222 protein-coding genes, 3 tRNA genes and 3 pseudogenes (1 of these 228 running past the window's edge) are annotated in these 222,955 nt (G+C 65.1%); 137 read left to right on the top strand and 91 right to left on the bottom strand.

Annotation, left to right across the window (positions count from 1 at the left end; all coding sequences use genetic code 11):
- Positions 1-38 carry the end of a serine hydrolase domain-containing protein gene (locus tag D6B98_RS20195; RefSeq protein WP_126258684.1) on the top strand. Its footprint begins 1,222 nt before the window's first position, so the window shows 38 of its 1,260 coding nt (coding positions 1,223-1,260); the start codon falls outside the window, past its left edge; its stop codon occupies positions 36-38.
- Between the two features lie 185 nt (positions 39-223).
- Here the strand turns inward: D6B98_RS20195 and D6B98_RS20190 are convergent, their stop codons facing one another.
- Positions 224-583 carry a EutQ-related cupin domain-containing protein gene (locus D6B98_RS20190; protein ID WP_126258683.1) on the bottom strand — a complete coding sequence of 120 codons (360 nt, stop codon included), beginning with the start codon at positions 581-583 and terminating at the stop codon, positions 224-226.
- A 181-nt stretch (positions 584-764) separates the two neighbouring features.
- Between D6B98_RS20190 and D6B98_RS20185 the strand changes: the two genes are divergently transcribed.
- Complete coding sequence (locus D6B98_RS20185) at positions 765-1,427, top strand: SRPBCC family protein (protein WP_126258682.1); 663 nt, start codon at positions 765-767, stop codon at positions 1,425-1,427.
- Positions 1,427-1,789: an ArsR/SmtB family transcription factor gene (locus D6B98_RS20180; RefSeq protein WP_126258681.1), complete on the top strand. Its 363-nt coding sequence runs from the start codon at positions 1,427-1,429 to the stop codon at positions 1,787-1,789. Before D6B98_RS20185 ends, D6B98_RS20180 begins: the two co-directional genes overlap by 1 nt.
- Positions 1,790-1,820: 31 nt before the next feature.
- On the opposite strand, the gene D6B98_RS20175 is transcribed toward D6B98_RS20180, so the two are convergent.
- Positions 1,821-2,702, bottom strand: coding sequence for a LysR family transcriptional regulator (locus D6B98_RS20175; protein WP_164718731.1), 882 nt, complete (start codon positions 2,700-2,702; stop codon positions 1,821-1,823).
- Positions 2,703-2,854: 152 nt separating this feature from the next.
- Here D6B98_RS20175 and D6B98_RS20170 point away from each other — a divergent pair, with 152 nt between their 5' ends.
- A complete protein-coding gene (locus D6B98_RS20170) occupies positions 2,855-3,508 on the top strand; it encodes a hydrolase (RefSeq protein WP_126258679.1) in 654 nt (217 codons plus the stop codon).
- Positions 3,509-3,685: 177 nt separating this feature from the next.
- Here D6B98_RS20170 and D6B98_RS20165 read toward each other — a convergent pair whose 3' ends face one another.
- On the bottom strand, positions 3,686-4,183 hold the full coding sequence (locus D6B98_RS20165; protein ID WP_126258678.1) for a peptide deformylase: 498 nt from the start codon (positions 4,181-4,183) through the stop codon (positions 3,686-3,688).
- A gap of 79 nt (positions 4,184-4,262) precedes the next feature.
- Here D6B98_RS20165 and D6B98_RS20160 point away from each other — a divergent pair, with 79 nt between their 5' ends.
- Together D6B98_RS20160 and D6B98_RS20155 are read left to right on the top strand one after the other, a co-directional pair.
- Entirely contained in the window at positions 4,263-4,847 is a 585-nt protein-coding gene (locus D6B98_RS20160; RefSeq protein ID WP_126258677.1) for a TetR/AcrR family transcriptional regulator, read from the top strand.
- Between the two features lie 88 nt (positions 4,848-4,935).
- A complete protein-coding gene (locus D6B98_RS20155) occupies positions 4,936-5,514 on the top strand; it encodes a DUF308 domain-containing protein (RefSeq protein ID WP_126258676.1) in 579 nt (192 codons plus the stop codon).
- 18 nt (positions 5,515-5,532) lie between these two features.
- Here D6B98_RS20155 and D6B98_RS20150 read toward each other — a convergent pair whose 3' ends face one another.
- Entirely contained in the window at positions 5,533-5,994 is a 462-nt protein-coding gene (locus D6B98_RS20150; RefSeq protein WP_126258675.1) for a cupin domain-containing protein, read from the bottom strand.
- Positions 5,995-6,430: 436 nt separating this feature from the next.
- Between D6B98_RS20150 and D6B98_RS20145 the strand changes: the two genes are divergently transcribed.
- Entirely contained in the window at positions 6,431-7,651 is a 1,221-nt protein-coding gene (locus D6B98_RS20145) for an MFS transporter (RefSeq protein ID WP_126258674.1), read from the top strand.
- A gap of 21 nt (positions 7,652-7,672) precedes the next feature.
- Here D6B98_RS20145 and D6B98_RS20140 read toward each other — a convergent pair whose 3' ends face one another.
- Both D6B98_RS20140 and D6B98_RS20135 read right to left on the bottom strand, forming a co-directional pair.
- Positions 7,673-8,059: an ester cyclase gene (locus tag D6B98_RS20140; RefSeq protein ID WP_126258673.1), complete on the bottom strand. Its 387-nt coding sequence runs from the start codon at positions 8,057-8,059 to the stop codon at positions 7,673-7,675.
- A gap of 16 nt (positions 8,060-8,075) precedes the next feature.
- Entirely contained in the window at positions 8,076-8,966 is an 891-nt protein-coding gene (locus D6B98_RS20135; RefSeq protein ID WP_126258672.1) for a LysR family transcriptional regulator, read from the bottom strand.
- Between the two features lie 103 nt (positions 8,967-9,069).
- Here D6B98_RS20135 and D6B98_RS20130 point away from each other — a divergent pair, with 103 nt between their 5' ends.
- The gene (locus tag D6B98_RS20130; RefSeq protein WP_126258671.1) at positions 9,070-9,795 is read left to right on the top strand and encodes an SDR family oxidoreductase; all 726 of its coding nucleotides are present in this window, start codon (positions 9,070-9,072) and stop codon (positions 9,793-9,795) included.
- A 15-nt stretch (positions 9,796-9,810) separates the two neighbouring features.
- On the opposite strand, the gene D6B98_RS20125 is transcribed toward D6B98_RS20130, so the two are convergent.
- Positions 9,811-10,683 (bottom strand): bifunctional helix-turn-helix transcriptional regulator/GNAT family N-acetyltransferase, encoded by an 873-nt coding sequence (locus D6B98_RS20125; RefSeq protein ID WP_126258670.1) that lies wholly within the window; start codon positions 10,681-10,683, stop codon positions 9,811-9,813.
- Between the two features lie 230 nt (positions 10,684-10,913).
- Here D6B98_RS20125 and D6B98_RS20120 point away from each other — a divergent pair, with 230 nt between their 5' ends.
- The 4 genes from D6B98_RS20120 to D6B98_RS20105 all read left to right on the top strand — a co-directional run bounded on the left by D6B98_RS20120 (position 10,914) and on the right by D6B98_RS20105 (position 15,081).
- Positions 10,914-12,578, top strand: a complete 1,665-nt coding sequence (locus D6B98_RS20120; protein ID WP_126258669.1) for an acetolactate synthase large subunit — start codon at positions 10,914-10,916, stop codon at positions 12,576-12,578.
- A gap of 204 nt (positions 12,579-12,782) precedes the next feature.
- A complete protein-coding gene (locus D6B98_RS20115; RefSeq protein WP_126258668.1) occupies positions 12,783-13,130 on the top strand; it encodes a Lin0512 family protein in 348 nt (115 codons plus the stop codon).
- A 4-nt stretch (positions 13,131-13,134) separates the two neighbouring features.
- Positions 13,135-13,827: a GNAT family N-acetyltransferase gene (locus tag D6B98_RS20110; protein ID WP_164718730.1), complete on the top strand. Its 693-nt coding sequence runs from the start codon at positions 13,135-13,137 to the stop codon at positions 13,825-13,827.
- A 69-nt stretch (positions 13,828-13,896) separates the two neighbouring features.
- Positions 13,897-15,081 (top strand): serine hydrolase domain-containing protein, encoded by a 1,185-nt coding sequence (locus tag D6B98_RS20105; protein ID WP_126258666.1) that lies wholly within the window; start codon positions 13,897-13,899, stop codon positions 15,079-15,081.
- Positions 15,082-15,152: 71 nt separating this feature from the next.
- Here D6B98_RS20105 and D6B98_RS20100 read toward each other — a convergent pair whose 3' ends face one another.
- Positions 15,153-16,493, bottom strand: a complete 1,341-nt coding sequence (locus D6B98_RS20100) for an RtcB family protein (protein WP_126258665.1) — start codon at positions 16,491-16,493, stop codon at positions 15,153-15,155.
- Between the two features lie 112 nt (positions 16,494-16,605).
- Complete coding sequence (locus tag D6B98_RS20095) at positions 16,606-17,931, bottom strand: TROVE domain-containing protein (protein ID WP_126258664.1); 1,326 nt, start codon at positions 17,929-17,931, stop codon at positions 16,606-16,608.
- A gap of 1,209 nt (positions 17,932-19,140) precedes the next feature.
- On the opposite strand from D6B98_RS20095, the gene D6B98_RS20090 reads away from it, so the two are divergent.
- Positions 19,141-19,806 (top strand): DUF429 domain-containing protein, encoded by a 666-nt coding sequence (locus tag D6B98_RS20090; protein WP_126258663.1) that lies wholly within the window; start codon positions 19,141-19,143, stop codon positions 19,804-19,806.
- Positions 19,807-19,811: 5 nt separating this feature from the next.
- Here D6B98_RS20090 and D6B98_RS20085 read toward each other — a convergent pair whose 3' ends face one another.
- Entirely contained in the window at positions 19,812-20,024 is a 213-nt protein-coding gene (locus tag D6B98_RS20085) for a hypothetical protein (protein WP_126258662.1), read from the bottom strand.
- Between the two features lie 152 nt (positions 20,025-20,176).
- Between D6B98_RS20085 and D6B98_RS39995 the strand changes: the two genes are divergently transcribed.
- The 3 genes from D6B98_RS39995 to D6B98_RS20075 all read left to right on the top strand — a co-directional run bounded on the left by D6B98_RS39995 (position 20,177) and on the right by D6B98_RS20075 (position 21,907).
- Complete coding sequence (locus D6B98_RS39995) at positions 20,177-20,323, top strand: hypothetical protein (protein WP_164718729.1); 147 nt, start codon at positions 20,177-20,179, stop codon at positions 20,321-20,323.
- Between the two features lie 121 nt (positions 20,324-20,444).
- The gene (locus D6B98_RS20080; RefSeq protein WP_126258661.1) at positions 20,445-21,134 is read left to right on the top strand and encodes a glutathione S-transferase family protein; all 690 of its coding nucleotides are present in this window, start codon (positions 20,445-20,447) and stop codon (positions 21,132-21,134) included.
- Positions 21,135-21,298: 164 nt separating this feature from the next.
- Positions 21,299-21,907 (top strand): cysteine hydrolase family protein, encoded by a 609-nt coding sequence (locus D6B98_RS20075; protein WP_126258660.1) that lies wholly within the window; start codon positions 21,299-21,301, stop codon positions 21,905-21,907.
- 12 nt (positions 21,908-21,919) lie between these two features.
- Here the strand turns inward: D6B98_RS20075 and D6B98_RS20070 are convergent, their stop codons facing one another.
- From D6B98_RS20070 to D6B98_RS20050, 5 genes are all read right to left on the bottom strand, one after another.
- Complete coding sequence (locus tag D6B98_RS20070) at positions 21,920-23,092, bottom strand: DUF305 domain-containing protein (RefSeq protein WP_126258659.1); 1,173 nt, start codon at positions 23,090-23,092, stop codon at positions 21,920-21,922.
- Positions 23,089-23,274, bottom strand: coding sequence for a CsbD family protein (locus D6B98_RS20065; protein WP_126258658.1), 186 nt, complete (start codon positions 23,272-23,274; stop codon positions 23,089-23,091). The genes D6B98_RS20070 and D6B98_RS20065 overlap by 4 nt, the downstream gene beginning before the upstream one ends.
- A gap of 140 nt (positions 23,275-23,414) precedes the next feature.
- Positions 23,415-25,019, bottom strand: a complete 1,605-nt coding sequence (locus D6B98_RS20060; protein WP_126258657.1) for an alpha-amylase family glycosyl hydrolase — start codon at positions 25,017-25,019, stop codon at positions 23,415-23,417.
- The gene (locus D6B98_RS20055) at positions 25,000-25,569 is read right to left on the bottom strand and encodes a hypothetical protein (protein ID WP_126258656.1); all 570 of its coding nucleotides are present in this window, start codon (positions 25,567-25,569) and stop codon (positions 25,000-25,002) included. Before D6B98_RS20055 ends, D6B98_RS20060 begins: the two co-directional genes overlap by 20 nt.
- A 12-nt stretch (positions 25,570-25,581) precedes the next feature.
- A complete protein-coding gene (locus D6B98_RS20050) occupies positions 25,582-26,757 on the bottom strand; it encodes a zinc-dependent alcohol dehydrogenase (RefSeq protein ID WP_126258655.1) in 1,176 nt (391 codons plus the stop codon).
- Between the two features lie 151 nt (positions 26,758-26,908).
- Between D6B98_RS20050 and D6B98_RS20045 the strand changes: the two genes are divergently transcribed.
- Positions 26,909-27,691 carry an SDR family NAD(P)-dependent oxidoreductase gene (locus D6B98_RS20045; RefSeq protein ID WP_126258654.1) on the top strand — a complete coding sequence of 261 codons (783 nt, stop codon included), beginning with the start codon at positions 26,909-26,911 and terminating at the stop codon, positions 27,689-27,691.
- A 298-nt stretch (positions 27,692-27,989) separates the two neighbouring features.
- Positions 27,990-28,118 carry a hypothetical protein gene (locus tag D6B98_RS41415; RefSeq protein WP_283810160.1) on the top strand — a complete coding sequence of 43 codons (129 nt, stop codon included), beginning with the start codon at positions 27,990-27,992 and terminating at the stop codon, positions 28,116-28,118.
- A gap of 44 nt (positions 28,119-28,162) precedes the next feature.
- Here the strand turns inward: D6B98_RS41415 and D6B98_RS20040 are convergent, their stop codons facing one another.
- Complete coding sequence (locus tag D6B98_RS20040; protein ID WP_126258653.1) at positions 28,163-28,591, bottom strand: response regulator; 429 nt, start codon at positions 28,589-28,591, stop codon at positions 28,163-28,165.
- 387 nt (positions 28,592-28,978) lie between these two features.
- Here D6B98_RS20040 and D6B98_RS41970 point away from each other — a divergent pair.
- The 5 genes and pseudogenes from D6B98_RS41970 to D6B98_RS20020 all read left to right on the top strand — a co-directional run.
- A pseudogene (locus D6B98_RS41970) lies at positions 28,979-29,554 on the top strand (chemotaxis protein CheB); the annotation flags it as partial.
- Positions 29,555-29,644: 90 nt separating this feature from the next.
- Positions 29,645-30,934 (top strand): annotated as a pseudogene (locus D6B98_RS20035) (sensor histidine kinase); the annotation flags it as partial.
- Positions 30,934-31,692 carry a Crp/Fnr family transcriptional regulator gene (locus tag D6B98_RS20030; protein WP_126258651.1) on the top strand — a complete coding sequence of 253 codons (759 nt, stop codon included), beginning with the start codon at positions 30,934-30,936 and terminating at the stop codon, positions 31,690-31,692. The pseudogene D6B98_RS20035 and the gene D6B98_RS20030, both read left to right, overlap by 1 nt.
- 186 nt (positions 31,693-31,878) lie before the next feature.
- Positions 31,879-32,061 (top strand): hypothetical protein, encoded by a 183-nt coding sequence (locus D6B98_RS20025; RefSeq protein ID WP_126258650.1) that lies wholly within the window; start codon positions 31,879-31,881, stop codon positions 32,059-32,061.
- Positions 32,062-32,219: 158 nt separating this feature from the next.
- Entirely contained in the window at positions 32,220-32,420 is a 201-nt protein-coding gene (locus D6B98_RS20020; RefSeq protein WP_126258649.1) for a hypothetical protein, read from the top strand.
- A 184-nt stretch (positions 32,421-32,604) separates the two neighbouring features.
- Here D6B98_RS20020 and D6B98_RS20015 read toward each other — a convergent pair whose 3' ends face one another.
- Positions 32,605-32,889 carry a hypothetical protein gene (locus D6B98_RS20015; protein WP_126258648.1) on the bottom strand — a complete coding sequence of 95 codons (285 nt, stop codon included), beginning with the start codon at positions 32,887-32,889 and terminating at the stop codon, positions 32,605-32,607.
- Positions 32,890-33,082: 193 nt separating this feature from the next.
- On the opposite strand from D6B98_RS20015, the gene D6B98_RS20010 reads away from it, so the two are divergent.
- The 5 genes from D6B98_RS20010 to D6B98_RS19995 all read left to right on the top strand — a co-directional run bounded on the left by D6B98_RS20010 (position 33,083) and on the right by D6B98_RS19995 (position 35,775).
- Complete coding sequence (locus tag D6B98_RS20010; RefSeq protein WP_126258647.1) at positions 33,083-33,292, top strand: hypothetical protein; 210 nt, start codon at positions 33,083-33,085, stop codon at positions 33,290-33,292.
- Complete coding sequence (locus D6B98_RS39990; RefSeq protein ID WP_164718728.1) at positions 33,292-33,435, top strand: hypothetical protein; 144 nt, start codon at positions 33,292-33,294, stop codon at positions 33,433-33,435. Before D6B98_RS20010 ends, D6B98_RS39990 begins: the two co-directional genes overlap by 1 nt.
- Positions 33,436-33,554: 119 nt before the next feature.
- Complete coding sequence (locus tag D6B98_RS20005) at positions 33,555-34,631, top strand: flavodoxin family protein (protein WP_126258646.1); 1,077 nt, start codon at positions 33,555-33,557, stop codon at positions 34,629-34,631.
- The gene (locus D6B98_RS20000) at positions 34,628-35,527 is read left to right on the top strand and encodes an NAD(P)/FAD-dependent oxidoreductase (protein WP_126258645.1); all 900 of its coding nucleotides are present in this window, start codon (positions 34,628-34,630) and stop codon (positions 35,525-35,527) included. Before D6B98_RS20005 ends, D6B98_RS20000 begins: the two co-directional genes overlap by 4 nt.
- 59 nt (positions 35,528-35,586) lie before the next feature.
- The gene (locus tag D6B98_RS19995) at positions 35,587-35,775 is read left to right on the top strand and encodes a hypothetical protein (protein WP_126258644.1); all 189 of its coding nucleotides are present in this window, start codon (positions 35,587-35,589) and stop codon (positions 35,773-35,775) included.
- Between the two features lie 15 nt (positions 35,776-35,790).
- Here the strand turns inward: D6B98_RS19995 and D6B98_RS39985 are convergent, their stop codons facing one another.
- Positions 35,791-36,048, bottom strand: coding sequence for a hypothetical protein (locus tag D6B98_RS39985; protein ID WP_235885026.1), 258 nt, complete (start codon positions 36,046-36,048; stop codon positions 35,791-35,793).
- Between the two features lie 286 nt (positions 36,049-36,334).
- Here D6B98_RS39985 and D6B98_RS19985 point away from each other — a divergent pair, with 286 nt between their 5' ends.
- Positions 36,335-36,709, top strand: coding sequence for a hypothetical protein (locus D6B98_RS19985; RefSeq protein ID WP_126258643.1), 375 nt, complete (start codon positions 36,335-36,337; stop codon positions 36,707-36,709).
- Between the two features lie 3 nt (positions 36,710-36,712).
- On the opposite strand, the gene D6B98_RS19980 is transcribed toward D6B98_RS19985, so the two are convergent.
- Positions 36,713-37,978, bottom strand: coding sequence for a polysaccharide deacetylase family protein (locus D6B98_RS19980; protein ID WP_126258642.1), 1,266 nt, complete (start codon positions 37,976-37,978; stop codon positions 36,713-36,715).
- 156 nt (positions 37,979-38,134) lie between these two features.
- Positions 38,135-38,908 carry a polysaccharide deacetylase family protein gene (locus tag D6B98_RS19975; protein WP_164718726.1) on the bottom strand — a complete coding sequence of 258 codons (774 nt, stop codon included), beginning with the start codon at positions 38,906-38,908 and terminating at the stop codon, positions 38,135-38,137.
- A gap of 115 nt (positions 38,909-39,023) precedes the next feature.
- On the opposite strand from D6B98_RS19975, the gene mgtE reads away from it, so the two are divergent.
- The 4 genes from mgtE (at position 39,024) to tolA (ending at position 42,876) form a co-directional block, all read left to right on the top strand.
- A complete protein-coding gene (gene mgtE / locus D6B98_RS19970; RefSeq protein ID WP_126258640.1) occupies positions 39,024-40,445 on the top strand; it encodes a magnesium transporter in 1,422 nt (473 codons plus the stop codon).
- 198 nt (positions 40,446-40,643) lie between these two features.
- Complete coding sequence (locus D6B98_RS19965; protein WP_126258639.1) at positions 40,644-40,961, top strand: helix-turn-helix domain-containing protein; 318 nt, start codon at positions 40,644-40,646, stop codon at positions 40,959-40,961.
- Between the two features lie 159 nt (positions 40,962-41,120).
- On the top strand, positions 41,121-41,939 hold the full coding sequence (locus D6B98_RS19960; protein ID WP_126258638.1) for an aldo/keto reductase: 819 nt from the start codon (positions 41,121-41,123) through the stop codon (positions 41,937-41,939).
- Positions 41,940-41,988: 49 nt separating this feature from the next.
- On the top strand, positions 41,989-42,876 hold the full coding sequence (gene tolA, locus D6B98_RS19955) for a cell envelope integrity protein TolA (protein WP_126258637.1): 888 nt from the start codon (positions 41,989-41,991) through the stop codon (positions 42,874-42,876).
- A 1,197-nt stretch (positions 42,877-44,073) separates the two neighbouring features.
- Here the strand turns inward: tolA and D6B98_RS19945 are convergent.
- Positions 44,074-44,787, bottom strand: coding sequence for a DUF599 domain-containing protein (locus D6B98_RS19945; protein ID WP_126258636.1), 714 nt, complete (start codon positions 44,785-44,787; stop codon positions 44,074-44,076).
- A 124-nt stretch (positions 44,788-44,911) separates the two neighbouring features.
- On the opposite strand from D6B98_RS19945, the gene D6B98_RS19940 reads away from it, so the two are divergent.
- From D6B98_RS19940 to D6B98_RS19925, 4 genes are all read left to right on the top strand, one after another.
- The gene (locus D6B98_RS19940; RefSeq protein WP_126258635.1) at positions 44,912-45,574 is read left to right on the top strand and encodes a glutathione S-transferase family protein; all 663 of its coding nucleotides are present in this window, start codon (positions 44,912-44,914) and stop codon (positions 45,572-45,574) included.
- 296 nt (positions 45,575-45,870) lie between these two features.
- Positions 45,871-46,074, top strand: a complete 204-nt coding sequence (locus D6B98_RS19935) for a hypothetical protein (protein ID WP_126258634.1) — start codon at positions 45,871-45,873, stop codon at positions 46,072-46,074.
- A 172-nt stretch (positions 46,075-46,246) separates the two neighbouring features.
- The gene (locus D6B98_RS19930) at positions 46,247-47,251 is read left to right on the top strand and encodes a hypothetical protein (protein WP_126258633.1); all 1,005 of its coding nucleotides are present in this window, start codon (positions 46,247-46,249) and stop codon (positions 47,249-47,251) included.
- A gap of 42 nt (positions 47,252-47,293) precedes the next feature.
- Positions 47,294-47,734, top strand: a complete 441-nt coding sequence (locus D6B98_RS19925; RefSeq protein WP_126258632.1) for a DUF1489 family protein — start codon at positions 47,294-47,296, stop codon at positions 47,732-47,734.
- On the opposite strand, the gene panC is transcribed toward D6B98_RS19925, so the two are convergent.
- Positions 47,731-48,582 (bottom strand): pantoate--beta-alanine ligase, encoded by an 852-nt coding sequence (panC, locus tag D6B98_RS19920; protein ID WP_126258631.1) that lies wholly within the window; start codon positions 48,580-48,582, stop codon positions 47,731-47,733. The two genes, D6B98_RS19925 and panC, sit on opposite strands and share 4 nt — an antisense overlap.
- Before the next feature lie 283 nt (positions 48,583-48,865).
- Between panC and D6B98_RS19915 the strand changes: the two genes are divergently transcribed.
- The 4 genes from D6B98_RS19915 (at position 48,866) to D6B98_RS19900 (ending at position 52,664) form a co-directional block, all read left to right on the top strand.
- Positions 48,866-49,789, top strand: a complete 924-nt coding sequence (locus D6B98_RS19915) for a division plane positioning ATPase MipZ (protein WP_126258630.1) — start codon at positions 48,866-48,868, stop codon at positions 49,787-49,789.
- Between the two features lie 340 nt (positions 49,790-50,129).
- Positions 50,130-50,990, top strand: coding sequence for an alpha/beta fold hydrolase (locus D6B98_RS19910; protein ID WP_126258629.1), 861 nt, complete (start codon positions 50,130-50,132; stop codon positions 50,988-50,990).
- Positions 50,991-51,122: 132 nt separating this feature from the next.
- Complete coding sequence (locus D6B98_RS19905) at positions 51,123-51,872, top strand: vWA domain-containing protein (RefSeq protein WP_126258628.1); 750 nt, start codon at positions 51,123-51,125, stop codon at positions 51,870-51,872.
- A gap of 66 nt (positions 51,873-51,938) precedes the next feature.
- On the top strand, positions 51,939-52,664 hold the full coding sequence (locus D6B98_RS19900) for a DnaJ domain-containing protein (protein ID WP_126258627.1): 726 nt from the start codon (positions 51,939-51,941) through the stop codon (positions 52,662-52,664).
- A 247-nt stretch (positions 52,665-52,911) separates the two neighbouring features.
- On the opposite strand, the gene D6B98_RS19895 is transcribed toward D6B98_RS19900, so the two are convergent.
- Positions 52,912-54,765 (bottom strand): D-alanyl-D-alanine carboxypeptidase, encoded by a 1,854-nt coding sequence (locus tag D6B98_RS19895; protein WP_126258626.1) that lies wholly within the window; start codon positions 54,763-54,765, stop codon positions 52,912-52,914.
- Between the two features lie 387 nt (positions 54,766-55,152).
- Between D6B98_RS19895 and D6B98_RS19890 the strand changes: the two genes are divergently transcribed.
- Positions 55,153-55,491 (top strand): phasin family protein, encoded by a 339-nt coding sequence (locus D6B98_RS19890; protein WP_126258625.1) that lies wholly within the window; start codon positions 55,153-55,155, stop codon positions 55,489-55,491.
- A 72-nt stretch (positions 55,492-55,563) separates the two neighbouring features.
- Here the strand turns inward: D6B98_RS19890 and D6B98_RS19885 are convergent, their stop codons facing one another.
- Complete coding sequence (locus tag D6B98_RS19885; RefSeq protein ID WP_126258624.1) at positions 55,564-56,916, bottom strand: TadE/TadG family type IV pilus assembly protein; 1,353 nt, start codon at positions 56,914-56,916, stop codon at positions 55,564-55,566.
- A 481-nt stretch (positions 56,917-57,397) separates the two neighbouring features.
- On the opposite strand from D6B98_RS19885, the gene clpS reads away from it, so the two are divergent.
- Both clpS and clpA read left to right on the top strand, forming a co-directional pair.
- Complete coding sequence (gene clpS / locus D6B98_RS19880; RefSeq protein WP_164718725.1) at positions 57,398-57,730, top strand: ATP-dependent Clp protease adapter ClpS; 333 nt, start codon at positions 57,398-57,400, stop codon at positions 57,728-57,730.
- Positions 57,731-58,011: 281 nt separating this feature from the next.
- Complete coding sequence (gene clpA / locus D6B98_RS19875; protein WP_126258622.1) at positions 58,012-60,420, top strand: ATP-dependent Clp protease ATP-binding subunit ClpA; 2,409 nt, start codon at positions 58,012-58,014, stop codon at positions 60,418-60,420.
- Between the two features lie 70 nt (positions 60,421-60,490).
- On the opposite strand, the gene D6B98_RS19870 is transcribed toward clpA, so the two are convergent.
- The 5 genes from D6B98_RS19870 to gcvA all read right to left on the bottom strand — a co-directional run bounded on the left by D6B98_RS19870 (position 60,491) and on the right by gcvA (position 65,092).
- A complete protein-coding gene (locus tag D6B98_RS19870; RefSeq protein WP_126258621.1) occupies positions 60,491-60,949 on the bottom strand; it encodes a PEGA domain-containing protein in 459 nt (152 codons plus the stop codon).
- 128 nt (positions 60,950-61,077) lie between these two features.
- A complete protein-coding gene (locus tag D6B98_RS19865; RefSeq protein WP_126258620.1) occupies positions 61,078-62,499 on the bottom strand; it encodes an MFS transporter in 1,422 nt (473 codons plus the stop codon).
- Positions 62,500-62,590: 91 nt separating this feature from the next.
- Positions 62,591-62,956, bottom strand: a complete 366-nt coding sequence (locus tag D6B98_RS19860) for a c-type cytochrome (protein WP_164718724.1) — start codon at positions 62,954-62,956, stop codon at positions 62,591-62,593.
- Positions 62,957-63,037: 81 nt separating this feature from the next.
- Positions 63,038-64,063, bottom strand: coding sequence for an aldo/keto reductase (locus D6B98_RS19855; RefSeq protein WP_126258619.1), 1,026 nt, complete (start codon positions 64,061-64,063; stop codon positions 63,038-63,040).
- A gap of 123 nt (positions 64,064-64,186) precedes the next feature.
- On the bottom strand, positions 64,187-65,092 hold the full coding sequence (gcvA, locus tag D6B98_RS19850; RefSeq protein ID WP_126258618.1) for a transcriptional regulator GcvA: 906 nt from the start codon (positions 65,090-65,092) through the stop codon (positions 64,187-64,189).
- 227 nt (positions 65,093-65,319) lie between these two features.
- On the opposite strand from gcvA, the gene D6B98_RS19845 reads away from it, so the two are divergent.
- Positions 65,320-66,642 carry an aspartate aminotransferase family protein gene (locus D6B98_RS19845; protein ID WP_126258617.1) on the top strand — a complete coding sequence of 441 codons (1,323 nt, stop codon included), beginning with the start codon at positions 65,320-65,322 and terminating at the stop codon, positions 66,640-66,642.
- Positions 66,643-66,661: 19 nt separating this feature from the next.
- Positions 66,662-67,564: an amino acid ABC transporter substrate-binding protein gene (locus tag D6B98_RS19840; RefSeq protein ID WP_126258616.1), complete on the top strand. Its 903-nt coding sequence runs from the start codon at positions 66,662-66,664 to the stop codon at positions 67,562-67,564.
- Positions 67,565-67,895: 331 nt separating this feature from the next.
- Here the strand turns inward: D6B98_RS19840 and D6B98_RS19830 are convergent, their stop codons facing one another.
- Positions 67,896-68,852 (bottom strand): AraC-like ligand-binding domain-containing protein, encoded by a 957-nt coding sequence (locus D6B98_RS19830; protein ID WP_126258615.1) that lies wholly within the window; start codon positions 68,850-68,852, stop codon positions 67,896-67,898.
- Positions 68,853-69,042: 190 nt separating this feature from the next.
- Between D6B98_RS19830 and D6B98_RS19825 the strand changes: the two genes are divergently transcribed.
- Entirely contained in the window at positions 69,043-70,059 is a 1,017-nt protein-coding gene (locus D6B98_RS19825; protein ID WP_126258614.1) for a carbon-nitrogen hydrolase family protein, read from the top strand.
- Positions 70,060-70,086: 27 nt separating this feature from the next.
- On the opposite strand, the gene D6B98_RS19820 is transcribed toward D6B98_RS19825, so the two are convergent.
- Positions 70,087-70,725, bottom strand: a complete 639-nt coding sequence (locus D6B98_RS19820; protein WP_126258613.1) for an HAD family hydrolase — start codon at positions 70,723-70,725, stop codon at positions 70,087-70,089.
- An 88-nt stretch (positions 70,726-70,813) separates the two neighbouring features.
- Here D6B98_RS19820 and D6B98_RS19815 point away from each other — a divergent pair, with 88 nt between their 5' ends.
- The 4 genes from D6B98_RS19815 (at position 70,814) to tsaA (ending at position 73,633) form a co-directional block, all read left to right on the top strand.
- Positions 70,814-71,767, top strand: coding sequence for a lytic transglycosylase domain-containing protein (locus tag D6B98_RS19815; protein ID WP_126258612.1), 954 nt, complete (start codon positions 70,814-70,816; stop codon positions 71,765-71,767).
- A gap of 256 nt (positions 71,768-72,023) precedes the next feature.
- Positions 72,024-72,764 (top strand): AzlC family ABC transporter permease, encoded by a 741-nt coding sequence (locus D6B98_RS19810; protein ID WP_126258611.1) that lies wholly within the window; start codon positions 72,024-72,026, stop codon positions 72,762-72,764.
- On the top strand, positions 72,761-73,111 hold the full coding sequence (locus D6B98_RS19805; RefSeq protein WP_126258610.1) for an AzlD domain-containing protein: 351 nt from the start codon (positions 72,761-72,763) through the stop codon (positions 73,109-73,111). The genes D6B98_RS19810 and D6B98_RS19805 overlap by 4 nt, the downstream gene beginning before the upstream one ends.
- A 30-nt stretch (positions 73,112-73,141) precedes the next feature.
- Positions 73,142-73,633, top strand: coding sequence for a tRNA (N6-threonylcarbamoyladenosine(37)-N6)-methyltransferase TrmO (gene tsaA / locus D6B98_RS19800; RefSeq protein WP_126258609.1), 492 nt, complete (start codon positions 73,142-73,144; stop codon positions 73,631-73,633).
- A 120-nt stretch (positions 73,634-73,753) separates the two neighbouring features.
- On the opposite strand, the gene D6B98_RS19795 is transcribed toward tsaA, so the two are convergent.
- From D6B98_RS19795 to D6B98_RS19780, 4 genes are all read right to left on the bottom strand, one after another.
- The gene (locus D6B98_RS19795; protein WP_126258608.1) at positions 73,754-74,182 is read right to left on the bottom strand and encodes an HIT family protein; all 429 of its coding nucleotides are present in this window, start codon (positions 74,180-74,182) and stop codon (positions 73,754-73,756) included.
- Between the two features lie 66 nt (positions 74,183-74,248).
- Positions 74,249-75,505, bottom strand: a complete 1,257-nt coding sequence (locus D6B98_RS19790) for a GNAT family N-acetyltransferase (RefSeq protein WP_126258607.1) — start codon at positions 75,503-75,505, stop codon at positions 74,249-74,251.
- Between the two features lie 177 nt (positions 75,506-75,682).
- Complete coding sequence (locus tag D6B98_RS19785) at positions 75,683-76,429, bottom strand: glycerophosphodiester phosphodiesterase (protein WP_126258606.1); 747 nt, start codon at positions 76,427-76,429, stop codon at positions 75,683-75,685.
- Between the two features lie 6 nt (positions 76,430-76,435).
- Complete coding sequence (locus D6B98_RS19780; protein WP_018321130.1) at positions 76,436-76,903, bottom strand: RidA family protein; 468 nt, start codon at positions 76,901-76,903, stop codon at positions 76,436-76,438.
- Positions 76,904-77,150: 247 nt separating this feature from the next.
- Between D6B98_RS19780 and D6B98_RS19775 the strand changes: the two genes are divergently transcribed.
- Positions 77,151-77,996 (top strand): cell envelope integrity EipB family protein, encoded by an 846-nt coding sequence (locus D6B98_RS19775; RefSeq protein WP_164718723.1) that lies wholly within the window; start codon positions 77,151-77,153, stop codon positions 77,994-77,996.
- A 316-nt stretch (positions 77,997-78,312) separates the two neighbouring features.
- Positions 78,313-78,714 carry a RidA family protein gene (locus D6B98_RS19765; protein ID WP_126258603.1) on the top strand — a complete coding sequence of 134 codons (402 nt, stop codon included), beginning with the start codon at positions 78,313-78,315 and terminating at the stop codon, positions 78,712-78,714.
- An 87-nt stretch (positions 78,715-78,801) separates the two neighbouring features.
- Here D6B98_RS19765 and D6B98_RS19760 read toward each other — a convergent pair whose 3' ends face one another.
- On the bottom strand, positions 78,802-79,197 hold the full coding sequence (locus tag D6B98_RS19760) for an ACT domain-containing protein (protein ID WP_126258602.1): 396 nt from the start codon (positions 79,195-79,197) through the stop codon (positions 78,802-78,804).
- A 65-nt stretch (positions 79,198-79,262) separates the two neighbouring features.
- Here D6B98_RS19760 and D6B98_RS19755 point away from each other — a divergent pair, with 65 nt between their 5' ends.
- The gene (locus D6B98_RS19755; RefSeq protein WP_126258601.1) at positions 79,263-79,772 is read left to right on the top strand and encodes a DUF4269 domain-containing protein; all 510 of its coding nucleotides are present in this window, start codon (positions 79,263-79,265) and stop codon (positions 79,770-79,772) included.
- A 24-nt stretch (positions 79,773-79,796) separates the two neighbouring features.
- Here D6B98_RS19755 and D6B98_RS19750 read toward each other — a convergent pair whose 3' ends face one another.
- On the bottom strand, positions 79,797-81,086 hold the full coding sequence (locus D6B98_RS19750) for a DNA polymerase IV (RefSeq protein WP_126258600.1): 1,290 nt from the start codon (positions 81,084-81,086) through the stop codon (positions 79,797-79,799).
- Entirely contained in the window at positions 81,083-81,394 is a 312-nt protein-coding gene (locus D6B98_RS19745) for a DUF3572 domain-containing protein (protein ID WP_126258599.1), read from the bottom strand. The genes D6B98_RS19750 and D6B98_RS19745 overlap by 4 nt, the downstream gene beginning before the upstream one ends.
- 238 nt (positions 81,395-81,632) lie before the next feature.
- Between D6B98_RS19745 and D6B98_RS19740 the strand changes: the two genes are divergently transcribed.
- Both D6B98_RS19740 and D6B98_RS19735 read left to right on the top strand, forming a co-directional pair.
- A complete protein-coding gene (locus D6B98_RS19740; RefSeq protein WP_008130064.1) occupies positions 81,633-81,998 on the top strand; it encodes a response regulator in 366 nt (121 codons plus the stop codon).
- Positions 81,999-82,012: 14 nt separating this feature from the next.
- Positions 82,013-83,386: a PleD family two-component system response regulator gene (locus tag D6B98_RS19735; protein WP_126258598.1), complete on the top strand. Its 1,374-nt coding sequence runs from the start codon at positions 82,013-82,015 to the stop codon at positions 83,384-83,386.
- A gap of 296 nt (positions 83,387-83,682) precedes the next feature.
- Here the strand turns inward: D6B98_RS19735 and D6B98_RS19730 are convergent, their stop codons facing one another.
- Positions 83,683-84,294: a TetR/AcrR family transcriptional regulator gene (locus D6B98_RS19730; protein WP_126258597.1), complete on the bottom strand. Its 612-nt coding sequence runs from the start codon at positions 84,292-84,294 to the stop codon at positions 83,683-83,685.
- 130 nt (positions 84,295-84,424) lie between these two features.
- On the opposite strand from D6B98_RS19730, the gene D6B98_RS19725 reads away from it, so the two are divergent.
- Complete coding sequence (locus D6B98_RS19725; RefSeq protein WP_126258596.1) at positions 84,425-85,663, top strand: MFS transporter; 1,239 nt, start codon at positions 84,425-84,427, stop codon at positions 85,661-85,663.
- 94 nt (positions 85,664-85,757) lie between these two features.
- On the opposite strand, the gene D6B98_RS19720 is transcribed toward D6B98_RS19725, so the two are convergent.
- The 9 genes from D6B98_RS19720 to topA all read right to left on the bottom strand — a co-directional run bounded on the left by D6B98_RS19720 (position 85,758) and on the right by topA (position 96,115).
- On the bottom strand, positions 85,758-86,408 hold the full coding sequence (locus D6B98_RS19720) for a DUF6064 family protein (protein WP_126258595.1): 651 nt from the start codon (positions 86,406-86,408) through the stop codon (positions 85,758-85,760).
- Between the two features lie 126 nt (positions 86,409-86,534).
- Entirely contained in the window at positions 86,535-87,041 is a 507-nt protein-coding gene (locus tag D6B98_RS19715; RefSeq protein ID WP_245481427.1) for a DUF6789 family protein, read from the bottom strand.
- Positions 87,042-87,145: 104 nt separating this feature from the next.
- Positions 87,146-87,535: a hypothetical protein gene (locus D6B98_RS19710; RefSeq protein WP_245481424.1), complete on the bottom strand. Its 390-nt coding sequence runs from the start codon at positions 87,533-87,535 to the stop codon at positions 87,146-87,148.
- A 349-nt stretch (positions 87,536-87,884) separates the two neighbouring features.
- Positions 87,885-88,052 (bottom strand): 50S ribosomal protein L33, encoded by a 168-nt coding sequence (gene rpmG / locus D6B98_RS19700; RefSeq protein ID WP_007603295.1) that lies wholly within the window; start codon positions 88,050-88,052, stop codon positions 87,885-87,887.
- A 125-nt stretch (positions 88,053-88,177) separates the two neighbouring features.
- Entirely contained in the window at positions 88,178-89,503 is a 1,326-nt protein-coding gene (locus tag D6B98_RS19695; RefSeq protein ID WP_126258593.1) for an LLM class flavin-dependent oxidoreductase, read from the bottom strand.
- 264 nt (positions 89,504-89,767) lie between these two features.
- Complete coding sequence (locus D6B98_RS19690; RefSeq protein ID WP_126258592.1) at positions 89,768-90,520, bottom strand: NUDIX hydrolase; 753 nt, start codon at positions 90,518-90,520, stop codon at positions 89,768-89,770.
- Positions 90,521-90,552: 32 nt separating this feature from the next.
- The gene (locus D6B98_RS19685) at positions 90,553-90,993 is read right to left on the bottom strand and encodes a DUF983 domain-containing protein (RefSeq protein ID WP_126258591.1); all 441 of its coding nucleotides are present in this window, start codon (positions 90,991-90,993) and stop codon (positions 90,553-90,555) included.
- A complete protein-coding gene (rnr, locus tag D6B98_RS19680; protein ID WP_126258590.1) occupies positions 90,987-93,335 on the bottom strand; it encodes a ribonuclease R in 2,349 nt (782 codons plus the stop codon). The genes D6B98_RS19685 and rnr overlap by 7 nt, the downstream gene beginning before the upstream one ends.
- A gap of 20 nt (positions 93,336-93,355) precedes the next feature.
- Entirely contained in the window at positions 93,356-96,115 is a 2,760-nt protein-coding gene (gene topA / locus D6B98_RS19675; RefSeq protein ID WP_126258589.1) for a type I DNA topoisomerase, read from the bottom strand.
- A 226-nt stretch (positions 96,116-96,341) separates the two neighbouring features.
- Here topA and D6B98_RS19670 point away from each other — a divergent pair, with 226 nt between their 5' ends.
- The gene (locus tag D6B98_RS19670) at positions 96,342-96,581 is read left to right on the top strand and encodes a hypothetical protein (protein WP_126258588.1); all 240 of its coding nucleotides are present in this window, start codon (positions 96,342-96,344) and stop codon (positions 96,579-96,581) included.
- Positions 96,582-96,704: 123 nt separating this feature from the next.
- Positions 96,705-96,980, top strand: coding sequence for a hypothetical protein (locus D6B98_RS19665; RefSeq protein ID WP_126258587.1), 276 nt, complete (start codon positions 96,705-96,707; stop codon positions 96,978-96,980).
- 52 nt (positions 96,981-97,032) lie between these two features.
- Here the strand turns inward: D6B98_RS19665 and D6B98_RS19660 are convergent, their stop codons facing one another.
- On the bottom strand, positions 97,033-97,497 hold the full coding sequence (locus D6B98_RS19660; protein WP_126258586.1) for a winged helix-turn-helix transcriptional regulator: 465 nt from the start codon (positions 97,495-97,497) through the stop codon (positions 97,033-97,035).
- Between the two features lie 121 nt (positions 97,498-97,618).
- Here D6B98_RS19660 and D6B98_RS19655 point away from each other — a divergent pair, with 121 nt between their 5' ends.
- On the top strand, positions 97,619-98,392 hold the full coding sequence (locus D6B98_RS19655) for an SDR family oxidoreductase (protein WP_164718722.1): 774 nt from the start codon (positions 97,619-97,621) through the stop codon (positions 98,390-98,392).
- A gap of 74 nt (positions 98,393-98,466) precedes the next feature.
- Here D6B98_RS19655 and D6B98_RS19650 read toward each other — a convergent pair whose 3' ends face one another.
- The gene (locus D6B98_RS19650; protein WP_126258584.1) at positions 98,467-99,072 is read right to left on the bottom strand and encodes an FMN-dependent NADH-azoreductase; all 606 of its coding nucleotides are present in this window, start codon (positions 99,070-99,072) and stop codon (positions 98,467-98,469) included.
- Positions 99,073-99,157: 85 nt separating this feature from the next.
- On the opposite strand from D6B98_RS19650, the gene D6B98_RS19645 reads away from it, so the two are divergent.
- Positions 99,158-99,568, top strand: coding sequence for a winged helix-turn-helix transcriptional regulator (locus tag D6B98_RS19645; RefSeq protein ID WP_126258583.1), 411 nt, complete (start codon positions 99,158-99,160; stop codon positions 99,566-99,568).
- A 245-nt stretch (positions 99,569-99,813) separates the two neighbouring features.
- Here D6B98_RS19645 and dprA read toward each other — a convergent pair whose 3' ends face one another.
- A complete protein-coding gene (dprA, locus tag D6B98_RS19640) occupies positions 99,814-100,953 on the bottom strand; it encodes a DNA-processing protein DprA (RefSeq protein ID WP_126258582.1) in 1,140 nt (379 codons plus the stop codon).
- A 91-nt stretch (positions 100,954-101,044) separates the two neighbouring features.
- Between dprA and D6B98_RS19635 the strand changes: the two genes are divergently transcribed.
- The 3 genes from D6B98_RS19635 (at position 101,045) to D6B98_RS19625 (ending at position 103,852) form a co-directional block, all read left to right on the top strand.
- Positions 101,045-102,292, top strand: a complete 1,248-nt coding sequence (locus tag D6B98_RS19635) for an amidase (protein WP_126258581.1) — start codon at positions 101,045-101,047, stop codon at positions 102,290-102,292.
- Positions 102,293-102,362: 70 nt separating this feature from the next.
- Positions 102,363-103,220 carry a helix-turn-helix domain-containing protein gene (locus tag D6B98_RS19630; RefSeq protein ID WP_126258580.1) on the top strand — a complete coding sequence of 286 codons (858 nt, stop codon included), beginning with the start codon at positions 102,363-102,365 and terminating at the stop codon, positions 103,218-103,220.
- A gap of 41 nt (positions 103,221-103,261) precedes the next feature.
- On the top strand, positions 103,262-103,852 hold the full coding sequence (locus D6B98_RS19625) for a cupin domain-containing protein (protein ID WP_126258579.1): 591 nt from the start codon (positions 103,262-103,264) through the stop codon (positions 103,850-103,852).
- An 8-nt stretch (positions 103,853-103,860) separates the two neighbouring features.
- On the opposite strand, the gene D6B98_RS19620 is transcribed toward D6B98_RS19625, so the two are convergent.
- The 4 genes from D6B98_RS19620 to D6B98_RS19605 form a co-directional block, all read right to left on the bottom strand.
- Positions 103,861-105,051: a patatin-like phospholipase family protein gene (locus D6B98_RS19620; protein WP_164718721.1), complete on the bottom strand. Its 1,191-nt coding sequence runs from the start codon at positions 105,049-105,051 to the stop codon at positions 103,861-103,863.
- A 150-nt stretch (positions 105,052-105,201) separates the two neighbouring features.
- Complete coding sequence (plsY, locus tag D6B98_RS19615; RefSeq protein ID WP_126258577.1) at positions 105,202-105,798, bottom strand: glycerol-3-phosphate 1-O-acyltransferase PlsY; 597 nt, start codon at positions 105,796-105,798, stop codon at positions 105,202-105,204.
- A gap of 47 nt (positions 105,799-105,845) precedes the next feature.
- On the bottom strand, positions 105,846-107,147 hold the full coding sequence (locus D6B98_RS19610) for a dihydroorotase (RefSeq protein WP_164718740.1): 1,302 nt from the start codon (positions 107,145-107,147) through the stop codon (positions 105,846-105,848).
- A 5-nt stretch (positions 107,148-107,152) separates the two neighbouring features.
- Complete coding sequence (locus D6B98_RS19605; RefSeq protein ID WP_028135931.1) at positions 107,153-108,100, bottom strand: aspartate carbamoyltransferase catalytic subunit; 948 nt, start codon at positions 108,098-108,100, stop codon at positions 107,153-107,155.
- A 161-nt stretch (positions 108,101-108,261) separates the two neighbouring features.
- Here D6B98_RS19605 and D6B98_RS19600 point away from each other — a divergent pair, with 161 nt between their 5' ends.
- The 4 genes from D6B98_RS19600 (at position 108,262) to D6B98_RS19585 (ending at position 113,010) form a co-directional block, all read left to right on the top strand.
- Positions 108,262-109,665 carry a caspase family protein gene (locus D6B98_RS19600; RefSeq protein WP_164718720.1) on the top strand — a complete coding sequence of 468 codons (1,404 nt, stop codon included), beginning with the start codon at positions 108,262-108,264 and terminating at the stop codon, positions 109,663-109,665.
- A complete protein-coding gene (locus D6B98_RS19595; RefSeq protein ID WP_126258574.1) occupies positions 109,662-110,435 on the top strand; it encodes a M15 family metallopeptidase in 774 nt (257 codons plus the stop codon). Before D6B98_RS19600 ends, D6B98_RS19595 begins: the two co-directional genes overlap by 4 nt.
- Before the next feature lie 20 nt (positions 110,436-110,455).
- Positions 110,456-112,099 carry an isovaleryl-CoA dehydrogenase gene (locus D6B98_RS19590; RefSeq protein WP_126258573.1) on the top strand — a complete coding sequence of 548 codons (1,644 nt, stop codon included), beginning with the start codon at positions 110,456-110,458 and terminating at the stop codon, positions 112,097-112,099.
- Between the two features lie 146 nt (positions 112,100-112,245).
- Positions 112,246-113,010 (top strand): CPBP family intramembrane glutamic endopeptidase, encoded by a 765-nt coding sequence (locus tag D6B98_RS19585; RefSeq protein ID WP_126258572.1) that lies wholly within the window; start codon positions 112,246-112,248, stop codon positions 113,008-113,010.
- Here D6B98_RS19585 and D6B98_RS19580 read toward each other — a convergent pair.
- Both D6B98_RS19580 and ruvX read right to left on the bottom strand, forming a co-directional pair.
- Positions 113,007-113,930 carry an AEC family transporter gene (locus D6B98_RS19580; protein WP_126258571.1) on the bottom strand — a complete coding sequence of 308 codons (924 nt, stop codon included), beginning with the start codon at positions 113,928-113,930 and terminating at the stop codon, positions 113,007-113,009. The genes D6B98_RS19585 and D6B98_RS19580 overlap by 4 nt on opposite strands.
- A gap of 3 nt (positions 113,931-113,933) precedes the next feature.
- Positions 113,934-114,413 (bottom strand): Holliday junction resolvase RuvX, encoded by a 480-nt coding sequence (ruvX, locus tag D6B98_RS19575; protein ID WP_126258570.1) that lies wholly within the window; start codon positions 114,411-114,413, stop codon positions 113,934-113,936.
- Positions 114,414-114,458: 45 nt separating this feature from the next.
- Between ruvX and D6B98_RS19570 the strand changes: the two genes are divergently transcribed.
- Positions 114,459-114,671 carry a hypothetical protein gene (locus D6B98_RS19570; RefSeq protein ID WP_126258569.1) on the top strand — a complete coding sequence of 71 codons (213 nt, stop codon included), beginning with the start codon at positions 114,459-114,461 and terminating at the stop codon, positions 114,669-114,671.
- A 438-nt stretch (positions 114,672-115,109) separates the two neighbouring features.
- Complete coding sequence (locus D6B98_RS19565) at positions 115,110-117,263, top strand: DNA/RNA non-specific endonuclease (RefSeq protein ID WP_164718719.1); 2,154 nt, start codon at positions 115,110-115,112, stop codon at positions 117,261-117,263.
- Between the two features lie 105 nt (positions 117,264-117,368).
- On the opposite strand, the gene D6B98_RS19560 is transcribed toward D6B98_RS19565, so the two are convergent.
- Positions 117,369-118,304: a cyclase family protein gene (locus D6B98_RS19560; RefSeq protein WP_126258567.1), complete on the bottom strand. Its 936-nt coding sequence runs from the start codon at positions 118,302-118,304 to the stop codon at positions 117,369-117,371.
- A 195-nt stretch (positions 118,305-118,499) separates the two neighbouring features.
- A complete protein-coding gene (locus D6B98_RS19555) occupies positions 118,500-119,390 on the bottom strand; it encodes a LysR family transcriptional regulator (protein WP_126258566.1) in 891 nt (296 codons plus the stop codon).
- A gap of 97 nt (positions 119,391-119,487) precedes the next feature.
- Here D6B98_RS19555 and D6B98_RS19550 point away from each other — a divergent pair, with 97 nt between their 5' ends.
- The 9 genes from D6B98_RS19550 (at position 119,488) to D6B98_RS19500 (ending at position 127,742) form a co-directional block, all read left to right on the top strand.
- Positions 119,488-120,498, top strand: coding sequence for an NAD(P)H-dependent flavin oxidoreductase (locus tag D6B98_RS19550; protein WP_126258565.1), 1,011 nt, complete (start codon positions 119,488-119,490; stop codon positions 120,496-120,498).
- A gap of 26 nt (positions 120,499-120,524) precedes the next feature.
- Positions 120,525-121,601 (top strand): NAD(P)H-dependent flavin oxidoreductase, encoded by a 1,077-nt coding sequence (locus tag D6B98_RS19545; protein ID WP_126258564.1) that lies wholly within the window; start codon positions 120,525-120,527, stop codon positions 121,599-121,601.
- 139 nt (positions 121,602-121,740) lie between these two features.
- Positions 121,741-122,028: an Asp-tRNA(Asn)/Glu-tRNA(Gln) amidotransferase subunit GatC gene (gene gatC / locus D6B98_RS19540; protein WP_126258563.1), complete on the top strand. Its 288-nt coding sequence runs from the start codon at positions 121,741-121,743 to the stop codon at positions 122,026-122,028.
- A 78-nt stretch (positions 122,029-122,106) separates the two neighbouring features.
- Positions 122,107-122,331 carry a hypothetical protein gene (locus D6B98_RS19535; protein WP_126258562.1) on the top strand — a complete coding sequence of 75 codons (225 nt, stop codon included), beginning with the start codon at positions 122,107-122,109 and terminating at the stop codon, positions 122,329-122,331.
- Positions 122,328-123,803, top strand: a complete 1,476-nt coding sequence (gatA, locus tag D6B98_RS19530; RefSeq protein ID WP_126258561.1) for an Asp-tRNA(Asn)/Glu-tRNA(Gln) amidotransferase subunit GatA — start codon at positions 122,328-122,330, stop codon at positions 123,801-123,803. Before D6B98_RS19535 ends, gatA begins: the two co-directional genes overlap by 4 nt.
- The gene (locus D6B98_RS19525) at positions 123,794-124,099 is read left to right on the top strand and encodes a hypothetical protein (RefSeq protein ID WP_126258560.1); all 306 of its coding nucleotides are present in this window, start codon (positions 123,794-123,796) and stop codon (positions 124,097-124,099) included. The genes gatA and D6B98_RS19525 overlap by 10 nt, the downstream gene beginning before the upstream one ends.
- Positions 124,096-125,580: an Asp-tRNA(Asn)/Glu-tRNA(Gln) amidotransferase subunit GatB gene (gene gatB / locus D6B98_RS19520; RefSeq protein ID WP_126258559.1), complete on the top strand. Its 1,485-nt coding sequence runs from the start codon at positions 124,096-124,098 to the stop codon at positions 125,578-125,580. The genes D6B98_RS19525 and gatB overlap by 4 nt, the downstream gene beginning before the upstream one ends.
- 1,592 nt (positions 125,581-127,172) lie before the next feature.
- Positions 127,173-127,439, top strand: a complete 267-nt coding sequence (locus D6B98_RS19505) for a hypothetical protein (protein ID WP_126258558.1) — start codon at positions 127,173-127,175, stop codon at positions 127,437-127,439.
- Positions 127,440-127,508: 69 nt separating this feature from the next.
- A complete protein-coding gene (locus D6B98_RS19500) occupies positions 127,509-127,742 on the top strand; it encodes a hypothetical protein (protein ID WP_126258557.1) in 234 nt (77 codons plus the stop codon).
- Positions 127,743-127,880: 138 nt separating this feature from the next.
- Here D6B98_RS19500 and D6B98_RS19495 read toward each other — a convergent pair.
- Positions 127,881-127,973: transfer RNA gene (locus D6B98_RS19495), tRNA-Ser, on the bottom strand.
- Positions 127,974-128,622: 649 nt separating this feature from the next.
- Here D6B98_RS19495 and D6B98_RS19485 point away from each other — a divergent pair.
- Together D6B98_RS19485 and D6B98_RS19480 are read left to right on the top strand one after the other, a co-directional pair.
- Positions 128,623-130,125: a porin gene (locus D6B98_RS19485; RefSeq protein WP_126258555.1), complete on the top strand. Its 1,503-nt coding sequence runs from the start codon at positions 128,623-128,625 to the stop codon at positions 130,123-130,125.
- Between the two features lie 233 nt (positions 130,126-130,358).
- Positions 130,359-130,703: a DUF3551 domain-containing protein gene (locus tag D6B98_RS19480; protein WP_349644822.1), complete on the top strand. Its 345-nt coding sequence runs from the start codon at positions 130,359-130,361 to the stop codon at positions 130,701-130,703.
- A gap of 174 nt (positions 130,704-130,877) precedes the next feature.
- Here the strand turns inward: D6B98_RS19480 and D6B98_RS19475 are convergent, their stop codons facing one another.
- Entirely contained in the window at positions 130,878-131,147 is a 270-nt protein-coding gene (locus D6B98_RS19475) for a DUF3551 domain-containing protein (protein ID WP_126258553.1), read from the bottom strand.
- A gap of 244 nt (positions 131,148-131,391) precedes the next feature.
- Positions 131,392-133,824, bottom strand: coding sequence for a lytic transglycosylase domain-containing protein (locus tag D6B98_RS19470; RefSeq protein ID WP_164718739.1), 2,433 nt, complete (start codon positions 133,822-133,824; stop codon positions 131,392-131,394).
- A gap of 279 nt (positions 133,825-134,103) precedes the next feature.
- Between D6B98_RS19470 and dapA the strand changes: the two genes are divergently transcribed.
- Genes dapA through D6B98_RS19450 form a run of 4 tightly spaced genes read left to right on the top strand, consistent with a single transcriptional unit; the run spans position 134,104 to position 136,582 of the window.
- Complete coding sequence (gene dapA / locus D6B98_RS19465) at positions 134,104-134,994, top strand: 4-hydroxy-tetrahydrodipicolinate synthase (protein ID WP_126258551.1); 891 nt, start codon at positions 134,104-134,106, stop codon at positions 134,992-134,994.
- A gap of 54 nt (positions 134,995-135,048) precedes the next feature.
- A complete protein-coding gene (mscL, locus tag D6B98_RS19460; RefSeq protein ID WP_126258720.1) occupies positions 135,049-135,462 on the top strand; it encodes a large conductance mechanosensitive channel protein MscL in 414 nt (137 codons plus the stop codon).
- A 60-nt stretch (positions 135,463-135,522) separates the two neighbouring features.
- A complete protein-coding gene (gene smpB / locus D6B98_RS19455; RefSeq protein ID WP_027530006.1) occupies positions 135,523-135,996 on the top strand; it encodes an SsrA-binding protein SmpB in 474 nt (157 codons plus the stop codon).
- A gap of 4 nt (positions 135,997-136,000) precedes the next feature.
- Positions 136,001-136,582: a peroxiredoxin gene (locus D6B98_RS19450; protein WP_126258550.1), complete on the top strand. Its 582-nt coding sequence runs from the start codon at positions 136,001-136,003 to the stop codon at positions 136,580-136,582.
- 256 nt (positions 136,583-136,838) lie between these two features.
- Here D6B98_RS19450 and D6B98_RS19445 read toward each other — a convergent pair whose 3' ends face one another.
- Complete coding sequence (locus tag D6B98_RS19445; protein WP_126258549.1) at positions 136,839-137,513, bottom strand: uracil-DNA glycosylase; 675 nt, start codon at positions 137,511-137,513, stop codon at positions 136,839-136,841.
- Positions 137,494-138,138 carry a LabA-like NYN domain-containing protein gene (locus tag D6B98_RS19440; RefSeq protein ID WP_028135957.1) on the bottom strand — a complete coding sequence of 215 codons (645 nt, stop codon included), beginning with the start codon at positions 138,136-138,138 and terminating at the stop codon, positions 137,494-137,496. Before D6B98_RS19440 ends, D6B98_RS19445 begins: the two co-directional genes overlap by 20 nt.
- 330 nt (positions 138,139-138,468) lie before the next feature.
- On the opposite strand from D6B98_RS19440, the gene rpoZ reads away from it, so the two are divergent.
- The 13 genes from rpoZ (at position 138,469) to D6B98_RS19370 (ending at position 152,656) form a co-directional block, all read left to right on the top strand.
- A complete protein-coding gene (gene rpoZ, locus D6B98_RS19435) occupies positions 138,469-138,861 on the top strand; it encodes a DNA-directed RNA polymerase subunit omega (RefSeq protein ID WP_007603391.1) in 393 nt (130 codons plus the stop codon).
- Between the two features lie 204 nt (positions 138,862-139,065).
- A complete protein-coding gene (locus tag D6B98_RS19430; protein WP_126258548.1) occupies positions 139,066-141,351 on the top strand; it encodes a RelA/SpoT family protein in 2,286 nt (761 codons plus the stop codon).
- A 45-nt stretch (positions 141,352-141,396) separates the two neighbouring features.
- Positions 141,397-142,149 (top strand): pyridoxine 5'-phosphate synthase, encoded by a 753-nt coding sequence (locus D6B98_RS19425; protein ID WP_126258547.1) that lies wholly within the window; start codon positions 141,397-141,399, stop codon positions 142,147-142,149.
- Positions 142,146-142,565, top strand: coding sequence for a holo-ACP synthase (acpS, locus tag D6B98_RS19420; protein ID WP_126258546.1), 420 nt, complete (start codon positions 142,146-142,148; stop codon positions 142,563-142,565). Before D6B98_RS19425 ends, acpS begins: the two co-directional genes overlap by 4 nt.
- A 249-nt stretch (positions 142,566-142,814) precedes the next feature.
- Complete coding sequence (lepB, locus tag D6B98_RS19415; protein WP_126258545.1) at positions 142,815-143,579, top strand: signal peptidase I; 765 nt, start codon at positions 142,815-142,817, stop codon at positions 143,577-143,579.
- Entirely contained in the window at positions 143,576-144,397 is an 822-nt protein-coding gene (rnc, locus tag D6B98_RS19410) for a ribonuclease III (protein ID WP_126258544.1), read from the top strand. The genes lepB and rnc overlap by 4 nt, the downstream gene beginning before the upstream one ends.
- On the top strand, positions 144,387-145,313 hold the full coding sequence (gene era, locus D6B98_RS19405; protein WP_126258543.1) for a GTPase Era: 927 nt from the start codon (positions 144,387-144,389) through the stop codon (positions 145,311-145,313). Before rnc ends, era begins: the two co-directional genes overlap by 11 nt.
- 21 nt (positions 145,314-145,334) lie before the next feature.
- Positions 145,335-145,715 (top strand): hypothetical protein, encoded by a 381-nt coding sequence (locus tag D6B98_RS19400; protein ID WP_126258542.1) that lies wholly within the window; start codon positions 145,335-145,337, stop codon positions 145,713-145,715.
- 139 nt (positions 145,716-145,854) lie between these two features.
- Positions 145,855-146,607: a DNA repair protein RecO gene (gene recO / locus D6B98_RS19395; RefSeq protein ID WP_126258541.1), complete on the top strand. Its 753-nt coding sequence runs from the start codon at positions 145,855-145,857 to the stop codon at positions 146,605-146,607.
- 100 nt (positions 146,608-146,707) lie between these two features.
- A complete protein-coding gene (locus tag D6B98_RS19390) occupies positions 146,708-146,983 on the top strand; it encodes a hypothetical protein (protein ID WP_126258540.1) in 276 nt (91 codons plus the stop codon).
- A gap of 61 nt (positions 146,984-147,044) precedes the next feature.
- Positions 147,045-149,303, top strand: a complete 2,259-nt coding sequence (gene parC / locus D6B98_RS19385) for a DNA topoisomerase IV subunit A (RefSeq protein ID WP_126258539.1) — start codon at positions 147,045-147,047, stop codon at positions 149,301-149,303.
- Between the two features lie 253 nt (positions 149,304-149,556).
- Entirely contained in the window at positions 149,557-151,107 is a 1,551-nt protein-coding gene (locus D6B98_RS19375; protein ID WP_126258538.1) for an ABC transporter substrate-binding protein, read from the top strand.
- A gap of 4 nt (positions 151,108-151,111) precedes the next feature.
- Positions 151,112-152,656, top strand: coding sequence for a GMC family oxidoreductase (locus D6B98_RS19370; protein ID WP_126258719.1), 1,545 nt, complete (start codon positions 151,112-151,114; stop codon positions 152,654-152,656).
- 1,931 nt (positions 152,657-154,587) lie between these two features.
- Here D6B98_RS19370 and D6B98_RS19360 read toward each other — a convergent pair.
- On the bottom strand, positions 154,588-154,965 hold the full coding sequence (locus D6B98_RS19360; protein WP_126258537.1) for a PRC-barrel domain-containing protein: 378 nt from the start codon (positions 154,963-154,965) through the stop codon (positions 154,588-154,590).
- A 397-nt stretch (positions 154,966-155,362) separates the two neighbouring features.
- Between D6B98_RS19360 and D6B98_RS19355 the strand changes: the two genes are divergently transcribed.
- Both D6B98_RS19355 and D6B98_RS19350 read left to right on the top strand, forming a co-directional pair.
- Positions 155,363-155,587 (top strand): hypothetical protein, encoded by a 225-nt coding sequence (locus tag D6B98_RS19355; RefSeq protein ID WP_126258536.1) that lies wholly within the window; start codon positions 155,363-155,365, stop codon positions 155,585-155,587.
- 300 nt (positions 155,588-155,887) lie between these two features.
- Complete coding sequence (locus D6B98_RS19350) at positions 155,888-156,082, top strand: hypothetical protein (RefSeq protein WP_126258535.1); 195 nt, start codon at positions 155,888-155,890, stop codon at positions 156,080-156,082.
- A 303-nt stretch (positions 156,083-156,385) separates the two neighbouring features.
- Here D6B98_RS19350 and chrA read toward each other — a convergent pair whose 3' ends face one another.
- Positions 156,386-157,771, bottom strand: a complete 1,386-nt coding sequence (gene chrA, locus D6B98_RS19345) for a chromate efflux transporter (RefSeq protein ID WP_126258534.1) — start codon at positions 157,769-157,771, stop codon at positions 156,386-156,388.
- Positions 157,771-158,589, bottom strand: coding sequence for a chromate resistance protein ChrB domain-containing protein (locus D6B98_RS19340; protein ID WP_135169429.1), 819 nt, complete (start codon positions 158,587-158,589; stop codon positions 157,771-157,773). The genes chrA and D6B98_RS19340 overlap by 1 nt, the downstream gene beginning before the upstream one ends.
- A 196-nt stretch (positions 158,590-158,785) precedes the next feature.
- On the opposite strand from D6B98_RS19340, the gene dmeF reads away from it, so the two are divergent.
- Positions 158,786-159,775: a CDF family Co(II)/Ni(II) efflux transporter DmeF gene (dmeF, locus tag D6B98_RS19335; RefSeq protein ID WP_126258532.1), complete on the top strand. Its 990-nt coding sequence runs from the start codon at positions 158,786-158,788 to the stop codon at positions 159,773-159,775.
- A 78-nt stretch (positions 159,776-159,853) separates the two neighbouring features.
- Positions 159,854-160,688, top strand: a pseudogene (locus D6B98_RS19330) (N-acyl homoserine lactonase family protein).
- A gap of 9 nt (positions 160,689-160,697) precedes the next feature.
- On the opposite strand, the gene D6B98_RS19325 reads toward D6B98_RS19330, so the two are convergent.
- Both D6B98_RS19325 and D6B98_RS19320 read right to left on the bottom strand, forming a co-directional pair.
- Positions 160,698-160,889: a hypothetical protein gene (locus D6B98_RS19325; RefSeq protein WP_126258531.1), complete on the bottom strand. Its 192-nt coding sequence runs from the start codon at positions 160,887-160,889 to the stop codon at positions 160,698-160,700.
- Positions 160,890-160,920: 31 nt separating this feature from the next.
- A complete protein-coding gene (locus D6B98_RS19320; RefSeq protein WP_126258718.1) occupies positions 160,921-162,078 on the bottom strand; it encodes an MFS transporter in 1,158 nt (385 codons plus the stop codon).
- A 170-nt stretch (positions 162,079-162,248) separates the two neighbouring features.
- On the opposite strand from D6B98_RS19320, the gene D6B98_RS19315 reads away from it, so the two are divergent.
- Positions 162,249-163,508, top strand: coding sequence for an adenylate/guanylate cyclase domain-containing protein (locus D6B98_RS19315; protein WP_126258530.1), 1,260 nt, complete (start codon positions 162,249-162,251; stop codon positions 163,506-163,508).
- 111 nt (positions 163,509-163,619) lie between these two features.
- Here D6B98_RS19315 and D6B98_RS19310 read toward each other — a convergent pair whose 3' ends face one another.
- Positions 163,620-164,864 carry an MFS transporter gene (locus D6B98_RS19310; protein ID WP_126258529.1) on the bottom strand — a complete coding sequence of 415 codons (1,245 nt, stop codon included), beginning with the start codon at positions 164,862-164,864 and terminating at the stop codon, positions 163,620-163,622.
- Between the two features lie 167 nt (positions 164,865-165,031).
- On the opposite strand from D6B98_RS19310, the gene D6B98_RS19305 reads away from it, so the two are divergent.
- The 5 genes from D6B98_RS19305 (at position 165,032) to D6B98_RS19285 (ending at position 174,567) form a co-directional block, all read left to right on the top strand.
- Entirely contained in the window at positions 165,032-166,384 is a 1,353-nt protein-coding gene (locus D6B98_RS19305; protein WP_126258528.1) for an Nramp family divalent metal transporter, read from the top strand.
- 651 nt (positions 166,385-167,035) lie between these two features.
- A complete protein-coding gene (locus D6B98_RS19300) occupies positions 167,036-170,056 on the top strand; it encodes an ATP-binding protein (RefSeq protein WP_245481423.1) in 3,021 nt (1,006 codons plus the stop codon).
- A complete protein-coding gene (locus tag D6B98_RS19295; RefSeq protein ID WP_126258526.1) occupies positions 170,053-171,339 on the top strand; it encodes a cytochrome P450 family protein in 1,287 nt (428 codons plus the stop codon). The genes D6B98_RS19300 and D6B98_RS19295 overlap by 4 nt, the downstream gene beginning before the upstream one ends.
- A gap of 19 nt (positions 171,340-171,358) precedes the next feature.
- On the top strand, positions 171,359-173,170 hold the full coding sequence (locus tag D6B98_RS19290) for a hypothetical protein (protein ID WP_126258525.1): 1,812 nt from the start codon (positions 171,359-171,361) through the stop codon (positions 173,168-173,170).
- Entirely contained in the window at positions 173,167-174,567 is a 1,401-nt protein-coding gene (locus D6B98_RS19285) for a Dyp-type peroxidase (RefSeq protein ID WP_245481422.1), read from the top strand. Before D6B98_RS19290 ends, D6B98_RS19285 begins: the two co-directional genes overlap by 4 nt.
- A gap of 58 nt (positions 174,568-174,625) precedes the next feature.
- Here D6B98_RS19285 and D6B98_RS19280 read toward each other — a convergent pair whose 3' ends face one another.
- The 3 genes from D6B98_RS19280 to hemB all read right to left on the bottom strand — a co-directional run bounded on the left by D6B98_RS19280 (position 174,626) and on the right by hemB (position 177,410).
- Positions 174,626-175,402 carry an arginyltransferase gene (locus tag D6B98_RS19280; RefSeq protein ID WP_126258524.1) on the bottom strand — a complete coding sequence of 259 codons (777 nt, stop codon included), beginning with the start codon at positions 175,400-175,402 and terminating at the stop codon, positions 174,626-174,628.
- Positions 175,403-175,522: 120 nt separating this feature from the next.
- Positions 175,523-176,065 (bottom strand): RDD family protein, encoded by a 543-nt coding sequence (locus tag D6B98_RS19275; RefSeq protein ID WP_126258523.1) that lies wholly within the window; start codon positions 176,063-176,065, stop codon positions 175,523-175,525.
- 283 nt (positions 176,066-176,348) lie between these two features.
- Positions 176,349-177,410 (bottom strand): porphobilinogen synthase, encoded by a 1,062-nt coding sequence (gene hemB, locus D6B98_RS19270; RefSeq protein WP_126258522.1) that lies wholly within the window; start codon positions 177,408-177,410, stop codon positions 176,349-176,351.
- Between the two features lie 125 nt (positions 177,411-177,535).
- Here hemB and D6B98_RS19265 point away from each other — a divergent pair, with 125 nt between their 5' ends.
- The 12 genes from D6B98_RS19265 (at position 177,536) to D6B98_RS19205 (ending at position 188,316) form a co-directional block, all read left to right on the top strand.
- Positions 177,536-178,021, top strand: a complete 486-nt coding sequence (locus D6B98_RS19265; protein ID WP_126258521.1) for a DUF6163 family protein — start codon at positions 177,536-177,538, stop codon at positions 178,019-178,021.
- Positions 178,022-178,551: 530 nt separating this feature from the next.
- On the top strand, positions 178,552-179,070 hold the full coding sequence (gene ldtR, locus D6B98_RS19260) for a transcriptional regulator LdtR (RefSeq protein ID WP_126258520.1): 519 nt from the start codon (positions 178,552-178,554) through the stop codon (positions 179,068-179,070).
- Positions 179,071-179,273: 203 nt separating this feature from the next.
- Complete coding sequence (locus D6B98_RS19255; RefSeq protein WP_126258519.1) at positions 179,274-179,510, top strand: hypothetical protein; 237 nt, start codon at positions 179,274-179,276, stop codon at positions 179,508-179,510.
- A gap of 37 nt (positions 179,511-179,547) precedes the next feature.
- Positions 179,548-179,769 carry a hypothetical protein gene (locus D6B98_RS19250; protein ID WP_126258518.1) on the top strand — a complete coding sequence of 74 codons (222 nt, stop codon included), beginning with the start codon at positions 179,548-179,550 and terminating at the stop codon, positions 179,767-179,769.
- Between the two features lie 267 nt (positions 179,770-180,036).
- On the top strand, positions 180,037-181,335 hold the full coding sequence (gene glyA, locus D6B98_RS19245) for a serine hydroxymethyltransferase (protein ID WP_126258517.1): 1,299 nt from the start codon (positions 180,037-180,039) through the stop codon (positions 181,333-181,335).
- A gap of 43 nt (positions 181,336-181,378) precedes the next feature.
- Positions 181,379-181,861 (top strand): transcriptional regulator NrdR, encoded by a 483-nt coding sequence (gene nrdR / locus D6B98_RS19240; protein ID WP_028135990.1) that lies wholly within the window; start codon positions 181,379-181,381, stop codon positions 181,859-181,861.
- Complete coding sequence (ribD, locus tag D6B98_RS19235; protein ID WP_126258516.1) at positions 181,858-183,006, top strand: bifunctional diaminohydroxyphosphoribosylaminopyrimidine deaminase/5-amino-6-(5-phosphoribosylamino)uracil reductase RibD; 1,149 nt, start codon at positions 181,858-181,860, stop codon at positions 183,004-183,006. The genes nrdR and ribD overlap by 4 nt, the downstream gene beginning before the upstream one ends.
- A complete protein-coding gene (locus tag D6B98_RS19230) occupies positions 183,006-183,629 on the top strand; it encodes a riboflavin synthase (RefSeq protein ID WP_126258515.1) in 624 nt (207 codons plus the stop codon). Before ribD ends, D6B98_RS19230 begins: the two co-directional genes overlap by 1 nt.
- Before the next feature lie 181 nt (positions 183,630-183,810).
- Entirely contained in the window at positions 183,811-184,302 is a 492-nt protein-coding gene (ribH, locus tag D6B98_RS19220) for a 6,7-dimethyl-8-ribityllumazine synthase (protein ID WP_126258514.1), read from the top strand.
- A 3-nt stretch (positions 184,303-184,305) separates the two neighbouring features.
- Entirely contained in the window at positions 184,306-184,803 is a 498-nt protein-coding gene (nusB, locus tag D6B98_RS19215) for a transcription antitermination factor NusB (protein WP_126258513.1), read from the top strand.
- A gap of 155 nt (positions 184,804-184,958) precedes the next feature.
- The gene (gene thiL, locus D6B98_RS19210; RefSeq protein WP_126258512.1) at positions 184,959-185,960 is read left to right on the top strand and encodes a thiamine-phosphate kinase; all 1,002 of its coding nucleotides are present in this window, start codon (positions 184,959-184,961) and stop codon (positions 185,958-185,960) included.
- A gap of 235 nt (positions 185,961-186,195) precedes the next feature.
- Positions 186,196-188,316, top strand: coding sequence for a sodium-translocating pyrophosphatase (locus D6B98_RS19205; protein ID WP_126258511.1), 2,121 nt, complete (start codon positions 186,196-186,198; stop codon positions 188,314-188,316).
- 168 nt (positions 188,317-188,484) lie between these two features.
- Here D6B98_RS19205 and D6B98_RS19200 read toward each other — a convergent pair whose 3' ends face one another.
- Together D6B98_RS19200 and D6B98_RS19195 are read right to left on the bottom strand one after the other, a co-directional pair.
- Positions 188,485-189,483, bottom strand: a complete 999-nt coding sequence (locus D6B98_RS19200) for a Bug family tripartite tricarboxylate transporter substrate binding protein (protein ID WP_126258510.1) — start codon at positions 189,481-189,483, stop codon at positions 188,485-188,487.
- A gap of 228 nt (positions 189,484-189,711) precedes the next feature.
- Positions 189,712-190,197, bottom strand: coding sequence for an outer membrane protein assembly factor BamE (locus D6B98_RS19195; RefSeq protein WP_164718717.1), 486 nt, complete (start codon positions 190,195-190,197; stop codon positions 189,712-189,714).
- Between the two features lie 98 nt (positions 190,198-190,295).
- On the opposite strand from D6B98_RS19195, the gene D6B98_RS19190 reads away from it, so the two are divergent.
- The 7 genes from D6B98_RS19190 (at position 190,296) to D6B98_RS19160 (ending at position 195,024) form a co-directional block, all read left to right on the top strand.
- Positions 190,296-190,847 carry a ubiquinol-cytochrome C chaperone family protein gene (locus D6B98_RS19190; RefSeq protein ID WP_126258508.1) on the top strand — a complete coding sequence of 184 codons (552 nt, stop codon included), beginning with the start codon at positions 190,296-190,298 and terminating at the stop codon, positions 190,845-190,847.
- A complete protein-coding gene (locus D6B98_RS19185) occupies positions 190,844-191,413 on the top strand; it encodes a YceD family protein (protein WP_126258507.1) in 570 nt (189 codons plus the stop codon). Before D6B98_RS19190 ends, D6B98_RS19185 begins: the two co-directional genes overlap by 4 nt.
- Before the next feature lie 301 nt (positions 191,414-191,714).
- Positions 191,715-192,776: a phosphate acyltransferase PlsX gene (plsX, locus tag D6B98_RS19180; protein WP_126258506.1), complete on the top strand. Its 1,062-nt coding sequence runs from the start codon at positions 191,715-191,717 to the stop codon at positions 192,774-192,776.
- A complete protein-coding gene (locus D6B98_RS19175) occupies positions 192,773-193,753 on the top strand; it encodes a beta-ketoacyl-ACP synthase III (protein WP_126258505.1) in 981 nt (326 codons plus the stop codon). Before plsX ends, D6B98_RS19175 begins: the two co-directional genes overlap by 4 nt.
- Positions 193,754-193,887: 134 nt before the next feature.
- Complete coding sequence (locus tag D6B98_RS19170; protein WP_205680496.1) at positions 193,888-194,229, top strand: integration host factor subunit alpha; 342 nt, start codon at positions 193,888-193,890, stop codon at positions 194,227-194,229.
- A 24-nt stretch (positions 194,230-194,253) separates the two neighbouring features.
- Entirely contained in the window at positions 194,254-194,835 is a 582-nt protein-coding gene (locus tag D6B98_RS19165) for a MerR family transcriptional regulator (protein ID WP_126258504.1), read from the top strand.
- 111 nt (positions 194,836-194,946) lie between these two features.
- Positions 194,947-195,024, top strand: a tRNA-Pro gene (locus tag D6B98_RS19160).
- Positions 195,025-195,386: 362 nt separating this feature from the next.
- Here D6B98_RS19160 and D6B98_RS19155 read toward each other — a convergent pair.
- From D6B98_RS19155 to D6B98_RS19145, 3 genes are read right to left on the bottom strand one after another with little or no spacing between them, the layout of a single operon-like run.
- Entirely contained in the window at positions 195,387-195,914 is a 528-nt protein-coding gene (locus tag D6B98_RS19155; RefSeq protein WP_126258503.1) for a hypothetical protein, read from the bottom strand.
- Positions 195,911-197,020: an FAD-dependent monooxygenase gene (locus D6B98_RS19150; protein ID WP_126258502.1), complete on the bottom strand. Its 1,110-nt coding sequence runs from the start codon at positions 197,018-197,020 to the stop codon at positions 195,911-195,913. Before D6B98_RS19150 ends, D6B98_RS19155 begins: the two co-directional genes overlap by 4 nt.
- Positions 197,017-198,405 (bottom strand): MFS transporter, encoded by a 1,389-nt coding sequence (locus D6B98_RS19145; protein WP_126258501.1) that lies wholly within the window; start codon positions 198,403-198,405, stop codon positions 197,017-197,019. Before D6B98_RS19145 ends, D6B98_RS19150 begins: the two co-directional genes overlap by 4 nt.
- 124 nt (positions 198,406-198,529) lie before the next feature.
- On the opposite strand from D6B98_RS19145, the gene D6B98_RS19140 reads away from it, so the two are divergent.
- Both D6B98_RS19140 and D6B98_RS19135 read left to right on the top strand, forming a co-directional pair.
- Positions 198,530-199,273: a GntR family transcriptional regulator gene (locus tag D6B98_RS19140; RefSeq protein WP_126258500.1), complete on the top strand. Its 744-nt coding sequence runs from the start codon at positions 198,530-198,532 to the stop codon at positions 199,271-199,273.
- 70 nt (positions 199,274-199,343) lie between these two features.
- Positions 199,344-199,421, top strand: a tRNA-Pro gene (locus D6B98_RS19135).
- 86 nt (positions 199,422-199,507) lie between these two features.
- Here the strand turns inward: D6B98_RS19135 and D6B98_RS19130 are convergent.
- The 5 genes from D6B98_RS19130 to D6B98_RS19110 form a co-directional block, all read right to left on the bottom strand.
- Complete coding sequence (locus D6B98_RS19130; protein WP_126258499.1) at positions 199,508-200,635, bottom strand: acyltransferase family protein; 1,128 nt, start codon at positions 200,633-200,635, stop codon at positions 199,508-199,510.
- A gap of 463 nt (positions 200,636-201,098) precedes the next feature.
- Positions 201,099-201,881 carry an outer membrane protein gene (locus D6B98_RS19125; RefSeq protein ID WP_126258498.1) on the bottom strand — a complete coding sequence of 261 codons (783 nt, stop codon included), beginning with the start codon at positions 201,879-201,881 and terminating at the stop codon, positions 201,099-201,101.
- Between the two features lie 144 nt (positions 201,882-202,025).
- Positions 202,026-202,292 (bottom strand): hypothetical protein, encoded by a 267-nt coding sequence (locus D6B98_RS19120; RefSeq protein WP_349644823.1) that lies wholly within the window; start codon positions 202,290-202,292, stop codon positions 202,026-202,028.
- A gap of 133 nt (positions 202,293-202,425) precedes the next feature.
- Positions 202,426-203,679: an OpgC domain-containing protein gene (locus tag D6B98_RS19115; protein WP_126258497.1), complete on the bottom strand. Its 1,254-nt coding sequence runs from the start codon at positions 203,677-203,679 to the stop codon at positions 202,426-202,428.
- Positions 203,680-203,939: 260 nt separating this feature from the next.
- Positions 203,940-204,179 carry a hypothetical protein gene (locus tag D6B98_RS19110; protein WP_126258496.1) on the bottom strand — a complete coding sequence of 80 codons (240 nt, stop codon included), beginning with the start codon at positions 204,177-204,179 and terminating at the stop codon, positions 203,940-203,942.
- 582 nt (positions 204,180-204,761) lie between these two features.
- On the opposite strand from D6B98_RS19110, the gene D6B98_RS19105 reads away from it, so the two are divergent.
- Both D6B98_RS19105 and D6B98_RS19100 read left to right on the top strand, forming a co-directional pair.
- Positions 204,762-205,733, top strand: a complete 972-nt coding sequence (locus D6B98_RS19105; protein ID WP_126258495.1) for an SDR family NAD(P)-dependent oxidoreductase — start codon at positions 204,762-204,764, stop codon at positions 205,731-205,733.
- A 255-nt stretch (positions 205,734-205,988) separates the two neighbouring features.
- Positions 205,989-207,104, top strand: coding sequence for an alpha/beta hydrolase family protein (locus tag D6B98_RS19100; RefSeq protein ID WP_126258494.1), 1,116 nt, complete (start codon positions 205,989-205,991; stop codon positions 207,102-207,104).
- A 16-nt stretch (positions 207,105-207,120) separates the two neighbouring features.
- Here the strand turns inward: D6B98_RS19100 and D6B98_RS19095 are convergent, their stop codons facing one another.
- Positions 207,121-207,627, bottom strand: coding sequence for a MarR family winged helix-turn-helix transcriptional regulator (locus D6B98_RS19095; RefSeq protein WP_126258493.1), 507 nt, complete (start codon positions 207,625-207,627; stop codon positions 207,121-207,123).
- A gap of 407 nt (positions 207,628-208,034) precedes the next feature.
- Between D6B98_RS19095 and D6B98_RS19090 the strand changes: the two genes are divergently transcribed.
- Complete coding sequence (locus tag D6B98_RS19090) at positions 208,035-209,522, top strand: porin (RefSeq protein ID WP_126258492.1); 1,488 nt, start codon at positions 208,035-208,037, stop codon at positions 209,520-209,522.
- Positions 209,523-209,793: 271 nt separating this feature from the next.
- On the opposite strand, the gene D6B98_RS19085 is transcribed toward D6B98_RS19090, so the two are convergent.
- From D6B98_RS19085 to D6B98_RS19075, 3 genes are all read right to left on the bottom strand, one after another.
- Positions 209,794-210,264, bottom strand: a complete 471-nt coding sequence (locus D6B98_RS19085) for a GcrA family cell cycle regulator (protein WP_126258491.1) — start codon at positions 210,262-210,264, stop codon at positions 209,794-209,796.
- 72 nt (positions 210,265-210,336) lie between these two features.
- On the bottom strand, positions 210,337-210,534 hold the full coding sequence (locus D6B98_RS19080; protein ID WP_007603456.1) for a hypothetical protein: 198 nt from the start codon (positions 210,532-210,534) through the stop codon (positions 210,337-210,339).
- Positions 210,535-210,735: 201 nt separating this feature from the next.
- Entirely contained in the window at positions 210,736-211,677 is a 942-nt protein-coding gene (locus tag D6B98_RS19075; protein WP_126258490.1) for an acetamidase/formamidase family protein, read from the bottom strand.
- A gap of 167 nt (positions 211,678-211,844) precedes the next feature.
- Here D6B98_RS19075 and D6B98_RS19070 point away from each other — a divergent pair, with 167 nt between their 5' ends.
- From D6B98_RS19070 to D6B98_RS19060, 3 genes are read left to right on the top strand one after another with little or no spacing between them, the layout of a single operon-like run.
- Positions 211,845-212,612 (top strand): YdcF family protein, encoded by a 768-nt coding sequence (locus tag D6B98_RS19070; RefSeq protein ID WP_164718737.1) that lies wholly within the window; start codon positions 211,845-211,847, stop codon positions 212,610-212,612.
- A 56-nt stretch (positions 212,613-212,668) separates the two neighbouring features.
- Entirely contained in the window at positions 212,669-213,451 is a 783-nt protein-coding gene (locus tag D6B98_RS19065) for a DUF169 domain-containing protein (RefSeq protein WP_126258488.1), read from the top strand.
- Positions 213,452-213,460: 9 nt separating this feature from the next.
- Complete coding sequence (locus tag D6B98_RS19060; RefSeq protein ID WP_126258487.1) at positions 213,461-214,639, top strand: saccharopine dehydrogenase family protein; 1,179 nt, start codon at positions 213,461-213,463, stop codon at positions 214,637-214,639.
- 12 nt (positions 214,640-214,651) lie between these two features.
- Here D6B98_RS19060 and D6B98_RS19055 read toward each other — a convergent pair whose 3' ends face one another.
- Entirely contained in the window at positions 214,652-215,092 is a 441-nt protein-coding gene (locus D6B98_RS19055) for a hypothetical protein (RefSeq protein WP_126258486.1), read from the bottom strand.
- A gap of 331 nt (positions 215,093-215,423) precedes the next feature.
- Between D6B98_RS19055 and D6B98_RS19050 the strand changes: the two genes are divergently transcribed.
- A complete protein-coding gene (locus D6B98_RS19050) occupies positions 215,424-215,894 on the top strand; it encodes a MarR family winged helix-turn-helix transcriptional regulator (protein ID WP_126258485.1) in 471 nt (156 codons plus the stop codon).
- Between the two features lie 100 nt (positions 215,895-215,994).
- Here the strand turns inward: D6B98_RS19050 and D6B98_RS19045 are convergent, their stop codons facing one another.
- The 3 genes from D6B98_RS19045 to D6B98_RS19035 all read right to left on the bottom strand — a co-directional run bounded on the left by D6B98_RS19045 (position 215,995) and on the right by D6B98_RS19035 (position 220,199).
- Positions 215,995-217,242: an O-antigen ligase family protein gene (locus D6B98_RS19045; protein WP_164718716.1), complete on the bottom strand. Its 1,248-nt coding sequence runs from the start codon at positions 217,240-217,242 to the stop codon at positions 215,995-215,997.
- A gap of 157 nt (positions 217,243-217,399) precedes the next feature.
- A complete protein-coding gene (locus D6B98_RS19040) occupies positions 217,400-218,947 on the bottom strand; it encodes an undecaprenyl-phosphate glucose phosphotransferase (RefSeq protein WP_164718715.1) in 1,548 nt (515 codons plus the stop codon).
- 118 nt (positions 218,948-219,065) lie between these two features.
- Positions 219,066-220,199, bottom strand: coding sequence for a glycosyltransferase family 4 protein (locus tag D6B98_RS19035; protein WP_126258482.1), 1,134 nt, complete (start codon positions 220,197-220,199; stop codon positions 219,066-219,068).
- Between the two features lie 202 nt (positions 220,200-220,401).
- Here D6B98_RS19035 and D6B98_RS19030 point away from each other — a divergent pair, with 202 nt between their 5' ends.
- A complete protein-coding gene (locus D6B98_RS19030) occupies positions 220,402-222,693 on the top strand; it encodes a GumC family protein (protein ID WP_126258481.1) in 2,292 nt (763 codons plus the stop codon).
- The last annotated feature ends 262 nt before the right edge of the window (positions 222,694-222,955 follow it).

Raw genomic sequence — 222,955 nt, 5'->3', positions numbered from 1 at the left:
ACATGGCGCTGGCAAAGGCGCTGATGGCGGGCGGGTAGGCGATAGGGGCGCACGCCCACGCCTCACACTCGCTGTCATCGCCCGACTTGATCGGGCGATCCAGTATTCCAGAAGCGATCGATTAATCGAGAGGCCGCGGCGTGCTGGGTCGCCCGGTCAAGCCGGGCGACGACGAGCTTGCCAAAGCCGCAACATCGGTCGAGCAGGTCGTGCCAGTCACCGGCTAAGCCGCCTCGTCGTCCGCCTCCTGCCAATGCGGATAGGTGACGTAAGCGGTGACGGCGCCTTGCTCGTGCGAGCGGATGGTGACCGTCTCGCCCTTCGGCATGTAGACGATCTCGTGGGGACCTGCGGTGACGGTGCTGCCTTGGCTCATGACCGACAGTTTGCCCTCGAGGACGATCATGACGTCGTCGACCTTGATCGTCTCTTCGAGAGTCTGGTTCGGTGCGTAGCGGCCGAAGCCGATGGTGACTGGGCCTCCGTGGCGCTGGTCGATCACATTGCCGGCGAAGATCTCGCCGTCCTGTCCCGGCGAGCGTTCGAGCGAGGCGTCGGAGATGGCGAATTTGCGAACTTTCATGAATTCCTACCGTGTAATCCAGCCCGGCGGGTGGGTGGGAACCCATAGACGTTTGAGCAGGTGTTTGGTTCGCATCGCCTCGCGAGGCGGTTTGACGCAGCGCGGCGGCTCAATATAAGTATTGACTTATATTAGTGTGGCTCGATATTCCTGCTTGAATGAAACGACAGGAAGGCATGCCATGCAGATCGATGTCGCGAGAGTTCTGGGCCTTGTCACGCGTTCGGTGACGAATTTCGAGAAGGACGGAAAACCTGCAAGTGCCGTGACGCTGACGCGGCTCTACGACACCAGCGTCGACGATCTCTGGGACGCCGTGACCAGCAAAGAGCGCATTCCACGCTGGTTCGCGGCGGTCGAGGGCGACCTCCAGCTCGGCGGGCGGTACCAGGTCAAGGGCAATGCGGGCGGCACCATCACGGCATGCACGCCGCCGACCCATTTCGCCGCCACCTGGGAATTCGGCGGCGCGACGAGTTGGATCGACGTCAAGCTGTCGGCAGAACGAAGTCAGGCGCGCTTGACGCTTGAGCACACCGCGATCATCGAGGATCATTGGAATCAGTTCGGTCCAGGTGCGGTGGGCATCGGTTGGGACCTCGCTCTCGCGGGGCTCGAGCGCTATCTTGCGACCGGCGCATCGGTCGACCACGAGACGGCCGAGGCCTGGATGGTCTCGCCCGAGGGCAAGGACTTCATGACGACCAGCGGCGAGCATTGGCGTGCAGCGCATGTCGTAAGCGGGGTCGACCCGGACGAGGCGAAGCAGCGCTCGGACCGCACCATCGCCTTCTATCGCGGCGAGATGCCGCCGGACATCGCCCATCCCGGCACGGGAAGCTGATGCACGTCTTCGAGGTCCTCGCCGATCCCGTGCGCCGTCGCATCATCGAGCTGCTCGCGCCCGGGGAGATGGCGTCCGGCGAGGTCGTCGCTGCGATCGGCGCCGAGTTCGGCATCACCCAGGCGGCCGTCTCGCAGCATCTCAAGGTGCTGCGCGAGAGCGGCTTTGCGACCGTTCGCGCGGAGGCGCAGAGGCGCCTCTATTCGGTCGACATTGCCGGGCTTCGCGCGGTGGATGCGTGGATCGGTCAGTTCCGGAACTTCTGGGAGCCGAAGCTGGACGCGCTGGCAACCGAGATCGCGCGCGGCAAACGTGAGCGTCGCAACGCGCCGCTCACCAAAAAGAGCGGGAAAAGAGCTTGAGGTGATCGCGAACTGGGAGTGAGGAGCGAGGTTACGCGGGCTGCGGAGCCGGCTCGCAATACTCGATCAGCAACTCGGTGAGGACCCGTATCTTGCGTGCGGGATGCTGGCCCGGCGGGCGGATCACGTATGCACCCGCCGGAGCCGGGGGATATCGTGTCATGACCGGCACAAGCGCGCCCGAGGTTACGTATTCATGGGTGAGCCTGTCGGGAAGATAGGCGATCCCAAGTCCTGCCAGCGCAGCGAAAACCAGAGCTGTGCCGTTGTCGGCCTTGAAGCGACCCTGCGGACGCACCGCGAGGATCTTGTCGCCATCCATGAGTTGCCACACTTCGGTTCCCTGCATGAGGGCTTCATGGGCGAGGAGTGCCTCTGGCGATTCAGGCGACCCATGGGCCTTGATGTAGTCCGGGCTCGCGACAAGCTTCCCATAGACAGGTCCGACGCGTCTTGCGATCAGATTGGAGTCCTGAAGATGGCCAACTCGTATCGCGCAATCATATCCTTCCGCGATGAGATCGACGAAGCGATCGCTGTAGCAGGTTTGGATCTGAAGATGGGGATGGCGCCGGGCCATCTCCGCAAGGATGGGAGCGAAGTGGATCGGGCCGAAAGAAAGCGGCACTGCAACTCGCAAGCGGCCGCGCAAGTCTCCGGCGGGTAGCACTGCCTCCCGCGCTGCGTCGATCTCGGCGCTGACTCTGGCGGCATGGTCTCGGAAAGTGACGCCGGCTTCAGTGAGCGCAGCCCCGCGGGTCGTTCTTGCAAGCAGTTGGACGCCAAGTTCCGCTTCAAGCCGCAGCAGCCGACGACTGACGATCGATTTGGCGACGCCCAGCCGGGCCGCGGCGGACGAAATTCCCCCAGCGTCGGCAATTTCGACGAACGTCCGTATTTCTTCGATATCCAACTCAGCGTTCCTCATTCCGCGACACGGTGTCCCTCACCGCGACACTACCGTATCGCGTTTGGGAACACCAATCTTGGCGTCGGTTACGTCGCTGCTGGCGTACGTCTTTCTAAAAACCAGTGCCGCTCACAACGGCAGTAAAGGATGCAACGATGACTTTTCGTAACGGCCTTGCTTCGCTTCTTCGTCCCGAAGACTCCGTGCTCGTTCTGATCGACCACCAGCCTTACCAGCTTGCGAACGTGAACAGCCATGAACCGCAGATGGTGATCAACAACACCGCCGGTCTGGCCAAGGCCGCCAAAGCCTTCGGCGTCCCCACGATCCTCACCACGGTGATCGCTGAACGGGGTGGTCTCCTTTTCCCTCAGATCACGGACGTTTTCCCCGGCCAGGAAGTCATCGACCGGACGTTCATCAACACCTGGGAGGATCGAAAGGTGGTGGACGCAGTCAAGGCAACGGGCCGCAAGCAGCTCATCATTGCTGGCCTGTGGACCGAAATTTGCGTTGCGATGCCGGCGATTCAGGCTCGTGGCGAAGGCTGGGATGTAACGGTGATCACCGACGCCTCTGGCGCCGTTTCGGTGGAGGCCCACCAGGTCGCAATCCAGCGCATGATCGCGGCGGGCGTGAATATGATGACCTGGCTGGCGCTCGCGGCCGAATGGCAGCGCGACTGGGCTCGGGCCGATCAAGCTGCCGCGCTGACGAAGGTGATCACCCAACATGCCGGCGGTAGCGGCATCGCGTATCTGTGGGAGCAGCAGCTGCTCAACACGCCTGTCCCCGCCGGCGCCCGATGATCTGAGCGTGTGAGGGTTCAACTGCATCGCTCCGAAAGAGCGGGTGCATCTCGAAGCTCGTCACGCCCTCTCAACGAACACGCCATGGATTTGCCAGCGGCTTGCGCGGGGAGCGCAGGCCGCTGGCGTAGTCCATCCGCCTGGCCTCTGGCGCTGGTGGATGGCTTCGCTGCCCTCTCAAGGTCGCGACATCTTCTCGTACTTCTTCACCAGCCGCTCCCGCTTCAGCCGCGACAGCCGCTGGAGCCAGAACATGCCGTCGAGCTGGTCGATCTCGTGCTGGTGGCACACCGCGCGCAGGCCGTAGGATTCCTCGTGTTGCATATTGCCATCGAGATCCTGATAGCTGATCCGCACCCGCGCATGGCGCTGCACCTCGTCGTTGACCCCGGGCATCGAGACGCTGCCCTCGCGGTGCAGGATCATCTCGGGGGAGGCCCATGTGATTTCCGGATTGACGTAAGTGCGCGCGCCGTCCTTGGCGTCGAGCTCCAGCACCACGAGCCGCAAGGGCACGCCGATATGCGGCGCGGTGATGCCGATGCCGGGCGCGGCGCGCATGGTCTCCAAGAGGTCGGCTGCCAGCTCGCGCAGTCCATCATCGAAGGCGGTGACGGGGCGGGCCGGGAGCGCGAGCCGGCGGTCGGGATAGCGCACGATCGGTCGGATGGTCATGCAGGCTCCTACCACTCGCTCACGGATCATTGAAGCATCCGAGGTTGACGACCTACCTACTGGAAGGTAGCTAGACGTCATGACCATTGTTTCCTCGACCGCCGACGACATTCTTGCCTGCGCCCGCACGCTGATCATCGCGGGTGGCTATAACGGCTTCAGTTACGCCGACATCGCCGATGTCGTGGGCATCCGCAAGCCGAGCATCCATCACCATTTCGCCAGCAAGGTCGACCTGGTCCGCACCCTCGTGTCGCGCTATCGCGAGGAGGCCCAGGCGGGGTTGTCGGCGCTCGAACGCAATGTCGCCGACCCCGCCGACCAGCTCAGAAACTACGTGGGGTATTGGGAGGCATGCATCAAGGACGCAACGGCTCCCTTCTGCGTGTGTGCGCTCCTGGCCAGCGAGCTTCCGATCCTGCCTGAGGAGGTGGCGCTCGAAGTCCGCGCGCACTTCCGCTTCCTGGCATCCTGGCTGACATTGGTCATGGAACGCGGCAAGCGGCAAGGACGGCTCCATCTCGCCAGCACGGCACGGGTCGAGGCGGAGGGATTCATGGCGACGGTTCACGGCGCGATGCTGTCGGCGCGCGCTTATGGCGATCCAAAGATGTTCGGAACCATCATCCGGCCGCTGCTGGACCGGCTTTCAACCAGGCACTGACGAGGTCGACACAGGCCAGTGCCGGTCAGGACGGCACAACGCTTCCGCGTCGTACGCAAACTACCAACTAGTAGGTAAGGAGAAGGAAATGAAGAATCGTGAGATCGCTTTGGAGGCGGCCGACCAGGCGCAATGGCTGAAGCAATACTACTTCCTGCGTGCCGCGTTTTCCGTCGCCTGGGTCATCGCGGCCTTCGTGATCGCGCCATCGTCCGCGGTGATCGCAGCGGCGCTGCTTGTCGTCTATCCGGCCTGGGACGCTGCCGCCAACTATCTCGACGCGCTCTCCAGCGGCGGCTTGAACCAGAACCGCACGCAGGGCCTGAACGTGCTGGTCAGTCTGGCGACCACCATCGCGGTCATCCTGGCCCTGCAGGTGAGCATGAACTGGGTGCTCGGAATCTTCGGGGCCTGGGCGATCCTGTCCGGACTGCTCCAACTCGGCACGGCCGTGCGCCGTTGGAAGCGTTTCGGCGCGCAATGGGCCATGGTGCTCAGTGGTGGCCAGTCGGCGCTGGCGGGCGGCTTCTTCATCTTTCAGGCCTCGATGCCAGCGGTGCCATCGATCGCGAATGTGGCGGGCTACGCTGCGGTCGGCGCGCTCTACTTCCTCGTCTCGGCGGTCTGGCTCACCGTCAGCACGTGGCGCCGCAGCGCGGCCATGTGAGGCGTTGCTCCAGACGCTTCACGCGTCCGGATAGGGCGTGCCGTCCTTGTGCAGGAAGCGGCCGTCGGATGCCGGGCTCATCATGTCGATGTCGGAGCAGGTGATGAGGTCGGCTTGCGAGCGCGAGCCGACCTCGAGATAGACAGCCGTCGCGTTCGACCTGTTGATCATATGATGGCCGTTGCCGCTTGCCTTGGGGAAGGCCGCGCAGTCGCCGGCGCGCAGCAGGGTTTCGCCGCCATCCTCGATCAGCGTCACCTCGCCTTCGAGGATATAGACGAACTCGTCCTCGTGCGAATGCCAGTGCCGCTGGCTCGACCAGCCGCCCGGCGGCAGGCGCATCAGGTTGACCCCGAAATCCGACAAGCCCGCGGCATCGCCGAGCCGCTGCCGGATGCGCTCGGCACAGGGAGCATCGAATGGGGCGGGGTAGCCGGAGCCCTTGCGGGCCGGCACGCCGGCAATGTCGATCTTTGGCATGGAGGGGTCTCTTGCAATTTCAGGCACTGATGATGGGGCGGATGGTCATGATGTAATTGGCGTCGGCAACTAAGCCCACACCGGCGGCGACCCGATTGAATCACCCCGCAACGCGGCAGTTCGAAACTTGACCGAACCCGACGGCCGTCGTGCGCACAAGGCCGTGAACCAGGGCGTTGTGCCCGGCGATGCCGGCGGGATGATGCCACGACGCCGCTGTTTTGCCCGACGAGTCAACTCGCGGGCTCGCCTCGCAAGCCGCCGGCGGCCCATTTCGCCCGCTCATTAAGTCCTTGATCCCGCAGAGGCCGGCTACTGTGCATGGGGTTGTTTTCGCGATTCGTGTTGGCGGGCTGCGCAAAAACTTGCGTGATGCTGTCGGCCGGTGCAGTTCCCATTCGTCTTCCACCCGGACAAGACCTGACGGGAGACCACCATGAACTCTGCCAATTATCGCTGGGTGATCGTCGCCGCCGGCGGCCTGCTCGGCTGCGTCGCGATCGGCGGCATGTTTTCGCTGCCGGTGTTCCTGCAGCCGATCGCCAAGGACACCGGCTGGTCGGTGACCGGCATCTCCAGCGCGATGACGATCGGCTTTCTGGCGATGGCCTTCACCAGCATGGCCTGGGGCACGCTGTCGGACCGGTTCGGGCCGCTGCCGGTGGTGCTGACGGGATCGACCGTGCTGACGCTCAGCCTGTTCGCCGCGAGCCACGCGACCTCGCTGCTGGTGTTCCAGATCGTGTTCGGCCTTCTGACCGGCGCGTCCTGCGCGGCGATCTTCGCGCCGATGATGGCGACCGTCACCGGCTGGTTCGACACAAATCGCAGCCTCGCGGTGTCGCTGGTGTCGGCCGGCATGGGCATGGCGCCGATGACGATGTCGCCGTTCGCGGCCTGGCTCATCTCCAGCCACGATTGGCGGACCTCGATGCAGATCGTGGCGCTGGTGGTCGGCGCGATCATGATCCCGGTCTCGTTCCTAGTGCGCCGTCCGCCGGCGCTCGCGCAGGCCGTGGCCGCTCCGATCGGCGAGGGGGCTGCGCAGAGCGAGCTATCGGTGAGCGAGGCGCTGCGCTCGCCGCAATTCATGATCCTGCTCGCGACCAATTTCTTCTGCTGCGCCACCCATTCCGGCCCGATCATCCACACCGTCAGCTATGCCGTGAGCTGCGGCATTCCGCTGATCGCGGCGGTGACGATCTACAGCATCGAGGGGCTTGCCGGCCTCGGCGGCCGCATCGCCTTCGGCCTGATGGGCGACCGGTTCGGCGCCAAGCGTGTGCTGGTGTCGGGCCTGCTGCTCCAGGCGTTCGGCGCGCTGGCCTACGTCTTCGCGAATCAGCTCGCGACCTTCTACGCGGTCGGCGCGATCTTCGGCTTCATCTATGCCGGCACCATGCCGCTCTACGCCGTGCTCATCCGCGAGAACTTTCCGCTCAAGATGATGGGCACGGTGATCGGCGGCACGGCGATGGCCGGCAGCCTCGGCATGGCCACCGGCCCGCTCGCCGGCGGCCTGATCTACGACGCGTTCTCCAGCTACGCCTGGCTCTATATCGCCTCCTGGGCGATGGGCCTCGGCGCGTTCCTGATGGCGATGACGTTCAGGCCCTTCGCAAAGCCGCAAGGGCAGGTGGCGCCGGCAGCGGCGTGAGTTCCGGATCGAGGCGTGGCGTCAGAGCTGCGCCTCGATCGCGGCCTTGTCGATCACCGACCAGACCTGCCGGATCTTTCCGTCGCGAAGCTCGTAGAACACGTTCTCGCAGAAGGACACGCGCTTTCCATTGACCGCAAGACCCAGAAATGCCCCGGCTGGCGTGCAATCAAACTTCAGTCGGGCGGCGATGCGGGGAGGATCGGAGATCAGCATCTCGACGTGGAACTGCAGGTCTGGGATCTCCCGAACGTCCCGTTCCAGCATCGCGCGATAGCCGGCCAGCCCAAGGGGCCGCGCGTTGTGGACGACCTCCTCATGCACGAATTGTCCGAGGGCCGGCCAGTCCCGCCGATTGAGACAGCCGATGTAGTCGCGATAGATGGCGGCAAGCTCGTCCCTGGTCATGGCAGGTTCCTTCGGCTCAGGTGCGCCGCTGCACGTGCTCGATCAGCGCGCGCAGCTTCGGCGCGACGTTGCGGCGGCTCGGGTAGTAGAGATAGAAGCCGGCGAAGAACGGGCAATAGTCTTCCAGGATCGGCGCCAGCTCACCGCGTTCGATCGCGGGACGGAAGCTCGCCTCCATTCCGAACGTGATGCCGGCGCCCGCCACCGCGAGCTTGATCATCAGTGCCATGTCGTTGGTCGTGATGTCAGGAGCGACCGCGACGCTGAACTCCCTGCCGTCTTCCGCAAATTCCCAGCGATAGGGAGCGACGGTCGGCGCAGGACGCCAGCCGATGCAGCGAAACGATGCAAGCTCGGACGGGTGCGCCGGCACGCCGAAACGGTCGCGAAAGGTAGGAGCGCAGACCGCAAGCTGGCGCTCCTTGCCGGCGATCGGCACCGCGATCATGTCCTGCTCGATGACTTCACCGAGCCGGACTCCGGCGTCGAAGCCCGCAGCGACGATGTCGAATTCCGCGTCGGTCACGGTGACGTCGAGCTGGACCTCCGGATTGGCCTCAGCGAAGGCCGCAAGAAACGGCCCCGAGAGAAAATGCTCGGCGATCGAGGAGACCGCAAGGCGCAGCACCCCGCGCGGCCGCCCTCGCAGCGCTTCAGTGTTGCCGAGCGCGGCGCGCATGTCGGCGAGGGCGGGGGCGACCTCCGCGTGCAGCCGCTCACCGGCCTCGGTGAGGCCGACGCTGCGCGTGGTGCGCTGGACCAGTGCGATTCCGAGATTTTCCTCCAGCCGTTGGATGGTCTGGCTCACGGCCGAGCGGGTCACGCCGAGCCGGTCGGCCGCGGCACGAAAACTCCGCTCCTCGGCGACCAGCGCAAAGACGGCGAGAGCGTTGAGATCGGGTTCCATTGGTTAGATATGCTTGCCGTGCTGGTTAGAGATCGTCGTCTTATCACGACAGCGGCCCGGGTCCATCTTCCACGCCATCAATCCGAACGCGAGGAAGGACCTCATGCCAATCGACAAAGTCATTCTCATCACCGGCGCCTCAAGTGGGATCGGCGCGGGCATCGCGCGCGAATTGGCGAGAGGCGGCGCAAAGCTCCTGCTTGGGGCGCGTCGCGTCGATCGTCTCAAGGATCTCGCGGCCGAGCTGAAGGCGGCGGGCGGGACGGCGCTCGCGCATCCGCTCGACGTGACCGATCGTGCGAGCGTTGCAGCCTTTGCAGACGCCGCGCGCGGGGTGTGGGGCCGCGTCGACGTGATCGTCAACAATGCCGGCGTGATGCCGCTGTCGCTGATGGCCTCTCTCAAGGTCGAGGAATGGGACCGGATGGTCGACGTCAACATCAAGGGCGTGCTCTACGGCATAGCGGCCGTGCTGCCGGAAATGGTCGCGCGCGGCTCCGGCCATGTGATCAACATCGCTTCGATCGGGGCACTGAGCGTATCGCCGACCGCGGCGGTCTACTGCGCGACCAAGCATGCAGTGCGGGCGATCTCGGACGGCCTGCGTCAGGAGCACGACAACATCCGCGTCACCTGCATCCATCCCGGCGTGGTGGAGAGCGAGCTCGCGGGCACCATCACCGATCCCGCAGCGGCCGAAGCGATGAAGACCTATCGCGCCATCGCGCTTCAGCCGGATGCGATCGCACGCGCGGTGCGCTTTGCGATCGAGCAGCCCGATGACGTCGACGTCAACGAGATTGTCGTGCGCCCGACGCGGACGACGTGATCCCCTCTCGCGGCGTCACAGCCGCTTTTCGAAGAACAGGTCCGGATAGGGATCGTCGTTAAAGCGGGGGATCTCGCGCCAGCCCGTGCTGCGATAGAGCTGACCGGCTTCGGGCAGCGCGCTGTTGGTGTCGAGCCGCAGCAGCGCGATGCCGAGCTCGCGCGCGGCATCCTCGGCCGCTTCCATCAGCCGCCGGCCGAGCCGCAAGCCGCGTGCGGAGGGAGCGACCCACAGACGCTTGATCTCGGCGTAGCCGTGATCGGTTCCCTTCAAGCCGACGCAGCCGATCGGCAGCGTGTCCGACATCGCGACGATGAAGGTGCCGCGCGGGCGGCGCATGTCCTTGGCGTCAGGATCGCGCGACTGCGAGACGTCGAAGCCTCGGCTGAAGCGGCGGCCGAGCTCGGCATAATACTCGCCGAGGCAGTGGCGCGCTTCCTCGGATCGTGGATCCATCTCGTCCAACGCGATCCGCTCGCGCGTCAGGGTAGAGGCGATCAGGTCCATCGCCACCAGCAGCGCCTCGCGTTGTGAATGCCGCGCGAGGAAGCCTTCGGCCTGCGCGTTCGACAGCGCCTCATAGGCGGCGAACTCGCGCCGGCCTGAACGCGTCAAGGTCGCGACGCGCCGGCGCGCATCGTCGTGGTGCGCGTCGGTCTCGACCAGCCCTTCTTCCTCGAGGCTGCGCAGCAGGCGGCTCATCAATCCGGAATCGAGACCGAGATAATCGCGGATCTCCGCCACGTCCGAACGTCCGGCCCCGATCGCGTTGAGCACGCGCGCCGCACCGAGCGGGCGGCCGCGGCCCAGGAAGGAGGTATCGAGCGCGCCGACCGCCGAAGTGACGGCGCGGTTGAAGCGGCGAACGCGCGAGATCGGGTCCAGCATGATATCTGACTATAGTCAGAGATATTGGCTTGTCAATCGCGGGGGGAGATCTGGCAGCCGGCCGCCGCGATGAAGCGTGGAGGAAGCCGCTGGTCCGTACCGCCTCGTTGCGCGCGCCATGACGAGGTCGATCCGGCCGCGCCTTTCTTTGTGAGTTGTGCCGAAGCCGCGAGCCGCTACGATGTGCCGACTGCCGTGGAACACGGCAGCGAGCATAGGTGGGAGGCGGCATGAGTGGGCAGGAACGCAAGACGAAAGGTTCGGACCTGTTTGTCGCCGCGCTGGAGAACGAGGGCGTCGATCGCATCTTCGGTGTCCCCGGCGAGGAGAATCTCGATCTGGTGGAATCGCTTCGCACCTCCAAAATCGAGCTGGTTCTGACCCGCCACGAGCAGGCCGCCGCCTTCATGGCCGCCACCCATGGCCGGCTGACCGGCAAGCCCGGTGTCTGTCTGTCGACGCTCGGCCCGGGTGCGCTCAACCTGTCCACCGGTGCGGCCTATGCGCATCTCGGCGCGATGCCGATGATCCTGATTACCGGCCAGAAGCCGATCATGAGCAGCCGGCAGGCGCGCTTTCAGATCGTGGACGTGGTCGCGACCATGAAGCCGCTGACGAAGCTGTCGCGGCAGATCGTCAGCGCCTCCAGCATTCCGACGGTGGTGCGCGACGCCTTTCGCGTCGCGATGGAGGAGCGGCCCGGGCCGGTGCATCTCGAGCTGCCTGAGGACATCGCAGGGGACGAAGTGCCTGCCGTGCCCGTGATTCCGGTCCATCCGATCGAGATCCCGGTCGCCCATCGCGCCGCGCTCGACCGTGCCGCCGGGATGATCTTGGCCGCCAAGCGCCCGCTGGTGATGATGGGCGCGGCAACCAGCCGGCCGCGATCGACCCACGGCATCGCAAGCTTCGTGCGGCGCACCGGCATTCCGTTCTTCACGACGCAGATGGGCAAAGGCACCGTGCCCGGCGGCACCAATCTCTACATGGGCACCGCCGCGCTGTCGGAGCGCGACTACGTGCATGACGCCATCGACGCCGCCGACCTGATCGTCGCGATCGGTCATGACCCGATCGAGAAGCCGCCCTTCATCATGGGCCCGTCGGGGCCGAAGGTCATTCACGTCAGCTATACCTCGGCCAGCGTCGAGCAGGTCTATTTTCCGGACGCCGAGGTGGTGGGCGATGTCGGCCCGAGCCTGGAGCTGCTCGCCGACCGGCTCGAAGGCAAGCTGCCGCAGGCTGCGGCGCTGCTGCCGTTGCGCGAGGAAATCCTCGCACACATCGCCGACCGCGCCACCGAGTCGCGCTGGCCGCCGACGCCGCAGCGGATCGTGCACGACATCCGCCAGGTGATCCCCGAGAACGGCATCGTCGCGCTCGACAACGGCATGTACAAGATCTGGTTCGCGCGCAACTACCGCACCCGCGTCGCCAACACGCTGCTGCTCGACAATGCGCTGGCGACCATGGGCGCCGGACTGCCGTCGGCGATGATGGCCGCGATGCTCTATCCTGATCGCCGCGTGCTCGCGGTCGCCGGCGATGGCGGCTTCATGATGAACAGCCAGGAGATGGAGACCGCCGTCCGCCTCAAGCTCAATCTGGTCGTCCTGGTGCTGGAGGACAACGCCTACGGCATGATCCGCTGGAAGCAGGCCGTCGATCGTTTCGCCGATTACGGCATGACCTTCGGCAACCCGGACTTTGCGCTTTACGCGAGGGCTTATGGGGCGAGGGGGCATCGCATCGCGAGCATCGACAGTTTTGCTCCGACGCTCGACGCCGCCTTCAAGGAGGGCGGCCTGCATCTGGTCTCGATCCCGATCGACTATTCGGAGAATGTGCGTGTGTTGGTCGATGAGCTGCGCGCGCATGAAAAGGCGAAGGCGTGATTGATGTTCGTGGCTCTCACCTCGTCATTGCGAGCGCAGCGAAGCAATCCGGACTGCGTCCGCGGAAAGATCCTGGATTGCTTCGCTGCGCTCGCAATGACGGAGGTCTGGGCGGGTACGTCCAGCCTGCATGAGGGGCGCACTTGCCTCGCGCTCTCCGATCACCCACACTCGCAACCACCAAATCAACCACAGGAATATGAAATGACCCGCGTTCGTTGTGTCACCGAGATGGGCATGGGCGTCGACGTCCACGGCAGGGACGCCACCAAGGCGGCGAAGCGGGCGGTGTCGGACGCGATCCGGCATTCCAGCCTCGGCTTCTTCCGGATGATCGGCAAGACCGCGAACGACATGTTCGTTGACGTCACGATCGGCGTCCCCAACCCTGAGGCGGTGGACAAGGACGCCGTCGCCAGGGAGCTGCCTTACGGCACCGTGACCGTCACCGCGGTCAGGGGTGGGCTGGAGATCCCCTCGGCCACGGAAGTGGCCAACGACCCCATCCTCATCGCCAACGCCGCCGTCATCGTCAGCTTCGACAAGGATTAGACCGGTGTCCGACAGCGATGAGGCGCTGCTGGATCGTCCGATCTGGAGCGCGTTGACGACGAGCCAGAAGCATCTGGCCGAGGGCGGCCCGCGGGCGCTGCGCTATCCCGTGGACATGACGCCGTTCGCGGACATGGCCGACATGTCCGCGGCGAGCTTTGCCGCGCTTCGCGATCTCCTGTCGGGCACGCAGGTCGCCGCGCTGTTCACGCCGGAGCCAGTCGACATGCCCTCAGGGTTCAAGGTCGTGCTGGCCGAGACTGGCGAGCAGATGATCGGCTCGCCGGCCGACAGCCCGCTTCGCGATGCCGAGATCGTCACGCTGGGTGCTGCCGACGTTTCCGCGATGATGGCGCTGACGGAGCTGACCAAGCCCGGCCCGTTCGCGCCGCGCACCCATGAGCTCGGCACGTTCCTCGGCATCCGCGCCGGCGGCGAGCTGGTTGCGATGACGGGCGAGCGGATGAAGCCGGGCAAGTTCGTCGAGATGACGGCCGTCTGTGTGCATCCCGATTATCGCGGGCGCGGCTATGCACAGGCGCTGCTCGCAGCGGTCGCACGGCGGATCGAGGCACGTGGCGAGATTCCGTTCCTGCACGTGTTTTCCAACAATACGTCCGCGATTGCCCTGTACCAGCGGCAGGGCATGCGGATCCGGCGTCGGCTGTACGTCACAGTGCTGATGAAACAGGGATGAGCTGCGCGGTGGGCTTCATATCCCGCGAATTCGCGCTATATCGATGCCAACAACAATTGGGGGGAATACATGGACGCCAGGACATCTGATTTTTCCGCCGCGCGGACGGCGATGCAGCGCTACGTCGATCAGGAGATCATTCCGGGCGCATCCTGGGCCGTGCTGCGCGGGCGCGAGGTGGTCGACCAGCAATGCGTCGGCTTTGCCGACCGCGAGGCCAACACCGCGCTGCGGCCCGATCATATCTTCCGCGCGTTCTCCAACACCAAGATCTTCGTCACGTCCGCGATCATGCTGCTGGTCGAGGAAGGCCGCATCGGGCTCGATGATCCGGTCGAGACATTCCTGCCGCAGCTCGACAATCGCATGGTGCTCAAGCCGGGCGCTTCGAGCCTTGCCGATGTCGAGCCGGCAAAGAGCCCGATCACGATCCGCCAGCTCCTGACCCACACTTCCGGTCTCAGCTACGGCATCTTCGATCCCGGCACGGTGCTGTTCAAGGGCTACAATGATGCGCGCGTGCTCAATCCGCTGACGCCGCTCTCCGATATGATCGACAAGCTGGCCGATCTGCCGCTGTCCTATCATCCCGGTACGGCGTGGGAATATTCCGTTGCCACCGACGTGCTCGGCCGCGTCGTGGAGGTCGTCTCGGGTAAATCCCTCGATGCCTTCCTCAAGGCGCGCATCTTCGATCCCCTGGGCATGACCGACACCGGCTTCTACGTTCCCGAGGCACAGCAGGGCAGGCTGGTCGCGCTCTACAATGGTGCCGACGTGCTCGACCCCATGAAGCCGGGCCTGACGCGCGCGGACAATCTGCCGTTTCCGCAAGCCTATCGGCGGCCGTTCCCGCGGCTCTCGGGCGGCGGCGGCCTGGTCTCGACCCTGCCGGACATGCTCGCGCTGGTCCGCGCGCTGCTGCCCGGTTCGGATGCCCTGCTGAAGCCGGAGACGCTGCGGCAGATGATGACGAACCAGCTGCCCGCGGGGCAGACCATCCGCTTCGCCACTCTCGGGCCGATCCCCGGCAAGGGCTTTGGTCTCGGCGGCGCCGTCACCTTCGCGCCGACGCCGTTCGATCCGCCGAACTCGACCGGTGAATTCCAGTGGGGCGGCCTTGCCGGCACCCATTGGTGGATCTGCCCTGAGGCCAACACCGCCGGCGTGTTGATGGCGCAGCGCTACATGGGCTTCTGGAATCCGTTCTTCTTCGAGTTCAAGCGCCTGGCCTATCAGGCCGTCGGAGGCTGACGAAGCGGGCGGTCTCGCTTAAGATGAAACGAAACGAGCGGGAGGCACCGCCTCCCGCCCGCGGTTTCGCGTCAATCCTTCCACGGATCGAATTCGCCTTCGCCGGCCATGGCGACGGCGAATGGCCGCAGCGTGTGCAGCACCTTCACGGTGCCGGCGTGCTGCGCCAGCACGTCCGGCAGGCGGCGATAGGCCATCGGGCTCTCGTCGAGGTCGGCACCGATCAAGGTGACGCCGCGCTCGTTGAGCCAGCGGTCCATCTCCGCGCGCGAGAAGCGCCGCTTCGCCTCCCGTCGTCCGAACAGGCGGCCAGCGCCGTGCACGGTCGAGTACAGCGAGGCCTTGGCTTCCGCGCTGTCGACACCTTCGAGGATGACGGCGTCGTCGCCCATCGAGCCGCCGACGAATCCCTTCTGGCCGGGAAACGCCGGCGTGGCGCCCTTGCGCACCACCCACAGATCCTTGCCGTCGTGGGTCTCACGCCAGGCATAATTGTGGTGGTTGTGCACGCTCTCGGTGACGCTGCCGCCGATGATCTGGCGGACGCGCTCGACGACCCACTCGCGGCCCGCATAGGCGTAACGCCCGGCGAGCTGCATCGCCGCGATGTAGCGGCGACCGAGCTCGCTGTCCTCGTCGACCACGGCGGGCGGGACGTTCATGCCGTCCTTGCCGCCGGCGGCCTTGAGGTAGCGCGTCGCGGAGGTGTGGCCGAGACCGCGGCTGCCGAAGTGGACGCCGATCCAGACGAAGCCTTCCTCGTCGCGCATGAGGTCGACATAATGGTTGCCCGATCCGACCGTGCCGAGCTGGCTCACCGCCTTCTGACGGTAGGCCTCCATGTCGCTCTCGCGCCAGGCATCGCCGTCGTCGAACAGGTCGTGCTCGGCCCGTTCGGCATTGGCACGTCCCACGCCGAACGAGATCGTCCTGGCGACGTCGCGGATGATCGTGGGCACGAGGCCCGCGATGTCGTCGAAGCGCGTATCGAGCCGGGCCGCCATGTTGCCGCAGCCGATGTCGAAGCCGACGCCGGAGATGCTGATCTGCTTCTCATAGGCAATGACGCCGCCGACCGGTTGTGCATAGCCGAGATGGCCGTCGGCGCAGATCACGCCGGAGACGACGTTGCCGACCGCCATGCAGTTGCGCATCTGCGCGATCGTCGCGTCCTCGTGCGGACCGAACACCTTCAGCGGCGCATTCTGGAAGCGGGCGTCCTGCATTCGGAACTCGGCGATCGAGCTCGCGATTGCATTGGCCTCGCGGGCCAGATGCTCCTTGCGCGCGGCGTCCTTGTACAGGCACCAGGCCGGCTGGCCGCGTCCTTCGCCGACGCGCGAGTCGGGATCGACACCGGCGGCGAGGCAGAGCTCGCGGGCGCGTTCCATGTAGGGATCGGGTCGTCGCATGATCGTAGTCCTTGTCATTCCGCTCGCACCATAACGGGCCGGCGGATCATTTCCGAGAGTTCTGAAGCCCCGGGCGCAGTTCTTGCGTCCGGGGCCGTTGTCGTTGTGCGCATCAGTGCAACGCCGTCTCCGACGCCGCGATCCACGCGACCACGGCCTCAGAGAAGCCGTTGACGCGGGTCCAGGCGCCGTGGCCGACACCGTGCTGATACGAGGCCACGTTGACCATGGTGCCGCGCGCCCTGGGCTCGGGCACCTGGTCGTGGCTCTGCTCGTCGGTGAAGACGATCAGGCGATCGCCCTTGCGGTCGATCTCCGTCACGGCCTTGCCGAGATAGGTCCCGCCATGCGGCTGCGAGTTGATGATCGCATCCCTCAGCGCGAAGCCGCGGCGGGGCGGGACCTTCGCGACCTCGTTGGAGAAGGTGAAGATCTCGACCTCGTCGCAGATCTCGCGCGCGAGGATGGCAAGGCCGCACGCCGCCTCCGCGCGCGTCATTTCCGACTGCGCGGAGAGGGTTGCGAACATCGAGCCCGAGACGTCGATCAGGAGCCGCGTCCGGCCCGGAAGCCGCACGTGGTCCTTGACCGACTTGAGCATCGCAGCCTCGAGCTCGGGCTCGAAGTCCGGCGCATAGCGCGCCGCCGTGATGAAGCGGTAGGGAAGGATACGATCCGTCCGCATCGCCTCGATCGCGCCTGCGATGGTCTCGCGCGGGACCTGCGCAGTCTGCATCAGCCGCAGATTGCGCAGCAGCGCGAGGCCGCCGAGCTTTCGCTCGGCGATCAGCCGCTCGAAGGTCTCGCGCTTGTTCTTGCCGGCCGACAGGGAAACCTCCCAGGTGTCGGGAGAGGCGAGCTCGCCGTCGACGAGCTGCTTCCACACCTTCTCCTGCTCGGCGTCCCTCGGCTTGGCGTGGACCAGGAACAGCACGTCCCTGATCCGCACCGCGCCGTCGCGATCCCACTTGGCGAGCTGGTAGGCGTCGAACTTGGTCAGCGCGCGGGCAAGACCCTTCTTGACCTGCGCCGAGACCGGCTGACGCTTGCGCTGCTGCTGAGGGCCGAGCGCATCCGCCCAGTAGATCGCGAGCAGCTCCGTCATCTCGTCGGGCCGCTGGATCACCCGGACGAGCGTGTCGGCAACGAGCGCACGGTGCTTCTCGCTCCGCGCCATCTCGCGGATGACCAGCAGCGGCGCGTGCCGCAGCTTCATCACCTCGCGCGCCTCGATCGCGAGCTGCGCGACCCTGGCGGGCGCGACCTTGGGCACGAGCGCCTTGATGCGATCGGCGATCGCAACGCCGTCCTCATAGAACTGATCCTCCCACAGGAGGCAGTTCATCAGCGCGCGCTTCAGCTCCATCTCGGGCGTGAAGCGCACGGCGCGCGCGCCCTCCCGCGTGAAGGCGCGAACGATCTTGTTGAGCCTGACCATGATGGCCTCCTCTTGGGTTGATGGGGACGTGGAAACGGTGCCGGGGAACAAGCGAGGCTGCTCTGCCCACGAGGGGCTCCACATGCTCTACCGCTGAGCTACGGACTTTCGTCCGGAAGGAGTCGAACCTTCGACAGTGTGATTCACGAAGTAACAGCGCTCTTCACCACCGGCGGTGGCTAAGGGGACACGATCCGGGAACAGGCGATTCTGTGACCCGGCAAGCGACAGCTTGCCGGAAAGCGCTCTGGCCACTGAGCTACCGGTGCATGGTACACCGGGCGGGATTCGAACCCGCGACCTCTCGCGTGATAAGCGAAGTAACAGAAATCTTCACCACGGACCGTGATGGGTTGGCGGGGAACGATCGATGCTGTTGCTGCCCTTGCGGGCCAACCGCCTTTCGGCGCACAGGAGTCGAACCTGCTCGGCGCTCTCGCGCCTTTACCACGAAGTAACAGACATCTTCACCACCGCCAGGCCGATGCTTTCGCACCGGCCGTTGAGGGGTACGCTGGGGAACGGGCGATATCGGCTTCAGTGACGACAACACAGGACCGTCCTTGCGGATGGACCTGCGCCGGGCCGCGTGCGTACCTTTTCCGAGGCCGCATCCCGGTGCGTGTGTCAAAGGCGGGAGGCATACCCGCTTTGCCGTGTGGAGAAGTATCCGACATCTTCACCACCAGCGTCGGTTGAGCCGCGATGAAAGCGGCAAACCGAGTTACAAAAATTCTATCGCGGCGCTGTCGACGCGCCGCATCTTGCGAACCCTAAGGGTTCGCTCTGCCATCGGTGTCCGGCTCATCGCCTCGTTCCCTCCGGCAGGCCCCGCGCACTTGGGCACGCGCCTTCTCAGCGCGAGCCCCGGGATCCGGGTCTCCCGTTCCGGCCGATGCCGGGTTGTTCGGTTGGGCCGCGCGGCGGGCAATAAAAAACCCTCCGGAGCGGCAGGCTCGGGAGGGTCCGTGAGAAGCGGACGATCGATCTTGCGGTCAGGCAAGATCGCTCCCATGAGCCGGGCATGCGCAGTCGAATAGCTTTGGGCTATTCGGCATGCGGACAATTCTTTCGTAGCGGTTCAGCATCGCTCGGTTCATGGTGTCTGTCGCAAACGGAAGTGCTTGCGAGGGCGCGGGACATACGCCGGCAACTTGCGGATGTCAAGCGATGGGTCGCTAAGGAAATTGAAAATGACGGACGCATGAGGTGCCGAACTATCTCGGCCTCGATGGATTTCGTTTCGGCTGGGTCGCGGCCTGGATCGACGAGCGCGGCGATCACGGCTTCGATTATTCACCTCGCCTGACGCGCCTGCTCGCGCTGCCGCATGCGCGCGCGATGATCGACATGCCGATCGGATTGAATCCGAGCGGCTATCGCGCTTGCGATCTGCGCGCACGCGAGCTGATCGGCCCTGCCGTGTTTCTCGGTGCGCGCCGCGACCTCTGGACATTCCCGGACATGGCCGCGGCCAATCGCCATTACTGGACGCACGAGGGCAAGGGCAGGGGCGTGTCGGCGCAACTCTGGAATATCAGGGACAAGATCAGAGAGGTCGACGAGGTCATAACGCCGGCGCGGCAGGCGACGATCGGCGAAGCGCATCCGGAATTGGTGTTCTGGAATTTGGCAGGGCGCCTGCAGCTCGCGCCGAAGACGTCGCAGCTAGGCCGCGAGCAGCGCGTTGCGCTGCTGAGAGATCGCGGCTTCAGCAAGGTCGAAAGATGGCTGACGCTTCGCCACGGCACCGGCATCGGTCGCGACGATCTCATCGATGCCTGTGCCTGCGCGGTCGCAGCGCGCGACAGCATGCAGCGCGTCGGTGGCGAAGACATCGATCCGCGCGGCTTGCGGATGGAGATCAACTATTGAACCGATCAATTCTGCCGATCGCCTGTGCCGGCGGAGCGGCTGCGCTCGTGACGGTCCGGCTTCGAGGAGCCATCTTCGTCGGCCAATTGTGCTGCTCGCGCCTCGTAGACATCGGCCATGGCCCGTAACCGCCGCGCGGCTTCGCGATGGGCGAGATCGTCCGCAACGCGGCGACAGCGCTGTGCGTGGTCGAGCAGGGCGCGCTTCTCGATGTTCATCCCGTCACAACGCGCAGAGCTGCTCGATGGTCCCTAAAAACATCGCAGGGGCTCTCTGCGGAGGCGGGAAAAACTGGCAAAATTTTCGGTCGACGTCGGAACGCGGCACGTGAGCTTGGCGTTTAGGCCGAAGGAGTTGAGGGACAAATGCCATGTACGATGTCTGCCAATGGGCGACCGCGACGCTCGCGGCTGCCTTCACGGCTGCGCTGCTGATCACGGGGCAAGGGTTCATCCAGTATCGACTGCAGCACGAAACCATGACCCCGGTCGTCAAGATCGCAACGCTGCCGCCTTAGTCGCTTCAACGGCACTACCGATCTTCCTCTTCCCCCGCGATCTTCCAGACGATTGGTCGGCCTTGCGTCGTTCGTCCGCTCGCCTAGACTGGGCGGCATCTCACGAACAGCCGGAGTGCCGATGTCTGATCTATCCGCTTTTCCCATCACCAAGCGCTGGCCGGCCAGGCATCCCGAGCTGCTTCAGCTCTACTCCCTGCCGACGCCGAACGGCGTCAAGGTCTCGATCATGCTGGAGGAGATCGGACTTCCCTACGAGGCGCATCGGGTCGACTTCGACAAGAACGACCAGAGGACGCCTGAATTCCTCTCGCTCAATCCGAACGGCAAGATTCCGGCGATCCTCGATCCCAACGGTCCGGGCGGCAGGCCGCTGCCGCTGTTCGAGTCCGGGGCGATCCTGCAATACCTCGCGGAGAAGACCGGCAAGCTGCTGCCTGAGGACCCCGCGCGCCGCTACCAGACCATCCAGTGGCTGCATTTTCAGATGGGCGGCGTCGGGCCGATGTTCGGCCAGGTCGGCTTCTTCCACAAATTCGCCGGCAAGGATTTCGAGGACAAGCGGCCCCGCGACCGCTACGTCGCCGAAGCCAGGCGCCTGCTCGGCGTGATGGACGCGCATCTTTCCGGCCGGCAATGGTTCATGGATGACGACTACACCATCGCCGACATCTCCATGCTCGGCTGGGTGCGCAATCTCATCGGCTTCTATGGCGCCGGCGATCTGGTCGAGTTCACCCAGTTCAAATCGGTCGGTGCCTGGCTCGAGCGGGGCCTCGCGCGTCCGGCGGTGCAGCGTGGGTATGCCTGAGCCCGCGCACTCCAAAGACCTCCCGGCCGGGCGATGGCATATCCGGGCCTCATCTGCGGGATCACCGACCGCATCCATGCGGAACGATGGCCGTCGGAATCGCATTTGCAGTCAGTGAGCCCGCCGCGGACGTGCCGCGGCCATGCGTTCGCCGGTGGAGGACCATGAGAAACAGCGCGTCGGACGTCGCCGAGGTCAGGGATGCCGTTCACCTCTGCATCGACATGCAGAACATCTTCGCGCCCGGCGGTCTGTGGGCGACACCTTGGATGGAGCGCGTCCTGCCGACGATCGCCTCGATCGTTGCGCGTTATCAGACCAGAACGATCTTCACGCGCTTCATCACGCCGCAGGATCCGGAAGACCGTGCCGGGCAATGGCAGAACTATTTTCGCCGCTGGCACCAGGCCACCCGCAGGCATCTTCCGCCATCCGCGCTCGAGCTCGTGCCAGCCCTGAGCAAGTTCGTTCCGCCCGCTGCAATGATCGACAAGCCGGCCTATTCCGCCTTCAGCAATCCCGGCCTCGCGGTCCGGCTGGTCGAGAAGAAGGTCGGCACGGTGGTGATCTCGGGCGCCGAGACCGACGTCTGCGTGCTTTCGACGGTCCTCAGCGCCGTCGATTTCGGCTTCAGGGTCGTGATCGTCGAGGACGCGCTGTGCAGCTCCTCCGACGTCGGGCACGACGCGCTCATGACGATGTACCGCACCCGCTTCCACGGTCAGGTCGACCTGATGACCGCGGAGGAGCTGACCGAGTTCTGGCGCGAGTAGGGTGCTATCAGCTCAATTGACGTTGTCGCCGAACATGTTGCGGAACGCGGTGGCGACGGCTGCAACGCCGTCCATGCCGTGCATCAGCGCGATCTCGCCTTGCTGCTCGTGGCGAATGGCATGCGCCATGACGCGCAGGCGCAGATCGCCGCGGCTCTGCCACATCCGGTCGGCCATTTTCACCGCGCCGGCATGATGCCTGCTCATGGCCTCGACAAAGGCCGCATCGAATTGATCGGGCGGTGCGATCTTGACCGCTCGCATCTCGGCCGGCGTCAAGTAGCCGGGCATGGCAGCGCGTTCCTCCGTGCTGCAGTCGGGCATCTCGGTGTCGAACCAGCTCAGCCACCAGTTCTCGAAAATCCTGCTCTCGCCGGCCTGGCTCGCGACCATCAGCATCGCAAGCTTGCGCAGATGCGGGTCCTGGGCGCGCTCTGCGCCGATCCGCGCAAGCTCGATGCCCTGGGCGTGATGCGCGGTCATGTGACGGATATAGGTTTGGTCCGCATCCCTGTCGCGGCCCATCCACGGCGGCTCGTAGCCGTGGCTGCCGAACAATGCGGTCGCGCCGAGCAGCACCGTCACCGCCACCGCGCCGGTGGCCCAGGCGTTGGTGAAGCGGATGTCGCGCGCCGGCGCATGGCCGCGCCTCCAGCGCAGCCGGGCGAACAGGGGATACATCACGGCGGAAGAGGTATGGACCAGAAGTCCGATCCAGTAGGGCTGTTGCAGCGTGAACAGCGGCTGCCAGAACGGAAACAGCGGCACCAAGACGAACCATTCCACGCTCGAGGTGAATGCCGCCCACGGCAGCGCGAGCAGCAGGATCGTTCGCGGCCGCAAGTCCGCGGTCCAGCGCCCGAGCACGCCGAAGAACACCAGCGCCCAGGAGAAGTCCGCCCATTGATGAAAGGCAATGCCGGCGAGGATCGCGCTCCACGACGGCTCGGCACTGAGCGCCCAGTCGCGCGCGGGAATTGCGGCGACCGTCATCCAGTCGACCGCGGCGTCGCGGCCGATGCGGGCGGCGAACAATTGGCTGACGAGCGTCGAGAACGTGCTGCTGATCAGGCCGAGCTCGGCGGCGGCGATCCAGCGTGAGCGTCGTTGCCGCGCGAGCCGCGACGCGCCTCCGCCAGCGTACCGTGCCGTATCGGAGAGCGTTGGTCGCGGTTTCGCGTTCACGTCAGCTGCTTGAGCTGCTTCAGTGGATTGAGCTCGCTCGGCTGGTCCTGTTCGTCGCGCCCGCGCTCGGCTTGCGCCTTGCCGTCATCGTGGAGATCCTGGTCGCCGACGATCTCGCCGACGGCCTGCCTGGTCTTGCCGGCGATCCGTTGCCGAAGACCCTTCGTCTTGGTCTTGCTCATGAGCTGCCTCCCTTGGCCTGCCGCCAGCCCCGGCGCTTGAAGGCGGCGAGCGCCGGGCCGCGGTTCGCGCAGTTCGCCTCCGGCAGGGGGGATGTCGGAGGCGTTGATCAGACGCGCTGATGCGCCGATGGTTCCTGCGGTCAGCGCGCCTCGATTGCGATGATCACGCCCTCATTGCCGCGGAGCAGGATGGATGCGTCCGGCAACGGCTCCGGCGGCCTGTCGAGGTGCGTCGACATCAGCAGGCGGCCGCGGCCCTGCCAGTGGTATTTCCGCGGCTCGGCAGCGATGTTGAGCGCGATCAGGAATCCGTTTCCGCGATCGGTCCGCTTGTAGGCGAGAACGTCGTTCTGCGAACGCAGCGGCTCGTAACCGCCCCGGCGCAGGCAAGCATGCTCGCGCCGCAGCGCCATCAGCGCACGAAACAGCGCCAGGATCGAGCGCTCGTCGCGCTGCTGCGTGGCGATGTTGACCGCGCCGTCAGGCCGCTCCAGCGGCAGCCATGGCTGGCTGGTCGTAAAGCCGCCGTTGGGACTGTCGTCCCAGCGCATCGGCGCGCGCTCGGGATCGCGGCACAGGCCATAGCCCGGCACCAGCTTCTCGAAGGGATCGCGGACGCGGTCGGACGGAATCGGAACGCGCTTGCGGCCGATCTCGTCGCCCATGAAGAAGAACGGCGTTCCGCGCAAGGTCATCAGCAGCATCGCCAGTACGCGCATCTGGGCCTCGCCGATCCTGCTGGCGACCCGCTGCTTGTCGTGGCCGCCGATCACCCAGACCGGCCAGGCATGCTCCGGGATCGCATTGAAATACGCATCGATCGTCGCTTGCAGCGACAGCGCGTCCCACCGCGAATCGAGCAGCGCGAAATTGAGCGGCAGATGCAGGCGCGGCTTGTCGTTGCCGTAGAAGTGGCCGATACGGTCGGTCTTGCCCTGGACCTCGCCGCACAGCATGCGCTCCGGATATTCGTCGATCACGCTCCGGATGAACTCGATGCAATCCATCGTCTCCGGCCGGTCGTCGGTGAAGACCGGCGTCTGACGCTGCGGCGGTGGCTTGCCCTCGGCGTCGGGTTTGGCGGGATTGTCGCGCATCAGCGCATCCTTGATCAGGACCGCGCTGGCGTCGACGCGAAAGCCGTCGACGCCGCGGTCGAGCCAGAACCGCATGACGTCGGCGATCGCGGCGCGCAGCTGCGGATTGCGCCAGTTCAGGTCGGGCTGCTCGACCAGGAACGAATGATAATAATATTGCCGCCGCGCCTCGCACCATTCCCAGCCGCTGCCGCCGAAACGGCTCAGCCAATTGTTGGGCGGCCCGCCATTCTCGGCCGCATCCGCCCAGATGTACCAATCGGCCTTGGCGCTGTTGCGCGAGCTCGAGCTCTCGACGAACCAGGCATGATCGTTGGCGGTGTGATTGGGGACGAGGTCGAGAATGAGGCGAATGCCCTTGCCGTGCAACGCCGCGAGCAGGCGGTCGAAATCCTCGAGGCTGCCGAAGGTGGGGTCGACCGCGCAATAATCGGAGATGTCGTAGCCGAGATCGCGGAACGGGCTCTTGTAGATCGGCGTCAGCCACGCCGCATCGACGCCGAGCCATTTCAGATAGTCGCTGCGCGAGATCAGCCCGGCGAGGTCGCCCCTGCCGTCGCCGTTGGAGTCCTGGAAGGAGATCGGTGCGATCTCGTAGATGACGGCGGATTCCCACCACGCAGATTTGTCAGGGGACTCGACGCTCATCACCTTGCTTCACCTCGTTCTGACCCGCATGCGCTGCGATCTGCCGCGCCGCAGTTCGGATGCTCTCGATGCCTTTGGGGAAACCGCTGCGGTTCGGGTAGAGCTTGCGCCGTGCATCGCGCGGAGGGCGGCGCGGCTTGGTATCCTGCGCGGCCCTGTAGTCGAGCATGGCGATGCCGCCGACCATTAGCAGCGCCAGCGCGATGTTGCCCTTCTTGGGATTATCAGGCGTCAGCCCCGACAGCAGCGCGGCGGCATCGAGGCCATCGCCGCCGACGCGGGCCCACAGCCCGGCATTCTTGTCCACGGACAGCGACATGATCCCGGCCAGGATCTCGCGGACGCCGAAGGCCCGCACCATCGTCTCATGGCCCTCCATGCCCAGCGTTTCCGTGACGCGCCGCGGCGCGAACAGCTCGACGACGCCGAGGCCAATGCTGAACCAGCCCAGCGCGCGGGCGAGTTGATCCACCGGCTGTTTCAGGCTTGGTCCGCCCTCGAGGATCTTGGGGTCGCCCTTGGTGCGCACGATGTTGGAGAAATGAAACATGGGTCTGCTCCTTCAGGGCTTCAGCACGACCTTGACGCAGGAATCGCGCTTGTCGCGAAACACCTGGTACATCTCCGGCCCTTGTTCGAGCGGGACGGTGTGGGTGATGACGAAGGACGGATCGATCTCGCCGTCCTCGATGCGGCGCAGCAGATCGTCGGTCCAGCGGTTGACGTGGGTCTGGCCGGTCCGCATCGTCAGGCCCTTGTTCATGAAGGCGCCCATGGGCAGCATGTCGGACAAGCCGCTGTACACGCCGGCCACCGAGATGATGCCGCCGGGACGGCAGACATAGATCATCTCGCGCAGCACGTGGGGCCGGTCGCTCTCCGCCATCACCATCTGCTTGGCGCGGTCGAGCAGCGTATCGGGCAGCGATGCCATCACATGCGATTCCATGCCGACGCAATCGATGCATTTTTCCGGGCCCTTGCCGTCGGTCAGCTCCTGGAGCCGCTCCAAAACGCTCTCGGTCTCGAAGTTGATCGTGGTGGCGCCGCCGGCTTCCGCCATGCTCAGCCGTTCGGGCAGGCAGTCGATTGCGATCACCTGGTTGGCGCCGAGCAGGATGGCGCTGCGGATCGCCATCTGTCCGACGGGGCCGCAGCCCCAGATCGCGACCGTGTCGGTCGGCTCGATGTCGCATTGCACCGCGGCCTGCCAGCCGGTCGGGAAGATGTCGCTGAGGAACAGCAATTGCTCGTCGGGAATGCCGGCGGGCACCTTGATGTGGGTCGCGTCGGCATAGGGCACGCGCAGATATTCGGCCTGGCCGCCGGGATAGCCGCCGGTCAGGTGGGTGTAGCCGAACAGGCCGGCGGTGGTGTGTCCGAACACCTTGTCGGCGAGATGGCGTTTGCGGTTGGTGGTCTCACAGACCGAAAAATTGCCGCGCTTGCACTGGTCGCATTCGCCGCAAATGATCGTGAAGGGCACCACGATCCGGTCGCCCTTCTTCAGCTTGCCGTCGACGCCGGAGCCGACCTCGACCACTTCGCCCATGGTCTCGTGGCCCATGATGTCGCCGGGCAGCATGCCGGGAATGAAATTGTGGAACAGGTGCAGGTCGGAGCCGCAGATGGCGCAGCTCGTGACCTTGATGATGGCATCGCGCGGATCCTGGATCTCAGGGTCGGTGACGGTGTCGCAGCGAATATCCTCCTTGCCGTGCCAAACCAGCGCCTTCATCTTTCGTCCTCTCGGCTGAACCAGTTGGCACTTAAGTCCAGGAATGAACGATGGTTGCTAAGCGGCGTGCGATTCTTCGGACCGCACCTGTTTGGAACGAGATGGCGGCGGAGTGATTGGGCGTCATCATCCCATCTCAAGGACATGTGCCATGCCCGCCAATCAGCTCGCCGTCGTCACCGGCGCCTCCACCGGCATCGGCCTGGAGCTCGCCAGGTGCTGTGCCAAGGACGGTTTCAACCTCGTCATCGCCGCAGATGAACCCCAGATCGAACGGGTGGCCGTCGATCTGCGCCGGCTCGGCGGCAGCGTAGAGCCGGTCGAGGCCGATCTTTCCACCACCGAAGGCGTCGATAAGCTGTGCGCCGCGGTCGGCGACCGGCCGATCGATGCGCTGCTCGCCAATGCCGGGGTCGGCCTCGGCAAGGCCTTCCTCGACCAGGACTTTGCCAGGGTGAAGCACCTGATCGACACCAACATCACCGGCACGCTGTATCTGATCCACCGCGTCGGCAACGAGATGCTCCGCCGCAAAGCCGGGCGCATCCTGATCACCGGCTCGATCGCCGGCTTCACGCCGGGCAGCTTCCAGGCCGCCTATAATGCCAGCAAGGCGTTTCTGGACTCGTTCTCGTTCGCGCTGCGTGAGGAGCTGCGCGACAGCGGCGTCACCGTCACCTGCCTGATGCCGGGCGCGACCGACACCGAGTTCTTCCGCCGCGCCGGCATGATGGACACCAAGGTCGGCGCCGAGAAGAAGGACGGCGCCTACGATGTCGCCAAGGCCGGTTTCGATGCGATGCTGCGCGGAGAGGCCGACATCGTCACCGGCCTGAAGAACAAGATCCAGACCACGGTCGCTAACATCACGCCGAACGAGATGCTGGCCAGGCAGCATCGCAAGATGGCCGAGCCAGGCACGGCGAAATCGTGACGTAGCGCTCCGCTGCTATCCGTGGCGGCAGGTACGGCCCTCGGCATTTGACGAAAAAGCGCCGGGGGCCGATTCACATACCCTAATGCGGTCGGGCCCCGAGCCGGTCAAGCTGCACCCGCCGGATAGGGGCCGGGGCAATGGATCGCATCGAACAGGCCTTTGTCGCGACCGCAATTACGGGCTTTCTCGTGATGATGGGCGCGCTCGTCTGGATGATGATGAGTTAAAGCATGATCCGGAAAAGTGCGCAGCGTTTTTCCGGAAAGATCATGCTCAAGCAATAACCTGGAGCGCGATGACTAGTCTCCTCATCCCATCGCGCTTAAGGGGCCGGGAGGCTGTCTTGCGCGTTGCGCTGCCTTACGCCGCGGTTCTCCTGTGCCTGGCGGTCACCGCCTGGCTCGCCTTCGCGCGGCTGTTCTGACTGCCAAGTCTCATCCAAATCTTTCTCATCCAGGTCTTCAAGTCTTATCCAGGTCTTATCGTGCCCGGGCCTTGTTCGTCCCGGCGATCGGCAATCAGCGCCGCCAGCTTCCGCGCCATCGCCGCAAGATCGATCGGCTTTTCAATCAGCGGCACGTCGTGAAATTCCGGGCCGACGTTGATCCTTTCATATCCCGTGGTGAACACGAACGGCACCTTGCGTGCCCTTAGCTCGCGGGCGATCGGAAAGATCATCTCGTTGTGAATGTTCACGTCCAAGACGGCGGCATCCAGCGTGCTGCCGTCGCGCAGGATCTTGAAAGCGTCCTCGATATGCCCGGCGGGACCTGCCACCTCGGCCCCCAGCGCCCGGAATGTCTCGCTGATGTCGTCGGCGAGAAAATACTCGTCCTCGACCACGAAGACCCTGCGCCCGGCGAGAGGCGCAGGCTGCCCGGATGATTTACGCAACATCGTTAGGATGCCTCAGCCTCCGCTTCGCCCCGTAGGAACATAAAACGGGGCGCCGCCTTGGTTGCAAAACGACGCAATCGAAAACGGGTTCCATGAGCAACCGCGATATCATCGTGATCGGTGGCTCGGCGGGAGCGACCCAGCCGCTGAAGCAGATCCTGAGCCGCCTGCCGCCGACTCTGCCGGCATGGCCGGAGCCCTGAAGGCCGCGCGCCGCCCCAGCCGGCGAGATGCCACGCGGCTCCACCCCAGGGCTGAGAGGTCGCGAAACATCGAAGGAGGCTCTGTGCCCTTGTTATCTTTGAACTGTTGGGATCCCGCTGATTTCTGCTATTTGCAGGCACCGGGCACCCGTTGGTGCCGGCCAGTGAGAGAGCTACCCGGTCCATGACTGAAGTGGGCGAGCAAGCAGCCGAAGGAGAGCGCCAGACCAGGTCCCCACTTGTCATCGGCGTTGGCGCCTCACCGGCCGCGCTGGACAGCATCGAGCGTTTCTTCGCCAAGCTGACCCTGGGCACCGACCAGGCGGTCGTGCTGGCGCTTCAGCACCACGAAGCGTTCGACGAGGCTCGGCTGCGCCGGATCGTGCAAAGCTCAAGCGGCGGCAGGCTGTCCGATCCCGGCCATGGTGATCCGATCGAAGGCGGCAGGATCTATCTGTGCCCGCCTGGCACGATCACCACGATCCAGGGCGGGCGTTTCGCGATCCGCAAGGCCGAGCAGGCGCCCGGCGAGCGCGCCTCGATCGACAGCTTCCTGCTGTCGCTGGCGGAGGAGCGCGCCGAGAAGTCCGTCGGTGTGATCTTGTCCGGCACCGGCGGCGACGGCGCGCTGGGCACGGCCACGCTCAAGGACCACGGCGGCCTTGCCATCGCCGAGAAGGTCGCGAGCGAGACGTCGGACCCTTTCAATGCCAACACGCCGGCGGCGATTGCGGACTACGTGCTGCCGCCGGAAGACATTCCCGAGCACATCCAGGTCTATGCCCGCCATCTGCGCCGCCTGGAGGAGAAGCAGGGGTTCGACGAGGTGCCCGCGGCCGCTGCGACCTCGCTGTTCGAGAACGGACCGGCCCCATCGGTCGCGGACGACAACAGCAAGCCCAACACCGTTATTCGCACCGAGCATGTCGAGCGGCTCGAGAGCGAGCTGCGCGCGACGCGTGAGCGGCTCCAGGCCACCATCGAGGAGCTCGAAAGCACGAACGAGGAGCTGAAATCCTCGAACGAGGAATACCAATCGCTCAACGAAGAGCTTCAGTCCGCCAACGAGGAGCTCGAGACGTCACGCGAAGAGCTGCAATCTGTCAACGAAGAGCTGACGACCGTCAACGGCGAGCTGGCGCACCGCGTCCGGCAATTGACCCGCGCCAGCAGCGACCTCAAGAACTTCCTCGAGAGCACCCAGATCGCGACCGTGTTCCTCGACAACGATCTGCGGGTGATGACCTTCACGCCCGCGATCACGCAGGTCTTGCACCTGGTGGAAACCGATGCGGGCCGTCCCATCTCTCACATCAAAGCGCGCGTTCCGATCGAGGAGCTCCATGACGACGTCCGCCGCGTGATGCGCACCCTGGCAAGCGCCGAGCGCGAGCTGACGGCGCCTGACGACGGCAAGAGATATATCGCGCGGGTCTTGCCCTACCGCAGCGTCGACGATTTCATCGCGGGCGTCGTCATCACCTTCATCGACGTCACGGCGATGACCCGCGCCGAGGAGCGACAGCGGCTGCTGCTGGCCGAGCTTCAGCATCGGGTTCGCAATACGCTCGGCGTGGTCCGCTCGATCGCCCGCCGCTCGGCGGAGACGAGCTCCACGGTGGAGGAATATGCTTCGCATCTCGACGGCCGGCTGAATGCTTTCGCCCGGACCCAGACGCTGGTCACCCGCGATCCCGATGGCGGCGTCGACCTCGAATATCTCGTGGTCGAGGAATTGCTGGCCTATGATGCGCGCGAAGGCGAACAGATGCGGGTCTCCGGCCCGAAGGTGCGCTTCCAGCCCAAGGCCGCCGAAACGTTCGCACTTGCCATTCACGAACTTGCGACCAACGCGCTGAAATACGGTGCGCTGAGCCAGCCGTCGGGCCGCATCGACGTTTCCTGGCGCATTGACGAAAGCACGGCGCCGGCACAATTGATGTTCGAATGGCGGGAGCGTGGAGGGCCCGAGGTGCCGCCGCCACCGCGAAAGGGTTTCGGCATCGAGCTTCTCGAGCGTACGCTGGCGTTCGAGTTGAAGGGCGAAACCAAGTTGGCCTTCAATTCGGGCGGGCTGCAATGCACGATCGCGATTCCATTGAGCAAGGGCTCCTTCCACACCCCTTCTGCGGTTGACTGATGCCCTTATCGACTGCCGATCGCAGCGTGTTGGAACCGGCGATTCGCCGGTTGAACGCGCTGAGACCGCTGTCGCCGGAAGCGCGCGCCTCGCTTGAATATGCGATGCTCGAGGGCTTGCAGCGCGCTGGAGCCGGCGAGGACCTGATCTCCGAGGGCGATCCTGTCGACAGCGTCCGCATCGTGCTGTCGGGCTGGCTCTGCCGCTACAAGACGCTCGAGGACGGCCGGCGCCAGATCGTCAACTTCATCTTTCCCGGCGAGAGCTGCGACTCTCATGCGTTCCTGCTCTCGACCATGGACCATTCCATCGCCACGTTGACTCCGGTCGTCTACGCCGAGATCAAGCGCGCGCGCTTCGACAGCCTGCTGGCCGCCGACCGTTCGCTTGCCGAAGCATTCTTGTGCGAGATGCTCGTCAACGAGGCGATCCAGCGCGAATGGGTCATCAATCTCGGCCGTCGCGCCGCGCTCGAGCGCGTCGCGCACCTGTTCTGCGAGATCTTCGAGCGGCTTCGCCCCGTCGGAATGGTCGACGGCAACAGCTGCGCGATGCCGGTGACGCAGACGGATCTGGCGGACGCCACCGGCCTGTCGGTGGTTCATCTCAATCGCACGCTGCAGGAGTTGCGCGCCTCAGGGCTGATCGTGCTGCGCGATCGTACGCTGGTGATCAGGGATATCGACGCGCTCAAGAGCACGGCCCTGTTCTCGCCGAGCTATCTGCGACTGTATCGGGGCGGCCGAGAGCACGGATGATGGCGCTGATCGGCGGGAGCGGGCGCCGGCGCGGCCGGATTCTCCGGTCTGTGCACTAGCAACAGAGGCTGACCAGAGCAATCGACGCTGAAGATATAGGGCCTCATCGCGCTCATTTTCAGCCGGTGGCTCAATTTGAGTAACTTGCTTAAATGCGCGCTTCTGCTGGCATGTCAGTATGGCGCCATGCCTGATGCCCTGATATCTCGCGCAACTCGCGCGATCGATGACAGCCGCACGCTGCGGGAGCAGCGTCGGCTACTCATGGAGCGTCACGATCAAATCCTCGGCGATCTGCGTCTGGCTGTCATGGAAAGCGCCATGGTCCGTACGGAGATCAGGGCTCACCGCGACAATCAGGACAATTAGCTCTCGGCAGCTGCGTGAGACGGCGGGACGACGGCTTTTTCGCGGTACGCAGGCAACCGTTCCGCCTCGGGAACGTTGTCGGTTCGCCGCGCCGAACCGGCGTGGCGTGACCGAACCGAGAACGCAACGGCGCGCTCCGACGAACAGGGAGAACGTTCATGTTGACGCGGCGCAAATCCAGGCACACGGATCCGCTCGAGGCGCGGTTGGCTGCTGAGGCTGAGCGGCTGCGCGAAGAAGCAGATTCGCTTCCGCCAGGGGCGGCCCGTGACGAGATGTTGCGCAAGGCACGTCAGGCCGAGACCGGTTCTCAGATGAGCGAATGGCTGCGCTCACCCGGCCTGCAGCCGCCGGACTGACTGACGTCGCGTGTTGCGGCGCGGAAAAGCCGTAGCACGCGCGGGGGTGTGAGGTGCACGCGCCGGGAACGGGTTAGATGTCGGCGCGTACCGATGCGCTGATGTCGTGGGCAGAAACCGGAAAAATGAGCGCCACGTCCATCGTTCCCCGTTGTGTCCGGTTGTCACCCGGCGGTGCCTGTCGTCAACGCCGCTTCGCCGCCTTGGTTCGGCGGTTGTAGGGCGAACGGTTGGCGGGCCGCAGCGAGATGCCTTCGCGCTGCGCCTTGCTGCGGATGGCCGCGACCGGGCGCTGAAGCTTGATGCTCATCACGCCGGTGGGCGTGTTGCCTTTCGCAAGCTGCTTCAACTTGCTTACGTCCCCCGGCGTCCAGGGCTGCCGCGCTCGGCGCTTGTACGCGGGATTGGCCTTGCGTGGTCCCTTGCGGCCGATCGGTGAGCCCGGCCGTTTCCGTGCTGCTTTCGCCATCATGATCCTCCTTCAGGTCGTTCTTGAACATACGAATCAGCATTTCGGTTCCGGCGCAGTGCAAAGCGGCGGGCATAAGCGGGGGCGTTCCGCAAAATCACGCAGCGTTAACTTATTGAAATGCTGGAACCGGCTCTCGCGGCGGAAGCTGCGAGGCCCATTTCCTCCATCCGAAATCCGCTGTGAAAGTCCGATGAGCGTCAAACGTAACCGCAGGAAACAGACCCAATCGCTTCAGGAGCGGTTGGCAGCCTTTGCCGAAAGCGCCCGCGAGCGCGCACGCAGCCTGCCACCGGGCAGGGAGCGCGAGATGCTGCTGCAACGCGCCAAGCAGAACGAGATCACCTCGAGCCTGACGGACTGGCTGAGCGCGCCGGTCTCCCCGAGACGAGGACCATCCTAGTGGGGAGCCTCAAGCATTACCGCGCCTTCCAGATCGATCCGGACGGGCGCGTGTTCGGATGCATCAACCTGGTCTGCGACGACGACGAACAGGCCAAGCGGGAGGCCGCCGCGCTCGTGCTGGTGCATCGCATCGAGCTGTGACGGCTGGACCGGCGCATCGCGAAGTTCGATGCGCCACCGGACGTGGTTCGTCAGTAGCGTTTCGGGAACCGCACGCTGCGCGCCGGGTTGGTCGGAAAGCCGACTTTGCCGGAGCACGCATGAGGGACGCCGAAATTCGCAAGGGAATGCCGCCCGTCAAGCTGTCGCGCGATGAGTTCGAGCGGCGTTACAAGGGGCAGTTCGTCGATCCCGCCTTTGCGCCGCTCGGGCGCGAGCTCGATGCCATCACCGCTGCGGCCTGGGACGCCTACAGCCATTCGCGCAAGGCGCCGCTGACGCGGAAGGCGGGCCCGGGCTTTGCCGATCCCGACTATGACATCGCCATCGACTGGCTCGATGCGCGCGCAAGAATTCTCGAAGCGCAGCGACGGCACGACGATGCGGACGAGACGCCGCGCATCCTCCTCATCAACGGCTCGGCCCGCAGCGAGCACACCTGTCCCGGCGAGATGTCCAAGACCTGGCGGCTGGTCAAGCTGGCCGAGCCTGTTTTCACCGAGATGGGGTTTGCCGTCGACATCCTCGACCTGTCGCGCCTTGCCTCGGAGTTCGGCAAGACGATTCATCCCTGCAAATCCTGCGTCGGCACCGCGATGCCGCTCTGCCATTGGCCGTGCAGCTGCTATCCGAACTATTCGCTCGGGCAGACCCACGACTGGATGAACGAGATCTATCCGCTGTGGGTCGCCGCTCACGGCATCCTGATCGTGACACCCGTGAACTGGTATCACGTGCCATCAGGCCTCAAGGCGATGATGGACCGCATGGTCTGCGCCGACGGCGGCAATCCCGATCCGACCTCGACCCATGGCAAGAAGGCCGATGAGGCCAAGGCGATGGAGCTGAAGGGCTGGCCCTATCCGCGCCATCTCGCCGGCCGTCATTTCGGCGTCGTCGTTCACGGCGATGCCGTCGGTGCCGAAGGCGTGCGCCGCGCCCTGTCGGACTGGCTGACCGACATGCAGCTGATTTCGGCGGGCCGCTTCGCCGAGCTCGACGGCTATGTCGGCTACATGGAGCCATACGCCACCTCGCATCGCGAACTCGATGAAGACGGAGAATTCCAGCAGGAGGTGCGCAACGCGGCGCATGCGCTCGGCAACGCCGTCCGGCTGGCAAGGAGCGGGCGCCTTCAGGATCCCGGCGACGGTCTTGCGGATCCGAATCCCAAATGAAGCCGGCGCAGTTCGATTGCCTGATCGTCGGGGGCGGCCCCGCCGGATTGATGGCCGCGATCTATCTGGCGCGCTTCCGCCGCAACGTCTGCGTCGTCGACGCCGGCGCGAGCCGGGCCGCGCTGATCCCGCGCAGCCACAACGTTCCCGGCTTTGTCCACGGCCTGTCAGGCGCGGATCTGATTGCCCGCATGTCGGCGCAGCTGGAAGAGCTCGCGGTCACGCGCGCGGAGGCCGAGGTCACCGCGTTGCGGCGGCACGATCATGGTTTTGAGGCGAGCTGGAACGGCGATGCGCACGCCGCCGCCACCGTCATTCTCGCCAGCGGCATCGTCGACACCCATCCGCCATTCCGGGAGTGGCGCGGTGCCATCGCGGACGGGGTGCTGCGCTACTGTCCGGTTTGCGATGCCTTCGAGGCGACCGGCCTTCGCATCGCAATCGTCGGCCCGCTTCAGCGTGCCGCCGGCAAGGCGCTGTTCCTGCGCGGCTATTCACGGGACGTGACGCTGCTCGCGATCGGACCGGATGACGACCAGAGCGCCACTTCGGAGCTGCTGGATGCTGGCGTCGAGGTCGTGTTCGCGCCCGACCTGCATTTGCGGCGGAGCGGCGGGGGCGTCGCGGCTGTCTTCGCCGACGGCCGGACGCTGCAATTCGACACGGTCTATCCTGCGATGGGGGCCGAGGTGCGTTCGCAGCTCGCGGTGGCGCTGGGCGCCGAACACACTCCCGACCGCTATCTGAAGGTCGACGAGCATCAGAGCACCTCGGTCCGTGGGCTCTACGGCATCGGCGACGTCGTCACCGATCTGCACCAGATCTCGGTCGCGTTCGGCCACGCCGCGGTCGCCGCCTGCAACATCCATCACAGCCTGCCGCGGCGGCTTGCGTGAGGGAACGAAGGGCGCGGCTTTGCCTTGAGTGAGAGGAACGCGCGCGAAGGACGAAGCCCATGCTGGAAGAAAAGCTCAAGGACGCCATCATCGGCGAGCTGCAACGGCAGGCCGCCAACCGGCCGCAAGCGCTGAAGATCGCGGGCGCCCAGGATGCGAAAGGCTCGGAAGAGCTCACTGTCGACGGCAAGATCGATCTCGGCGCGCTGGTCATGGCGATCGCGGGATCGGTTGCGGGCGGGCCTTAGCCTTAAACCGTCCCTTCAGCCGTATTCCTCGCCGATGCCGTACTCCCGGTAGATCTTCAGCGGATCGAGGTCGGGAAACAGGCGGCATTTGGCCTGGGCCAGGTGCAGGCTCACCGCCGCCGGCTCCTTGCCGCTCGAGAGCAGCTTGCGGATGTCGTCCATATGCGCGTTCGGCTGGTGCTTCGGTTCGAGCTGCTCCAGCGCGACCAGGGCGGTCGCGAGGGCCTCGGTCAGAACCCAGTCGTCGTGGCCGGTGATTCCCTTCTTCGGCATCGGCAGACCCCGCATGTGGCGACTGGACCCAGTCTATCGCGACTTCCGCCAGATCGCCATCGAGCCGTTGCGGTATCATGCGGGGCAGCGCCACCGGGCCATGCTCCGGCTTGCCTTATGTCCGCGTCAGGCTAAAAGGCGGCGGGGTGCGGGGCGACAGTATCTTTGTTGAAACGAACTTGGCGTAGACGGGCCGCTACCGCATCCAGGCCGGCCGTTCCGGTCCGGGTCCCCGATCCCGAATTTGCAGCACGATTTGGTTGCACTCCTCAAGGTCCGAGCCAGCATGGGCATTCTCAGCTTCGTCTACCGCTTCCTGACAAATTTTGCCTTCATGGCGGTGGTCTATTTCAGCCTGAACTTCATGGAGAAATATCCGAACCGGGCGACACTGGCGATCCTGGTGCTGGTTTACGCCGCCATGCGCGCGGCCTCGACGCTGCGCGCGTTCTACTTCTTCCAGAAGATCGAGAGACTGGAGGCCGAGACGCGGCGCCTTCAAGGCCCGATCAATGACGGCTCCGGAGGAACGAACACGCGCAAGCAGGTCATCACCGACGTTGCCCGGCTGCGGCGCGACGGCGAGCTCAAGTCCTACATGGACCTGTTCTTCCTGGCGCTGATCGTGCTGCTCTGCGTCGCCGCCATCCTGCGGCCGTAAAGCTCAAGCGCGTTTCTTCAGGCTGGCGACGCGGGTCGGGCGCGGCGGAGCGCTCTTGACCTGCGCGGCATGGTTCGGTGCGGCCGGTGCCGCAAGCGCGGTGTGCCGAGCCTGGGGCTTGGCGGTCTTGCTCTTTGCGACCTTGCTCCTGGCCGCATGCGGCGTCTCGGCCGCCATGGCCAGCCGCGTCGCGGCACGCCGCGACAATGTCGTCGACAGCAGCACCTCGACCGAGCCTTCCGGGATCGCAAAGAGAGCGCGGCCGGGCACGGGCAGGGTGGATGCGATATCCATCTGTCCCCTGGTCCGGCGCGGCAGCAGCGACTGATGCTCGGTCCGTGCGTTGAGGTCGGCGAGCGAGGGCGCCGGCAGCGTCCGGCTTTCCGCGAACACGAAGTGCGGCACAGCCGGCCAGCGCGCGATCGGCACCGTTTCGGTCGGCGGATGCAGCAGCCACTCTACCGGATTGGTCGGCGTTGCGGGCCGGTCGGCGCTCGCAGGCACCACATGCACGATGCGATAGCCGCGCGCCTTGAGGTCGCGGATGATCTTCGGCAGCGCCGCCACCGTGCGGGCCTGGATGTCGTGCAGCAGCAGGATGCCCTTGCCCTTGGCTTCCAGCCGCTGGATCGCGAGCTGATAGACGCGGTCGGACGACACATGGCGCCAGTCGTCGGCCGGGAAGTCGGCGCTCCAGACCTGGATGCCGCGCGAGATCAGATGGTTCTCGACGCCCTCGGCGCGCATCAGGCCGGGAATGCGAAAGAACGGGGCGAGCTGGGACGGATCGGTCATCGCGGCCGAGGTCCATGCGATGCCGCCGTTGATCTCGGCCTCGGCCTTTTCGATCGGCATCCGGTCGAAGGTCAGCGGATGGTCCATGCTGTGCGTGCCGACGGTGTGGCCTGCGGCGACCAGCTTGCGGACGCCGTCCGGATTGGCCTTGGCCTGGTTGCCGACGATGAAGAAGGTCGCCTTGATGCACTCGTCGGCGAGGATCTTGAGCACCTGGTTCGAATATTTAGGAATCGGACCGTCATCGAAGGTCAGGACGACCTCGCGGTCCTTTAGCGGCAGCGTCTCGCGATACTGCATGGTGCCGATCAGCGGATGCTCGCGCGGATCGACCACGAGGGTGCGGGACGTGCCAAGGGCGTCGGGATTGCCGGGGCAGTCGGCCGCGAGCGCGGCCGGCGAAGCGATGGTCAGAATTCCCAGACAGAGGACGATCCACGATCGCGTCCGCAGAACAACGCTACTTCCGATCATGAACCTCGTCTGCCCCCATGCAATTGCCGCCTAGATAGGTCGGAGATGCCCCAAAACGGTTCAGCCGCAGCCGCCTCATCTTTGCACGGGGTAGCATGAACAGAGTGTTAATTGCCGCCAAATCGCCCCATTTTGCGCCGGCGTGACATTCCGGCATCAGCGCGCATCGGCGCTCTTCTGTGACGTGCCCGCCGGGACGACGTGGACCACCCGATAGCCGTTCTCCTTCAGATACCGCAGAAAGGCCGGCATCATTGCGGCCGTGCGCACCTTGTTGTCGTGGAAGAGGATGATGCCCTTGCCGCTCGCCGCCAGGCGGTCGGTGACGAGTTTCAATTCCTGCTCCGGCGTGATCTCCTCCCAGTCGCTGGCCCATAGATCGGCCCCGAACACGACGATGCCGCGCGACTGGAGCAGGTCGAGCTGTGCCTGCGTCGACTCGAAATAGGGAAAGCGGAAGAACGGCGTCGAGGGTGTCGTGGTCGAGGTGCCGTGCAGCGCCATCTCGTCGGCAGCGATGCCGCGGTCGATATCGGCCTTCGACTTGTCGAACGGGATCCGCGCCATGAACGGATGCGACCAGCTGTGGTGGCCGACGGTATGGCCCTCGCGCGCGATGCGTTTGACCATGTCGGGATGCTCGGCGGCGTGCTGGCCGATCAGGAAGAAGGTCGCGCGCACGCATTCGTGCGCCAGCGCCGCCAGCACCTTGGACGTCGTCGGCGGGAACGGGCCGTCGTCGAAGGTCAGCACGACCTCATGATCGGCCAGCTGCAGCGTCTGCGGAAAGCTCTTCAGGCCCACGCGCGGCGTGGTCCTGGCATCGACGCTCAGCACGCGGGAGGTGCCGAGCGCGTCCTTGCGCGGGCACTCGGCGGCATCCGCCGCGGCGATGCCGGCGAGCGCCGCAACGGCCGCGCCCAGCGACATCGAAGTCCACCTCAGTCGAAGCATCTTTGTCATTGCGCTCGGAGTTGCCTTGTGGGTATTGCCTGAACATCAGCTCAGACCACTGGTTCCAACCTGTCAACCGGCGAGGCGCGCCATGGATGAAAATATGGACGTTGCCCCGCCCGCTGCCGATTCGGTACTCGACCACGTGCCGATGCGCAATGAAGACGGCGATATCAGGCACGAATTCGTCGAAGAAATTGCCCGGGCGATCGAGGCCGGCGACAGCGCATCGCTGCGCGCCTGCGTCGCCGAGTTGCACGAGGCCGATCTCGGCGATCTGATCGGCGCGCTGGAGCCCGACGACCGTGTCCGCCTGGTCGAGCTCACCGGGCGCGATTTCGACTTCTCCGCGCTGAACGAGGTCGACGAGGCCGTCCGCGAGGAGATCCTGGACGAGCTGCCGCCGGAGACGGTTGCCGAGGGCGTCCGCGAGCTCGAATCCGACGACGCGGTCGAGCTTCTGGAAGCTCTCGATGCCGAGGAACAGGAGGAGATCCTCGAGAAGCTGCCGCTCAAGGAGCGCGTCGCGCTCGAGCGCAGCCTGCTGTATCCGGAGAATTCCGCCGGCCGCCGCATGCAGACCGAGTTCATCGCGGTGCCCCAGGATTTCACCGTGGGCCAGGCGATCGACTACATGCGCGAGACGCCGGACCTGCCCGACCGCTTCTACGAGATCTATGTCGTCGACAAGGACCAGCATTGGCAGGGCGCGGTGCCCCTCGACGTGCTGTTGCGCGCGCGCCGGCCGGTGGCGCTGACCGAGCTGACCGACGAGGACCGCCGCCGCGTCTCCGTCCTGGAGGATCAGGAGGAGGTCGCGCGGATGTTCGGCAAGTACAATCTCGTTGCCGCGCCCGTGCTCGATACCCAGGACCGCCTGGTCGGCGTCATCACCGTCGACGACGTCGTCGACGTCATCGAGGAGGAGGCGGACGAGGACCTCAAGGCGCTCGGCGGCGTCACCAGCGACGAAGAGCTGTCGGACACCTTCCTGACCATCGCGCGCGGCCGCTTCAACTGGCTGCTGGTCAATCTCGCCACCGCCTTCCTCGCTTCCTCCGTGCTCGGCCTGTTCGAGGGGCAGCTCGAGAAGATGGTCGCGCTCGCCGTGCTGGCGCCGATCGTGGCGAGCCAGGGCGGCAATGCGGCGACCCAGACCATGACGGTGGCGGTACGGGCGCTGGCGACGCGCGAGCTCGGCGCCTCCAATGCCTGGCGGGTGGTGATGCGCGAGGCCCTGGTCGGCCTCGTCAACGGGCTCGCCTTCGCGGTGATCACGGGGATTGCGGCGGTGGCCTGGTTCAAGATTCCGGGCCTTGGCATCGTCATTGGCCTCGCGATCATCTGCAACCTCGTCGCCGGCGCGCTCGGCGGCATCCTGATCCCGATGGCGCTCGAACGTGTCAGGGTCGATCCGGCGGTGGCGTCGGGAACGTTCGTCACCACCGTCACCGACGTCGTCGGCTTCTTCTCCTTCCTCGGCATTGCGACGCTGTGGTTCGGGTTGAGGTAGGTCTCACCCGCCGTCATTCCGGGGCGCGCCACTTGGCGCGAGCCCGGAATCCATTTGTCGACATTCTCCGGTGCACGATGGATTCTCAGGTGCGCAATTGCGCACCATAGCTCGCGCTTCGCGCGCCCCGGAATGACAGCAACCCATCTTTAATCCGAACTTAAGCGACCTGCCGCATCATCGCACGCGCTTGGGGGACTGGACATGCGGTTGCGGCTGAAGGCGGACGGACGGGTCGTTGAGTTGCGGGACGGACAGGAATTTCCGGTCCAGCCGTCTGCGGTCGAGCCCACGGCCACAATCGCGCCGGCGGACACCTCTTCGCTCGCGGTGCGCGATTTGCGCCGCCGCGCCTGCCTGACCCAGATGGAGTTCGCCGCCAAGCTCGGCGTTCCCGTCGAGACCATCCGCAACTGGGAGCAGGGCAAGCGGGCTCCGCGGGGGCCGGCCCGCGCGCTGCTCGCGGTGATCGCGCACGCCCCGGAAACGGTGTTCCAGGCGCTTGCCAAAGCCTGACGTGGCGGCGTGACGGGCCGACCAGCCCTGACGCAACCTCCCGTTAGTCTTGCGCCAAATATCCCGCCGAACTGCCACGGCCTCCGTTGGCAGTGTCCTGGGCCGGGTCCATAATGCCGTCTGATGGCGTTTGGGGCTGCCGCAACGGAAGGAGTCCTCATGCTGTTCGTCGAGGCCAATGGCGCAAAGATCCCGGCAATCGGGCTCGGGACCTGGGAGCTGAGCGGAAGGCTTGCCGCGCGCGTGGTCGAGCAGGCGCTGCGGTTCGGCTATCGCCACATCGACACCGCGCAGGTCTATGACAATGAACGGGAGGTCGGCGACGGCTTGCGCGCCTCGGGCGTGCGGCGCGACGACGTCTTCCTCACCACCAAGGTCTGGACCAACCATTTCGCGCCTCACGATCTCGAGCGCTCTGTCAAGGAGAGCCTGGCGCGCTTGCGGCTTCCCTCCGTCGACCTGTTGCTGCTGCACTGGCCCAATTCGCACGTGCCGCTGGCGGAGACGCTTGGCGCGCTCTCGCATGCGAAGACGATGGGCCTGACCCGCCACATCGGCGTCTCCAATTTCACGGTGGCGCTGATCGAGCAGGCGGTGGCGGCCTCGCCGGAGCCGCTCGTCTGCAACCAGGTCGAATACCATCCCTATCTCGACCAGGCGAAGGTGAGGGCGGCCTGCGACCAGCATGGCCTTGCCCTCGTCGCCTACAGCCCGATCGCCAAGGGGCGCATCAAGACCGACCAGACGCTGGCCGAGATCGGGCGCGCCCATCACAAGACACCGGCGCAGGTCTGCCTGCGCTGGCTGGTGCAACAGAATGTTGCTGCGATCCCGCGCACCTCGCGCATCGAGCGCCTGTCCGAAAACATCGAGATCTTCGATTTCGAGCTGTCGGACGACGAGATGAGCCGGATCGCCGCGCTCGCCAATCCGAAGGGCCGCCTGACCGACTTTGGCTTTGCCCCGAAATGGGATTGAGGGGAGACCGCGGTATGCTAACAGCAGGGCGGCAATCCAAGATCTGGCGATGGAACTGCGGACAATCATACGGACGGACGTTGCGGCGTCGGCGATCGCCCATCTGACGCTGGTGGCGCTGATCATCCTGATCAGCGAAGTCCATCCGTTCCACGCGACGCCGCCCGAGACCGTCACGGTCGACATCGTCACGCCCGAGGAGGTGAAGCAGGAGGAGGCCAAAGCGGAGGAGAAGATCAAGGAGGAGGTCAAAGACAAGACCCCGGAGCCGCTCGCCGATCTGAAGCTGCCGAAGCTGGATTTCACCGACAAGGCGCCCGCGGCGTCGAAGCCTGCGACCCCGCAGCCGGCCGCATCGCCAACGCCCGAACCGCAACGGCCGGCGCAGCAGCAACAGCCTTCGCCGAAGCCGCGCGAAGCTAACGCACAGCCACAGGCCCCGGCGATGCCGCCGCCGCCCCAAACCCCGCCACAGCAACAGGCCGCGCCGCCGCCGGCCTATCAGGCCCCGCAGCCTGACGTCACCGTCAAGTACGGCGTCATGCTGGGGCTGCCGCCTGAATTGCCGCTGCCGCTGCCGAAAGGCGGCGCCAAGGACGATGGCGGCGACGCCACGGACTCGATCGCAGCCAAGCTGCCGGCCGAGATCATCGCCGCGCTTCGCAGCCATTTGCGCAGCTGTGCCAAATTGCCGGCCGGACTTGCGCCCACCGACAACGTTCACATCAAGCTGCGCGCCGTGTTCGCGACCGACGGCACGCTGGCGCGCGAGCCGATCCTGCTCGAAGCCCCGCCGTCCACGAAAGGGGTCGCCCTCGTGAAATCGGCAACGAGCGCGCTTCAGAACTGTCAACCTTACAAGATGCTGCCCGCCGATTTGTACGAGGAATGGAAGGTGCTCGACCTGCCGTTCAGCCCGCGCGATTTGGGAAGCTAGCCCGCAGCGTAGCCCGGGTGAGCGCAGCATACCCGGGACGTCACTGGCAAGGTCCCGGATGTCGCTGCGCTCATCCGGGCTACGGCACCTGCTGTGTCGCCCTCCGTCAATCCAAGCTTGCAAAAATATTCCACTTTACCGAAATTCGGTTTTGTCGTATGTGTCGTCCATCCCGGCTCATCCAGGAGGGGCGATCTCGAGGTCGTCTTGTTCGCGAGCCGGGCTTGCGGTGGACGCGGCAGCGTCGGCACGAGATGGTGCGGGCAGGGCGGGTAGTCCCTGTGAGCCCGTGGCCGCGTGCAGACGAACGGCGCTGTTAGGTTTCGTCTCGCCTGTAAGTTTCCGGCTCCGTCGACAGGGCTGGGAAGACTGCGGCGACATGGCGGGCCGTGCGTACGGCAAAACCGTGTGGTCCTGGCCGTCGTTGCTACGGTCAAGCCGGATCGAAGATGCGCGCGAGCCCAACCGGGCGGACGGCATCGCCAATTCGAACGGCGAGGGAGGCCAGAAGGAAAGTTCGGCTCCCGGGAGAGCACGGCATAAGCCGTCCGACCACCGCGCAGGGAAGGCCGAGTGATTGGCCACACCTGTATGCTGCTGTGCGGTTCTTCCTGCGTGTGCATTTTCGCGCAGCGGACCGCGGGTGCGAGCCGGCACCCGGCCTTCCCTGCGCCCTCTTGGCTTTGAGAGGGCGGAAACGCAAGCAAAGCTCGGGCGAACTCAGCCGCGAGAGCGAGAACGTATGCCCGTCGCCACACACGCGGTGTCATCGCCCGGTTCAACCGGGCGATCCAGTATTCCAGAGACGCCAGCGTTCAATCCGAGAAGCCGCGGCGTACTGGATTCCCCGCCTTTCGCGGGGAATGACAGCCTCACTTGGAGAACCAGCTATCGCCTCATCCTCCGTCATTGCGAGCGCAGCGACTTGTCCGCCGAAGCCTTGGCGAAGGCGGAAGCAATCCAGAAATGTGTCCGCAGTAATAGTCTGGATTGCTTCGTCGCAAGGGCTCCTCGCAATGACGGGGAGAGAGCATGTGCGCCACACTCAGCTCTCGCGCCCCGGACGCAGCGCAGCGTCCCTTCGACGGTGCGCTGCAGAGCCGGGGCCCATGTCGCGGCATTGTGCCGTGTCGCCCTGGGTCCCGGCTCTGCGCCGCAACGCCGAGGGGGGTGCAGCTTGTCCGGGACACCGGCGCCTCAATGACCGCGCTTCATCCCCTGATCTGCGTCCACCTCCGGGGCCATCGCCATCCAGGCGCTGGATGCGAACTGCCGGCGCCAGGTCACGACCACAACGGCGGCGGTGGTGACGAACAGCACCCATGGGCTGACGAACCAGCCGAGATAGCCGAGCGCGAAGAAGAACGCGCGCTGGCCGCGGTTGAAATGGCGGCCGGCGGATTCGAACAGGCGCGAGGTGCGGATGACGTGGGCTTCGGCCGCTGGCGTGTCGCGCTGGTCCGCCGCCGGCATGCCGCCGAACAGGATCGCGACATAGTTGAACAGGCGATAGGCCCAGGCGAATTTGAAGAAGGCATAGACGCAGATCAGCACGAGGCCGACGCATTTCAGTTCCCACATCGCCGGCGAGGTGCTGAGATCGACCGGAAGCTTGCTCAGAATCGTGATGGCGTCGTTGGTGGCGTGCAGCAGCGCCAGCGCGCCGCCGAGCGCGAACAGGCTGGTGGAGGCGAAGAAGGCGGTGCCGTTCTGCAGCGAGGTCATGATCTGCATGTCGACCATGCGGGTGTCGCGGTCGAGCATCCGGCGGACCCAGACCTCGCGATAACGGTTCATGCGCGCCGACAGGCTGTCGCGGCCGTAGGCCGAATGCTCCAGCGTCAGGGCATAGACCAGCCATTCGATGACGAAGAAGCCGACGGCGGCGATGTCGACCCAGTGCCTGCTCATGTCTGTCTCCTGGCGCGGACGGCAACGATTGCCACGCGTGGGCCGGCGCGGCAACGATTGATTGGCGGCAGGTGATGGCGTTAAAAGCGGCTCGCTCGAGGACGTCTCTGGAAGGACTGATGACATGGCTGCGCTGAAACTCGCCATCGGCAACAAGAACTACTCGTCATGGTCGATGCGGCCCTGGCTCGCGCTCCGCGCCAACGACATTCCGTTCGTGGAGACACTGATTCCGCTCTACACCGACAATCCCGCGGACAAGGAGCAGATCCTGTCCTTCAGCCGCGCCGGCAAGGTGCCGGTGCTGGTCGACGGCGACGTCACGGTGTGGGATTCGCTCGCCATCATCGAATACATCGCCGAGCGCTTTCCGGAAGTGAAGCTGTGGCCCGACGACGTCGCCGCGCGCGCGCATGCCCGATCGGTGTGCGCCGAGATGCATTCCGGCTTTGTGGCGCTGCGCAACGAATGCGGCATGAACCTGCATCGGCCGATCCGCCCCGTGGCGCTGTCCGCGGAGGCCAAGGCCAACGTCGCCCGCATCGAGGAGATCTGGCGCGAGTGTCGCACGCACTACGGGGCGGCGGGGCCGTTCCTGTTCGGCCGCTTCGGCGCGGCGGACGCGATGTACGCACCGGTCGTGCACCGCCTGCGTACCTACGCGATCGAGGTTGCGCCGGACACCAAGGCCTACATGGAGACGATGATGGCGCTGCCGGCGTTCCAGGAATGGACCCGCGACGGGCTGGCCGAAACGCTTGTCATCGCCAAGTTCGAGGACGCCTGATCACCGCGGGCTGCCCGAGGCCCGCTGGCCCCTGTGGCGGCCGGCGGCGCATGGCCGGAAATTGACCGGGGGCCATGGCGTCAGGGGCTGCGACAAGCTGTCTGAACGAGCGGCCCCCGCCGGTATCATCGGCCCGCCGGTTCCGGTCCTATCATTCTGAAAAGACTGCAAAATATAGGCGCTTGCCATGCGGGCATGGCGCTGGCCAAAACCACGGGTCGCGTGCTATAAAGCACATGGGTTTCCGGCCGGCCGTCGTAGTGGGACCATGGGCGAGGCAGGCGTTGTTTGGAGTGATGGAGAGGGTGTTGAAGCACAAATTCCCGATTGGAACGCGCGTATTGTTCACGGCCAGCAACGTCGCGCGCCCCGCCGCCAGCGGCGCGTATGAAATCATCCGTCTGCTGCCGACCGATGGCGACGATTGCCAATATCGGATCAAGAGCTCGACCGAAGCCTTCGAACGCGTCGCCAAGGAAAGCCAGCTCGCGCTGTCCTGAAGCCAGCTCGCGCTCCTGAAGGCTGACGCATCCCGCATTGCTGCCATCAGCGAATAGTGTCCTGCCGCCGTCAAAAGGCCCGCTTCACCTCCAAAAGGTGGGCCGGGGCAGTTGCCGATTAGCGGTGCTCGCTTGACCATTCGCTCTCTGCTCGCGTGAGGGGACGTCGCGCATGAACTGGGCATGGGCCACTTCGCTCGACCAAATCTGGCGCTCACCGGCCTTTCCGATGTGGATGACGCTGGCCGCTGCGGGATTCTTCGGATTGATCCTGCTGATCACGTTGCTGCGCGCCGACAGATCGGTCGCCAACGGCGCCCTGACCGTGATCACGCTGCTCTCCATTGCGATCGCCGGAGCTGCCACCGTGCGCGTCTATGGCCCGTTGGGGTCGGACGCGCCGGCCGAGGCGCGCGCGCCGGGCGCGGTCGTCGCCAGCCTGCCGGCACTGTCCTGCCTTGACGATCTCGCCGGCGATGCGGTCGCCATCGGCTGCGAAAGGGCGCTGTTCGGCTCGCCGGATGCGGTGGCCGCGGCCGTGTCCTACACCGCGGCCCGGATCGACCGGCTGATGGCGCTCGGCGATGCCGCGACTGCCGACAAGAGCCTGACGGCGGACATCAAAGCGCTGCGCAAGGCGCTGGAGCGCGATCGCTACGGCCTGGTGGCGCAGGTGCTGGTCGTGCGCGACGGCTGTACCCAGTTCGAGTGTGCCGCGTTCCGCTCGCTGACCGACCAGCAGCAGGTCGCTGCCAACATGGATTCCCATCTCTACGACGTGCTGGTCGCGCGCCATGCGCCGACCTGGAATGCGCCGGCGACGGCGGCGGCAGCGGCGCTGCCGCCGAATGCGGCGCTCGCGGGTCTGCCGCCCTCGATGCCGACGGGCAAGCCGACCAATGCCGAGTTCCCGAGTTCCTCGTCGACGCCGCCGGTCAGCATCATGAATCCGGAGCCCGCGGCGACGGCGCGGCAGGCCGCGCCGCCGGCAAACGCGGCGGCAGCGTCGGCCGCTTCGCGCGCGCCGGCAGCTGCCTCGGCACAGGCTTCAGCGCCTGCGGCGCCTGCTGCGAAGCGGCCGCCGGCCCCGAAGGCTGCGCGGGCCACCACAGCACCGGTTCCGCTCGCGCCCCCGCCGGCGACCGCGGCGGCTCCCGCGGCTGCGGATAACGAATAGTTCGGCATTCCAAATGCGGTGTTGCCCGGCTAATGCTGAGCCATGCCGCTACATCTGATCAAGCTCGCCGTCGGCTGCGACTCCGTCAAGGAATTGAAGGAGTGGGTCGCCGAACGGATGCAGACCGCCAAGAAGAAGGGTCTGCCGCAACGCCACATCCACATCACCCGCATGGTGCCCAAGCGCGACGCCGAGATCCTCGCCGGCGGGTCGCTCTATTGGGTGATCAAGGGCGAGATCGCCGCGCGGGAAAAAATCATCGGCATCGAGCCGTTCCGCGACAAGGACGGTATCGGGCGCTGCCGCATCGTGATGCAGCCGAAGGTGATCTCGGTATCGCCGCGGCCGATGCGCCCGTTCCAGGGCTGGCGCTATCTCACGGAGGATTCCGTGCCGCCCGATCTCGGCAGGTCCGCCGCCGGCTCGATCGCGGCGATGCCGGAGCCGATGCGGCGCGAATTGCGCGATCTGGGGCTGCTCTAAACCGCGATATTGTCGATCAGCCGGGTGCTGCCGAGCTTGGCCGCCACCAGGATCCGCAACGGGCCGTCCTTGCGCGAGGCGACTTGTGCCAGCGTCTCGGCATGGCGGAGCTCGTAATAGTCCAGCGCAAAGCCCGCCGCCTTGATCATCTCGGCGCCGCCGGCCATCGCCGGCGCGATGGCATCGCCGGCCTTGATCCGCCGCGCGCTCTCTTTCATGGCCCGGTAGAGCATGGGAGCGGTCTGCCGCTCCTCGGCCGACAGGTAGACGTTGCGCGAGGACATCGCGAGTCCGTCGCGCTCGCGCACGGTGCGCGAGCCGATCACCTTGACGCCGAGGTCGAGGTCGCGCGCCATCTGCGTCACCACCCGCAATTGCTGAAAGTCCTTTTCGCCGAAGATCGCGAAGTCCGGCCGGCACTGCGTGAACAGCTTGCCGACCACGGTGGCGACGCCGCCGAAGAAATGCGGGCGAAAGCGATCCTCGAGGCCGGCGAGCGCCGGCCCCTCCGGCACGATGCGGGTGGCGAAGCCCTCCGGATACATCGCCTTGACGTCCGGATGCCAGACGATGTCGACATCCTCGGCCGCGAGCTTGGCGATGTCGGCCTTCCAGGTGCGCGGATAGGCGCCGAAATCCTCGGTCGGGGCGAACTGGGTCGGGTTGACGAAGATCGAGACGACGACGCGGCTGGCGCGCCGCTTGGCGAGGCGGACGAGGGACACATGCCCGTCATGGAGGGCCCCCATGGTCGGGACCAGCGCGATCGTGGCCTTTCGCTTGCGAAGATTGTCGAGGGCGCGGCGCAAGGTTGGGACCGTGCGGGCGATCAAGGGGCTTGATGACATCGAGACTCGGCAGGGTTGGGAATCGGTGCGGCGCGATCTGCGCCCGGGAGGACTAACCTTAACAAGCAGCGATCATGGACGCCATGCACCCGGATGCGGCACAGCATCCCGCGCAAGGCCGCGCACGACATCGCGGCATTATGGGCTGGATCACAGACGAAGATTGGCGCCGCGATTCATGATGAAGAACGGCGCAATACGATTTGCATGACCTGTCACGCATTTCACTTGACCGCAGACGCGGCCAACTCGAAGATATTCATCAGGGGTGTTGAGGATCGCCATGCTTGTGCAGGCTAGCCAAGGCCAATCCGGCTCGGCGCATGTAGTCGTGCTCGGCAACGAGAAGGGCGGCTCCGGCAAGTCGACCACCGCCCTGCACATCGCCGTTGCGCTGCTGAAGGCAGGCCAGCGCGTCGCCACCATCGACCTCGACTGCCGTCAGCAGAGCTTCACCCACTACATCAACAACCGCGCCGCCTGGGCGCGCCGCACCAAGCTGGACCTCGAACTGCCGGTGCATCGCTGCATTAAGCTCGGCGAGACCATGCAGATCGCCGAGAACGAGAATTCCGAGTTCCAGCAGTTCATGGAGGCGGTCTCGGTGGTCGAGAGCAGCTTCGACTTCATCGTGATCGATACGCCGGGCACCGACAGCTACCTGATGCGGCTTGCGCATTCGATGGCCGACACGCTGGTCACGCCGATCAACGACAGCTTCCTCGATTTCGACGTGCTCGGCACCGTCGATCCCGCGAGCTACGCGGTGACCGGCGAGAGCCATTACGCCGAAATGGTGCGCGACGTCCGGCGCAAGCGCCGCCAGCTGGACGGTTCGACCACCGACTGGATCGTCGTGCGCAACCGCCTGTCGATGCTCGGCTCGCGCAACAAGCAGCTGGTCGCCGAGGGGCTGAAGGATCTGTCGCTGCGGCTCGGCTTCCGCTACGTCGATGGCTTCGCCGAGCGCGTCGTCTATCGCGAATTCTTCCCGCGCGGCCTGACCGCCCTCGACGAGATCGACGAGGCCACGCTCGGCATGCGGCCCAATCTCGGCCATCTCACCGCCCGGGAAGAGGTGACGAGCCTGCTGCGTCAGCTCAAGCTGCCGCTCGACGAGCGCGGCCGCCGCCGCGCCGCGAACCGGGCCGAGTGGTTCAACCAGGTCGACAAGCCGCTCGAAGTCCACGACATCCTGGGCGCCTGAGGCGGTATACTGCTACTTCCCATCGATCTGACCGCACCGGATTCCTCTGGAACCGCGATCGCGCTCGGCCGTTTTTATTCTGCGTTTACCGTGAAATTGAACCCGAACGGGTCCGGTTGCGTCGGATGGTAAGCTGCATCCTGACGTAGCGGCCGGATAACAGGGTGCTCAGAAAACGTGTGCGCCGCACAACGAAAGGGCTGCAGGTTCACAATATTTGGCCTTCCTGTCACGCGCCTGTGACATATATTAGCGATAGGCGACAAGGGGACGGAGAGCCCCGGAGAACACGATTTTCAACAGGGATTCAGGCCACAAGCGCCTGAGGCTGAGGACGAAAATGAAGCGTGGAATTGCCGTTTTGGTTTCGGTCAGTGCTCTCTGCGGCATCGCCTATTTCACGGCGAGCAAGTGGGCGATCAAGCACGAGACCATCACCTTCTACGACGCCTCCCGCGACAACCGTCCGGTGCCCGTCCAAATCGCGGTGCGCCGCGACAAGGAAATGCAGGCCAATGCCGGCATGATCACGCTGCCGGTCGCGGTGATCAACCACGGCAATACCGTCAAGAACACCGAATACGGCTTCCTCGCCAACATCTTCGCTGCGCGCGGCTACATGGTCGTCAGCCCGCAGCACGATTTGCCGACTGATCCTCCGATGGTCACCAAACCCGGCGAGCTCTATGTCGGCCGGCTGCCGCAGATCCTGCGCGGCGTTGCCAACATCCATCTCGCCATGCAGGAGCTGAAGAAGGTTCAGCCCAATGCCGACTACGCCAAGGTGACGATGGTCGGCCATTCCATGGGCGGCGACATTACGATGTATTTCGCCAAGCAATATCCGGATGAGGTCAAGAAGGTCGTCACGCTCGACAATCTGCGCGTGCCCTTCGTCACTGCCGGCAAGTTCAAGATCCTCTCGTTCCGCTCGCAGGATCCGCAGTTCAAGGCCGATGCGGGCGTGATCCCGACCGACGAGGAATGCGAGAAGGCGGGCATTCAGGTCGTGAAGACCGAATTCCAGCATAACGACATGCGCGACACTGGTCCGGATGTGGCCAAGAGCTCGATCCAGACTATGCTCGACAAATTCCTGAGCGCGACCGATAGCGAGATCGCACCGGTCGATACGCAATCGTCGCCGCCCAACGTCCTCGAGCCTGGTCCGGTCGCGCTGATGGCGCCTGCCAAGGGCTAATGCGTCAAGAGCTGACGCCCTTCGTCGTCCGTCTCATTCTCAAGGCCCCCGCCGGCTCCGTCCGCGGGGGCTTTGCACATTGACCAGCACGCCCGCGCTGACCACATTAACCGCCCACGTAAGGGTCAAGAGATGTCGGGCGAACCCATCAAGCCGCGCGGCGGCGATGCCGTCCCGGCGCAAGCCGGCGGCGCGGTGCCGCAGGCCGGAACGTCGACCGCGGATGACATCGCCGCTTTCGTCGCCAAGGCGCGAGCGCTGTCACCCCATGCGCCCGGCGCGAAGGGGCGGCTGATCTTCGCATTGGATGCGACGATGAGCCGGCAGCCCACCTGGGACATGGCCTGCGCGCTTCAGGCCGACATGTTTCGCGAGACCGCGGCGCTCGGCAGCCTGGATATCCGGCTGGTCTACTATCGCGGTCTGAACGAGTGCCGCGCCACGGGGTGGATCTCCGACAGCACCAGGCTTGCGGCTTTGATGAGCAAGATCGATTGCCGCGGCGGCGATACCCAGATCGGCAAGGTGCTGACGGAGGCGCGACGCGAAGCGATCGCGTCGGGCGTGCGGGCCGTCGTCTTCGTCGGCGATGCCATGGAGGAGAACGTCGACGAGCTCTGCGCCAGGGCCGGCGAGCTCGGCATGCTCAAGGTGCCCGTGTTCGTGTTTCAGGAAGGTCATGACGCGGTCGCCGAGCAGGCCTTTCGCGAGATTGCGCGCCTCACCGGCGGTGCCTGGTGCCGGTTCGATCCAGGTGCGGCCGCGCAGTTGCGTGAGCTGCTGCGGGCAGCCGCGGCCTATGCCGCCGGCGGTCGCGCGGCCTTGTTGAGATTGGCGACGTCCGCGAGCGGCGCGGCCAAGCTGATCAGTCAGATGAAATAGCGCCGTCCCGGCTCGTGGCGCGGCGTGTGCCATGCATTTTGCCGCGAGGACGACTATATTCCTGCCATGACTCTGCTCGCCGGCGCTGTCGCCGTTATCACGCTTTACCTGCTGCTCCAGATGTTCCGCTCCGCCAACCCGGCGGTGCTGGCGCGCGCTATCAGATTTGGTGGCGGCGTGCTGGCGCTGGCGGTCGCGGCATTCACGGGCCTGCGCGGCGAACTGGCGGTGGCGATTCCGCTGGGGATTTTCGGCGCCGGGTTATTGGGCTGGAGCCCGCTGGCAAACGCCGGCTTCGGCAATATCGGCGGGCTGTTCGGCGGCGGTGCTGCGCCCGCGTCAGGGCAGAGCTCGCGCGTCCGCTCGCAATTTCTGGATATGCGGCTCGACCACGATTCCGGCCAGCTCGGCGGACAGATCGTCGCCGGGCCTCACGCCGGGCGTGATCTCGGCGAGTTCGATCTTCCGAGCCTGCTGGCGATGGTCCCGACCTTCGACGCCGAGAGCGTGGCCTTACTTGAAAGCTATCTGGACCGCCGGTTTCCCGCTTGGCGTCAGAACGCGCAGGGCGATGCGGCAGGGGGGCAGCGCCGCACGGCGGCGAGCGGCAAAATGACGGCGGAGGAGGCCTATCAGATCCTTGGCCTGCAGCCGGGCGCGGGGCGTGACGACATCACCCGGGCGCACAAGTCCCTGATGAAGAAACTCCATCCCGACCAGGGGGGCTCGAACTATCTCGCTGCCCGGGTAAACGAGGCCAAGGATACTCTGCTTCGTACGCATAACGGCTAACTCCGGCACCACGCCACAAACGCCCGTACCGTGTGAGCTCCGCTTGCTCTGTCTGCCGTCGCCCCGATGCCCGCCATTCCGGCGTGGTCGATCCCTTGAGTAAAGTTTTAACCGTAAAGTCTTGACGAGAGGTTGTCGCGGAACGGCCTTGTCGCGATCGCGCCACCGTGTCTGCATCACGAACCCGTGCCCAAAACGAAAATGCCCGCGCAAGGCGCGGGCATTTTGTCAGGAACAGGAAGCCAGATCAGTTGCGCACGGTGATGCAGGAAATCTCGGCGCGCTTCAGGGTGCGGCAGACCGCCTCGGCCTGGTCGCGCTCGAGCCCGGCGAAGCGGGCGCGATAGAGCTTGCGATTGTCCTTGGCGACAACGGGCTCGGTGAACGGATCGGCCTTGCTGAGCAGGCCGCGGGCCGAGCTGCGCGCGGCGTCGATACGCTGCTGGGCTTCGTTCTCGCTCTCGAGCGCGCCGACCTGGACGATCCAACCGCTGTGGGTGACGGCAGGCTTGGTGGTGGGGCTCATCTGGACCGGCATCGGATCGGCGGAGGCGAGCTTCGGAGCGGCCGGGGCGGGCGCGGCGGCCGTTGCGGCCGGCAGCACGCCGAGGATCCCGTTGCCGGTGCCGAAGCCGGCCGGCTGCCGCGGCAGCTCGGTGCGGGCGATCTCGGCCTTCGGCGCTTCCGGTTGGCTGACGATCTCGGGCTTGTTGATGAGGTCGGCCCGGGCGACGACGGCGCCGGAGGTTTCCGCGACGTCGGAGCGGGACGGAACGGCATGGGTGACCGGCGGGGGGACCTGGACCGGGGCCGGGGCGGCGGAGGCGACCTTCACGGGGCCGGCCTTGACCTGAACCGTCTTGACCCGGACCGGCTTCATCGGCTCGGACGAGCCGGGAATGATGGAGAGCGGCTGGCTCGAGATCACGCCATTGGTGAGCGGAGCGGGCTCGATCTTGGATTCCGTCGGCCGAACCTCAGGCTTGCTGATTTCCGGCTTGGTCGGGGCCGGGGGCACCGCGGCCGTCGCGGCGGCCAACGTCGACAGGCGGGCCGCAAGACGAGACGGGGCAGATTCGGGAGCAGGAGCGGCGGCGGCCTGGACCTGCGGCGCGTGACGGGCCGGCGGCGTATCCGAGGCGGCGGCAACATCGGTCGCGGTATCGGCGCCGTTGCGCTCGGTGACCGCGGCAACGGTGTGGACGGTCGCGCCCTTGTCGAGATTTTCCGCGAGCAGGTTGCGCATGATGGCATCGCGCGAGCCGCCGCTGCGGCCGCCGAGCACGACGCCGATCAGGTGGCGGTTGCCGCGGCGCATCGAGGTGACGAGGTTGAAGCCGGAGGCGCGGGTGTAGCCGGTCTTGATGCCGTCAACGCCCTCGACGCTGCCGAGCAGGTGATTGTGATTTCGGATCGACTGTCCACGCCAGTTGAACGTGGAGGTCGCGAAATACCGATAGTAGCGCGGGAAGCGCTCCTGGATGGCACGGCCGAGCGTGGCTTGGTCGCGCGCGGTCGTGACCTGCTCGTCGTTGGGAAGGCCGTTGGCGTTGCGGTACACCGTCCTGGACATGCCGAGCGCGCGTGCCTTGCGCGTCATCATCTGGGCGAAGTCGTCCTCGTCGCCGGCGATCGCTTCCGCGATCACCACCGCGGCGTCGTTGGCGGAGCGGGTGACGAGACCCTTGATCGCGTCCTCGACACGAATGGTCTGACCGGCACGCAGGTTCAGCTTGGTCGGATCCTGGTCGGCCGCGTGCTTGGACACCGGCATCTCGGTGTCGAGCTTCATCTTGCCGGACTCGAGGCGCTCGAACAGCAGATAGAGCGTCATGATCTTGGTCAGCGAGGCGGGGTGGCGGATTGCGTCGGGGCTGCTTGCCTGCAGCACCGCACCCGAATTGCCGTCGACGATGATGGACGCGAATTTCGGGCTGGAGCTCTCGGATACATCGCGCTGCACCCGATGGTGCGCGTGGTGCCGGCGATGGCGCCGTGCCTCGGCGGCATCGATGGTGAAGATGACCGCGCTGGTGATGGTGAGAAGCCCAAAAACGCCAACCCGCGCCAAGCGCGAGGCAGACAAGTTTTTACGAAGCATGGAACCCCGTCCCCGTTTCTGACTAGATCACCGGCTCGTGAGGCGAAATTGTGCCCAACGGACCCGGGATCATTACCTGCTCAGGCTGTCCCTCCGCTGGTGTTCGCCGCGGGGGACGTTGGACCTGAGCCGCTATTCTGGCTAAGGTGATGTTCTCAAACGGCTTTCGATCGCCTTCGGAAGCTGAACACGTCCGGGAATCAGGGTAGGGGGCTGCGGTTTCCAAAAGCTTAAGGAAACCTTGCGGGAAACCCCGGAAATCTCCTCGATTTGCGTCGAATTTTGTGCGCCGCACAAATATTCTTGACTTATTTGTGCGTTGCACTAATTATGGGCACAGTCAGGGAGCCGGGGCTTCCGACGAAAGCCAGGGAAAAGGATTCCGAAATGTTCAAGGTTGAAGACTTTCAGAACTACGGGAAAGAGCAGTTCGAGCAGTGCGTTGCTTCCGCGACCTCGGTGCAGCACGGCTTCCAGGCGATCGCCAGTGCCTATGGCGACTACACCAAGAAGTCGTTCGAAGACACCAAGTCCTTCGTCGAGAAGCTTTCCGGCGTGAAGTCGCTGGACAAGGCCATGGAAGCGCAGACCGATTTCGCCCGTTCCGCCTACGAGACCTTCGTTGCGGAATCGCAGAAGATCGCCGGCCTCTACAGCGACCTCGCCAAGCAGGCGTTCAAGCCGGTCGAGACCATCGTGTCGAAGTTCACCCCGGCCGCCCAGTAACGTTTCAGGACATCTTGGAATCGAAAGCCCGGCTGAACCAGCCGGGCTTTTTGTTTGCTCGCGGTCGATCAGTCAGCGCGCCACGCGCAGCTTCGACAGCGAGGTGCCGATGTCCTTGAACACCGATACGGTCTGGCTGGCCGACGTGACCAGGTAGAACTTGTCGGCGCTGCTGGCGCAATATTGCAGCACGCTCGAGGTCGGATCGCTGCCGGTGTTCACCTGCACCGCGTAGACCGTGATGTTGGAAGGCTGGGCCTTGGCGTTGTCGCACAGCTTCTTCTGCCGCGCGTCGATCTGCGCGGCGTTGTTGTACCAACGGTTCTGCGTATTGAGACCGTCGGAAAGCAGCACGATCGCGTCCTTGTAGGTGTAGTTGGTGTCCTTGGCCGGCGCGTTCATGGGATCGCCGGTCGACAGCGTCATCCAACCCCAGGCGAGGCCGATGCCCTGGTTGGTGTTACCCGTGGGCTTCATGGCATCGATCCGGCTCTTGAGCGCGGCCCAGTCGTAGCTCAACGGCATGATCGGTTGCAGGTAGGACCAGCTGGCCGTGCTGCAGTAGGAGTACTGATCGGCCGGGAACAGCGTCCCCACATTGCCGCTCGTCGGCGTGGTGTTCTTGGTGTCGTAGTCCTGATCGCGATCGACCACGCAACCGGTCCAGGTATCGCGGTTCGCCGGCGTCCATTTCCATTTGTTGCAATTGTTGGAATTGCCCGACGTGCAGCTCCAGCTGCCGTTGGCGGCATCCCAATCGCTGAAATCGATCCAGCTCTTGTTGTAGTTGCCGGCGCCGACGTTGACGTCCTTGGCGAACGGGACGATCGAGATGTAGACGTCGCCCGGATTCTTGGCGAGCGCGCTGAGCTGATCGACCAGATTCTTGGCGGCCGTCTGCATCGCCTCCATCTTGCCGTCGCTGGCCATCGAGCCGGTGTTGTCGAGCACCAGGGCCACGCGCATGCGGACGTTGCCCCAGGCGCTGGTGGACGTGGTGCCGACGTCGAGCGTCGGAAAGCCGGCAATCTTCATGAAGGTGGTCGTGTAGGTGCCAGTTCCGGTGAGCTGGATCGTTGAGCCCATGCTGGTGCTCGCCGTATAGGTGGCCGCGACGCTGACCGAGGGCAGGGCGGACGTAGCTGTAAACAGCGCGTTGAAATAGGCCTGCGCCTTCGTGCCGAGCTGCGAGGCGGTGATGGTGCCGGTCGACAGATCCTTGGAGAGCATCAGAGCGGCGGAGTCGAGGGCCGCCTGCATGGATGTGCGGGCCTGGACGGCGCGGCTATAGTCTATTGCGGCACCGACGAAGCTCAGCACCGGGATCAGGGCGATCGCGAAGACCATGGCGATATTGCCTTGCTCGGCCGCTGCGAAGCGGGCGAACTGTCGGCCAATCAGGCTGACGAGCGGCGAGCGAAACATGACGAGCCCCGAGATCGGTGGTTTTGCCCGATTTCGCGCCACGCCGTTGAAGGCTTGGTAAATCGCACCGTAGAAGACCGGGGTATCCCGGGGGAACGTCGCAATCGTGTTAAATGGCTTGGTTCCTGGTCAACAGATTCTAAGCGGTACGGGCATAAATTTTTGTCAAACCGGTCCGGATTGATTAACCTTGCCCCGGATCGCCCGGACCGGGAATCGGGACTGCCGCGGCCGTCGGTGGGATCTTTGCACGCTTGCGGCGGGCCGGGGGCAGGCCCATATTGCTGGCGAACGATCCGGCTTGGACCGGATCTGTCGGGAGCGGCGATCCAACAAGGCGGCGCGCCTGCGCCAGGCTCCGAAGGGCGGGGTCGCGCGGTGACCGCCATTCGCTTCCGTGGGGAATTTGAACGCCTGAGCCATGCCGCAATTGACTTCCAGACTCGACCTGTCCGCGCCAGCCGCTGCCTCCGCTCCTCGCATGAGCAATGACGAGAACCGTTCGGGCAGCCCGTCGGGCCCGAACACGTCGGTCATCACCAAGGTCAAGCCCAAGACCAAACGGCCGAACCTCTACCGCGTGCTGATCCTGAACGACGACTACACGCCGATGGAATTCGTCGTCCATGTGCTGGAGAAGTTCTTCAACAAGGATATCGAGGCCGCGACCAAGATCATGCTTCACGTCCATCATCACGGTATCGGGGAGTGCGGCGTGTTCACCTACGAGATCGCCGAGACCAAGGTGACGCAGGTGATGGATTTCGCCCGCAAGCACCAGCATCCGCTGCAATGCGTGATGGAAAAGAAGTAGACGGTGTGTCTGATGCCGACCCTTGTGTCGGTCGCAATGTAAGCGTCGCGTGACGCCGGTGCGCACGAGGCGTGTCGCAGTCGGCAAAACGACGGAATTCCGCGCCGGCGCCGCTGCCGCCCAATCGGAACGGGTTTTGCATCAAAAAGTCCCAAAGTGTGGAGTCGCCGAGTCGCGGAACCGGTCTTTCGCCGCGGTCTTGTATAACTATATGTGACAAAGGTTGTTGTTGCCTGACCGGGCGATCACGACCATGATGGTGGGGGCCATAGAGGACGCGAATGCCGACTTTTTCCCAAAGCCTTGAACAATCCCTGCATCGTGCGCTGGCGATCGCAAACGAGCGTCATCACCAATACGCGACGCTCGAGCATCTCTTGCTCTCCCTGATCGACGACTCCGATGCAGCCGCCGTCATGCGCGCCTGTAGCGTCGATCTCGACAAGCTCCGTACGAGCCTCGTCAACTATCTTGAGACCGAATTCGAGAACCTGGTGACCGATGGCGCCGACGACGCCAAGCCGACCGCCGGTTTCCAGCGCGTGATCCAGCGCGCGGTCATCCACGTGCAGTCCTCCGGTCGTGAAGAGGTGACCGGCGCCAACGTGCTGATCGCGATCTTCGCCGAGCGCGAGAGCCATGCCGCGTACTTCCTGCAGGAGCAGGACATGACGCGCTACGACGCCGTCAACTACATCAGCCACGGCATCGCCAAGCGGCCGGGCGTCTCCGAGGCGCGCCCGGTTCGCGGCGTCGACGAGGAGGCCGAGGCCAAGGGCAACGAGGATGCCAAGAAGAAGGGCGAGGCGCTCGAGACCTATTGCGTCAACCTCAACAAGAAGGCGCGCGACGGCAAGATCGATCCGGTGATCGGACGCAATTCCGAGATCAACCGCGCGATCCAGGTACTGTGCCGCCGGCAGAAGAACAACCCGCTGTTCGTCGGCGAAGCCGGCGTCGGCAAGACCGCGATCGCCGAAGGCCTCGCCAAGCGCATCGTCGACAGCGAGGTGCCGGAGGTGCTGGCGGCGGCCACGGTGTTCTCGCTCGACATGGGCACGCTGCTCGCGGGCACGCGCTATCGCGGCGATTTCGAGGAGCGCCTGAAGCAGGTGCTGAAGGAGCTCGAGGCGCATCCCAACGCCATCCTGTTCATCGACGAGATCCACACCGTGATCGGTGCGGGTGCGACGTCGGGCGGGGCGATGGATGCCTCGAACCTGCTCAAGCCCGCGCTCGCCTCGGGCACGATCCGCTGCATGGGCTCGACCACTTACAAGGAATATCGCCAGCACTTCGAGAAGGACCGCGCGCTGGTGCGGCGCTTCCAGAAGATCGACATCAACGAGCCGACGGTCGAGGACGCGATCGCGATCCTCAAGGGTCTCAAGCCGTACTTCGAGGACTATCACCGGCTGAAGTACACAAATGAGGCGATCGAAGCTGCCGTTCAGCTCTCCTCGCGCTACATCCACGACCGCAAGCTGCCCGACAAGGCGATCGACGTGATCGACGAGTCCGGTGCGGCGCAGATGCTGGTTGCCGAGAACAAGCGCAAGAAGACCATCGGCATCAAGGAGATCGAGACCACGATCGCCTCGATGGCGCGGATCCCGCCGAAGAGCGTGTCGAAGGACGATGCCGAGGTGCTCAAGCATCTCGAGCAGACGCTGAAGCGCACCGTGTTCGGCCAGGACAAGGCGATCGAGTCGCTCGCTGCTTCGATCAAGCTGGCGCGGGCCGGCCTGCGCGAGCCGGAGAAGCCGATCGGCTGCTACCTGTTCTCGGGCCCGACCGGCGTCGGCAAGACCGAGGTCGCCAAGCAGCTCGCGGCGAGCCTCGGCGTCGAGCTGCTGCGCTTCGACATGTCCGAATACATGGAGCGGCACACCGTGTCGCGCCTGATCGGCGCGCCTCCCGGCTATGTCGGCTTCGACCAGGGCGGCCTCCTGACCGACGGCGTCGACCAGCATCCGCATTGCGTGGTGCTGCTCGACGAGATCGAGAAGGCGCATCCTGATCTCTACAACGTGCTGCTCCAGATCATGGATCACGGCCGGCTCACCGATCACAACGGCAAGCAGGTCAACTTCCGCAACGTGATCCTGATCATGACCACGAATGCGGGTGCGTCCGATCTCGCCAAGCAGGCGTTTGGCTTCACGCGCTCGAAGCGGGAAGGGGACGACCACGAGGCGATCAACCGGCAGTTCGCGCCGGAATTCCGCAACCGTCTCGATGCCATCGTCTCGTTCGGCCATCTCAGCGTCGAGGTGATCGGCACCGTGGTCGAGAAGTTCGTGCTTCAGCTCGAAGCGCAGCTCGGCGACCGCGACGTCACCATCGAACTGTCCGAGCCCGCCAAGGCCTGGCTGGTCCAGCATGGTTACGACGAGCAGATGGGCGCGCGGCCCATGGCCCGCGTGATCCAGGAGCACATCAAGAAGCCGCTGGCCGACGAGGTGCTGTTCGGCAAGCTCAAGGGCGGCGGTCACGTCCGCGTCGTTCTGGTCAAGGACGAGGCCGACGAGACCAAGGAGAAGATCGGCTTCGAATTCGTCGAGGGCCCGGTCACGCCGAAGCAGGAGAAGCTGCCCGGCGCCCGCAAGCGCCCGCCGGGCAAGTCCAAGCCGGGCGGTCCCGGCGGCTCGAAGGGGCCGATCTCGAAGGGCCCGCTGGTCAAGGCTTGATCTGCGCATCATGAATCGAAAGGCCGGCTGGTAAAGCCGGCCTTTTTGTTTCTGAAGCGATGTGCGGCCCTTACGTTCCGGCTTCGGGCGTCGCCGCCGGCGGACGCGGCTTGCGGGGGCCGGCTGGCCGTGCGCCGCGGGCAGGGGCCGACGGCTGCATCGTCACGATGACGGGATTGGGCTTGTGATCGGTTGCCGCCCCCGTCGCTGCATCGACGCCCATGCCGATGACGCCGCCGAGCAGGAGATTGCCGGCGAAGCCGGCGGCTCCCGACGTCGGTATGTCCCGGCTGAGCGGCACGATCTGCGGTTCATAGCCCTCCTTCTGGAAGGTGATCGAAAGGTCGGCGTTCCGCTTGACGACAACGGAGCAGGGCGTCGTGCAGGTGGTCGGAACCTCCATTCCGCTCACGACGGCTTCCACGCCCGAAGGTGTCGATGAAATGCTGATGTTCTCGGTCGTGCCGCGCGTGACAGACGCGCAGCCGCCCAGCATGACGCCGAGCGCCACAATTCCCAATAAACGCATGAACTGCCCCATATTCCCCGCGTCTATCAAGCGCAACCGGAGCGTGAGGGCAATAGGTCATTGGTCTGGATAGTTAAGTCACGCAGGGGTTGTGCACGGAAATGGCAGGGACCGGAAGGTGGATGCCGTCAGTCGCCGCGCAGGCGCTGATCGTCCTGCACGCGGACGTGCTCGGCGCCGCGCGCGCCGGCCGGGGACAGCCGCAGCATGCTCAGGACCGCGCCGCAGAGTGCAAATCCGACGCCTGCGAGGAGGGCCAGCCTGGTGCCTTCGACCGGATAGCGGCCGAGCAGCAGCGCCACCAGCGCAGCGCCGGTGGTCTGGCCGAGCAGGCGCGCCGTCCCCAGCATGCCGCTGGCCCCGCCGGCGCGCTCGCGCGGGGCGGCGGCGATCATGGTGCGGTTGTTGGGGGTCTGGAACAGGCCGAAGCCGGCGCCCGCCAGCGCCATGCGCCAGATCACGTCGAACGGCGTCGGGGCCGCCGGCAACAAGGCCAGCGCGGCAAGGCCGCACGCGAACAGCGTGAGCCCGATGCCGCCGAGCAGGCCGGCCGGATAACGCTCCACCAGGCGGCCGGCGAGCGGCGCTGCGAACGCCAGCGCGATCGGCCATGGCGTGATCAGGAGCCCCATATGCACCGCCGAATAGCCGAAGCGGCTCTGGAGATAGAAGGGGATCGCGACGAAGGCGAGCATCTGCCCGCAGAACGAGGCGATCGACGTCGCGATCGACAGCGCGAACACCGGGATGCGCAACAGATCGACCGGCAGCAGCGGCGAGGTCATGTGGGTTTCGCGCCAGATCAGAAGCGCGCCGGCGACGATGGCGACGGCGAACTCGATCAGGCAGGTGATCGCGGCCTCGCCATGACCGACGCTGTCGATCGCCGCGATGCCGACGCCGAACGTGATCGCGGAAAGGCAAGCGCTCTGCCAGTCGAAGGAACGGCCGGCGGGCTTGGTATGCGGCAGGCTGCGCAGGCCGATCAGCAGCGTCACCGCGCCGAGCGGCACGTTGATGGCGAACAGCCAGGGCCAGCTTCCGACCGCGAGGATGCCCGCGGCGAGCGTCGGGCCGATTGCGGCGGAGAAGGCGACGACGAGCGCGTTGAGCCCGATGCCGCGGCCGAGCAGATTGCGCGGATAGGTGAAGCGCACCAGCGCCGCATTGACGCTCATGATGCCGGCGGCGCCGAAGCCCTGGATGATGCGCGCCACCGTCAGCAGCGGCAGCGTATGCGCCAGCGCGCACAATGCGGACGCCAGCGTGAACAGCACCAGCCCCACCAGATAGACGCGGCGATAGCCGACGATCTCGCCGAGCGAGGCCAGCGGCAGCAGCGAGATCGTGATCGCGAGCTGGTAGCCGTTGACGATCCAAATCGAGAAGGCCGGACTCGCGTCCAAGTCGGCCGCGATCGTCGGCAGCGCGACATTGGCGATGGCGCTGTCGACCACCGCCATGATGATGCCGAGCGCAATCGTCAGCACCGCCTGGTTGCGCTGCGGCTGCGGCAGGCCGTCGACATGCTCGATCGTGGTGGACGACATCGTGAGCCGCGTTCGGTTGAGAGGCGGTTGCTGGTCCGCAACTTGGTCCGACCCGGGATGGTTCCAGCCAAGGCGGCGGCCGCTTCGGCTCCTATTTCGGCTTCCGCGGCTCCTGAATCGCCCGGAGGTAGCTTACCACGGCCTCGGCGTCGCCGCGGCCGAATCGGGCCGTCGGCATGGCGCGGTGAATGCTGCTGTAGCCGTCCTGGAGGCGCTGCGTGAAACCGGGGTCATAGAGCTTGTTCTCACCCAGCTTCCGGAAAGGCGGTGCCAACTCGTTTGGGCTCGCGCCCGTCCTGCCGACCGCATGGCACTCCGCACACATCCGCTGCAGCAATGCTTCCGCGCGCCGCTGGTCAGCCTCCAGGGCTTGACTCGCGGTGCTCCACAGAACGCCAACGGCCAGCAATGCCGGTGCGGCGCGGCTCAGACTGAGGACCGTGAACAGAGCCTTCATGGCGGATCGACGCATCGTGGCCTCGCGACGGCCGCACTGTGTCACGGCCGACGCCAGCGCGCTTGATGCAGCTCAAGGGTCCTACACCGCCGGCGGGTTGCGGTCGGTGAACGTCGTCCTCTGGTGCCAATAGGGATAGGGCAGCGTCACCTTGCTCGCCGCATCGAGCTTTGCGATCTGGTCCTTGGTCAGCGACCAGCCGACCGCGCCGAGATTTTCGCGGAGCTGCGTCTCGTTGCGCGCGCCGATGATCAGCGTCGACACCGTGGGACGCTGCAGCAGCCAGTTCAGCGCGATCTGCGACACGCTCTTTCCCGTTTCCTTCGCCACCTCGTCGATCGCCTCGACGACGCGATAGACGTGCTCGTCCGGCACGGGCGGGCCGAACTCGGCGGTCTTGGGCAGGCGGCTCACCTCGGGCTTCGGCTGCCCCCGGCGGATCTTGCCGGTGAGGCGCCCCCAGCCGAGCGGCGACCAGACCACCGCGCCCAGGCCCTGGTCGAGGCCGAGCGGCATCAGCTCCCATTCGTAGTCGCGCCCGATCAGTGAATAATAGGTCTGGTTGGCGACGTAGCGCGGAAAGCCGTGCTTGTCGGCAAGTGCGAGCGACTTCATCAGGTGCCAGCCCGAGAAATTCGAAACGCCGACATAGCGGATCTTGCCGGCGCGCACGAGCACGTCGAGCGTTGACAGCACCTCTTCGGGCGGCGTGAAGGCGTCGAAGCCGTGAAGCTGGAACAGATCGATGTAGTCGGTGCCGAGCCGGCGCAGCGAACCGTCGATGGCGGCGAGCAGATGCTGCCGCGACGAGCCGATGTCGTTGGGGCCGTCGCCGAAGCGGAAGGTGGCCTTGGTCGAGATCAGCACCTTGTCGCGGCGGCCCTTGATGGCTTCGCCGAGCACGCGCTCGGATTCGCCGAGCGAATAGACGTTCGCGGTGTCGAACATCGACACGCCGGCTTCGAGGCAGATGTCCAAGAGGCGCCGCGCTTCGGTCGCGTCCGTGGTCCCCCACGCAGCGAGGCGGCCGACGCCGCCGAAGGTGCCGGTGCCAAGGCTGAGAGCGGGCACCATGAGGCCTGACCGGCCCAAGCGTCGGTATTCCATCGATTTGCTCCTCGGCTAGCCGCCGGTTGATCGGTGCGGCCTTGGTGCCGAAGCTAGCGCAAGCGGGCACCTCGCACCATTGCGCGTGCACATGGCGGCTCTGCTTTGCGCGGTTCGTATTTGCTAGGCCACGCTTGTCGTCTGCAAGTTCGCTGCCGAGATCTTTGCGCGCAGCCAGGCCTCGAACGCGCCGACATGGCTGCGCCCCTTCGCCTCGGCAGATCGCACGAGATAGTAGGAGATCGTCTCCACTTCGAATTCGGGCTGGTGGAACGGCGCAACGAGCGTGCCCTTGTCGAGCTCCTCGGCGGCGAGAATTTCGCTCTCCAGCACGACGCCGAGACCTTCGACCGCCGCGTCGATGGCCATGGTGGAGCGGTCGAACCACAATTCATGGCGCGGCTTGATGCTCGCGCCGGTGACCTTGCGCAGATAGTCGGTCCAGGTCAGCGCGTTGGAGGAATGGATCAGCGTGGCGCGGGCGAGATCGGCGGGTTCGCGCAGATTGAGCTGTTCGATCAACCGTGGGCTACAGAGCGGCCGCAAGCGCTCGGCGAGCAGCGGCTCGATCTGCCTGTCGTTCACAACCGGCGGGCGCCCATAGGCAATGGCGAGATCGAAGCGGATGGTTTCGAGGTCGCGTAAGTCGGCGATTGTCGACAGTCTGATCCCGATCTCCGGATGCTGGCCGATGAAATTGCCGATCCGCGGCTGAAGCCATTTGGCGGCAAAGCTCGGGCCGCTCGCAATGAACAAATGATTGCGCTGCGATTGCGGCGCTACCAGCCGCGTCGCGCCCATGATCGTACCGAACGCGCGCTCGATTTCGCCGGCATAGAGCCGACCGGCATTGGTCAGCACCACGCGGCCGGCATGTCGCGAGAACACGCGAACGCCAAGGAAGTCTTCGAGCTTCTGGATGTGGTGGCTGATTGCCGAGGGCGTGACCCCGAGCTCCTCGGCGGCGCGGCTGAAGCTGCCGTGACGCGAGGCTGCCTCGAACGCTGACAGTGCCTTGAGCGGCGGCATTCGCGACCGCTCCGTTGACTCCAGCTCATCGGCCGCTGAGTTTTTTGAACTGGCGCCCATCATGCCTGCCCGGTACGAATTTCCCTGTTGCACGGGCAAGTTTCGTACCGCGAACGCCCCGACGCAACAGCTTCGTGCCCGAAACCCGACCCGAGACCGGTGAGCGGACTCCGCATCGCCGCGCCGCGGAGCCGTGCGGCGGATGCCGCTTGCCCGAGGAGACCCCCATGACTTCAGCGCTGAAACATGCCGCCGATGAATTTCTGGTCCGGTACGGCGGAGACGTGTTCCAGAACCTCTTCACCTCCGCGAAGGGGACGATCGTTACCGACAGCGACGGGCGCGACTATCTCGATTTCACTTCGGGGCAGATGTGCGCGACGATCGGCCACAACCATCCCGCCATCGTCGCGGCGGTGGAGCGGGCGGGTAAGAAGGCCTTCCATCTCTTCAGCGGGATGATACCCGAAGTCGTCGCTGAGCTTGCCCAGGTGCTGGCGAAGGACTGGCTGCCCGGCGACCTCAAGCGCTCGATCTTCATCAACACCGGTTCGGAAGCGACCGAAGTCGCGCTTCGGATGGCCAAGATGTACACCGGCGGCTACGAGGTGCTCGTCCTCGGCGGCTCCTGGCACGGCATCACCGGCGGCGCGGCCTCGGTCTCGATGGCGAGCGATCGCAAAGGCTATGGCGTGCCGCCGCCCGGCGTGTTCGTGATCCCCGAGCCGAACGCCTATCGGCCCTATATCGCGAAGGGCAGCGACGAAGAATCCGCGCTCGCCAATCTTGAGCTCGCGCTCAAAATGTTCGACATGCAGTCGAGCGGCCGGGGGGCTGCGATCATTGCCGAGCCCGTGATCAGCGCCGGCGGCGTGCTGGTGCCGCCGAAAGCCTTCATGGAAGCGCTACGCAAGGCCGCCGACGAACGCGGCATGCTGTTGATCTTCGACGAGGCCCAGACCGCGTTTGGGCGCATCGGCAAGAAGACAGGATCGGAATATTTCGGCGTCGTGCCCGACATCATGACAATGTCGAAGACGCTCGGCGGCGGGCTGCCACTCGCGGCGGTCTCGACCACCGAAGCGATCGAGAGAAAACTGCACGACGATCACTTCACTTACTACACCAGTCACGTCTCCGACCCGCTGCTGGCGGAGGTCGGGCTCGCGGTGCTCCGCGTGATTACCGAGGAGAAGCTCGTCGAGCGCGCCAACGTCATGGGCAGCTATCTGCGTGGCCGGTTCGAAGGGCTCCAGCAGAAATACGAGCAGATCGGCGACATCAGGGGCATGGGCCTTCTGCTCGGCGTCGAGCTCGTCACCGATCGCAACAGCCGGCGCGCGGCTCATCAGCTCGGCGGGCTGACGACCAAGAAGTGCTTCGAATACGGGCTGAGCATGAACATACGCCGCCGGCCCGAACGCGGATCGGTATGGCGTATCGCGCCGCCGCTCACCGTCTCGTCCGAGGAGATCGACCGCGCCGTCGATATCCTGGATCGCGCCTTGCGGGAAAGCCTCGACGAGCTGTCGCGAAACCCCGCCGCTTGAGCACAGTCCGGAGGCTGACATGATCCGCAGACATTCGTCCAGGCTCGTTCTTGCCGCCACGTCGCTCGCCCTGTTCCAGATGCCGGCAGCGCAGGCCGCGAGTCCGACCCTCGACAAGATCAAGGAGGTCGGCAAGATCTCCCTCGGCTATCGCGAGGCTTCGATTCCATTCGCCTATCTTGGATCGGATCAGAAGCCCACCGGGCTTTCACTCGATCTCTGCTCAGCGGTGGCCGACAAGATCAGGATCGCGCTGCGGCGGCCGGAACTGGGCATCGACTACGTCCCGGTGAATGCGTCCAACCGCATTCCATTGCTTCAGAACGGCACGATCGACGTCGAGTGCGGCAGCACGACCAACACCGCCGAACGGCAGAAGCAGGTCGCGTTTTCCGTTGCGACCTATGTGGCATCGCCGCGCTGGCTGGTATCCGCCGCCTCAGGGGTGACTGAGCCGAAAGGCCTCGACGGGCAGACGGTCGTCATCACGCAGGGCTCGCTGAATTTCGCGGTTGCCAAGAAGATTATCGACGATCAGAAGCTGAATGTGATGATCGTTCAGGCCAAGGACCATGCCGAGTCGCTGCTGATGTTGGAAACGGGAAGAGCGACAGCGTGGTTCGAGGACGACATCCTGATCGCCGGGCTGGTCGCAAACGCGTCCAATCCTAAGGTGTTCCGCATGTTGGTGGCGACCTACGCGCCGTCCTATTACGGGCTGATGATCCGCAGGGACGATCCGGAGTTCAAGGCGCTGGTCGATGCCGCGATCAAGGAGAAGATGGCATCCGGTGCGTTCGACAAGCTCTATGCCAAGTGGTTCGAGGCGCCGATCCCGCCCAAGGGACAAAACCTCCAGCTTCCCATGAGTGAGGCAATGAAGGCCCGGGTGGCGTCTCCCAGCGATGCGCTCACGCCCTAATCGTGCAGGCGCATGTCATCGAACCCAGTATCGGCGAGGCGCGAGCCGGTCAACTTCGCTGTTGCTTGCGCCTCGAACTTTTCCGAGGGTGAGGGGAAGCAAGCAGTTTCGCTGTTGTGAACCTGCCGCGGCAAGAGCGTCAGGCTCCAGCCTACCACGACCAACACCGCGAGCCGGATCGCGATTACGCTGAGCAGTAGTTCCGATCCGCTTATTGTTGACTGAGTCCTCATGCGTGCCAGCCTGAGGCACGCGAGGTGGCAAGACAATCTGGACTTGGCGAGCATTGCCTTCGTCCGAGACGAAGGCTTAAGGTAATGGCTGACGGGTGTCAGTGCCGCAACTGGCTCTGCCTGAAGTCGCGCGGCGACATTCCGAAATGCTCGCGGAAGACGCGGCCGAAATGCGAGAGGTCGTTGAAGCCCCAGCCGAATGCGACCTCGCTGATGTGGCGATGGGCGAGCACGGGCGAAGCGAGGTCGCGCCGGCATCGGGCGAGGCGTTGGGCAAGAACATGGCGCTGGAAGGAGGTGTTCTCGTCGGCGAGAAGGTCGTTGACGTAGCGCGGCGAAATGCCGAGCGCGGCCGCGGTTTCCGACAATGAAAGGTCGGGATCGGCGAGGTGGGCGCGGATGTGCGTCTTCAACCGGTAGAGCAGGGCCGAGCGGTGGGTCGAGGACGGCAGCGATGTCCTGCCGAGCCGCTCGCTCAAAGCCATGGCGAGCAGATCGACCGCCTGCTCCGACAGCGCGGCGGCGGTGTCCGGGGACAGCCCGTCCGCGCTCTGGCAAAGCCGGAAGATGAAATCATAGGCGAGCCGCTCGAGCGGCGCGTCGGCCCCGAACGACATCGCCGTCAGCGTCTCGGTGCCGCCGAGCCGCCGCCGCAGCATCTCGCGCGGCACCTTGAAGATGGTCTGCGTGAAGGCGTCGTTGAACTTCAGCTCATACGGACGCGTGGTGTCATAGAGTGCGAACTCGCCGGGATGGATCACGGTCTCCCGGCCGTCCTGCACAACACCACCGCTGCCGCGATTGCCGAGTGCAATGAGAACAAAATCCTGGTCCGAGCGCGCGATGCGAGAGGGCGTGCGGAACACGTGCTGGCGGTCCGAGCAGACTTCGGAGCATGCCGCCTTGCCGAGCGAAGCCTGCGTGACCGAGCCGCGAAAGGCGCTGCCGAGGTCGGACTTGCAGTCGAGGCCGACGAAGACGTCGCAGACGATCTCCTGCCAGAGGGCGAGCCGCCGATAGCCGGGGCTGCCGTCTGTCGTGAACTGGATTGTCATCTGGACAGCCTCCCTTTCACATCCCGCAAAATCGCCGGGGATCCAGCCCGCCGGAGGCAAATCCCGTACCGACCGACGGTCCCTTCCCAGTCGAGTTTTTGTTCCGCGGTGGTCGAGCGCCCGGCCGCCCGGCTTGGCCAAATAGACTGCATCGGAGATGGCTTCCGATCAACCGGCCAGGGAGGCGGCAATGGGCATCGAACATCCGAAATACAAGGTGGCGGTGGTGCAGGCGGCGCCGGCCTGGCTCGACCTCGACGCCTCGATCGACAAGTCGGTCGCGCTGATCAGGGAGGCCGCCGAGAAGGGGACCAAGCTGATCGCCTTCCCGGAGGCTTTCATTCCCGGCTACCCCTGGCATATCTGGATGGACTCGCCGGCCTGGGCGATCGGCCGCGGCTTCGTGCAGCGCTATTTCGACAATTCGCTGGCCTATGACAGCCCGCAGGCCGAACGGCTGCGCGATGCCGTGCGCAAGGCCAAGCTCACCGCCGTGATCGGCCTGTCCGAGCGCGACGGCGGCAGCCTCTATCTGGCGCAATGGCTGATCGGGCCCGACGGCGAGACCATCGCCAAACGCCGGAAGCTGCGGCCGACCCATGCCGAGCGCACTGTCTATGGCGAGGGCGACGGCAGCGACCTTGCCGTGCACGCGCGGCCCGACATCGGCCGGCTCGGCGCGCTGTGCTGCTGGGAGCATCTGCAGCCGCTGTCGAAATACGCGATGTATGCCCAGAACGAGCAGGTGCATGTCGCGGCCTGGCCGAGCTTCTCGCTCTACGATCCCTTCGCGCCGGCGCTCGGGGCCGAGGTCAACAATGCCGCCTCGCGCGTTTATGCGGTGGAAGGCTCGTGCTTCGTGCTGGCGCCTTGCGCGACGGTGTCGCAGGCGATGATCGACGAGCTCTGCGACCGGCCGGACAAGCACGCGCTGCTCCATGCCGGCGGCGGTTTCGCCGCGATCTACGGCCCCGACGGCAGCCAGATCGGCGACAAGCTCGCGCCGAACCAGGAGGGGCTCCTGATTGCCGAGATCGACCTCGGCGCCATCGGCGTCGCCAAGAATGCCGCCGATCCGGCCGGGCATTATTCGCGCCCGGACGTGACGCGGCTGCTGCTCAACAAGAAGCGGTACCAGCGCGTCGAGCAGTTCGCGTTGCCGGCCGATACCGTCGAGCCTACGGACATCGCGGCGGCGGCGAGCTGAGCGTCGCCGCGCGAAGACGGCCTACGCCTAAGCGACGCAATGGCCGAGCAATTCGGGATGTGCGGCGCAGATGTGATGCGCGCCGGCGTCCTTCAGCTCGGCCTCGCTGCCATAGCCATAGAGCACGCCGATCGCGGTCATGCCGTTGGTGCGGGCGCCAATGACATCGTGACTACGGTCGCCGATCATGATCGCGCTCCCGGCATCGACCTTCGTCTCGTCCAGCGCATAGCGCAGCAGGTCGCGCTTGTCGACGCGCGTGCCGTCGAGCTCGGAGCCGAACACGCGCTCGAAATACGGCTTCAGGCCGAAATGATCGACGATGCGCCTGGCGTAGACCGCGGGCTTGCTGGTCGCGACGAACATGCTCTGGTTGGTCGCGGCAAGCGTCGTCAGCGTGTCCACGATGCCGGCATAGGCCTCGTTCTCGAACAGGCCGATATCGCTGAAGCGCTCGCGATAGAGCAGCAATGCGCGGTCGGCGAGCTCGTCGGTTCCGGTGAGCTTCTTCAGGCTGGCATGCAGCGGCGGCCCGATGCACCAGGTCAGTTCGTCCTCGCTCGGCACCGCGACGTCCAGCCGCGCCAGCGCGTACTGGATCGAGCGCGTGATCCCCGGTTTCGGGTTCGTGAGGGTGCCGTCGAGATCAAAAAAGATTGTCACCATCAGGCCGGACCTGCGTTGATACTGCCGTCTGTTGCTAGTTGGCTGGGGTTCCAAGTCAAGGTCCGATTTGTCCTGTCACGTCGATGCCATGCAAATAGCTCGGGTTATCGCTGTCTTGTGCCAAGCCCTCGTGCTGTCGCCGGCGCTGGCAGAGGAGGCGCCGGCCCCTGACGTGCCTCCGAAAGCCGAGGAACCCGCGAAGCCGCCGGAGCAGCCGAAGGACGCCCGCGAGAGCGATACGCGGGAATCGATCTGCCTGATCGTGGAGGCGGCGGCGCGCGATGCCAATCTCCCGCTGGAATTCTTCGCCCGGGTGATCTGGCAGGAGAGCCGCTTCCAGGCCGACGCGGTCGGCCCCATGACGCGCAGCGGCGAGCACGCACAGGGCATCGCGCAATTCATGCCGGGCACGGCAAGCGAGCGCGGGCTGCTCGATCCGTTCAATCCGGTGCAGGCGCTGCCGAAGTCGGCGGAATTTCTGAGCGAGCTGCGCAACCAGTTCGGCAATCTCGGCCTCGCCGCGGCGGCCTACAATGCCGGCCCGCGGCGCGTGCAGGAATGGCTCGCCGGGACCGGCGGAATGCCGGAGCAGACCCGCAACTACGTCTACGCCATCACCGGCACCAGCGTCGATGCCTGGGCCAAGGCAGGAGCGACCGGCAAGGGTCCGCCAAGCTCACCGCCGACGAGCTGCCGCGATCTGATGGCGCTATTGAAGCGCGCACCGAATGCCTTCGTCGCCGAGCTCGAGCAGCACGTGGAGCTTGCGGCCGCCAAGGCCTGGGGCGTCCAGCTCGCCGCCGGCTTCGACCGCAACAGGGCGCTGGCGATGTACTCGCGTGCCGTGACGCGGCTGAGCGCGGTGATCGGCGAGCGCGATCCGAGCCTGCTATCCTCGGTGATGCGCAGCCGCGGCACGCGCGCGTTCTACCAGGTGCGCATCGGCACTGAGACGCGCAACGAGGCGGATGATTTGTGCAACCGGATCCGGAAAGCCGGCGGGGCGTGCTTCGTGCTGAGGAACAGGGGTGTAAGCGGGTAGGGGGCGCGTCTCTCTCGACTCGTCATTCCGGGGCGCGCCCTCTTGGGCGCGAGCCCGGAATCCATCGCACAGCAATTTCTCCGGCCCGATGGATTCTCAGGTGCGCAATTGCGCACCATAGCTCGCGCCAAGCGGCGCGCCCCGGAATGACAGCGGTGGGTGCTACGCATGCCAGCTCCGCCGCGGGCTTCCTTGACGCGGATGCCCCCATTGCGCGTTATGCGGGCACGATTCCGTAACCCCGACCAAAACTCCCGTGGCGCTGCCCCCGCTCGATTCCCCGCAATGGAATAGCCCCTGGCTTGCCTTCGGCTGGGGCCTGCGCTCGATCACGCAGACGATCCTCACCATCGTGCTGTTCGTGACCTATCTCGGCATCGGCGCGCTCGCGCATGACACCCATTTCAGCCTGCTCTGGGCGCTCGCCTCGACGCTGTTCGTCTGGGCCGGGCCGGCGCAGATCATCCTGATCACCACGCTCGGCTCCGGCGCCACCATCGTCCAGTCGGCGATTGCCGTCACCGTCAGCGCTATCCGGCTGTTTCCGATGGTGGTCTCGGTGCTGCCGCTGATGCGCACGCCGACGACCAAGCGGCGCGAACTGGTCTTTGCCGCGCATCTCACGGCGGTGACGCTGTGGGTCGAATGCCACCGCTTCCTGCCGCTGGTGCCGCGCGAGCGGCGCATCGCCTTCGTTCACGGGCTCGGCTGCGGCCTCGTCTCGGTCTGTCTCGTTGCCAACACGGTGGGCTATTTCCTCGCCGCCAATCTGACACAGACGCTCGGCGCGGCGATCCTGCTCTTGACGCCTCTGTCGTTCCTGTTCTCGACCGCGCGCAACAGCCGCGAGGTTGCCGACGTCGTCGCACTCGTGCTTGGCATCGTGCTGTATCCGCTGGCCGCGAAGCTGAGCTCCGGCGTCGATATCCTGGTCAGCGGGGTGGTGGCCGGCACGATCGCCTATGGCGTGCATTGGTGGCGGGAGGTGCGCGCATGAGCTCGGCGCAGCTTATCGGCGACTGGCATGCGCTGGCGGTGCTGTTCGTCGCCGGCGTCGTTCCCAACCAGATCTGGCGCATGCTGGGCCTGTGGTTCGGCGGCGGCATCGACGAAGGCTCCGAGCTCTTGGTCTGGGTGCGGGCGGTCGCCACCGCCATCCTCGCCGGCGTCATCGCCCAGATCGTGGTCGAGCCGCCGGGCGCGCTGGCCGGCGTGCCTGATAGTTTGCGCTATGGGGCGGTGGCGGCCGGTCTCGTCGTGTTCCTGCTGACCCGCCGCTCGATCTTTGCGGGCGTCGTGACCGGCGAAGTCTTCATGCTGGCCGGCACGTGGTGGTTGGGCTAAAACACGGCTCGACAGCAAGGAATTGGAAATATGGTTCGCAAGAACGAACTCCGCGAGGGCGAGGTCGCCATCGAGCTGCCGCCCGCGGAGGATGCCGGCCTGATCTTCATCGGCCGCATCCGCACGCCCTGGACCTCGCGGATGGAGACGCCACGGCAGGGGCGTCAGGATGGCCCGATCTGCCGTCTCGAGATCTTCGAGCCGTTCGTGCCGGCCATCAAGGGCGTCGATTTCTACAGCAATCTCGAGGTGCTCTACTGGCTCGACCAGTCACGCCGCGACATCATCCTGCAGAGTCCGAAGAACAACGACAAGACACGGGGCACATTCTCGCTGCGCTCGCCGGTGCGGCCGAACCCGATCGGCACGTCGATCGTGAAGCTGGTCGGCATCGAGGGCAACGCCATCCTGGTGCGCGGGCTCGACTGCCTCGACAATACGCCGCTGATCGACATCAAGCCGGATCGGTGCGAGTTCACCCCGCTGGCGGCGCCGCAGCAGGGCGATTTCGAGACGGAATAGGCACGCTCTCTCCGTCGTCATTGCGAGGAGCGAAGCGACGAAGCAATCCAGACTGCCTCCGCGGAGGGATCCTGGATTGCTTCGTCGCAAGGGCTCCTCGCAATGACGGAGGCTGTGGGGCTACCCCGCCTTCAACGCCGCGATCAGCTTCGCCGCGTTTTCTTCCAGCACCTTGGCATCTTCCTTGCGGCTGGCGGGTGGCAGCATCGCCACGCCGTCGTGGCGCGGCATCACGTGCATGTGGAGGTGAAACACCACCTGGCCGCCGGCGGGCTCGTTGAACTGCTGCACGGTGATGCCGTCGGCCTTGAAGGCCTTCATCGCGGCGAGTGCGATCTTCTTCGCGCCGCGGGCGACATGGGCATAATCGTCGGGCGCGATGTCGAGAATGTTGCGGGCAGGGGCCTTCGGGATCACCAGCGTGTGGCCGGGGACGCGCGGCATGATGTCGAGGAAGGCGAACACGTGGTCGTCCTCGTAGACCTTGTAGCAGGGCAGCTCGCCGCGCAGGATCTTCGCGAAGATGTTGTTGGTGTCGTAGGCGGTCATGTTGGCGGCTCCCGAGAACTCTGCGCCTGGAATTTTGCGCTTACTGTCACCAGCAACGGCAAACCGTCAAGGCGCCTCGTCGGCGCCCTTGCGGAACGGGCCGAGCTCGGCGAGCTCCCGTCCGGCCTCGGCGACATAGGCGCGCTCGCGCTTGAGGTAATCGTCGATGGCACGGCGCAGGCCCGGATCGGCGATGAAGTGGGCGGAATGGGTGGTGCGCGGCAGGTAGCCGCGCGCGATCTTGTGCTCGCCTTGCGCGCCGGCCTCGACATGCGTGAGGCCGCGTTTGATGGCGAAGTCGATCGCCTGGTAATAGCAGACCTCGAAATGCAGGAACGGATGATGCTCGACCGCACCCCAGTTGCGGCCGAACAGCGTGTCCGAGCCGATGAAGTTGATCGCGCCCGCGATCCAGCGATTGTTGCGGCGGGCCATCACCAGCAGCACGTCCTGGCTCATGGTCTCGCCGATCAACGAGAAGAATTCCCGCGTCAGGTAAGGCCGGCCCCATTTGCGTGAGCCGGTCTCCATGTAGAATTCAAAGAAGGCGTCCCAGGCCTCCTCGGTGATGTCCTTGCCGGTGAGCCAGTGGATGGTGACGCCCGCGGCCAGCGCATCGCGCCGCTCGCGCTTGATCGATTTGCGGTGTCGCGAGTTCAGCGTCGCCAGGAAATCGTCGAAGCTCGCAAAGCCCTCATTGTGCCAGTGGAACTGCTGGTCGGTGCGCTGCAGGAAGCCGTGCTTGGCGAGCAGCTTCCATTCCGCCTCGCGCGCGAAGGTGACGTGCACCGAGGAGGCCTTGCTGACACCGCACAGGGCCACCAGCCCGCTCGCCAGTGCATCCATGATCCGCTCGCGGTCGACGCCGTCGCGGACCAGGAGCCGCGGACCCGTCGCCGGGGTGAAGGGAACCGAGACCTGGAGCTTCGGATAATAGCGCCCGCCGGCGCGCTCATAAGCGTCCGCCCAGCCGCGGTCGAAGACGTACTCACCTTGGGAATGCGATTTCAGATAGCAGGGCACGATTCCGGCGACGCGGCCATCGATCCTGGCCACGAGATGCCGCGGGCCCCAGCCGGTGCGGATGGTCGCCGAACCCGATTTCTCAATTGCGGAAAGAAAGGCGTGGGAGACGAAGGGGTTATAGGCAGGTCTTGAGAGGCCGAGGGAATCGCCTGAAGGGAGAGATGAGGTTCCCGGGCCATGCCCGTTGCAGGCCTTTTCGGTAAGGGCCTTGCCGGGATTGGCGCAGGCGTCCCAATCCCCGGGCGAGACCTCGCCAATGGACGGTACAGCCTCCAGGGTCATTTCGGATGATGCCATCGGGCCCAAGATCGTGCATTGCACCAGCGACTTCAAGGGGGTGGGGAGGCGCAGGTCGAGCGGCCACCACCGCCGTCATTGCGAGGAGCCCTTGCGACGAAGCAATCCAGAATCTCTCCGCGGAGGGATCCTGGATTGCTTCGCTGCGCTCGCAATGACGGTGGAGGGAGCCAAGCCCTACGGCACAAACCCTTCAAAAATCATCTGGTCCGCGTACTGCCCGACCCGGGTCCGCTGCTCGGGGGTGCGGACGGTCCAGCCGAGCAGGGCGCAGCCGAAGGCGTTGCGGGCGATCCAGGGGGCGGGGGCCGGCAGGTCGTCGACCCGAAAGGCCACGAAATGGGGTTGGGTGCGAAAGCCGTGGCGCAGGTACAGCATGCTGTCGCGCTGCTCCCGCGTGAGCCTGGCCCAGTAATCGTCCTCATAGGTCCGCTGCGCGACGATGCCGCGCGGACGGGAGGGCAACAGCTCGCGCAGCGCCAGCACCTGGTCGGGATCGAAGGACATGCCGACGGCTGGCCCCTCATAGGACGCCAGCACCTCGGCCATCCGCTTCACCAGCTTGCGGTCGCCGCCAAAATGGCTCTTCACCTCGATCACCAGCGGCACGCGGCCGGCGACGAGGGCGCAAAGGTCGGACAGCGACATCATCCGCTCGGGCGTGTCCTTGAACCTGATCGCCTTCAGCTCGGCCGCGGTCTTCGAGATCACGTCGCCGGTGGCCTCGGTGAGGCGGCCGAGGGCATGGTCGTGATGCACCATGGCCTCGCCGTCGGCGGAGAGCTGGATGTCGACCTCGATCGCGAAATTGCCTGCGATCGCGGCTTGCACCGCGCCGGGCATGTTTTCGACGATGCCACGGGAGATGTCATGCAGGCCGCGATGGGCGACCGGCCGGGCTGTCAGCCAATCAGGCGCGCGCATGTCGCGTCAGGCGACCTCGAACACGCCGTCGACCTCGACCGCGGCATCGGCCGGCAGCGAGGCAACGCCGACGGTGGTGCGGGCATGGCGGCCCTTGTCGCCGAAGGCCGCAACCATCAGGTCGGAGGCGCCGTTGAGCACCTTCGGCCCGTCCAGGAAGTCCGGCGCCGAGTTGATGAAGCCGCCGAGGCGCACCACGCGCACCACCTTGTCGAGATCGCCGAGCGCCGCCTTGACCTGGGCCAGCAGGTTCACCGCGCAGCCGCGCGCGGCGGCGGCGCCGTCCTCGATGGAGACGCCGGCGCCCAGCTTGCCCTTGGCGATCAGCTTGCCGGCGGGATCGAAACAGACCTGGCCGGAGACGAACAGCAGATTGCCGGTGCGCACGAACGGGACGTAATTGGCGACGGGGGTCGGGGCCTCATGCAGCTTGATGCCCTGTTCCGCCAGCTTCTGCTCGACCGTGCCCGCCATGTCCGACCTCGTTGTCCAAAAATCATTCGCCCCGGCGCGTCCGCAAAAGTGGCCGGGCGCGCCCTGTTTCGCCCATCGGGCCGCCACATGCAAGCAACCGGAAGGGGCCGTATTTTGTTGAGGTCGGCCAGCAGGTTCAGCGCGAGGGCCGCAACTTTACGTGAAACGGCCTCAGTTGCGACGCAATGGAACGGTCATTAAAATGTCGAATCTGCGCTTCGCAAGGACGCGTCCCCAAGGAATAGACATGGTGCACCTTTTCCGGACTTCGCTCGGTGTGATGGCGCTCGCGGCGGCCAGCTTCGGCCTCGGCGGGGGCGCGCAGGCCGCCAATGGTCCGTTCCTGCCGCACCAGGCGCTCTATGACCTCAGCCTGGTGAAATCGCGCTCCAACTCGGTCAACAGCGCGCGCGGCCGCATCCTCTACAACTTCACCGGAAGCGCGTGCGAGGGCTACACGTCCGAATTCCGCCAGGTGTCCGAGCTCGACAGCGGCGAGGGCAAGGTTACGCTCAGCGACCTCCGTTCCAATTCCTGGGAGGACGCCGCCGGCAAGAGCTACCGCTTCAAGATCGAGACGCGCATGAACGAGGCCGATGCCGGCCGGGTCGACGGCACGGCCGAGCGCGACGGCGACCACATCAACGTCAAGCTGAAGCTGCCGGCGCCGAAGAGTTTTACCCTCGACGGCACGATCGTGTTCCCGACCGAGCAGATCCAGCGCATCATCGCCGCCGCCAGGGACGGCAAATCGCTGCTCGAGCTCTCGGTCTATGACGGCTCCGACGACGGCCAGAAGGTCTACAACACGCTGACCGTGATCGGCCAGCCGATCCCCCCCGACCGTCCCACCTCCGCCGATCCGTCGACGTCGGACGAGCACATGAAATCGCTCAAGCGCTGGCCGGTCACCGTCAGCTATTTTGACCGCGACGCCCAGCAGAAGGAGGGCGAGCAGACGCCGGTCTATGCGATGGCGTTCGAGCTGTACGAGAACGGCGTTTCGCGCCAGCTCGTGCTCGACTACAACGACTTCGTGATTTCCGGCGCGATGGGCAAGTTCGACGTCAAGGACAGCAAGCCCTGCAATTGAGGGGGATTTCTCCGCGCGCGCGGTGCCGTAGGGCGGGCAAAGCGACTTGTCCGTCATAGCTCGAAGAGCGACGGCGGAAGCGTGCCCACCATCTGTTGCCATTGAGAATGATCGTGGGCACGGCGCTATGCGCCTTTGCCCACCCTACGAGATCTCTCTCCTCCGTCATTGCGAGCGTAGCGAAGCAATCCAGAGTCTCTCCGCGGAAAGATTTTGGATTGCTTCGTCGCAAGAGCTCCTCGCAATGACGGGACTGGCTCTCTGCTCTCTCTCCAGCTACGCTCCCTCCCAACCAAAAACCTCAGGGAGCCAGCCCATGCCCAAGCTCGACCATCTCCGCCCCAGCGGCCTGCATCACAATCCCGCTTACTCCCACGTCGTCACCGCCTCAGGCGCGCGCACCATCTACATCTCGGGCCAGGTCTCGGTGGACGAGGAGGGACGGATCGTCGGCGAGGGGGATATCGCCGCGCAAACCACGCAGGTGATGCAGAACCTCGGCCACGCGTTGAAGGCGGCCGGCGCGAGCTATTCGAGCATCGTCAAGATCACGACCTTCGTCGTGAACTACAAGCCAGAGCTGCGGCCGATCATCGGCAAGGCCCGCTCGGCCTTCTTCGAAGGCATGGAGCCGCCGGCGTCCACGCTTGTCGGCGTCTCCGCGCTCGCCGCGCCGGAATGGCTGATCGAGATCGAGGCGATTGCGGTCGCGGATTGAACTGACTTTAGGATGGGGAGAGCGCAGCGAAACCCATCCTCCTGTCGCCCGGAAAGAGCTTGATGGGTTTGGCTGCGCTCTCCCATCCTACTCTGCTGACAGCTCTTGTAGAACCGCCATCGCTTCGTCCACCCTGTCAACGGGCACGAAGAGATGGTCGTGATGGAAGGCCGAAACGGCGTTCACGCTGATGCCGGCTTCGGCCAGAGCTGAGGTGACGGCCGCCAGAAAGCCGACCGCATCGAGCGCGGAGTGAACCGTCAGGGTGATCAGGCGCGAGGCGAAGTCGTAGCGCAGTCCGGCACGCTCGGCATCCTCACGCCGCATCACCAGTGTCGTGCCTTCATGCTCGCGGAACGTCAGCAGGCAAGTGGCGGTCGGAAGGGGCTCGTCGTGCGGAATGGTGCAGAACACGAAGATGTCCCCATGCAGGTCCGGCTTCATGTTGCTCAACAATGCGCCGAGATCGAGCTCACCTGGCATGGCGCGTTGCCTTCCGCGGATGATTTCGCAATCCTGCGACAGTAACCGGTGCTACACGAACTGCAATGGACTACGAAGCTGCGATTGAAAGTTCAGGGGTGTTGGAGTCGCTTCGTGCGTTCGACCCGCGCGTGGTCGGCACCTTGCCCCTCGGACTTGCCGTGTCGGGCAGCGACGTGGATGTCGTCTGCCACGCCTTTGATCCCGTCGGCTTTGCCGAGACGATTTGGCGGCGATATCATTCCTGCGCTGATTTCCTGATCTATCAATGGACGTCTGCGGGGCGTCCATTGGTTGCGCGCTTCGTGTGGGGCGGGTGGCCGTTCGAGATTTTCGGAGCGCAACGACCGGTCGACGAGCAGCCGGGATGGTTGCACTTCGAGATCGAAAGAAGGCTTCTGGCACTCGACGATGGTCGCCTGCGCAGCGCCGTCGCTCGGCTGAGATCGCAGGGTGCAAAAACGGAGCCAGCCTTTGCCGCCGTGCTCGAGATCGCCGGAGATCCCTATCTCGGTCTGCTCGATCTCGTCCACGAAACGGACCATCAATTGCGAGACCGGCTGAACGGGCTGTAACCAAGAGCGCGGGCCGACCGGCGATCACTCCGGCGCCTTCTCCGGGCCCTCATAGGCGATGCCGCGGATCACCGCGGCGCTGCCGAACTTCTTGCGCAGGCTGTCCACCGCGCGCTCGGCGTGGGCGGCGCGGCGGTCGAGCATGTCGGTGTCGTCGGCGGGCGAGCCCTCGCGCAGCGCGCTGACGCCGGCGCCCATCAGGCGGAAAGCGGTGCCGTCGATCTCTTTCGCCAGCATCTCGCGGCAGATCGAGAAGATCTTCGCGGCGAGCTGCGTCGGGGCGGCGATCGACTGCGAGCGGGTGCGCTGGCGGAAATCGGCGGTCTTCAGCTTCAGCGTGACGGTCGAGCCGGCGAGCTCGCCGCTCTTGAGCCGCGACGAGGTCTTCTCGCACAGCCGCCACAGGATCTTCTCCAGCGTCGCGAAATCGCGGATATCGCTCTCGAAGGTGGTCTCGCTGGAGATGGTCTTGGCGCCCCGGTCAGGCTCGACGCGGCGGTCGTCGATGCCACGCGCGAGCCGCCACAGCCTGCGGCCTTCGCTCGGAAACTGCCGCATCATCTCGATCTCGTCGGCCTTCTGCAAATCGGCGATGATGCGGAAGCCGCGCTGCACGAGGCGCTCCTGCGTGGCGGGCCCGACGCCGAAGATGAAGCCGACCGGCTTGTCCGCCAGCATCGCGCGCGCCTCCTCCTGGTCGAGCGCGGCAAAGCCGCGCGGCTTGTCGAGGTCGGAGGCGATCTTGGCCAGGAACTTGTTGCAGGACAGGCCGACCGAGACGGAGATGCCGATGTCGCGCTCGACCTCGCGGGCAAAGCGCGCCAGCACCTTGGCCGGGATCATGCCGTGGACGCGTTCGGTGCCGGAGAGATCGAGGAAGGCCTCGTCGATCGAGAGCGGCTCGACCAGCGGCGTCAGCGCCTGCATGGCCTGGCGCACCTCGCGGCCGACGCGAACATATTTCGCCATGTCGGGCGGGATCACGATCGCATGCGGGCAGGCTTCGAGTGCCCGAAACATCGGCATCGCCGAGCGCACGCCATAGGTGCGCGCGATGTAGCAGGCGGCCGACACCACGCCGCGCTTGCCGCCGCCGATGATGACCGGCTTGTCGGCGATGTCGGGGTTGTCCCGCTTCTCGACCGTGGCGTAGAAGGCGTCGCAGTCGATATGGGCGATGGTCAGGCCTGCCAGTGCCCGGTGGCGGACGAGGCGAGGGGAACCGCAGGCCGAGCAGCGCCGCACCCCCATATCCAGATCGGCCAGACAATCCCGGCAGAAGCAGCGGGGCCCGGCCGGGTCGGGGACGGTCACGGCACGTCGCGCTCCCAGGAGGGGTCGCCGAGCGCGTCGCCGAGGACCTGCCGCGCTGCGGCGACGTTGGTCGGATGCAGCTCGACGGAGCCGGCAAAGGCCTTCACGGTGGCGTCATCGCGCATCACGAAATCGAGCACGCTGAGCAGGAAATTGGGGTCCGCGGCGGCATTGCGCAGGGTCTCCGGACCGACCCCTGTCTCAGCCAGGAACAGGCCCAGCCGCTCGGGTTCGCTCGCAACGAAGGACAGAGCCTGAATCGCAACGATTTCAGCGACTTCGCGGGGGTTGTGAACAGGCTTTTTCAAGGGGACAATTTGCCTTTCCGTTAACTTTCGGTGTCTACTTTGCATCATGCCCGAGTCTCGCCTCTGAGTCTTCCGACCCCAGACAAGCAGCTGGAAACCACATCGCAGAAAGTCGACCCTCGGGTTTAACGAAACTCAAGCGAATCTGAGGCTAGTTTGAATCCAGTTTTCGAAACGCCGGAAAGCGGCGTCTGAGGCGTCACATGGACCGGTCCTTCGGACCAATCGGGAGGGCGGGATGGCCAAGACCGTCCTGATCGTGGAAGACAACGAGCTCAACATGAAGCTCTTCCGCGACCTGTTGGAGGCGCACGGCTACCAGACCTCCGGCACCAGCAACGGCTACGAGGCGCTCGACCTCGTTCGCAAGATGCGGCCCGACCTGGTGCTGATGGATATCCAACTGCCTCAGGTCTCCGGGCTGGAGGTGACGCGCTGGATCAAGGACGATCCGGAGCTGCGTTCCATTCCCGTCGTCGCGGTCACGGCATTCGCGATGAAGGGCGACGAAGAACGCATCCGCGAGGGCGGCTGCGAGGCCTATTTGTCCAAGCCGATCTCGGTCGGCAAATTCATTGAGACGGTCCGGCGTTTTATCGGATAGGAAGTGAGTTCACAGTGTCTGCGCGTATCCTGGTCGTCGATGACGTTCCTGCCAACGTCAAGCTGCTCGAGGCCCGCCTTTCCGCCGAATATTTCGACGTGATGACCGCCTCGAACGGCACCGAGGCGCTGGCGATCTGCCATCGCGCCGAATGCGACATCATCCTGCTCGACGTGATGATGCCTGACATGGACGGCTTCGAAGTCTGCCGCCGCATCAAGTCCGACCCGGCCACGCATCACATTCCCGTCGTCATGGTCACGGCGCTCGACAGTCCTTCCGACCGCAATCGCGGCCTCGAGGCCGGCGCCGACGATTTCCTGACCAAGCCCGTCTCCGACGTCGTGCTGATCGCGCGCGTGCGCTCGCTCACGCGGCTGAAGATGATGACCGACGAGCTGCGCATGCGCGCCATCACCTCGCTCGAGATCGGCATGCAGGCGCCGGAGCGCAGCGCCGTCTCCGACACCGGCAAGGGCGGCCGCATCCTCCTGGTCGACGACCGCCAGTCCTCCTACGAGCGGCTGGCGACGATCCTCGCCGCCGAGCACACGATCGACGTCGAGCCGAACCCGACGGAGGCGCTGTTCCACGCCGCCGAGGGCAATTACGACCTGCTGATCGTCTCCCTCGACCTCAACAATTTCGACGGCCTGCGCCTCTGCAGCCAGGCGCGCTCGCTGGAGCGCACGCGCCACGTGCCGATCCTGGCGATCGCCGACCCCGAGAACGCGACGCGGCTGCTCCGCGGCCTCGAGATCGGCGTCAACGACTATTTGCTGCGTCCCATCGACAAGACCGAGCTGTTGGCGCGCGCCCGCACCCAGATCCGCCGCCGCCGCTACACCGATCATCTTCGCGACAACGTGCAGAACTCGATCGAGATGGCGATCACCGACGCGCTCACCGGCCTGCACAATCGCCGCTACATGGAGAGCCATCTGGCAACGCTCGCCGAGCAGGCCGCGACCCGCGGCAAGCCCCTGGCGCTGATGATCCTGGACATCGATTTCTTCAAGTCGATCAACGACAATTACGGCCACGACGCCGGCGACGACGTGCTGCGCGAATTCGCCGTGCGGGTGCGCAAGTCGATCCGCGGCATCGATCTGGCCTGCCGTTACGGCGGCGAGGAGTTCGTCATCGTGATGCCGGAGACCGATCTGCACGTCGCCGGCATGGTCGCCGAGCGCCTGCGCCGCTCGATCGCGGGCGAGCCGTTCGCGATCCACAAGGGCGCGAAGCGCATCGAGGTCACGATCTCGATCGGGCTGACCACGCTGGAGCGAAAGGGCGAGGCGGTCGCCGACGTCCTCAAGCGCGCCGACACCGCGCTGTACCGCGCCAAGCACGACGGCCGCAACCGCGTGGTGTCGCAGGCGGCATGAGGCCGCTCGCACAAGATTTGCGAAAACAACCCCATGCACAGTAGCCGGCGCTAGTCGGATCAATGGGTTGCGCGGGTGGCGAAATGGCCTTGCGCTGCTGGTCGCGCCCTTTGACCCGTCGGGCAAAACAGGAGCATGTTGGTAGGATCGCGACGGTCCCGCCAAGCTCCGCTGTCATTCCCCGCGAAGCGGGGAATCCCGTACGCCGCGGCTTCTCGGTTCAATCACAATCGGCTCTGGAATACTGGATCACCCGCTTTCGCGGGTGATGACACCGTCCGATGCGGCGACGATGGTCAGCGTGGTGGACGTCTGTTTTGCGTCGTCGCAGCCTTCACTGCGTCGGCCGGCACATCCACCCCCGCATTCCGCAACAACACCTTCGCCGCGTCCTTCGCCGCACGCGCCATCGCCGGGTCGTCGCGCACGAGGTCCTGCGCGATCGAGCCGTCGACCAGCAGCACGAGCTGCGTTGCGAGCGCGTCCGCATCAGCCACGCCGAGCTCGTTCAGGCGGTCGCGAAACCAGAGGCGGCGGCTTTCCTTGAAGGCGATGGCGATCTTCTTCACGGCGCGGTCGGCAGGCCCGAGCTCAGCGACCGCGTTCACGAACGGGCAGCCGCGAAAATCCTTGGCCGCAAAACGCCGCTCCAGCGCATCAAAGGTGGCGAGGATCTGCTCGGCCGGCGGCTTGTCGGAAGGGGATGCGTGCACGAATCGGCGCTCGAGATAGGCCGCGATCAGCGCATCCTTGGAGGGGAAGTGATTGTAGAGCGTGCGCTTGCTGATGCCGGTCTCGGCCGCGATGGTGTCGACGCCGATCGCGCGAATGCCTTGCAGATAGAACAGCTTGTCGGCGGTCTGGAGGATCCGCTCTTTCATCGTCTGTGGGGCGGGCGGGGGAGCCATGCAGCAGAAAGCGTCCTGTTCGCTTGACAGCACCTGCAGATCATAGCCTAAGTACACAGGTCTGTGTAACCAAAATCAGCGGCAAAAGCAGACGGCGGCATGTGCGCCGTGCCCAAAAGGGAGAAGAAGAATGCCCCTGCTGCAGGTCCTGCGTCCGACCTTGCCGATCCTGATCGGCGCCTCGATCATGCTGACACTGAGCATGGGGCTGCGGCAGTCGCTCGGCATCTTCATGCAGCCGCTGACGCACGACATCCACATCTCGATCTCGGATTTCACGCTGGCGCTGGCGGTGCAGAACCTCGCCTGGGGCTTTCTGCAGCCGCTCGCCGGCGCGATGACGGTGCGCTACGGCTTCCGTGCCATCATGATCGCGGGCGCGCTGATGTATATCGCGGGGCTCGCGCTGATGGCGACCGCGAACGGGCTTCTCAGCATCATGATCGGCGCCGGCGTGCTGATCGGGACGTCGCTGGCCTGCACCGCGGCGGCGATCGCGATGTCGGTGGCGGCGCGTGCGGTGCCGGAAACGGTGCGCTCGACCGTGCTCGGTATCGTCTCCGGCGCGGGCTCGCTCGGCGCGCTGTTGTCGGCGCCGATCGGGCAGATGCTCAACGAGGGTTTTGGCTGGCGCATCGGCCTTGCCGGCTTCGTCGTCATGTCGGTGCTGATGATCCCTGCGGCTTGGTACGCCGGCCGCGTCGATCAGGTCCCGCTGCCCAAGCCCGCCGCCGACGACATCGTCGATGCCACCGCGGCGGCGGCGACGAAGGCGGCGTTCGGCAACGCCTCTTTCGTGGTGATGACCTGCGCCTATCTGGTCTGCGGCATGCAGCTGGTGTTCCTCACCACGCATCTGCCGTCATATCTGGCGATCTGCGGCCTCGACCCGATGCTGAGCGCGCAGACGCTCGGCATGATCGGCGGCTTCAACGTGCTGGGCTCGCTGTTCTTCGGCTGGGCCGGACAGCGCGGGAACAAGCTCGCGCTCCTGGGCGGCATCTACATCCTGCGCTCGCTGGCGCTCGCCTGGTACTTCATGCTGCCAGCCACGCCGTTCTCGACGCTGCTGTTCGGCGCCATCATGGGCTTTTTGTGGATGGGCGTCGGCCCGCTGGTCGCGGGCGCCGTCGCCGAGATGTTCGGGCTGCGCTGGCAGGCGATGATCCAGGGCCTTGCCTTCATGAGCCACCAGATCGGCAGCTTCCTCGGCGCCTACGGAGGAGGGGTGCTCTATGACGCGCTCGGCTCCTACACCATGGCCTGGCGCATCGGCGTGGCGCTCGGGCTTGCCGGCGGCATCGTGCAGGTGGCGTTCGCGCTGGTCAGGCCGTCGCAGCCGCCGGCGCCGGTGCTGCGGACGGCGTAGGCGGAACGTGTGATCGCTTTTCGTCAGCTCGGGAGCCAGAGCGGACGCCACGCAGCCTGGTCAGGATCGGCCGCTTGTGGACCCGAAGCGGACTTCATGTTGACGCCGTCTGAACATCGACGCGACGAATAGCGATGAGAGGAGCGGCGACGAGCCCACTCACCAGCAAGAGCCAATCCTGCGGCACGGCGAGCAGTATGGCGGCGCTGCCGCCGATCAAGGACCAGATGACAGGAACGACAAGAAGCCAGTGCGGCACCGGACCAATGGTCAACAGGAGCATGCCGAATGTGAAGATCGCAACCGGGCAGGGCGTGACGCCAAATACCGGAACCGCAGGATAGTCATGACCCGTGGCCATACCGATCAATGGATAGACAATCGCAGAATAGCCGACCAGTGACGCTCCGATCCAGGCTGCGGCACCGCGGCGGAAGCCGAAGCGCAACTGATGTCCGTATGCGCCAGCCAGAATAAGGCCACCTCCCTCGATCACGAACAACAAGGCGAACAGATATGCAGACTTGTTGATCTGGGAGAACCAGATCCCATGATAGAGGACGCCGGTCCATATCCACATCGCCGAGAGTACAACCGCGATCGCGCGACTCGATCTCGCCGTTTGCCGAAACAACAGAAGAAAGGCTGTACCGCCGAGCAGGTACGCGACAATCTGGCTCGGCCAGATAGCTTCGTTGTAATCCGAGAACACCGCAAGAAATTGCTGCTGTGTAAATGGCAGCATGGCCAATCCTCCAAGCGATCTCTCGCCGCAACGTGGTCGACCATTGCCGGCAGCTGCTTGATGTGACGCAAATTGGCTTCTTACACTTTGCCAAAGATGGTCATGGGCGAGCCGATTGGGCCATTATCATTCCTTGTTCTCGGATCGATCCAGCAGACCGTAGATCAATCCCATCGTAACGCTGTAAGTCGACAGCATCGCCAGCGAAAATGCTGCCGGCCAAAGCCCTAGTCCTAAGGCGGTTGCAAACGAGCCGAGGCCGACCAGCGGAAATGCGAACAGGTTCATGATCAGCCAGCCGCAAAGCCCGAAAACCATCCCCTTTGAGGCGCCACTGCCTCCTGGCAAGTACCGATAGAGATAGCCGAAGGCGAGACCGACGGCAGTCGACCCGTTGAAGAACGAGGCCAGCCAAAGAACTCTTGGATGGATGTCGTGCCCGATCAAGTTCGCTGCCGCCATCTGGAAGTGCTCATATGGCTGGAACGACGGCAGGATTCCGGCCTTTGCCTTGAAGTACATGAGCGCGGTCGAAGCGGTGCTGCCGCTCAGTCCGGATACGGCGGATTTCCAGATCCACGCCCACGCCGTCCGCTCACGGTGAGGTGGGGTCATTGGCCCGGTAGTCTGCATGGTCAGCAAGTTTGCAGCGTGCTGCCAACATCACTTTGATCTGCGTCAACCGGTTATGGCCATCGTCGACATCGAGCGACGCGGTTTCAGCAGATGAACACTGGTTACGACGCCGCGACGTTCACCTTCGCCGGGACGGGCAGCGGAAGACGCAGCCCCCGGGCCAATGCCGGGCGGCGCGTTGCCGGCCGCCTCTGCGGCAGCTTGCCGAAATATGAGAGGGATTGCATCAGCGCCGACCTGACGGCCGGCTCGATCTTCGCGCAAATGAACCAGCAGACCAGGACAAGCATGCCCAGCGCGACCCAAACGGCGGAGGTCGCGTCCAGGCCGGCATCGACCAGGGCACGGATGATTGCAGGGCCCAGGACGTTGTGCGTGAGATAGAGCGGATAGGTGATGAGTCCGAGCGTCCTCGGATAGGCCGGTGCTTCAGCACAAGCGGTGCCCGCAGAGCGCCTGTTCCTGTTGGCGGCAAAGGCGATGAGCAGCACCGCGGCCGCCCAAATCAGGATCGGGACAAGGGCCGACTGATCCGCGATCGCAGGTATCGACGTCAAAAGGATGAGGCGAAGAAGTAGATTTCCGCGGCGAGAGTCCTCGCAATGACGCGGAGAGCAAGCCGCCGTCAATTTCCGCTCTCGTGCCCCGGACGCAGCGCAGCGTCACGTCGACGGTGCGCTGCAGAGCCGGGGTCGATGTCTCCGCAGAGTGCCGTGTCGCCCTCGGGGTCCCGGTTCTGCGCAGCAACGCTTGCGCGTTGCAGCGCGCCCGGGACACGCAGCGGAGAAAATGAAAACGGGGCCCAGAGGGCCCCGTCAAAGTCTTCAACGTCCCGCGATCTTACTTGATCTTGGCTTCGCGGAATTCGACGTGCTTGCGCGCGACCGGATCGTACTTCTTCTTGACCAGCTTGTCGGTCATGGTGCGCGAATTCTTCTTGGCGACGTAGTAGAAGCCGGTGTCGGCCGAGGACACGAGCTTGACCTTGATGGTGACCGCTTTGGCCATGTTCTGAACCTCAGAATATCAGGGGAATCTGGAGCCGGCCAAACGGCCCGCGTTGGCCGGCAACCTAGCCAGAAACCGCCTGATGTCAAGGTTTTACACCCCGAAAAGCACCCAAATCGGGCCGATCAGGCCTCGAAGAACCGGTTTTTCGGCCGCGGCAGGCCCAGATTCTCCCTCAAAGTGGCCCCTTCATACTCTTTCCGAAAAATCCCGCGCCGTTGCAGCTCCGGGACGACCTTGTCGACGAAATCGTCGAGGCCGGCGGGCAGGAACGGGAACATGATGTTGAATCCATCGGAGCCGCGCCCGACCAGCCATTCCTCCATCTGGTCGGCGATGGTCTTGGCGGTGCCGACAAAGGACAGCCCGCCATAGCCGCCGACGCGCTGGGCGAGCTGGCGCACGGTGAGCTTGTCGCGCCTGGCGAGATCGACCATGCGCTGGCGGCCGCTCTTGCTGGCATTGGTCTCGGGGATCTCAGGCAGGGGCCCGTCGGGATCGAAGCCGGAGGCGTCGGTGCCGAGAATGACGGAGAGCGATGCGATGGCGCTGTCGTAATGCACGCGGCTGTCGAGCAAAGCGCGCTTCTCCCTGGCTTCATCGACGCTGTCGCCGACCACGACGAAGGCACCGGGAAGAATCTTCAGATGCTCGGGGTCGCGGCCGATCTTCTCCATGCGGCCCTTGATGTCGGCATAGAGCTTTTGCCCATCGGCAAGGCTGCCGCCGCCGGTGAACACGGCTTCCGCCGTCTCCGCCGCGAGCTGCTTGCCGTCTTCGGAGGCGCCGGCCTGCACGATCACGGGCCAGCCCTGCACAGGGCGGGCGATGTTGAGCGGGCCGCGCACCTTCAGATATTTGCCGTGGTGGTCGAGCGTGTGCATCTTGGCGGGGTCGAAGAACAGGCCGCTCTCGACATCGCGCACGAAGGCGTCGTCGGCGAAGGAATCCCACAGGCCGGTGACGACGTCGTAGAACTCGCGGGCGCGCTTGTAGCGCTCGGCGTGCTCCATGTGATCGTCGAGGCCGAAATTCAGCGCCGCGTCCGGATTCGAGGTGGTGACGATGTTCCAGCCGGCGCGGCCGCCGCTGAGATGGTCGAGCGAGGCGAAGCGCCGCGCGACGTGATAGGGCTCGTCGAAGGTGGTCGAGCCGGTCGCGATCAGGCCGATGCGCTCGGTGACGGCCGAGAGCGCCGACAGCAGCGTGAAGGGCTCGAACGAGGTCACGGTGTGGCTGCGCTTCAGCGCGTTGATCGGCATGTTCAGCACGGCGAGGTGATCGGCCATGAAGAAGGCGTCGAACTTGCCGGCCTCGAGCTTCCTGATCAGCTGCTTGATGTGCGGGAAGTTGAAATTGGCGTCGGGCCAGGCCCCGGGATAGCGCCAGGCGCCGGTGTGGATGCTGATCGGGCGCATGAACGCGCCAAGCTTGAGTTGCCGTTGTGCCATCGCCCGGTGTCCATTCTTGGTGACGCTCGGAAAGACATAGGCATGCCGTGGAGCCGCGCCATCGGCAGCGGCGGGAAGATTATTTTGTTTTTTGCAGATCTCTCAGCACGTCATTCCGGGGCGCCGCGGAGCGGCGAGCCCGGAATCCATCGGACCGCGGAGACGGTGGATGAATGGATTCCGGGTTCGCGCTGCGCGCGCCCCGGAATGACGAGAGGAGAGAGCTGCGTCCCGCAATGACGAACGAGGGCTTGGCGCCGGAGCCTAGCCCAAAATATCCTTCTGCATCTTGCCGCCGTAGAAATGGAAGAACGGCACCGGCGCGTCATGGCGAAGCGGGCCGGCGGCAAGGCGGCTGTGGAGTTCGTTGAGCACGTTGCGCGTCATCGGATGCAGGTCGGCGAGCGGCTTCGAACCGAGCTCGACCCAGATCAATTCGACCAGCTCGGCATCGGCATGGATGACGCCGTCGACGCGGTGAGCGATCGCGGAAGCATCCGCGGTGAAGAAGCGCGTGTCGAAGCGCTTGACGCGGCCGGGCGGGGTGATCGCGCGCGCAATGAGGAACAGGCTGGATGGATCGGGTAGCAGGCCGGCATCGGCGAACGGCTTCCACGGACCATCGAGCTTCGTCAGATTGCCCTCGGTCTTGCGGCCGAGACAAAGCCCGGTCTCCTCACAGGCCTCGCGGATCGCGGCAATGGCGAGCGACTTGGCGCGCGAGGCGGGGGTCTTCGGGCTGCCCTTGGCCAGATTGGCCTCGAGCTCGGGCGTGATGGGGGCCGCGCAGGGCACGCGATAATCGGCCTTGTCGACGCGCCCGCCCGGGAAGACGAACTTGCCGGGCATGAACACCACCTTGTCGTGGCGCTTGCCGACCAGCACTTTCGGAACGGCGCCGCTGCGATCGACCAGGATCAGGGTCGCCGCATCCTTCGGGCGGAAATAGGGATGGTGATCGGCTTCCTTTTCCTCGTGGACCTTTGCCTTCTCCGCGACGTGCGCAATATCCGTCATGTCCTCACCCAGACCGTTCTTGCTTATTCTGCCTACACCGGCGGAATACCATCCGGAGGGGTCTCGTCAAACCCGTGCATGCGCAGAGCCCATTGCAAGCCGACCACAGCTCCCTTGACGGGCTGCAGCAGCGCGAGCGAGGCAACGAAGGTGAAGGGCAGATAGGCGGCGAAGCTGATCCAGACCGGCGTGGTGTAATTGGTCTCGATCCACAAGACGGCCGGCACCACGATGTGGCCGACGATGACGATGACGAGATAGGCGGGCAGATCGTCGGCGCGATGCGGCGTGAAATCGAGACCGCATTTGGCGCAATTGTCGGCCGTCTTCAGGAAAGCGCGGAACAGCTTGCCCTCGCCGCAGCGCGGGCAACGGCCGCGAAAGCCGCGCCTCATCGCCGCAAAGACGTCGCGCTTCTCGATGAGACCCGTCTCGCGCGTCCAGATCTTTGGGGCCGTGCTCATCGTCACCATGCCTTGCCCTTCTTGCCTTTGCCCTTGCTCTTTCCCTTGCCCTTCCCGGGTTTGCCGGATTTCGGCTTCGCCGGCTTGCGTTTTCTCTCCGGACTGCGTCCGGGATGGGGCTTGGAGGATTTGCGCTGCGCACCGAGCGGCCGGCGCTGGCGTGGCGCGGTCTCGCTGGATGATGACAGCAGCTCGAAGCGCAACGCGCCCGCGATGGGGGCGGCTTCGATCAGGCGGACATCGACGACGTCCCCGAGCTGGTACATGGTGCCGCTGCGCGTGCCGACCAGCGCGTGCCGGCTCTCGTCATAGTTGAAATATTCCGTGCCGAGGGATCGGATCGGGATCAATCCGTCGGCGCCGGTCTCGCTCAGCTTCACGAACAGCCCGGCGCGGGTGACGCCGGAGACGCGGCCCTGGAAGCTGGCGCCGATGCGATCGGCGAGGTGATGCGCGATCAGGCGGTCGACCGTCTCGCGCTCCGCCTTCATGGCGCGCCGCTCGGTCACCGAAATATGCGCGGCGACTTCGCTCAAGGTTTCCGGCGTCTCGCTGTCAGGCAGGGCGCCTTCGCCCATGCCCAGCGCGCGGACCAGCGCGCGGTGCACGACGAGGTCGGCGTAGCGGCGGATCGGCGAGGTGAAATGCGCATAGCGCCGCAAATTCAGGCCGAAGTGCCCGTAATTCTCCGAGGAATATTCGGCCTGAGCCTGCGCGCGCAGCACCACCTCGCTGACCAGCGGGTAATAATCGTGGCCTTCGAGCTGGGCCAGCACGCGGTTGAACAGCGTCGGGCGCAGCGCGCCTGACTTGGTGAAGGGAACGTCGAGCGTCTCCAGGAATTCGGAGAGCGCGTGGACCTTCTCCAGCGTCGGCTCGTCGTGCACACGGTAGATCAGCGGCAGCGATTTCTTCTCCAGCATTTCCGCGGCCGCGACGTTGGCGAGGATCATGAACTCCTCGATCAGCTTGTGCGCGTCGAGGCGCTCCGGCACCACGACGCGATCGACCGTGCCGTCGCTCTTCAAGAGGATCTTGCGCTCGGGCAGATCGAGATTGAGCGGATCGCGTTCGTCCCGCGCGCGCTTGGCGCAGGCGTAAGCGGCATAGAGCGGCCTCAAGATCGGATCGAGCAGGGGGCCGGTGGTGTCATCGGGCCGACCGTCGATCGCAGCCTGCGCCTGCGCGTAAGCGAGCTTCGCTGCCGAGCGCATCAGGATGCGGTGGAAACTGTGCGAGCGCTTGCGGCCGTCGGGGCCGAGCACCATGCGCACCGCGAGCGCGCCGCGCGGCTCGCCCGGCACCAGCGAGCAGAGATTGTTCGAGATGCGCTCGGGCAGCATCGGCACGACGCGGTCGGGGAAATAGACCGAGTTGCCGCGATCGAGCGCGTCGCGGTCGAGCGCCGAGCCAGGCCGCACGTAGAAGCTGACATCGGCAATGGCGACATTGACGATGAAGCCGCCTTTGTTGTTGGGATCGTCGTCCGCTTGCGCATGCACCGCGTCGTCATGATCCTTCGCATCCGGCGGATCGATGGTGACGAGCGGCACGTCGCGCCAGTCCTCGCGGCCCTTCAGGTTCGCAGGCTCGGCGGCTTCCGCTTCGCGCTCCGCGGCGGAGGAGAATTGCAGCGGGATGTCGTGGGCGTAGATCGCGATCAGGCTGATCGCCTTCTCCGACTTGACCGAGCCGAGCTTCTCCTTGACCCTGCCCGAGGCCAGACCAAAACCGCGCGAGCGGACGATGTCGACGCTGACGAGGTCGCCGTCCTGCGCGCCGGCGGTATCGGCCTTGGCGATGTTCAGCTCGCGGTCGGCGAACTTCTTGTCGACAGGCACGAGCCGCCCGCCACCTTCGGGAAGCTCGCGGAACACGCCGAGGATGCGGCTCTTGGCCTTGTCGATGACCTTGATGATACGGCCGCGCCAGGCCGGGCCGTCGTCCTCGCCTGTCGGCTCGATGCGCAACAGCGCGCGGTCGCCGACGCCAGCGGCGGTGCCGGGCCTGGGCCGGCGCGGCATCTCGATCAGGATTCTTGGCGGCTCGCCGCTTTCGACCTCGTCCCATTCGGCGGGGGAGGCGATCAATTCGCCGTCGGCGTCGCGCCCCGTAATGTCGGCAAGCAGCGTGGGTGGCAGCGCGTCCGGCTCGGACACCTTGTGGCGCTTCTTCTTAACGATTCCGTCGTCGGCGAGCTCGCGCAGCATGCGCCTGAGCTCGGCGCGATCGGCGTTCTTCAGGCCGAACTCGCGTGCGATTTCGCGGGTTCCGGCCTTTCCATGATTTGCCTTGATGAAGGCGACGATGGCTTGCCGGTCGGGAAAGCCATGGTCATTCTTGCGTTTCACTTAACCTCTAATTTTTGATCTCAAGTCTTGCCGGCACTCTTCTTGGCCGGAGCCTTGGTGGCGGCGGCCTTGGTCGGCGACGTTTTTGCCGTCGACGGCACGGCGGCGCGCGCCTTGCTGATGGATTCGGTTTTCGATTTGGCCGCCTTCTTCGCGGCCGGTTTCTTCGGCTTTGGCGGGGTGTCCTCGCCGTCCGCGGCCTTCTCTGCAGTCTTTTTGGCCTTGGCCGGCTTGGCCGCTTTCTTGGCTTTGGCCTTGCCGCCGCTCTTGCCGCCGCCCTTGGCCGCGCGCTCGTCGATCAGGGCGATCGCCTGGGCGAGCGTGACGGTGTCCTTTTCGAACTCGGCCGGGATCGTCGCGTTGACGCCGCCGGCAGCGACATAGGCACCGTAACGGCCGCTCTTCACGGTGACGGTGCCGAGGGTGGGATGATCGCCGAGCGCCTTGCCGGGATCGGCGCCGAAGCGGCGGCTCGGGCCCTTGGCGACCTTCTCCGCGATCAGCGTCACCGCGCGGTTGAGGCCGATGTCGAACACCTCGTCGCCGGCCTCGAGGCTGGCGTAGGTCTTCTCGTGCTTGACGAACGGCCCGAAGCGGCCGAGCCCGGCGGTGATGGGCTGGCCGGTCTCCGGATGCTTGCCGATCTCGCGCGGCAGCGACAAGAGCTTTAGCGCGAGCTCGAGATCGACATCCGCGGACGAGGTGCCTTTCGGGATGCCCGCGCGCTTGGGCTTCTCCCCTTCCTCATAATCCTTCTGCTCGCCGAGCTGGATGTAGGGTCCGAACCGGCCGGCCTTGACCCAGACATCGCGCCCCGTCTCAGGATCCTGGCCGAGCGAACGGTCGGCGCTGGCCTCGCCATCGGCGGCGAGCTGACGGGTGTAGCGGCACTCCGGATAGTTCGAGCAGCCGACGAAGGCGCCGAACTTGCCGGCCTTGAGATTCAGCCGGCCGGTGCCGCAATTCGGGCACTGGCGGACGTCGCCGCCGTCGGCGCGAGGCGGATAGATGTGCGGCCCGAGCATCTCGTCGAGCACGTCGAGCACCTGCGCGACGCGCAGATCCTTGATCTCGTCGACGGCGCCGATGAAGCCGGTCCAGAAATCCTTCAGCACCTGCTGCCAGGAGATCTCGTTGTTGGAGATGCGGTCGAGCTGCTCCTCGAGGCCCGCGGTGAAGTCGTACTCGACGTAGCGGCTGAAGAAGCTCTCCAGGAACGCGATCACGACCCGGCCCTTGTCCTCGCCGTGCAGGCGCTTCTTCTCCAGCTTGACGTAGCCGCGGTCCTTCAGAACCTGCAGGATCGAGGCGTAGGTCGAGGGGCGGCCGATGCCGAGCTCTTCCATGCGCTTGACCAGCGAGGCCTCGGAGAAGCGCGGCGGTGGCTCGGTGAAGTGCTGGGTGACCGACAGGCTCTGCCGTTTCACCGCCTCGCCCTGGCTCATCGCGGGCAGGCGGCGCGAATCCTCGTCCTCCTCGTCGTCGCGGCCTTCCTGATAGAGCGCCAGGAAGCCGTCGAACTTGATGACCTGGCCGGTGGCGCGCAGCTCCAGCGTGCGGGAGCCTGCCTTCGCGGTGATGTCGACAGTGGTGCGCTCGAGCTCGGCCGATTCCATCTGGCTCGCGATGGTGCGCTTCCAGATCAGCTCATAGAGCTTCGCCTGATCGGCATCGAGCCTGCGGCTCATGCTCGCGGGGCGGCGCGACATGTCGGTCGGGCGGATCGCTTCGTGGGCTTCCTGCGCGTTCTTGGCCTTGGCCTGGTACTGGCGCGGGGTATCCGGCACATAGGCGTTGCCGTAATCCTCGCCGATCACCTTGCGGGCCTGGGTGATCGCTGACGGATCGATCTGCACGCCGTCGGTACGCATATAAGTAATGAGTCCGGTGGTCTCGCCGCCGATGTCGATGCCTTCATAGAGCCGCTGGGCGATCCGCATTGTGTGCGCCGGCGCAAAGCCGTATTTGCGGCTGGCTTCCTGTTGCAGCGTCGAGGTGGTGAAGGGTGCATGCGGATTGCGCCGGGCCGGCTTGGCATCGACCGCGGTGACGGCGTAGGTCGCCGCCTCAAGCGCCTTCTTGAAGTCTTCGGCCTCCGCGCCGGTGCCGATGTCGAGGCGCTGGATCTTCTTGCCGTCGGCGCCGACGAGGCGGGCCTCGAACGCATCGCCGCGCGGGGTGAGCAGCGTCGCAATCAGCGACCAATATTCACGCGCGACGAACTTCTCGATCTCGAGCTCGCGGTCGCAGACGAGGCGCAGTGCCACCGACTGCACGCGGCCGGCCGAGCGGGCGCCGGGCAGCTTGCGCCACAGCACCGGGGAGAGGGTGAAGCCGACGAGGTAGTCGAGGGCACGGCGCGCCATATAGGCGTCGACCAGCGCGCCGTCGATCTGGCGCGGATGCTTCATGGCGTCCGAGACCGCCTGCTTGGTGATGGCGTTGAACACCACCCGCTCGATCTTCTGATCCTTCAGCGCGCGCTTTTCCTTCAGCACCTCCAGCACGTGCCAGGAGATGGCCTCGCCCTCGCGATCAGGGTCGGTGGCGAGAATCAGGCGATCGGCGTTCTTCAGGGACTTGGCGATGTCGTTGAGCCGGCCGGCCGCCTTGGGGTCGACCTCCCAGATCATCTTGAAATTGGCATCGGGATCGACGGAACCGTTCTTCGCGGGCAGGTCGCGAACATGGCCGAACGAGGCCAGAACCTCATAGGACGAGCCCAAATACTTGTTGATCGTCTTGGCTTTCGCCGGCGACTCCACAATGACGATATTCATGCAGTTCCAGTAACTTACGGGAAAATCTGAGGCCGAAAACGAAAGGATTCGGGTCGGCCGTTTCGACCCGAACATGGGTGGTGAGGCCTCCGCTGTCAAATCGACGGGTGTCGAAGGCCCGCCGAATGGGAAAAGTTTCATATCGAAAAAGTTGTAAAACACCACCTTGGAGTTGCGGCCGATGTCGGCGTAATGTCGCGTGGAGCATAGATTCGGGTGGGGTCTGGTGACTAGGCCGGGAAAGAAACGGGCACGCGCCGCTGTCGGCGCGCCGCGAGGCTCGCGTCACGAGGAACCGGGGGAGGGCGGCGCGGACGAGGCCGTCGCCTTCATCGCCGAGCAGGTCGGGGCGCTACGCAAGCTCGCCGAGCGGCACAAGCTCGCCGTGCTGCATTATCTGTTGGGCATGACCAAGCTCGAGGCCGACGAGCACTTGAGGCTGCGGAGCAAGCGCAAGCTGTCATGACAAGGCTGGATGGTTTGGCGTGAACTATCGCGTTCTACCGACGACAAAGCCAATGTGAAGAACGCCTTCAATCCCTCGAGCCTTGCGGACAAGCTCCGCAACGATGTTCGTGGCCTCGTGATCATGGTGGCATTGATCGGAGGCTTGATCCTTTGGTTTGCGACCGTCGGCTGGACCGATCGGGTGATCTATCGCGGCGTCGATCAAGCTTGGTTCGAGCCCGGTCGCGTCCATCTCAAGACGGAGCCTTCCGGTCATTACACGATCGAGCGGAATGCAGACTTTGCCGCCATGAAGGTCGGCTGCGTTTATGATCTGAACTACGAGGCAGAGTTCGGCCGGCGCCAACGCGCCGATCGCCTGAAAATGGTTCGCAGGGCTACCCTGGTCGGATGCTAGCCAGAGTTCGCCCCGCTGGCATTGACGGTGTGGCGGCAGCTCGTCGCCGCAATCAGGCCGACCGCCGTCGCGCCGGCCGCGGCTTCAGCGTGGTGTCGGCGGGACTGAGCAGGCGCCCATCCTCCGCGCGCATTTCCAGCTTCTTCACCGGGCGGCCCTTCTCGCGATCCACCAAGATGGTCGCGATCTCCTCGGGGTGGTCGTCGAACTCCTCGCTCCATTGCCGCAGCGCCACCAGGATCGGGAAGGTGCCGCGGCCCTTCGGCGTCAGCACATATTCTTGATACGCGCTGCCGTCGGAGGCGGCGGCGGTGGCCAGAATGCCGTGATCGACCAGTGAACGCAGCCGCACGGACAGGATGTTCTTGGCCATGCCGAGCTTGCTCTGAAACTCGCCGAAACGGCGCAGGCCGAACAGCGCCTCGCGGATGATCAGCAGCGACCACCAATCGCCGATCGCCTCCAATGAGCGCGCGATCGGGCAGGAATCGCCCTCGAAGCTCGTTCGTTTCACCATCGTTCCGGTCCTGTCGCGTTCGCACGATCCAAACGCCGATCACGCGCTTGTGTGGTTGCATCATAAAACCATGTGCCCTAGATCGCAATCTAGTTTTATGATGCAACCAATGGAGGCGAGCGTGAGACTGACGAACAAGACGGCCCTGATCACCGGCGGCAATAGCGGCATCGGCCTTGCGACCGCAAGACTGTTCGTGGCCGAAGGCGCCAAGGTGGTGATCACCGGGCGCAACAAGGAGACGCTGGAGAGTGCGGCGAAGCAGCTCGGGCCGAACGCGCTCGCGCTCGCCGCCGATGCCACCGACATCGCCGCGACCGAAGCCGCGATCAGGCAGGGCGCCGAAAAGTTCGGCAAGTTCGACATCGTGTTCGCCAATGCCGGCATCGCCGGCGGCACGCCGCTGGGTTCGGCCACGCTTGACGTGTTCGAGAGGGTCATCAGCACCAACCTGACCGGCGTGTTCTTCACGGTGCAGTCGGCGCTGCCCCATCTCAACGACAACGCCTCGATCGTCCTCAACGGCTCGGTGATCTCGGTGCTCGGCATTCCCGGTTACGCGGCCTACGGCGCCGCGAAGGCCGGCGTGCGGGCGATGGCGCGGATCATGGCCTCGGAGCTGTCGCCACGCGGCATTCGCGTCAATGTCGTGGCGCCCGGCGCGACCCGCACGCCGATCTGGGGGCCTGCGACCGCGACACCGGAAGCCGAGAAGGCGTTCGAGAAGCGGATCGCGCTGTCGACGCCGCTCGGCCGCATCGGCGAGACCGATCACGTAGCGAAGACGGTGCTGTTCCTCGCCTCCGACGATGCCGCGCATGTGCAGGGCCAGGAGATCTTCGTCGACGGCGGCGCGGTGGCCTCTCCAAGCGGCGCGCCGATCTATCGCGGCTGATCAAATCGGCCACAATCTGAATCGGCCGGCGCCGCGTCCGCAATTGCGCCGGCCGAATCCTGCGTCTTGCGACCTCAGGCGGCGCGCAGGCTTGCGGCGGCGTGGAGTGCGTCGGCCAGCGCCTTCTCGCGATGCTCCGGCCCGACCTGGATGCCGTCGGCGACGATGAATTCGGGATTGATCCCGATGAACCCGAACACGCTGCGCAAGTACGTTTCCAGGTGCTCCAGCGCCGCGGCGGGCGAGCCCGCGCCGTAATAGCCACCGCGCGAGATCGCGATGATCACACGTTTGCCGCCGGCGAGGCCCTGCGGTCCGTTAGGGCCGTAGCTGAACGTCTTGCCCCTCACGGCGATGCGGTCGATCCAGGCCTTGAGCTGGCTGGGAATCGTAAAATTGTACATGGGCGCGCCGATCACAACGATGTCGGCAGAAAGAAACTCGTCGAGCGCGGCAGCGCCAGCGGCAAGGTCGGGTCCGAGTTCCGCCGGCGCGGGCGCACCTTGCGCGGCGGCGAGATGAGAGCCGGAGAGGTGGGCAAGCGGGGCCTGGGTCAGGTCGCGATAGACCACTTCGAGCGAGGGCGTTGCCTGGCGCAGCCGATTGACGATGGCGGCGGAGACCTGCCGGGAGACCGAGTGGGGGCCGAGGACGCTGGAGTCGAGATGGAGAAGTTTCATTTTGGGGTCACCGATGGTATAAGTTTGTAACCAGGACTACATGAGTGACTATCGAAACTCCCGCAAGAACGCACTTTTTTGGGCCATGGGCACATCTTTGAAACCTGCGCACATCGATTTGACCGCCTCGCCGCGGCCGGATCCTGATCATGCCGACTGTCGCGGCGTGGCCTCCGTGCTGTCCCGTGTCGGCGACAAATGGAGCGTGTTGGTGATCATGATGCTCGGCGACGGGCCGAAGCGCTTCAACGAGCTGAAGCGCATGATCAACGGCATCTCGCAGCGGATGCTGACCCTGACACTGCGTGGGCTGGAGCGTGACGGCCTGGTGACGCGCACGATCTTTCCGACGATTCCGCCGCGCGTGGACTATGAGCTGACCGATCTCGGCCGAGGGCTGTCGGAGCCGGTGAAGGCGCTTGGGGAGTGGGCGATGGACCACCTGACGCAGATCGAGGCTGCACGTACGCGATTCGATCGGCGCAATAACGGCTAGCTAAGTCTGTCACCGTCATCCTGAGGTGCTCGTCCTGCAACGCAGGGCGAGCCTCGAAGGACGACGGCCCGGCTGCATCCCGGCCGCTGCTCCGCATCGCGCCATTCGCGCCTCAGGATGACGGGTTCAACATTGCCGGTGCGCTATAGCGCACATCCGACGATCTTCTCGGTCATTCCGGGCTCGCGACTTCGTCGTGCCCCGGAATGACGTACCCTCAGTGAATGGGAGTTCGAGGCACGGCTCTACAGCAGCGACACCAAGCCGCCGCCGTGGCGTTCGAGCTTTCCGGCCAGCTCCAGCTCCAGCAGCACCGTGCGCACGATCGCGGGCGAGGCGCCGGACATCCGCACGAGATCGTCGATCGAGACCGGCGCCGGACCGAGCAGGCCGGTGATCTGGTCGCGGTCGTGGCCTTGCGGATCGCTCTCGAACGGCTCGCTGTCGGGCTCGCCCGCAGGCATTAACGGCCGCTCCATGATCGGCTGCACCGCGTTGACGATGTCGGCGGCTTCGGTGACAAGGGTCGCGCCCTGCTTGATCAGGTCGTTGGCGCCGGCGGCGCGCGGATCGAGCGGGGAGCCCGGCACCGCGAACACCTCGCGGCCCTGTTCGGCCGCCATGCGCGCGGTGATCAGCGAGCCCGAGCGGTGCGCCGCTTCCACCACGACGACGCCGAGCGACGCGCCCGAGATCAGCCGGTTACGGCGCGGGAAGTCGCGGGCTCGCGGCTCATGGCCGAGCGGCATCTCGGAGATCGCAGCGCCTTCGTGGTCGAGCATCGCCGTGAGCAGGTCGCCATGCTCGGGCGGGTAGATGCAATCGTGGCCACCGGCGAGCACGGCGACGGTGCCGGTCTCGACGCTGGCGCGATGCGCGGCCTGATCGACGCCGCGGGCGAGGCCGGAGATGACGGCGAAGCCGGCCTCGCCAAGCTCACGCGCGAGCAGGCCCGCGAATTTCAGCCCGGCGCCGGAAGCATTGCGCGAGCCGACGATGGCGATCATCGGCCGCATCAGGGTTTTCGTATCGCCACGCACGGCGAGCAGCGGCGGTGCGTCGTCGATCATCGCCAGCCGGGCCGGATAGCCGTCCTCGCCGGGCGCGCGCCAGGCGATGCCGAATTTGCGGCTCGCGGCCAGCTCGGCCTTGGCTTCATCGGCGCTACAGATGCGGCCCGATCGCTGCGCACCGCCGCGGCGCGCGAGATCGGGCAGCCGCTCCAGCGCGGCGCGCGCGCTGCCGAAATGGTCGACCAGCGAGCGGAAGGTGCGCGGGCCCACGTTGTCGGAGCGGATCAGCCGCAGGCGGTCGATCCGCTCAGCCTCGGTCAGCTCCACGCTCGGATTGATGGCGTCCACGGCGGCTCCTTGTAGCCCCAGCATGGAACAACCTGAGGGCGTTGCGCAACAGCGACGTGCGCTTGCGTGGCCTCGCCCCGATGTTAAAAGCGATGCCAATAAGAAGGATTTTGCCATGATCTCACTTGCCGACCTCCAGCACCGCATCGAAGCCGGCGAGTTGTCGCCCGATGCCGCCATCGCCCAATCGCATGCGGCGATCGAGGCGCGGGAGAAGGACGTCCGCGCCTTTGTCCGCCACGACAAGTCGGCAACAGCGCAGGCTTCCGGGCCGCTGCGCGGCATCGCGGTCGGCATCAAGGACATCATCGACACCGCCAACATGCCGACCGAGATGGGCTCGGAGATTTATCGGGGCTGGCAGCCGCGCGCTGACGCGCCTGTGGTGATGATGCTGAAGCGGGCAGGGGCCACCATCATCGGCAAGACCACCACGACCGCGTTCGCCTCGCGCGATCCGACGCCGACGCTCAATCCGCACAATCCCGGTCATTCGCCGGGCGGCTCCTCCGCGGGCTCGGCGGCAGCCGTCGGCGCCGGCATGATCCCGCTGGCGCTGGGCACCCAGACCGGCGGCTCGGTGATCCGGCCCGCCGCCTATTGCGGGACGGCCGCGATCAAGCCGTCGTTCCGGATGCTGCCGACGGTCGGTGTGAAGTGCTACTCGTGGGCGCTCGACACCGTCGGCCTGTTCGGCGCGCGCGCCGAGGATCTCGCGCGTGGGCTGCTCGCGATGACGGGGCGCACGGAGTTCTCCGGCATCGTCGCGGCGAAATCGCCGCGGATCGGCGTGGTCAGGCAGGAATTCGCGGGCGCCGTGGAGCCGGCGGCCGAGCAGGGGCTGCAAGCTGCCATCAAGGCGGCCGAGCACGCCGGTGCCAGCGTGCAGACCATCGATCTGCCCGAGGCGGTGCAGGAGGCCTGGCGCATCCACCCTGTCATTCAGGATTTCGAGGCGCATCGGGCGCTGGCCTGGGAATTTTCCGAACGTCACGACGAGATCGCGCCGATGCTGCGGGCAAGCCTCGACGCGACGGCCCATCTGACGCCGAAGGAATATGACGAGGCGCGCCGGATCAGCCGTCGCGGCCGCCGCGAGCTCGGCGAATTGTTCGAGGGCGTCGACGTGCTCTTGACCTATTCGGCGCCGGGCACCGCGCCGGCCAAGGAGCTCGCGACCACAGGCGATCCCCGCTACAACCGGCTCTGGACGCTGATGGGCAACCCTTGCGTCAACGTGCCGGTGCTGAAAGTCGGCGGCCTGCCGATCGGCGTGCAGGTGATCGCACGTTTCGGCAACGACGCCCGCGCGCTCGCGACGGCCTGGTTCCTGGAGAACGCGCTGGCGCTGGCGCGGGCGTGAGCGTGCGCTTCAACTGTTTATAAACGCGGCGGAGGCAACTGCGCTGCCGCTCGGACGACCAACTGAATTCATGGCTCTTCCACACCGACAGGGTCCGCGCGGCCCGCAATTCTTCGCTGCGCGCGAAAGTCTCGGCGAGATCGTCGAGACGCTTTGTGACGTCGATCTCGCGGATGCCGCGACCGCCTGCGCGCGAACGATCAAGGTGCTACCGGCGACGTCGCCGGTGCTGATCGTGCACTATCGATCGCCAATGGCCTCGCAACGCGGAGTCTACAAGCGCACCGTCAAAGGCATGCACACGCGCGCGGCGGCGCTGAAGCCGAGTGGTCCGGTCGGTGTCGTGCTGGTGCGGTTGAAGCCCGAGGCGGCCGATCGCGTCCTCGGGGTCAAGCCTGCCGAGCTGCTCGATGCCAGCGTCGAAATCTCAGACATCTTCGGCGACAACGCTGCTGCATGTCTTGAAGAACGCCTCGCCGGGGCTGGCAGCGCGGCTGCGCGCGTGACTTGCATGCAGGGCTTTCTCGAGCAGAGGCGGAGGCCGTCACGGCTCGATCCGCTGGTTGCACGGGCGATGCGGGCTATCAGGCGGAATCCGGCGATCTCGATGCGCGGGCTCGCCGATTGCCTCGATGTCGGCGAACGCAGCCTTCAGCGTCGCTTCAAGACCGAGACCGGTGTGTGCGCGAAGCGGTTCGCACGGATCGAGCGGATGCTGCAGGCGATCGCCGCGCGCCGGTCCGGCGCCGATTGGGCCGATGTCGCGCATGCGTGCGGATTCACCGACCAAGCGCATCTGATCCGCGACTTTCGCACTTTCGCAGGAAGCTCGCCGGAGGTTTTCTGCCGGCGTGTTGCGGCCGACAGATGGCAGGGGTGGAATGACGAACTCGCCTCGTCGGATTTTTACAATACGTTCGTTGCCTAGGCCGCTACCAGCGTCTCCAGACTTCGCAAGGAGACGCAAACATGTCGACAGAGTTCGCCCGCGGCACCCGGCTGCGCAATGCCTTCAACAAGGAGACGTTCGTCTTCTCCGGACTGCTCGACAACCGTGACGTCGCACGTTTCGGTGTGATCCTCGAAAAGGGCGGCTCTGGCGGCGGCAACGCGCTCGTGCACGTGCATCCCGGCGCGGACGAGCACTTTGCAGTGAAGAGTGGACGCATCAAGTTCGTCATCGACGGGCGTGAGCAGTTGGTGGACGCCGGCGGCAGCGTGACCGTGCCACGCGGCAGACCGCATTATTTCTCCAATGCGGGCGACGGTAACGCCGAGTTCGAGGTCTCGTTCATGCCGGCGCAGCAGCATCTGCGCTTCTTCGCCAATTTCGCAACGCTCACGGCGAAGCAACCTGCGTGGTTCTCCAGCGCGGGCGATCCGAACTTTCTCCTGATTGCACTGGTGCTCCACACCTATCGCGATCACCTCTATCTCGCGGGCGTGCCGATCTGGCTTCAGAAGCTGCTGTTCGCGACGCTTGCGCCCGTGGCGCGCCTCGTCGGCTATCGCATGGCAATCGAGCCGCTACCCCGGGCCGCGTCTGGTTCGGACGCCTGAGGCGCAAATCAGAGCAGCGCGGGCTCGGCAGCGGGCAAGACGCTTGGGGCCTCGGTCCCGACCGCATCGTGTCCGAGCCAGCGCTCGGCGGCCGCGCGACCGCTCCGGTGCAGCAGCCGGATGAAGCCGCGGCCGAGATCGGTCGATGAACGCTGCGCCAGGCCGTCAACGGAGTCTTCCGCCGCGATCCTGGTGAGCCGCAGCGAAGAGGCTGCGTGGGACTGCGCCCATGCGATCGCCGCGATCTCGGCATTGAGCGCGGCGTTGGCCGCGATCTGGTCGAGCCGGCGGTCGATCGCCGCGAGGGTGATCGGCACATAGCTGTCGCGCGCCGGCGTGACCTGGACGAGCAGGACGTCGGACGTCGTCGTCTGCTGTACCAGCCGCAGCAGCGGCGGATTGCCGCCGATGCCGCCGTCCCAATAGGCCTCTCCGTCGATCTCGACGGCGCAGTGAACCAGCGGCGGGCAGGTCGAGGCCAGCGCGACGTCGGCGGTGACGGCGTCGTTGCGGAAGATCTGCTGCTGGCCGTCGCGGATCCGCGTCGCCGCGATCAGCAGCTTTGGTGCTCTTGGATCTTGCAGCGCCGTGAAATCAATGTCGCGCGACAGCGCCAGCCGCAGCGGATCGAGATCGAACGGATCGAACTGGCCCGAGCGCAGCGTCGGGCCGAACGCGACCGAGCTTCCCGCCGGCGAGAAACCTCCGAGCAGCATCAGCGAGCGGAACGAGGCCTCGTGCATCAGCCGGGCCCAGAACCGGTTCAGCCGGCTGCGGGCGCCTTCACGGCCGCCTTCGGCAAGACCGCAAGCGAGCAGCAGCGCATTGATGGCGCCGGCACTGGCGCCGCTGATGGTGTCGATCTCGATCGGCTCTTCCAGCAGCCGCTCCAGCACGCCCCATGTGAAGGCGGCAAAGGTGCCGCCGCTCTGCAGCGCCAGCGACAATCGTCGCGGCGGCCATTGGCCGGAACGCGCCTGCGGGAGCGCGACCGGTGCAGCCTTGGTAACCACGACGTCGCGCGGCGCGCTCGCTTGCGCGGCGGGCTCAGGCTGCGCCACTTGCGGCGAAACGGGCGCGGAGGCCGGCGGCGGCGCGTCGGACCAGATATTGGTCGCCGACAGCAGCCGGCTCGCCGCGCTGCCGGAAGCACTGAGCGAACCAACCCCGTCATGCGCGCCGACAATCATCTCGCTCATTCTGAGCAACCGCCTAACGCCGTTTCCTGTGTCAGGATGACAGGCATGGAACCCGTTCGCTACTGTCTGCACCGAGCGGTGCGGGAGTTGCGAACAGGATTTGGCATATAATGCGAAGGATGTGCGGCGATATCCGTACTTTTTCCGGATTCAGGCCTTCTCGCCAATCCGGCTTTCCTTGCCGGCTTGCAACCGCTTGATGTTCTCGCGATGCGCGTAGAACAGAAGCAGCGTCAGCACCGCGAACAATGCTGCGAGCGCGAGGTGGCCGAACCACCACAGGAAGATCGGCGTGATGAACGCCGCCACCAGTGCCGACAGCGAGGAGTAGCGGGTGGTGAAGGCGGTCGCCAGCCAGAGCAGGCAGAACACCACCATGCCGGGCCAGAACAAGCCAAGCAGGACGCCGATGTAGGTCGCGACGCCCTTGCCGCCTTTGAACTTGAGCCAGACCGGGAAGAGATGGCCGAGGAAGGCGCCGAGCCCGGCCATCATGGCGGCGTTGGGCCCTGCGATATAGCCGGCGATCAAGACGGCCACGGTGCCCTTGAGCGCGTCGAGCAGCAGGGTGCCGGCGGCAAGGCTCTTGCGCCCGGTGCGCAGCACATTGGTGGCGCCGATGCTGCCGGAGCCGATCGCGCGGATATCCTGGGTGCCGGCGAGCCTGGTCAGAACCAGGCCGAACGGAATCGAGCCGAGCAGGTAGCCGATGACGAAGGCCACCGGCAGAAATGCTTCAAGCCCCATGGCGGCCTCTCCGAAGACTGGATTTCAATGTCGCGGGATCGCGGACGTCAGACATGTTCGTACACCGTCCGGCCGCCGACGATGGTGCGCACTACGCGGCCGGTAAAGCGGGCCTCGTCGAACGGGGTGTTCTTGCAGGGCGATTTGAGGTCGGCGGGATCGACCACCCAGGGCACATCGGGGTCGATCACGATGACGTCGGCCGGGCTGCCGACGCGCAGGGTTCCGCCAGGCAGGCCGAGCAGCTCGGCCGGACGGGTCGACATCGCCCGGATCAACGTCTTCAGGTCCAGCTCGCCATTGTGCACGAGGCGGAGACCGGCGGGCAGCATGGTCTCGAGACCGACGGCGCCGGGCGCGGCTTCAGCGAACGGCAGGCGCTTGACCTCGACGTCCTGCGGATTGTGGTCGGACATGATGACGTCGAGCAGACCGGAGGCCACCGCGGCCACCAGTGCCCGGCGGTCGTCCTCGCTGCGCAGCGGGGGCGACAGCTTCAGAAACGACCGGTAGGGGCCTATGTCGTTCTCGTTCAGCGCCAGATGGTTGATCGAGACCGAGGCGCTGACGGCGAGCCCGGCGTCGCGGGCACGCTGGAGGATGTCGAGGGAGTCGATGCAGCTCAGCGAAGCCGCGTGATAGCGGCCCCCGGTCAGTGCGACGAGGCGCATATCGCGTTCGAGCATGACGGCCTCGGCGGCATTCGGGATACCCATCAGGCCGAGGCGCGAGGCGAACTCGCCTTCGTTCATCACGCCTTCGCCGACGAGATCGGGGTCCTCGGTGAAGTGCACGATCAGCGCATCGAAATCGCGCGCGTAGGTCAGCGCGCGGCGCATCACCTGCGCATTGGTCACGCTTCTGGCGGCATCGCTGAAAGCGACGGCGCCCGCGGCCTTGAGCAGGCCGAACTCGGTCATCTCCTGGCCGAGCATGCCCTTGGTGAGTGCCGCCATCGGCTGGATGTTGACGATCGCGGTGTCGCGGGCGCGGCGCATCACGAAATCGACGGTCGCCGAATTGTCGATCACCGGCGAGGTGTCGGGCTGGCAGATGATGGTGGTGATGCCGCCGGTCGCGGCCGCCTGGCTCGCGGTGGCAAAGGTCTCGCGATGGCTGAAGCCGGGCTCGCCGACGAAGGCGCGCATGTCGACCAGGCCGGGTGCGACGATCTTGCCGGCGCAATTGACGATGTCGGTACCCTCGGGGACGCCGGCCGCGCCAATGCCGCGGCGGGTCTCGCGGATGGTGCCGTCGGCGATCAGGACGTCGCCGACACCGTCGAAATCCCTGGAGGGATCGACGACGCGGGCGTTGGCGAGCAGGATGGGGCGGCGATCGATCAGCATCGGCATCACGCGTTCGGCAGGTTACGGGCGAGCGCTTCCAGCACCGCCATGCGCACCGCGACGCCCATCTCCACCTGTTCGCGGATCAGGGACTGCGCGCCGTCGGCCACGATCGAGTCGATCTCGACGCCGCGGTTCATCGGGCCGGGATGCATCACGAGCGCGTCCGGCTTGGCGTAGGCGAGTTTCTTCTGGTCGAGCCCGAAATAATGGAAATATTCCGACGACGACGGCACGAAGGAGCCGTTCATGCGCTCGCGCTGCAGCCGCAGCATCATGACGATGTCCGCGCCGTTGAGCCCCTCGCGCATGTCGCGGGCGACCTCGACGCCCATCCGCTCGATGCCGGGCGGCAGCAGCGTGGTGGGGCCGACCACGCGGACGCGGGCGCCCATCGTGTTGAGCAGGATGATGTTGGAGCGGGCGACGCGCGAATGCAGCACGTCGCCGCAGATCGCGACCACCAGCCCTTCGATCCGGCCCTTGTTGCGGCGGATGGTGAGCGCGTCGAGCAGGGCCTGGGTCGGATGCTCATGGGCGCCGTCGCCGGCATTGATCACGGAACCGTCAACCTTGCGTGCCAGCAGTTCCACCGCGCCGGAGGCGTGATGGCGCATCACCAGGATGTCCGGATGCATCGCGTTCAGCGTCATCGCGGTGTCGATCAGGGTCTCGCCCTTCTTCATCGACGAGGAGGAGACCGACATGTTCATGACGTCCGCGCCGAGCCGCTTTCCCGCGAGCTCGAACGAGGATTGGGTCCGGGTGGAGGCCTCGAAGAAGAGGTTCACCTGCGTCCGTCCCCGCAGGACGGTGCGCTTCTTGTCAACCTGGCGGTTGAGCTCGACATATTCTTCGGACAGGTCGAGCAGGCCGGTGATGTCGGCCGCGGAAAGGCCCTCAATGCCCAGCAAATGCCGGTGGCCGAGGACGAAGGTCGATTTCGATGTCATTAAAAGCAGAGCTATAGGGGGGGATGGGGGGTGGGGCAAGCTGCAAATCCGGCCTGCGGACTTATCCACGGCGCTTTACCGGCAACAGGGCGCCGCCGGCCTGTGTTCGGGGCTGCCGCTTTGCGCTAGACTCGTCCCTTCGTTGGGTCAGGGGCCGGCTCATGACGAGCATGCGGTATTTTAATCGACTGGCGCGCAATGTTGCTGCGCTGGCGGCCGTGTGCCTCGTCGGCATGGCGACCCCGGCGCTGGCGGAGAAGCGCGTGGCACTCGTGATCGGCAACGACCGCTATCCGAACTTGCCGCCGGACCGCCAATTGAAGAAGGCGGCCAATGACGCGACCTCCGTCGCCGACGCGCTGCGGGCACTCCAGTTCGAGATCGTGCTGGGGACCAATCTCGGCCGCCAGGGCATGATCGACCGGCTCGCCGATTTCACTGCGCGACTTGAGCCGGGCGACACGGCGGCGGTGTTCTATGCGGGGCACGGTGTGGCGATCGCGGGGGTGAACTACCTGGTGCCGAGCGATGTTCCGGCTGTGAGCGAAGGCGCTGAAGGGCGGGTGCGCGGGGCCTCGATCGCCGAGCCCGACTTGATCGCAGAGCTCCAGGCAAAATCAGTGCGGGTCGCCTTCGTCGTCATCGACGCCTGCCGTGACAATCCGTTTCCGCGCGCCGCCGGCCGCTCGATCGGGAATACGCGGGGGCTCGCGGATGCGCGGCCGGCGCGCGGGATCTTCACGCTCTATTCGGCCGGGATCGGCCAGACCGCGCTCGACCAGCTCGGCAGTAACGATGCCGCAAATAATTCGGTGTTCACGCGAATCTTCGTCGAGCAGCTGAGGCGGCCCGAGCTGCATCTCGGCGACCTCGCGGTCGAGGTACGCGAGCGCGTGGCGGCGTTGGCGCTGACCGCGACGGACAATGGCGGCCAACCGGCGCCGCATGAGCAGACGCCGGCCTATTACGACCAGACGCTCGGCGGACGCATCTATCTTTGGGAGGCGGCACCGTCGACGCCGCGCGTGGCAGGCATGCTGGTGAAGCCGCCGGCAAAGCCTGCGGTCGCGGAGCGCGCGACGATGCGTCCGCCGCGTCCGTCCGCGGCGGGTGAAAGCTGCGCCCGCAGCGGCTTCGAGACCTACTGCGTCAGCTCGATGCTGAAGCCGCAATTCGGCAATTCATATGGCGCGGTGAACCTGTTCGACGCCTCGACGGGAACGGCTTGGGTAGAGGGTGCAGCCGGCAACGGCATCGGAGAATGGATCACGGTCGAGTTCGACACCCCGCGACGGGTCAAATCGATCCATGTGCAAAACGGCTACCAGAAGAACTCCGACATCTTTTCCAAGAACAACAGGGTTCGTCAGATCCGGGTGCTGTTCTCCGGCGGCGAGTCGCAGGTCTTCATTCTCGAGGACAGGCTGTCGGCGCAACTGCTGACATTGCGGCCGCCGGTGACGGCCCATTGGATGCAATTCATCATCGACGACGTCTGGGCCGGCAACAAATACACGGACACCGCGATCACGAAACTTCTGATCAGCTCGGATCCGGTGCAATGACCGCAAGGACAGGGATCGCGGCGCGTGCGGCGCTCGGTGTGCTGCTTGCCATATCGGTGCTCGCGCCGGCGCGGGCGCAGGGCTTGCCCGGCGATTTCGTCTATCTGCGCGACATCGACCCCAGCATCATCCAGGACATCCGCTACGCCACCTCGAACAATTTCGTCGGCCGGCCGCTGGCCGGCTACAATGCCGGTGAATGCGTGGTGAAGCGGGAGGTCGGGCTGCGGCTGAAGGCGGTGCAGCAGGAGCTGGCCGCGCAAAACCTCTCGCTCAAGATGTTCGACTGCTACCGGCCGGCACGGGCCTCCCTCGACATGGTCAAGTGGTCGCAGAACGGTCACGAGACCGCCGCCGAGCGGCGCTACAATCCCAAGATCCCCAAGACAGAGCTGTTCCGCCTCGGTTACATCGCGAGCCGTTCGCAGCATTCCACCGGCGCGGCGCTCGATCTGACGCTGGTCGATCTCAAGGCTGACAATTCCGCCAAATACGACCCGTCGAGGACCTATGCCGATTGCACCGCGCCGGTCGAAGCGCGCGCGCCCGAAGGCAGCGTCGATATGGGGACCGGCTACGACTGCACCGACACGAAGGGCCATACCGCGGCACCGTCGATCACGGCGGAACAACGCAGCTGGCGCAGGCGGCTGGTGGCGGCGATGGCCAGGCAAGGCTTTGTGAACTATTCGAAGGAGTGGTGGCATTTTTCCCTGCCTGGGGCCGGCGGGGCGGCCTATGATTTCCCGATCCAGCCGCGACGGAACTGATTTCGCGCCGAGGAAACTTGATGACCCAGCCGAGCTTTGCGACCCACGAGGTCTTCAACCAGTCACCGCCGTTCGAGGATATCGACCTGTTTGCCGTGGACCGGCCGCTGGTCGAGGCGGTGAAGGCCAATGGCGGCGCGGCGGCGGAACGCGAGCTCTCCGAGTTCGGCAAGCAATGGGGCTCGGCCGCGATGGCCGATCGCGGGCGCCTCGCGAACGAGAACACGCCGAAGCTGCGCACCTTCGACGCCAAAGGCAATCGCCGCGACCAGGTCGAGTTTCACCCGGCCTATCACGAGCTGATGGCGCACAGCGCCCATGCCGGCGTCCATAATTCGACGTGGACTGCGAACGGCAAGCCGGCGGGCGATGCTGCCGAGGTCATTCGTGCGGCGAAATTCTACATGGCGGCCCAGGTCGAGACCGGCCACCTCTGTCCGATCACGATGACGCGCGCCTCCGTCGGTGCGCTGGCGAAGCAGCCGGACCTGCTCGGCAAGGTGATGCCGGTGCTGTCGACCAAAAGCTACGATCCGAGCTTCGCACCGTGGTGGCAGAAGCGCGGCATGACGCTCGGCATGGGCATGACCGAGAAGCAGGGCGGCACCGACGTGCGCTCCAACATGACGCGCGCGGTGCGCGATGGCGAGGCCTATCGCATCACCGGCCATAAATGGTTCATGTCGGCGCCGATGTGCGATGCCTTCCTGGTGCTGGCGCAGGCCGAGCAGGGTCTGACCTGCTTCTTCATGCCGCGCTTCGCACCGGATGGATCGGTCAACGCGATCCAGTTCCAGCGGCTGAAGGACAAGCTCGGCAACCGCTCCAATGCGTCCTCTGAGGTCGAGTTCGTCGGCGCCTATGCGCAAGCGGTCGGCGAGGAGGGCAAGGGCATCCGCACCATCATCCAGATGGTGCAGCTGACGCGGCAGGATTGCGCGATCGCCTCGGTCGGCCTGATGCGCTCGGGGCTGGCGCACGCGCTGCATCACGCCCGTCACCGCAGCGTGTTCCAGAAGCATCTGGCCGACCAGCCCCTGATGCAGGCGGTGCTGTCGGACATGGCGTTGCATGTCGAGGCCAGCACGGCCCTGGTGATGCGGCTCTGCCGCGCCTTCGATCGCACCCCGCACGATGCGGCGGAGGCGGCCTATATGCGGCTCTTGACGCCCGCGATCAAATACTGGACCTGCAAGAGCGCGCCGCCGTTCCTCTATGAAGCCATGGAATGCCTCGGCGGCAACGGCTATGTCGAGGACGGCATCCTGGCGCGGCACTATCGGGAGTCGCCGGTCAACGCGATCTGGGAAGGCTCGGGCAACGTGATGTGCCTCGACGTGCTCCGCGCGCTCTCGCGCGAGCCGGAGCCGGCGATGGCGGTGCTGCAATCGCTTGCGGCCGAGACCAAGGGCTTGCCGGGGGCTGGGGAGGCGGCCAGCTTCATCGGCAAGACGTTTCGGCGCGCCGACGGCGAGCGCCTCGCGCGGCTTGCCGTCGAGAAGCTGGCGCTGCTGGCCGCGGCCGCGGCGCTGAACGGTGTGTCGCCGCGCAACGCCGAATTGTTCGCGGCGAGCCGGCTCGCCACCAGCCACGCCAGCATGTACGGCGCCGTGGAGCTGGAGAGCGGCGAGGTCCGCACGCTGCTGGAGCGGGCGCTGCCGTGAGCGGGCACGGTCTCTCCACAACGTCATGGCCGGGCCTGACCCGGCCATCCACGTCTTGCTGCGTTGCGCGTAAAACGTGGTTGCCCGGGACAAGCCCGGGCATGACGACCTCTCGATAGTTTGCGCGACCTAACGAAGGCCCACTGATGGACTCCCTCAATCCCGACCATCCGCCGCTGACCATGACGCCGGCGACGCCACGCGTCTGGAAGTTCTGGGGCACGGCGCTGTGGGGCCTCTTCATTTTCGTCGCGATGTTCGTCGGACAGATCGGCGCCGTCGTCCTGCTGGCGGCGCAGCGCGGCCTGCCGATGGATCTCGCCTCGATCCAGCTCGTCGGCCGCGAGCCGCAGACGCTCGCGCTCTCGGTCATCATGGGCCTGCCGGCGACGCTTTTTGCGGTGTGGCTCGCCATTGCCATCAAGAAGGCTTCCTTCGTCGACTATCTCGCGCTGCACTGGCCGTCCTGGAAGCAGCTGCTGTTCGGCGCCGTCGGCCTCATCCTGATCGTGCTGGTCTGGGAGACGATGTCGCGCGCGCTCGGCCGCGAGGCGACGCCGGGCTTCATGACCGATCTGTTGAAATCGGGCCGCGACAAGGGCGCAGCGCTGTTGCTTCTGTTCGCCTTCAGCGTGGCCGCGCCGATGTCGGAAGAGGTCTTGGCCCGCGGCTTCCTCTACCGCGGCTGGTCGGCGAGCTTCCTGCGGGCATCAGGCGCGATCCTGCTGTCGTCCTTGGTCTGGACAATCGTGCACCTGCAATACGACCTGTACTTTCTGGCCGAAGTCTTCTGCATCGGTCTGTGGTTCGGCTACATGCGTTATCGCGCGGGTTCGCTCTGGCTCACCATCGTGCTGCATGCGCTGAACAATCTGACCGCGGTGGTGCTGACGATGTGGCTGGGGAGCTAGGCCGCCAGCGCGATCGCGATCGGCATCGTGATCGCCGCCAGCATCGTCTGCAGCGTGATGATCTGCGCCAGCAGCGGGGCGTCGCCGCCCATCTGGCGGGCAAGGACATAGGCGCTGGACGAGGTCGGCACCGCCGAACAGATCGCCACGATCGCGAGGCTGTTGCCGGAAAGCCCGAACCAGAGACCGAGCCCCATCGCGAGCGCGGGCATCAGCAAGAGCTTGAAAACGACGCCGACGGCTGCGCCGAGGCTTGGACGGAAGAGCCCTTCAAGATGCAGCCCCGCGCCTGTGACGAGCAGGCCGATGGCGAGGGAGGAACTGCCGAGCGCGTCTGCAACCTCATGCCAGAGCCTTGGCAGCGGCAGGTGGGTGACATTGACAGTAAGGCCGATGATGCAGGCCCAGATTAAGGGATTGCGCACCAATGTCACGACGATGGCGCGGCCGGATTGCTTTTCCGGCGATGCGTAACGAGCGAGCACCGAGACGCTGAACACGTTGACAAGCGGGATGATCGCCACCATCGCCACCGAGGCGAGCGCCAGCCCGACATCGCCGAACAGATTGGCGGCGATCGACAGCGCAACGAAGGTCTGCCAGCGCGTCGCGCCCTGGAAGATCGAGGTGAAGGCGGGACCGTCGATGCCGAGCCGCGCCAGGGCAGGGCGGAGCGCGAGGCAGAGCAGCGACATCGCCAGCGCCGACAGCAGCAGCGCGCCGCCGACGCCGGCGACCGGCACCCTGGAGAGGTCGGCCTTCACCAGCGTCTGGATCAGCAGCATCGGAAACAGCACGAAATAGGTCAGCCGCTCCAGCCCGTGCCATTGCGTGTCGAGCCGCATCAGGCTGCGCTTCAGCACGATGCCGAGCACGATGAGGATGAAGACCGGCAGCAGCGCCGCGATGACGACCGCCATGGATCAGCCGGTGCGGAGATTGGCGAGACGGTCGAGCGCGCCTTGCAGGATGAAGATCGCGGCATGCTCGTCGATCACCTCGGCGCGCTTGGCGCGGCTGACGTCCATGCCGATCAGCTCGCGCTCGACCGCCGCGGTCGAGAGGCGCTCGTCCCACAGGCCGATGGGAAGCGAGGTCAGGCCGGCAAGGTTGCGGGCGAAGGCGCGGGTGGATTGCGCGCGCGGGCCCTCGCTGCCGTCCATGTTGATGGGCAGGCCGAGCACGAATCCGGTCGCCTTGCGCTCCGCCGCAATCGCGAGCAACCGGGCCGCGTCCCGCTTGAATTGCGTGCGCTGGACCGTCTCGACGCCGGTCGCCAGCCGCCGGTCCGGATCGGACACGGCAACGCCGATGGTCTTGGTGCCGAGGTCGAGCCCGACCAGCGCGCCCCGCGCGGGCCAGTGGGTTGCAGCATCGACGAGAGGCAGGATAAGAGCCGGCATGGATAGCGCATATCACGCGCCGCGCCGCGGAGTGAACCCGGAACAATGGATGCGCTGACATTATTCGGCCTGTTCGCCGTCACGGCGATGCTGCTCACTTACGCCCTGGAGGATCGCAGCCATTGGTACGTGCTGCTGTTCGCAGCGTCCTGCGCGCTCGGCTCGGCCTACGGCTTTCTCCAGGGCGCCTGGCCGTTCGGCCTGGTCGAAGCGATCTGGGCTGTCGTGGCGCTGCGGCGGTGGCAGCTCAGGCCCTAAAGCATGATCCGGAAAAGTGCGCAGCGGTTTTCCGAAAAGATCATGCTTAAACAGTAACCTAAAGCGCGATGACGATTCATCCTTATCGCATCGCGCTTTAGGCCGTCCCGCGGCAAGAAAGCGCGCAAGGCACAAGCGCATCGTTGATTTGTGGGAAATCTCACACTGATGATGTGCAGACCATGGCATGATGCCGTGTGGTTGCGTGCCAATAGATATGCAGGTTTAAAGTAGTGTGGGGGTGCATCCCCCGATTTTCAAGAACGATCGGCAGCGGCCGGCATTCCGGCCCGCGCTGCTACCTTGGCGCAAATTTTCTGGCGCTCCGACCACGTCCAATATTCGCCCAATCATTGAGAGGTCACGATGCTCATCAAGCCAAGCCTGATCGCGGGCTCAGAAAGGCGATTCAAGCAAGCCGAGTTCTCACCCGAAGCCTTGAACCGGAAATTGGGCGACGGTCCGATCGAGATGTCCGTCGAAAAGATGCGTGTGCGCCAGCGCCAGCTGCTGGCCGAGACGCAGGACATGGAGAAGGCCGAGATCGGCCTGGAGCGGATCATCCAGGGCAATGATCTCGACAGCATCAACTATCTCGCCAAGGGGACCGCCGCCTCGCGCTCGGTCTGCCGCATCCAGCTCAGGGACCTCAAGTCGAACCTGCTCGGCTATGGCTCGGGCTTTCTGATCGGGCCGGGCCTGCTGCTGACCAACCATCACGTCTTCGGCAAGCCGGCCGACGCGGCCAATTCGATCGGCGATTTCAACTACGAGCTCGACGTCTCGGGACAGGAGCGCGTGCCGGTGCGGTTCGGCTTCGAGCCGGGCAAATTCTTCTACACCAACGACAGGCTGGATTTCTCGGCGGTCGCGGTAGCGCCGACCTCGCTGTCAGGCGGGGAGGAGCTGGAAGACTTCGGATGGCTGCCGCTCAGCGCCGCGCCCGGCAAGGCGGACCCCGGCGAGTACCTGACCATCATCCAGCATCCCAGCGGGCAGATGAAGCAGGTCTGCGTCCGCGAGAACAAGCTGCTCAAATATGTCGGCGACTTCCTCTGGTACAACACCGACACGACGGCGGGCTCGTCGGGCTCGCCGGCGTTCAACCGGTTCTGGCAGGTGGTCGCGCTGCACCACAGCGGCATTCCCCGCAAGGATGCGCAGGGCCGCACCCTGACCAAGGACGGCAAGGTGTGGAAGCCGTCGATGGATGAATCCCTGATCGACTGGATCGCCAATGAAGGCATCCGTATCAGCGCGATCGTCGCCGATCTCAAGGTTGCCGTCGGCTCCCATCCCCTGATCAAGCCGGTCCTGGACGAGGAGGAGCCGCCGATCCGGCAAGAGATCGCGAAAGTCCGGGCGCCGGCTGCCGCGCCTGCTTTCGGCGCCAATGTCTGGGTCGAGCAGTCCCTCGACGGGACCTCGCTGGTGGTCCCGATCCGCGTGCCGTTGCCGATGTTCAAAAAGGAAATCCCATTCGCGCCGCTCGCACCCGTGCCGGGACCTGCGGGAGGCAACGGAGGGGCGCCGAACGGCGGCACAGCAAATGGCGGCGCGCCCTTGATCACCCGACCGGCCGGCCTGCTGCCGCACATCAGCGCGAACAACGGGCTGCCGATGGAGGCCGTGCATATCGATCAGAGCACGCTGAAATCGCGTCCCGGATACAAGGCGAATTTCCTCGGCACCGGCAAATTCTCGGTGCCCCTGCCGAAGATTCCGGCCTCCCTCAAATCGAGGGTCGCGATGCTCAAGGGAAGCTCCCGGCAATCCGAGCTGAAATATTTCAACTACAGCGTCGTCATGAACAAGGAACGCCGGCTCGCCTTCTTCAGCTGTGTCAATATCGACGGCGGCAAGCAGCAGGACGTCGGCAAGCGCGAGGGCGATTCCTGGCTGCGCGATCCGCGCATCGACGACGAGGCCCAGATCGGCGACGAGTACTACCGCAAGCAGGCCACGTTCGAGGCGGATCGCAGCAAGAATCCGTTCGACCGCGGTCATCTCGTGCGCCGGCTGGACGCGACCTGGGGCGACACCGTCGCCGCGGCCAAGCAGCATGGTGACGATTCCTTTCACTTCACCAATTGCTCGCCGCAGTTCTTCTCCTTCAACCAGGGCAAGCAGCTCTGGGCGGGACTGGAGGATTATACGCGCGATGTCCTGCTCGAAGGCGAGGAGAAGGGCATCGTCATGAACGGTCCGGTGTTCGACGGGCCGGACGCCGACGGGTCCGATCTGCCCAATCCGGCGGGCCGGCCGCACAAGGATCCGAGCTTCGGCGGCGTCCAGATCCCGAAATATTTCTGGAAGATCCTGATCCGGCGCAACGAGGACGACGACGCGCTCAAGGCGGCGGCCTTCCTGATGAGCCAGCGAAAGCTGGTCATGGAGATCGACCGCATCCAGGGGGTGGATCTACGCGAGCGGATGTCGGAGGAGGACGTCAGCGTGTTTCAGGTCTCGATCGCGGACCTCGCGAAACTGACCAAGCTCGATTTCGGCAATCTCACGGATGCGGATTCGCACGAGGCGACCTCGGTCGGCCCGCGGCGGATCGAATCCTATGAGGATATCCGGCTCAAATAGGAGCTTTCTCGTACGGTGCGAAACCGGCGCGCGATCGGGTGAGGGCAGTGGTGCAAAAGACACCGCATGACCCTCACCCCACGGTCTTCCGGACCCGCCTCGGCGTCAGCGGATCGCGATCGGGTTGATCATGGCCTGCACGCCGCCGGTCAAGCGCGGCTGTCCCAGCACGAACAGGAATTCATAACCCTTGTCGCGGGCGAGCGCGGCCGTGTCCATGTTCTCGAGGATGTAGGTCCCGTTCATCGCGAGCAGGATCTGGTGCACCTCGAACACGGTCTTGGATTCGAAAGGCAGCACCTCGAGTCCCCAAGTGTCGGCGCCAACCGCGACGACGCCCTTGCCGGTGAGATATTTTGCGCCTTCGACGCCGAGGCCGGGCTCGCCGGCCGAGTAGCGCTTGTCGTCCTTGCCGATCAGGCTGAGCCAACCGGTGTGGAAGATGACGACGTCGCCCTGGCGGATCTCGACGTTCTGCTGCTTGGCGGCTTCCTCGATCTCCTTGACGTTGAAGGCCGTGCCTTCCTTCACCACGTCGGTCTTGAAATAGGCGGCCATGTCGAGCAGCACGCCGCGGGTGACCATCGGCGGCACCTTCTCGATGCCGAGCTTCTTCAGACCGTTGGGATCGGCGAAGTCGGCAAGCTTGTTGCCGTTGTAATAGACATGCTCGATGCCGAGATGGCCGAGGCCGTCGAGCTGGCTGCCGATGCCGACCCAGGTGTCGAGGATGTCATCGTTATAGGTGGCCTTGTTCGGACCAAGCCCCGCGCTGCCGGCCTGTCCCGGCTGCACCACCGTAATCTTGTAGGTGCGCGGCGGATAGGCAGGCGTTTGCGGCGTGACGGGAATGCCGAGGGCGTAGGTCTTGCCGGTCTTCACCAGCGATGCCGCCTTCACCACGAGCTCAGGCGTCATGTAGTTGGCGGCGCCGATCTCGTCGTTCGGCCCCCATTTCGACTTGGTCCAGTCCTGTGCGCTTGCAGTTCCTGATATCGCCGACAACGCAGCGACACAGCACAACACGAGCGTATTGCGCATCGATAGTCCTCCCGATGTTCTTGCCGATGTTTGGCTTCGTTATGGTTTCGCGCCGGCCAGTCACGCATCCTAACGTAGAACCGTCGCGCGCTTCAAAGCTTTTCGAGCCATCGGCGACAACGACCGACCCTCGCGAACCGATTCAAGCGTGATGAATTTGTGACGAATTTCATCGCGCGGAACGCGGCGCCTGCGTCAGGCCGCGATGACGTCCTCGCCGTTGGTCAGGCAGCCCGCGAAACTCTGAAGCGCGCTGGTCTGATGTCCGGCGCGACGCTGGATGAAGAGTGTCTCGACGCGCGCATGCGACGGGCTCAAGGCGTGGATCGAGACGGTACCATTCATGGCGCTGCGCTCGACGACAGCACGCGGCAGCAACGTCACGCCCATGTCGGCGGCGACGCAGCCGATCATGCCGTCGAGCGTGCCGAGCTCGAAGCGGGCCGCCGAAGGCCAGCCGAAGTCGACGAAGATCTGCTCGAGCCGTTGGCGGTAGGTGCAGCCGGTGCGGAACACCAGCGCGGTCGGGCCGGATTCCGCAGTGCCGGCGCGCAGCTCGGCAAGCGAAGCCCAGCGCCGCGCGCTGACCAGCACCAGCTCCTCGCGGAACGCGCTCGTCGCGGTGAGATCGGCATGCGCAATGGGACCGGCGACAAAGGCGCCGTCGAGCGTGCCTTCGAGCACGGCTGCGACGAGGTCGGCTGTGGTTGCGGTGCGCAAGGAAAGCCGCACGGCGGGAAAGCGGCGGTGGAAATCGGCGAGCAGCGGCGGCAACCGCACCGCTGCCGTCGTTTCCATCGAGCCGATCGCAAGCGGTCCCTTGGGTTCGCCATCGTCGCGCGCTGCGAGCACGGCCTCGCGCGACAGCGCGGCCATCCGTTGCGCGTAAGGCAAGAGGCGCTTGCCGGCGCCGGTCAGCGTCATGCCGCGGCTGTGGCGTTCGAACAGCGGCGTGCCGATCTCCGCCTCCAGCGCCTTCACGCGCTGGGTGACGTTCGACTGCACCGTATTCAGCTCCTCCGCGGCACGGGTGATGCCGCCGGTGCGGGCCACACTGGCAAAGGTCTGGAGATCGCTGAGTTCCATGGCGTCGTTTCGCTTTCGAGATGGCAGCGTTCGCAACAATTCATTTCTGAAGAATGCTAGTCGTGCCTAGTCTCGCTGTCCAGATCGGGGAGAAGCCATGCCGATGACGACGTCGCTGACCACGCTGCTGGAGATCGCACATCCGATCTTGCTGGCGCCGATGGATGTCGTCGCCGGCAGCCGCCTGGTCGCGGCTGTGAGCCGCGCCGGCGGGTTCGGCATTCTCGGCGGCGGCTACGGCGAGCGAGCGTGGCTGGAGCAGGAGACTGCGAAGCTCGCCGAACTGCGTGCGCCGTTCGGGATCGGCTTCATCACCTGGAGCCTCGCCAAGCGGCCCGATCTTCTCGACATCGCGCTCGGTGCGAAGCCATCGGCGATCATGCTGTCATTCGGCGATCCCGCGCCGTTCGCGCCCAGGATCAAGTCCGCCGGCGCACGCCTGATCTGCCAGGTGCAGGACGAGACGATGGCGCGACAGGCACTCGATGCCGGTGCCGATGCCCTGATCGCGCAGGGAACGGAGGCGGGCGGGCATGGCGCCTCGCGGACCACCGTCGATCTCGTGCCGGCGATCGTCGATCTTGCCGCGGGCCGCGTGCCGGTGGTCGCGGCCGGCGGCATCGCGGACGGGCGCGGGCTCGCCGCCATGATGATGCTGGGCGCGAGCGGCGTGCTGCTCGGCACGCGCTTCTATGCGAGCCAGGAGGCCGACGGCGCGGAGGAGGCCAAGCGGCGCATCTGCGCGGCAAACAGCGGCTCCACTGTGCGCGGCATCATCTTCGATCTCTCGCGCAACAATGTCTGGCCGGCGCCCTTCACCGGGCGGTGCCTGATCAATGATCACGCCCGGCGCTGGATCGGCCGCGAGGTCGAGCTGATGCAGAATGTCGCCGCAGTTGCCGTGGACTATGCCGCGGCGAAAGCGGCCGGCAATTTCGACATCGCGGCCGTCATCGCCGGCGAGGCGGTCGGCCTGATTCATGATATTCCCCCGGCGGCCGAGATCGTCGAGCGGATCGCGGCCGAGGCGGAACAGTTGCTGGAAGGAAGACGCAATTCGCTGACAGCGGCGCGAGATTCTTCACCCTCCCCCTCCAGGGGAGGGTAAAGGCAACAACGAGCGAGAGAACAACCATGTGGCCTGACCGTCGACTGATCGATCTGTTCAAGACCGAATTCCCGATCGTGCTGGCACCGATGGCCGGTGTGATGGATGCCGAGCTGGTGATTGCGGCCGCGCAGGGCGGCGCGCTGGGCTCGCTGCCTTGCGCGATGATCGCGCCGGAGAAGGCGCGCGAGCAGGTCGGTCTGATCCGCCAGCGCGTCAAGGCGCCGGTCAACATGAACTTCTTCTGCCACACACCGGCCGAACTGACGGGCGAGGCCGAAGCGCGCTGGAAGCAGCGGCTCGCGGGCTATTACGCCGAGCATGGTCTCGATCCCGCGGCGCCGATCGCAGCGGCGAACCGGGCACCTTTCGATGCCGCCTTCTGCGAGGTCGTCGAAGAGCTGAAGCCGGAAGTCGTCAGCTTCCATTTCGGCCTGCCTGAGCAGGCGCTGCTCAAGCGGGTGAAGGCTGCGGGCTGCCTCGTCATCTCGTCGGCAACGACGGTGAAGGAGGCGGTCTGGCTCGAACAGCGCGGCGTCGATGCCGTGATCGCGCAAGGCGCCGAGGCGGGCGGCCATCGCGGCATGTTCCTGACCGACAAGATCGCCGAGCAGCCCGGCACCTTCGCATTGGTGCCGCAGGTCGCCGATGCCGTGAAGGTGCCTGTCATCGCGGCCGGCGGCATCGCTGACGGTCGCGGCATCGCCGCGGCCTTTGCGCTCGGCGCCTCCGGCGTGCAGATCGGCACCGCTTATCTGCGCTGTCCGGAATCGAAGGTCAGCGCGGGCGGCCGTAAGGCGCTCGCCGAGGCGGGAGATGAATCCACCGTCATCACCAATGTGATGACCGGCCGGCCGGCGCGCGGGGTCCAGAACCGCCTGATGCGCGAGACTGGCCCGGTGTCGCCGGATGCGCCGCCCTTTCCCCATGCGGCGACCGCGCTGGGACCGCTCAAGGCGGCTGCTGAAAAGCAGGGCAGGGTGGATTTCACCAATCTCTGGGCCGGGCAGGCCATTGCGCTCGGCCGCGAGGTCGGCGCCACCGAGTTGACCCGGGATCTCGCCAAATCGGCCTTGGCTCGGCTGAAAGCGCTGGCCGGATAAGCCTCTAGGTTCTTGTTTGCGCATGATCTTTTCGGAAAACCGCTTCACACTTTTCCGGATCATGCGCTAGCGCCGGTTGCGGCGCAAAAGCGGCCTCTGCTATACGGCACATGGGTTTTGCCGTGAGAGGCCTTATATAATGTCCGTCGACGCCGCTACCGTCCGCCGCATCGCGCATCTGGCGCGCATTGCGGTTTCCGAGGACGAGGTTCCGCATCTTCAGGGCGAGCTCAACGCCATGCTCGCCTTCGTCGAGCAGCTCTCGGAGGTCAATGTCGAGGGCGTGGAGCCGATGACCTCGGTTACCCCGATGCAGATGAGGAAGCGGCAGGACGTGGTCGATGACGGCGGCATCGCCGACGATATTGTCGCCAACGCGCCCGCGACCGAAGGCCACTTCTTCCTGGTGCCGAAGGTCGTCGAGTAGCATGGCGCTATCGAGCGAAGTGGAAGCCGGTTCGCGTGAAGATAACGCGTCAAACAAAGAGTCTTAGGACGTGGTCCGATGTGTCTGCTTTGCGACGATGAGAAGGCCTATCAGGCCTACATGAACTACCTCGACAAGATGGAGCGGCAGGGCAAGGCCGCCGATCCCAATGTCGCCGTCAATGCCGTGCTCGACGAGATCGAGGCCGCCGCGAATGCCGCTGCCAAGAAAAACGTCATGCAAGACGACCCGGCCAACGACAAGACCCTGTCTCCGTTCTTCTGCAGCCCGATCAATAAATGACCGATTTGACATCGCTGACGCTCGCCGAGGCCCGCAAGGGTCTCGCCGACAAGACTTTCACGTCCCTCGAACTGACCGACGCGCACCTTGGCGCGATCGAGGCCGCGCGCGTGCTCAACGCCTTCGTGATGGAGACGCCGGACCAGGCGCGCAGCATGGCCAAGGCCGCGGACGAGAAGATCGCCAAGGGCGATGCGGGCCCGCTCGCCGGCATCCCGCTCGGCATCAAGGATCTGTTCGCCACCAAGGGCGTGCGCACCACGGCGTGCTCGAAGATCCTTGGCAATTTCGTGCCGACATATGAGTCCACCGTCACCTCGCAGCTCTGGCGGGACGGCGCGGTGATGCTCGGCAAGCTCAACAATGACGAGTTCGCGATGGGCTCGGCCAACGAGACCTCGTGCTTCGGTCCGGTCGGCAATCCCTGGCGGCGCGAGGGCAGCAACACGACGCTGGTGCCGGGCGGCTCGTCCGGCGGCTCGGCCTCGGCCGTGGCGGCGCTGCTGTGCATGGGCGCGACCGCGACCGACACCGGCGGCTCGATCCGCCAGCCGGCGGCGTTCACCGCGACGGTCGGCATCAAGCCGACCTATGGCCGCTGCTCGCGCTGGGGCATCGTCGCCTTTGCCTCCTCGCTCGACCAGGCCGGCCCGATCGCGCGCAGCGTGCGCGATGCCGCGATGCTGCTGCGCTCCATGGCCGGACACGATCCGAAGGACACCACCTCGGTCGATATCGCGGTGCCGGATTACGAGGCTGCGATCGGCAAGTCCGTGAAGGGCATGAGGATCGGCATCCCCAAGGAATATCGTCTCGACGGCATGCCGGCCGAGATCGAGAAACTTTGGGAAGCGGGTGCGGCCTGGCTGAAGGCGGCGGGCGCCGAGCTGGTCGAGGTGTCGCTGCCGCACACCAGGTACGCGCTGCCGGCCTATTACATCGTGGCGCCGGCGGAGGCGTCCTCCAACCTCGCGCGCTATGACGGCGTCCGCTACGGCCTGCGCGAGCAGGGCAAGAACGTCATCGAGCTCTACGAGAACACCCGCGCGGAAGGGTTTGGCGCGGAAGTGCGGCGCCGCGTCATGATCGGCACCTACGTGCTCTCGGCCGGCTATTACGATGCCTATTATCTGCGCGCTCAGAAGGTGCGCACGCTGATCAAGAAGGATTTCGAGGATTGCTTCGCGAGGGGCGTCGACGCGATCCTCACCCCCGCGACGCCCTCGGCCGCCTTCGGCATCGGCGAGAAGGGCGGCGCCGATCCGGTCGAGATGTATCTCAACGACATCTTCACGGTGACCGTGAACATGGCGGGCCTGCCCGGCATCGCCGTGCCCGCGGGCAAGGACGGCCAAGGCCTGCCGCTGGGCCTGCAGCTGATCGGCCGTCCCTTCGACGAGGAGACGCTGTTCTCGCTCGGCGAGGTGATCGAGCGGGCCGCCGGCCGCTTCACGCCGACGAGGTGGTGGTGAATGTCGCCGCCTTCATCGCGAGCCTCGACGGCGCGGAGCCTGCGCCGGATCTGAACGCGCCGCTCAGAGGTCTCTGGTGGGCCGCCAAGGGCGATTGGGACCGCGCGCACAAGATCGTTCAGGACGACAGCGGCCGCGAGGCCGCCTGGGTGCACGCATATTTGCACCGCGTCGAAGGCGATCTCGGCAATGCCGGCTATTGGTACCGCCAGGCCGGCCGGCCAGCGGCAAAGGATTCATTGGAAGCGGAGTGGGAGCGGATGGTTTCCGCGCTGCTCGGGGATGGAAAAGCATGAGCGCGTCAGTCAGACAGGGAAAACTGATCAAGGGCCAGACCGGCGACTGGGAAGTCGTGATCGGCATGGAGGTCCATGCCCAGGTCACCTCGCAGTCGAAACTGTTCTCGGGGGCCTCGACCGAATTCGGCGGCGAGCCCAACAGCCATGTCTCGCTGGTCGATGCGGCGATGCCGGGCATGCTGCCCGTCATCAACGAGGAGTGCGTCAGGCAGGCTGTCCGAACCGGGCTCGGCCTCAACGCCGCGATCAATTTGCGTTCGGTGTTCGACCGCAAGAACTATTTCTATCCGGACTCGCCGCAGGGCTACCAGATCAGCCAGTACAAGTCGCCGATCGTCGGCGAGGGCGAGGTCGTTGTCGAACTGGACGGCGGCAAGGTGGCCACCATCGGTATCGAGCGGCTGCATCTGGAGCAGGATGCCGGCAAATTGCTGCACGACCAGTCGCCAACCATGTCCTATGTCGACCTCAACCGCTGCGGCGTGGCGTTGATGGAGATCGTCTCCAAGCCTGACATCCGCGACGCCGAGCAGGCCAAGGCCTATGTGACCAAGCTGCGCTCGATCCTGCGCTATCTCGGCACCTGCGACGGCGACATGGAGAAGGGATCCTTGCGCGCCGACGTCAACGTCTCGGTGCGAAAGCCCGGCGGGCCACTCGGCACCCGCTGCGAGATCAAGAACATGAACTCGATCACCTTCATCGGCCAGGCGATCGAGTATGAGGCGCGGCGCCAGATCGAGATCCTGGAGGACGGCGGCCAGATCGATCAGGAGACGCGGCTGTACGATCCCAACAAGGGCGAGACGCGTTCGATGCGCTCCAAGGAGGAGGCGCATGACTATCGTTACTTCCCCGATCCCGACCTGCTGCCGCTGGAGTTCTCGCAAGGCTACGTCGATGAGCTGAAGGCTGAGCTGCCCGAGCTGCCGGACCAGAAGAAGACGCGCTTCGTCGCCGACTTCGGCCTGTCGGCCTATGATGCGAGCGTGCTGGTTGCCGAGCGCGAGAGCGCGGTGTTTTACGAGACCGTGCTGGACAAGCTCGGCAATCGTACGCGCGACGGCAAGATGGCGGCGAACTGGGTGATCAACGAGCTGTTCGGCCGTCTCAACAAGGAAGGCCGGGACATTACGGGCGCTCCGGTGAGCGCCGAGCAGCTGGCTGCGATCGTCGACCTGATCGGCGAGGGCACGATCTCCGGCAAGATCGCCAAGGATCTGTTCGAGATCGTCTGGCAGGAAGGCGGCGATCCCCGCGCGCTGGTCGAAAGCCGCGGCATGAAGCAGGTCACGGACCTTTCGGCGATCGAAAAGGTTGTCGACGACATCATCGCGGCCAATCCCGACAAGGCCGCGCAGGTCAAGGACAAGCCGCAATCGCTCGGCTGGTTCGTCGGCCAGGTGATGAAGGCGTCCGGCGGCAAAGCCAACCCGCAAAGCGTCAACGACCTGCTCAAGTCCAAGCTCGGCGTCTGACGCCGGCGCGTTCGAACGAGGTGACGGACAAGTCTCGTCACCTCGTTTTCGTTCCTCGATGCGACGTTCGCACGCATCCTCGGCGGCAAACTTCATCCCGATCAGCCGCGACGTGACGACCGAATCGCCGTCCCGCGATTCGCGCAAAACGGCGGCTCGCGCACGCTTCGACGAGCGCTGGCGCCGTTAATCATGAAAATATTTTCGTTGCCAAAATTCGCGACTCAGAGTCCGCGAAGCGCCTTTGCGAGGTGATCGCGGGATTGCCGACGTCCGTCATTGCGACGATCGCGCGCGATGCGCGCGTGCAGGAAAATACTTGCTGCATAGTGTTTTTCTGCAATCGCATATGCCGCGAACATCGATGTTGCGAGCACTCGCTGCGGCCGATCGCTCGCGTCGGGCGGTGCGCTTGCGTCGCGCTCGCCAAGCGCACGCGCGTTGCGTCGTCAACACTTCTTTAAGCGAGACGCTGTTTTTTTCTTTGTGTTGGTGTATTCGGGATGAAGTGCATTCGATCCCCGAGTGCACGCAGCGATTAAAGCCATCTCACACATCGGAGGGCAACATGGCCAAGAAAGCGAAGAAGGCGAAGAAGGCGAAGAGCGCAGTGAAGAAGACTGCGAAGAAGACCCGCAAGGTCGCGAAGAAGAAGAAGTAACTTCGCTTCTGAAGTTGCCGGCTCCCAGCCGGCACGTCATCAGCGCCTCCTGGAGGTTCTGATCGACGATAGAGGGTGTCGGCGAGACATCAGGTCAACGGTCGGATCGTTCGCTTTGACGGTCCGGCAGAAGAAACAAGTTTTCTTCGTTCGGTGCGGTTCTCCGAAAAAGGGGCTCCGCAATTTCACAAGCGGCCTTCGGGTCAACGTGAAATCTGGTCCTGACGTGTTCGCCGACGCCCTCGTTCTCCTGAGGCCGGGGTATTGCCGGCATTCCCTTCCCGACATTGCCGATCTGACACGCGAGGCGATCGCGGTGCCATGGCTGCGCGGCCCTGGTGCAGGCGAGGGGCCGCGGATTGATTGCGCGCTGCTTGCGCGCCGCTTCTCCATTCCCGGTGTCATCGCAGGGCTCCGACGGGGCCATCTGGTCGGCCATACCCTCTCTGGAATGCCGGTTGCCGTCCTGCCGCCTTCGCCGAAGCTTCGGCATCCCAGGACCGCAAGGCCGGCGAAGCCCCGGCGCGGCCGGGCCGCGGGTGGCGAGAGCGAGACGGATGCCACACCACGCACGCCACCGCGCGCGATGGTTATCGATGTCCCAAAATCCCGCGGTAAACAGACTCTGACGAATCGCAGAAGTGCCTGCGAATCAGGGACTTCTTGAAATCCCCGCGTGCGCGCCGCGCGGGCGCGTTTACGTCTGCTTCATCGCGATACTTAAACTGCCATTCAAATTTGCCCGCCATCATCGCCTCCAACAAGCCGGCAAACGGCAATGGGCAAGAAGCCTTGGGCAAGAAAGCCTTGGGCAAGAAGCCTTGGGGACGAGTTGAACGATGCACGATCCCGGGAAGGGTCATGCACATCAGAGTTGGACGGGAGCCGCGCTCGGGGGAACGAGGCGGCATAAGAACAAAGGGGATGCGTTATGTTTCAGGGTACTTTCGATCTGGAGACGGCAACGCCGATCGACGCGAGCGCGCTGTCGGACGTGCTGTTCGAGCGCGGCATCTATTGGGCGAGCGGCCGCTCCGGCATCGTCGATCTCGTCGCCGCACATAAATGGTTCAATCTCGCCGCGCTGAAGGGCCGCAAGGACGCCGTGGCGCTACGCCAGGAGGTTGCCGGGCAGATGTCGGATGCCGAGATCTCGGTCGCACAGCGCGAGGCGCGGGCGTGGATTTCCGCCCACTGAATTGAGGATCGCATCCACACCCGGGTTCGCACGGGTGGGCTGGGTTGCGCTGAATCAACTTTCCTCGTCGTGCCGCCACATAAGACCGAGCGGCATGAGCGCCCCGACACCAATGGACGATGGCTGCCGATTCAAATCGCGCCCGACGAGTGCGACCTGGAACTCGGACGTCTGCACAAGACGGGGATTCTGCCCTGGTCGTTCCCCTGCCGGCGCAGGTCCGGCATCTGGTTCAACGTCTGGGCCGACGAGGCCGTGCTGATTTCGCCCTCGCATTGGCGGATCTGGCGGTTCCACCGCTAGGCGCGGACGCACACATATAGAGTCGGTGCGAATCGGGCTGATGAAGCCGCGCCGATCCTCGCGTCAGGGCTTCCGCACGGCTTCACGGTCGCTTTGAGGTGAAAGAACGCTGACCTCGAGTGATTCTGGTCTGAGCGGTGGCGGAGAGGGAGGGATTCGAACCCTCGATACAGCTTGAGACCGTATGACGCTTTAGCAAAGCGTTGCCTTCAGCCACTCGGCCACCTCTCCGGTGCGAGCCTTATGCATCTAATTGCTCCGGCCGGTCAATTTGGAAGCGTGTGTTTTCGCTCGAATATTCCCAGCGATTTTGGAAACGGGCGGTTTGCCGTCGGGCGCCATCCTAAGAAGGCCCTCTATATAGAGTCGTCGCCAGGGCGTGGCCGGATTGCCGCAGCCCTCGCCGGGGGGCGGAGCGGCGCGCCGGGTGTTTGCATCTGCGGCCTTTGAGTCTCGGTCCGATTCTACGATTCGGGCCCCGTCCGACGCCGCATCGCGCGGTGCCCGGCCTCCGCCGTCTCAAGTGAGGAAACTTGGCGGCAAACGGAACCGCTTCAAAAAGAACAATAAAACCAATATGTTGCAGCGGCGCCGCGATCACATCTGCGTGTTATTTGTGCAACACCCGGCGGAAAACCAGCTCCATCGTCCCGTTTCGAAGCGTTCTGTTGTTGTGTGTGCAAGGACGTTCGGTAATTGTGACTGAGCGACGGAGGGGGGCATCCCGAGGTCGTCCCGTTTAGGTCATTCGCTTAAGTCCCTCGCGTTCATGCGGGTGTGTCCGAAGACGCGAAGGAGCCCAAAGCGGTGATTTGGAGGGGGTTGGGGAATTGGCCGTCCGGTCAGTAACCTTCCCTGGAGAGCAACTTGGAGGTTTAACATGAAGTTGGTTAAGAGCCTTTTGCTCGGCTCAGCGGCGGGTCTGATCGCCGTGGGCGGAGCTCAAGCAGCCGATCTGCCCGTGAAGGCCAAGGCGGTCGAATACGTGAGGATCTGCTCGCTGTACGGAGCCGGGTTCTACTACATCCCGGGCACCGACACCTGCATCAAGCTGGGTGGCTACGTGCGCGCTGACATGATCATCGGCGGCGCTGGTGACTATGGTTTCAGGTTTAGCCAGAGCACCGTGAACGGTGGCTCGAACAACCGCCTGACGAACTACTACTACAGCCGCGCTCGTCTGGACTTCAATATCGATACCCGCACGGCGACCGAATACGGCGTTGTTCGTACCTACGCTGACACGGTCTTCAGCTATGATACGGCGAACGTCACTGGCAGCAATCCGGCGGCCTTCTCGACCGGCAACCCGTCGCTCGGCCTCTACCATGCGTTCGTCCAGTTCGCTGGCTTCACCTTCGGCCGCACCGTCTCGATCTTCGATGCGCCGTGGCAGAGCTATCCGGCTGGCGGTCCCGATACCATTCCGGGCGGTTCCAACCACGTGACCGGTATCAACCAGGCCGCTTATACCGCTGACTTCGGCCAGGGCATCACCGCTTCGATCGCGATCGAAGAGCCGACCACTCAGTCCAACGGCCAGGGCAACCTCTGGAACATCAACGCTGCCAATGCTGCGACGTTTGTTCAGGGCGTCTACGGCAACAACGGCTGGGGTGGAACGCGCTCTCCCGACATCGTTGGCGCGGTCCGCGTAGACCAGGCTTGGGGTCTTGCCCAGTTCTCGGTTGCTGCGCATGAGCTGCATGCCGGCTACTACGGCACGACGGAACCCACGGGTCACCCGTCGGACAAGTGGGGCTGGGCTGTGCAGGGCGCCTTGTCGATCAAGAACATCCCGACCGGTGCGGGTGACTCGATCAACTTGCAGGCGGTCTACACCGACGGCATGTCCCGCGAGAACTTCCAGGTCCTGTTCCCGCAGTCCTTCTTCATGTACAGCGGCACGGGCGTGGCTGGTGCCTACCAGAGCGTCGGTTTCGCCGGTATCTCTGACGGCGTGTTCAGCTCTGCCGGCGGTGGCATCGAGACCACGAAGAGCTGGGGCTTCCGCGGTGGCTACACCCACAACTGGAGCCCGAACTGGATCAGCGCTATCTACGGCGGTTATGGTGCTTTGAGCTACAGCACGAATGCGAAGGCGCTGATCTGCGGCAACTTCGCTGCTCTCGGCCCGTCGGCCGGTGCGACCTGTAACCCGGACTTCAACTTCGCGGTTATCGGCATCAACACCGTCTGGAGCCCGGTCAAGAACCTCGCGTTCACGGCCGACCTGAGCTACTCGCGTCTGGATCAGAAGTACTCCGGTACGATCAGCGGTGCGAACACTGCGGTCCTGACCGCCGCGAAGCCGGCTGCAGTGTACGAGCTGAAGGATCAGAGCTCGCTGAACTTGCTGCTCCGCGCTCAGCGCACGTTCTAATCGACCTGTCGATTAAACCAGAAGCCCCCGGCGGGAAACTGCCGGGGGTTTTCATTTTTCTGCAAAACAAAACAGAGCATCGCGCTTCCACGCATGAGCTGAAGACCAGGGCAGCCTCCAGCTCTGTTGCTCCACGCTCAGCGCAGCTTCTAAGATCAATCTTCCGAGTGACCGAGACCCCCGGCAGGAAACTGCCGGGGTTTTTATTTGCGGGCCGTGCACCGAGCACCTAAATGGTGGATTGCTCGATAGCGCGTCAAAGGGAGCTTCCGACCATGAACATTTCGACGATCTGGAGACGGATGCTGAGCGTGCTCGCCGCGATATCGATGGTTGCCGTGGTTACTCCGGTATTCTCCCCGGCGGCTGCCGAACTCTGGAACCCCAACTACCCAGTATGCCTCCAGCAATGGGAGTGGGGCGGCAGCAGCAGGATTTCCTGTAGCTATCGGTCGTGGGAGGATTGCAAGGCTTCTGCGCTGGGACTGCCGGCGATGTGCATGACGAACCCATATTGGTCCCAGCCGACTTCAGTCCGCCAACCTCACCGCCGAGCCGCCCCCGACAGGATGTGGTGAGGATCGAGTCCTGAGGTCAGGGGGCGCGGTCCGAGCGCGACCTGCGCATTCTCGATGAGGGGCGATCAGACGACTAAAGCGCGATGCGATTAGGATGAATCGTCATCGCGCTTTAGGCTGTTGTTTAAGCATGATCTTTTCGGAAAACCGCTGCGCACTTTTCCGGATCATGCTTTAGCGTGGACCTTTCCACTCCCGGAAGGCATAGGTCGGGTTCAGCCCGCAGGAATCGATCGTGCCCGACGCCGTCGCCATGCACTGGGCGTAAGTGGAGAACTGGCAGTTGCCGGGATACCCCCAACGCCGCCCCTGCAGACAATAGCGATCCTGAATGGCCTCCGCCTGCGGCTGGGGATTCTGGCGGTTCTTGCCGTAGGCCGCCGAGCCATCGCCCGGAAGAGCGATCGCGGCCGCGAGCGCGAATGCACCGACTATGCGCAACATGACAGGTCTCCAGATTTTTCGAGCCTACAATCGATGGGCGGCAATGCCGGTTCCAATCATACCGCAACGTGGTCGGACCGTGATGGAATCATGCCGAACGCCTGCCGCACCGCGACCTGAACGTCGAAGCGATGACGATGAACCGTCGTCATCGCTTCGGATTGTCGCTTGAGCATGGTCCGGAAGACCGCGGCGCACTTTCCCGGATCATCCTTCGGGACAGGGTCTGCTCCATCGACGCGTGCTATTCCACGCGTGCGGTGCCGCGACGCAGATCGGCCTCGATCTGCAGCCGCGTGCCGCCGCCGAAGCGGGCGCGGTAGACCTGAAGGTTCTCCATGATCCGCTGCACGTAGTTGCGCGTTTCGGAGAACGGAATCAGCTCCACCCAGTCGACCGCATCCACCTTTGGGTCGCGCGGATCGCCGTAGCGTTCGACCCATTTCTTCACGCTGCCGCGACCGGCGTTGTAGGCAGCAAAGGTCATGATGTAGGAGCCGCGGTAATCCTCGAGCAGTCCGCCGAGCTCGGCCGAGCCGAGCGTGGCGTTGTAGACCGAATCGTTCTTCAGCCGGCCCAGATCGTAAGTGGCGCCGTGGCGCTTGCAGACGTAGCGGGCGGCGTCCGGCGTCACCTGCATCAGCCCATAGGCCTGCGCCGGCGAGACCACCGACGGATTGAAGGCGCTCTCCTGCCGCGCGATGGCGTAGATGATGCTGCGCTCGACCTCCGGGCCGATCGGCGTGAACTGCGGAATGCCGTTGACGGGGTAGGCGTAGAAGTCGAACGGCAGGCCGCGGTTGAGCGCAGCCTTGCCGAGCAGCAGCATGCCCCGCGCATCATTGTAGCGCTGGGTGAGCTCGCCGAGGCCGGCGAGCGCCTCGGGATCGCCGTTCTCGCCCATGTCGGCGAGCATCGGCACGGCCATCTCGCGCTCGTCGAGCTCGTAGAGCAGGTGCGCAGCGCGCACGATCTCCAGCCGTTCGGCGCCGCGCCCGCGCGGCTGGCTGTTGAGCTCGATCTGCGGCAGGCCGAGCTTGGCGCGCGCGAGCTGGCCGTAATAGCTGGTCGATTGCTCGGCAGCGCGCGCATAGGCGTTGCGCGCCTCCTGCTGCCGACCCATCGCTTCCGCGGCGCGGCCCTGCCAATAGCCGGCACGCGCCAGCGCAGTCGGATTGACGCTGCCGACGCCGATGCGGGCGAAATGCTGCGCGGCGGCGGCGGGATCGTTGAGGAAGCGGAGCGCGATCCACCCGGCCGTGAACTCCTGCTCGGTCTTGTAGATGTCGCGCGACGGCAGCGCGGCATCGCGCGCGATCAGATAGGCGCTGCGGAATTCCTCGGTGTCGATCATCTTGCGCGCCAGGAGACGCCGCTCGATCCACCATTCGTCGAGATTGTGCAGCCGGCCCGGGTCCTTCGGCGCGGACAGCATCAGCTGGGCCGCTTCCGCAAACTTCTCCTCGCGGCGCAAGAGCTGGATCTTGCTGAAGAGGAAGCCGGGATCGCTGTGCAGCTCGCGCGGCACCGCGTCGAGCAGCGCGCGCGCGTTCGGCGCCTTCTTGACGGCGGCGATGCGGGCCTTGGCGAGCGCGACATAGCCGGCGCCGAGCCGCTTGGCGGCGCGCAGCGCGGCTTCGTTCTCGCTGCCGTAGAGCAGGGTGTCCATCCGCGCCTTCTGGTCGCCCGGCGTCAGCAGGGCGCCGAACTGGTCGAGCGCGTTGTTCTCGGTGTCCTCCGACATCGGATCGCTGCGCCAGGCCTCGCGCACCAGCCGCTCGGCGTTGGCGCGGTCGCCGCGCGCGAGCATCGCCTTGGCGAGCGTGAAGCGGCCCTTGGCAGAGATCGGGGACTCGTTCTCGAACCACGACCACGCCACGGAATCGTCGCGCCTGTCGTCCCACATCGCAGCTTCGAGGCGCCGGCGCAGGAAGGTCTGCGACGGCCAGCTCGGATTGGCGGAGAGGAAGGCGCGGTAGCGCTCCACGCTCGCGCCGTTGTCCTCGCTGCGCAGGATGATCCATTCCGCGAGCTTGCGCGCGACCGGATCCGAGATGCCGGCCGCGGCATTGGTGGCGTCAGCCGCCTTGCGCTTGCGCACCAGCTCGATCACGCTCTCCAGCGTCTCCTTGTCGCCCTGCGACGTCGACGACGTCGCCGCGACCGCGGCCGGGACGACCGGCTTGCGCGGCGCGGCGTGCTGGCGGGTCGCCGGAGCCAGCACGGGGGCCACCGCGGGGCGCGGGGGAGGAGCGGAAGGTCTGACGGTGGCCGTCACGGCCGGCGCGGGAGCTGTTTTCGGAGGCGAACCGCTGGCAGCCGGATGCGCTTTCGGCGCAGGCGCCGCTGCGGCAGGCGTTGCGGCAGGCGTTGCGGCAGGCTTGGGCTTGTCCTTCGCCGCGTCTTTCCCGGCGCTCTTGCCAGCGTCCTTGCCGGCATCCTTGCCGGCATCCTTGGCCGGTTTCTTCACAGCGTCCTTGGCCGTCGCGGCAGCGGCGCCTTTGCTCGCGCCCTTCGCTGTGTCCTTGGCCGAGTCCTTGGCGGCGTCCTTGCCAGATCCTTTGCTGGTTCCCTTGGACGCGCCCGTCGCGGCGTCCTTGGCAGCCGGCTTTGCGGCTTCCGCAGGCGTCTCATTGGACTTGGCCAGGGCGGCACATCCCACCGACAGCCCTGCCATCAGGCACAGGACCAGTCCGGTGGACCGCCAGGCGGCACGAGGGAATGAGGTCACGGGTATTGTTGCCCCGAATCAGTCAAGTGGCTCAAGATCTAGCTGTATTTGATTGAATATGCGGACAAAATACCAACAGCGGCTTACCTCGGACCGATTTGCACCATCACCGCGGCAAAATCGCGGCCTAAACGGTGCGTCACACGGCAGCGGGCCTTTTACCGGCGGGATAGACCCGATATGAATGTCGCTTGCTCAAGAGATAGCCGCGTACGGAGGAAGTCCATGGCAGCCAAGACGAAATTCCGGGGGTCGTTCACCGCCTTGGTCACGCCGTTCAAGAACGGCTCGCTGGACGAGGCCGCGTTCCGCTCGCTGGTCAACTGGCAGATCTCGGAGGGCACCAACGGCCTGGTCCCGGTCGGCACCACCGGCGAGAGCCCGACGCTCAGCCACGACGAGCACAAGAAGGTGGTCGAGTGGTGCATCGCTGAAGCCAAAGGCCGCGTGCCTGTCATCGCGGGGGCCGGCTCCAACTCGACCAAGGAGGCGATCGAGCTCTCGCAGCACGCCGAGAAGGCGGGCGCGGACGCCGTGCTGGTGGTGACGCCCTACTACAACAAGCCGACCCAGGAAGGCATGTACCAGCACTTCAAGGCGATCAACGACGCGATCGGGATTCCGATCATCATCTACAACATCCCGCCGCGCTCGGTGATCGACATGTCGGTCGACACCATGAAGCGGCTGTGGGAGCTGAAGAACATCGCCGGCGTCAAGGACGCCACCGCCAGCATGGTGCGCGTGTCGCAGCAGCGCGCGGCGATGGGCGAGGACTTCAACCAGCTCTCCGGCGAGGACGCCACCATCATCGGCTACATGGCCCATGGCGGCCACGGCTGCATCTCGGTGACCTCGAACGTCGCGCCGCGCCTGTGCTCGGAGTTTCATGCCGCCTGGCAGAAGGGCGACACCAAGGCCGCGCTCGCGATCCACGACAAGCTGATGCCGCTGCACAACAACCTCTTCATCGAGAGCAACCCGGCGCCGATCAAGTACGCGATGTCGCTGCTCGGCAAGCTGGACGAGACGTTGCGGCTGCCGATGGTCCCGGTTTCCGAGCCGACGCGGGTGGCCGTGCGCAGCGCCATGGTTCACGCCGGCCTGATCAATTGAGGCGCGGGCCGACCGAGGAACCCGTTCATGAGCGTCGACGACAAGGGCAGGCGGATGCTCAAGGAATTCCGCGAGTTTGCCATGAAGGGCAATGTCGTCGATCTCGCGGTCGGCGTCATCATCGGCGCGGCCTTCGGCTCCATCGTTACATCGCTCGTCGGCGACGTCATCATGCCGATCATCGGCGCCGTCACCGGTGGCCTCGACTTCTCGAACCACTTCATCCCCTTGTCCAAGGCGGTTACCGCCACCAACTTAGTGGATGCGAAAAAGCAAGGCGCGGTCCTTGCTTACGGCAGCTTCCTGACGCTGACGATCAACTTCATCATCGTTGCTTTCGTGTTGTTCCTGGTGATCCGCGCCATGAACACGCTGAAGCGCAAGGAGGAGGCAGCGCCCGCCGCGCCGCTGAAGCCGTCGGCCGAGGTCGCGCTGCTGACCGAGATCCGCGACCTCCTCAAGAAGTGACGCGCGCGCTTCATCCGAACTGTTAGCTTTGCTGCGCATCTCGATCGGGTTTGTCCTCTCATGGCCGATAAAAACGAACGTCCAATCAAGGTCATGGCGGAAAATCGCAAGGCCCGCTTCAACTATGCGATCGAGGACACGATCGAGGCGGGCATTGCGCTGACCGGCACCGAGGTCAAGTCGATCCGCAACGGCAAAAGCACGATCGCGGAATCCTACGCCGATTCCAAGGACGGCGAGATCTGGCTGATCAACGCCACCATTCCCGAATATCTCCAGGGCAATCGCTTCAACCACGAGCCCAAGCGGCCGCGAAAACTGCTGCTCCATCGCCGTCAGATCAACAAGCTGATGGGCGCCGTCGACCGCGAGGGCATGACGCTGATCCCGCTCAAGCTCTATTTCAACGAGCGTGGCCGGGCCAAATTGCAGCTGGCGGTTGCAAAGGGCAAGAAGCTGCACGACAAGCGCGAGACCGAGAAGAAGCGCGATTGGAGCCGGGAGAAGGGGCGCCTGATGCGGGCGAGGGGCTGACGAGATGACCCAGCGGAACCTGCTCGAGGTCGATTGGAGCCAGATTCCCGCGCCCGTCGACGACGGCGCGGCCGCGCATCTCACCGGCATGGTGGTGCCGCCGATCGGCCTGCTCGCGACCAACGACACCTCGGTGACGCTGTCGGCGCTGCGCGGCCGGACCGTGGTGTTCGCCTATCCGCGCACCGGCGAGCCCGGCAAGATCTCGCTGGTCGACGATTGGGACATGATCCCCGGTGCGCGCGGTTGCACGCCGCAGACCTGTGCGTTCCGCGATCTGTTCGCCGAGCTGAAGGCCGCCGGTGCCGCCCACGTGTTCGGCCTTTCGACCCAGAGCAACGAATACCAGACCGAGATGGCCTCACGGCTGCATCTGCCGTTCCCTGTGCTGTCGGACGAGAAGCTGGCGCTCACGCAGGCACTGAAGCTGCCGACCATGGAGGTCGCGGGCCTGACGCTGATCAAGCGCCTCGCGCTGATCGTCGACGACGCACGCATCACGCGCGTCTTCTATCCGGTGTTCCCGCCCGACCGGAATGCCGGCGAGGTGCTGGACTGGCTGAGGGCCCATCCGGTCAGGACGTAAAGCGTATCCCGCATGGGGCCAGGTCTATGGCCAGCCAATGATGGGAGCGATGCCGCGCACCTAAGTCCGTCCCCGTCATCCTGAGGTGCTCGTCCTGCAACGCAGGGCGAGCCTCGAAGGACGACGGCCCGGCTGCATCCCGGCCGCTCATCCTTCGAGGCTCCCGGCGCGATGCTCCGCATCGCGCCACTCGCGCCTCAGGATGACGGGTTCAACATTGCCGGTGCTCCAGCTGCTCTCTAATCCAGGTCCGCCTTCAATCCAGGTCCGCCTTCACCTTCGCGAACACGCTGCGGAACATGTCCGGCGTCAGGACGCCGGTGTTCGTGTTGTAGCGCGAGCAGTGGTAGCTGTCGTAGAGCTTGAACGCGCCGGCCTGGTGCACGGCGCCATGGCCGAACGGGGCCTGAGAGGCCTTCAGCTTTAGCGGCTTGAGCACGCTGTCGTGCGCAATTCGCCCGAGCGCGATGATCGCGCGCAGCCTGGGCATCGTCTCGAGATTGGCGACCAGGAACTGCCGGCAGGTGTTGATCTCGGCCGGCAGCGGCTTGTTCTGCGGCGGCACGCAATGCACCGCATTGGCGATCCGGCAGTCGATCAGCTTCAGGCCGTCATCGGGACGCGCCTGATAGGTACCCTTGGCAAATCCGTATTCGAGCAGGGTGGCGTAGAGCAGGTCGCCGGCATAATCGCCGGTAAACGGCCGTCCCGTGCGGTTGGCGCCCTGCATCCCCGGCGCGAGGCCGACGATCAGGAGGCGCGCCTTGATGTCGCCGAAGGGGGCTACCGGCGCATTGTGCCACAACGGCTCGCGCGCGCGGTTTGCCTCGCGAAAGGCAACCAGGCGCGGACAGAGCGGGCAATCGCGGTCGGGAACGACGGTGGGAAGCTGGCGGCTTGGCCGGGCCGCCTCACTCCTCGAAGTCGTCATCGCCCCTCGGCGCCATCGTGGTTGCGCGCTGGAGGAATTGCGGGGCGTGGTGACGGGCCTCGCGCTCGCCGCGGTCGCGCGGGGCGGGGCGTTCGGACGGATCGCGGCCGAGCTTGGACTGCAGCTCGACGAGGTCGGTGAAGACGTCGGCCTGGCGGCGCAGCTCGTCGGCGATCATCGGCGGCTGGCTGGCGATGGTGGAGATCACCGTGACCCGCACGCCGCGGCGCTGCACGGCCTCGACCAGGGAGCGGAAGTCGCCGTCGCCGGAGAACAGCACCATCTGGTCGATGTGCTCGGCGAGCTCCATGGCGTCCACGGCGAGCTCGATGTCCATGTTGCCCTTGACCTTGCGGCGGCCGGAGGCGTCGATGAACTCCTTGGTCGCCTTGGTGACGACGGTGTAGCCGTTGTAGTCCAGCCAGTCGATCAGCGGGCGGATCGAGGAGTATTCCTGATCCTCGATGATGGCGGTGTAGTAGAACGCCCGGAGCAGCGTCCCGCGGCCCTGAAACTCCTTCAGCAGGCGCTTGTAATCGATGTCGAAGCCCAGAGTTTTCGCCGTCGCGTAGAGATTGGCCCCGTCGATGAAGAGCGCGATCTTGTTGGTAGGAGAAGGTGACATTCAGTTTGCTCGCGTAGTGTTCGTGATTGATCGTTTTATTGTTGGCGCGGCGACAGCAAGCCGCGCGTATCTAGAGTGCCGCTGAAACCCGTCGAAACCGCAAATCCGGAGAAGTCGGGGCAATCAAGGTATAGTTATGGCGGACTTGCATACACCCGGCGCTGCCCTCGATGGCAGCCCGGGAAATCACCCATCCCAGCCCCAATGTGGGGGTAGCAGAGCCGTTTGGCGAGGCCAAATCACAAATTGGCCTTGCGAAACCGGCCCGGTCCCTATAACTACCCCCAATCATCCACATATTTCGTCCCACCCACAACGGAGCGACAGTCCATGGCTCGCGTCACCGTAGAAGATTGTATCGACAAGGTCGACAACCGGTTTGACTTGGTCCTGCTGGCCGCCCACCGTGCCCGCATGATCTCGTCCGGTTCACAACTAACGGTTGACCGCGATAACGACAAGAACCCTGTTGTGTCTTTGCGCGAAATTGCCGAGACGACCATTTCGCCGGAGGACCTCCGCGAGGAGCTGGTGCACTCGCTCCAGAAGTTCGTCGAGGTCGACGAGCCGGAGCCGGATACGGTGCCGCTGATCGGTTCCGCGGGTGCGAGCGTCGATGCGGACGATACCGAAGTCGCCGTCGAGCGCATGACCGAAGAGGAGCTCCTGAAGGGTCTCGAAGGCCTTGCGCCGCCCGAGGAGCAGCCCGAGGAGGACGAGTAAATCGTCCATCGCGATCGTCGACTTCTTGTGATCTTATCAAGGCCCGAACCGTTGTTCGGGCCTTTGCTTTTGTTGACGTTTTCGTGGTTACCATAGCGTTGTGATTGGCGCTGTGTCCTGTCACTGAATTGATCGGACACAAGCGCGATCGGAGCTAGGATGTATACAACGGGTCAGCCCAGGCCCGTTTGAAGGCAGGACGGCATGGTATATCGGCGCCGCAGATCCACGCAGATGCAGGCCGCAACCGAATCGGTTGCCGTGGCCCCGACTGCGCCGGTCGCGCGCCCGGCCAAGCCCCGCGCACGCATGATGCGTCAATATGACCTCGTCGAGCGCGTCAGGTCCTACAATCCCAACACCAACGAAGATCTGCTGAATCGCGCCTATGTCTACGCCATGAAGGCGCATGGTTCGCAGACCCGCGCCTCGGGCGATCCGTACTTCTCGCACCCGCTCGAAGTCGCGGCGATTCTCACCGACCTGAAGCTCGACGACGCCACCATCGTGGCGGCGCTGCTCCACGACACGATCGAGGACACCGAGGCGACGCGGGCCGAGATCGATCAGATTTTCGGGCCGGAGATCGGCGCGCTGGTCGAGGGCCTGACCAAGCTGAAGCGGCTCGAGCTGGTGTCGCGGGAGGCCAAGCAGGCCGAGAATCTGCGCAAATTGTTGCTGGCCATTGCCGACGATGTCCGCGTGCTTCTGGTCAAGCTCGCCGACCGTCTGCACAACATGCGCACGCTGGACTTCGTGCCGACGGAATCGCGCAGGCGCATCGCCGAGGAGACGCTCGACATCTATGCGCCGCTCGCGGGGCGCATGGGCATGCAGGAAATGCGCGAGGAGCTGGAGGATCTGTCCTTCCGCACCCTCGATCCCGAAGCCTATTCGGTGGTGATGCAGCGCCTCGACGCGCTCGCCGAACGCAACCGCAATCTGATCGGGGAGATCGAGGACCAGCTCTCCAACAATTTGCGCCACAGGGGCCTGGGGGCGCGGGTCTATGGCCGCCGCAAGAAGCCGTTCTCGATCTGGACCAAGATGGAGCGCAAGTCGGTCGGCTTCGAGCAATTGTCCGACATTTTCGGCTTCCGCCTCGTCGTCAACGACATCGAGTCCTGCTATCGCGCGCTCGGCATCGTCCACACCACCTGGCCGGTGGTGCCGGGGCGCTTCAAGGACTACATCTCGACACCGAAGCAGAACGACTATCGCTCGATCCACACCACGGTGATCGGCCCCGGCAACCAGCGCGTCGAGCTGCAGATCCGCACCGAGGCGATGGACCAGATCGCCGAGCGGGGTATCGCCGCGCACGTCTTCTACAAGGAAGGCGTCGGCTCGCCAACCGAATTCCTCAAGCGCGAGTCCACGGCGTTCGCCTGGCTGCGCCACACCATCGGCATCCTCTCGGAAAGCGCCAATCCGGAGGAATTCCTCGAGCACACCAAGCTCGAGCTGTTCCACGACCAGGTGTTCTGCTTCACCCCGAAAGGCAAGCTGATCGCGCTGCCGCGCCACGCCAACGTGATCGACTTCGCCTATGCCGTGCATACGGACGTCGGCAACAGCGCGGTCGGCTGCAAGATCAACGGCCAGTTCGCGCCGCTGTCCTCGGAGCTGCAGAACGGCGACGAGGTCGAGGTGCTGACTTCGGAAGCGCAATCGGCACCGCCCTCGGCCTGGGAGACGCTTGCGGTTACCGGCAAGGCCCGGGCCGCGATCCGCCGCGCCACGCGGACCGCGGTGCGCGATCAATATGCCGGTCTCGGCCGCCGCATCGTGGAGCGCCTGTTCGAGCGCGCCAAGATCGAATATGCCGACGACAAGCTCAAGGGCGCGCTGCCGCGGCTCGCGCGGACCTCGATCGAGGACGTGATGGCGGCCGTGGGGCGCGGCGAGATCAAGGCCTCCCACGTCGCACGTGCGATGTACCCCGACTACAAGGAGGAGCGCATCGCGCGCTACGGCGTCAGGAAGGGGCTTGCCGCCAAGCTCAAGGAGAAGTCGTCGGAGCCGCCGCGCAGCCCGGTCGCGATTCCGATCCGCGGCATCAATTCCGACCTGCCGATCAAGTTCGCGCCGAACGGCGGCGCCGTGCCGGGCGATCGCATCGTCGGCATCGTCACGCCGGGCGAGGGCATCACGATCTACCCGATCCAGGCGCCGGCCCTGAAGGATTTCGAGGAGGAGCCGGAGCGCTGGCTCGACGTCCGCTGGGACATCGAGGATTCCGCACCGCAGCGCTTCCCGGCGCGCATCAAGGTCGAGAACGTCAACGAGCCCGGCGCGCTGGCGCAGATCGCGACCGTGATCGCCGAGCACGACGGCAACATCGACAACATCAGCATGCAGCGCCGGTCACCGGACTTCACGGAAACGACGATCGATCTCGAAGTCTACGATCTGAAGCATTTGAGCGCGATCCTGGCCCAGCTGCGCGCCAAGGCGGTCGTCGCCAAAGTCGAACGTGTTAATGGATAGGCGCATCTCGCATGCGCCGGTCCCTCCGATTTCATGAGCTCTGAAATGCCTGCTTCTCCGCTTCGCCTCGGCGTCAATATCGATCACGTCGCAACCGTGCGTAACGCGCGCGGCGGCCGCCATCCCGATCCGGTGCGGGCGGCGCTGCTGGCGATCGAGGCCGGCGCCGACGGCATCACCGCCCATTTGCGCGAGGATCGCCGGCACATCCGCGACGAGGACATGGCGCGGCTGAAGGCCGAGATCTCCAAGCCGCTCAATTTCGAGATGGCGGCGACCGACGACATGATGCGCATCTCGCTCGCCACCAGGCCGCACGCGGTTTGCCTGGTGCCGGAGCGCCGGCAGGAGGTGACCACCGAAGGCGGGCTGGATGTGGTCGGCCAGCACAACGCGCTCGCGCCCTGTATCGCGCGGCTGAGCGATGCCGGCATTCGGGTCTCCCTGTTCATCGCTGCCGATCCCGCCCAGATCGAGATGGCGGCGCGGCTGCGTGCGCCCGTGATCGAGATCCACACCGGCGCCTGGTGCGACGCCGTGGTCGACGGCCACACCGCCAAGGCCGAGGCCGAATGGCAGCGGATCGTGGCGGGAGTGAAGCTGGCCAAGGCTGCCGGGCTCGAGGTCCACGCCGGGCACGGGCTGGACTATGCAACGGCGGAGACGATCGCGGCCCTGCCTGAGATCATGGAGCTCAACATCGGCTACTACATGATCGGCGAAGCGCTGTTCGTGGGGCTGGCCGAGACGGTGCGCAGCATGCGCGCGGCGATGGATCGCGGCCGGAGCCGGGCATGATCATCGGCATCGGCTCCGACCTGATCGACATCACCCGCGTCGCCAAGGTGATCGAGCGCCATGGCGAGCGCTTCCTCGACCGCATCTTCACCGCGGCGGAGCGGGCCAAGGCGGAGCGCCGCGCCAAGAACGAGAAGATGGTGGTGGCGACCTACGCCAAGCGCTTCGCCGCCAAGGAGGCCTGCTCCAAGGCGCTCGGCACCGGGATCCGGCGCGGCGTCTGGTGGCGCGATATGGGCGTGGTCAACCTGCCGGGCGGGCGGCCGACGATGCAGCTGACCGGCGGCGCCCTGGCCCGGCTCCAGGCCCTGACGCCGGAGGGGTTCGAGGCCCGGATCGACGTGTCGATCACCGACGACTGGCCGCTGGCGCAGGCCTTCGTCATCATTTCCGCCGTCCCGCTGCCGAAACCCTGACGCGACGTCGCGGATTTTGTGATCTTCGTTGTAAATCAATATCTTACCCAGTTTTGATACGATCCTTGATTGCGTGGCCTCCGACAACCGTCTAAAAGTCCGCGGACGCAAATCAGCCTGGGCGAGTTCGGCTTTACGCCGGAATTGGCCCTCACTGTCAGAATCAGGACAATCTCCTTGCGCCGCGAACCGGTGGGCCGTTCGCGGGAGGAGGGCGCTCTGTGATCGCCGGCCGGAATTGAGAGAGCAATGAGCGTGACTTCGGGAACGAAAACTGAGAGCGGCGTCGGCGAAACGATCCGAGTCGTGATCCATGCTCTCCTGATCGCGCTGGTGATCCGAACTTTCCTGTTCCAGCCCTTCAACATCCCGTCCGGCTCGATGAAGGCGACGCTGCTGGTCGGCGACTATCTGTTCGTCTCGAAATATTCCTACGGCTACAGCCATTATTCGATTCCGTTCTCGCCGCCGCTGTTCTCGGGGCGGATCTGGGGCTCGGATCCGGACCGCGGCGACATCGTCGTGTTTCGCCTGCCGAAGGACGATTCCACCGATTACATCAAGCGCGTGATCGGCCTTCCCGGCGACCGCATCCAGATGCGGGACGGGCTGCTCTACATCAACGACGCGCCGGTCGAGCGGCAGCGGATGAGCGAATATGTCGGCGAGGAGCCCTGCGGCTCGGAAGGCGGCGGCATCTCCCGGGTGAAGCGCTGGAAGGAAACACTGCCGAACGGCGTGTCCTATGAGACGCTCGACTGCGCCGACAACGGCTACGTGGACAACACCAACGTCTACACCGTGCCGTCAGGCCATTTCTTCATGATGGGCGACAACCGCGACAACTCCACCGATAGCCGCTTTCTCGGCCAGGTCGGCTATGTGCCGAAGGAGAATCTGATCGGCCGCGCCCAGATGATCTTCTTCTCCATCGCCGAAGGCGAGCATGCCTGGATGGTCTGGCGCTGGCCGTGGGCGGTACGCTGGAATCGCTTCTTCAAAATCGTCCGATGAAAGACGAAGCCAAGGACATCGCCATCCAACCGACCGAGGCGCAAGCCGCTCCTGAGAGCGAAGCTGCACCGAAGACGCCTGCCAAGAAGAAGCGGGCGCGGAGCAGCAAGGCCAAGGGCACCGATGCGAACGCGGCGCTCGAGGCGCGCATCGGCCACAGCTTCACCGACCCGAACATGCTGATGCAGGCGATCACGCATGTCTCGGCGCTGAAGTCCGGGCGCAAGCGCGGCGACAGCTACCAGCGCCTGGAATTCCTCGGCGACCACGTGCTCGGGCTCGTCGTCTCCGACATGCTCTATCACGCCTTCCCGAACGCCGACGAGGGCGAGCTCTCCAAGCGTCTTGCCGAGCTCGTGCGCAAGGAAAGCTGCGCCGACGTCGCCAAGTCGCTCGGCCTGCTCGACGACATCAAGCTCGGCTCGGTCGGCTCCAGCGCCGATGCCCGCCTCCGCAAATCCATCCTCGGCGACATCTGCGAGGCCGTGATCGGCGCCGTCTTCCTCGACGGGGGCTACGCAGCGGCGTCCGAGTTCGTCAGGCGCAACTGGACCGAGCGCATGCACAAGCCGCGCCGTCCGTTGCGCGATCCCAAGACGGTGCTGCAGGAATGGGCGCAAGGCAAGGGGCTGCCGACGCCGGTCTATCGCGAGGTCGAGCGCACCGGCCCGCATCACGATCCGCAGTTCCGCGTCGCCGTCGACCTGCCGGGCCTCGCGCCGGCCGAGGGCATTGGCGGCAGCAAGCGCGCGGCAGAAAAGGTAGCAGCTTCGGTGATGATTGAACGTGAAGGCGTCGGCGGCAGCAATGACGGCTGAGGCAAGCGGCGAGGCGCCCGTTGCGACGCGCTGCGGCTTCGTTGCGCTGATCGGCGCGCCGAATGTCGGCAAGTCCACCCTGGTCAATGCGCTGGTCGGGGCCAAGGTCACGATCGTCTCGCGCAAGGTGCAGACCACGCGCGCGCTGATCCGCGGCATCGTGATCGAGAACAACGCGCAGATCATCCTGGTCGACACGCCCGGCATCTTCCTGCCGAAGCGGCGGCTCGACCGCGCCATGGTCTCCACCGCCTGGAGCGGGGCGCATGACGCCGATCTCGTCTGCGTGCTGCTCGATGCCAAGACCGGCATCGACGAGGAGGCCGAGGCGATCCTCACCAAGGCCGCCAGCGTCAATCACGAGAAGATCCTCGTCATCAACAAGGTCGACCTGGTCCAGCGCGAGAAGCTGCTGGCGCTGGCGCAGGCCGCCAACGAGCGCATGAAGTTCGCGCGCACCTTCATGATCGCGGCGATCTCGGGCGACGGCGTCGACGATCTCCGCAGGACGCTCGCCGAGATGGTGCCGGCGGGTCCGTTCCTCTATCCCGAGGACCAGATGTCGGACGCGCCGATGCGGCAGCTGGCGGCCGAGATCACGCGCGAGAAAATCTATCAGAAGCTGCACCAGGAACTGCCCTACCAGTCCACGGTCGAGACCGACAAGTGGGAGGAGCGCAAGGACAAGTCGGTGCGGATCGAGCAGACGATCTTCGTCGAGCGCGAAAGCCAGCGCAAGATCGTGCTCGGCAAGGGCGGCGCCACCATCAAGTCGATCGGCGCGGACTCGCGGAAAGAGCTGATGCAGATCCTGGACGTGCCGGTGCATCTGTTCCTGTTCGTCAAGGTGCGCGAGAACTGGGGCGACGATCCCGATCGCTACCGCGAGATGGGTCTGGACTTTCCGAGAGAATAACCAAGAAAAGATCGGTATCCGATGAGCGTGCCCAGCAACGTCAGGCGCTTCGAAGCGCTGCTCTACGCATCGTTGATGCTGGACGCCTTGTCCGTTGCGGCGCAGGACCGCACGCCCAATGCCGAGATGACCGAGCAGATGATCATGACGGGGACCCTGCTCGCCGGCGGCATGATCCTGCTCCTTCTCTATTTCGTCCGGCTGGCCGCGCATGGACGCAAGAACTGGCCGCGCTGGGTGCTGGCGGCCGCGCTCGTGCTGTCGGTCATCTCGCTCGGCCAGATCATCGGCGCGAGGGGCTTGGAGCTCGACAGCGCGATCGAGATCGTCTCCTGCGCGCTGACCACGATGGGCCTGTATTTCTCCTTCACCGGCGACGCACAGGGCTGGTTCAACGCGTAGCGACTTACACGGTGCCGTAGGGTGGGCAAAGGCGCGCCTGCGCGCGCCGTGCCCACCATCGTGCGCCGTCGATCAAATTGGTGGGCACGCTTCGCTTTGCCCACCCTACAGCCGCTCGAAATGCGATAAGCTTTCCCCTATGGAATGGACCGACGAAGGCATCGTGCTGGGGGTGCGGCGGCATGGCGAATCCAGCGCCATCGTCGAGCTCCTGACGCGCGCGCACGGCCGGCATCTCGGCCTCGTGCGCGGCGGCGCCAGTTCGCGGATGCGGCCGCTTTTGCAGCCGGGGAACAGCGTCAGCGCGGTCTGGCGGGCGCGGCTCGACGAGCATCTCGGCACCTATACGATCGAGGGCCTGAAGCTGCGCGCGGCCACGCTGCTCGGATCGTCCCACGGCGTCTACGGCGTCACCCATCTCGCCTCGATCGCGCGCCTGCTGCCGGAGCGCGATCCGCACGAGGAGATATTTGCGCTGCTCGAGCATTCGCTCGACGATTTCGAGGACATCGGGGGCGCGGCCGTGCACCTCATCCATTTCGAGCTGGCAATGCTCGCCGAGCTCGGCTTCGGGCTGGCGCTGGAAAATTGTGCGGTGACCGGCGAGACCGCCGAGCTGATCTACGTCTCGCCGAAATCGGGCGGCGCGGTGTCGCGCAGCGCGGGCGAGCCCTGGCGTGACCGCCTGTTGCGCCTGCCGCCGTTTCTGCGTCAGGGCGAAACCGCCAGCGACCTGACCGAGCAGGATCTCCAGGACGGATTTCGACTCACCGGCCTGTTCCTGCTGCGTCACGTGCTGGAGCCGCGGGGGCAGGGCCATTCCGATGCGCGCGCGGGCTTCATCAACGCCCTGATCCGGCAACAGGCGAGGGCCGCGATTCCCGCGCCATGAGCGAAACGGGACTCTGCCTTGCCCTCTCACAGGGAGTTCCACGGGAACGAAATCGGGGTCATCGGGTTCGCCCTTGGGTTCCACAACGGGGACAGCCTAAATGTTGATCAGGGGATTCGCCTTTTCCGCGGCGCTGTTCGCGTTCGCGCCTGATGCCATGGCCGCCGAGCCGCAACCCGGCGCGTTTCGCCGGGCGTCCTGCACTGTCGTGCGGTACTATGTGGCCAAATATTCCGCTGCCGCCGCAGAGACATGGGCGCGGTCGAAGGGGGCGACGGAGGCTGAAATCGAGGCCGCCCGGCGCTGCCTGACCAATGCGCCGGCACCGGCCCAGGACAAGACCCAGACCGTGACAGCCGGCTGGGCAGGGCACTAGCCCGCCCACAGGGAACCAATCCATCCTTGCCCGATTCCCTTCCACGGTTTAACCGGGCGGCATGGGAAAACGAATCGTTCCGCCGGAAGAACCGGCCGAAATTCACGAGGTGCCGCTGCGGGAAGCGCTGGAAGAGCGCTATCTCGCCTATGCGCTCTCCACCATCATGCACCGCGCGCTGCCCGACGCGCGCGACGGCCTGAAGCCGGTGCACCGCCGCATCCTCTACGGCATGCGCCTGCTCCGGCTCGACCCCGGCACGGCCTTCAAGAAATCCGCCAAGATCGTCGGCGACGTGATGGGCTCGTTCCATCCGCACGGCGACCAGGCGATCTACGACGCCATGGTGCGCCTCGCGCAGGATTTCTCCTCGCGCTACCCGCTGGTCGACGGCCAGGGCAATTTCGGCAATATCGACGGCGACAACCCGGCCGCCTACCGCTACACCGAAGCGCGCATGACCGACGTCGCGCGGCTTCTGCTCGACGGCATCGACGAGGACGGCGTCGAATTCCGCGCCAATTACGATGGCCAGTCGAAGGAGCCGGTCGTGCTGCCCGGCGGCTTTCCGAACCTGCTCGCCAACGGCGCGCAGGGCATCGCCGTCGGCATGGCGACCTCGATCCCACCGCACAACGCCGCCGAGCTTTGCGATGCCGCGCTGCATCTGATCGAGAAGCCCGACGCGAAATCCAAGGCGTTGCTGAAGTGGGTGAAGGGCCCGGACTTCCCGACCGGGGGCATCATCGTCGATTCCAAGCAGGCGATCGCCGAGGCCTACGCCACCGGCCGCGGCTCGTTCCGTGTCCGGGCGAGGTGGGAGCAGGAGGAGGGCGCGCGCGGCACCTGGGTCGTCGTCGTCACCGAGATTCCCTTCCTGGTGCAGAAATCGCGCCTGATCGAGAAGGTCGCCGAGCTGCTCGACCAGAAGAAGCTGCCGCTGGTCGGCGACATCAGGGACGAGTCGGCCGAAGACGTCCGCATCGTGATCGAGCCGAAGTCGAAGAACGTCGATCCGGCCCTGATGATGGAATCGCTATTCCGGCTCACCGAGCTCGAAAACAAGATTCCGCTGAACCTCAACGTGCTGATCAAGGGCAAGGTGCCGAGGGTCGTGGGCCTTGCCGAGGCCTTGCGCGAATGGCTCGACCATCTGCGCGACGTCCTGATCCGCCGCAGCAATTACCGCAAGGCGCAGATCGAGCACCGGCTCGAAGTCCTCGGCGGCTTCCTGATCGCCTATCTGAACATCGACAAGGTGATCAAGATCATCCGCACCGAGGATGAGCCGAAGCCCGAGCTGATGAAGGCGTTCAAGCTCACCGAGGTGCAGGCCGAAGCCATCCTCAACATGCGCCTGCGCTCCTTGCGCAAGCTCGAGGAGATGGAGATCCGCACCGAGGACAAGAACCTCCGCAACGAGCTCAAGGGCATCAACGCGGTGCTCGCCTCCGAGGCCGAGCAGTGGAAGAAGGTCGGCGAGCAGGTCGGCAAGGTCCGCGACATGTTCGGGCCGAAGACGCCGCTCGGCAAGCGCCGCACCACTTTTGCCGACGCGCCCGAGCACGATCTCGCCGCGATCGAGGAGGCCTTCGTCGAGCGCGAGCCGGTGACGGTCGTCGTCTCCGACAAGGGCTGGATCCGCACCATGAAGGGCCATGTCGAGGATCTCTCGGGGCTCGCCTTCAAGCAGGACGACAAGCTCGGCTTCGCCTTCTTCGCCGAGACGACCTCGAAGCTGCTGCTGCTCGCCACCAACGGCAAGTTCTACACGCTCGACGTCGCCAAGCTGCCGGGCGGCCGCGGTCACGGCGAGCCGATCCGCCTGTTCATCGACCTCGAGCAGGAGGCCGCGCCCGTCGCGCTGTTCGTCAACAAGGGCGGACGGAAATTCCTGGTCGCGAGCCACGAGGGCCAGGGTTTCGTCGTCAACGAGGACGATTGCGTCGGCACCACCAAGAAGGGCAAGCAGGTCCTCAACGTCGACATGCCGAACGAGGCGCGCGCGATCGCCGAGGTGATCGGCGACACCGTCGCGGTGATCGGCGAGAACCGCAAGATGCTCGTCTTCCCGCTCGACCAGGTGCCGGAAATGGCGCGCGGCCGCGGCGTGCGCCTGCAGAAGTACAAGGACGGCGGCCTCTCGGACGTGACCGTGTTCGAGGCCAAGGCCGGCCTGACCTGGAAGGACTCCGCGGGCCGCGAATTCTCCGCGACCATGAAGGAGCTCAGCGAGTGGCAAGGCACCCGCGCCGACGCCGGCCGCCTGCCGCCGAAGGGTTTCCCGAAGTCGAACAAGTTCGGCCGGGGCATCGGGTAGGGCGCAGCCCGTCGCCACGCAACAGGTGTCATGCCCCGGCTTGACCGGGGCATCCAGTACGCCGCGGCCTTTCCGTATCATCGCAGGATCTCTGGAATACTGGGTCGCCCGGTCAAGCCGGGCGATGACACCGACGGTGTAGCCGCAAACGCGCGGCTGATAGCCGTGTGCGCATACGTGCTTCTGCCGTGTGGGCACGAACATTGCTTTTTGCTGGCGACCGTATCCGTTTCGCCAAGGCAAGAAGAAACCAATGTTCAAACTCAAGTCTTTGATCCCCGCGCTGTTCGGCCTCGCGCTGGCCGCGGCGCCCGCGCATGCGGCGGGGAATCTCGTCGCGGTGCTCGAGGCGGAAATCGTCACCCTCGATCCGCATTTCTCCACGGCCTATATTTCGCGCACGTTTGGCTACATGGTGTTCGATACGCTGTTTGCGAAGGACTCCAAGGGCGACATCAAACCGCAGATGGTGCAGGACTGGAAAGTCTCGCCCGATGGCCTGACCTACAGTTTCACCCTGCGCGATGGCCTGAAGTGGCATGATGGCCAGCCGGTCACCGCGGCCGACTGCGTGGCCTCGCTGCGCCGCTGGGGCACCCGCAGCGCGCTCGGCCGCCGCATCTTCGCGATCACGGCGTCGCTCGAACCCACCGATGCCAAGACTTTCGTGCTGACGTTGAAGGAGCCGTCGGGTCTCGTCATCGACGCGCTCGGCAATCCCGTCAGCCCCGTCGCCTTCATGATGCCCGAGCGCATCGCCAAGACCCCCGGCGACCAGCGCATCACCGAGATCATCGGTTCCGGCCCGTTCGTCTACAGCAAGGCCGATCACCGCACCGGCGATCGCATGATCCTGAAGAAGTTCGCCGACTATGTACCGCGCCCCGAGCCCGCCGACTTCCTCGCCGGCGGCAAGCGCGTCAATGTCGACACGCTGGAGGTCCGCGTCATTCCTGACGGTGCGACCGCAGCCTCCGCGCTGCAGGCCGGCGAAGTCGACTTCATGCAATACGCCCCGTTCGATCTATTGCCGCAGTTGGAGAAGAACTCCCGCGTCAAGCTCGTCAACTTCACCGGCGGCAACATGTTCGCAGGCGCCTACCGCCTCAACGCCGCGTCCAAACCGTTCGACGATCCCGCGATCCGGCGCGTGCTGTGGAAGCTGGTCGACCAGCGCGAAGTGCTGGATGCGCTCGGGCTGGATGCCAAATACGCCACGCCTTGCGCGACGTTCTTCACCTGCGGCACCACCTATGAAAGCAAGGCCGGCACCGAGGCGGCGGCGAAGCCCTCGATCGAGGCGGCGAAGGCCGCGCTGAAGGCGACCAAATATGCCGGCGAGCCCGTCGTCGTCATGCAGGCCAATGATCTCGAAGCCCCGCGCGTCTCGGCGCAGGTGCTCGCCGAGCGGCTGAAGGCCGCCGGCTTCAACGTCGATCTGCAGGTGATGGACTGGGCGAGCGTGCTGGCGCGCCGCGCCAAGAAGGAGGGCTGGAGCGTCTACGGCGTTCACGCCGGCGGTTTCGATCTGGGCTCGCCGCTGACCAATGTGATGGTTGCCTTCAACTGCGCCGACTTCACCGGCTGGCAATGCGATGCGCGCATCACGCCGTTGATGGAAGCCTTCGCCAAGGCGCCGGCCGAGGAGGACCGCAAGAAGATCGCAGGCGAGATCCAGGCCGTCATGTACGATCAGGCTCCCGGAATTCCCTGGGGCCAGTTCGCGCAGCCGGCCGCCTATCGCGCGACCTTGCGCGGTCTGATACCGTCCGCCATCCCGGTGTTCTGGAATGTCGAGAAGTAACGCGATGTACGATGTCATTGTTGTTGGCGGCGGCTCCGCCGGCGCTGCGGTTGCGGCGCGGCTGTCGGAGGATCCCGCACGGCGCGTTTTGTTGCTGGAGGCGGGCCGCGACTGGCGCGCGGACGATGCACCGTGGGAGGTGACGACGCCGAACCCGATCCCGATCATCCACAAGCGCGAGTACCAGGAGAAATGGCAATGGCCTGACCTTCTGTCGCGCCGGGTCGCCGGTCAGGAGCCGCGCTTCTACTGGCGCGGCAAGGGGCTCGGCGGCTCGTCGATGATGAACGGCCAGATCGCCATCCGCGGCGTTGCCGATGCCTTCGACGAATGGGCCGCCAATGGCTGCACCGGCTGGTCGGCCAGGGAGGTGATGCCGCTGTTCTCCGTGATCGAGGACGACCTGGAGTTCGGCGACGCCGAGGGCCACGGCCGCGGCGGGCCGTTGCCGGTCTATCGCGCGCCGCCGGAGAAATGGGGACCGATCGATCGCGGCTTGCGCGATGCGGCGCTGGCGAGCGGCTATCCCTGGTGTGCCGACCTCAACGGCCCGGACGGCGAGGGCGTCGCCTGCTATCCCATCAACAGCCGCGACTTGCGCCGCATCAGCACCAATGAGGGCTATCTCGAGCCGGCGCGCGGCCGCGCCAATCTGGAGATCCGCGGCCATGCGCTGGTCGATCGCGTGCTGATCAGCGACGGCCGCGCGACCGGCGTCCGCGTTCATATCGACGGGCAGGGCACCCACGAGATCGGCGCGCGCCAGATCGTGCTGTGCGCCGGCGCCATCCACAGCCCGGCGATCCTGCTGCGTTCGGGCATCGGGCCGGCCGAGGAGTTGAAGGCGATGGGCATTGCGGTCGCGCGTGACCTGCCGGTCGGCCGGCACTTCTTCGATCACCCGCTGTTTCGCGCCACGATCCAGCTCCGCGAGGATCTCCGCCCCACCGATCCCGACACCCGTCACACCAATTGCTGCGTGACCTATTCCTCCGGGCTCGCCGACGGCGGCAAGCGCGACATGATCCTGATCGCCTTCAATCATCGCGGCATCGGCGTGCCGGGCGCGATCGGCGCCGGGCTGTTCAACGCGTATTCCCGCGGCACGCTCAGATTGGCCTCGCCCGATGCCGCGATCGATCCTGTCGTCGAGGAGAACATGCTGGCCGATCCCCGCGACATGCTGCGCATGATGGACGCGGTGAAGCGCCTTGCGGTGATCACGTCGCAACCGGCGCTGGCGGGCATCGCCGACTGGATCCGGCTCGCCGACACCGAGCTGACGCTGCCGCAGGCCGCCAGCCTCCCGGACCGCGAGCTCGACGCGGTGCTGCGCCGAGAGACCGGCGACATCCAGCACGCCGCCGGCAGTTGCCGCATGAGCGGCGTTGGTGACGCCGACGGTGTGGTCAACCCCGACGGCACGGTGAAGGGCATCGCTTCCTTGCGCGTCGCCGACGCCTCGATCATGCCGTCCGACTGCCGCGCCAATACGCATTTCACCACGGTGGTGATCGGGGAGGCGATCGCGCGGATGATGATGCGGTAGCGCCACAAGGATGGTGTCATGCCCCGCGCAGGCGGGGCATCCAGTACGCCGTGGCCAATCTTCTCAATCACGTTGGTCTCGGTGTACTGGATCGCCCGGTCCCGGCTCCGCCAAGGCTACGCCGAGGCCTACACGGACGCTCGGCACGCCGAAGCTTCAGCGAAGGCGGCAAGCCGGGCGATGACACCGAGTGTGGTGCTCGCGGCTTCTCCGCGTCATTGCGAGCGGAGCGAAGCAATCCAGAATCTCTCCGCAGATGCAGTCTGGATTGCTTCGTCGCATCAGCGCAAAATTGCTTCGCAATTTTGTCGCGAGCTCCTCGCAATGACGGAGCAAGGGGTGGGGCCGCCGTCTCCAATTCACATTCAAACAGCAGACGCAGCATCGCCTTCCCGCGGCGCGTCTCGCCCGAGTTTTGCTTCACGGCACGCCCTCGAGAAAGACGAGGGCGCAGGGAAGGCCGGGCGTCGGCGGCACCCGAGTCCGTGCGCGACAGAAGATGCACACGGGGTGGACTACAGGTGATGCCGGTCGCCCGGCCTTCCCTGCGCGAATGGTTTTAACGGTGTCCTTCGTGCTCTCCTCGGGGAGCGTTGCACTATTGCCCCCGTCGCCTTGCGGCTGGCTGACGCGCGGGCCAGGTCGGGCCGCCACATCACCGCAAGACTTGACGCCAGAACCCCGGGCGTCGGGACCACACGACTTCTCCGTCCGCGCACGTCCTCGCATGTCGCTCCGAGGGGTGGCGTGTGCTCGCCCCCGAAGCCATGCGAAGACGCTGTCAGCGCCGTGTCGTATGCGCGGCAGGCCATTGCTCACGGTGTCCCGCCCTGCAACGCCCGTTGCGCCGACGCCGTCGCGTCCATCGCTGCCCAGCCCGCGGTTCGTGACGATCGCGATCCGCCCCTCGTCTCGGGCCAGGGTGACCGGTTTGTACGATAAATCCGAATTTCGGTAAAGTGGAATATTTTGCGCGATGGAGCTTGACAGGCGGTGTGCTCAAACTGACCGGGCTGTTTTGCCCGACGGGCAGTGGACCTCTGAAACAGGGAGATCGAGGCCGGAGTTGCCCTTCATCTCAACCGTCAGAATGTCCGCTTTCGTTGACCCGCTGCGGATCTTTACCGCGCCACCAAGTCGCAGGTTTTCGGACGATCCCCTCGGTTTGAAGCCGGGACCGGCTCTTGTATTAATTTGTAACTGAGATATAATTTTTAAATATATTTAAATACCGGCGCCTCGGGGGCCTAAGAGGAAAACATCCATGAAGATAACCTGGGGCGTTCTTTCCGCAGCAGCATTTGCGTTGTCTCTGGCGATGACCATGCCATCTGCATCGGCTTGCAACGGCAACGGGAATTGTTCCGACGCGCCCGGCCAAGTGAGGGGAGCCCCCGGACCGATTGCGGGCGCCGGTCTTCCTATTCTCGCCGTTGGATACGGCGTGTACTGGCTGGTGAGACGACGGCGGACCCGGTAGTTGCGCGTAGGCGTCCGCGGTCGCTAACCGCCAGTTTGCTCCGGCCCCTCTTTGCCCCCCATCCGGAGCATCGACGGCCCCAGTTGACGGTGCGTCGGCGGGGCCGTCGCGCTTTGTCGGACCTTCTTTCATATTCGCGTCATGTCGCCAGTTGGGCCCGTAGCTGACCTTCACGGCAATGGCCGCCGAGGCCCGCTTCTGAGAGAAGCTGATGACTCTAGAGAGAAGCTGAGCAAAGCCAATCAGCCGCATCCTCCGCCTCCGCCGATGCGGCGGCAGGCGTTGTTTCGCTTCAAGGCCCATCAATCCAAGCTGCCTGAGGTTCGCTGGAGGTCTCCAGCGAACCTCATGCTAGCATTGGTCGGGAGTCGATCCGACAGCATCCAACGAGGCTCGGCCGATCAATTCGGCTGACACTCACGATTGGAAAATTCCCGCGCGTCGTCTGGCGTTACAGGCCGCCTCGCCCTTCCCAGTAAGTGGGCGTCCCGTAATACCGGTGAGTTCGCGTTTCCCAATCTCGATCCTCCCAGGAGTCATCGCTGAACTCCGGCGCGTCCCTGAGCTGTTGCTCTGTGATATTGGTTCGGAAGCCTTCGAGGGACGTATCATACCTCAGAGCGCTCCAGGGAATGGGGTAGTGGCTGTGACCCAAGCCAACAAATCCGCCGAAGCTCATGACGGCATAAGCTACGCGGCCTGACACCTTGTCGATGATGAGGTGATCAATCTCACCGATATTCTTTCCATCCGCTCCATACACCTCGGTTCCCTGAATGTCTTCGCTCGAGATGCAGTGATGATCCGGGTGGGCTGTTGCGCGGGCCATGACTTTGTCTCCCTCACAGGTGGTTTTGGCCGCTTAACTCGGCAGCTACGAGGACGTTCCTGCGTTAAGCGCCCGTCGCAGCGCCAAATCGACGCGACATCAGCGAAGTGACGACAACCCTCAATATGGTCGGCTTAGTGGGCGCAACGGACGAGATTTGCTTGCGCTGAGTCTTTGGCCTTCTGACCCAAGCCCGAAGTCGGGAATGGTGCGCCTGTGAGTCGAAGATCGGTAACCTCGCGATAAACGATCTCTGAACTGCCTGTTCGGCCTGCGTTCATGTCGTCCCTTTAGTATCTCTACAGAGTAGTGAACCCGAGACGTAGTTTCCAGCCGTGGAGAATCCACGCCGCTCGATAATTTGCGTAGGGACACACTCACAATGGAGGAGACGACCATGAAGAAGCTTCTCATTTCGGCGGCTGCCGCTGCAATCATGACCGGCGCCGCCTACGCCCAGACGGAATTTTATGTAGTGCAAGACACCTCCACGAAGAAGTGCACCATCGTGGACAAGAAGCCGACCACCACTACCACCGTCGTTGTTGGCGACGGCAAGGCGTTCAAGACACGCACCGAAGCTGAGAGCGGGATGAAGACCATCAAGGTCTGCGCGAACTAGGGAGTGGTGGCGAGAAGCGATAAACCCCGCTCCGTCCGCTCCCATCGACAAGAGGGAGGCCGCTGAAGCGGTCTCCCTCTATTCACCGGCACATACCAACTGGAGGATTTGTTCGGCGCCTGCGACACGGCGGTATCGGATCACGATTTGAAACAGCGTGGTGCCGACACCCGAAGGCCTAGCCGGCCCAGCCCCCGGGCTGAGGCGTTTTTGTCGCATGTGTGTGCATTTTTACACCGAACTCGGAACAAACTTCGGTCCCTTGAATCATCCCACGTCAAAGCGTCCGGATGTTCCATCGTGTCACGTTTCAACCATTTCGCCCGCGAGGCCGCAGCGACGTTGCTGCGCATGGCAAAAACCACAAAGGATCCCAAGGTGGCTGCTGGCTTGGTGCAGCGCGCGGCAGACATAAAAGACCGCACTGGCGAGCTTCCTCCCGTTGACGTAGAGGCCATAGCCGACCAGCCGCCGAAGCCTTTAACGAAGAACTGAGGTTGCCTCTAAGGACGCCGCTCTCCACTTCGCGTGAGCCTATGTCTGACAAAGAACTCCGCAAAGAATGCCCTCAACCTCCTAAGCGATCCCGCGACGATGAAGCCCGGCAGGTTGTACAAGAGTACATCGAGGACACAAAGGCAGTTCTCAAAACGCTTCGCAGAGCACACTAGGATCGCTCACCGATGGCGGCCACTTTCGATGCGTTGAATGGCAGCTTCTGGCCCCAGAGCGGCCATGAAGCGCTGTCGGCTGCAACATCACCTCTCGATGCCTACCGGTCATGGCAGCCGGATTGCCCTAAATCACACCCGCCAGCCTCAGCGCCAAACCCGCCGCGCAGCTGCCCGCCAGCACCGTCAGCATTCCCAGCCTGAACCGGAAGATCGCCGTCGCCGCCGCGATCGCCAGCACGAGCGCGGGGATGTCGACGCTTGTCAGCACCGGCATATCAAAATTCAGCGGAAACGCCTGCACCGGCACCGTCTCGCGGAACAACGTGTGCAGGGCGAACCAGATCGAGAGGTTGAGGATCACGCCGACCACGGCCGCGGTGATCGCGCTGAGCGCGCCGGCGAGGCCTATGTTGCCGCGCAGGCGCTCGATATAGGGCGCGCCGACGAAGATCCAGAGGAAGCAGGGCGTGAAGGTGACCCAGGTTGCGAGCAGGCCGCCGAGCGTGGCCGCGAGCATCGGCGACAGCCCGCTCGGGTCGCGATAGGCCGCCATGAAGCCGACGAACTGCAGCACCATGATCAACGGGCCCGGCGTGGTCTCGGCCATGCCGAGGCCGTCCAGCATCTCGTGCGGCTTCAGCCAGTGATAGTGCTCGACCGCCTGCTGGGCGACATAGGCCAGCACCGCGTAGGCGCCGCCGAAGGTGACCAGCGCCATCTTCGAGAAGAACAGCGCGATCTGGCTGAAGACGCTGCCTTGCCCGAGCGCGAGCAGCAACACCATCACCGGAACCAGCCAGAGCGCGAGCCACAGCGAGCCAACGCGGATCGCGCGCGCGGTGTCGGGCTTGACGTGGTCGGGCACGGCCTCGCCGAGCATGCTGTCGATCGCGGCGCCGCTGCCGCCAGGACCGTGACCGGCCGGCGCGAATTCCGGCCGGCCAGCTCGCGCGCCGACATAGCCGATGAGGCCGGCGGCGATGATGATGATGGGGAAGGGGACCGCGAAGAAGAAGATCGCGACGAAGGCGATGGCTGCGAGCGCGATCATGATGCGGTTCTTCAGCGCGCGCTTGCCGACGCGCACCACGGCCTCGACCACGATGGCGAGCACGGCGGCCTTCAGCCCGAAGAACAGCGCCTCGACGAAGCTGACATTGCCGAAGGCGGCGTAGACATAGCTCAAGGCCATGATGGCGATGATGCCGGGCAGGATGAACAGCCCGCCCGCCATCAGCCCGCCGGCGGTGCGATGCATCAGCCAGCCGACATAGGTGGCGAGCTGCTGCGCTTCCGGGCCCGGCAGCAGCATGCAGTAATTCAGGGCATGCAGGAAGCGGCCTTCGGAGATCCACTTCTTCTCCTCGACCAGGATGCGGTGCATCACCGCGATCTGGCCCGCGGGCCCGCCGAAACTCAGACAGGCGACGCGAAGCCAGACGCGGAAGGCTTCGTTGAAGCTGATGCCGTGACCGGCATCAGCTCCTGCTTGGACGTTGCGGGTGTCCATTACGCCTTCACCTTGTTGGTCGGCCAGTTGTGGGTCTCGGTGGTGGCGTCGCGGCACCAGCGGTAGAAGGCATCGTACAGCGTCATGCCGGCCTCGAGCTGTTCGAGGTCGTCGTCATGCATCCGCGACAGCCCGAGCGATGCCGCGAGCAGGCCGGGCGCCTCCGGCGCGAGATCCGGCCGTGCGGTGTCGGCGCCGCGCACCAGCGTCGCCAGCCGGAGCAGGGCGGGGGTGGCGATGCCGAACTCCTCGATCATGACGTCGAAGGTGCAGAGCTCGCCGCGGTGGCTCCAGAACACGTTCTCGATGTCGAACGGGGCCGCATTGAAACGTTCGCCGACCGCGACCACTTCGGAGGGAGCGACATAGAGGAACACCGCGTTTGGATCGACGAAGCGGCGGATCAGCCAGGGGCAGGCGATGCGGTCGACCTTCGGCCGCGCCCGCGTCACCCACACGGTGCGTCCCCTGGCATCGCGTGGCGGCAGCTTGCGGGCGTCGAGCAGCGGCAGCTTGGCCGCTTTCCAGCCCTCGAAGCCCCCCTCCAGCGTCTCGGCCTCGACGCCGAGCTGGCGCAGCCAGGCCGCTGTGCCCTGGGCAAGCTTCTCACCGCGGAAGCACGAGACGACGGCCCGGCGGCCGGCGAAGTCGCCGCCCCAGTCCGTCACATTCTCGTGGCTGAGCTTGATGGAGCCCGGGATCAGCCGCCGGTCGGCGGCAAAATCCTCCTCGGTGCGCACGTCGATCAGGACAGGCGTATTCGCGGTGCCGATCAACCGTGCCAATTTGTCAGATGATATGGTCGTGAATGTAGACATGGTGCGTCCTCGCAACAACCGAACGGGACGCGATGCTTGGGCTTGTCGCCTCGTGGGGAGATCGCTCAAATCCCCATGGCGCAGATTACACCGAAACTAAGTTGCACTGTCAATCCGCGGGACGATTGGACCTTAGAAAATTGGTGCCCGCCGTCTATATTGCGCGCCGACAGACCTGAATCTTCGGGAGAATTCGATGCATTCCCATTCCGTCGAACAATGGACCCACGACCACGCCTTCCTGGGCGAGAAGCACGACGCGAACGAGCGGCGCACCTGGTTCGTGGTCGTGCTGACGCTGGTGATGATGGCCGGCGAGATCGTGGCCGGCTCGCTGTTCGGTTCGATGGCGCTGCTCGCCGACGGCTGGCACATGGGCACACATGCGGCGGCGCTCGGCATTGCTGCCTTCGCCTACCGCTTCGCGCGCCGGCACCTGGGCAATGCGCATTTCACCTTCGGCACCGGCAAGTTCGGAGATCTCGCCGCCTTCGCCAGCGCGATCATCCTGGGCCTGATCGCGGTCGAGATTGCCTATGAGAGCGTGCTGCGGCTGATCAATCCGGTGCCGATCGTCTATGGCGAGGCGATGGCGGTCGCCGTCCTCGGCCTCGGCGTCAACCTCGCCAGCGCGTGGCTGCTGCGCGACAGCCATGATCACCACCACGGCCATGAGCACGGCCACAGTCATGCCCATGACGATCACGACGATCACGACGATCATGGCCACGACCACGATCACCATGGCCATCACCATCGTCATCACGACAACAATCTGCGCGCGGCCTACGTCCATGTCATGACCGATGCCGCGACCTCGGTGCTGGCGATCGCCGCGCTCGCGGTCGCCATGTCTTCGGGATGGGTCTGGGCCGATCCCGCGGTCGGCCTGATCGGCAGCGTGGTGATCGCGAGCTGGGCGTTCGGGCTGGTCAAGTCGTCAGGCGCGGTGCTGCTCGACGTGCGGGCCGACGAGAAGCTGGAGCGGGTGATCCGCGCGCGCATGGAGGTCGGCGACGACCGCGTCACCGATCTGCATCTGTGGCAGGTCGGCCCCGGCCATTGTGCCGTGCTGCTCTCGGTGGTGTCGGACGAGCCGAAGCAGCCGGCGGTCTACAAGCGGCGGCTCGCCGGGCTGAAGGGCCTCAGCCACGTCACGGTGGAGGTCGAGACCTGCCCGCATTGAGGCCGGCCTTGCGGGAATTCTGTGAACGGGCCGGGGTTGATCCTCGGTCACGGCCTGCATGGCTGTACGGGAGGAACAATGATGCCCAGGATCACGCTCGCACTCGCCATCGCAGCACTCGCTCTGTCCGGTTCCGCGGCGCACGCGCAATCGGACAAGACCGGCGTCGAGAAGCTCTACGTGCTCAATTGCGGGGAGGGCACCGCGGGTGACATCTCGCGCTGGACGCCGGGGCTGAACGAAGGCAAGACGATGGACTTCGTCGACACCTGCTATCTGATCAAGCATGGCAAGGGCTGGTTCCTGTGGGACACCGGCATCGCCGACGCCGTTGCCGCCATGCCCAACGGTCTCGTGCCTGCCGATCCCAAGGCCGTCACCTGGCGCCGGCCGAAGACGCTTGCCGCCCAGCTCGAGCAGCTCGGCGTCAAGCCCGACGACGTCAAGGCCATGGCGGTCTCGCACACGCATCCGGACCATATCGGCAATGTCGAGCTGTTCCCGCAGTCGGTGCTCTACGTGCAGAAGGCCGAATATGACTGGCCCGGCGCCAACAACGCGCCGCGCTTCAAGCCATCGCACCCCGTGGAGCTGCTCACCGGCGGGCGACAAGGACGTCTTCGGCGACGGCAGCGTGACCATCCTGTCGACGCCCGGCCACACGCCCGGGCACCAGTCGCTGCTGGTGAGATTGCCGAAGACCGGAGCGGTGGTGCTGTCCGGCGACGCCGTGCACTTCAGGGACAATTGGGACAATCGCCGCGTGCCCAGCATGAACGTCGACAAGGACCAGACCGCGGCCTCGATGCAGAAGATCGCCGACACCCTGGCCAAGGAGAGGGCGCAGCTCTGGATCAACCACGACAAGGCCCAGCGCGACAGCCAGAAGCTGGCGCCGGAATTTTACGACTAGCTTCTCGGATCAGGTTTTCGGCGCGGTCGCCGCGGGCGGGCTCGGCTCCGGCGTCTGCTTCGGCTTCAGCGTGCCGGCATAGAACGAGAGCAGCCAGACCAGGAGGACCGCGAGGAGATAGACGCCCCAGGCCTGCGGCGGCGTGGTCGCCCAGCGCAGCAGGCCTTTGAAGGTGTGGGGCGGGCTGTTGTCGTCGCTCATGGCTCGGTTGTGCGCGAAAGCTCCGGCCCGGTCAATCCGGCCGCGGCCTGGTGCGGATCAGGAACAGTGCCGCCAGCGCCGAGAGGCTGAGCGCGGAGGAGACGATCAGCACCTTGGCGCCCATCAGATCGATCAAGAGGCCGAAGGCCAGCGGCGCCACAGCCTGCGCCATGCGTGCGGGAGCACCGATGATGCCGAGACGGTAGCCGAAATCCTTCGGGCCGAAGATCGACAGCGGCAGCGTGCCGCGCGCGATCGTCAGGATGCCGTTGCCGGAGCCGTGGAACAGCGCAAACGCGCTCGCCGCGGCGCCGCCGAAGATCGCCACGATCACCGCGCCGATCGGATGGGTCAGGCAGGCAAGCCGCGTCGACCACAGAGGGTGGAAGCGGCTGAGGAAGCCGGCCTCCAACATGCGCGCACCGACTTGCGCCGGGCCGATTAGGGCGCCGGCCGCGATCGCCTCGGCCGGCGTTGCGCCTGTGGTCTCGAGGATGCGCGGGAAATGCGCGGCCATGGCGCCGGTGACGGTCCAGACCGCCGCGAAGATGAAGGCGAGCAGGAGCATGGTGCGGTCGAGCGGCACATACGGCTTCGCGGCCGCGGCCGCCGCCTGCTTGGCGCCCTTGATCGCCGGCAGCATGAAGAAATTAAGGGGCAGGCCGATCAGGATGTTGGCGGCGGCCCAGGCAAAGCAGGTCTCGCGCCAGCCGATATGGGCGATGCCCCAGGCGGTGAGCGGCCAGCCGACGGTGGAGGCGAAGCCCGCCATCAGCGTGATGCCGGTGATGGGCCGGCGCGCCTCGGTGCCGTAGATGCGCCCGAGCGCGGCGAAGGCGGCGTCGTAGAGTCCCATCGCCATGCCGATGCCGAGCACGAGCCAGGCGATCGCCATCACCGCGACCGACTGCGAGACCCCGAGCAGCACCAGACCGCCGGCAATGGTCAGGTTCGAGGCCGACAGCACCTGGCGGCCGCCGACGAGGTCGATCTGCCGCCCGATGCGCGGGCCGAGGATTGCCGAGATCACCAGCGAGGCCGAGAACGCGCCAAAGATCCAGTTGGAGGAGACGCCGAGGTCGCGCGCCATGGGATCGGCGAGCAGCGCCGGCAGATAATAGCTGGAGGCCCAGGCCAGGGTCTGCGTGGTGCCCAGCGCCAGGATGATCGGAAGCTGGCGCTGGCTCATCCGCGCGTGCTTCCGATTCTGGCCGACAAGATCCTCATCGTCGGCATTTGCCGTCCGTGCAGCGAGGGCGTCAACCGCGACCTCGGCATATTCGACCTGCGCGGGACGGGGAGCCTTGCGCGCGCGGCTCTGCGCCTTTCGCCCGTCACGAATGCACGCCATAATAGCGCATGCAAACAGCTTCCCGCCTTTCATTGATAAACTGGATCGCCAGCCAGGGGCTCACGGGCCTGCCCGAACAGGAATTGCTCCGCGGCTTTTGCGAGCGCTGCTGCGACGAAGGGCTCGACCTGTCGCGAGGCCTCGTGATCATCGACACGCTGCATCCGATCTACGAGGGCCGCGCGTTCCGCTGGAGCGATACGCCGAGCAACGAGAGCGACGTCATCGAGTACGGCTCGACGGCGGAGGGCGACGCGGCCAAGAACTGGCGCCGCTCGGTGTTCTATCATTTGCTCGAGCATGGCCACGACGAGATGGTGATCGATCTCGCCGAGGCGCCGTCGCTGGATTTTGGGCAGATCGGCGACCTCGCCGAAAATGGCCACCGGCATTTCCTGGCTTTCGTGCACCGCTTCGGCGAGAGCGGAGCGCTCGGGCAGATGGACTGCCTCTACTCCTATTGGACGACGCGGCGGGACGACGGCTTCAGCGAAGCCGAGCTTGCCGCGCTGCGCGATCTCGTGCCCGTGCTCGGTCTTGCGATCAAGTCGGCACAGCAGGTCGACATCGTGCGCACGCTCGGCCGGGTCTATCTCGGCCGCGACGCCTCCGAGCAGGTGCTGCGCGGGCGCATCTCGCGCGGCGTCACCGAGCGCATCAATGCCGTGCTCTGGTACTCGGACCTGCGCGGCTCGACCGGGATCAGCGAGAGCATCGGTCCCGACGAGATCATCCCCTTTCTCAACGACTATGCGCAGGCCGTGATCGACGCGATCCACGAGGCCGGCGGCGATGTGCTGAAGCTGATCGGCGACGGCGTGCTCGCGATGTTCTGGGGTGAGGACATGGCGGATGCGCGGCGGGCGGCGCTCCGTGCCGAGCATCTGTTCCGCAAGAATATCGCGGCGCTGAATGCCCGCCGCGCGGCGGAGGGGCGGCCGACGACGACAGCCTATATCGGCCTGCATGTCGGGCAGGTCTTCTACGGCAATATCGGCAGCGAGGACCGGCTCGATTTCACCGTGGTGGGGCCGACCGTGAACGAGGTCAGCCGCATCGCCGCGATGAGCCGCTCGGTCGACCGCGAATTGCTGGCGTCATCCGAGTTCTACAAGGGCCTCGATGCCGCCGGGCGCCGCTATCTCGTCTCGACCGGCCGCTATGCGCTGCGTGGCATCGGCCGTGCGCAGGATCTCTACACCCTCGATCCCGAGGTCGACGCAAGCGAGCCGGTGACGGGAAGCTACGAGCGCTATCTGGCGAATTAGGCTTCGCTGTTTCCGCTTGTTCCGTCATTGCGAGCGCAGCGAAGCAATCCAGACTGTCTCCGCGGTGGGATTCTGGATTGCTTCGCTGCGCTCGCAATGACGAGGGTGGGGTCAGCACCGTGCCGCCACCTCGTCCCCCACCATGTCCGGCTGCCGGTCCAGCGCCACGGCCGGCGAGAGCCAGATCACCAGGGCCTGCACGCCGAACACGGCGGCCGCCAGATAGAGGCACGCTTCCGCGCTAAAGAGCCCGCCGACGACCGCGCCCAGCGCCGAGCCGAGCGGGCGGGCGCCGTAGCTCATGATGTTGATGGCGGAGACGCGGCCCAACAGGCGCGGCGGCGTCACCGACTGGCGCAGCGTCGTGGTCGAGATTACCCACAGGATCGGCCCGACGCCGAGCAGGAAGAAGCTCAGGGCCGCGAGCCAGGGCGAGGGGACCAGCACCGTCAGCGCCATCACGATTGCGGCAATGAGGCCGGCGACCGGGCCGAGACCGACCACGGTGCCGAAGGCGATGCGCTGCATCACCCGGGTGGCGAGGAGCGCGCCGATCACCATGCCGACGCCGTACATCGTCAGCACCGTGCCGACGCCGGCGGCGGTGAGGCCGAGATGGCGCACGGCGTAGGGCACGAACACGGCGATCTGGAGGAACCAGCCGGTGTTGAAGATGAACTGGGTGATGAACACCGGCCGCAGCAGCGGATGGTGAAACACGAAAGCTGCGCCCTCGCGGATGTCCTGCAACGGATGGCGGCGCGGCGCCGGGGCGCGGGCGGGTTCGAAGATGCCCGATAGCAGCACCACCGCGATCGCCGACAGCGCCGCGGCGAAGCCGAAGGCCGGGCTCGCGCCCCACCAGCCCACCAGCGCGCCGCCGAGCGCGGGTCCGCCGGCAAAGGCGACGGTGCGCGCCAGCTCGATCCGCGCATTCGCTGCCGGCAACAGCTCCGCGCTCACCAGCGAGGGCACCAGCGCCGGCGCGGCCACGCTGTAGACGACGGTGCCGCACACCGCAGCGAAGCCGAGCAGCGCCAGCAGCGGCAGATTGAGCGCGCCGAGCGCGAGCAGCAGCACGATGGTCCCGAGCGCCACGGCCCGCAGCGCCTCGGCTCCTGCCATCAGCGAGCGGCGCGAGATGCGGTCGGCGAGCAGGCCGGCGGGAATGGCGAACAGCACGAAGGGCAGGGTCAGCGCGGTCTGCAACAGGCCGGTCTGGCCTTCCGCGACCCCGAGCGTGAGCACCGCGACGATGGGGGCGGCCGCCAAGGCGATCTGTTCGGCCGACTGCGCCGCGAGGTTGGACCAGGCGAGGCGGCTGAAGGTGTCGGGGAGGCGAGGCGGGTTTGACATGGCTCATATCCTGCAAAGTCGGATTGGCGCCAGTATTCGGCGCCGAGGGCCGCCAAACCCACCCGCTTCCCGACAAAGGGTGCGGAGACCGCCAGGACGAGAACCCATGCCACCAGATGCAGTTGCAAATGAGTTGCAATAAGCCTCGATTTCGGTATTCTCGTCGTATGGATGCCAGAACCCCTGATTTGACCCCCGACACCGCCGGCTGGCGCGCTGACGCGCCCGTCACCAAGAGCCTCGCCGAGGTGAACGCCACGATCGCCCTTCCGGTCGCAGGCCGCCAGTGGCGCCGGCTGCTCGCTTTCGTCGGCCCGGGCTATCTCGTCTCGGTCGGCTACATGGACCCCGGCAATTGGGCGACCGACCTCGCCGGCGGTTCCAAGTTCGGCTACACGCTGCTCTCCGTCATCCTGCTCTCGAACCTGATGGCGATCCTGCTGCAATCGCTGGCGGCGCGGCTCGGCATCGTCACCGACCGCGACCTCGCGCAGGCCTGCCGCGCCACCTATTCGCCGCCGGTGAACTTCCTGCTCTGGGTTGCCTGCGAGGCGGCGATCATCGCCTGCGATCTCGCCGAGGTCATCGGCACCGCGATCGCGCTGAAACTCCTGTTCGGCATTCCCCTGATCGGCGGCGCGCTGCTCGCCGCACTCGATGCCTTCCTGCTGCTGCTCCTGATGAACCGCGGCTTCCGTTTCCTCGAAGCCTTCGTCATCGCGCTGCTTGCGGTGATCGCGGTCTGCTTCGCGGTCCAGATCGCGGCCGCGGCGCCGCCGGTCGCGGAGGTGCTGCGCGGCTTCATGCCGAAGAGCGAGATCTTCACCAACCCCGAAATGCTCTACATCGCGATCGGCATCATCGGCGCGACGGTGATGCCGCACAATCTCTATCTGCACTCCTCGATCGTGCAGACGCGCGCCTATGAGCGCAACGACGAGGGCCGCCGCGAGGCGATCAAATGGGCGACGACGGACTCGACCATTGCCCTGATGCTGGCGCTGTTCATCAACGCCGCAATCCTCGTCGTCGCAGCCGCGACCTTCCACAAGAGCGGCCATTCGGATGTCGCTGAGATCGGGCAGGCGTTCGAGCTGTTGTCGCCGCTGCTGGGTCTCGGCATCGCCTCGACGCTGTTCGCGGTGGCGCTGCTCGCCTCCGGCCTGAACTCGACGGTGACGGCGACGCTCGCCGGCCAGATCGTCATGGAAGGCTTTCTCGATCTGCGCCTGCCGAGCTGGGCGCGCCGCCTGCTCACGCGCGGCATCGCCATCGTCCCCGTGATCATCGTCACCGCGATCTATGGCGAGCGCGGCACGGCGGATCTGCTGGTGTTCAGCCAGGTCGTGCTGTCGATGCAATTGCCCTTCGCCGTCATCCCGCTGGTCCGCTTCGTCTCCGACCGCCGCAAGATGGGGAAGTTCGCGATTCCAGCCTACGTCGCCACGATCGCCTGGATCGTCGCGGGCGTGATCGTGGTCCTGAACCTGAAGCTGTTGTTCGATACGTTGTTTGGATGAGTGCAGGGGGTGCCTGCTCCTTTGGAGCGGCAGCCCTGCAACAGGTTGGCTCCCGCGCGAGCCCGGCCGTCCCCTTGTGCGCGCATTCCGCGAGCCCTCCCGAGTTCCGCGCCGTCCGGCGGCTTTCGCCGCGAACCCGCGAACTACGGCTTTTCAATTGGTGCGAAGAGGTTATACTACCTTCAATTGCTAGTGGCCGCAGATTGCTCATGGGCCCTGTTATGACATTGCGTTTTTCAGGATTGATTTTTCTCCCGGCGGGATAATCGGCGGTCCCGCGCCGGAGTCAGTGCGCCGCATTTTCTCCGGTTACGTCTATGGGTTGTGCGCGACGTCGGCGCGCGGGAGCCAATGGTGAGGCCATTGGTTCGATGGACTGATTTTGACTGCGCGGGTTCACGTCCGGGGAGGGACGAGGATCAGGCCAGAAAGCGTTGATTGCTGCGTTGAAATCATTGATGAGTGTGTAGTGCCGTGACCAAGTGTCCCGCATGTTCGGCCCGTGTTTCCCGCGAGCACCGCTTCTGCTCTCAATGCGGCGCGCGCCTCGATCGTGCCGTGGAGCAGCCCGCCGCTGCATCGGTTGCCAGCACACTTGACCGCGAGGCGCGGATTGTTCCGCTGCACGATTACACCGCGGTTCGGTCACAGATGCTGACTGAAAACAAGCAGGTCAGCGTTCTCTTCGTCGACGTATGTGACTCGACATCCCTGCTCCAGCACGCCGACCCCGAGGAATCCCGCAACTATCTCGGCAAGGCGCTGAACCATTTGGCTGAGGCGGTCGGGACCTATGGCGGCACGGTGAGCCAATTGCTCGGCGACGGGCTCGTCGCCTTGTTCGGCGCACCCGTGGCACAGGAGGATCACGCGCTACGGGCGTGCCTTGCCGCCCTCAAGATGCAGCGAGCAACCATTCCCGGCCACGCGATTCAGGGCGTGGCCAGCCCGATGCTGCGCGTCGGCATCAATTCGGGCGAAGTCCTGGTCGGCGTCGTCGGACAATACGGCTGGTCGCACTACGGAGCGGACGGCAAGACGATTCACCTTGCATCGCGGCTCGAAAAGATGGCTCCGCCCGGCGGCATTCTGATCAGTGCCGCGACGCAGCGCCTCGTCGCGCAGCAGATCGACACGCGGCCGGTCGGGATGCGCTCGGTTCGAGGGCTGGACGGTCCGGTCGAACTCCATGAGGTCGTGGTCGCGACCGAAAGCTCGGCGGCGGCGCCGCTGACGCGCAAGCAGCGCTGGGCGCCCCTGGTCGGCCGCGAGGATTCCTTGCGGATGCTGGCCGGGGATCTCGACATCGTTCGAACCGGCGTGATGCGAACGGTCGGGCTGTGCGGCGATGCCGGAATCGGCAAGTCCCGCTTGATCGCCGACTGGATCGCCGCGCTTGCAGATCAGGGCATCGACGTCTGCCTTTCGCAGGCGAGAGGTTATGCGAGCGCGCGCGCCTACAGCACCGCCGCGGACCTGATCGCGAGCCTGGCCCGGTTGCCGCAAACAGGCGGGACGGATGCACAATCCGTTGGGCGAACCCTGGTCGCCGAATGGGCCCCCGAGGCCGCCGCACATCTCGCGGCGATCAATGACCTGTTGGATCTTGCGGCACCGGATCAGGCCTGGCTGGCGCTGAACCCGGTGCAGCGGCGACGTCGCATCGGCGAGGCATTGCTGTGGCTCGTGCGCAGACGCGCCCAGGCGGGCCCGTTCGTGCTCGTGCTCGAGGACGTTTTCCTGGCCGACCGCGAGAGCCGGCGGCTGTTCGAGGCCCTGCTTCCAAAGCTTCAGGGACTGCCGATCCTCGTCTGCGTCAGCTATCGACCCGATTTCGACCATCAGTGGCGCGAGGCACCGTGGTTTGCAGAGCGGATGATCGAGCCTCTCCGCGACGGCGAGATGCTCAGGCTCGCGCGCGCCCTGCTGGGGGATGAACTGTCCGTGCTCGGCATCATGAGCGAATTGGTCGCGCGCGCCGACGGCAATCCATTCTTCCTGGAGCAGTTGGTCATTACGCTGATCGACGACGGATCACTCGAGGGAACGCCGGGTGCATACCGGCTGCAGCGCCCGCCCGGAGAGCTGCGCGTGCCGGGCTCCATCGCCGCGGTGATCAGTGCGCGCGTCGACAGGCTGCCCGAAGCCGCCAAATCCGCGCTCGAAGCCGCGGCGATCCTTGGCGACCCCATCACGCGCGAACTGATCGCCGCGATGCAGGCCGCGGACCTGGGGCGTGCAGAAGAATTGCTGGGTCTGTGCGTTGCATCCGGGTTGTTGGCGGGGCCGGATCAGGCGCGCGGTTCGCTCGAGCAGCACGCGTTCGCGTTTCGCCACGCATTGGTGCGCGACGTCGTGCTCGCCGCTCTCACGCGCGCGCGGCTGAAGGCGCTGCACCGGCAGGCCTTCCTGGCGCTGCATGCGCGGCCAGGGGCCGCTGAGGCGGATATCGCGCCGGCGCTGGCGCACCATGCCTTCAAAGGGGAGGAATGGGAGCAGGCGGCGAGATTCACCGTCAAGTCGATGGCGCGTGCCATCTCGCGCTCGGCCAATCAGGAGGCCCTTCAATCGTTCGAGAAGGGACTTCAGGCCGCCCGCCGTGTCGATGACGCCTCGGTTGCGCAGACCCTGGAACTCGCGCTTCGGCTGGAGGCGATCGGGGCGATGCTGGCTCTCGGCCAGATCGACGACATCTTCAGCAATATGGAGCGTGCGGAAGCCATCGCGGTACAGCTGAACGATCAGCGCGCACGAGCGGCGGTGTCGACCGAGACGGCGGTGTTCCTGTGGATGCGCGGACGCTTCGAGCAGGGTCTGCGGTATGCCTCGCAGGGTCTGGAGGCGGCTCGCCTGGCGCAGCGTCGCCACATGATGATGGCGGCGCATCAGACCCGCCTGATGCACCTCCACGCTCTCGGTCGCTATGCAGAGGCCGCCGTGGAAGGCCAGGTTCTGCTCTCCGACTACGGACCGGAATTGTCGGCGCATGTCGTCCAATCCGGATGGGCCGCCATTCCCATCGTCAATCTGTATGCGTTTCATGCCAGCACGCTCTGGCGACTGGGAGACAGTGCAACCGCCCACGCGTTCTGTGCCAGGGCCTACGTGATCCTGTCGAACATCAACCATCCCTATTCCCGGCTGCTGATCGACACCGTCCAGTCGCAGATATGGATCGAGGGCATGGAGCTCGATCCTGCCGAGACCTTGATGCGCGCGGGCGTGCAACAATGCGTGACGCACAACGTCCCGACCATGCTTTCGGTTTGCACGGGCGTTCTCGGCAGCGCGCTTGCGCGCAACGGCAAGGCCGCCGAGGCGGCGACGATGCTGGAGAAGGGGTTCGCCGACCGCATCTACGAGGCTGCCGGGCCCTACGGCAGGACGTTCATGCGCGTGAGCCTGGGCGTCGCCTATCGCAAGCTCGGTCGGCTCGACGATGCGATCGCGGTCGGTCGCAAGGCCGTCGAGGAGACCGTCGAAGAATACGGCCACCAGACCGAAGCTCTGTACGAGCTGGCGGAGACCTTGCGGCAGGCGGGCGATCTGGCAGGCGCGGAAGCGAATTTCAAGCGAGCCGCCGAGGCGGCGGACCGTCTGGGCATGCCCCACTATCGCAAACAGGCCGCCGCGGCGCTCGCAGAGGGGCGGAAGGACGGGTATGCAGCATGAAACTCTCGACCTATGAACCCGACGCGTTGCCACCGGGAGCCCGCCGTCTCTCCTATGGTCTGTTCTGCTGGCTCAACCGCCACACCACCGTCTTGCGCGCATTCGGCGCACTGCTTCGACACTGGCCTTCGGTCGGAGGCCGGCTCGGCTTGGCGGCGCGCGCCAGTGCCGTCAGGGACGTGCTGACGCGGACGCGCAGCTTCTCCAACACGGCGCATGCCGCCAACATGGTGTCTGGCGACTATCTCATCGGGATGGACCCCGGTCCGACCTATTCGGCCGATCGGGATCTGGTCCATGCGCGGCTGGCGTCGCTGGACGTTCCCGCCGATTCCGATGCCGAGGCGCAGCGACGGATCAAGGCTCTGAGCGGGCGCGGGGCGGGCGCATTCGACCTGATCGAAGACTACCTGATGTGGGTCGTATTCCACGCCACGCGGCCGCTGTTCGGCGCGGCCACGGGCGCGGTGGTGGCGGGGTCGACGACCGCTTCCGCACAAGGCGATGTCGACGAAGGCTTGCAACGACAATACATGCTCGAAATCCGCTATGTCGCAGGGCAACTCCTGGCCGGCGGCCTGGCGACACTCGATCTTCGGCGACGGGCCGAAGCCTGCGGGGATGCGCTGCAGGCGCGGATCGATCGCGTGAGCGGCCCGATCGGCGCCGCCTGGGGCGTCAAGAGCGCCTCCGAGGACATTGAACGGAACGCGGTCGGCCTTGCCTGGATCTCGCATCCTGTCACCGTTCAGTCGGGAGCCCTTATCGTCCAGGAGCTGCTGGGACGCGCGAAGGTCTACGAGGAGCTGCGATCGAAGGCCGGCAAGCTCGGCGAGCCCGGTGTCTGGACCGATCCCGAGTTTCGCAAGATCGTGCGCAACCATGTGCTCGAGCTGATGCGCTTCCGGCCGATCTTTCCGCTGCTGGCGCGCGACGTGCCGCGCGACACGGAAATGGAGACCGGAGCGCGATACAACGCCGGATGTCCGGGCGGCGGCAAGGTCTCGCTGCTGTCGATCGCAGCGATGTTCGATCCCAGCGCCGTTCCCCAGAGCGGTCGCTTCTGCCCGGATCGCGATTGGGGCAAGAACGATGCCTTGCGGTATCTCATGTTCGGATACGGCTACCGCCAATGTCCCGCGCGGGATCATGCGGTTGAGATCCTGACAAGCGCGCTGATCGGCCTGCTCACCTTGCCGCGGCTGCAACTGGCGCGCGGTGAAGGCAAGGCCATCGCCTATGACGGGCCGCTGATGCTGCGCATGCGCATGCGTACCACCTGAGTGAGCGGAGAACACGGTCATGCTCGAGATCGTCCGGCAGCAGATGATCTGCATCGTTGCGCCAGGCTGGGGCGGCGGAGCGGAAATTCCAAAGCAGCATCACGATGCATTGGATGCCCTGCTGGAGGACGTCGCGGTGGTGCACTTCGCCTCGATCGGGCTGCTTCCGGCCTTGGCTGGCGCCCCGAACCAGCAGCCGGTGCTCGTGCTCGAGCTTGCGGTGGAGGAGGGGTTGCGCCCTTACGATCTGCTGTACCGCCTCGTCTACCATCCCGACGGCGCGATGTGGACGCTGTTCGGCGGCATGGTCGCTCCCCATGTCGCCGTGCCCACAGCCAAGGACAAGGAGCAATTGCTGAACCAGCTGATGAGCTGGCACAGCATCGCCGCCGGCGGCTTCGTCGGCGCGCGCGACCGTTCGGTCCGGCAGATCAGGATGGAGAGCGACCTGCTGGATCAGACGCGCATCGAAGCGCGAAAGCTGAAGCCGAAATACAGCAACGACCGCACCGCATTCGCCCTGGCACTGGCGCGGTGGGCTTACGCCAATCCCCGTTTCGAGTGGGCGGTCAAACCCGCGCCGCGATCCTATTGGCGCGGGAAAGGGGCGAGCATCGGTGCGAAGCTCGCTTATCCCGTGGCGGCGATCGTGCTGTGGTTCGTCGTGCTCGGAATCGTCTGGGCCCTTCCGCGGGCCTATAACTGGTTCTTCGGCGAACCGGGGCACGTCGGGCGGGCCATCGAAGACGCCGTCACCAAGACGAGCGAATGCCTGCTGACGATGAGCTGGCACGGGCTGCTGGCGTTCGCATTGATCGCATTCCTGGTCTGGCTGTTCCTGGTGCCGCTGCCCGCTCAATTCGTGTCCTGGAGGCGCTGGCTGAACAGCGTCCAGCAGGAGCTCGATCGGCCGACCCAGACGCTCTCGTCGCTGGCCACCTATGCGGGTGGCTGGCTGATCGGTGTGCCGCTGCTGCTGGCCGTCGCCGCGTGCGCCCTTGCCTACACGTTCGCGCCGCTGGCCTACGCGGTGGCACCGGACTATATGGTTCATGTCGTCGAACCGAAGCTGCCAAAGCTGACCGGATTGCAGATCACCGGGATCGCCGTCGTCGCGATCGCCGCGGTGCTTTGCATCGGTGCGCTGTCTTACCGGCTCAACCGCCGGTTCAAGAAGCTGAGTGAGCAGTTCTTTCATCCGCTCGAGGACGACGTTCCGCGCGCCCAGCAGATCCATCCGTCGATCGAGCGATGCGAGGCCGATCTGGTCGATGGAACCCAGCATATGTTCAGCCTTACGGAGCTGCGCGGTCCGCAATGGTGGAGCGCGTGGTGCATCCGGGTGGCGCTGCGGATCGTGACGTTTGCCGGACGCGTGTTCTTCACGCAAGGCTGGCTCGGCAACGCGCCGGGCATCCATTTCGGGCATTGGCACATCATCGACAACGGTCGCCGCTTTCTGTTCTGCTCGAACTACGACGGCAATTTCGGCGGCTATCTCGACGACTTCATCAACGGCGCGGCCGTCGGCACCACGCTGGCCTGGCGCTGGACCGAGCTGCGTCCACGTGCTCCGGCGCTGCCCGGACAGCCCGGCATCGCAAAGCCGCGCAGCTTTCCGCCGACGCGCTTCGTGGTGTTTCGCGGCGTGAAGTGCGAACTGAGATTCAAGTCCTATGCGCGCGACAGCATGCTGCCGCATCTCTACCATTTCGACGCCTGCAACCGGACAGTCGACCAGATCAATCTCGCCACGGGGCTGCGCGACGCCTTGTTCGGCGAGCGCAACGAGAAGAACGACGATCTGATCATGAGGGCCATCGAGACATGAGGTACGCTCCACGTCTCTCCGAACAAAGCCACGACATCCAGGGCATGCTGAAGAGCGGCTTCGGCTCGCTCACCACCAGCCGTTTCAGGCTGCTGACGATCCTCGACGAGAGGCTCGCGAAGGCATGGCTGGCGCGGCTGCTCGACACCGGCCTGGTCGCCAGCGCAGAACAGGTTGGCAAGCCGAAGCAGGAGAAGCAGCAGAAGGAGCGTCTCGACGCCGTCGTCGCGATCGGCTTCACCTATTCGGGGCTGACGAAGCTGGGCTGCCGGGAAACCAGCGAACATCCGTTTCCGACGCCGTTCCGCAGCGGCATGGGCAGCGAATTGCGCGCCAAGCTGTTGCGGGACGAATACCGGCAGTGGACCTGGACCGATCGCGAAGGCCCCGGCGGCGGCGAGGTGGTGCACATCCTGCTGGCGGAATGGAAGACGCGCGGCGCAGCTTCGCGGCTGCCCGCGATCGATCCGCACGCCTTCTCCGTTATCGAGGTGGGGGAGGAATCCGACTTCTTCGACGGGGATGGCAAGCTGCGTGAGCCGTTCGGGTTTCGCGATGGGCTCGCCCAGCCGGTGATCCGGGGCCTCAGGGACCAGGATGGCGAGAGCTTGAAGCAGGCGCGAGAGGGCGCTCGCGATCTCTATGACGACCGGGTCGTGGAGCCGGGCGAATTCATCCTGGGCTATCGCAACGAGTACGACGAGCTGACCTTTTGCCCGAACGTGGAGGGATGGACCAGTGCCAGCGGGCAGTTCACCCTGAACGGAAGCTACCTTGCCGTACGTCAATTCGAGCAGGATGTGGCCGCCTTCGAGGCGTTTGAAGCCGCGCATACGGACTTTGCAGCGGCGAACGGCGTCTCGGCCGGCGAGAAGCTGATGGGGCGCCGGAAGAACGGGCTGCCGTTGTCGTGGAAAGGCGATCCGGCCGTGCCTGTGTCGGATTCGGTCGCCGATGCATTCCGCTATCGCGTCGAGGACGCCAACGGTTTCATGTGTCCCAACGGCGCCCATGTGCGCCGCTCCAATCCCCGGGACTCACTTGGTATCGACGTTCAGTCGAGCATCAAGTCGTCGAAGCTGCACCGGCTGCTGCGGCGTGGGCGGCCCTATCGCGAGAAGTCGGGCCGCCAAGGTATTTTCTTCATCGCCTGCAATGCGGATCTCGAGCGGCAGTTCGAGTTCATCCACCAGCGCTGGCTGCAGAACCGGAAATTTGGAGCGCTCGAAAGCCAGGACGACCCGATCGTGGGGTCGCAGCCGTGCCCGAAGGCCTTCACCATTCCCGGCCAGCCGAGCGGCGGCGAAGTTTCGCTGCAGCGCTTCACGCAGACGCTCGGCGGGGGTTACTTCTTTCTGCCGGGGATCACAGCGCTGAACTTCATCGCACGCGCTTGAGGTTGTTGTTTGCGGGTGACCTTTGCGGAAGACGCTTCGCGCTCTTCCGGACCGCGCCTCAATCTTGCGGCTCCGACGCCGCATCGCCCTGCGCGTCGATGCGCAGCCAGCCGGAGGGCGCTAGGCGCTGCTGCGGCAGGAAGCGGGCCTTGTAGTCCATCTTCTTCGAGCCCTCGATCCAGTAGCCGAGATAGACGTAAGGCAGCCCCTGCCGGCGGGCGCGGGCGATGTGGTCGAGGATCATGAAGGTGCCCATCGAGCGGCTGACCTGGCTCGGCTCGAAGAACGAATAGACCATCGACAGGCCATCGCTGAGCACGTCGGTGAGCGCGACGGCGATCAGCTCCTCGCCGCGGCCGGTGACACCGCTGTCGGGGCCGCGCTTGCGGTATTCGATGATGCGGGTCTCGACATGGCTGTCCTCGACCATCATGGCGTAGTCGAGCACGGTCATGTCGGCCATGCCGCCGTGGCGGTGGCGGGCGTCGAGATAGGCCCGGAACACGGAATATTGCTCGGAGGTGGGCACCGCGCTGCGCTGCTCGCCGATGATGTCGGCGTTGCGCGCCATCACCTTGCGGAAGTTGCGCGAGGGCCGGAACTCGTTGGCGACGACCCGGACCGAGACGCAGGCGCGGCACTGGTCGCAGGCCGGCCGGTAGGCGATCGACTGGCTGCGGCGGAAGCCGCCATGGGTCAGCAGGTCATTGAGGTCGCCGGCCCGGTCCCCCACCAGATGTGTGAACACCTTGCGCTCATGCCGGCCCGGCAAATACGGGCAGGGGGAGGGCGCCGTAAGGTAAAATTGGGGGGTGTCGCGCGAGTGCTGGGTCAAGGGACGTCGTGGGCCTCCGAAGTGAATGTCAGCATCGCGCTACGGAAGCCCCTGGTCAATCGGTCTGCTTGGCGGGTCGGATCAGACAGCTTTAGTCGCTCCTGGTTGACAGGTTCTTGCTCACCAGCTTCTGGCGCCCTGCGGCACCGGTGCGCGGACGGAATTGTTGATCACGACCGTTCCCAGCACGAAATCGTGCAGCAGCCGCCGGCGGCCGTTGAACAGGCCGACCAGCACCACGAAAGGCGTCAGGAACGAAACCGTCACCCAGAACAGCACGGCATGGGTGGCGCCGAGCACGAAATAGCCTGGCGCGCCGTACCAGGTGCGCAGCTCCAGATCCATCAGGCGCATGCCGATGGTCGCCGACGAAGGACCGCCGATGCAGGCGCCGTAATAGACGATGGCCCAGATCACCGAGGCGGGCCAGGCCAGCCAGAACAGCGCCCAGCCGATGCCGAGCGTAACCACGCCGAACAACGCGATGAAGATGTAGCCGAGGATCACCGGCACGGAGATCACGACCATGTCGATCAGGAAGGCGAACACCCGCCGCGTCGCAACGCCCCGGAACAGCTCCGGCTGCAGATAGGGGTCGTAGGCGTGCGGCTGCACCCCGCCGTCATTGCGCCAGGCGCCTGAATTGCCCGAGTCGTACGACATCGTCCGTCCTCCCAAGGGGGAAAACCCCGTGGCAAGACATGGGAACAGGTCATGCCTGTGCCAAGGGTGCAAGGACATTAACAAGCCGAAATATTCCGGCGATTCGGGGGCGGGAGGCTGCCGCGCACGCAGCCGCCGTAGGTTGGGCAAAGGCGCGTAGCGCCGTGCCCACCATTGCTCGCTGTTCTGCACGATGGATTGGTGGGCACGCTTCCGCCTTCGCTCTGCGAGCTACGGCGGACAAGTCGCTTTGCCCATTCTAGGGCACCTATCCTTGGGCACCTTATCCTTGGGCGCGCAGCTTCTCCGCCGCCTTCGGCGCGAAGTAGCTCAGCACGCCGTCGGCGCCGGCGCGCTTGAAGGCGAGCAGGCTCTCCATCATCGCGCGATCGCCGTCGAGCCAGCCGTTGTTCGCGGCGGCCGCGATCATCGCGTATTCGCCCGAGACCTGGTAGGCGAAGGTCGGCATCGCGAAGGTGTCCTTCACGCGGCGGACCACGTCGAGATAGGGCATGCCGGGCTTCACCATCACCATGTCGGCGCCCTCGGCGATGTCGAGTTCGACCTCGCGCAGTGCCTCGTCGCTGTTGGCGCTGTCCATCTGATAGGTACGCTTGTCGCCGGTGAGCGTCTTGGCCGAGCCGATGGCGTCGCGGAACGGGCCGTAGAAGGCCGAGGCGTATTTGGCCGCGTAGGCCATGATCTGCACGTCGAGCAGGCCGGAGCGGTCCAGCCCTTCGCGGATCGCGGCGACGCGGCCGTCCATCATGTCCGAGGGCGCGATGATGTCGCAGCCGGCTTCGGCCTGCACCAGGGCCTGGCGCACCAGCACAGCGACCGTCTCGTCGTTCAGGATCTTGCCGTCGGAAATCAGGCCGTCATGGCCGTGGCTGGTGAACGGATCGAGCGCGACGTCGCAGAGCAGGCCGATCTCCGGAAACTCCTTCTTGATCGCGCGCACGGCCTGGCAGACCAGGTTGTTCGGGTTGGTCGCTTCAGAGCCTTCCTCGTCGCGCAAGGACGGCTCGGTGTAGGGAAACAGCGCGATGCAGGGGATGGTGAGCTTCACGGCGCGCTCGGCCTCGCGCACGGCCTGATCGACGCTGAGGCGCTCGACGCCGGGCATCGAGGCGACCTGCTCGCGCTTGTTGTTGCCGTCGATCAGGAACAGCGGCCAGATCAGATCGTCGGTGGTGAGCACGTTCTCCCGCACCATGCGCCGGGCCCATTCGGCCTTGCGGTTGCGGCGCGGCCGGACGGTCAGATCGAGGGCATGGGGCACCGCGGTGCCCTCGTGGCGCGAGACCTCGCGCAATTCGATCGGACGTCCGTATTTGATCGCCATCACTCTTCCTCCGGCTGGAATTATTCTTATACCAGCTCGCACGGTTCCCGTCACCGCGGCTTGACCTGCCGCAAGGAGGGGGCAGCCGATTGATTTTGCGGGCCGAAGCAGCCAGAAGGGGGACCATGTCCGAGATCTCCACCCGCGATGCGGCCCGCGACAGCGCCAGGGACAATAACAGAGACAACGCGATCTCCGTCGCTGCGATCTCGTCGGAGCGGGCCGAGTCCGACGACAATGTCTGGACGCGCCGCCTGGTGCTGTTCCTGCGGGTGATGGCGCTGCTGTCGATCCTGAAAGGTCTTTATCACTGGGCGCAGGTGACGGGCTTCGTCGGCGGCGAGGACGAGGCGTTCGAGAACCAGTCCATGGCCTGGCAGGCGGCGACCGTCTACTTTGCCGTGATCGAGCTCGTCGCCGCGGTCGGCCTGTGGCTGGCAACGCCGTGGGGCGCCGTGGTGTGGCTGACCACCGTGGTGTCGATGGCGGTGATCGAGCTGATGTTTCCGGGCATCTACGGCGGCAGCCTGGTCGTCGTCGGCGTCGAAGCCTTCATGCTCGCGGCCTATCTCGCGCTTGCCTGGATGGCGGCGCGCGAACGGCCGCCGTAGCGCTCCTTCGATACATCGATGCTCTCGTGCCCCGGACGCAGCGCAGCGCGCCGCACTTGCGGCGTGGTGCGCTGCGGAGCCGGGGCCCATCTCTCCGCGTTCTCGTTTGTGGCTCCTGGGTCCCGGATCTTCGCTTCGCTCGTCCGGGACACGAGCGCTCGTCCGGGACACGAGAGCGGAGTTGTGCGCGTTTGGTTGACCGCTGGTTGCCTAAAATTTGCGGTAAGTTTTCATTGACCAGCCGGTTCCGCCACAGCTGTTACGCGCCCGTTTCGAAACAAGGCGGGCCTGTTCTGGAATGCGACAACTGGGGCGGACGGAGGGTGAACAGGACCTTGCGAAGGTCAACAGAGGCTTTCGAAAAGTACTTGTGGCACAGGCTTAATCCGCAATTCACTGTCTTAAATTCATGATCTCTTTATTCTCTTATTTAAGCCGATCTTCAAACGAGCCCCTTAAGTTGCACCTATCAGGCGGGACACAAGTTTCGTCGAATAAGTGTCGACAAAAACGACAACAGGGGAAGTGTCATGATGAAAGCCGTCGCAACTGCGGCAGATACCGCAGAGCGCATCTCCGGCCAGCAGGGTTCGGTGCAGTCGCTCTATCTGGAAGCTTTGACTCTGGTGGAGCGGCTGCATCGCCGGCTCCTCGACGTGATCAAGGACGAATTCGATCGCCGCGGCCGAGCGGACATCAACTCGGTGCAGGCGCTCCTGCTCTATAACATCGGCGACAAGGAGCTGACCGCGGGCGAGCTGCGCACGCGCGGTTATTATCTCGGCTCCAACGTCTCCTACAATCTGAAGAAGCTGGTCGAGCTCGGCTTCCTCGATCATCAGCGCTCGCGCGTCGATCGCCGCTCGGTGCGCATCCGCCTGACCCCGCAGGGCCAGGAAGTCCGCCGCATCGTCGATGCGCTCTACCAGAAGCACGTCAAGACGGTGGAGCAGGTCGGCGGCATCTCGGGCGAGGAGTTCTCGACCCTCAACAAGTCGCTGCATCGCCTCGAGCGGTTCTGGACCGACCAGATCCTCTATCGCCTCTGAGCTTTCCGAAGGGACCAAGGTCAAGCCGGCCCGCAACAAGACCGGCAAGCCTGCCCCAACGTGCCTGACTTCCCCAGCGCGCCGGCCCGGAATTGCCCCGGGGCCGGTGCGTTTCCATTTTTGCACCTGCGAAAAAAATCCGCGGCTGCGCGGAACAAGTTCCGGGCCCAGGGCTTATCTCCCTCGGGATCGGAGACAGGGCGATGCTGGTCGAGCGCGGGCTTCAGGCGATGAACGTGGAACTCGTGAGCGAGGCCTACGCCATCGCCGCGAACTACCTTCGCCGCTCCGGCACGATCCCGGATACGCTCGTCACCGACGAACGCCTGCTCGGGATCATCATCAAGCTGCTCCAGCAGGGCGAATTCAACAGGATCAGGCTCGCCAACAAGGCCATCGCCCAATTCCAGGCGCAGTCCGGGGCCCGCGCGGTTGCCTGATCAACAATCTCAAACCATCGACCAACCAGAGGGTGCCATGGAAGCCGCCATCGACCGCATCATGCAGACCTATGACCTGCTCGCCAACCGCACCGCCGCGGCCAGCGAGGAGGCGCGCATGAAGGTGACCAACTACCTGACCACGCTGATGGAAGCCGGCGAGAAGGACCCCCACAGGTTGACGGTGTGCGGCCTGACCTATCTGCGCCAGCTCGACGGCAGCGTGAACCCGGTCAAGGCGGGGTATACGGGGCTGTGATGCGCCTTCTGCCGGAGCCCGCGGCTTCGGGCATGACCAGCTAAGGCCCGAAGCGGCCCCATTCCGACTAAGGCGGGTGGGGGCGCCCGCGGCCCAGCCCGATCACCGAAAACCTCCACTCTCCACCATATCTGGCATAAATATCAGGCCCGACCCGCAAATGCTTGGCCTGTTGCGGGCGATGTGGTAGATCGCGCGTGCTTCCGACCGCCACACCAGACCCGCCCGCAGCCCGCCAAAAGGCCGCGGCGGTGGAGATATTCGCAGATGACCGCACCCAAGACCGCCTCCGCGCCCGATTCGTTTTTCACCGCCTCGCTGGAGCAGGCCGACCCCGAAATCGCCGCCGCCATCAAGGGCGAGCTCGGCCGGCAGCGCCATGAGGTCGAGCTGATCGCCTCCGAGAACATCGTCAGCCGGGCCGTGCTGGAAGCGCAGGGTTCGGTGATGACCAACAAATACGCGGAAGGCTATCCGGGCGCGCGCTATTACGGCGGTTGTGAGTGGGTCGACGTCGCTGAGAACCTCGCGATCGATCGCGCCAAGAAGCTGTTCGGCGCGAACTTCGCCAACGTGCAGCCGAATTCCGGCAGCCAGATGAACCAGGCGGTGTTTCTGGCGCTACTGCAGCCCGGCGACACCTTCATGGGCCTCGATCTCGCGGCCGGCGGCCATCTCACCCACGGCTCGCCCGTCAACATGAGCGGCAAGTGGTTCAAGGCCGCGCACTACACCGTGCGCCGCGAAGACCAGATCATCGACATGGATGCGGTGGCCAAGCAGGCCGAGCAGGTCAAGCCGAAGCTGATCATCGCCGGCGGCTCGGCCTATTCGCGCGCCTGGGACTTCAAGCGCTTCCGCGAGATCGCGGACAGCGTCGGCGCCTACCTGCTGGTGGACATGGCGCACTTCGCCGGGCTCGTCGCCGGCGGCGTACATGCCTCGCCCGTGCCGTACGCCCACGTCACCACCACCACGACGCACAAATCGCTGCGCGGTCCGCGTGGCGGCCTCATGCTGTGGAATGACGAGACGCTGACCAAGAAGCTCAACTCGGCGATCTTCCCGGGCCTGCAGGGCGGTCCTCTGATGCACGTGATCGCAGCGAAGGCGGTCGCCTTCGGCGAGGCGCTGCGGCCGGACTTCAAGGTCTATGCCAGGAACGTCGTCGAGAACGCCAAGGCGCTGGCCGAGACTCTGAAGGGCCATGGTCTCGATATCGTCTCCGGCGGCACCGACAATCATCTGATGCTCGTCGATCTGCGGCCGAAGGGCCTGAAGGGTAACGTCTCGGAGAAGGCGCTGGTCCGCGCCGCCATCACCTGCAACAAGAACGGCATCCCGTTCGACCCCGAGTCGCCCTTCGTCACGTCGGGCATTCGGCTCGGCACGCCGGCCGCGACCAGCCGCGGCTTCGGCGTGGCCGAATTCCAGCAGGTCGGCGGCATGATCGCCGAGGTCCTCAATGCGATCGCGCAATCCGCCGACGGCAAGGCGCCGCTGGTGGAAGCTGCGATCAAGGAACGGGTCAAGGCGCTCACCGATCGGTTCCCGATCTATCAGTAAGGCCAAGAGAAACTGATCAAGACAAACTGATCAAGGCAAGCGGATGCGCTGTCCGAACTGCAACAGTCTCGATACGCAGGTCAAGGACTCGCGTCCGACCGAGGACTCGTCCGTGATCCGCAGGCGGCGCGTATGCGTCGCCTGCAATTTCCGCTTCACCACCTTCGAGCGCGTGCAGCTGCGCGAGCTCACGGTGATCAAGCGCAACGGCCGCCGCGTGCCGTTCGACCGCGACAAGCTGATGCGCTCGGTGCAGATCTCGTTGCGCAAGCGGCAGGTCGAGCCGGAGCGGGTGGAGAAGATGGTCTCCACCATCGTGCGCGAGCTCGAGACCGGGGGCGAAGCGGAAATCTCCTCCGAGGTGATCGGGGAGACCGTGATGGAGCATCTGCGCACGCTCGACGACGTCGCCTATGTGCGCTTCGCTTCGGTCTATCGCAATTTCCGCGAGGCCAAGGATTTCGCCGAGGTGCTCGGCGAGCTCTCCGGCGAGGAGGAAGCGCGGCTCGCCGCGATCCGCAAATGATCTTCCGCATCCTGGAAGATCAGTTCGCGCAGAAGGCCCGCGAGGCCAAGAGCGCCGATCTTCGTTTCATGCAGCTTGCGCTCGCGCTGGGAAAGCGCGGGCAGGGACGCACCTCGCCCAACCCGGCCGTCGGCGCCGTCGTGGTCAGGGATGGCGTGATCGTCGGCCGCGGCTGGACCCAGCCAGGCGGGCGTCCGCATGCCGAGCCTGAAGCCTTGCTGCGGGCCGGCGAAGCCGCGCGCGGTGCCACGCTCTACGTCACGCTGGAGCCGTGCTCGCATTTCGGCAAGTCGCCGCCTTGCGCCGATGCAGTGATTGCGGCCGGCATCAAGCGCGTGGTGGCGGCGATCGAGGATCCCAATCCGGAGGTCGCGGGCCAGGGTCATGCGCGCCTGCGCGCCGCCGGCATCAATGTGGACGTGGGCCTGTGCGCGGCGGAAGCCGCATTCGACCATGCCGGGCATTTCCGCCGTATCCGCGATCAGCGCCCGCATGTGATCCTGAAGCTCGCGGTCTCGCCCGACGGCAAGATCGGTGTGGCCGGCGGCAAGCCGGTCGCGATCACGGGGGAGGCGGTGCGCAATCGGGTGCATCTGTTGCGGGCGCAAAGCGATGCGATCCTGGTCGGCATCGGCACAGTGCTGGCGGACGATCCGCTTCTCACCTGCCGCCTGCCGGGCATGGCGGCGCGCTCGCCGGTGCGCGTGGTGCTCGATCAGAGCCTGCGGATTCCCGGCGCGAGCAGGCTGATAGGCTCCGCGCGCGAGACGCCGCTCTGGGTGATGGGTTCTGAGCTTGCGGAAGCCGCAGCAGCGACGCGGCTCGGTGCAACCGGCGCGCAAGTGATCCGCGTCCCGCCGGCAGGCGCCTCCGGGCTCGATTTACCGGCCGTGCTGCATGCACTGGCCGGCAAGGGCATCACCCGCCTGATGGTCGAGGGCGGTAGCCGGGTGGCGTCCTCGTTCGTCGCGGCCGACCTCGTCGACGAGATCTGGCTGTTCCGCGGCGCGGAAGCTTTGGGCAGTGGCGGCGTCGATGCGCTCGATGCATTGCCCCTGTCGAAAATCACGCAGTCGCAGGCCTACAAGGTTCATGCTAGCGAAACATTCGACAAGGATACTCTCACCATCTACGAGCGCGCGTAATGTTCACCGGCATTGTCACTGATATCGGCGAGATCGTCGGCTTCACGCCTGTGGCGCAGGGGCAGTTGCACCGGCTGCGCATCGCCTGCCGCTATGATCAGGCCACCATCGCCGACGGCGCCTCGATCGCCTGCAACGGCGTCTGCCTGACGGTCGTTGCCTCCGGCGTTGCCGACGGCAGGGACTCTGAGCAAAGGACCTGGTTCGATGTCGATACCGCGGCCGAGACGCTGGCGCTGACCACCGCCAGGCACTGGAAGGTCGGAACGAAGCTCAACCTCGAGCGCGCCCTCAAGATCGGCGACGAGCTCGGCGGCCACATCGTCGCCGGACATGCCGACGGCATCGCGACCCTCCTGAGCCGCGAGGACCTGCCCGATATGGCGCGGTTCGAGCTCTCGACCACGCGGGAGCTGGCACGGTTCATCGCCACCAAGGGCTCGATCACGCTCGATGGCGTCTCGCTGACGGTCAATACGGTGAAGGATGCGACCTTTTCGGTGCTGATCATCCCGCACACCCTGACGGTCACCACGATCGGTGGCTGGAAGGCGGGGGACGAGGTCAATATCGAGGTCGATCTGATGGCCCGCTACGCGGCGCGACTGACGGAAATGAAGTGACGGCAAGGCCGGTCTTTCCGGGGCGGCTCGAACAGCCGAACCCGGAATCTCGAGATTCTCGGGTGCGCAAGGGCCCACCCTAGTTCGATGCCTTGCATCGCCCCGGAATGACAGTTTCTAACTTGGCTTACCCGCTTGCGGCGACTACATAACGCGCCAACCTCTAGAACGGAACTTAACGATGGCAGACGCGCGGCGCGCACCCTTGAAGGACCAGACCGACATTTCCGGCGCGCGCGCGCTGATTGTCGAGGCGCGGTTCTATGACGATCTCCAGGATGCGCTTCTGGACGGCGCGGTGGCCGAGCTGAAGGCGGCCGGCTTGAACCACGACGTCATCACGGTCCCTGGCGCGCTGGAAATTCCGGCCGCGGTGGCCATAGCGGTGGATGCCGCGGCGGCGAGCGGCAAGCCCTATGACGCCGTGATCGCGCTCGGCTGCGTGATCCGCGGCGACACCATTCATTTCGAGATCGTCTCGCAGGAATCCTCGCGGGCGCTGATGGACCTCGCGGTTTCGCGCAAGCTGCCGCTCGGCAACGGCATCCTCACCGTCAACACCGAGGCGCAAGCCTGGGCGCGGGCGCGCGCCAGCGAGCTCAACAAGGGCGGCGATGCCGCGCGCGCGGCGCTGGCGATGCTGCGCATCAAACGCCGCCTGGCGCAGGCCTGAGCCATGGTCGACAACACCAAGAAGCCGGCAGGCCCTGCCGAGAAGAAGGCGAACCGGCGCGGTGCGGCGCGGCTCGCGGCCGTGCAGGCGCTGTACCAGATGGATATCGCGGGCGCCGGCATCAACGACATCTTCGCCGAGTTCGAAAGCCATTGGCTCGGCAACGAGGTCGAGGGCGACACGTATCTGCCGGCGGAAGCTGCCTTCTTCCGCGACGTCGTCTCGGGCGTCGTGCGCGACCAGAAGAAGCTGGATCCCCTGATCGACGAGGCGCTGTCGAAGGGCTGGCCCTTGAAGCGGATCGAGGCGATCCTGCGCGCGGTGCTGCGGGCCGGGGCCTACGAATTGGAGCATCGCAAGGACGTGCCGGGCCGCGTCGTCGTCTCCGAATATGTCGACGTCGCCAACGCGTTTGTCGACCGCGAGGAGACCGGCATGGTGAACGCCGTGCTCGACCAGATCGGCCGCCAGTTTCGCGGCGACGAGTTCGGGCGGGGGTAAGTTGAGACGATGACTTCCGCCGTAGCCGTCACCCTGAGGTGCCGGAGCGAAGCGGAGGCCTCGAAGGGCGGCGGCGTGCCGCTGAGGCCGCACCTCGGCCGTGCATCCTTCGAGGCTCGCAAGGGCTCGCACCTCAGGATGACGGATCTGCTATCTTGACGCAGGACAAATACGAAGCCTCCGCCGAAGATTCCCTCATCGCGCGCTATTTCAAGCCGCTGGCGACCGATCCCGGTGCGTTCGGGCTGGTCGATGACGCTGCGGTGCTGTCGTCGTCCGGCGACGACATCGTCGTCACCACCGACGCCGTCGTCGAGGGCGTGCACTATCTTGCCAGCGATCCGCCTGACACCATCGCGCGCAAGGCGTTGCGGGTGAACCTGTCCGATCTCGCCGCCAAGGGCGCGATGCCGGCCGGCTTCGTGCTGACGCTGGCGCTGCGCAGCAAGGAGGATGCCTGGCTGCGGCCCTTTGCGGACGCGCTGGGCGAAGACGCAAGAGAATTCGCGTGTCCGCTGCTCGGCGGTGACACGGTCTCGACGCCGGGCCCGCAGATGATCTCGATCACGGCCTTCGGCCGCATCCCGCAGGGGCGGATGGTCGGCCGTACCGGCGCGAGGCCGGGCGATCGCATCCTGGTGACGGGCACGATCGGCGATGCGGCGCTCGGCCTCGACGTGCTCAAGGGCGGCGCGGCTGCCATGGCGCTCGCGAGCAGTCCCGCCGCGAAGGAGGCCCTGGTCGCGCGCTATCGCGTGCCGCAGCCGCGCAATGTGCTGGCACCGGCCGTGCGCGATCATGCGAGCGCGGCGATGGATGTCTCCGACGGGCTCGCCGGCGATCTGGTGAAGCTCTGCGCGGCGTCCGGGGTCTCAGCCAGTGTCGAGGTGGCAAGCGTGCCGCTCTCGGCCGCGGCAGCAAGCCTGGTCGCCCGCAACGTCGTTGGCATCGAGACACTGCTCGCGGGAGGCGACGATTACGAGGTGCTGTGCACAGCCCCGCCGGCGCATGCCGATGCGCTGATCGCCGCGGGGCGGGCGGCCGGCCTTGCCGTCGCGGCGATCGGTACCATCGTCGCGGGGAAGGAGAGGCCGCGCTTCCTCGACGGGCAGGGCCAGGAACTGGCTTTGACGCGGCTGTCCTACAGCCACTTCTAGGAATCGCTCCAAAGCGGCATCCTGGTTCTCAGCACTTGGTTCTAAATACCTGCCGAGATCGGCGTTTTCGGCCTTATCCGGCGTTGCACCCTCAATATGATTTTGGCAAGCTCGCGGCCGACTGAGGCCGCCCCTTTTGGGCAAGGGGCGGCTTTGTTCGAAATCAAGGCGCCGCACCGTACAACGGACAACAAGAGGCGCCGGGGGTACATCAAGGATCTGAGGCAAACATCACATGACAGCATTATGGTTGATAGTGCTCTGCGGAGTGCTTTCCGTCGTCTACGCGATTTGGGCGACGTCTTCGGTGTTAAGCGCGGATGCGGGGTCGCCGCGCATGCAGGAGATCGCAGGGGCGGTGCGCGAAGGCGCACAGGCCTATCTGCGGCGCCAGTACACCACGATCGGTATCGTCGGCATCGTCATCTTCGTGCTGCTTGCCTATTTCCTCGGTCTTTATGTCGCGATTGGTTTTGCCATCGGCGCCATCCTGTCGGGAGCGGCCGGCTTCATCGGCATGAACGTCTCGGTCCGCGCCAATGTGCGTACGGCCCAGGCCGCGACGACGTCGCTCGCCGGCGGCCTCGAGCTCGCCTTCAAGGCGGGCGCGATCACCGGCCTTCTGGTCGCGGGTCTCGCACTGTTGGGGGTGACGCTTTATTTTGCCTTCCTGGTCCATTCGCTGAAGCTCGCGCCTGACAGCCGCGTCGTCGTCGACGCCCTGGTGGCGCTCGGCTTCGGTGCCTCGCTGATCTCGATCTTTGCCCGTCTCGGCGGCGGCATCTTCACCAAGGGTGCGGACGTCGGCGGCGATCTCGTCGGCAAGGTCGAGGCCGGCATTCCCGAGGACGATCCGCGCAATCCGGCGACCATCGCCGACAACGTCGGCGACAATGTCGGCGACTGCGCCGGCATGGCCGCCGACCTGTTCGAGACCTATGCGGTGACCGCGGTCGCCACCATGGTCTTGGCGGCGATCTACTTCGCCAAGACGCCGATCCTCGCCAACATGATGACGCTGCCGCTCGCCATCGGCGGCATCTGCATCATCACCTCGATCATCGGCACCTTCTTCGTCAAGCTCGGGCCGAGCCAGTCGATCATGGGCGCGCTCTACAAGGGCCTGATCGCAACCGGCGTGCTGTCGCTGATCGGGATCGCGCTGGTGATCTACTACCTGATCGGCTTCGGCAAGCTCGAGGGCGTCAGCTACACCGGCATGGCGTTGTTCGAGTGCGGCGTGGTCGGCCTCGTCGTCACCGCGCTGATCATCTGGATCACCGAATACTACACGGGCACCGACTACCGTCCGGTGAAGTCGATCGCGCAGGCCTCGGTGACCGGCCACGGCACCAACGTGATCCAGGGCCTCGCCATCTCCATGGAAGCGACCGCGCTGCCTGCGATTGTCATCATCGCCGGCATCCTGGTTACCTACAGCCTCGCCGGGCTGTTCGGCATCGCGATCGCGACTGCCACCATGCTGGCGCTGGCCGGCATGATCGTCGCCCTCGACGCCTTCGGCCCCGTCACCGACAATGCCGGCGGCATTGCCGAGATGGCGGGACTGCCCAAGGAGGTGCGCAAATCGACCGACGCGCTTGACGCGGTCGGCAACACCACCAAGGCGGTGACCAAGGGATACGCGATCGGCTCGGCCGGTCTTGGTGCTCTCGTGCTGTTCGCGGCCTACAACGAGGACCTCAAGTTCTTCGTTGCCCGCTCCGCGCAGCATCCCTACTTCGCCGGCGTCAATCCGGACTTCTCGCTCAACAACCCCTATGTGGTGGTGGGCCTGTTGTTCGGCGGCCTGTTGCCGTATCTGTTCGGCGCGATGGGCATGACCGCCGTGGGGCGTGCCGCCAGCGCGATCGTGGAAGAGGTCCGGCGCCAATTCCGCGAGAAGCCTGGCATCATGCAGGGCACCGACAAGCCTGATTACGGCAAGGCGGTCGACCTGCTGACCAAGGCGGCGATCAAGGAGATGATCATCCCCTCGCTGCTCCCGGTGCTGTCGCCGATCGTCGTCTACTTCGTGATCTACCTGATCGCGGGCGGCGGCGCGGCCGGCAAGTCGGCGGCGTTCTCCGCGGTCGGCGCCATGCTGCTCGGCGTCATCGTGACGGGCCTGTTCGTCGCGATCTCCATGACCTCGGGCGGCGGTGCCTGGGACAACGCCAAGAAGTACATCGAGGACGGTCATTTCGGCGGCAAGGGCTCCGATGCCCACAAGTCGGCGGTGACCGGCGACACCGTCGGCGATCCCTACAAGGATACGGCCGGACCTGCGGTGAATCCGATGATCAAGATCACGAACATCGTGGCCTTGCTGCTGCTGGCGGTCCTGGCGCACTGAGGGGCGCCAAGTCTGCAAAACAGAACCCCGCGGTGCGAGCCGCGGGGTTTTTGTTTCGGACCCTCTCACCCCGTCATTGCGAGGCGCTCTTGCGACGAAGCAATCCAGGGTCTTTCCACGGAGACAGACTGGATTGCTTCGCTACGCTCGCAATGGCGGAGGAGAGACCTATTGCACGTCCATCTGCAGCCCTTCCTTCTGGATGATGCCGGCGAACTTCTTCGTCTCGGCCTCCACGAAGGCGGCGAATTGCTGCGGCGTGCTGTAGTCGGCGCGGGCGCCCATGGCAGCGATCTGCTTCTTGACGTCGTCGCGCTCGAGCATCGCCTTGATCTGAAGATTGAGCGCGTTCAGCACCTCCTGTGAGACGCCCTTCGGCAGGAACACCGCGAACCAGGACGATACGTCGAAATTTGCCAGTTCCGGCGCGCTCTCGCGCATGGTCGGCAGGTTCGGCGCGAGCTCGCTGCGCTCGGTCGTGGTGACGCAGAGGCCGTTGAGCGTGCCGCTCTGCACCTGCGGCAGGGTCGGATAGAGATTGTCGAACAGGATCTGGATGTCGCCCGCAAGCGCGGCCTGGAGCGCGGGGCCGGCGCCGCGGAACGGAATGTGCGTCATCTTCAGGCCGGTGAGCTGGAGAAACCAGGCGCCGGTGAGGTGAGGGCTCTGGCCGACGCCGGAGGAGGCGTAGCTGAGCTTGTCCGGATTGGCCTTGAGAAAGGCGATCAGCTCGGGGATCGACTTGATGCCGGTCTTCGGATGCGCCGACACGATGTTCGGGATCCGGATCATGTTGGTCACAGGCTGAAGCTGATCCGGCTTGTAGGTGAGATTCTTGAAGATGCTGTAGGCGATCGCGTTCGGGCCCGGATTGCCGACCAGGATGGTGTGGCCGTCAGGCTTGGCGCGGACCACCTCGGCCGTGCCGATGGTGCCGCCGCCGCCGGAGCGGTTTTCCACGACGGCCGACTGGCCCCATGCGTTCTGCAGATGCGCGGCAAGAAGCCGGCCCATCACGTCGGTCGAGCCGCCGGCTGCGGCCGGCACGACCAGACGGACAGTCTCGGTCGGCTTCCAGTCCGCAAGGCTCGATCGCGGCAGGATCGCTGCGGCCGAAAGGCCGGCAGCAGCGGTAAGCACGCGACGTCGGGACAAAATTTTAGGCACGAATCCACTCCCTGCTTCTTTCTTTGCAGGGAGCGTAGGGAACCGCAGATGCGACGGCAAGTCGCGCGCGATAGCAAGTGCCGCACCGAGGGCGGCACGACGCCGCAGGCGAGGGCGATTTACCTTCCGGCGGAATTGGAAGGCGCTCCAGATACTTGTCTTGCAGCTCCTGCAGCGTTTTCTTGAGGCGAGCCGGTCCGCGACGTCGCTCGAAAACGCCTTCGAGACTCAGTTGAAGCTGAGCAGCTTGAACAGCGGCGTGAGGTAGCTCATCTCCTGACCCGACGTCGGCGTGGTGCGGCTGATGAAGTCGAAGATCTTGCCGTCCTGCAGGCCGTAATTCGCCAGCCGCCGCACGCGCCGGTTCTTGTCGAAATAGACCGCAATCACGCGCTGGTCGACCACCTTCTGGTTCATGAAAGCGACCGGGCGCTCCGAGCGCTGCGAGATGTAGTAGAAGACTTCGCCGTCGAGTGTGGCGACGGTGGAGGGCGTGCCCATCACGATCAGCACCTGATCCTGGCTCGCGCCGATCGGAATCTGCTCCAGCGCGCCGGGCGGCAGGATGTAACCCTTCTGGAATTGCTCGCCGGTGCAGCCCGCGAGCGCAGCGCCGACCAGGGTCGCGGCGGCGAGCATGCGCAAGGCGCGCCAGCGTGCATGGAGGCCGCGCCGCGTGTTCGCGCGCAGGCTGGTCTGGTTCGTTGTCGTCATAGCGGAACTGATTCCGTCCCCTTGCGTCGCGCGAGGCGCTGAAGTACCGGGCGGAGGCTCTGAATGCAACACGCGCGCGCCCGCTTGCGGAAACCACAATGCTTTGGCCGTTCAATCACTTCAGGAAACCCCGGCTAACCCCTCCGGGCACCATTGAAGCCATCTATGGCATGATCGTGACGCAGGCGCGAGAACCCATATTTTACCGCGACTTGGCCGTGCCCGATACGGTTAACGGACGTTTCGATCTGTTGCTGCTGCATCTGTGGCTGCTGCTGCGACGCCTGCGCACGGTTCAAAGCGCCACCGAGCTGTCGCAGGTGCTGTTCGACCGATTCTGCGAGGATATGGACGACAATCTGCGCGAGATGGGGGTGGGCGACCAGACCGTGCCGAAGCGGATGCGGGCCTTCGGCGAGGCCTTTTATGGCCGCGTCCAGGCCTATGACCAGGCCATGGAGGCCGGCGGCAAGGCCCTGGCAGAGGCGATCTGCAAGAATATCTTGAACGGGACCGGCTTGGACCAGGCGGAGCGGCTCGCGGCCTATGCGCGGGCCAGTGAGGCTGCTCTCGGCCGGGCCGACGAGGCTGCGCTGCTGCGGGCCTCGTTTCGGTTTCCCCCAGCGCTTCCCGAGGATGTCACGCCATGAGCCGACCAGCGACCGGATCCCAGCCCGATCCTTGGCGGGCACCTGTCATCGTTGCCCAGATCCCCGACACCGGCCTGCATCGCAAGCTCGAGGCCTCGGCCGGCGAGCGGCAGGCCATCGCTGAGGTCGGCGGCGTGCGGGAGGTCCTGTTCGCCAGCGCCGACCTCGACGTGGTGCCCAGGAGCGGCGGCCGGGTTCAGGTGACCGGCACCGTCCGGGCCAGGGTCGGCCAGATCTGCGTGGTCACGCTGGATCCGATCGAGAGCGAGATCGAGGAGGAGGTTGACCTGATGTTCGCCCCCGAGCCCGAGGCGCGGCGCCTTGCCGACCTGATCGAGGAGGGCGAGGACGACTCGGAGGCGCCTGAGGTTGCAGATCCGCCGGAAGCGATCGTGGGTGGCATCATCGATCTCGGCCGGGTCGCCACCGATGCCCTGTTCCTCGCCATCGACCCCTATCCGCGCAAGGAGGGGGCCGTGTTCGAGGCGGACGTCACCGCACTCGATCCGGAGGACCATCCGTTCGCCGCATTGAAGGCGCTGCAGGACAAGAAGAAAGGCCAATAGGTGGGTCTTTCCATGTCGGATCGCCTTGCGAGGGCGCGCGAGGCATTTGCCCGGATGGTTTCAAAGAATCTCTTATCTAGCTGATTTCGATGTATTTCTTGCGGATTCAGGGGTTTCTCAACTGGATCGCCCAGAAAGCAAAAGGCTGGGGGCAAGAGGTTGTTTCGGGATAACAAAACGCTATTGTCGCGCCCCGGTCGGGGCGCGGCGTGGCGCCTGACCGGTCGCCATGTCCGTGGCGAACCCATTCCGCGGCCCCGCTCGTTCAGGACCGCACCAGACCAGGTTTTCCAGGACTTTTATGCCAAGCAAGGTTCGCATTGCGCTTGACGCCATGGGGGGCGACGGTGGCGCCGCCGTGGTCATTCCGGGCGCGGCCATCTCGCTTGGCAGGCATCGCGACACCGAATTCCTGCTGGTCGGCGACCGCGCCAGGATCGAGCCCGAGCTCGACCGGCACCCCCAGCTCAAGGCCGCCTCGAACATCATCCACACCGACGTGGCCGTCAGCGGGTCGGACAAGCCGAGCCAGGCGCTGCGGAGGGGCCGCAAGACGTCCTCGATGTGGCTTGCCATCGACGCGGTGAAGAAGGGAGAGGCGGATGTCGCGGTCTCCGCCGGCAATACCGGCGCGCTGATGGCGATGTCGCGCTTCCACCTGCGCACGCTGAAGGGGATCGATCGCCCGGCGATTACGGGGATCTGGCCGACCAGGCGCGGCGAGTCCGCCGTGCTCGACCTCGGCGCCACCATCGGTGGCGACGCGCACCATCTGGTGGCGCTCGCACTGATGGGCGCCGCGATGGCGAGCGTGCTGTTCGACAAGAAGCGGCCCACGGTCGGGCTGCTCAATATCGGAACCGAGGAAATCAAGGGGCACGAGGAAATCCGCGAGGCCGGGGAAATCCTGCGGGCCAGGAACCTGCCGGAGCTCGACTATATCGGTTTCGTCGAGGGTGACGGCATCGGCAAGGGGCTGGCCGATGTCATCGTCACCGAAGGTTTCAGCGGCAACATCGCTCTCAAGGCCGCCGAGGGAACCGCCCGGCAGATGGCCGAATTACTCCGCGACGAGATGAAGCGGAGCTGGCTGTCCAAGCTCGGCTATCTCTTTGCCCGCAGCGCCTTCCAGGCCCTGCGCGACAAGATGGATCCGAACAAGTCCAATGGCGGCGTGTTCCTGGGTCTGAATGGACTGGTTGTCAAAAGCCACGGCGGAACCAGCGCCGAAGGCTTTGCCTATGCGATCGATGTTGGCTATGAGATGGCTCACTACGATCTCCTGAACAAGATCAATCAGATGCTCAACCGCGAGGGTGGTGCACTCAATTCGGTGCAGGCCGCGCAGGAGGCTGTTTCGTGACTCAAATTCGTTCGGTCGTGCTCGGCTGCGGCTCCTATCTGCCGGAGCAGGTGGTGACCAACGCCCAATTGGCGGCGCGCATCGACACCTCCGACGAGTGGATCGTGCAGCGCACCGGCATTCGCGAGCGGCGCATCGCGGCCGAGGGCGAGTTCACCTCGCATCTGGCGATCAAGGCGGCGCAGGCCGCGCTCAGCGATGCCGGTATGGATGCGCAGTCGATCGACCTCATCGTGCTGGCGACCTCGACGCCGGACAACACCTTTCCCGCCACCGCCGTCGCCGTGCAGAACGCGCTCGGCATCAACCACGGCGCGGCCTTCGACCTCCAGGCGGTCTGCTCGGGCTTCGTGTTCGCGCTCGCCACCGCCGACAATTTCCTGCGCACCGGCGCCTTCAAGCGCGCGCTGGTGATCGGCGCCGAGACCTTCTCGCGCATCCTCGACTGGAACGACCGCGGCACCTGCGTGCTGTTCGGCGACGGTGCCGGCGCGGTCGTGCTGGAGGCGCAGGAGCAGCCCGGGAATGCCGCCACCGACCGCGGCGTCGTGACCACCCATCTGCGCTCCGACGGCCGCCACAAGGCAAAGCTGTTCGTCGACGGCGGCCCGTCCTCGACCCAGACCGTCGGCCATCTGCGCATGGAGGGCCGCGAGGTCTTCAAGCATGCGGTCGGCATGATCACCGACGTCATCGTCGATGCCTTCCAGGCGACCGGGCTCAATGCCGACAGCATCGACTGGTTCGTGCCGCACCAGGCCAACAAGCGAATCATCGACGCCTCCGCCCACAAGCTCCATATCGCGCCGGAGAAGGTGGTGCTGACCGTGGACCGTCACGGCAACACCTCGGCCGCCTCGATTCCGCTGGCGCTGTCGGTGGCGCGCAAGGACGGCCGCATCAAGAAGGGCGACATGGTGCTGCTGGAAGCGATGGGCGGCGGCTTCACCTGGGGCTCCGCGCTGGTGCGCTGGTAGAGCCACACTCGGTAAAATTTTGCCGGAATCAGTCGCGATTATCGATGCGCCTGCATTGATGAGCGCTGTTGACCGCTGTATCGTAACCTCATAATTTCAGACAACAATTGTTCGCCGTGATGTGGGGCAGGGCGATGACCGATCAAAGTAAAACCGTAACGCGAGTCGACCTGTGCGAAGCCGTCTACCAGAAGGTGGGCCTGTCGCGCACGGAATCGTCCGCCTTCGTGGAACTCGTGCTGAAGGAGATCACCGACTGCCTGGAGAAGGGCGAGACGGTGAAATTGTCCTCGTTCGGGTCGTTCATGGTGCGCAAGAAGGGTCAGCGCATCGGCCGTAACCCGAAGACCGGCACCGAGGTGCCGATCTCGCCGCGCCGGGTCATGGTGTTCAAGCCGTCGGCGATCCTGAAGCAGCGGATCAACGCCCAGCACCGCACCAACGGCGACGGCAGCAAGGCACAACCCGAGGCGTAACCGCCTTTCGGAAAGGACTGGCATTTGGACAAGGCGCCGGATGCGTTCCGAACCATCAGCGAAGTAGCGCAGGAGCTCGACATCCCGCAGCACGTGCTGCGGTTCTGGGAGACCCGGTTCTCCCAGATCAAGCCGATGAAGCGCAGCGGCGGCCGCCGCTATTACCGCCCCGACGACGTCGACCTGCTCAAGGGCATCCGCCGGCTGCTCTACGGCGAGGGCTACACCATCCGCGGGGTGCAGCGGATCCTGAAAGAGCACGGCGTCAAATCGGTGCAGGGCCTCGCCGACAGCGCCGCCGCGGTCTCGTTCGGCGCGATCGAGGACGCCATCGGCGCCAGCCTGATGGAGCCCGAGGACGAGGAGGCGCCGATCAAGGGCGTCACCGACACCGACGACGACGATTACCAGGGCGACGAAGAGGAAGGCATCGACTTCCGCTTCACCGAGGTCGACGACGAAGAGATCCTCACCACCTTCCGCAAGGGCGTCACCCCCGCCGCGCCCGCCGGCCCCAGCGCGCTGGACCGGGAACGGCTGGGCCGGGCGCTCGCCGACCTCGTCGCGGCCAAGGAGATGCTGGATCAGGCGCTGAAGGACGGGTGAGGGCGGTATTCGGACCGCTTGCGACCAGCTCCGAGCCTGTGAGGCAGGAACGGCAAAATGCTGCGGCCTCGCCTTGCGCATCGCGCCGATCCTAGCTAATGGAACGACGTTCGGAGCGTGGCGCAGCCCGGTTAGCGCACTAGTCTGGGAGACTAGGGGTCGGAGGTTCAAATCCTCTCGCTCCGACCAATTTTTCTCAAAGCATTTGTCGGGTGGTTGGACGGTCGGGATAGAGCCCGTGCCGGCGCTGACGCATGTGCGACGGTCGTGGCGGTGGCTGCTGTGGTGGCCGGCAGACTAAAATGCCGAAAACAACCCCATGCACAGTAGCGATGCCGTTGCTTGATAATGCTTTTCGATGTTGATTTATGTTTTTCCGAAATCGACTTGACCCGTCGGGCAAAACAAGGGGTATGGTGTCATCATGCAGCGTGGGTCAGGACGCCACCGCCTCGACCGCGCTAACGCCTTTGAAGGCTGCCAGTCCCGAAGGTCTCGCGTATCTCCTTGCGGCAACCGTCGCACCCGGCCACGAGCGGCGACGCTCCCCGTCAGCCCAGCTCCGACCCCAGCGCCTGCTCCAGCAGCTTCCGGCTCGGCTCGTAGCGATTGACGAATTGATCGATCAGCAGCGGCGTCAATCCGGTGCGGCAGGCTTCGATGGTGTCGGTGATGTCGGCGAGCTTCATCTGGATCGCGGCGGGGTTGCCGGAGGCGCAGAGTTTTCGGACATAGTCGAGATAGATCTCGCATTCGGCGGGGCCGACCTCCTGGAAGCGGCGGTAATAGTCCGCATTCGGCGGCGGGGTCGTGATGTCGATGATGTCACACGCTTCCTGGCTGATGCCGAGCGCGTTGAGCATCTCGCGGCCGCCGCCACGCTCCATCATCGCATCGTGCAGGAGGGCGGATTCGATATGGGCACGGGTTGCGTCCGGCTTGCGGAAGATCAGGCGGAGCGCCACGCGTTCGAAATGCTGCGCCCAGGGGCGGCCGAGATGATCCCTGATGCCGGCCTGCTGCTGGTCCACGGCCGCGATGATGTCTGTGTACCAGGATGCGCTTGGAACGAGCGTCATGCGTTGGTCCCTTCTCGTCTTGCGTGTTTGCGATCCGAATCGTCGGATGAGAGTTCGATCAGCCGCTGCTCGCTCGGGCGAACGGTGCGGCTGAGGCTGCGCTGGCTTGCGACGTCCTCGACCCGGCGCTGCCAGCCCTCGACCATCGGGCGCATCGCGGCTTCCCAGTCGCCAAGCGCGGCATCGATATCGTCAGAGTGCGCAACGGCCTCCGCGAGCGCGACGGCGTTGACGATGCTGACGCCGGCACCTTGCCCCAGGCTCGAGGGCATCGCATGGGCGGCATCGCCGACGATCGCCGCGCGTCCTCTCGACCAGGTCGAAAGCGTCGTTGTTGCGTAGCGGTCGTGGCGGCCTGCGTTGCCAACCCGCCGCAATGTCGGCGCGAGATCAGGAAATCGCGCGGTCCAGAGCGCACCGGCGATCGGAACGGACGTCGCTTCGAGATCGGTGATGGGCGCCATCAGGCAGAAATAGAAGGCATCCGGGCCGCATGGCGTGTAGAGCACCCGCAACGGACGTCCCCGGTAATCATAATAATCGTGAATGCTGTTCCAATTGTCGTCGCGCAGTCCGTCGCGATCGAGAAGGATTCGCGTGATGCCGTCCTGGTGCGCGACGCGTGTGATCGGAATGTCCAGCGCTTGCGCGATGGTCGATCTCACGCCGTCGGCGGCGATGACCAGATCGGCTGCGAGCCGGGTGCCGTCTGCGAGGATCAACGCGCCACGCGGATCCGCCGCAACGGCCCGCGATCCGCCGGCGATGTTGACGCCGGCGCGTCTTGCCGCATCGATCAGCGCGACATGAAGAGCCGCCCGGGTCGTGGTGACGATGTTTCCGTCGGTGGATGCATTCGATTGCCGCGCGCCGTCGATGTAGACGCAATGCGCGGCAGGTTTGAATGCTCCACGCATGAAGTCGTCGTAGGCACCGGTCTTGCGAAGGGCATCATGGACGAAACCGTGGACATAGAGACCGGCGCCGACGCTTCTTGGCTCGGGATCGGCTTCGTACACGGATACGCGCCATCCCTCGCGCGCCAGCACGGCCGCCGCGGCGAGGCCGGCATAGCCGGCCCCGGCAATCACTGCTGTACGGGTCATTCGGCCGGTGCCTCGATGCCCTTCGGCGACGCTGCGACGTCGCGCGCCGCCGACGTTGCCTCGAGCGTCTTGCCTTTCGTGTTGGGGCCGACCAGCGCCACCACGATGATGCTGGCGATCAGCAGGCCGTCGCTCACCAGGAAGAGCGCGAGCCGGCCGTGCAGCACGGCAAAGATGCCGAACGCCAGCAGCAGAAGGATGCCGCCGACGCGGCCCCAGGCCGAGGCCATGCCCATCGCCGTCGTTCGAATCTCGGTCGGATAGAGCTCAGGCGTATAGGTGTAGATGCAGGTCGACCCGTTGCCGAGGAAGAAGGCGGTGAACCATGCGCAGGCCATGATCGTGACAGGCGTGTTGGCAAGGCCGAACAGCGTGCTGGAGATCCCGATTCCGGCGAAGCAGATCATCAGCCAGTATTTCCGGCCGACGAGATCGAGGAAGTAGCCCGCGCCGATATAGCCGGGAATGAAGCCGGAAAAGATCACCACAGTGAACTCGGTCGATCGCACGATGGAGAAACCGTCCATGGCGAGCAACGTCGGAAGCACGGACTGGAAGGTGTAGAGTACGCCGTACTCGGTGAACCAAACCATCCACAGCATGATGGTCACCGGCAGGACGGCGGGCGCGACGATCTCGCGCCGGCTGACCGGACGGGTGACGGGCACTGGGATCGCAACAACAGGCGGAAGAGTCCCGCCGTTTGATCGCGCCACCTGCGCTTCGATCGATGCAACGATCCGCTCGGCTTCCTCGGTGCGGCCCTGGCTCATCAGCCATCGCGGGCTCTCCGGGAGGAAGGACCGCATCAGGCCGATCAGCAGTGCAAACGGGAAGGTGAGCGCGAGCGTCCAGCGCCAGCCGACTGTCGGGATCAGTAGGAGCGCCCAAACCGGGGACAGGGCGATGCCGATCGCGAAGAACGCCATCATCCAGCCGTTGAAGCGGCCGCGGAGCCGCGAGGGCCACAGCTCCGCCAGATAAGGTGGCACCACGCAGCTCTCCATGCCGACGAAGATCCATGTGAAGAAGTTCAGCAGGCAGAAGACCTCGATGCCGGGGGCCAGCGCGCGGGACGCCGAGAACAGCGAGTAGAGGCCAAGGCTCCAGGTCATGACGGCCTTGCGCCCGAACCGGTCGGCGACGAAGCCGACGAGGACGGAGCCGAGCAGATAGCCGCTCAGGCCGATCGCCGAGGTGACGCCGAGCGCGAGCGGGCCGAGGTTCCATTCGGTTCGAAAAGCTGCGAAGGCAAAGCCGGTGACGGCCGTGTCCAACGTGTCGAAGAACAGCGAAAGTCCAGCAATGATAAGAACTTGAATGTGGAAGCGGGAGGGAGGTAGCCGGTCGATTCGGGCAGCGAGCCCTTGGGCAGTGATGCTCATGGACGAGATCCTTTGCTTGCGCGAAAACGGCCCGGCAGTCGCCCTCGCATGGCACGGCGCAAGTGATAGAATGGCCGTGCATGCACAGTTTATGCACGATGAATAAAGCAAGGCAAGATATTTCATGATGGCCAGCAGACCACCTCCGCCGCCCGGCAAAGGGAAGGGCGTCGAGTTCGCCTATATGGCGCTCCGGCGCGAGATCGTGTCGCTCACCTTGCGGCCCGGCACGCCGCTCGATGAGGCGGCCCTCGCGGCGAGATTGGGGCTCTCGCGAACACCCGTGCACGAGGCGCTCGTCAGGCTCGCCTCGGAATCGCTGGTGGTGCTGCTGCCGAACCGCGGCGCGAGCGTCGCAAGCCTCAACTGGGATGACCTTCGCGAGATGTTCGAGGCGCTCGATATCACCCAGCGGCTCGTCACCAGGTGGGCGGCGCTACGCCGAACCGATGCCCAGCTTGCCGAGATCGATGCCGAGCGGCTTGCATTCGAGCAGCATGAAGCGGCGGGACGCGCGGAGGAGATGAACGAAAGCAATTGGCGGTTTCACGCGCTGATCGCTGCCGCCTGCGGCAACAAGCTGATCGAACGCAACTATCTCCACCTGCTCACGCTCGCGCTGCGCATCGCCTATCTGGCCTACAATGTGGAGCATTTCGCGTCGAAGGCCGCGTATCAGAAGCACATGGATACGATCCTGACGGAGCACATCGCGATGGTTGCCGCCATCAGGGACAGGGACGCCGACAAGGCGGATGCCCTGGGACGCTCGCACGCCGATCTCGGCCGGCAACGGATACAGGATGTGCTGACGAGAGGGGTGAGCAATTCGCTGGATATCGCACTTGATCATCCCATCACGATGTGAAGCAATGATGGTGCGGCCAGGGGATGGCAGCCCTTGTTCGTGATAGCTTCGACGCTGATGGAACGACGTTCGGAGTGTGGCTCAGCCCGATTAGCGCACTAGTCTGGGAGACGAGGGGTCGGAGGTTCATATCCTCTCGCTCCGACCAATTCTTTCAAAGCATCTGTCGGGTGGATTGACCGCCGGCTTCGAGCCCGCTTCCGCCAGTTGCGCGTTCGCGACGACCTGGAAAGCCTACTTGCGCGAGCGCGGATTGCCCAAGGGGGTTACTGCGAACTTCTCCTGCACGGAAAACAGATAGCTCGCAAGCTGCTTGTGCCGCATCTCTGTCACCGAGGCGAGCACTGCTGCGAGTACATTGGCCAGGACGACGGTGCATCCGAAAACGATCCATCCCCCGTCCTTCCAGAGCAGGAACGCTGGATACATGATCGTGTGGTGGAGCAGGTACAGCGTGAAGGAGTATCCGGCAAAGAACCGAACCGTCTGCACGATGGCGGCCGAGCTGGAAGGTTTTGTTGCCTGCGTCGCACCAACGATCCCGTACAAGAACAGAACGAGGAGAGGATAGGTTCTTGGCTGATACTCGGCATAAGGCCGCATAATCATGAAGTAGGCCGCGGCAGATGCCACGGCGATCGCCAGCGAGACCCTGCGAGGCGGGAGCCAACCGCGGCGCGCGAGAAAGTAGACGTAGGCGCCTCCGAGCCACAACAGAAACAAAGATTGGCCGAGCCCATCGTTCTGAAGCGCGCCAAAAATGTAGTGGATGGGGATTTGCCCAAAGAACAGGGCGACAGGGATGAGCAGGAGCGCTGCTTGAGGCCGCGCGCCCAAGAAGAAGAGTGCTGCGACAAAGAGATAGATGTGCCATTCGATGACGAGCGTCCACAGCTGACTGCCTGATCCGAATGTTGGCGCCCGCAAGAAACTGAAATGCTCGAGCGGACCGCGGTACGTCTCGATCATGAAGATGTTGGAGACGAACGCCTTAAAATTGTAGCTGGCAGCGAGAGTCGCATCTCCGATGAAATGCAGTGTCAACGCGTCGATCGCGGCGATGGCGAGCAAGCAGGGTACCAGCCCCGAATAAATACGGGCCAAGCGGTCGATGAAAAAATGAGAAAACCCGTACTGCGAGTCTCTGGAAGATCTCTCGACCAAAGTATAGCTGATCAAAAATCCGGACAGCACGAAAAAGAGCAGCACGCCGACGTTTTGCGGGAGAGGCAACGCGCCGCCGCGTAGCTGCGGCATGAAGAAAGAGATTCCGTGTCCGATGCAGACCGCCTGCGCCGCGAGCGCGCGGAGCGCGTCCAGCGCCATCGAAGTTCCGTTCTTGGCGGGATTGAGATTGAACATGGAGGTCTGCTTCTGGAGGTCCGGACACTACGCGACAACCTCCAATCGATCAACCAGCGCCCGCTTAATGAAGGGTCCCTCTCGCACTACAAATTCCCCACAACGGAGATTCAAATCCTCTCGCTCCGACCATTTGTCCAAATCATTTCTGGGGCGGATTGACCGGGCGTAGGGCGCGCGCCGGCGGGGCCGCGTGCGCGACGATCGGCGGCGGGTGACTGCTTCGGTGGTCGGCAGTGCGGGGCAGCCCGGTTGTTTTCGAGATTTCCGCGATGTTGAAATTCTTGAGCGTCTGGCCGATCGCCTTGCAGATTGTGTGAGGTTCAGCTGAAGCGAAATGCCTTGTTCAGCTCAGCGGCAATCTCCGAAGTGGGGACTTGTCGGCAAGTCTTGGTCATCTGAGCCTCCCAATGCAGAAGGCCGGCTCAAAGAGCCGGCCTTTATTCGTCTGGATTGGAGCTAATCAGTACCTGGCGACGAGCGGGCCGCCAAAGCGATAGTTCAACCGGACCAGACCAATGTCGACATCCTGACCAATCCGGTCGCTTCCGAAGAAGACGCCTGCCGGCGTGGTGAAGTTAATCGTGCGGTGGCCGAGGAAGATGTGGTCGTACTCGACGCCCACGGACCAGTTCGGCGCAAAACCGAACTCCAGGCCTACGCCGACGGCGGCACCCCAGCGCGTTTCGCTGGCTGACGCCAGAAGCGCGCCAGCGCCCGGCGTACCGGCAGCGGCATAGATGTCGTACTTGTCGCCGACCACTGCGCCACCGCCCTTCACATAAAACAGGACGTTGTTCCAGGCGTAGCCGACGTGACCGGTGAGCAGTCCGAAGGAATCGATGCGAGAACGGTTGCGATCGCCAGTAACCAGCCCTGAGCCAGGGAAGACCAAGCTTACGTTGTCGCCACTGAAGTCGGCCCAGTTACCCTGGCCCTCCAGGCCAAAGACCCAACTGGTCGACTGCCAGCGATAGCCCACCTGGCCACCGACCGTGCCGCCCGTCGCATTGTGGCAACCCTCACCCACGAGAGTGCCTGTCACCGGCGTCACGAAATCCCAGCACTTGTGGGCCGAGCCGCCGCCGCCGTTGATGCCGACGTAGAAGCCGCTCCAGTCGTAGATGGTAGCGACCGCAGGGGCCGGAGCCTTGGTGTAGGGTCGCGCGGCAAGATCCGCCGCGCTGGCGGGAGCCGCCAGAGCGAGAGCCAATGTTCCGGCCGCAGCCGCCATTACCTTTTTCATGTGAGTTTCTCCCCAGACTAACGAGTTCAATGAATCGACGTGTTCGCCCACCTGCCAGATCGAATGCTACGCCTGTGTTCAGGATTTGCTGTAGCGGGCTTGCAACACTTCCTGGCAAAGACACCGGCGGATTCCCAATCTATGTCAATGGGTTGGGAACCCTATGCACGATACGATGCATATGCAACGCAAGCGTTGAGCATTGACGCCCTCTACCTCAAATACCCCCACCACCAACCGCGTCGTCTCCTCCACCAGCGTCCGCACTGTCTTCTCCGACAGCATCTCGGCCCCATGCAGCACGGTGTTATGCGCCACCGCCTCGATCGCGCTGACGCAGATGAAGGTCGCGACGTCGAGGTCGACCTTGCGCATCTCCTTGCGGCGGCTTTCGAGATAGGTGCGCACGATCGTGTGGACCTCGCGGTTGAAGGCCTCGACGTCTTTGAGCTGGCCGGTGCGGGGATCTGCTCGGCGAGCACGCGGTGCAGTTTCGGGTCGATGCGGTGGGCTTCGATCGCGACGGTGACGGCCGGCGCGGTTGTCAAAGTCCTGTTAGCGGCGGCTGCTGCGTATCCGTCCCGCGAGCGACCTGCGCCGCCCTTCCGGCGCCGCGCAGTACAAGATGCTCGAGGGGACCGGTGGCTTCCGGCGCCCTCTTTCCATCTACCGGACTCTCATGTGAAGATTTCTCCACTCGCTTTGACCAGGATCTGTAGTAGGCAACCGCCGTCATGATCGCGATTCCTGCGGCTCCGACGAGCAGTTGAGCGAGGATGCCGTTCCCTGCAAACTGCAGGATGAAGTACCCGATGAAGGCCAGGAGAATGCCCACACAAAACACTTCGAGGGACTGCTGGCCGCACTTCACCAAGGGTTGCCAGATGGTGGCTCGTAGCCCGCGCGCATCGATCGGTATGAACCGGGCACCAAGGATAATCAGCACCATCAAATGAAGATAGCGGTAGGGCGCCAGATTGGTCTTGTCGTTGGGATTGAAAAGCTCGAACAAGGCAGGCGCAAACAAGGCCCGGAGCTGAGGTTGGTGAGCAGCTAACGTCATGAGCGCCGCAAAAATCAAATAGGCAATCGCAACAACCAGCACGAACCTGGACCGCAGCAGGAAATGCAGCCGCCCCGCACCCGTCAACGCGAGCCATGCGCCCGTGACAAACAGAAGCTGCCACGCCAGCGGATTGAAGTACCAGCTTCCCGACGGATAGGAAGGCAGGTTCCAATGGAATTGCCGCGCAGCCAAATACAACAGCACCGACCCGATCATGAGGGCGTCAGGAAATCTCAACATCAACCAGAGGATCGGAGCAAACAGGCCCATCAAAACGACGTAGAGCGGCAGCACGTCCAAATTCAGAGGCTTGTATCTCAGCAAAAGCCCCTGCGTCATCATCTCGATCGGCGCGTTCGTGACCGGTCCGGCGTTGAACAGATCGACCAGATCAGGCGCGTTGAACCTATCCGACAGGAAATGGATAGAAGCCAGGTAGATCACGAATAGCAGGATATGCGCGGTGTATATTTGCCACACGCGCCTGAATAGCCTGCTGGTTCCGAACGCAAAGCCTCGCTCCATCTTTCGCGTATAAACGAGCGCTGAGGTGTAGCCGGAGATGAACACGAACAGGTCGGCCCCGTCGCTAAATCCATAATTTCGGAACGAACACCACACCAGCACCGTGCCGGGTACATGGCCGAGAAACATCGCCCAGTTGGCGAGGCCGCGAAACAGGTCGAGACGCAAATCACGTTGCGGTGGTGGCAGCGCAAGCGCGAGCTTCATTCTGCTTTCCATCGTGTAACGATTCACGATCGATGTCCGCGACCCAGCACTCCGCCGAGGTCGCTCACGCCAGATGGCAGGCAATACAACAATGTTGGCGCGCTGAGGTCAGCGGGATATTGACCTGAGTCAAGCGGCCCGCGGAGGGCCCCGCTATGCATGGTAATTTAGTCCGAGCAAAGCGCGCGCGCTGTGTCATCGGGCCTGGCGAGGTGGGCGTTTCCTCGATCCGTCGTGTTCGGATCAGTAGTTCTACGGGCCTAGGCGTGGCCCTTGATCTCGTAATGACCCGGCACGCATTTGAAGCGCTCGAGGCGCCAGTTGGCGTGATAGATCGGATGCTCGCCCATCCATTTCGCCAGGGGGGCCTGTGCGCCGATCGCGCACTGCATCATCGAAATCTCGGGCGTCATGTTGCTGTCGGTCACGATTTCTTCGACGCAACTGCCTGAGCTGGCTGCGCTAAGCCGGCAGAGCACGGCTACGACGGTCACGAACATTCCTGTCACCTCATTGGTCGTTTTGGACCACATAGAGGATGCAAGCGGAGTGCCAGAGCCTGTGACACGCAAACAACACGCTGGCCTGGCCGACTCGACCCAGCGTCCGGAGTCCATTTGGCGATTCGGATTGTAAAAAATTTGCCCATAAACCGAAGCCGGACAAATACGGGAACCGGGCACTTATGCCCGACTGTGGCGCCGGCGACGCGGCCGCTCCCTCGCAACGGCCCGGCTATGTCACGTGCCTTCCTGGCGACGACCGCTTTCAGCGGTCTCCTCAGGAATGAGGCTGACAGGCATCGGTGCTTGTTGAAACTAGCGCAGCGGACTCTGCCCTCATCCTCAGGGCCCGCCAACGGCGGGCGGCTCGAAGAATGTGCTGCGGGCGAGGCTGCGCCAGATGCAATAGTCTTGATCGCACCGGAGCGGCCGATAGTTCGCGCGCCGAAATAATTGATGCCGGAGGTTGCATCGCCGATCCGCTTTCATTTGCCGGTGCGGCGCTGCTACATTTTGTGCGCGCCGGCGGGCGGCGCTGTAACGAAGAAACATACCGACAAGGGAGGGGCCGAAAGTCCCATGAAGGATTTTGCAGGAAAGATCGCGGTCATCACCGGCGGCGGCACGGGAATGGGGCGTGAGCTCGCGCTGCAGCTCGTCGCCGAGGGCTGCAACGTCGCGATGTGCGACGTCTCGGAAGCGGCGATGGCCGAGACCAAGCGGCTGTGCGAGACCGAGAAGCTGCCGCAGGGCCTGCGCGTCACGACCCATGTCGCCGACGTTGCGATCGAGGATCATCTGAAGCGTTTTCGCGACGAGCTCGGCGAGCAGCACAAGACCGACCGAATCCATCTGCTGTTCAACAATGCCGGCATCGGCGGCGGCGGCAGCCTGTTCACCAACACGCGCGAGCAGTGGGAGCGCACCTTCAACATCTGCTGGGGCGGGGTCTATCTGGGCGTGCGCACCTTCCTGCCGATGCTGGTGGCGGCGGACGAGGCCCACATCGTCAACACCGCGAGCGTCAACGGCTTCTGGGCCTCGATCGGCATGAACCAGGCGCACACCGCCTACAGCTCGGCGAAGTTCGCGGTGAAGGGATTCACCGAAGCGCTGATCAACGACCTGCGCCTGCACGCGCCGCACGTCAAATGCTCGGTGGTGATGCCCGGCCATATCGGCACCTCGATCGTCTCCAATTCGCGCAAGATGCAGAGCGCCGACGGGTCGGAGCGGCTGAGCGAGGACGAGGTCGCGCTGACCCGCAAGCGCATGGTCGCGGCCGGCGTGCCGGATGCCGACAGGATGTCGGACGAGGACATCCAGGCGGCGTTCGCCGAGCGCGCCCGCAGCTTCCTGGAGGATGCGCCGACGACGGCGGCCGAGGCCGCCAAGATCATTCTCGACGGCGTCAAGGCGGAGCGCTGGCGCATCCTCGTCGGCGAGGACGCCAAGCGATTGGACGAGCGTGTGCGCGCAACGCCCGAGCAGGCTTACGACCGCGCCTTCTACGAAAGTTTTACGCAGGAGGTCGGCTGGCGACTCGGCTGAGGCTGCCCGGGGGCGAATGCGCGCCGGTTGAGGTATGATAGCCATCATGTCAAGAGGTGCGCGGGAGATTTCGTGTGCCACCTCCTGCCAGTCCCCGGCCGCCTATGCCGGATTGGAATGTCATGCATGCGTCATGGATCGTCGTTCAAGCGATGTTGATCTTGAACGCCTGTAATGCCGCGCGCGGCGCCTTGGTCGGGGAACAAAAATAGTTTAGTCAGTCAGGGGTAACGCGATGAAAGAGCGCAGCTCCCGATGATGCCCGCATGCCTCTCCGACGACTGGACCCTTTGCCCGGAGCGAGAGGATATCTCCGCCGAGTTCACGCGGCTGCTGACCGCGGCCCAGGAGGGCGGCGCCACCATCGCCGAATGCCTGATGATCGCGCGGCAGCTGAAGCGGGGCGACGACAGCTCCTGGCATCGCGAGTGGAAGAAGCTGGCGCAAGCCAACCGGCAGCGCGCCGAGGCTGCCTTCGCGGAAGGCCACATGGCCAGCGCACAGCGCAACTGGCTGCGGGCCATGAACTATTATGGCGCGGCGGCGATGCCGCTGGAGCAGGGTGACGAGCGCCGCTGGGTCGCGGTGCTTGCGATGCAGGAATGCGCGCGCCGCTACCTTTCGGCGCGCAGCCCGGCGGGCGAGGTAGTGACCATTCCCTGGCTCGAGGGACACGCGCTGCAGGGCTACTTCGTCCCTGCGCCGTCCGGCAACGTGCGAGCGCCGACCGTGATCTGCATCGGCGAGCCCGGCCACCGCAAGGAAGAATTCCTGTTCAAGCTCCTGCCGCACGCGCGCGAGCGCGGATTCTCGCTGCTGGCGCTGGATCTGTTCGGCGAGCAGCGCGACGATTACATCGAGGCGCTGTTGCGGCGCCGCGATCTCGAAGGCGCGATTCCCTGCGTCATGGACTATCTGGAGGGGCGCAGCGACATCGATTTCGCGCGCGTCGGCATCATTGCCGATGGCTGGGGCTCATCCTTCGTGGCGCGCGCGGTGTTGCAGGAGCCGCGGCTTGCCGCCGCGGTCTGCGACGGCGGCCTGTGGGACCTGCACGAGCGGGCCTTCTTTGCCAGCCGATTCGCGCTGAGCGACGTCAGCATCGTGCCAGTGCCGCATGCGCCGCTGATGGCCTCAAGCGCCGACTGCCCGGTGCTGATCACGCTCGGCGAGGACGGCTGGCTCAAGGCCGACCGGGCGCGTCAGATCGTCCAAAGCTCCCGGCTCGACAGCTCGGATGTGATGTTGAAGGTGTTCACGGCGGCCGAGACCGGAGCGGCGCAGTCCCATGCGGACAATCCGAGCCTTGCCAACGAATACATCTTCGACTGGCTCGAATCGCGGCTCGGCGCCGTCGCCCGGCGAATCTGAGCGCCGCCTTGAGGTGCTAGAAGTCGAGCGAGATCCGGACGCAGGCCTTCTCGAGGCGATTCTTCAGCGTCGCGAGCTTGGCGGTGAATTCGGTCAGTTCGTCCTCGTCGAACTCCTGGAAGACGAATTCGCGAATCGTCTTGTACTGCTCGTTGAGGCTCGCGATGTGCTTCTGCGTCTTCTCGGCCAGCGACAACCGCACCACGCGGGCGTCGGTCGGCGAGGGGCGACGGCGCAACAGGCCCTTCTTCTCGAGCAGCTTGGACTGGGTGGTGACGAAGGACGGATCGACGTGGAGAAGCTTGGAGACGACGTTGATCGGGATGCCGTCGTCCTTGTCGAGGTCGGAGATGGCCATCAGGATCAGCCATTGCGGGCCGCTGATGCCGAGCGTTTTCGCCCAGAACTGACGTAATTCCTCCAGATACATGTTGATCGACGAGATCTCCCAGGTGAAGCGCCTGATGATATCCAGATTGCCGGTCGAGCGCAGACGCGCTCCTTCTTTCCTCGTCGCGGACACAGCGTCACTCCCGTGAACCGTTGTTCAGGCCGGTGTTCATGGAAGGCCATAGTCCACGCAAGCCTGCTCTGACGCAAGTGCAGGGCAGGGTAATTGTGTCACGAAAACTACAAATATGATCAGCTCAGCAGATCGGTTGGGACCCCGGGGTGTTGCGCGCGGGGCACAGGTTTGGCGAAACCACAAAGCTTAGTAGATAAAGTATTTTGTGTAGTTGAATGGCGCAGATATGTTGCTCGTGGCGGTGGGGGGTACTCGATCGTCCCGTTGCAGGTGGTTCGCTCACGTCCCTCGCGTCGAAAGCGAGTGTGTCCGAAGCGCAAAGTGGCCGAGCGGATTTGGAGAGACGGGGATCTGGGGGGCCTCACGGTCCAGTCTCCGTAAAATGAGCAACTTGGAGGTTTTGAATGAAAATGGTGAAGAGCCTATTGCTCGGCACTGCGGCGGGACTGATCGCCGTCGGTGGAGCTCAGGCGGCTGATCTCCCCGTGAAGGCCAAGGCGGTCGAATACGTGCGGATCTGCTCGCTGTACGGCGCAGGTTTCTACTACATCCCGGGCACTGACACCTGCATCAAGCTGGGTGGTTACGTCCGCGCCGACATGCTTCTCGGCGGCGGCGGCGACTACGGTTTCAGGAACAGCACGACCACCGTGAACGGTGGCTCGAACAACCGTCTGACGAACTACTACTACAGCCGCGCTCGTCTGGACTTCAATATCGATACCCGCACGGCGACCGAGTACGGCGTTGTTCGTACCTATGCTGACGCGGTATTCTCCTATGATTCGTCGAACGTCACTGGCAGCAATCCGTCGGCCTTCTCGACCGGCAACCCGGGGCTCGGCCTCTACCATGCGTTCATCCAGTTCGCTGGCTTCACCTTCGGCCGCACCGTCTCGATCTTCGACGCTCCGTGGCAGAGCTATCCGGCGGGCGGTCCCGATACCATTCCGGGCGGCTCCAACCACGTGAACGGCGTGAACCAGGTTGCCTACACGGCTGACTTCGGCCAAGGCATCACTGCTTCGTTCGCGCTGCAAGACGAGACCTCGGCGAACAATGGTCAGTCGAACCTCTGGAACGTGTCGTCGGGCACGGCCGCCCAGTTCGTGACGGGCGTCTATGGTGCCAACGCCTGGGGCGGCACGCGTTCGCCCGATATCATCGGTCAGGTTCGTGTCGACCAGGCCTGGGGTCTGGCCCAGATCTCGGTCGCGGCGCATGACATCCATGCCGGCTACTACGGCGCGACGGAAGTTAGCGGTCACCCGTCCGACAAGTGGGGCTGGGCTGTGCAGGGTGCCTTGTCGATCAAGAACATCCCGACCGGCGCAGGCGACGTCATCAACCTGCAGGCCGTCTACACGGACGGTGCAACCCGTTACAATTTCCAGAGCCTGTTCCCGCAGAGCTTCTTCATGTTCAGCGGTAGCGGCAACGGGGCGTATCAGAGCACTGGTTTCGCCGGCGTTGCCGACGGCGTCTTCGGCACCGGGACCGGCATCGATACCGTCAAGACCTGGGGCGTCCGTGGTGGCTACACCCACAACTGGAGCCCGAATTGGGCGAGCGCAGTGTACGGTGGTTATGCCCAGCTGAGGTACGGCGATGCGGGCAAGGCAATGATCTGCACCAATTTCGCAGCGATTGCCGTTGCCGGTGCCACCTGTAATCCGGACTTCAACTTCGCGGTCGTCGGTGCCAATACCGTGTGGACTCCGGTCAAGGGCCTTGCGTTCACTGCGGATGTGAGCTGGTCGCGTCTGGACCAGAAGTACTCCGGCAACATCGTGAGCCCGGGCATTGCCAGCGCAGCCAAGCCGGCGGCCGTGTACGAGCTGAAGGATCAGAACTCCGTCAGCATGCTGCTCCGCGCTCAGCGCAACTTCTGATCATCGATCGCGCAAATCGATGGAGAGCCCCGGCGGGAAACCGCCGGGGCTTTTTCACAGGTGTGGTCTTCGGAAAATCGAACGGCCGTTGCGGAACACGAAGGCGAGCCATGCGATTCGATCGCGGCAAATTTATTTACTTACTTGAGCTACTAAGCTATATAGCACTCAGCCAGATACGAAAGTTGCGGCTCTTAGCTTCATGCTAAGCCTCCAGAAACCTCCGGCGATGCCCCGCCGGAGGTTTTTTGTCGTCGAGATGCGCGCGACGTCAGCCGCGTATCGCGCGGGCGCGCGTGGGCGGCCGGTAGGCGAGGCGGCTGTGGCCGGCGCAATAGGGCTGCCCGTCCGGCGCCGTGTTGCCGCAGAAGCAGAAATCGTCTGCGCCCGGCGTCGAGATCGGCCAGCGGCAGCGATTCTCGGCGAGCTCCAGCAGCGAGCAGCGATTCGCCTCGTCGATCGGACCCGTCACCACGGGGGCGTCGGTGTCGCCATAGATCGTGGCGAGCATCTCGTATTGCAGCCGCGGCACGGCCTTCGCCCGCGCTGCGCCTCTGTCCTGAACCTTGCGCTCGTCACCGGTGCGGCCACGCGTCAGGTTGAGGCGGGATAGCTTGCCGATCACGGCGTTGCGGCTGACGCCGATATCGGCGGCGATCTCGCGGCAGGAGAGGCCGGCCTCGAAGTGCCGCTTCAGAAGCTCGATGCGTTCGTCGGTCCAGGTGGGTGAGAGAACAGGCATTTGTAAACGGTCCCAGGTTGCAGATGTCGGCCATCCGCCTCGAGATCCGTTCGCCTCACGTACCGAGTGCGCTCACGTCCTGCCATTGTCGCGGATCGACAGAAGACCGTCCTTGATGGCGAGACGGATGCCTTCCTCGATCAGGGTGCGTGCGACGCCGGGAACGCTGGTGCCGTGGGTGCCCTGTCTCACCAGCTTCTCCAGGTAGGTGATGGTCGAGAGCGCCAGGGTTACGGGAATGCGGTCAGTCTCGGCTTTTTCGGTGGCCATGGCCCGAACGCTAGCCTCTTACTCGGGTACATAAAAGTAACGATTAAGACTCTATTTAGGTTCAGGGGTGGAAGTCAAATGCATGCTGCGCTTGACGCTCAGCGTGTTGGAATCGCACAGGAAATTAGACGCGACTCGGCGCGCCGCACGGCAGGCCGGGCGGCGGCGGGGGCGTCAGCAGGTCGGGAGGAGCGGCCGAGCTCAGCCGTGCACGATGGCCTTTTCGATCATGCAATGGATGCCTTTCGACCCGTTGACGGTCTGGGTCACCCTGAGATCGGCGGCCAGGCTGCACAGTGTGTAGGCATCCTCGCGCGACAGGTTTCGCGTCTCGCCGAGCAGCGCGATCATGTCGCGCAGCGCGCGCACCACGCATTGGTCGAGGTCGGGGTCCATCGCCATGGTCATGTAGTGGGTCGCCGTCTCGGCGCGGGGATAGTCGAACCTGAGATCCTTGCGCAGTGTCAGGCGGAAGCGGCCCTGCAGCGCGGTCTCGATCGCGGTGACGCAGACCTCGCCGTCGCCCTGCACGCCGTGGCCGTCGCCGCAGGAGAACATCGCGCCCGGCACGAACACCGGCAGATAGAGCGTCGCGCCGGCGCCGAGTTCCTTGTTGTCGAGATTGCCGCCCATGGCGCGCGGGATCAGCGAGGAGATGCGTCCCCAGGCCGGCGGCGGCGATACGCCCATCACGCCGAAGAACGGCTTGAGCGGCAGGTCGAGGCCCCACGGCATGCGGCCGGTCATCCTGGTACGGTCGAGCGGGATGTTCAGGATACGGGTCTCGTGGAAATCGTCGGGCAGGGTGCCGGCCAGCGGCTTGATCATGTTCCAGCCCCAATCCTGCCGAAGCTGAACGTCGAGGATCTCGACCGCGAGCACGTCGCCGGGCTCGGCGCCCTCGACCGCGATCGGACCGGTGAGAATGTGGCCGGGCAGCATGCGCTCGTTGCTGGCATGAACCTCGAACATTTCGGGGGGAATGTGAAACTTGTCGCGGTCAGGCAGCATGTCCGGTCCGCCGCTGATGGTGTCGACCGTCACCTCATCGCCGCTCGCGACGGTGAGGACGGGCTTCAGCGCGGCTTCGAAAAAGCCCCAATGGCAGGTCTTGGGGCTGGAATGCAGGTGGTGATGGGTCATTTGCCGCGTCCGGTCGCTTTCATCAGGCCGGGCTTGACCCGGCGATCGATCCTCTTTCAAGAAGCTTTCTGAAGATCGCCGGGCAGGTCAAGCCCCGCGCAGACCAGCAAGCTCATTCCCGCGAGGCGCCCCTGTTCTTCGTTCTGTCCAAGACAATCGGCACCGCGCTGCTGCCGATCAACCTTCTGGTCGAGCTCGGCATCGTCTCGCTGGTGCTGATGGCGACGCGCTTTGCCGCGCTCGGCCGCAGGCTGGCCGCGACCACGCTCGTGCTGCTGGCGCTGGCGGCGTTCTCGCCGCTCGGCAATCTCCTGATCTATCCGCTGGAATCGCGCTTTCCGGTGTGGGATGCCTCGCGCGGGGCGCCCGACGGCATCATCGTGCTCGGCGGCTCGGTCGACACCGACCTGTCGGCGGCGCACCGCACGCCCGTCGTCGCGCACGCCGCCGATCGTCTGTTCGCGCCGGCCGAGCTCGCGCAGCGCTATCCGAACGCGCGTATCGTCTTCACCGGAGGCTCAGCGAACCTGCTCTCGACCGAGGCGAAGGAGGCCGACTACTCCGCGCCGATCCTGGAGAAACTCGGCATACCGAAGCAGCGCCTGATCCTCGAACGTGACTCCCGCAACACCTGGGAGAATGCGATCTTCACCAAGAAATTGGTATCGCCAAAGCCGGGCGAGCGCTGGCTTCTGGTGACGTCGGCCTTCCACATGCCGCGCTCGATCGGAATCTTCCGCAAGGCCGGATTTGAGGTCGAGGCCTATCCGGTCGACTGGCGGATGGGCGGACGTGACGATCTGTTCTCCTTCACCAACATGGCCGCGGACGGGCTGCGACGGACCGAAGTGGCCGTCCGCGAGTGGATCGGCCTCGTGGCGTACCGCCTGATGGGCAGGACCGACGAGTTGCTTCCGGGACCTGCGAAGGACTAGAACGAGAACCGCAAAACAAGAATACGCGGCGCAGATCGCTGCGGCCGGAGGAAGCCATGCAACAGCACAGTGCAGACAGCATCGATCTTGCCGGCCTCGTCGCTGATCTCAACAGCCTGCTGCGGCTGAAGACCAATGTGATCGGCATGAAGCTGTTCGCGCAAGCGGCGGAGATGGAGGCGATCCCGAAGATCCGGCGGCCGAATGCGATCCACACCACCGACCAGATCGTCAGCATGGCGGCGCGGCTGGGCTGGACCGTCGGCATCACCGCCGACGATCTTGTAGGTAGCCAGTGCCGCGCGGTGATCGGGCTTAGCCCGCAGGACGACAAATGGCTCGCCGGCGAAAACTATGTCGGGGTCTGGCACGGCACGGCGGAGGATGCGCGCAAGCGCCAGGAGGCGCTGGACGTGGTTCCGTTCGGCCAATATCAGGCGCTCGCCGTCAGTCCGCTCGCGAGCGGCCGGCTCGATCCGCCCGACATCTGCCTTGTCTATGCGACGCCCGGGCAGATGATCATCCTGATCAACGGCCTGCAATATACCGGCTACAAGAAGTTCGAATGGGGCGTGGTCGGTGAGACCGCTTGCGCCGATTCCTGGGGGCGGGCGCTCAAGACCGGGGAGCCCAGCCTGTCCTTGCCATGCTATGCCGAACGGCGCTATGGCGGCGTGCCGGACGAGGAGATGCTGATGGCCTTGAAGCCCGCGCATCTCGCCAAGGCGATCGAGGGCATGAAGGCGCTGGCCAAAAATGGTCTGCGCTATCCGATCCCGCCCTATGGCATCCAAAGCGACGTCCGTGCCGGCATGGGCGTGAGTTACGCGAAAAAGTAAGGGACGAGCATGAGCTCTGCGAAATTCGACATCGTCGTCTACGGCGCGACCGGTTTCACCGGCCAGCTCGTCGCCGAATATCTGGCGGCGCAATACAAGGACGACAAGTCGCTGACATGGGCGATGGCCGGCCGCAGCCTGGACAAGCTGAAATCGGTGCGCGAGGCCATCGGTGCGCCCGCCGACACGCCGCTGATCGTGGCGGATGCGTCGGACGCCGCGTCGCTGAAGGCGATGGTGGCGCAGACGAAGTCGGTCACCACGACGGTCGGGCCGTACCAGTTCTATGGCGAGGATCTGCTCGCTGCCTGCGTCGCTGCGGGCGCGGATTATTTCGATCTCTGCGGCGAGCCGGTCTGGATGCGGCAGATGATCGACAAGTACGAGACATCGGCCAAGGCGAGCGGCGCGCGCATCGTGTTTTCCTGCGGCTACGACTCCGTGCCGTTCGAGCTCGGCACGTTCTTCGTGCAGGAAGAAGCCAGGCGCGTGTTCGGCGCGCCGGCCGCGCGCGTGAAGGGCCGGGTGCGCGACATGCGCGGCACGCTGTCAGGCGGCACCGCGGCGAGTGCCAAAGCAACTTTCGATGCGGTCGCCAAGGACCTCAGCCTCGTCGCCATTCTCAACGACCATTTTGCGCTGACGCCGGGGTTCACCGGCCCGAAGCAGCCCAAAGGCAATAGGGCGGCTTACGAGGAGGATCTGCAATCCTGGGCCGCCCCGTTCATGATGGCGCTGATCAACACCCGCAACGTCCATCGTTCCAACATGCTGATGGGCTTTCCCTACGGCAAGGACTTCGTCTACGACGAGATGGTCCTGACCGGTCCCGGAGAGAAGGGCGAAGCCAACGCAAAGCGCGTGATGGCGGCCAACGCCGAGAAAACCGGTCCTAACGCGCCGAAGCCGGGCGAAGGGCCGTCGAAGGAAGAGCGCGAGAACGGCTTGTTCGATCTGCTCTACGTCGCGATCGCACCGGACGGACGCCAGGTCCGCGCCGGCGTCACCGGCGACCGCGATCCCGGCTACGGCTCGACCTCCAAGATGATCTCCGAATGCGCGATCTGCCTGCTGCGTGATGCGAAGGATGTTCCGGGCGGGATCTGGACGCCGGGCGCAGCGATGCAGCACAAGCTGATCAAGCGGCTGGTCGATCACGCCGGGTTGACGTTCGGGGTGGAGACGTAAGCCTTCGCTTTCTCACCTGTTGCAGGACCGGGCTTTCATTCTCAAGCCGTCTCGCGCGTTGAGCAGGAGCAGGGTGATGTTCGCAGCTCCGGCGACAAGCTCAAGAGCCTGGACCGCATAGAAGACTGCATCGAACTCGGCGGCCTTCGCCTTGTGTGCGAGAAAGAAAGCGACGGGGACAAGCACGAGAAGGCCGTTGGCCGCGATCAGCGGCATTCGCTTGATCTTCGCGCCGATCAGGCCGGCTCGCCGCCCCTGTGACAGCGCAAGGCCTGATCCGGCCGTCGCCGCAAGCGCAGGGATCAGCACGAGAAAGCCCCAGGGTATGGCAGTCTTGACGGCAGTGATGACGGACTGGGACGCGAAGAGTTCGCTGAACGCAGTAGAGAGCCAGAAAGTCGAGATCGTGAGAAGCGCGGTCCCGCCTGCAACGGGATGAATCATCTTGATCACGGCCTGTTTCCCTTCTGGTTATCGTTCGAGCCCCGAGGCGACCCCGGTGGGCGCGATGCGACCGCCGCGAACGTGACCCGGCCCTCTGCGGGGCGCGTTTCATGACGCAAGATGTCCGCTGCTACCGCTTCATGCGGCGCGGAAATCGGGCCCGCGCCTCCGAGAAGCGGCGGCCTCAGAACGGCATTCGGTGGGGTCGGCTGGATCGCATGGCGCATCACGGGCATGACAAACTCTCGCGTCTGGTCCAATATGACATCATGGTGTCGAAGTCGGCGCCAGCGATAGCTTAATTGACATGATGGTGTCAATAGAGATTTATGGAGTCAATATGCGCGCTATCAAGCGATCTCCGGCGGGTGACGCCATGACCGATCTCATTCTCGACCTATTCAGGGTCAATAACCTGACCTTGACGTGGGGCGATCGCTTGGTAGCCCCCCTCGGACTGACCAGCGCCCGCTGGCAGATTCTGGGGGCGATCGTTGGCGCGGACCGTGCGCAGCCGGTCGCCTGGCTCGCCCGCGACCTCGGCGCTAACCGCCAGAACGTTCAGCGTATCGTCAATGACCTGGCCCATGAAGGGCTCGTCACCTTTGAACTCAATCCACATCATCGCCGCGCCCATCTCGTGGTCCTGACCGACAAGGGACTGAAGACCTACGACGCTGCCATCCGCCTGTATGCCCCCAAGATCAACTCGCTGGTACAAGGTCTCCCGGTAGAAGAGATCAAGACCGCCGGCCGCCTCATCAAGGCGCTGCGCAAGAAGCTCGAACAGGAAGTGAGTGCAGATGCCTGACCAGGACCTTGCGCAACGTCCATTTGAATATCCTGGACGACAATGCGGCGCCGAACCGCGACGCTCCAGAAGCTGTCAGCCTCGAGAGAGCGTTCCTATCTCAAGCTGAAGGCGCTTCGTCGTCGGCCCTGATCCTGTAGATCTGTGCGGCCGCGATCATGCCCCACATCGCGCCCAGCATCATCCAGAAGTGCCGCCAGTGGTCGGTGTCGATCACGAAGCTTTCGCCGACGGTGCCGACGAAGGCGGAGAAGATCGCGAGATAGGCGCGCTGCCAGGGCACCGGGACGAAGATGTGGCGGAAGCCCATGATCACGGTGGTGAAGACCAGCGCGGGATAGCACACGCCGGACAGCCAGCCGCCGGACATGAAGGCGTTGAGATAGGAGTTGTGGGTGTCCTCGGGGAAGAAGCGGTGGAATTGCAGGGGACCGATGCCGAACGGCAGGCCGAGCGCCATCTCCGCACCGAGGATGTGACGGCCGAACCGGCCGAAGCGGCCTTCGTCATAGCTCTGGCCGAAGCTTGCGCGCTGCTTGAACATCTCCGCGGTGGACTCGAACGACAACAGCACCGCGATCAGCGCCAGCCCCAGCACGGCGGCCACGACCGCCATGACGACGATGCGCGAGCGCTGCGCGTTGGTGCGTCCGGTCAGCACCATCAGCGCCAGCATGAAGGCCGAGGTCAGCACCAGCCCGCCCCAGGCGGCGCGCGAGAAGGCGAGCAGGATCGCCAGCGACATGATGGCGAAGGCGATGGCGTTGCGGAATGCCTTGGCCAGCTTGTCCGATACCACGCTCTGCAGCGCAAACAGCGCCGGCAGGATCAGGAAGGCGCCGAGCACGTTCGGGTCCTTGAACGTGCCGCGCGCGCGTCCGTAGAGCGTGAGGAGGTCGTTGCCGCCGGGCACCAGGTGGAAGTAGCCGGCGACCGCCAGGATCGAAGCCACCATCGCGCCGACCACGAGCCCGCGGCGGAGCATGTCGAGCCGGGCCGCGGTGTCCTCGGACATCACCATGGCGAAGAACACGACGGTCACCGCCATGTACCAGGAGGTCGCGATCCAGCTCACCACCTCGGATTGCTCGAACAGCGGGATCGCGCTGATGGTGTAGCCGAGATTGAGCAGGACCAGCAGTGCGATCAGCGGCATCAGCGCGAGCCGCAAGCGAAGGCCGGTGGCGAAGAACGTGACGGCGGCGAGCAGCGTCACGATCTCGTAGGGGCTCGGTTCGATGAAGACGACCGCGCCGGAGGCGCCGACCAGCCACACCAGCGCGCGCTGCAGCGCCAGCACGCCGGGCGCGGCCAGTTTCACTCCATCGGCTGTCGCCGCATACGCCATCACTTGCTCATACGCTTACGCAACTCGTACGCCACAAACACCGCTGTCATCGCCCGGCTTGACCGGGCGATCCAGTACTCCGCGGCGCGCGTTGCAGAAGAACGGCCGGAGCTGCGGCGTACTGTATGCCCCGGTCAAGCCGGGGCATGACGGAAACTCAATACGCGTTCTCGTTCTTGGTTAGGAGCGAGATCGGCGTCTTCAGGAGGATGTAGAGGTCGAACAGCACCGACCAGTTCTCGATGTAATACAGGTCGAACTCGACGCGCTTCTGAATCTTCTCTTCGTTGTCGATCTCGCCGCGCCAGCCGTTGATCTGGGCCCAGCCGGTGATGCCCGGCTTGACGCGGTGCCGGGCGAAATAGCCGTCGACGGCCTCGTCGAACAGCCGGCTCTGCAGCTTGCCCTGCACCGCGTGGGGGCGCGGGCCGACCAGGGAGAGATTGCCGGCGAAGACCACGTTGAAGAGCTGCGGCAGCTCGTCGAGGCTGGTCTTGCGGATGAAGCGGCCGACGCGGGTGACGCGCGGATCGTTCTTGGTGACGACCTTGGAGGCGGTCGGATCGGCCTGGTGATGGTACATCGAGCGGAACTTGTAGACGTCGATGCGCTCGTTGTTGAAGCCGAAGCGCTTCTGGCGGAACAGCACCGGTCCCGGGCTGTCGAGCTTCACCGCGAGCGCGACGAGGCCCATCACCGGCAGGGCCGCGAGCAGGGCGAGGCTGCCGACGACGCGGTCGAACAGCCATTTCATCACCAGATCCCAATCCGTGATCGGCGCCTCGAACACGTCGAGAGTCGGCACCTCGCCGAGATAGGAATAGGAGCGCGGCCGGAAGCGCAGCTTGTTGGTGTGCGCGGAGAGGCGGATGTCGACGGGCAGCACCCAGAGCTTCTTCAGCATCTCCAGGATGCGCGTCTCCGCCGAGATCGGCAGCGCGAACAGCACGAGATCGACGCGGGTGCGGCGGGCGAACTCGAGGATGTCGTCGACCTTGCCGAGCTTGCGCGCCCCGGCGCAGGTGTCGAGCGCGCGGCTGTCGTTGCGGTCGTCGAACACGCCGAGCACGTGGATGTCGGAATCCTCCTGCGCCTTCAGCGCTTCGACCAGCTGCTCGCCGTTGCTGTCGGAGCCGACGATGATGGTGCGGCGGTCGAGCCGGCCCTGGCGCGCCCAGCCGCGCACCAGCGAGCGCAGCACCAGTCGCTCGGCGATCAGGGCGGCGAGCCCGAGGACGTAGAAGGCGGCCAGCCATAGCCGGGAGATTTCGCTGCCGTATTTGGCGAAGAAGGAGATGCCGATGAACAGCAGGAAGACGAACGACCAGGACGAGATCATCCGCGTCATCTGCCGCAGCTGTCCGCGGAACAGCTGGACCTGATAGAGGTCGGCGGCCTGGAAGCAGACCACGGCGGCGACCGCGACGGCGACGACCTCCGCAGGATAGACCCAGCTGAAGCCGGAGAGCGGCATCACGTAGCCGATATAGAGCGCGATGCCGACGAGGCTCAGCAGCGCGAAGTCGGCGAGGCGCACGAAGCCGGTGATCACGATCGGCGAATAGGCGCGGGAGACCTTCTGGTTGACGACTTCGAGCGCGGCCGGCGAGAGCCGGCGGCGGCGCTCGACGAAAGACTGGTCAGCGGGCTTCGCCGCAGCGCTGGTCGCGGCGTCGAGCATCGAGCGTGCGTTGAGCGGTTCCACGGGCGTCCACGTCCATTCCAAAGCCCGCGGCACGGCGTTGAGCGCCCGGGCGAGCATCCCCTGGACCTTGGACTATCGAACAAATCGGAAGATTCTCTAAAGCGGGTCTTAAGAATGGTTAGTGATCGGTAAATGCGTCGCGATAGCCGGCGAGCACGCCGTCGACCATCGCGGCTTGCGAGAAATGCGCGGAGATGCGTTCCCGCAAGGTGGCGGCGCGCTGTGCGGTGGTCTGCGGATCGTTCAGCGCTGCGGCGATCGCTTCCGCCATGGCCTCGGGATTGCTCGGCGCGAACAGAGCGGGGCTGTCGGCGCCGAAGATTTCGGGGATGCCGCCGATTCTGGACCCGATCATCGGGATGCCGGCAGCGCCGGCTTCGATCACGACATAGGGCATGGAATCGCCGCGCGAGGGGACGACCAGCAGCCGCCCCTTGGAGAAGCCGTAGCGCGCCTTGACGTGGCCGATGAAGCGGATCGCATCGGTGAGGCCGAGCGTCTCCACCTGCGCCTTCAGCGCCGCCATTTCCTCGCCGTCGCCGCCGAGCGTCAAGGTGACCTTCCTGCCGCCCTCGTGCAGGCGCGCCACGGCATCGATCAGGAGATCCGCACCCTTGATGTGCCTGAACTCGCCGACATAGCAGAGGTCGGTGGCATCGTCGGCGGTCACGACAGGCTCGAACTCCTCGGGCGTGACGCCGTTGAAGACGCAACGCACCACGCCCTTGGGGGTGCCGACGATGCGTTGATAGGTGTCGCGGGCGAACGCGCTCTCGAACAGGAACAGGTCGGTCGAATCCATCAGCGCGCGCTCCAGCCGCGCGTAGAACTCGCCCTTGAAGGTGTTGAGCGGATAATGCAGCGAGCCGCCATGCGGCGTGTAGATGCGGATGGTGTCGTCGGAGCGTCGTCGCATCCGGATGAAGGCGCCGGCCTTGGCGCCGTGGCCGTGCATGACGTCGGGCTTCAGCGTGGCGATCAGGCGCCGCATGCGTAGCCACACCAGGACGTCGTCCGGCGAGGGCTCGCGGCGGATCGCTAGCCGGTGCACGCCGAGCTTCAGCCGCGGGGCGAGCTCGGCAAGTGCCTTGTCGGCACGTTGGCCGCCGGTGAGGCTGTCGGCGAGAATGCCGACATGATGGCCGCGGTCGACCTGGCCGTTGGCGACATCGAGGATATGGCGGAAGATGCCGCCGACCGGAGCGCGCACGGCGTGCAGGATACGAAGCGGCCGGTCAGGAGAGGGAGGCATGTATCAAAACCAGCGCTCGACGGCGAATGCCGAACTATTCCTTGGAAATATCGAGATGGATTAGGGGCCCTCGTGGTTAACAAACGGTGACGAGCGCGCGTGCGGCTATCGCCGCCGCTGCGATTAACCCAGCGGCAACCTTAATGGAGTGTAATCGCGCCGGTTGCGGTAGCTTGGTGGCGTTGCCCTGCGGGAGTGTTCGATGCGTTTAGCGTTCTGGCGTGCCGGCAAGGACAAGGCGGTAATTGCGCGTGCCGTGTCAAAGCCGAAGGCCGAAGTCGCGCCCAAAGCTGACAAGGCTGAAGTCAAGGTCGAGCCCAGGATTGAAGCAACGCCTGCGCCGATCGTCACGAAGCAGGCGCAAGTTGAAGCCGGCGATATCGACCTGCACGCGCTCGGAGCGGCATTGGCGCGCAAGCGCGGCTGGATCGTCGTGCCGACGGTGCTGGCGCTGGTCGCGTCAATTGCCGCCGTCAATCTCGTCACGCCGCGCTACAAGTCCGAATCGCGCATCCTGATCGATGGCCGCGAAAACGTATTCCTGCGCCCGAACAGTGACCGCGCCGAGGAGCGCCAGGCGCTCGACGCCGAGGCCGTCACCAGCCAGGTGCAGCTCGTGCTGTCGCGCGATCTCGCGCGCGAGATCATCAGGAAGAACAAGCTCGCCGAACGTCCCGAATTCGATCCCGTGCTGCAAGGCGTCTCGCCGCTGAAGTCGCTGGCCGCGATGATCGGGCTCGGCCGCGATCCGTTCTCGATGACGCCGGAAGAGCGCGTGCTCGATGCCTATTACGAGCGCCTGCAGGCCTACGCCGTCGACAAGTCGCGCGTGATCGTGGTCGAATTCCAATCCGCCGATTCCGAGCTTGCGGCGCGCGTCGCCAATTCGATCGCCGACGGCTATCTCGTGCTGCAGCAGGCGGTCCGCCAGGACCAGGCCAAGAACGCCAGCCAGTGGCTCGCCGGTGAGATCGAGAGCTTGCGCAAGAAGGTCTCCGAGGCCGAGGCCAGGGTCGAGGACTTCCGTTCCAAGTCGAGCCTGTTCATCGGCACCAACAACACCACGCTGTCGAACCAGCAGATGGGCGAGGTCAACACCCAGCTCAACAATGCGCGCTCGATGAAGGCGGATGCGGAATCCAAGGCGCGGCTGATCAAGGAAATGCTCCAGAGCGGCAAGCCGATCGAAGCGGCGGAGGTGCTGAACTCCGAGCTGGTGCGGCGGCTGTCGGAGCAACGCGTGACGCTGCGTGCCCAGCTTGCCGAGCAATCCTCGACGTTGCTCGGCAACCATCCGCGCATCAAGGAATTGAAAGCCCAGTTGGGCGATCTCGACACCCAGATCCGCGACGAGGCCAGCAAGATCTCGCGCTCGCTGGAGAATGACGCGCGGATCGCCGGCGGTCGGGTCGACGGCCTGACCGTGAGCTTGGAGCAGCTCAAGAAGCAGGCGGCCTCGACCAACGGCCAGGACGTCCAGCTCCGCGCGCTCGAGCGCGAGGCCAAGGCGCAGCGCGATCTGCTCGAGACCTATCTCGCCAAGTACCGCGAGGCCAACACCCGCGAGACCATCGACACCGCGCCGACCGACGGCCGCATCATCTCGCGCGCCATCGTCTCGAACACGCCGGCCTATCCGAAGAAGCTGCCGATCGTGCTGATCGCGACGCTCGCGACGCTGCTGCTGTCGTCCGGCGTCGTCGTCACCGGCGAGCTGTTGCGCCAGACCGCGCCCCGCGCGGTGGCGGCGATTTTCCCGGCACAGGCGCCGGCGCGGCGGGAGCCGACGGTCCAACCGGCCGTCGCGCCAGCCTCGGATCCTGGCATCGAGCCCGCTCCGGTGGAGCGCGCGCCGCTCCAACAGGAGCTGACGACCGATGCGGATGTCACCGAATTCATCGAGATCGAACGTTTGGCCGAGGATTTGCGCGCCGCCGGCGCTGCCGCGAAGAAGGTCACCGTGCTCGGCACCGCCTCAGGCGAAGCCATCACGCTGTCGACGCTGACGCTGGCACGGCATCTGGCGCGCGAGGCGCGTGTCGTGGTGGTCGATCTCGCCGCGTCCTCGCCGACGATCGCCGCGGTGTCCGTCGATGCTTCGGCGCCGGGCCTTGCCGAGCTGATGCAGGGCGAGGCGTCGTTCGCGCAAGTTATCACCCGGGACAAGCTGTCGCGGCTGCATCTGGTCATGGCCGGCCGTCCCGGCTTCGACCGCAGCCTGCTGCAATCGCCGCGGGTGACGCTCGCCATCGACGCGCTGCTGCGCGCCTATGATCACGTGCTGATCGATGCCGGCAGCGCTTCGGATCTTCCGGCCGAGCTGCTGACGGCGCATGCCCGCGCCGTCGTGGTGCCCGATGCCGCGATGACGCCGGATGCGCGCACGCTGATGTGCGAGCAGCTCCGGGCCGTCGGCTTCAGCGCGGTGACGATGCTGAACAAGCCGGTGCAGCCGTCGAATGCGACGGAAGCGCCGCGCGTGGTGGCGGCGTAGGCTTTTAGCTCTCTCTCCGCGCACTCGGAATCGTAGGGTGGGCAAAGGCGCGCTCGCGCCGTGCCCACCCCTATCCAATATAGTGACGGAAGACGTGGGCACGCTTCCGCCTTCGCTCTTCGAGCTACGGCGGACAAGTCGCTTTGCCCCTAACCCTCTCCCCTTGTGGGAGAGGGTGGCTTCGAAGCGAAGACGGGTGAGGGGTTTCTATCCTCATCAGAGGTCTAGCGAGTCGAGAGAACCCCTCATCCGGCGCTTCGCG

This window comes from Bradyrhizobium sp. LVM 105 (assembly GCF_003957705.1).
GTDB lineage: Bacteria > Pseudomonadota > Alphaproteobacteria > Rhizobiales > Xanthobacteraceae > Bradyrhizobium > Bradyrhizobium frederickii.
Note: the sequence above shows the minus strand (reverse complement) of the source record. Positions and strands in the feature narration are given on the sequence as shown.

Coding starts and splice junctions, on each gene's coding strand:
- D6B98_RS19360 (WP_126258537.1), bottom strand. CDS start 154,965: ATGGCCCGCGCAACAGCCCACCCGGATCATCACTGCATCTCGAGCGAA.
- glyA (WP_126258517.1), top strand. CDS start 180,037: ATGACCGCACCCAAGACCGCCTCCGCGCCCGATTCGTTTTTCACCGCC.
- D6B98_RS19425 (WP_126258547.1), top strand. CDS start 141,397: ATGCCTGCTTCTCCGCTTCGCCTCGGCGTCAATATCGATCACGTCGCA.
- D6B98_RS19470 (WP_164718739.1), bottom strand. CDS start 133,824: ATGGCAGGGCTGTCGGTGGGATGTGCCGCCCTGGCCAAGTCCAATGAG.
- D6B98_RS19930 (WP_126258633.1), top strand. CDS start 46,247: ATGAACTGGGCATGGGCCACTTCGCTCGACCAAATCTGGCGCTCACCG.
- topA (WP_126258589.1), bottom strand. CDS start 96,115: ATGAATATCGTCATTGTGGAGTCGCCGGCGAAAGCCAAGACGATCAAC.
- D6B98_RS20130 (WP_126258671.1), top strand. CDS start 9,070: ATGCCAATCGACAAAGTCATTCTCATCACCGGCGCCTCAAGTGGGATC.
- D6B98_RS20015 (WP_126258648.1), bottom strand. CDS start 32,889: ATGGCGAAAGCAGCACGGAAACGGCCGGGCTCACCGATCGGCCGCAAG.
- mscL (WP_126258720.1), top strand. CDS start 135,049: ATGCTCAAGGAATTCCGCGAGTTTGCCATGAAGGGCAATGTCGTCGAT.
- D6B98_RS19475 (WP_126258553.1), bottom strand. CDS start 131,147: ATGTTGCGCATAGTCGGTGCATTCGCGCTCGCGGCCGCGATCGCTCTT.
- D6B98_RS19505 (WP_126258558.1), top strand. CDS start 127,173: ATGTTTCAGGGTACTTTCGATCTGGAGACGGCAACGCCGATCGACGCG.
- D6B98_RS20180 (WP_126258681.1), top strand. CDS start 1,427: ATGCACGTCTTCGAGGTCCTCGCCGATCCCGTGCGCCGTCGCATCATC.
- D6B98_RS19105 (WP_126258495.1), top strand. CDS start 204,762: ATGAAGGATTTTGCAGGAAAGATCGCGGTCATCACCGGCGGCGGCACG.
- D6B98_RS39985 (WP_235885026.1), bottom strand. CDS start 36,048: ATGCCGAAGAAGGGAATCACCGGCCACGACGACTGGGTTCTGACCGAG.
- D6B98_RS19185 (WP_126258507.1), top strand. CDS start 190,844: ATGAGCCGACCAGCGACCGGATCCCAGCCCGATCCTTGGCGGGCACCT.
- tolA (WP_126258637.1), top strand. CDS start 41,989: ATGGAACTGCGGACAATCATACGGACGGACGTTGCGGCGTCGGCGATC.
- D6B98_RS19925 (WP_126258632.1), top strand. CDS start 47,294: ATGCCGCTACATCTGATCAAGCTCGCCGTCGGCTGCGACTCCGTCAAG.
- D6B98_RS20080 (WP_126258661.1), top strand. CDS start 20,445: ATGTCTGATCTATCCGCTTTTCCCATCACCAAGCGCTGGCCGGCCAGG.
- D6B98_RS19170 (WP_205680496.1), top strand. CDS start 193,888: ATGACCGATCAAAGTAAAACCGTAACGCGAGTCGACCTGTGCGAAGCC.
- D6B98_RS19845 (WP_126258617.1), top strand. CDS start 65,320: ATGACTTCAGCGCTGAAACATGCCGCCGATGAATTTCTGGTCCGGTAC.
- D6B98_RS20160 (WP_126258677.1), top strand. CDS start 4,263: ATGACCATTGTTTCCTCGACCGCCGACGACATTCTTGCCTGCGCCCGC.
- D6B98_RS19820 (WP_126258613.1), bottom strand. CDS start 70,725: ATGGTGACAATCTTTTTTGATCTCGACGGCACCCTCACGAACCCGAAA.
- D6B98_RS19860 (WP_164718724.1), bottom strand. CDS start 62,956: ATGAAGGCTCTGTTCACGGTCCTCAGTCTGAGCCGCGCCGCACCGGCA.
- D6B98_RS19545 (WP_126258564.1), top strand. CDS start 120,525: ATGTGGCCTGACCGTCGACTGATCGATCTGTTCAAGACCGAATTCCCG.
- D6B98_RS19960 (WP_126258638.1), top strand. CDS start 41,121: ATGCTGTTCGTCGAGGCCAATGGCGCAAAGATCCCGGCAATCGGGCTC.
- D6B98_RS19595 (WP_126258574.1), top strand. CDS start 109,662: ATGACCGCAAGGACAGGGATCGCGGCGCGTGCGGCGCTCGGTGTGCTG.
- D6B98_RS19870 (WP_126258621.1), bottom strand. CDS start 60,949: ATGCGTTTATTGGGAATTGTGGCGCTCGGCGTCATGCTGGGCGGCTGC.
- D6B98_RS19975 (WP_164718726.1), bottom strand. CDS start 38,908: ATGTCGCTGGGCGCGGCCGTTGCGGCGCTCGCCGGCATCGCCGCGGCG.
- D6B98_RS19905 (WP_126258628.1), top strand. CDS start 51,123: ATGTCGGGCGAACCCATCAAGCCGCGCGGCGGCGATGCCGTCCCGGCG.
- D6B98_RS19995 (WP_126258644.1), top strand. CDS start 35,587: ATGCTGGAAGAAAAGCTCAAGGACGCCATCATCGGCGAGCTGCAACGG.
- D6B98_RS19550 (WP_126258565.1), top strand. CDS start 119,488: ATGCCGATGACGACGTCGCTGACCACGCTGCTGGAGATCGCACATCCG.
- D6B98_RS19885 (WP_126258624.1), bottom strand. CDS start 56,916: ATGTTTCGCTCGCCGCTCGTCAGCCTGATTGGCCGACAGTTCGCCCGC.
- D6B98_RS19325 (WP_126258531.1), bottom strand. CDS start 160,889: ATGAGCGACGACAACAGCCCGCCCCACACCTTCAAAGGCCTGCTGCGC.
- D6B98_RS19285 (WP_245481422.1), top strand. CDS start 173,167: ATGAGGTACGCTCCACGTCTCTCCGAACAAAGCCACGACATCCAGGGC.
- D6B98_RS19985 (WP_126258643.1), top strand. CDS start 36,335: ATGGGCATTCTCAGCTTCGTCTACCGCTTCCTGACAAATTTTGCCTTC.
- D6B98_RS20140 (WP_126258673.1), bottom strand. CDS start 8,059: ATGACCAGGGACGAGCTTGCCGCCATCTATCGCGACTACATCGGCTGT.
- D6B98_RS19355 (WP_126258536.1), top strand. CDS start 155,363: ATGAAGAAGCTTCTCATTTCGGCGGCTGCCGCTGCAATCATGACCGGC.
- plsY (WP_126258577.1), bottom strand. CDS start 105,798: ATGGGGCTTGAAGCATTTCTGCCGGTGGCCTTCGTCATCGGCTACCTG.
- plsX (WP_126258506.1), top strand. CDS start 191,715: ATGCCAAGCAAGGTTCGCATTGCGCTTGACGCCATGGGGGGCGACGGT.
- D6B98_RS20055 (WP_126258656.1), bottom strand. CDS start 25,569: ATGTTTCATTTCTCCAACATCGTGCGCACCAAGGGCGACCCCAAGATC.
- D6B98_RS19690 (WP_126258592.1), bottom strand. CDS start 90,520: ATGACGGATATTGCGCACGTCGCGGAGAAGGCAAAGGTCCACGAGGAA.
- D6B98_RS19660 (WP_126258586.1), bottom strand. CDS start 97,497: ATGGTGAAACGAACGAGCTTCGAGGGCGATTCCTGCCCGATCGCGCGC.
- gcvA (WP_126258618.1), bottom strand. CDS start 65,092: ATGCCGCCGCTCAAGGCACTGTCAGCGTTCGAGGCAGCCTCGCGTCAC.
- D6B98_RS20010 (WP_126258647.1), top strand. CDS start 33,083: ATGAGCGTCAAACGTAACCGCAGGAAACAGACCCAATCGCTTCAGGAG.
- D6B98_RS20005 (WP_126258646.1), top strand. CDS start 33,555: ATGAGGGACGCCGAAATTCGCAAGGGAATGCCGCCCGTCAAGCTGTCG.
- D6B98_RS19840 (WP_126258616.1), top strand. CDS start 66,662: ATGATCCGCAGACATTCGTCCAGGCTCGTTCTTGCCGCCACGTCGCTC.
- D6B98_RS19230 (WP_126258515.1), top strand. CDS start 183,006: ATGTTCACCGGCATTGTCACTGATATCGGCGAGATCGTCGGCTTCACG.
- D6B98_RS19320 (WP_126258718.1), bottom strand. CDS start 162,078: ATGAGCCAGCGCCAGCTTCCGATCATCCTGGCGCTGGGCACCACGCAG.
- D6B98_RS19310 (WP_126258529.1), bottom strand. CDS start 164,864: ATGTCAAACCCGCCTCGCCTCCCCGACACCTTCAGCCGCCTCGCCTGG.
- D6B98_RS19485 (WP_126258555.1), top strand. CDS start 128,623: ATGAAGTTGGTTAAGAGCCTTTTGCTCGGCTCAGCGGCGGGTCTGATC.
- D6B98_RS20095 (WP_126258664.1), bottom strand. CDS start 17,931: ATGGTCAGGCTCAACAAGATCGTTCGCGCCTTCACGCGGGAGGGCGCG.
- D6B98_RS19340 (WP_135169429.1), bottom strand. CDS start 158,589: ATGTCTACATTCACGACCATATCATCTGACAAATTGGCACGGTTGATC.
- D6B98_RS19900 (WP_126258627.1), top strand. CDS start 51,939: ATGACTCTGCTCGCCGGCGCTGTCGCCGTTATCACGCTTTACCTGCTG.
- D6B98_RS19295 (WP_126258526.1), top strand. CDS start 170,053: ATGAAACTCTCGACCTATGAACCCGACGCGTTGCCACCGGGAGCCCGC.
- D6B98_RS19150 (WP_126258502.1), bottom strand. CDS start 197,020: ATGACCCGTACAGCAGTGATTGCCGGGGCCGGCTATGCCGGCCTCGCC.
- D6B98_RS19450 (WP_126258550.1), top strand. CDS start 136,001: ATGACCCAGCGGAACCTGCTCGAGGTCGATTGGAGCCAGATTCCCGCG.
- D6B98_RS19620 (WP_164718721.1), bottom strand. CDS start 105,051: ATGAGCGAGATGATTGTCGGCGCGCATGACGGGGTTGGTTCGCTCAGT.
- D6B98_RS19775 (WP_164718723.1), top strand. CDS start 77,151: ATGGTGCACCTTTTCCGGACTTCGCTCGGTGTGATGGCGCTCGCGGCG.
- D6B98_RS19685 (WP_126258591.1), bottom strand. CDS start 90,993: ATGGTGACGATGAGCACGGCCCCAAAGATCTGGACGCGCGAGACGGGT.
- D6B98_RS20145 (WP_126258674.1), top strand. CDS start 6,431: ATGAACTCTGCCAATTATCGCTGGGTGATCGTCGCCGCCGGCGGCCTG.
- D6B98_RS19195 (WP_164718717.1), bottom strand. CDS start 190,197: ATGACGACAACGAACCAGACCAGCCTGCGCGCGAACACGCGGCGCGGC.
- smpB (WP_027530006.1), top strand. CDS start 135,523: ATGGCCGATAAAAACGAACGTCCAATCAAGGTCATGGCGGAAAATCGC.
- D6B98_RS20050 (WP_126258655.1), bottom strand. CDS start 26,757: ATGAAGGCGCTGGTTTGGCACGGCAAGGAGGATATTCGCTGCGACACC.
- D6B98_RS19275 (WP_126258523.1), bottom strand. CDS start 176,065: ATGTCGTACGACTCGGGCAATTCAGGCGCCTGGCGCAATGACGGCGGG.
- D6B98_RS19130 (WP_126258499.1), bottom strand. CDS start 200,635: ATGTTCAATCTCAATCCCGCCAAGAACGGAACTTCGATGGCGCTGGAC.
- acpS (WP_126258546.1), top strand. CDS start 142,146: ATGATCATCGGCATCGGCTCCGACCTGATCGACATCACCCGCGTCGCC.
- D6B98_RS20165 (WP_126258678.1), bottom strand. CDS start 4,183: ATGACCATCCGACCGATCGTGCGCTATCCCGACCGCCGGCTCGCGCTC.
- D6B98_RS19980 (WP_126258642.1), bottom strand. CDS start 37,978: ATGATCGGAAGTAGCGTTGTTCTGCGGACGCGATCGTGGATCGTCCTC.
- D6B98_RS19205 (WP_126258511.1), top strand. CDS start 186,196: ATGACAGCATTATGGTTGATAGTGCTCTGCGGAGTGCTTTCCGTCGTC.
- D6B98_RS19110 (WP_126258496.1), bottom strand. CDS start 204,179: ATGTTCGTGACCGTCGTAGCCGTGCTCTGCCGGCTTAGCGCAGCCAGC.
- D6B98_RS19440 (WP_028135957.1), bottom strand. CDS start 138,138: ATGTCACCTTCTCCTACCAACAAGATCGCGCTCTTCATCGACGGGGCC.
- panC (WP_126258631.1), bottom strand. CDS start 48,582: ATGTCATCAAGCCCCTTGATCGCCCGCACGGTCCCAACCTTGCGCCGC.
- D6B98_RS19060 (WP_126258487.1), top strand. CDS start 213,461: ATGAGCTCTGCGAAATTCGACATCGTCGTCTACGGCGCGACCGGTTTC.
- D6B98_RS19090 (WP_126258492.1), top strand. CDS start 208,035: ATGAAAATGGTGAAGAGCCTATTGCTCGGCACTGCGGCGGGACTGATC.
- dapA (WP_126258551.1), top strand. CDS start 134,104: ATGGCAGCCAAGACGAAATTCCGGGGGTCGTTCACCGCCTTGGTCACG.
- hemB (WP_126258522.1), bottom strand. CDS start 177,410: ATGGCGATCAAATACGGACGTCCGATCGAATTGCGCGAGGTCTCGCGC.
- D6B98_RS20190 (WP_126258683.1), bottom strand. CDS start 583: ATGAAAGTTCGCAAATTCGCCATCTCCGACGCCTCGCTCGAACGCTCG.
- gatC (WP_126258563.1), top strand. CDS start 121,741: ATGTCCGTCGACGCCGCTACCGTCCGCCGCATCGCGCATCTGGCGCGC.
- chrA (WP_126258534.1), bottom strand. CDS start 157,771: ATGGACACCCGCAACGTCCAAGCAGGAGCTGATGCCGGTCACGGCATC.
- recO (WP_126258541.1), top strand. CDS start 145,855: ATGGAATGGACCGACGAAGGCATCGTGCTGGGGGTGCGGCGGCATGGC.
- D6B98_RS19790 (WP_126258607.1), bottom strand. CDS start 75,505: ATGGCATCATCCGAAATGACCCTGGAGGCTGTACCGTCCATTGGCGAG.
- clpA (WP_126258622.1), top strand. CDS start 58,012: ATGCCGACTTTTTCCCAAAGCCTTGAACAATCCCTGCATCGTGCGCTG.
- D6B98_RS19140 (WP_126258500.1), top strand. CDS start 198,530: ATGATGGCCAGCAGACCACCTCCGCCGCCCGGCAAAGGGAAGGGCGTC.
- D6B98_RS19825 (WP_126258614.1), top strand. CDS start 69,043: ATGGGCATCGAACATCCGAAATACAAGGTGGCGGTGGTGCAGGCGGCG.
- ribH (WP_126258514.1), top strand. CDS start 183,811: ATGGCAGACGCGCGGCGCGCACCCTTGAAGGACCAGACCGACATTTCC.
- D6B98_RS19720 (WP_126258595.1), bottom strand. CDS start 86,408: ATGCTGCCATTTACACAGCAGCAATTTCTTGCGGTGTTCTCGGATTAC.
- D6B98_RS19430 (WP_126258548.1), top strand. CDS start 139,066: ATGGTATATCGGCGCCGCAGATCCACGCAGATGCAGGCCGCAACCGAA.
- D6B98_RS19935 (WP_126258634.1), top strand. CDS start 45,871: ATGGAGAGGGTGTTGAAGCACAAATTCCCGATTGGAACGCGCGTATTG.
- D6B98_RS19125 (WP_126258498.1), bottom strand. CDS start 201,881: ATGAAAAAGGTAATGGCGGCTGCGGCCGGAACATTGGCTCTCGCTCTG.
- D6B98_RS39995 (WP_164718729.1), top strand. CDS start 20,177: ATGTACGATGTCTGCCAATGGGCGACCGCGACGCTCGCGGCTGCCTTC.
- D6B98_RS19585 (WP_126258572.1), top strand. CDS start 112,246: ATGGACTCCCTCAATCCCGACCATCCGCCGCTGACCATGACGCCGGCG.
- D6B98_RS19580 (WP_126258571.1), bottom strand. CDS start 113,930: ATGGCGGTCGTCATCGCGGCGCTGCTGCCGGTCTTCATCCTCATCGTG.
- D6B98_RS19255 (WP_126258519.1), top strand. CDS start 179,274: ATGCTGGTCGAGCGCGGGCTTCAGGCGATGAACGTGGAACTCGTGAGC.
- ribD (WP_126258516.1), top strand. CDS start 181,858: ATGATCTTCCGCATCCTGGAAGATCAGTTCGCGCAGAAGGCCCGCGAG.
- D6B98_RS19535 (WP_126258562.1), top strand. CDS start 122,107: ATGTGTCTGCTTTGCGACGATGAGAAGGCCTATCAGGCCTACATGAAC.
- D6B98_RS19895 (WP_126258626.1), bottom strand. CDS start 54,765: ATGCTTCGTAAAAACTTGTCTGCCTCGCGCTTGGCGCGGGTTGGCGTT.
- D6B98_RS19805 (WP_126258610.1), top strand. CDS start 72,761: ATGAGCTCGGCGCAGCTTATCGGCGACTGGCATGCGCTGGCGGTGCTG.
- dprA (WP_126258582.1), bottom strand. CDS start 100,953: ATGCTGGGGCTACAAGGAGCCGCCGTGGACGCCATCAATCCGAGCGTG.
- D6B98_RS20125 (WP_126258670.1), bottom strand. CDS start 10,683: ATGCTGGACCCGATCTCGCGCGTTCGCCGCTTCAACCGCGCCGTCACT.
- D6B98_RS19600 (WP_164718720.1), top strand. CDS start 108,262: ATGACGAGCATGCGGTATTTTAATCGACTGGCGCGCAATGTTGCTGCG.
- D6B98_RS19590 (WP_126258573.1), top strand. CDS start 110,456: ATGACCCAGCCGAGCTTTGCGACCCACGAGGTCTTCAACCAGTCACCG.
- D6B98_RS19045 (WP_164718716.1), bottom strand. CDS start 217,242: ATGGCGTATGCGGCGACAGCCGATGGAGTGAAACTGGCCGCGCCCGGC.
- D6B98_RS19830 (WP_126258615.1), bottom strand. CDS start 68,852: ATGACAATCCAGTTCACGACAGACGGCAGCCCCGGCTATCGGCGGCTC.
- tsaA (WP_126258609.1), top strand. CDS start 73,142: ATGGTTCGCAAGAACGAACTCCGCGAGGGCGAGGTCGCCATCGAGCTG.
- D6B98_RS19445 (WP_126258549.1), bottom strand. CDS start 137,513: ATGACGACTTCGAGGAGTGAGGCGGCCCGGCCAAGCCGCCAGCTTCCC.
- D6B98_RS19795 (WP_126258608.1), bottom strand. CDS start 74,182: ATGACCGCCTACGACACCAACAACATCTTCGCGAAGATCCTGCGCGGC.
- era (WP_126258543.1), top strand. CDS start 144,387: ATGACGGCTGAGGCAAGCGGCGAGGCGCCCGTTGCGACGCGCTGCGGC.
- D6B98_RS19400 (WP_126258542.1), top strand. CDS start 145,335: ATGAGCGTGCCCAGCAACGTCAGGCGCTTCGAAGCGCTGCTCTACGCA.
- D6B98_RS19265 (WP_126258521.1), top strand. CDS start 177,536: ATGTCCGAGATCTCCACCCGCGATGCGGCCCGCGACAGCGCCAGGGAC.
- D6B98_RS19390 (WP_126258540.1), top strand. CDS start 146,708: ATGTTGATCAGGGGATTCGCCTTTTCCGCGGCGCTGTTCGCGTTCGCG.
- clpS (WP_164718725.1), top strand. CDS start 57,398: ATGAGCAATGACGAGAACCGTTCGGGCAGCCCGTCGGGCCCGAACACG.
- D6B98_RS20185 (WP_126258682.1), top strand. CDS start 765: ATGCAGATCGATGTCGCGAGAGTTCTGGGCCTTGTCACGCGTTCGGTG.
- D6B98_RS20000 (WP_126258645.1), top strand. CDS start 34,628: ATGAAGCCGGCGCAGTTCGATTGCCTGATCGTCGGGGGCGGCCCCGCC.
- D6B98_RS19650 (WP_126258584.1), bottom strand. CDS start 99,072: ATGAAACTTCTCCATCTCGACTCCAGCGTCCTCGGCCCCCACTCGGTC.
- ruvX (WP_126258570.1), bottom strand. CDS start 114,413: ATGCCGGCTCTTATCCTGCCTCTCGTCGATGCTGCAACCCACTGGCCC.
- D6B98_RS19555 (WP_126258566.1), bottom strand. CDS start 119,390: ATGGAACTCAGCGATCTCCAGACCTTTGCCAGTGTGGCCCGCACCGGC.
- gatA (WP_126258561.1), top strand. CDS start 122,328: ATGACCGATTTGACATCGCTGACGCTCGCCGAGGCCCGCAAGGGTCTC.
- D6B98_RS19145 (WP_126258501.1), bottom strand. CDS start 198,405: ATGAGCATCACTGCCCAAGGGCTCGCTGCCCGAATCGACCGGCTACCT.
- D6B98_RS20150 (WP_126258675.1), bottom strand. CDS start 5,994: ATGCCAAAGATCGACATTGCCGGCGTGCCGGCCCGCAAGGGCTCCGGC.
- D6B98_RS20100 (WP_126258665.1), bottom strand. CDS start 16,493: ATGCGACGACCCGATCCCTACATGGAACGCGCCCGCGAGCTCTGCCTC.
- D6B98_RS19645 (WP_126258583.1), top strand. CDS start 99,158: ATGGGCACATCTTTGAAACCTGCGCACATCGATTTGACCGCCTCGCCG.
- D6B98_RS20020 (WP_126258649.1), top strand. CDS start 32,220: ATGTTGACGCGGCGCAAATCCAGGCACACGGATCCGCTCGAGGCGCGG.
- D6B98_RS20115 (WP_126258668.1), top strand. CDS start 12,783: ATGACCCGCGTTCGTTGTGTCACCGAGATGGGCATGGGCGTCGACGTC.
- D6B98_RS19480 (WP_349644822.1), top strand. CDS start 130,359: ATGGTGGATTGCTCGATAGCGCGTCAAAGGGAGCTTCCGACCATGAAC.
- D6B98_RS19815 (WP_126258612.1), top strand. CDS start 70,814: ATGCAAATAGCTCGGGTTATCGCTGTCTTGTGCCAAGCCCTCGTGCTG.
- D6B98_RS19315 (WP_126258530.1), top strand. CDS start 162,249: ATGCAAACAGCTTCCCGCCTTTCATTGATAAACTGGATCGCCAGCCAG.
- D6B98_RS20155 (WP_126258676.1), top strand. CDS start 4,936: ATGAAGAATCGTGAGATCGCTTTGGAGGCGGCCGACCAGGCGCAATGG.
- D6B98_RS19075 (WP_126258490.1), bottom strand. CDS start 211,677: ATGACCCATCACCACCTGCATTCCAGCCCCAAGACCTGCCATTGGGGC.
- D6B98_RS19865 (WP_126258620.1), bottom strand. CDS start 62,499: ATGTCGTCCACCACGATCGAGCATGTCGACGGCCTGCCGCAGCCGCAG.
- D6B98_RS19250 (WP_126258518.1), top strand. CDS start 179,548: ATGGAAGCCGCCATCGACCGCATCATGCAGACCTATGACCTGCTCGCC.
- D6B98_RS19730 (WP_126258597.1), bottom strand. CDS start 84,294: ATGGCTCCCCCGCCCGCCCCACAGACGATGAAAGAGCGGATCCTCCAG.
- ldtR (WP_126258520.1), top strand. CDS start 178,552: ATGATGAAAGCCGTCGCAACTGCGGCAGATACCGCAGAGCGCATCTCC.
- D6B98_RS19050 (WP_126258485.1), top strand. CDS start 215,424: ATGCGCGCTATCAAGCGATCTCCGGCGGGTGACGCCATGACCGATCTC.
- D6B98_RS19560 (WP_126258567.1), bottom strand. CDS start 118,304: ATGCGCAATACGCTCGTGTTGTGCTGTGTCGCTGCGTTGTCGGCGATA.
- D6B98_RS19635 (WP_126258581.1), top strand. CDS start 101,045: ATGATCTCACTTGCCGACCTCCAGCACCGCATCGAAGCCGGCGAGTTG.
- D6B98_RS20135 (WP_126258672.1), bottom strand. CDS start 8,966: ATGGAACCCGATCTCAACGCTCTCGCCGTCTTTGCGCTGGTCGCCGAG.
- D6B98_RS20040 (WP_126258653.1), bottom strand. CDS start 28,591: ATGTTGCGTAAATCATCCGGGCAGCCTGCGCCTCTCGCCGGGCGCAGG.
- gatB (WP_126258559.1), top strand. CDS start 124,096: ATGAGCGCGTCAGTCAGACAGGGAAAACTGATCAAGGGCCAGACCGGC.
- D6B98_RS19300 (WP_245481423.1), top strand. CDS start 167,036: ATGCTGACTGAAAACAAGCAGGTCAGCGTTCTCTTCGTCGACGTATGT.
- D6B98_RS19035 (WP_126258482.1), bottom strand. CDS start 220,199: ATGCCTCCCTCTCCTGACCGGCCGCTTCGTATCCTGCACGCCGTGCGC.
- D6B98_RS20045 (WP_126258654.1), top strand. CDS start 26,909: ATGCCCGCCAATCAGCTCGCCGTCGTCACCGGCGCCTCCACCGGCATC.
- D6B98_RS19665 (WP_126258587.1), top strand. CDS start 96,705: ATGGTGGCATTGATCGGAGGCTTGATCCTTTGGTTTGCGACCGTCGGC.
- D6B98_RS19370 (WP_126258719.1), top strand. CDS start 151,112: ATGTACGATGTCATTGTTGTTGGCGGCGGCTCCGCCGGCGCTGCGGTT.
- D6B98_RS19765 (WP_126258603.1), top strand. CDS start 78,313: ATGCCCAAGCTCGACCATCTCCGCCCCAGCGGCCTGCATCACAATCCC.
- nrdR (WP_028135990.1), top strand. CDS start 181,379: ATGCGCTGTCCGAACTGCAACAGTCTCGATACGCAGGTCAAGGACTCG.
- D6B98_RS19780 (WP_018321130.1), bottom strand. CDS start 76,903: ATGGCGGGCACGGTCGAGCAGAAGCTGGCGGAACAGGGCATCAAGCTG.
- D6B98_RS19030 (WP_126258481.1), top strand. CDS start 220,402: ATGCGTTTAGCGTTCTGGCGTGCCGGCAAGGACAAGGCGGTAATTGCG.
- D6B98_RS19760 (WP_126258602.1), bottom strand. CDS start 79,197: ATGCCAGGTGAGCTCGATCTCGGCGCATTGTTGAGCAACATGAAGCCG.
- rpmG (WP_007603295.1), bottom strand. CDS start 88,052: ATGGCCAAAGCGGTCACCATCAAGGTCAAGCTCGTGTCCTCGGCCGAC.
- D6B98_RS19625 (WP_126258579.1), top strand. CDS start 103,262: ATGTCGACAGAGTTCGCCCGCGGCACCCGGCTGCGCAATGCCTTCAAC.
- D6B98_RS20065 (WP_126258658.1), bottom strand. CDS start 23,274: ATGAGCAAGACCAAGACGAAGGGTCTTCGGCAACGGATCGCCGGCAAG.
- D6B98_RS19890 (WP_126258625.1), top strand. CDS start 55,153: ATGTTCAAGGTTGAAGACTTTCAGAACTACGGGAAAGAGCAGTTCGAG.
- dmeF (WP_126258532.1), top strand. CDS start 158,786: ATGCATTCCCATTCCGTCGAACAATGGACCCACGACCACGCCTTCCTG.
- D6B98_RS19940 (WP_126258635.1), top strand. CDS start 44,912: ATGGCTGCGCTGAAACTCGCCATCGGCAACAAGAACTACTCGTCATGG.
- D6B98_RS19945 (WP_126258636.1), bottom strand. CDS start 44,787: ATGAGCAGGCACTGGGTCGACATCGCCGCCGTCGGCTTCTTCGTCATC.
- nusB (WP_126258513.1), top strand. CDS start 184,306: ATGGTCGACAACACCAAGAAGCCGGCAGGCCCTGCCGAGAAGAAGGCG.
- D6B98_RS41415 (WP_283810160.1), top strand. CDS start 27,990: ATGACTAGTCTCCTCATCCCATCGCGCTTAAGGGGCCGGGAGGCTGTC.
- D6B98_RS19715 (WP_245481427.1), bottom strand. CDS start 87,041: ATGCAGACTACCGGGCCAATGACCCCACCTCACCGTGAGCGGACGGCG.
- D6B98_RS19725 (WP_126258596.1), top strand. CDS start 84,425: ATGCCCCTGCTGCAGGTCCTGCGTCCGACCTTGCCGATCCTGATCGGC.
- rpoZ (WP_007603391.1), top strand. CDS start 138,469: ATGGCTCGCGTCACCGTAGAAGATTGTATCGACAAGGTCGACAACCGG.
- D6B98_RS20085 (WP_126258662.1), bottom strand. CDS start 20,024: ATGAACATCGAGAAGCGCGCCCTGCTCGACCACGCACAGCGCTGTCGC.
- lepB (WP_126258545.1), top strand. CDS start 142,815: ATGAGCGTGACTTCGGGAACGAAAACTGAGAGCGGCGTCGGCGAAACG.
- D6B98_RS19085 (WP_126258491.1), bottom strand. CDS start 210,264: ATGCCTGTTCTCTCACCCACCTGGACCGACGAACGCATCGAGCTTCTG.
- D6B98_RS19100 (WP_126258494.1), top strand. CDS start 205,989: ATGATGCCCGCATGCCTCTCCGACGACTGGACCCTTTGCCCGGAGCGA.
- mgtE (WP_126258640.1), top strand. CDS start 39,024: ATGGATGAAAATATGGACGTTGCCCCGCCCGCTGCCGATTCGGTACTC.
- D6B98_RS19115 (WP_126258497.1), bottom strand. CDS start 203,679: ATGAAGCTCGCGCTTGCGCTGCCACCACCGCAACGTGATTTGCGTCTC.
- D6B98_RS19630 (WP_126258580.1), top strand. CDS start 102,363: ATGGCTCTTCCACACCGACAGGGTCCGCGCGGCCCGCAATTCTTCGCT.
- D6B98_RS19190 (WP_126258508.1), top strand. CDS start 190,296: ATGCTTTGGCCGTTCAATCACTTCAGGAAACCCCGGCTAACCCCTCCG.
- D6B98_RS20075 (WP_126258660.1), top strand. CDS start 21,299: ATGAGAAACAGCGCGTCGGACGTCGCCGAGGTCAGGGATGCCGTTCAC.
- D6B98_RS19305 (WP_126258528.1), top strand. CDS start 165,032: ATGGATGCCAGAACCCCTGATTTGACCCCCGACACCGCCGGCTGGCGC.
- D6B98_RS19065 (WP_126258488.1), top strand. CDS start 212,669: ATGCAACAGCACAGTGCAGACAGCATCGATCTTGCCGGCCTCGTCGCT.
- D6B98_RS19290 (WP_126258525.1), top strand. CDS start 171,359: ATGCTCGAGATCGTCCGGCAGCAGATGATCTGCATCGTTGCGCCAGGC.
- D6B98_RS19785 (WP_126258606.1), bottom strand. CDS start 76,429: ATGCGCGCGCCTGATTGGCTGACAGCCCGGCCGGTCGCCCATCGCGGC.
- D6B98_RS20030 (WP_126258651.1), top strand. CDS start 30,934: ATGCCCTTATCGACTGCCGATCGCAGCGTGTTGGAACCGGCGATTCGC.
- parC (WP_126258539.1), top strand. CDS start 147,045: ATGGGAAAACGAATCGTTCCGCCGGAAGAACCGGCCGAAATTCACGAG.
- D6B98_RS19910 (WP_126258629.1), top strand. CDS start 50,130: ATGAAGCGTGGAATTGCCGTTTTGGTTTCGGTCAGTGCTCTCTGCGGC.
- rnc (WP_126258544.1), top strand. CDS start 143,576: ATGAAAGACGAAGCCAAGGACATCGCCATCCAACCGACCGAGGCGCAA.
- D6B98_RS19695 (WP_126258593.1), bottom strand. CDS start 89,503: ATGGCACAACGGCAACTCAAGCTTGGCGCGTTCATGCGCCCGATCAGC.
- D6B98_RS19080 (WP_007603456.1), bottom strand. CDS start 210,534: ATGGCCACCGAAAAAGCCGAGACTGACCGCATTCCCGTAACCCTGGCG.
- D6B98_RS20105 (WP_126258666.1), top strand. CDS start 13,897: ATGGACGCCAGGACATCTGATTTTTCCGCCGCGCGGACGGCGATGCAG.
- D6B98_RS19855 (WP_126258619.1), bottom strand. CDS start 64,063: ATGGAATACCGACGCTTGGGCCGGTCAGGCCTCATGGTGCCCGCTCTC.
- D6B98_RS19915 (WP_126258630.1), top strand. CDS start 48,866: ATGCTTGTGCAGGCTAGCCAAGGCCAATCCGGCTCGGCGCATGTAGTC.
- D6B98_RS19375 (WP_126258538.1), top strand. CDS start 149,557: ATGTTCAAACTCAAGTCTTTGATCCCCGCGCTGTTCGGCCTCGCGCTG.
- D6B98_RS19755 (WP_126258601.1), top strand. CDS start 79,263: ATGGACTACGAAGCTGCGATTGAAAGTTCAGGGGTGTTGGAGTCGCTT.
- D6B98_RS19570 (WP_126258569.1), top strand. CDS start 114,459: ATGGATGCGCTGACATTATTCGGCCTGTTCGCCGTCACGGCGATGCTG.
- D6B98_RS20170 (WP_126258679.1), top strand. CDS start 2,855: ATGACTTTTCGTAACGGCCTTGCTTCGCTTCTTCGTCCCGAAGACTCC.
- D6B98_RS19740 (WP_008130064.1), top strand. CDS start 81,633: ATGGCCAAGACCGTCCTGATCGTGGAAGACAACGAGCTCAACATGAAG.
- D6B98_RS20120 (WP_126258669.1), top strand. CDS start 10,914: ATGAGTGGGCAGGAACGCAAGACGAAAGGTTCGGACCTGTTTGTCGCC.
- D6B98_RS19155 (WP_126258503.1), bottom strand. CDS start 195,914: ATGACGCTCGTTCCAAGCGCATCCTGGTACACAGACATCATCGCGGCC.
- D6B98_RS19605 (WP_028135931.1), bottom strand. CDS start 108,100: ATGACATCGAAATCGACCTTCGTCCTCGGCCACCGGCATTTGCTGGGC.
- D6B98_RS20025 (WP_126258650.1), top strand. CDS start 31,879: ATGCCTGATGCCCTGATATCTCGCGCAACTCGCGCGATCGATGACAGC.
- D6B98_RS20060 (WP_126258657.1), bottom strand. CDS start 25,019: ATGAGCGTCGAGTCCCCTGACAAATCTGCGTGGTGGGAATCCGCCGTC.
- D6B98_RS19610 (WP_164718740.1), bottom strand. CDS start 107,147: ATGCTGATCGATCGCCGCCCCATCCTGCTCGCCAACGCCCGCGTCGTC.